Annotated in this window: 171 protein-coding genes, 2 tRNA genes, 1 pseudogene and 2 riboswitches (1 of these 176 only partly in view); of the genes and pseudogenes, 69 read left to right on the top strand and 105 right to left on the bottom strand. The window is 72.0% G+C overall.

Features of this window, described 5'->3' with window-relative positions:
- Nucleotides 1-92 precede the first annotated feature (92 nt).
- Nucleotides 93-719, bottom strand: coding sequence for a carbonic anhydrase (locus ACZ6N8_RS08695; protein ID WP_466008643.1), 627 nt, complete (start codon nucleotides 717-719; stop codon nucleotides 93-95).
- A gap of 170 nt (nucleotides 720-889) precedes the next feature.
- Between ACZ6N8_RS08695 and ACZ6N8_RS08690 the strand changes: the two genes are divergently transcribed.
- The 5 genes from ACZ6N8_RS08690 to ACZ6N8_RS08670 all read left to right on the top strand — a co-directional run bounded on the left by ACZ6N8_RS08690 (nucleotide 890) and on the right by ACZ6N8_RS08670 (nucleotide 7,302).
- Nucleotides 890-1,831: an alpha/beta fold hydrolase gene (locus tag ACZ6N8_RS08690; protein WP_466008641.1), complete on the top strand. Its 942-nt coding sequence runs from the start codon at nucleotides 890-892 to the stop codon at nucleotides 1,829-1,831.
- A 109-nt stretch (nucleotides 1,832-1,940) separates the two neighbouring features.
- Nucleotides 1,941-4,058, top strand: coding sequence for a HelD family protein (locus ACZ6N8_RS08685; RefSeq protein ID WP_466008640.1), 2,118 nt, complete (start codon nucleotides 1,941-1,943; stop codon nucleotides 4,056-4,058).
- Between the two features lie 109 nt (nucleotides 4,059-4,167).
- Nucleotides 4,168-5,085 (top strand): cation diffusion facilitator family transporter, encoded by a 918-nt coding sequence (locus ACZ6N8_RS08680; protein WP_364362423.1) that lies wholly within the window; start codon nucleotides 4,168-4,170, stop codon nucleotides 5,083-5,085.
- Between the two features lie 142 nt (nucleotides 5,086-5,227).
- Nucleotides 5,228-5,359: riboswitch (cyclic di-AMP (ydaO/yuaA leader) on the top strand.
- A gap of 5 nt (nucleotides 5,360-5,364) precedes the next feature.
- On the top strand, nucleotides 5,365-6,429 hold the full coding sequence (locus ACZ6N8_RS08675) for a coiled-coil domain-containing protein (RefSeq protein WP_466008639.1): 1,065 nt from the start codon (nucleotides 5,365-5,367) through the stop codon (nucleotides 6,427-6,429).
- Nucleotides 6,430-6,549: 120 nt separating this feature from the next.
- Entirely contained in the window at nucleotides 6,550-7,302 is a 753-nt protein-coding gene (locus ACZ6N8_RS08670) for a hypothetical protein (protein WP_466008637.1), read from the top strand.
- 477 nt (nucleotides 7,303-7,779) lie between these two features.
- On the opposite strand, the gene ACZ6N8_RS08665 is transcribed toward ACZ6N8_RS08670, so the two are convergent.
- Nucleotides 7,780-8,247, bottom strand: a complete 468-nt coding sequence (locus ACZ6N8_RS08665; protein ID WP_466008636.1) for an SRPBCC family protein — start codon at nucleotides 8,245-8,247, stop codon at nucleotides 7,780-7,782.
- A 184-nt stretch (nucleotides 8,248-8,431) separates the two neighbouring features.
- On the opposite strand from ACZ6N8_RS08665, the gene ACZ6N8_RS08660 reads away from it, so the two are divergent.
- Both ACZ6N8_RS08660 and surE read left to right on the top strand, forming a co-directional pair.
- Complete coding sequence (locus ACZ6N8_RS08660; RefSeq protein WP_466009154.1) at nucleotides 8,432-9,394, top strand: PfkB family carbohydrate kinase; 963 nt, start codon at nucleotides 8,432-8,434, stop codon at nucleotides 9,392-9,394.
- Entirely contained in the window at nucleotides 9,391-10,218 is an 828-nt protein-coding gene (gene surE, locus ACZ6N8_RS08655) for a 5'/3'-nucleotidase SurE (RefSeq protein ID WP_364362419.1), read from the top strand. The genes ACZ6N8_RS08660 and surE overlap by 4 nt, the downstream gene beginning before the upstream one ends.
- An 8-nt stretch (nucleotides 10,219-10,226) precedes the next feature.
- Here the strand turns inward: surE and ACZ6N8_RS08650 are convergent, their stop codons facing one another.
- Nucleotides 10,227-10,589 (bottom strand): STAS domain-containing protein, encoded by a 363-nt coding sequence (locus ACZ6N8_RS08650; RefSeq protein ID WP_130403378.1) that lies wholly within the window; start codon nucleotides 10,587-10,589, stop codon nucleotides 10,227-10,229.
- Between the two features lie 307 nt (nucleotides 10,590-10,896).
- On the opposite strand from ACZ6N8_RS08650, the gene ACZ6N8_RS08645 reads away from it, so the two are divergent.
- The 5 genes from ACZ6N8_RS08645 (at nucleotide 10,897) to ACZ6N8_RS08625 (ending at nucleotide 13,997) form a co-directional block, all read left to right on the top strand.
- Nucleotides 10,897-11,037 (top strand): hypothetical protein, encoded by a 141-nt coding sequence (locus tag ACZ6N8_RS08645; protein ID WP_466008634.1) that lies wholly within the window; start codon nucleotides 10,897-10,899, stop codon nucleotides 11,035-11,037.
- A gap of 138 nt (nucleotides 11,038-11,175) precedes the next feature.
- Entirely contained in the window at nucleotides 11,176-11,574 is a 399-nt protein-coding gene (locus ACZ6N8_RS08640) for a hypothetical protein (protein ID WP_387119603.1), read from the top strand.
- Between the two features lie 630 nt (nucleotides 11,575-12,204).
- Nucleotides 12,205-12,891 carry a BON domain-containing protein gene (locus ACZ6N8_RS08635; RefSeq protein ID WP_364362417.1) on the top strand — a complete coding sequence of 229 codons (687 nt, stop codon included), beginning with the start codon at nucleotides 12,205-12,207 and terminating at the stop codon, nucleotides 12,889-12,891.
- A 66-nt stretch (nucleotides 12,892-12,957) separates the two neighbouring features.
- Complete coding sequence (locus tag ACZ6N8_RS08630; RefSeq protein ID WP_466008631.1) at nucleotides 12,958-13,452, top strand: redoxin domain-containing protein; 495 nt, start codon at nucleotides 12,958-12,960, stop codon at nucleotides 13,450-13,452.
- Nucleotides 13,449-13,997, top strand: a complete 549-nt coding sequence (locus ACZ6N8_RS08625; RefSeq protein ID WP_466008630.1) for a DsbA family protein — start codon at nucleotides 13,449-13,451, stop codon at nucleotides 13,995-13,997. The genes ACZ6N8_RS08630 and ACZ6N8_RS08625 overlap by 4 nt, the downstream gene beginning before the upstream one ends.
- A 12-nt stretch (nucleotides 13,998-14,009) precedes the next feature.
- On the opposite strand, the gene ACZ6N8_RS08620 is transcribed toward ACZ6N8_RS08625, so the two are convergent.
- A complete protein-coding gene (locus ACZ6N8_RS08620; RefSeq protein WP_466009152.1) occupies nucleotides 14,010-16,877 on the bottom strand; it encodes a winged helix-turn-helix domain-containing protein in 2,868 nt (955 codons plus the stop codon).
- A 76-nt stretch (nucleotides 16,878-16,953) separates the two neighbouring features.
- Between ACZ6N8_RS08620 and ACZ6N8_RS08615 the strand changes: the two genes are divergently transcribed.
- The 5 genes from ACZ6N8_RS08615 to serS all read left to right on the top strand — a co-directional run bounded on the left by ACZ6N8_RS08615 (nucleotide 16,954) and on the right by serS (nucleotide 22,246).
- On the top strand, nucleotides 16,954-17,391 hold the full coding sequence (locus ACZ6N8_RS08615) for a hypothetical protein (protein ID WP_466008628.1): 438 nt from the start codon (nucleotides 16,954-16,956) through the stop codon (nucleotides 17,389-17,391).
- Nucleotides 17,388-18,524: a zinc-binding dehydrogenase gene (locus ACZ6N8_RS08610; protein WP_466008626.1), complete on the top strand. Its 1,137-nt coding sequence runs from the start codon at nucleotides 17,388-17,390 to the stop codon at nucleotides 18,522-18,524. Before ACZ6N8_RS08615 ends, ACZ6N8_RS08610 begins: the two co-directional genes overlap by 4 nt.
- 40 nt (nucleotides 18,525-18,564) lie before the next feature.
- Complete coding sequence (locus ACZ6N8_RS08605) at nucleotides 18,565-19,761, top strand: saccharopine dehydrogenase family protein (RefSeq protein ID WP_466008624.1); 1,197 nt, start codon at nucleotides 18,565-18,567, stop codon at nucleotides 19,759-19,761.
- Between the two features lie 42 nt (nucleotides 19,762-19,803).
- Complete coding sequence (locus ACZ6N8_RS08600; RefSeq protein WP_466009150.1) at nucleotides 19,804-20,868, top strand: DNA polymerase III subunit beta family protein; 1,065 nt, start codon at nucleotides 19,804-19,806, stop codon at nucleotides 20,866-20,868.
- Nucleotides 20,869-20,962: 94 nt separating this feature from the next.
- Nucleotides 20,963-22,246, top strand: coding sequence for a serine--tRNA ligase (serS, locus tag ACZ6N8_RS08595; RefSeq protein WP_466009148.1), 1,284 nt, complete (start codon nucleotides 20,963-20,965; stop codon nucleotides 22,244-22,246).
- On the opposite strand, the gene ACZ6N8_RS08590 is transcribed toward serS, so the two are convergent.
- Genes ACZ6N8_RS08590 through ACZ6N8_RS08575 form a run of 4 tightly spaced genes read right to left on the bottom strand, consistent with a single transcriptional unit; the run spans nucleotide 22,217 to nucleotide 26,952 of the window.
- Nucleotides 22,217-23,182, bottom strand: a complete 966-nt coding sequence (locus tag ACZ6N8_RS08590) for a cytochrome c biogenesis CcdA family protein (protein WP_466008623.1) — start codon at nucleotides 23,180-23,182, stop codon at nucleotides 22,217-22,219. The genes serS and ACZ6N8_RS08590 overlap by 30 nt on opposite strands.
- Nucleotides 23,179-23,805: a redoxin domain-containing protein gene (locus ACZ6N8_RS08585; protein WP_466008621.1), complete on the bottom strand. Its 627-nt coding sequence runs from the start codon at nucleotides 23,803-23,805 to the stop codon at nucleotides 23,179-23,181. The genes ACZ6N8_RS08590 and ACZ6N8_RS08585 overlap by 4 nt, the downstream gene beginning before the upstream one ends.
- Before the next feature lie 52 nt (nucleotides 23,806-23,857).
- Nucleotides 23,858-25,321, bottom strand: coding sequence for an NADH-ubiquinone oxidoreductase-F iron-sulfur binding region domain-containing protein (locus ACZ6N8_RS08580; RefSeq protein WP_466008619.1), 1,464 nt, complete (start codon nucleotides 25,319-25,321; stop codon nucleotides 23,858-23,860).
- Entirely contained in the window at nucleotides 25,321-26,952 is a 1,632-nt protein-coding gene (locus tag ACZ6N8_RS08575; RefSeq protein WP_466008617.1) for a ferric reductase-like transmembrane domain-containing protein, read from the bottom strand. Before ACZ6N8_RS08575 ends, ACZ6N8_RS08580 begins: the two co-directional genes overlap by 1 nt.
- A 280-nt stretch (nucleotides 26,953-27,232) precedes the next feature.
- Here ACZ6N8_RS08575 and ACZ6N8_RS08570 point away from each other — a divergent pair, with 280 nt between their 5' ends.
- Together ACZ6N8_RS08570 and ACZ6N8_RS08565 are read left to right on the top strand one after the other, a co-directional pair.
- On the top strand, nucleotides 27,233-28,678 hold the full coding sequence (locus tag ACZ6N8_RS08570; protein ID WP_466008616.1) for an alpha-amylase: 1,446 nt from the start codon (nucleotides 27,233-27,235) through the stop codon (nucleotides 28,676-28,678).
- A gap of 74 nt (nucleotides 28,679-28,752) precedes the next feature.
- A complete protein-coding gene (locus ACZ6N8_RS08565) occupies nucleotides 28,753-29,664 on the top strand; it encodes a L,D-transpeptidase (protein ID WP_466008614.1) in 912 nt (303 codons plus the stop codon).
- A 10-nt stretch (nucleotides 29,665-29,674) separates the two neighbouring features.
- Here the strand turns inward: ACZ6N8_RS08565 and ACZ6N8_RS08560 are convergent, their stop codons facing one another.
- From ACZ6N8_RS08560 to ACZ6N8_RS08545, 4 genes are read right to left on the bottom strand one after another with little or no spacing between them, the layout of a single operon-like run.
- The gene (locus ACZ6N8_RS08560) at nucleotides 29,675-30,298 is read right to left on the bottom strand and encodes a response regulator transcription factor (protein ID WP_466008613.1); all 624 of its coding nucleotides are present in this window, start codon (nucleotides 30,296-30,298) and stop codon (nucleotides 29,675-29,677) included.
- Nucleotides 30,295-31,422 (bottom strand): sensor histidine kinase, encoded by a 1,128-nt coding sequence (locus ACZ6N8_RS08555; RefSeq protein WP_466008611.1) that lies wholly within the window; start codon nucleotides 31,420-31,422, stop codon nucleotides 30,295-30,297. The genes ACZ6N8_RS08560 and ACZ6N8_RS08555 overlap by 4 nt, the downstream gene beginning before the upstream one ends.
- A gap of 27 nt (nucleotides 31,423-31,449) precedes the next feature.
- Nucleotides 31,450-32,250, bottom strand: a complete 801-nt coding sequence (locus tag ACZ6N8_RS08550; RefSeq protein WP_466008609.1) for an ABC transporter permease — start codon at nucleotides 32,248-32,250, stop codon at nucleotides 31,450-31,452.
- A gap of 1 nt (nucleotide 32,251) precedes the next feature.
- On the bottom strand, nucleotides 32,252-33,154 hold the full coding sequence (locus ACZ6N8_RS08545) for an ABC transporter ATP-binding protein (RefSeq protein WP_466008607.1): 903 nt from the start codon (nucleotides 33,152-33,154) through the stop codon (nucleotides 32,252-32,254).
- Between the two features lie 265 nt (nucleotides 33,155-33,419).
- On the opposite strand from ACZ6N8_RS08545, the gene ACZ6N8_RS08540 reads away from it, so the two are divergent.
- Together ACZ6N8_RS08540 and ACZ6N8_RS08535 are read left to right on the top strand one after the other, a co-directional pair.
- Nucleotides 33,420-34,283, top strand: coding sequence for an alpha/beta hydrolase (locus ACZ6N8_RS08540; RefSeq protein WP_466008606.1), 864 nt, complete (start codon nucleotides 33,420-33,422; stop codon nucleotides 34,281-34,283).
- A 40-nt stretch (nucleotides 34,284-34,323) separates the two neighbouring features.
- Nucleotides 34,324-35,469: a site-2 protease family protein gene (locus ACZ6N8_RS08535; protein WP_466008604.1), complete on the top strand. Its 1,146-nt coding sequence runs from the start codon at nucleotides 34,324-34,326 to the stop codon at nucleotides 35,467-35,469.
- On the opposite strand, the gene ACZ6N8_RS08530 is transcribed toward ACZ6N8_RS08535, so the two are convergent.
- Together ACZ6N8_RS08530 and ACZ6N8_RS08525 are read right to left on the bottom strand one after the other, a co-directional pair.
- Nucleotides 35,454-36,728 carry an FAD-binding protein gene (locus ACZ6N8_RS08530; protein ID WP_466008602.1) on the bottom strand — a complete coding sequence of 425 codons (1,275 nt, stop codon included), beginning with the start codon at nucleotides 36,726-36,728 and terminating at the stop codon, nucleotides 35,454-35,456. The genes ACZ6N8_RS08535 and ACZ6N8_RS08530 overlap by 16 nt on opposite strands.
- Entirely contained in the window at nucleotides 36,725-37,477 is a 753-nt protein-coding gene (locus ACZ6N8_RS08525) for a hypothetical protein (protein ID WP_466008600.1), read from the bottom strand. Before ACZ6N8_RS08525 ends, ACZ6N8_RS08530 begins: the two co-directional genes overlap by 4 nt.
- A 119-nt stretch (nucleotides 37,478-37,596) precedes the next feature.
- Between ACZ6N8_RS08525 and ACZ6N8_RS08520 the strand changes: the two genes are divergently transcribed.
- Complete coding sequence (locus tag ACZ6N8_RS08520; protein ID WP_466008598.1) at nucleotides 37,597-38,016, top strand: hypothetical protein; 420 nt, start codon at nucleotides 37,597-37,599, stop codon at nucleotides 38,014-38,016.
- A 13-nt stretch (nucleotides 38,017-38,029) separates the two neighbouring features.
- On the opposite strand, the gene ACZ6N8_RS08515 is transcribed toward ACZ6N8_RS08520, so the two are convergent.
- Nucleotides 38,030-38,959 carry an LLM class F420-dependent oxidoreductase gene (locus ACZ6N8_RS08515; protein WP_466008596.1) on the bottom strand — a complete coding sequence of 310 codons (930 nt, stop codon included), beginning with the start codon at nucleotides 38,957-38,959 and terminating at the stop codon, nucleotides 38,030-38,032.
- Between the two features lie 101 nt (nucleotides 38,960-39,060).
- Between ACZ6N8_RS08515 and ACZ6N8_RS08510 the strand changes: the two genes are divergently transcribed.
- Both ACZ6N8_RS08510 and ACZ6N8_RS08505 read left to right on the top strand, forming a co-directional pair.
- On the top strand, nucleotides 39,061-39,372 hold the full coding sequence (locus ACZ6N8_RS08510; protein WP_466008594.1) for an ArsR/SmtB family transcription factor: 312 nt from the start codon (nucleotides 39,061-39,063) through the stop codon (nucleotides 39,370-39,372).
- A gap of 1 nt (nucleotide 39,373) precedes the next feature.
- Nucleotides 39,374-39,892, top strand: a complete 519-nt coding sequence (locus ACZ6N8_RS08505) for an SRPBCC family protein (RefSeq protein ID WP_466008592.1) — start codon at nucleotides 39,374-39,376, stop codon at nucleotides 39,890-39,892.
- 38 nt (nucleotides 39,893-39,930) lie between these two features.
- Here the strand turns inward: ACZ6N8_RS08505 and ACZ6N8_RS08500 are convergent, their stop codons facing one another.
- A complete protein-coding gene (locus ACZ6N8_RS08500) occupies nucleotides 39,931-40,968 on the bottom strand; it encodes a hypothetical protein (RefSeq protein ID WP_466008590.1) in 1,038 nt (345 codons plus the stop codon).
- Nucleotides 40,968-41,237 carry a hypothetical protein gene (locus tag ACZ6N8_RS08495; RefSeq protein WP_364362372.1) on the bottom strand — a complete coding sequence of 90 codons (270 nt, stop codon included), beginning with the start codon at nucleotides 41,235-41,237 and terminating at the stop codon, nucleotides 40,968-40,970. Before ACZ6N8_RS08495 ends, ACZ6N8_RS08500 begins: the two co-directional genes overlap by 1 nt.
- Nucleotides 41,238-41,647: 410 nt before the next feature.
- On the opposite strand from ACZ6N8_RS08495, the gene ACZ6N8_RS08490 reads away from it, so the two are divergent.
- The 3 genes from ACZ6N8_RS08490 (at nucleotide 41,648) to ACZ6N8_RS08480 (ending at nucleotide 43,856) form a co-directional block, all read left to right on the top strand.
- Nucleotides 41,648-42,094 carry a GNAT family N-acetyltransferase gene (locus tag ACZ6N8_RS08490; protein ID WP_466008589.1) on the top strand — a complete coding sequence of 149 codons (447 nt, stop codon included), beginning with the start codon at nucleotides 41,648-41,650 and terminating at the stop codon, nucleotides 42,092-42,094.
- Nucleotides 42,095-42,106: 12 nt separating this feature from the next.
- A complete protein-coding gene (locus tag ACZ6N8_RS08485; protein WP_466008588.1) occupies nucleotides 42,107-42,583 on the top strand; it encodes a hypothetical protein in 477 nt (158 codons plus the stop codon).
- A 76-nt stretch (nucleotides 42,584-42,659) separates the two neighbouring features.
- Nucleotides 42,660-43,856 carry an MFS transporter gene (locus ACZ6N8_RS08480; RefSeq protein ID WP_466008587.1) on the top strand — a complete coding sequence of 399 codons (1,197 nt, stop codon included), beginning with the start codon at nucleotides 42,660-42,662 and terminating at the stop codon, nucleotides 43,854-43,856.
- A 46-nt stretch (nucleotides 43,857-43,902) separates the two neighbouring features.
- Here ACZ6N8_RS08480 and ACZ6N8_RS08475 read toward each other — a convergent pair whose 3' ends face one another.
- On the bottom strand, nucleotides 43,903-44,688 hold the full coding sequence (locus tag ACZ6N8_RS08475) for a helix-turn-helix transcriptional regulator (RefSeq protein WP_466008586.1): 786 nt from the start codon (nucleotides 44,686-44,688) through the stop codon (nucleotides 43,903-43,905).
- Between the two features lie 63 nt (nucleotides 44,689-44,751).
- Here ACZ6N8_RS08475 and ACZ6N8_RS08470 point away from each other — a divergent pair, with 63 nt between their 5' ends.
- Nucleotides 44,752-45,585 carry an SDR family NAD(P)-dependent oxidoreductase gene (locus ACZ6N8_RS08470; protein ID WP_466008585.1) on the top strand — a complete coding sequence of 278 codons (834 nt, stop codon included), beginning with the start codon at nucleotides 44,752-44,754 and terminating at the stop codon, nucleotides 45,583-45,585.
- Nucleotides 45,586-45,652: 67 nt separating this feature from the next.
- On the opposite strand, the gene ACZ6N8_RS08465 is transcribed toward ACZ6N8_RS08470, so the two are convergent.
- Genes ACZ6N8_RS08465 through ACZ6N8_RS08430 form a run of 8 tightly spaced genes read right to left on the bottom strand, consistent with a single transcriptional unit; the run spans nucleotide 45,653 to nucleotide 56,310 of the window.
- Complete coding sequence (locus ACZ6N8_RS08465; RefSeq protein ID WP_466008584.1) at nucleotides 45,653-47,074, bottom strand: S8 family serine peptidase; 1,422 nt, start codon at nucleotides 47,072-47,074, stop codon at nucleotides 45,653-45,655.
- Nucleotides 47,075-47,084: 10 nt separating this feature from the next.
- Nucleotides 47,085-48,698, bottom strand: coding sequence for an RICIN domain-containing protein (locus tag ACZ6N8_RS08460; RefSeq protein WP_466008583.1), 1,614 nt, complete (start codon nucleotides 48,696-48,698; stop codon nucleotides 47,085-47,087).
- A gap of 42 nt (nucleotides 48,699-48,740) precedes the next feature.
- The gene (locus ACZ6N8_RS08455) at nucleotides 48,741-49,385 is read right to left on the bottom strand and encodes a hypothetical protein (protein WP_466008582.1); all 645 of its coding nucleotides are present in this window, start codon (nucleotides 49,383-49,385) and stop codon (nucleotides 48,741-48,743) included.
- Nucleotides 49,382-50,074 carry a hypothetical protein gene (locus ACZ6N8_RS08450; protein ID WP_466008581.1) on the bottom strand — a complete coding sequence of 231 codons (693 nt, stop codon included), beginning with the start codon at nucleotides 50,072-50,074 and terminating at the stop codon, nucleotides 49,382-49,384. Before ACZ6N8_RS08450 ends, ACZ6N8_RS08455 begins: the two co-directional genes overlap by 4 nt.
- Nucleotides 50,074-51,306, bottom strand: coding sequence for a hypothetical protein (locus ACZ6N8_RS08445; protein WP_466008580.1), 1,233 nt, complete (start codon nucleotides 51,304-51,306; stop codon nucleotides 50,074-50,076). The genes ACZ6N8_RS08450 and ACZ6N8_RS08445 overlap by 1 nt, the downstream gene beginning before the upstream one ends.
- Complete coding sequence (locus ACZ6N8_RS08440) at nucleotides 51,303-51,587, bottom strand: hypothetical protein (RefSeq protein WP_387119494.1); 285 nt, start codon at nucleotides 51,585-51,587, stop codon at nucleotides 51,303-51,305. Before ACZ6N8_RS08440 ends, ACZ6N8_RS08445 begins: the two co-directional genes overlap by 4 nt.
- Before the next feature lie 28 nt (nucleotides 51,588-51,615).
- Nucleotides 51,616-55,995 carry an FtsK/SpoIIIE domain-containing protein gene (locus tag ACZ6N8_RS08435; RefSeq protein ID WP_466009146.1) on the bottom strand — a complete coding sequence of 1,460 codons (4,380 nt, stop codon included), beginning with the start codon at nucleotides 55,993-55,995 and terminating at the stop codon, nucleotides 51,616-51,618.
- Between the two features lie 18 nt (nucleotides 55,996-56,013).
- On the bottom strand, nucleotides 56,014-56,310 hold the full coding sequence (locus ACZ6N8_RS08430) for a WXG100 family type VII secretion target (protein ID WP_364362360.1): 297 nt from the start codon (nucleotides 56,308-56,310) through the stop codon (nucleotides 56,014-56,016).
- Between the two features lie 192 nt (nucleotides 56,311-56,502).
- On the opposite strand from ACZ6N8_RS08430, the gene ACZ6N8_RS08425 reads away from it, so the two are divergent.
- The gene (locus tag ACZ6N8_RS08425; protein WP_466008579.1) at nucleotides 56,503-57,264 is read left to right on the top strand and encodes a hypothetical protein; all 762 of its coding nucleotides are present in this window, start codon (nucleotides 56,503-56,505) and stop codon (nucleotides 57,262-57,264) included.
- A gap of 59 nt (nucleotides 57,265-57,323) precedes the next feature.
- The gene (locus ACZ6N8_RS08420; protein WP_466008577.1) at nucleotides 57,324-57,869 is read left to right on the top strand and encodes a response regulator transcription factor; all 546 of its coding nucleotides are present in this window, start codon (nucleotides 57,324-57,326) and stop codon (nucleotides 57,867-57,869) included.
- On the opposite strand, the gene ACZ6N8_RS08415 is transcribed toward ACZ6N8_RS08420, so the two are convergent.
- Nucleotides 57,866-60,667 carry an AfsR/SARP family transcriptional regulator gene (locus ACZ6N8_RS08415; RefSeq protein WP_466008575.1) on the bottom strand — a complete coding sequence of 934 codons (2,802 nt, stop codon included), beginning with the start codon at nucleotides 60,665-60,667 and terminating at the stop codon, nucleotides 57,866-57,868. The two genes, ACZ6N8_RS08420 and ACZ6N8_RS08415, sit on opposite strands and share 4 nt — an antisense overlap.
- A gap of 296 nt (nucleotides 60,668-60,963) precedes the next feature.
- Here ACZ6N8_RS08415 and ACZ6N8_RS08410 point away from each other — a divergent pair, with 296 nt between their 5' ends.
- Entirely contained in the window at nucleotides 60,964-61,908 is a 945-nt protein-coding gene (locus ACZ6N8_RS08410) for an RNA polymerase sigma-70 factor (RefSeq protein WP_466008573.1), read from the top strand.
- Nucleotides 61,909-61,991: 83 nt separating this feature from the next.
- Entirely contained in the window at nucleotides 61,992-63,179 is a 1,188-nt protein-coding gene (locus tag ACZ6N8_RS08405) for an NAD(P)/FAD-dependent oxidoreductase (RefSeq protein WP_466008571.1), read from the top strand.
- A gap of 4 nt (nucleotides 63,180-63,183) precedes the next feature.
- Here ACZ6N8_RS08405 and ACZ6N8_RS08400 read toward each other — a convergent pair whose 3' ends face one another.
- A complete protein-coding gene (locus ACZ6N8_RS08400; protein WP_466008569.1) occupies nucleotides 63,184-64,074 on the bottom strand; it encodes an NmrA/HSCARG family protein in 891 nt (296 codons plus the stop codon).
- Between the two features lie 86 nt (nucleotides 64,075-64,160).
- Here ACZ6N8_RS08400 and ACZ6N8_RS08395 point away from each other — a divergent pair, with 86 nt between their 5' ends.
- Nucleotides 64,161-64,700, top strand: coding sequence for a TetR/AcrR family transcriptional regulator (locus ACZ6N8_RS08395; RefSeq protein WP_466008568.1), 540 nt, complete (start codon nucleotides 64,161-64,163; stop codon nucleotides 64,698-64,700).
- Nucleotides 64,701-64,715: 15 nt separating this feature from the next.
- Here ACZ6N8_RS08395 and ACZ6N8_RS08390 read toward each other — a convergent pair whose 3' ends face one another.
- Nucleotides 64,716-65,672: an alpha/beta hydrolase family protein gene (locus tag ACZ6N8_RS08390; protein WP_466008566.1), complete on the bottom strand. Its 957-nt coding sequence runs from the start codon at nucleotides 65,670-65,672 to the stop codon at nucleotides 64,716-64,718.
- Between the two features lie 153 nt (nucleotides 65,673-65,825).
- Between ACZ6N8_RS08390 and ACZ6N8_RS08385 the strand changes: the two genes are divergently transcribed.
- Nucleotides 65,826-66,413, top strand: a complete 588-nt coding sequence (locus tag ACZ6N8_RS08385; protein ID WP_466008564.1) for a TetR/AcrR family transcriptional regulator — start codon at nucleotides 65,826-65,828, stop codon at nucleotides 66,411-66,413.
- Nucleotides 66,414-66,515: 102 nt separating this feature from the next.
- On the opposite strand, the gene ACZ6N8_RS08380 is transcribed toward ACZ6N8_RS08385, so the two are convergent.
- The gene (locus tag ACZ6N8_RS08380) at nucleotides 66,516-67,712 is read right to left on the bottom strand and encodes a serine hydrolase domain-containing protein (RefSeq protein WP_466008562.1); all 1,197 of its coding nucleotides are present in this window, start codon (nucleotides 67,710-67,712) and stop codon (nucleotides 66,516-66,518) included.
- Nucleotides 67,713-67,832: 120 nt separating this feature from the next.
- A complete protein-coding gene (locus ACZ6N8_RS08375; protein WP_466008560.1) occupies nucleotides 67,833-68,912 on the bottom strand; it encodes an aldo/keto reductase in 1,080 nt (359 codons plus the stop codon).
- Nucleotides 68,913-68,994: 82 nt separating this feature from the next.
- Between ACZ6N8_RS08375 and ACZ6N8_RS08370 the strand changes: the two genes are divergently transcribed.
- Entirely contained in the window at nucleotides 68,995-69,885 is an 891-nt protein-coding gene (locus ACZ6N8_RS08370; protein WP_466008559.1) for an AraC family transcriptional regulator, read from the top strand.
- 53 nt (nucleotides 69,886-69,938) lie between these two features.
- Here the strand turns inward: ACZ6N8_RS08370 and ACZ6N8_RS08365 are convergent, their stop codons facing one another.
- A complete protein-coding gene (locus tag ACZ6N8_RS08365; protein ID WP_466008557.1) occupies nucleotides 69,939-70,196 on the bottom strand; it encodes a hypothetical protein in 258 nt (85 codons plus the stop codon).
- A gap of 452 nt (nucleotides 70,197-70,648) precedes the next feature.
- Here ACZ6N8_RS08365 and ACZ6N8_RS08360 point away from each other — a divergent pair, with 452 nt between their 5' ends.
- Complete coding sequence (locus ACZ6N8_RS08360) at nucleotides 70,649-70,840, top strand: hypothetical protein (protein WP_466008555.1); 192 nt, start codon at nucleotides 70,649-70,651, stop codon at nucleotides 70,838-70,840.
- Between the two features lie 49 nt (nucleotides 70,841-70,889).
- Here ACZ6N8_RS08360 and ACZ6N8_RS08355 read toward each other — a convergent pair whose 3' ends face one another.
- Nucleotides 70,890-71,123, bottom strand: coding sequence for a hypothetical protein (locus ACZ6N8_RS08355; protein ID WP_466008554.1), 234 nt, complete (start codon nucleotides 71,121-71,123; stop codon nucleotides 70,890-70,892).
- Between the two features lie 181 nt (nucleotides 71,124-71,304).
- Between ACZ6N8_RS08355 and ACZ6N8_RS08350 the strand changes: the two genes are divergently transcribed.
- Nucleotides 71,305-71,544: a YrhB domain-containing protein gene (locus ACZ6N8_RS08350; protein WP_357985848.1), complete on the top strand. Its 240-nt coding sequence runs from the start codon at nucleotides 71,305-71,307 to the stop codon at nucleotides 71,542-71,544.
- Nucleotides 71,545-71,686: 142 nt separating this feature from the next.
- Nucleotides 71,687-72,010, top strand: a complete 324-nt coding sequence (locus ACZ6N8_RS08345; protein ID WP_357985851.1) for a hypothetical protein — start codon at nucleotides 71,687-71,689, stop codon at nucleotides 72,008-72,010.
- A gap of 229 nt (nucleotides 72,011-72,239) precedes the next feature.
- Here the strand turns inward: ACZ6N8_RS08345 and ACZ6N8_RS08340 are convergent.
- The 4 genes from ACZ6N8_RS08340 to ACZ6N8_RS08325 form a co-directional block, all read right to left on the bottom strand.
- Nucleotides 72,240-72,316, bottom strand: a tRNA-Ile gene (locus tag ACZ6N8_RS08340).
- A 121-nt stretch (nucleotides 72,317-72,437) separates the two neighbouring features.
- Nucleotides 72,438-73,676, bottom strand: coding sequence for an FAD-dependent oxidoreductase (locus ACZ6N8_RS08335; protein ID WP_466008552.1), 1,239 nt, complete (start codon nucleotides 73,674-73,676; stop codon nucleotides 72,438-72,440).
- Entirely contained in the window at nucleotides 73,666-75,783 is a 2,118-nt protein-coding gene (locus ACZ6N8_RS08330) for an MMPL family transporter (RefSeq protein WP_466008550.1), read from the bottom strand. Before ACZ6N8_RS08330 ends, ACZ6N8_RS08335 begins: the two co-directional genes overlap by 11 nt.
- A 158-nt stretch (nucleotides 75,784-75,941) precedes the next feature.
- Nucleotides 75,942-76,017: transfer RNA gene (locus ACZ6N8_RS08325), tRNA-Asn, on the bottom strand.
- Between the two features lie 261 nt (nucleotides 76,018-76,278).
- On the opposite strand from ACZ6N8_RS08325, the gene ACZ6N8_RS08320 reads away from it, so the two are divergent.
- The gene (locus tag ACZ6N8_RS08320; RefSeq protein WP_354824954.1) at nucleotides 76,279-76,683 is read left to right on the top strand and encodes a hypothetical protein; all 405 of its coding nucleotides are present in this window, start codon (nucleotides 76,279-76,281) and stop codon (nucleotides 76,681-76,683) included.
- Nucleotides 76,684-76,761: 78 nt separating this feature from the next.
- Here ACZ6N8_RS08320 and ACZ6N8_RS08315 read toward each other — a convergent pair whose 3' ends face one another.
- The 22 genes from ACZ6N8_RS08315 to ACZ6N8_RS08210 all read right to left on the bottom strand — a co-directional run bounded on the left by ACZ6N8_RS08315 (nucleotide 76,762) and on the right by ACZ6N8_RS08210 (nucleotide 103,142).
- Nucleotides 76,762-77,769, bottom strand: coding sequence for a sugar phosphate isomerase/epimerase family protein (locus tag ACZ6N8_RS08315; RefSeq protein WP_354824957.1), 1,008 nt, complete (start codon nucleotides 77,767-77,769; stop codon nucleotides 76,762-76,764).
- A gap of 211 nt (nucleotides 77,770-77,980) precedes the next feature.
- Complete coding sequence (locus tag ACZ6N8_RS08310; RefSeq protein ID WP_466008547.1) at nucleotides 77,981-78,469, bottom strand: sensor histidine kinase; 489 nt, start codon at nucleotides 78,467-78,469, stop codon at nucleotides 77,981-77,983.
- A 193-nt stretch (nucleotides 78,470-78,662) separates the two neighbouring features.
- Entirely contained in the window at nucleotides 78,663-80,768 is a 2,106-nt protein-coding gene (locus ACZ6N8_RS08305) for a ThuA domain-containing protein (protein ID WP_466008546.1), read from the bottom strand.
- Nucleotides 80,765-83,620 (bottom strand): PQQ-dependent sugar dehydrogenase, encoded by a 2,856-nt coding sequence (locus ACZ6N8_RS08300; RefSeq protein ID WP_466008544.1) that lies wholly within the window; start codon nucleotides 83,618-83,620, stop codon nucleotides 80,765-80,767. The genes ACZ6N8_RS08305 and ACZ6N8_RS08300 overlap by 4 nt, the downstream gene beginning before the upstream one ends.
- A 217-nt stretch (nucleotides 83,621-83,837) precedes the next feature.
- Nucleotides 83,838-84,905, bottom strand: coding sequence for a polyprenyl synthetase family protein (locus ACZ6N8_RS08295; RefSeq protein WP_466008542.1), 1,068 nt, complete (start codon nucleotides 84,903-84,905; stop codon nucleotides 83,838-83,840).
- Nucleotides 84,902-86,317, bottom strand: coding sequence for an alkaline phosphatase family protein (locus ACZ6N8_RS08290; protein WP_466008540.1), 1,416 nt, complete (start codon nucleotides 86,315-86,317; stop codon nucleotides 84,902-84,904). Before ACZ6N8_RS08290 ends, ACZ6N8_RS08295 begins: the two co-directional genes overlap by 4 nt.
- Nucleotides 86,314-87,513, bottom strand: coding sequence for a metabolite traffic protein EboE (gene eboE, locus ACZ6N8_RS08285; RefSeq protein WP_466008538.1), 1,200 nt, complete (start codon nucleotides 87,511-87,513; stop codon nucleotides 86,314-86,316). The genes ACZ6N8_RS08290 and eboE overlap by 4 nt, the downstream gene beginning before the upstream one ends.
- Nucleotides 87,513-88,370 (bottom strand): TatD family hydrolase, encoded by an 858-nt coding sequence (locus ACZ6N8_RS08280; RefSeq protein WP_364362330.1) that lies wholly within the window; start codon nucleotides 88,368-88,370, stop codon nucleotides 87,513-87,515. The genes eboE and ACZ6N8_RS08280 overlap by 1 nt, the downstream gene beginning before the upstream one ends.
- Before the next feature lies 1 nt (nucleotide 88,371).
- Nucleotides 88,372-88,980 carry an EboA domain-containing protein gene (locus ACZ6N8_RS08275; protein WP_466008536.1) on the bottom strand — a complete coding sequence of 203 codons (609 nt, stop codon included), beginning with the start codon at nucleotides 88,978-88,980 and terminating at the stop codon, nucleotides 88,372-88,374.
- A 58-nt stretch (nucleotides 88,981-89,038) separates the two neighbouring features.
- Complete coding sequence (locus ACZ6N8_RS08270; protein ID WP_466008534.1) at nucleotides 89,039-90,031, bottom strand: sugar phosphate isomerase/epimerase family protein; 993 nt, start codon at nucleotides 90,029-90,031, stop codon at nucleotides 89,039-89,041.
- The gene (locus ACZ6N8_RS08265; RefSeq protein ID WP_466008532.1) at nucleotides 90,028-90,909 is read right to left on the bottom strand and encodes an SCO3242 family prenyltransferase; all 882 of its coding nucleotides are present in this window, start codon (nucleotides 90,907-90,909) and stop codon (nucleotides 90,028-90,030) included. The genes ACZ6N8_RS08270 and ACZ6N8_RS08265 overlap by 4 nt, the downstream gene beginning before the upstream one ends.
- A complete protein-coding gene (locus ACZ6N8_RS08260) occupies nucleotides 90,893-92,059 on the bottom strand; it encodes an inositol-3-phosphate synthase (protein ID WP_466008530.1) in 1,167 nt (388 codons plus the stop codon). The genes ACZ6N8_RS08265 and ACZ6N8_RS08260 overlap by 17 nt, the downstream gene beginning before the upstream one ends.
- A gap of 542 nt (nucleotides 92,060-92,601) precedes the next feature.
- Complete coding sequence (locus tag ACZ6N8_RS08255; RefSeq protein ID WP_466009144.1) at nucleotides 92,602-93,777, bottom strand: Gfo/Idh/MocA family protein; 1,176 nt, start codon at nucleotides 93,775-93,777, stop codon at nucleotides 92,602-92,604.
- 54 nt (nucleotides 93,778-93,831) lie between these two features.
- Nucleotides 93,832-94,884 carry a substrate-binding domain-containing protein gene (locus ACZ6N8_RS08250; RefSeq protein WP_139587363.1) on the bottom strand — a complete coding sequence of 351 codons (1,053 nt, stop codon included), beginning with the start codon at nucleotides 94,882-94,884 and terminating at the stop codon, nucleotides 93,832-93,834.
- 98 nt (nucleotides 94,885-94,982) lie between these two features.
- Nucleotides 94,983-96,110, bottom strand: coding sequence for an ABC transporter permease (locus ACZ6N8_RS08245; protein ID WP_466008528.1), 1,128 nt, complete (start codon nucleotides 96,108-96,110; stop codon nucleotides 94,983-94,985).
- The gene (locus tag ACZ6N8_RS08240; RefSeq protein WP_466009142.1) at nucleotides 96,107-97,615 is read right to left on the bottom strand and encodes a sugar ABC transporter ATP-binding protein; all 1,509 of its coding nucleotides are present in this window, start codon (nucleotides 97,613-97,615) and stop codon (nucleotides 96,107-96,109) included. Before ACZ6N8_RS08240 ends, ACZ6N8_RS08245 begins: the two co-directional genes overlap by 4 nt.
- Nucleotides 97,616-97,813: 198 nt before the next feature.
- Complete coding sequence (locus tag ACZ6N8_RS08235; protein ID WP_466008526.1) at nucleotides 97,814-98,992, bottom strand: ROK family protein; 1,179 nt, start codon at nucleotides 98,990-98,992, stop codon at nucleotides 97,814-97,816.
- A gap of 258 nt (nucleotides 98,993-99,250) precedes the next feature.
- Nucleotides 99,251-100,276, bottom strand: a complete 1,026-nt coding sequence (locus ACZ6N8_RS08230) for a YihY/virulence factor BrkB family protein (RefSeq protein ID WP_466008524.1) — start codon at nucleotides 100,274-100,276, stop codon at nucleotides 99,251-99,253.
- Between the two features lie 68 nt (nucleotides 100,277-100,344).
- On the bottom strand, nucleotides 100,345-101,154 hold the full coding sequence (locus ACZ6N8_RS08225; protein ID WP_364362321.1) for an ABC transporter permease: 810 nt from the start codon (nucleotides 101,152-101,154) through the stop codon (nucleotides 100,345-100,347).
- 9 nt (nucleotides 101,155-101,163) lie between these two features.
- Nucleotides 101,164-101,955: an ABC transporter permease gene (locus tag ACZ6N8_RS08220; RefSeq protein ID WP_466008522.1), complete on the bottom strand. Its 792-nt coding sequence runs from the start codon at nucleotides 101,953-101,955 to the stop codon at nucleotides 101,164-101,166.
- Between the two features lie 216 nt (nucleotides 101,956-102,171).
- Complete coding sequence (locus tag ACZ6N8_RS08215; protein WP_466008520.1) at nucleotides 102,172-102,363, bottom strand: DUF397 domain-containing protein; 192 nt, start codon at nucleotides 102,361-102,363, stop codon at nucleotides 102,172-102,174.
- On the bottom strand, nucleotides 102,354-103,142 hold the full coding sequence (locus tag ACZ6N8_RS08210) for a helix-turn-helix domain-containing protein (RefSeq protein ID WP_466008518.1): 789 nt from the start codon (nucleotides 103,140-103,142) through the stop codon (nucleotides 102,354-102,356). The genes ACZ6N8_RS08215 and ACZ6N8_RS08210 overlap by 10 nt, the downstream gene beginning before the upstream one ends.
- Before the next feature lie 252 nt (nucleotides 103,143-103,394).
- Between ACZ6N8_RS08210 and ACZ6N8_RS08205 the strand changes: the two genes are divergently transcribed.
- The gene (locus ACZ6N8_RS08205) at nucleotides 103,395-103,622 is read left to right on the top strand and encodes a flavin reductase (protein WP_466008516.1); all 228 of its coding nucleotides are present in this window, start codon (nucleotides 103,395-103,397) and stop codon (nucleotides 103,620-103,622) included.
- Nucleotides 103,623-103,627: 5 nt separating this feature from the next.
- On the opposite strand, the gene ACZ6N8_RS08200 is transcribed toward ACZ6N8_RS08205, so the two are convergent.
- On the bottom strand, nucleotides 103,628-104,560 hold the full coding sequence (locus ACZ6N8_RS08200) for an ABC transporter ATP-binding protein (protein WP_466008514.1): 933 nt from the start codon (nucleotides 104,558-104,560) through the stop codon (nucleotides 103,628-103,630).
- 132 nt (nucleotides 104,561-104,692) lie between these two features.
- On the opposite strand from ACZ6N8_RS08200, the gene ACZ6N8_RS08195 reads away from it, so the two are divergent.
- Nucleotides 104,693-106,936 (top strand): TRAP transporter permease, encoded by a 2,244-nt coding sequence (locus ACZ6N8_RS08195; protein ID WP_466008513.1) that lies wholly within the window; start codon nucleotides 104,693-104,695, stop codon nucleotides 106,934-106,936.
- Nucleotides 106,933-107,952, top strand: a complete 1,020-nt coding sequence (locus ACZ6N8_RS08190) for a TAXI family TRAP transporter solute-binding subunit (protein WP_466008511.1) — start codon at nucleotides 106,933-106,935, stop codon at nucleotides 107,950-107,952. Before ACZ6N8_RS08195 ends, ACZ6N8_RS08190 begins: the two co-directional genes overlap by 4 nt.
- A gap of 7 nt (nucleotides 107,953-107,959) precedes the next feature.
- Here ACZ6N8_RS08190 and ACZ6N8_RS08185 read toward each other — a convergent pair whose 3' ends face one another.
- Entirely contained in the window at nucleotides 107,960-108,493 is a 534-nt protein-coding gene (locus ACZ6N8_RS08185) for a hypothetical protein (RefSeq protein ID WP_364362316.1), read from the bottom strand.
- A 1-nt stretch (nucleotide 108,494) separates the two neighbouring features.
- Nucleotides 108,495-110,397 (bottom strand): annotated as a pseudogene (gene dnaG, locus ACZ6N8_RS08180) (DNA primase).
- A gap of 112 nt (nucleotides 110,398-110,509) precedes the next feature.
- On the opposite strand from dnaG, the gene ACZ6N8_RS08175 reads away from it, so the two are divergent.
- Nucleotides 110,510-111,706 (top strand): low temperature requirement protein A, encoded by a 1,197-nt coding sequence (locus tag ACZ6N8_RS08175; RefSeq protein ID WP_466008509.1) that lies wholly within the window; start codon nucleotides 110,510-110,512, stop codon nucleotides 111,704-111,706.
- Between the two features lie 7 nt (nucleotides 111,707-111,713).
- On the opposite strand, the gene ACZ6N8_RS08170 is transcribed toward ACZ6N8_RS08175, so the two are convergent.
- Genes ACZ6N8_RS08170 through ACZ6N8_RS08160 form a run of 3 tightly spaced genes read right to left on the bottom strand, consistent with a single transcriptional unit; the run spans nucleotide 111,714 to nucleotide 114,129 of the window.
- A complete protein-coding gene (locus ACZ6N8_RS08170) occupies nucleotides 111,714-112,529 on the bottom strand; it encodes a siderophore-interacting protein (protein ID WP_466008507.1) in 816 nt (271 codons plus the stop codon).
- Between the two features lie 14 nt (nucleotides 112,530-112,543).
- Nucleotides 112,544-113,785: a deoxyguanosinetriphosphate triphosphohydrolase gene (locus ACZ6N8_RS08165; protein WP_466008505.1), complete on the bottom strand. Its 1,242-nt coding sequence runs from the start codon at nucleotides 113,783-113,785 to the stop codon at nucleotides 112,544-112,546.
- Nucleotides 113,782-114,129 carry a VOC family protein gene (locus ACZ6N8_RS08160; RefSeq protein ID WP_387119358.1) on the bottom strand — a complete coding sequence of 116 codons (348 nt, stop codon included), beginning with the start codon at nucleotides 114,127-114,129 and terminating at the stop codon, nucleotides 113,782-113,784. Before ACZ6N8_RS08160 ends, ACZ6N8_RS08165 begins: the two co-directional genes overlap by 4 nt.
- Before the next feature lie 253 nt (nucleotides 114,130-114,382).
- On the opposite strand from ACZ6N8_RS08160, the gene ACZ6N8_RS08155 reads away from it, so the two are divergent.
- Nucleotides 114,383-114,883: a roadblock/LC7 domain-containing protein gene (locus tag ACZ6N8_RS08155; RefSeq protein WP_466008503.1), complete on the top strand. Its 501-nt coding sequence runs from the start codon at nucleotides 114,383-114,385 to the stop codon at nucleotides 114,881-114,883.
- A gap of 51 nt (nucleotides 114,884-114,934) precedes the next feature.
- Here ACZ6N8_RS08155 and ppdK read toward each other — a convergent pair whose 3' ends face one another.
- Entirely contained in the window at nucleotides 114,935-117,643 is a 2,709-nt protein-coding gene (ppdK, locus tag ACZ6N8_RS08150) for a pyruvate, phosphate dikinase (RefSeq protein WP_466008501.1), read from the bottom strand.
- 294 nt (nucleotides 117,644-117,937) lie between these two features.
- Here ppdK and ACZ6N8_RS08145 point away from each other — a divergent pair, with 294 nt between their 5' ends.
- Both ACZ6N8_RS08145 and ACZ6N8_RS08140 read left to right on the top strand, forming a co-directional pair.
- Nucleotides 117,938-119,692, top strand: a complete 1,755-nt coding sequence (locus ACZ6N8_RS08145) for a beta-N-acetylhexosaminidase (RefSeq protein WP_466009140.1) — start codon at nucleotides 117,938-117,940, stop codon at nucleotides 119,690-119,692.
- 697 nt (nucleotides 119,693-120,389) lie between these two features.
- Entirely contained in the window at nucleotides 120,390-121,049 is a 660-nt protein-coding gene (locus ACZ6N8_RS08140) for a C39 family peptidase (RefSeq protein WP_466008499.1), read from the top strand.
- A 74-nt stretch (nucleotides 121,050-121,123) separates the two neighbouring features.
- Here ACZ6N8_RS08140 and dusB read toward each other — a convergent pair whose 3' ends face one another.
- The 4 genes from dusB to ACZ6N8_RS08120 form a co-directional block, all read right to left on the bottom strand.
- Complete coding sequence (gene dusB, locus ACZ6N8_RS08135; RefSeq protein WP_466008497.1) at nucleotides 121,124-122,296, bottom strand: tRNA dihydrouridine synthase DusB; 1,173 nt, start codon at nucleotides 122,294-122,296, stop codon at nucleotides 121,124-121,126.
- Between the two features lie 64 nt (nucleotides 122,297-122,360).
- Complete coding sequence (locus ACZ6N8_RS08130; protein WP_364362306.1) at nucleotides 122,361-123,740, bottom strand: glycine--tRNA ligase; 1,380 nt, start codon at nucleotides 123,738-123,740, stop codon at nucleotides 122,361-122,363.
- A gap of 115 nt (nucleotides 123,741-123,855) precedes the next feature.
- Complete coding sequence (locus ACZ6N8_RS08125) at nucleotides 123,856-124,335, bottom strand: hypothetical protein (protein WP_387123799.1); 480 nt, start codon at nucleotides 124,333-124,335, stop codon at nucleotides 123,856-123,858.
- Nucleotides 124,336-124,359: 24 nt separating this feature from the next.
- Nucleotides 124,360-124,701 carry an antibiotic biosynthesis monooxygenase family protein gene (locus ACZ6N8_RS08120; protein WP_466008494.1) on the bottom strand — a complete coding sequence of 114 codons (342 nt, stop codon included), beginning with the start codon at nucleotides 124,699-124,701 and terminating at the stop codon, nucleotides 124,360-124,362.
- A gap of 29 nt (nucleotides 124,702-124,730) precedes the next feature.
- Here ACZ6N8_RS08120 and ACZ6N8_RS08115 point away from each other — a divergent pair, with 29 nt between their 5' ends.
- Genes ACZ6N8_RS08115 through ACZ6N8_RS08080 form a run of 8 tightly spaced genes read left to right on the top strand, consistent with a single transcriptional unit; the run spans nucleotide 124,731 to nucleotide 129,184 of the window.
- Complete coding sequence (locus ACZ6N8_RS08115; RefSeq protein WP_364362304.1) at nucleotides 124,731-124,988, top strand: hypothetical protein; 258 nt, start codon at nucleotides 124,731-124,733, stop codon at nucleotides 124,986-124,988.
- 54 nt (nucleotides 124,989-125,042) lie between these two features.
- Nucleotides 125,043-125,993, top strand: a complete 951-nt coding sequence (locus ACZ6N8_RS08110) for a metal ABC transporter substrate-binding protein (RefSeq protein ID WP_466008492.1) — start codon at nucleotides 125,043-125,045, stop codon at nucleotides 125,991-125,993.
- Nucleotides 125,990-126,751: a metal ABC transporter ATP-binding protein gene (locus tag ACZ6N8_RS08105; protein ID WP_364362302.1), complete on the top strand. Its 762-nt coding sequence runs from the start codon at nucleotides 125,990-125,992 to the stop codon at nucleotides 126,749-126,751. The genes ACZ6N8_RS08110 and ACZ6N8_RS08105 overlap by 4 nt, the downstream gene beginning before the upstream one ends.
- A gap of 3 nt (nucleotides 126,752-126,754) precedes the next feature.
- Entirely contained in the window at nucleotides 126,755-127,621 is an 867-nt protein-coding gene (locus ACZ6N8_RS08100) for a metal ABC transporter permease (protein ID WP_364362301.1), read from the top strand.
- 43 nt (nucleotides 127,622-127,664) lie between these two features.
- On the top strand, nucleotides 127,665-127,964 hold the full coding sequence (locus ACZ6N8_RS08095; protein ID WP_139587399.1) for an ArsR/SmtB family transcription factor: 300 nt from the start codon (nucleotides 127,665-127,667) through the stop codon (nucleotides 127,962-127,964).
- Nucleotides 127,961-128,359 carry a Fur family transcriptional regulator gene (locus ACZ6N8_RS08090; protein WP_357985976.1) on the top strand — a complete coding sequence of 133 codons (399 nt, stop codon included), beginning with the start codon at nucleotides 127,961-127,963 and terminating at the stop codon, nucleotides 128,357-128,359. Before ACZ6N8_RS08095 ends, ACZ6N8_RS08090 begins: the two co-directional genes overlap by 4 nt.
- Before the next feature lie 39 nt (nucleotides 128,360-128,398).
- Nucleotides 128,399-129,007 carry a hypothetical protein gene (locus ACZ6N8_RS08085; RefSeq protein ID WP_364362300.1) on the top strand — a complete coding sequence of 203 codons (609 nt, stop codon included), beginning with the start codon at nucleotides 128,399-128,401 and terminating at the stop codon, nucleotides 129,005-129,007.
- Nucleotides 129,008-129,016: 9 nt separating this feature from the next.
- Nucleotides 129,017-129,184, top strand: coding sequence for a hypothetical protein (locus tag ACZ6N8_RS08080; RefSeq protein ID WP_167517539.1), 168 nt, complete (start codon nucleotides 129,017-129,019; stop codon nucleotides 129,182-129,184).
- A gap of 25 nt (nucleotides 129,185-129,209) precedes the next feature.
- Here the strand turns inward: ACZ6N8_RS08080 and ACZ6N8_RS08075 are convergent, their stop codons facing one another.
- From ACZ6N8_RS08075 to ACZ6N8_RS08055, 5 genes are all read right to left on the bottom strand, one after another.
- Complete coding sequence (locus tag ACZ6N8_RS08075) at nucleotides 129,210-131,216, bottom strand: acyl-CoA dehydrogenase family protein (protein WP_466008488.1); 2,007 nt, start codon at nucleotides 131,214-131,216, stop codon at nucleotides 129,210-129,212.
- A 119-nt stretch (nucleotides 131,217-131,335) separates the two neighbouring features.
- A complete protein-coding gene (locus tag ACZ6N8_RS08070) occupies nucleotides 131,336-131,839 on the bottom strand; it encodes a DUF6328 family protein (protein WP_466008487.1) in 504 nt (167 codons plus the stop codon).
- A 122-nt stretch (nucleotides 131,840-131,961) separates the two neighbouring features.
- A complete protein-coding gene (locus tag ACZ6N8_RS08065; RefSeq protein ID WP_466008485.1) occupies nucleotides 131,962-132,711 on the bottom strand; it encodes a sugar isomerase domain-containing protein in 750 nt (249 codons plus the stop codon).
- Nucleotides 132,708-133,514: an AAC(3) family N-acetyltransferase gene (locus ACZ6N8_RS08060; RefSeq protein ID WP_466008483.1), complete on the bottom strand. Its 807-nt coding sequence runs from the start codon at nucleotides 133,512-133,514 to the stop codon at nucleotides 132,708-132,710. The genes ACZ6N8_RS08065 and ACZ6N8_RS08060 overlap by 4 nt, the downstream gene beginning before the upstream one ends.
- Before the next feature lie 23 nt (nucleotides 133,515-133,537).
- Nucleotides 133,538-134,368 carry an alpha/beta fold hydrolase gene (locus tag ACZ6N8_RS08055; protein ID WP_466008481.1) on the bottom strand — a complete coding sequence of 277 codons (831 nt, stop codon included), beginning with the start codon at nucleotides 134,366-134,368 and terminating at the stop codon, nucleotides 133,538-133,540.
- A gap of 107 nt (nucleotides 134,369-134,475) precedes the next feature.
- Nucleotides 134,476-134,580: riboswitch (TPP riboswitch) on the top strand.
- A gap of 73 nt (nucleotides 134,581-134,653) precedes the next feature.
- Between ACZ6N8_RS08055 and ACZ6N8_RS08050 the strand changes: the two genes are divergently transcribed.
- The 3 genes from ACZ6N8_RS08050 (at nucleotide 134,654) to ACZ6N8_RS08040 (ending at nucleotide 137,606) form a co-directional block, all read left to right on the top strand.
- Nucleotides 134,654-135,241, top strand: a complete 588-nt coding sequence (locus ACZ6N8_RS08050; protein ID WP_139587406.1) for an ECF transporter S component — start codon at nucleotides 134,654-134,656, stop codon at nucleotides 135,239-135,241.
- Nucleotides 135,242-135,378: 137 nt separating this feature from the next.
- Nucleotides 135,379-136,809 (top strand): ABC transporter ATP-binding protein, encoded by a 1,431-nt coding sequence (locus tag ACZ6N8_RS08045; RefSeq protein ID WP_466008479.1) that lies wholly within the window; start codon nucleotides 135,379-135,381, stop codon nucleotides 136,807-136,809.
- Nucleotides 136,806-137,606 carry an energy-coupling factor transporter transmembrane component T family protein gene (locus tag ACZ6N8_RS08040; protein ID WP_139581956.1) on the top strand — a complete coding sequence of 267 codons (801 nt, stop codon included), beginning with the start codon at nucleotides 136,806-136,808 and terminating at the stop codon, nucleotides 137,604-137,606. The genes ACZ6N8_RS08045 and ACZ6N8_RS08040 overlap by 4 nt, the downstream gene beginning before the upstream one ends.
- A 185-nt stretch (nucleotides 137,607-137,791) precedes the next feature.
- On the opposite strand, the gene ACZ6N8_RS08035 is transcribed toward ACZ6N8_RS08040, so the two are convergent.
- On the bottom strand, nucleotides 137,792-138,214 hold the full coding sequence (locus ACZ6N8_RS08035; protein ID WP_466008477.1) for a hypothetical protein: 423 nt from the start codon (nucleotides 138,212-138,214) through the stop codon (nucleotides 137,792-137,794).
- Between the two features lie 289 nt (nucleotides 138,215-138,503).
- Between ACZ6N8_RS08035 and ACZ6N8_RS08030 the strand changes: the two genes are divergently transcribed.
- Together ACZ6N8_RS08030 and gndA are read left to right on the top strand one after the other, a co-directional pair.
- Nucleotides 138,504-138,800 carry an MTH1187 family thiamine-binding protein gene (locus tag ACZ6N8_RS08030; protein ID WP_364362291.1) on the top strand — a complete coding sequence of 99 codons (297 nt, stop codon included), beginning with the start codon at nucleotides 138,504-138,506 and terminating at the stop codon, nucleotides 138,798-138,800.
- Between the two features lie 121 nt (nucleotides 138,801-138,921).
- Entirely contained in the window at nucleotides 138,922-140,364 is a 1,443-nt protein-coding gene (gene gndA / locus ACZ6N8_RS08025; protein ID WP_466008475.1) for an NADP-dependent phosphogluconate dehydrogenase, read from the top strand.
- A gap of 110 nt (nucleotides 140,365-140,474) precedes the next feature.
- Here the strand turns inward: gndA and ACZ6N8_RS08020 are convergent, their stop codons facing one another.
- The 5 genes from ACZ6N8_RS08020 to recO form a co-directional block, all read right to left on the bottom strand.
- On the bottom strand, nucleotides 140,475-141,236 hold the full coding sequence (locus ACZ6N8_RS08020) for a pirin family protein (RefSeq protein ID WP_357994322.1): 762 nt from the start codon (nucleotides 141,234-141,236) through the stop codon (nucleotides 140,475-140,477).
- Nucleotides 141,233-141,460 (bottom strand): thioredoxin reductase, encoded by a 228-nt coding sequence (locus ACZ6N8_RS08015; RefSeq protein ID WP_466008474.1) that lies wholly within the window; start codon nucleotides 141,458-141,460, stop codon nucleotides 141,233-141,235. The genes ACZ6N8_RS08020 and ACZ6N8_RS08015 overlap by 4 nt, the downstream gene beginning before the upstream one ends.
- A 147-nt stretch (nucleotides 141,461-141,607) precedes the next feature.
- Nucleotides 141,608-141,793: a hypothetical protein gene (locus tag ACZ6N8_RS08010; RefSeq protein ID WP_007463934.1), complete on the bottom strand. Its 186-nt coding sequence runs from the start codon at nucleotides 141,791-141,793 to the stop codon at nucleotides 141,608-141,610.
- A gap of 64 nt (nucleotides 141,794-141,857) precedes the next feature.
- Entirely contained in the window at nucleotides 141,858-142,670 is an 813-nt protein-coding gene (locus ACZ6N8_RS08005) for an isoprenyl transferase (RefSeq protein ID WP_466009138.1), read from the bottom strand.
- On the bottom strand, nucleotides 142,670-143,545 hold the full coding sequence (gene recO / locus ACZ6N8_RS08000) for a DNA repair protein RecO (protein ID WP_466008472.1): 876 nt from the start codon (nucleotides 143,543-143,545) through the stop codon (nucleotides 142,670-142,672). The genes ACZ6N8_RS08005 and recO overlap by 1 nt, the downstream gene beginning before the upstream one ends.
- Nucleotides 143,546-143,647: 102 nt before the next feature.
- On the opposite strand from recO, the gene ACZ6N8_RS07995 reads away from it, so the two are divergent.
- Nucleotides 143,648-144,454, top strand: a complete 807-nt coding sequence (locus ACZ6N8_RS07995; protein WP_466008470.1) for a DUF4097 family beta strand repeat-containing protein — start codon at nucleotides 143,648-143,650, stop codon at nucleotides 144,452-144,454.
- On the opposite strand, the gene ACZ6N8_RS07990 is transcribed toward ACZ6N8_RS07995, so the two are convergent.
- The 8 genes from ACZ6N8_RS07990 to ACZ6N8_RS07955 all read right to left on the bottom strand — a co-directional run bounded on the left by ACZ6N8_RS07990 (nucleotide 144,441) and on the right by ACZ6N8_RS07955 (nucleotide 151,859).
- Entirely contained in the window at nucleotides 144,441-145,613 is a 1,173-nt protein-coding gene (locus ACZ6N8_RS07990; RefSeq protein WP_466008468.1) for an acyltransferase family protein, read from the bottom strand. The genes ACZ6N8_RS07995 and ACZ6N8_RS07990 overlap by 14 nt on opposite strands.
- 165 nt (nucleotides 145,614-145,778) lie before the next feature.
- Nucleotides 145,779-146,675, bottom strand: a complete 897-nt coding sequence (era, locus tag ACZ6N8_RS07985; RefSeq protein WP_466009136.1) for a GTPase Era — start codon at nucleotides 146,673-146,675, stop codon at nucleotides 145,779-145,781.
- 5 nt (nucleotides 146,676-146,680) lie between these two features.
- Nucleotides 146,681-147,064 carry a cytidine deaminase gene (locus ACZ6N8_RS07980; protein ID WP_364362284.1) on the bottom strand — a complete coding sequence of 128 codons (384 nt, stop codon included), beginning with the start codon at nucleotides 147,062-147,064 and terminating at the stop codon, nucleotides 146,681-146,683.
- Nucleotides 147,057-148,472, bottom strand: a complete 1,416-nt coding sequence (locus ACZ6N8_RS07975; RefSeq protein WP_244295567.1) for a hemolysin family protein — start codon at nucleotides 148,470-148,472, stop codon at nucleotides 147,057-147,059. The genes ACZ6N8_RS07980 and ACZ6N8_RS07975 overlap by 8 nt, the downstream gene beginning before the upstream one ends.
- Entirely contained in the window at nucleotides 148,448-148,921 is a 474-nt protein-coding gene (gene ybeY / locus ACZ6N8_RS07970; protein ID WP_354828521.1) for an rRNA maturation RNase YbeY, read from the bottom strand. The genes ACZ6N8_RS07975 and ybeY overlap by 25 nt, the downstream gene beginning before the upstream one ends.
- 15 nt (nucleotides 148,922-148,936) lie before the next feature.
- Nucleotides 148,937-149,995, bottom strand: a complete 1,059-nt coding sequence (locus ACZ6N8_RS07965; protein ID WP_357993070.1) for a PhoH family protein — start codon at nucleotides 149,993-149,995, stop codon at nucleotides 148,937-148,939.
- A 131-nt stretch (nucleotides 149,996-150,126) separates the two neighbouring features.
- Nucleotides 150,127-151,473, bottom strand: coding sequence for a serine hydrolase domain-containing protein (locus tag ACZ6N8_RS07960; RefSeq protein ID WP_466009134.1), 1,347 nt, complete (start codon nucleotides 151,471-151,473; stop codon nucleotides 150,127-150,129).
- Between the two features lie 26 nt (nucleotides 151,474-151,499).
- Entirely contained in the window at nucleotides 151,500-151,859 is a 360-nt protein-coding gene (locus ACZ6N8_RS07955; protein ID WP_466008465.1) for a histidine triad nucleotide-binding protein, read from the bottom strand.
- Between the two features lie 43 nt (nucleotides 151,860-151,902).
- Between ACZ6N8_RS07955 and ACZ6N8_RS07950 the strand changes: the two genes are divergently transcribed.
- Together ACZ6N8_RS07950 and ppk2 are read left to right on the top strand one after the other, a co-directional pair.
- Nucleotides 151,903-152,664, top strand: a complete 762-nt coding sequence (locus ACZ6N8_RS07950) for an SDR family NAD(P)-dependent oxidoreductase (protein WP_387123846.1) — start codon at nucleotides 151,903-151,905, stop codon at nucleotides 152,662-152,664.
- Nucleotides 152,665-152,722: 58 nt separating this feature from the next.
- Nucleotides 152,723-153,634: a polyphosphate kinase 2 gene (gene ppk2, locus ACZ6N8_RS07945; RefSeq protein ID WP_466008463.1), complete on the top strand. Its 912-nt coding sequence runs from the start codon at nucleotides 152,723-152,725 to the stop codon at nucleotides 153,632-153,634.
- Between the two features lie 4 nt (nucleotides 153,635-153,638).
- Here the strand turns inward: ppk2 and ACZ6N8_RS07940 are convergent, their stop codons facing one another.
- From ACZ6N8_RS07940 to hrcA, 3 genes are all read right to left on the bottom strand, one after another.
- Nucleotides 153,639-154,373 (bottom strand): 16S rRNA (uracil(1498)-N(3))-methyltransferase, encoded by a 735-nt coding sequence (locus ACZ6N8_RS07940; RefSeq protein ID WP_466008461.1) that lies wholly within the window; start codon nucleotides 154,371-154,373, stop codon nucleotides 153,639-153,641.
- A 1-nt stretch (nucleotide 154,374) separates the two neighbouring features.
- Nucleotides 154,375-155,520, bottom strand: a complete 1,146-nt coding sequence (gene dnaJ, locus ACZ6N8_RS07935; protein ID WP_192580165.1) for a molecular chaperone DnaJ — start codon at nucleotides 155,518-155,520, stop codon at nucleotides 154,375-154,377.
- Nucleotides 155,521-155,593: 73 nt separating this feature from the next.
- Nucleotides 155,594-156,616: a heat-inducible transcriptional repressor HrcA gene (gene hrcA, locus ACZ6N8_RS07930; RefSeq protein ID WP_387123852.1), complete on the bottom strand. Its 1,023-nt coding sequence runs from the start codon at nucleotides 156,614-156,616 to the stop codon at nucleotides 155,594-155,596.
- Between the two features lie 227 nt (nucleotides 156,617-156,843).
- On the opposite strand from hrcA, the gene ACZ6N8_RS07925 reads away from it, so the two are divergent.
- On the top strand, nucleotides 156,844-157,485 hold the full coding sequence (locus ACZ6N8_RS07925; RefSeq protein WP_364362275.1) for a DUF4870 domain-containing protein: 642 nt from the start codon (nucleotides 156,844-156,846) through the stop codon (nucleotides 157,483-157,485).
- Between the two features lie 66 nt (nucleotides 157,486-157,551).
- Here the strand turns inward: ACZ6N8_RS07925 and hemW are convergent, their stop codons facing one another.
- On the bottom strand, nucleotides 157,552-158,775 hold the full coding sequence (hemW, locus tag ACZ6N8_RS07920) for a radical SAM family heme chaperone HemW (protein WP_466009132.1): 1,224 nt from the start codon (nucleotides 158,773-158,775) through the stop codon (nucleotides 157,552-157,554).
- Nucleotides 158,776-158,794: 19 nt separating this feature from the next.
- Here hemW and ACZ6N8_RS07915 point away from each other — a divergent pair, with 19 nt between their 5' ends.
- On the top strand, nucleotides 158,795-159,604 hold the full coding sequence (locus ACZ6N8_RS07915; RefSeq protein ID WP_466008459.1) for an enoyl-CoA hydratase-related protein: 810 nt from the start codon (nucleotides 158,795-158,797) through the stop codon (nucleotides 159,602-159,604).
- Between the two features lie 55 nt (nucleotides 159,605-159,659).
- Here the strand turns inward: ACZ6N8_RS07915 and ACZ6N8_RS07910 are convergent, their stop codons facing one another.
- The gene (locus ACZ6N8_RS07910) at nucleotides 159,660-160,424 is read right to left on the bottom strand and encodes an SDR family NAD(P)-dependent oxidoreductase (RefSeq protein WP_466008458.1); all 765 of its coding nucleotides are present in this window, start codon (nucleotides 160,422-160,424) and stop codon (nucleotides 159,660-159,662) included.
- Between the two features lie 261 nt (nucleotides 160,425-160,685).
- Between ACZ6N8_RS07910 and ACZ6N8_RS07905 the strand changes: the two genes are divergently transcribed.
- Together ACZ6N8_RS07905 and ACZ6N8_RS07900 are read left to right on the top strand one after the other, a co-directional pair.
- A complete protein-coding gene (locus ACZ6N8_RS07905) occupies nucleotides 160,686-161,543 on the top strand; it encodes a hypothetical protein (protein WP_466009130.1) in 858 nt (285 codons plus the stop codon).
- Nucleotides 161,544-161,762: 219 nt separating this feature from the next.
- Nucleotides 161,763-162,665: a phytanoyl-CoA dioxygenase family protein gene (locus tag ACZ6N8_RS07900; protein ID WP_088988074.1), complete on the top strand. Its 903-nt coding sequence runs from the start codon at nucleotides 161,763-161,765 to the stop codon at nucleotides 162,663-162,665.
- 103 nt (nucleotides 162,666-162,768) lie between these two features.
- Here the strand turns inward: ACZ6N8_RS07900 and ACZ6N8_RS07895 are convergent, their stop codons facing one another.
- The 5 genes from ACZ6N8_RS07895 to ACZ6N8_RS07875 all read right to left on the bottom strand — a co-directional run bounded on the left by ACZ6N8_RS07895 (nucleotide 162,769) and on the right by ACZ6N8_RS07875 (nucleotide 166,228).
- A complete protein-coding gene (locus ACZ6N8_RS07895) occupies nucleotides 162,769-163,566 on the bottom strand; it encodes an ABC transporter permease (RefSeq protein ID WP_466008455.1) in 798 nt (265 codons plus the stop codon).
- A complete protein-coding gene (locus ACZ6N8_RS07890) occupies nucleotides 163,563-164,486 on the bottom strand; it encodes an ABC transporter ATP-binding protein (RefSeq protein ID WP_466008453.1) in 924 nt (307 codons plus the stop codon). Before ACZ6N8_RS07890 ends, ACZ6N8_RS07895 begins: the two co-directional genes overlap by 4 nt.
- Complete coding sequence (locus tag ACZ6N8_RS07885; protein WP_466008451.1) at nucleotides 164,483-164,854, bottom strand: hypothetical protein; 372 nt, start codon at nucleotides 164,852-164,854, stop codon at nucleotides 164,483-164,485. The genes ACZ6N8_RS07890 and ACZ6N8_RS07885 overlap by 4 nt, the downstream gene beginning before the upstream one ends.
- Nucleotides 164,854-165,444 carry a helix-turn-helix domain-containing protein gene (locus tag ACZ6N8_RS07880; RefSeq protein WP_466009128.1) on the bottom strand — a complete coding sequence of 197 codons (591 nt, stop codon included), beginning with the start codon at nucleotides 165,442-165,444 and terminating at the stop codon, nucleotides 164,854-164,856. Before ACZ6N8_RS07880 ends, ACZ6N8_RS07885 begins: the two co-directional genes overlap by 1 nt.
- Before the next feature lie 148 nt (nucleotides 165,445-165,592).
- On the bottom strand, nucleotides 165,593-166,228 hold the full coding sequence (locus ACZ6N8_RS07875; RefSeq protein ID WP_466008450.1) for an MOSC domain-containing protein: 636 nt from the start codon (nucleotides 166,226-166,228) through the stop codon (nucleotides 165,593-165,595).
- Nucleotides 166,229-166,300: 72 nt separating this feature from the next.
- Here ACZ6N8_RS07875 and ACZ6N8_RS07870 point away from each other — a divergent pair, with 72 nt between their 5' ends.
- The 3 genes from ACZ6N8_RS07870 to ACZ6N8_RS07860 are packed head-to-tail and all read left to right on the top strand — an operon-like array spanning nucleotide 166,301 to nucleotide 168,680.
- The gene (locus ACZ6N8_RS07870) at nucleotides 166,301-167,098 is read left to right on the top strand and encodes an ABC transporter ATP-binding protein (protein ID WP_466008448.1); all 798 of its coding nucleotides are present in this window, start codon (nucleotides 166,301-166,303) and stop codon (nucleotides 167,096-167,098) included.
- Nucleotides 167,095-167,856 (top strand): ABC transporter permease, encoded by a 762-nt coding sequence (locus ACZ6N8_RS07865; protein ID WP_466008446.1) that lies wholly within the window; start codon nucleotides 167,095-167,097, stop codon nucleotides 167,854-167,856. Before ACZ6N8_RS07870 ends, ACZ6N8_RS07865 begins: the two co-directional genes overlap by 4 nt.
- Nucleotides 167,857-167,900: 44 nt before the next feature.
- Nucleotides 167,901-168,680: a MerR family transcriptional regulator gene (locus ACZ6N8_RS07860; protein ID WP_466008444.1), complete on the top strand. Its 780-nt coding sequence runs from the start codon at nucleotides 167,901-167,903 to the stop codon at nucleotides 168,678-168,680.
- A 22-nt stretch (nucleotides 168,681-168,702) separates the two neighbouring features.
- On the opposite strand, the gene ACZ6N8_RS07855 is transcribed toward ACZ6N8_RS07860, so the two are convergent.
- The 6 genes from ACZ6N8_RS07855 to lepA form a co-directional block, all read right to left on the bottom strand.
- Nucleotides 168,703-169,533 carry a carbohydrate ABC transporter permease gene (locus ACZ6N8_RS07855; RefSeq protein ID WP_357993125.1) on the bottom strand — a complete coding sequence of 277 codons (831 nt, stop codon included), beginning with the start codon at nucleotides 169,531-169,533 and terminating at the stop codon, nucleotides 168,703-168,705.
- The gene (locus tag ACZ6N8_RS07850; protein ID WP_364362268.1) at nucleotides 169,530-170,516 is read right to left on the bottom strand and encodes a carbohydrate ABC transporter permease; all 987 of its coding nucleotides are present in this window, start codon (nucleotides 170,514-170,516) and stop codon (nucleotides 169,530-169,532) included. Before ACZ6N8_RS07850 ends, ACZ6N8_RS07855 begins: the two co-directional genes overlap by 4 nt.
- Nucleotides 170,513-171,799 carry a sugar ABC transporter substrate-binding protein gene (locus ACZ6N8_RS07845; protein ID WP_466008442.1) on the bottom strand — a complete coding sequence of 429 codons (1,287 nt, stop codon included), beginning with the start codon at nucleotides 171,797-171,799 and terminating at the stop codon, nucleotides 170,513-170,515. The genes ACZ6N8_RS07850 and ACZ6N8_RS07845 overlap by 4 nt, the downstream gene beginning before the upstream one ends.
- A 223-nt stretch (nucleotides 171,800-172,022) precedes the next feature.
- On the bottom strand, nucleotides 172,023-172,307 hold the full coding sequence (locus ACZ6N8_RS07840) for a GlsB/YeaQ/YmgE family stress response membrane protein (protein WP_466008440.1): 285 nt from the start codon (nucleotides 172,305-172,307) through the stop codon (nucleotides 172,023-172,025).
- A 409-nt stretch (nucleotides 172,308-172,716) separates the two neighbouring features.
- Nucleotides 172,717-173,001 carry a GlsB/YeaQ/YmgE family stress response membrane protein gene (locus ACZ6N8_RS07835; protein ID WP_466008438.1) on the bottom strand — a complete coding sequence of 95 codons (285 nt, stop codon included), beginning with the start codon at nucleotides 172,999-173,001 and terminating at the stop codon, nucleotides 172,717-172,719.
- 442 nt (nucleotides 173,002-173,443) lie between these two features.
- A protein-coding gene (gene lepA / locus ACZ6N8_RS07830) for a translation elongation factor 4 (RefSeq protein ID WP_364362265.1) crosses the window boundary here: on the bottom strand, nucleotides 173,444-174,282 show its final stretch. 1,039 nt of this gene lie beyond the right edge of the window; 839 of the gene's 1,878 nt are visible here — the last part of the coding sequence; its start codon lies beyond the right edge, outside the window — the gene reads right to left on this strand; the stop codon is at nucleotides 173,444-173,446.

Genomic DNA, 174,282 nt, shown 5'->3' with positions numbered 1-174,282 from the left:
GCCGGCAGCGGTTCAGGCCGGCAGCGGTTCAGGCCGGCAGCGGTTCAGGCCGGCAGCGGTTCAGGCCGGCAGCGGTTCAGGCCGGCAGCGGTTCAGACCGGGTCGACCAGGGCCACCTCGCCGGTGGCCAGGTCGTAGAGGCCGCCGACCACGGCCACCCGCCCCGCGCCTACCGGCCCGGCCAGCAGATCGTCGACCCGCAGCGCGTCCACCGTGCGGCGGACGTGCCGGCGGATCGCCAGCGCGAGCACCTCCGGGTCGTCCAACCCCACCTCCAGCACCGCCGGGGCGATCTCGTCGACGAGGTGGCCCAGCGAACCTCCGGGGCGCTCACCGCCGCGCAGCGCGTCCACAGTGGCGCCCACCGCTCCGCACCGCTCGTGGCCGAGCACCATCACCAGAGGTACGCCGAGCTGTCCGACCACGTACTCGATGGAGCCGCACACCGCGCGGTCGAGCACGTGCCCGCCGGTGCGGATCACGCAGATCGCGCCGAAGGTCTGGTCGAAGATCGCCTCCAGCGGAACCCGCGAGTCGATGCAGCCGAGCACCACGGCGTACGGCTGCTGATCGCCGGAGGCGGTCGCCGCGGCTGCCGTCACGTCGTGCCCGTGGATCGGTTGGCCGCTGACGAACCGCCTGTTTCCGCTGAGCAGGTCGGCCAGCGCGGCGCGGGGTGTGCCGCCGGCCAGCCGCCCCGGCTCCGGCGTCGCGCCCATCGGCGCTCCCGACGACCCCATGCCGTTCAGCTTGGCCCGCCGTGCGCGGTTCGCGGGCGGGGTCGGCAATGTTCGCCACGGCGCGATTGACGTGGTCTGATGGCGGGTAGCCGGTGTTACCGCCGGGTATCCCGGTGCTGATGGTGCCGGGCGGCCCTGGGGAGGTGGCGATGCCGGAGCGTTTCGAGGTCGGTGTACCCGACGGCGTGCGGCTGCACGTCGAGGTGACGGGGCCGGCAGACGCCGAGGTCACTGCCGTCCTGCTGCACGGCTGGACCCTGGACGGGCGGGCCTGGCACCGGCAGGTCGAGGCGCTCACCGCGGCGCCCGGCGGCGAGGCCGTGCGGGTGGTCACCTACGACGCGCGGGGGCACGGGCGGTCCAGCTGCATGGCGCTGCCGACCGCGACCCTGGAACAGCTCGGCGACGACCTGGCGGCGGTACTCGACACCGTGGCGCCGACCGGGCGGGTCGTCCTGGTCGGGCACTCGCTGGGCGGCATGACGATCATGGAGTACGCGCACCGCCATCCCGCGCACTTCGCCGCCCGTACGGCCGGGCTGGTCTTCGTCTCGACCACCGCCGAGGGGCACACGCACACGGTGTACGGCCTCTCGCCCCGCATCGCCCGGCTGATCCGGCTCGCCGAGACCGCGGGCGCCGGGGTGCTGGCCCGGTGCGGGTCCTGGCGGGCGCCCCGGGCACTGCTGCGGGCGCTGCAACCGAGCATCCGGTGGATGCTCTTCGGCGACAGGTGCGAACCTGCCGACATCCGGCTGGTCACCTCGGCGGTGGCCCGCGCCTCGCTGCGCTCGATAGGCGGTTTCCGGGCCTCCATCGGCGCCCAGCACCGGCTGGACACCCTCGCCGCGCTTGCCCACCTGCCGGCCGCCGCGCTCGTCGGCGACCGCGACCGGCTGACCCCTCCCCCGTGTGCCGAGTCGATCGCCGCGGCGCTGCCGGCCACCGAGCTGACCGTGTGCCCGGGCGCCGGGCACATGCTGATGATGGAACGCCCGGACGAGGTGAACTCCGCGTTGACAGGTGTCCTGCGTCGCGTACTCGCCGGGGCGCCGATGGGCGGGGCGACTCCCGCCGGCGCGGGCGCCTGAGCGCACGTTCGCGCACCTCGGGCGCGGCGGGCCCGGCCCGGGGCCGTACCCTTCTGCGGTTGGCCCGCGCGGTTCGCGCCGTCTGCCGGCGACATCGAAGGAGCGTGCGTTGACCGACCAGACCGCCCTGGAGCAGGAGATAGCCGTCGAGCAACGGCACCTCGACCGGGTGTACGCCCGACTGGCCGAGCTGCGCCGGTCGGCGGTACGCGCCGAGCGGGACGGCTACCGGATGGCGCGGGTGGGCACGTTCGGCGCGCTCGTCGAACGTGACGCGATGGTCTTCCACGCCGCACAGCGGCGGCACACCCTCGACGCCGAGCACGAGGGGCTGGTCTTCGGCCGTCTGGACCTGCGGGACCGGCAGACGCTTCACGTCGGGCGGCTCGGCATCCGCGACGAGGATGCCAGCACGCTCGTCGTCGACTGGCGGGCGCCGGCCGCCGCCGCCTTCTACCAGGCCACCCCGAACCAGCCGCTGGGCGTGGTGCGTCGCCGCACCATCCAGTCCCGTGGTGAACGGGTCACCCGTGTCGAGGACGACCTGCTGGACCCGTCCGCCGCCCCGGAGGGGATGACTGTGGTCGGGGACGGCGCGCTGCTGGCCACCCTGTCGCGGGCCACCGGCCGGGGCATGCGCGACATCGTGGCGACGATCCAGCGGGAGCAGGACGAGGCGATCCGCTCGCCCGGTTCCGGTGTGACGATCGTCGCCGGTGGTCCGGGGACCGGCAAGACGGCTGTCGCCCTGCACCGGGCCGCCTTCCTGCTGTACTCCGACCGCAGCCGGTACGCCGGCGGCGGCATCCTGGTGGTCGGCCCGTCGTCGGTCTTCGTCGAGTACATCGCCTCGGTGCTGCCGTCGCTCGGTGAGGACACCGCGACCCTGCACTCGTTGGGCACCCTCTTCCCGGGCATGACCGCGACCCGTACCGACCCGCCCGAGGTGGCGGCGGTGAAGGGCTCGCTGCGGATGCGCCGGGTGTTGGAGCGGGCGGTCCGCGACGCCGTGCCGGGCGGGCCTGGCGAGCTGCGGCTGCTCTACCGGGGTGCGTTGCTGCGGCTGGACCGGGCCGAGCTGGACGCGATCCGGGACCGCGCGCTGCACCGGGGCGCCCGACGCAACGAGGTGCGGCGGGCGGGCTTCGACGGGGTGTTCGCCGCGCTCTGGGCACAGGCCCGCCGGCTGAACGTGGGCCGGTTGCCGGAGCAGCGGGCCTTCGAGGACGAGATCGCCGAGCGCACGGAGTTCCGGGAGTTCCTCAAGGCCTGGTGGCCGCGACTGCACCCCCGGCACGTGCTCGGCTGGCTGGCCCGGCCGGACCGCCTGCGCCGCTACGCGGGCGGGATCCTCTCCGGCGCGGAGATCCGGTTGCTGGGCGCGGCGTACCGGGAACTGGACTCCGCCGGGTTGACCATCGCGGACGTGGCGCTGCTCGACGAGTTGGACACGCTGCTCGGCAAGCCGGCGCAGCCGGCGCGGGCGCGGCGCGACCCGTTCCAGCTCGCGGGCGGGGTCCGTGAGCTGAGCACCTTCGGCGACCGGCAGCGCGCCGCGCGGGCGGCGGCCCGGGAACGGCCGGCGGACTACCGGGAGTACGCGCACGTGGTGGTCGACGAGGCACAGGACGTCTCGCCTATGCAGTGGCGCATGATCGGTCGGCGCGGCCGGTTGGCGTCCTGGACGGTGGTGGGCGATCCGGCGCAGACGGCGTGGACCGGTGACCCGGAGGAGCTGTCCCGCGCGCGGGACCAGGCGCTGGGCCGGCGCAAGCGGCACGATTTCACGCTCACCACCAACTACCGCAACTCGTCGGAGATCTTCGCGGTGGCGGCGGCGGAGATCCGCCGGCTCTACCCGGACCTGCCGCTGCCGACGGCCGTGCGTTCCACGGGGGTCGACCCGGTCGAGCTGATCGTGCCCGCCGCCGGATTGGAGACGGCCGTCGTGGAGGCGGCCGCCGGTCTGCTGGCGGAGGTGGACGGCACGGTCGGCGTGATCACGCCGGTCCCCCGCCGCGACGAGGTCGCCGGCTGGCTGGGCACGCTCGGCGCACCGCGCCTGCAGGTCGTGACCAGCCTGGAGGCGAAGGGCATGGAGTACGACGGGGTGGTGCTGGTCGCCCCGAGCGAGATCCGGGCGGATCCGGGTGCCGGGGTACGGACGCTCTACGTGGCGCTCTCCCGGGCCACGCAGCGGCTCACCACCGTTGACCCGACCGGCTGATCGGGCCCCGACGAGCACCGTCGGGGCGGGTGCCGCCCGTATAGTTGCACACATAGCGATGTGCGCATACATTTGACCGGGTCCCGACTGGCGGCGGAGGGTGGGTTTCGTGGGCGCAGGTCATGACCACCACCACGCGTCGGTCGCCAATGCCGCACACCAGCACCGGGGACGGCTCTGGGCAGCGTTCGGGCTGCTCGCCGCCCTGATGGTGGTCGAGGCGGTGGCGGCCTTCCGCACCGGCTCGCTGGCTCTGCTCTCCGACGCCGGGCACATGTTCACCGACGTGCTCGGAATCGGCATGGCACTCGCGGCGATCACCGCCACCCGCCGGTCGACAGGCGACCCGCAGCGCACCTTCGGCCTCTACCGCCTAGAGGTGCTCGCCGCACTCGCCAACGCCGTCCTGCTCTCCGGCGTGGCGGTCTACGTGGTGATCGAGGCGATCCGCCGGTTCGGCGACCCGCACGAGGTACTGGCCGGCCCGATGCTCGCGGTCGCCGTACTCGGCCTGCTCGCGAACGTGGTCGCCTTCGCGCTGCTGCGTGCCGGCGCGCGGGAGAGCATCAACCTCCAGGGGGCGTACCTGGAGGTCCTCGGCGACCTCCTCGGCTCAGTCGGCGTGATCGGCGCGGCGCTGCTCATCACGGTCACCGACTGGTGGTGGGCCGACCCGCTGGTCGCGGTCGCCATCGGCGTGTTCATCCTGCCGCGCACGTGGCGACTCGGCCGGGCCGCCGTCCGCATCCTCGTGCAGGCCGCCCCGGAACACCTCCAGGTCACCGCCGTACACGACCGGCTCGCCGCAGTGCCCGGCGTGGTCGAGGTCCACGACCTGCACGTCTGGACGCTCACCTCGGGCATGGAGGTGGCCTCCGCGCACCTGACCATGGCGCCCGGCGCGGAGGTCGGCACGGTGCTCAGCGCGGCGCGTACCGCCCTGCACGACGACTTCCGGATCGAACACGCGACGCTCCAGATCGAGCCCGGTGCCGCGCCCGGCGCCTGCGGCTCGGTCGAATGGTGACCGCCTTTCGAGAAGTACGCTCGCATTTGCCCGAGTTTTTGGTCATGACGCACGCACCGTCCGTCACATCGGCTGCAAGCGCCCCACCTGCCCCGGTAGGCTCGGTCCCGGCCTCCACCAGGCGGCGCCCTCCCGGCGCCGGTGGCGGCCGCCGCCTAATCGCCCGAGCGGGCGAACCGGGGAACCATGTTCCTGGGGTGCATCCGCGTCAGCGGTAGGGATCTTCCGTCCCGAACCCGTCAGCTAACCCGGTCGGCGGCTGACGGAAGGACATGCGTAGTGGCACCAGCACGACCACCCGCCGCCCGCCTGGCGGCCCTGATCGTCGCGATGCTCGCCCTCGGCGTCGCACTCCCGGCCGGGGCGGCGGCCGCTCCCCCGACCACCCAGCGGGCCGCCGCGGCACCCGACAGCGACGAAGAGGGCGGCACCCCCGCGCTCCGCGCCCAACTGGAAGCCGCCAGCAAGGGCTACCTGGACGCCAAGCGCGCCCTGGACACCTCCGTGCAGCGGCAGCAGCAGCTCACCACCCAGCTCAAGACCACCGAGGCCGAACTGGAGGCCCGCAGCGGCAAGGTCGGCGAGATCGCCGGCGTCGCCTACCGCACCGGCCGCCTCGGCGCGATGTCGGCGCTGCTCAACAGCAACACCCCGGAAGGCTTCATGGACCGGGCCGCCGCGCTGGACGCGGTCGCCGCCAACGAGGACCGGGTGCTACGCGACCTGATCGCCACCAAGGACGAGGCCACCCGCACCCGGGTCGCCCTGGACGGCGAGATCCGCGAGCAGCGCAAGCAGGTCGCCGTGATGGCCAAGCGCAAGGAACAGGCCGAACGGGCCCTGACCGTGGCCACCACACCCAAGCCGCAGACCACCTCCGACAGCGGCTCCAACCGGGGGACGTCCAGCGCGAACGCCACGGCCGCGCCGCGTAACTCCGACGGCTCCTGGCCCTCGGAGTCGTGCAGCGTCAACGACCCCACCCCGGCCAGCGGCTGCATCACCCCGCGGACCCTGCACGCGCTCAACCAGGCAAAGGCCGCCGGCTTCACCAGGTACGTCTCCTGCCACCGCTCCGGCGGCTCAGGTGAACACCCGAAGGGTCGGGCCTGCGACTTCGCCGCGCAGAAGAACGGCTTCGGCGGTGACGCCACCGGCGGCGACAAGACGTACGGCAACAACCTGGCCGCCTACTTCATCCGCAACGCCGACCGGCTCGCCGTGCTGTACGTGATCTGGTACCGGCAGATCTGGCTGCCCAGCAGCGGGTGGAAGTCGTACAGCGGGGCGGGTGGCGACCCGTCCAGCGACCACACCAACCACGTGCACCTGTCGGTGTACTGACCCCCACCCGTGGCCGGCGCCCCGAACCGGGGGGCCGGCCACCGGTACGTCAGCGGGCGTACCCCTGATGTCGCCGACTGTCGGACGACCCGGCGGCGGCCCGGCGGCAGCATCGTTCCCATGCGACTTCCGCCCACGGCCCGCAAGGCACTGCTCACCCTGCACCTGGTCACCTCCCTCGGCTGGCTCGGCACCGACCTGGTGCTGCTCACTCTCGGCGTGGCGGTCCAGCGCGGCGCCGACCCGGCCACGGTCTACCCGGTCACCGCGCTGCTCGGCACCGTGCTGTTCGCGCCGCTGAGCGTGCTGGTCTGGCTGATCGGCGTGGCCAGCGCACTCCTCACCCCCTGGGGACTGCTGCGCTACCGCTGGGTGCTCGTCAAACTCGTGCTCACCACGGTGATGGTCGGGCTGGTCCTGTTCCTGCTCACCCCGAACCTGCGCCACGCCGGAGCCCTGGGGGCCGCACTGCCCGCCCGGGACCGCGCCGACCTGGTGATCGCCCCCGCCGTCTCGACCAGCCTGATGATCATCGCGACGGTGCTCTCCACCTACAAGCCCTGGGGGCGCCGCCCCACCCGCGCAGCCCGCCCCACCAGCTCAGCCCAAACCGCCCGCGCCGGTCGCACCGGTCGTGATCGCGCCGACCGCGCACGCCCTGCCACCCCCGCCACCCCTGCCAGACCGGCCAGACCGGCCGCACCGGCCGGCCCCAGCGCGCCTGCCAGACCCGCCGCACCGGCCAGACCCGCCGGACCGGCCGGCCCCAGCGGGCCTGCCGGACCCGCCGGCCCTGCCGGCCCCGCCGGACCCGCCGGCCCCGCCGGAGCCGCCGGAGCCGCCGACCATGATCGCGCTCGATCCAGGAAGTAGTGGCCTCGGCGTCGTGGGGACAGCACTACATCCTGGATCGAGCGCGATCTTGCGGGAGCGCAAGCAAGATCCGCGCAAGTTCAGGGATGTTGCTGCCTCCAGCGCGCCGGAGGCAGCAACATCGGGGAAGCTGCGCGGATCTTGGCGGCACGGTCGCAGGGCCGGCGCGGCGGGGCGGGGTGCGGCGGGGCGCGGTGCGGCGGGGCGGGGCGCGGTGCGGCGGGGTGCGGTGCGGCGGGGTGCGGCGCGGCGCGGCGCGGCGGGGCGGGGCGGGGCGCGGTGCGGTGCGGCGGGGCGTGGCGGGGCGCGTGCGGTGCGGTGCGGCGGGGTGTGGCGGGGCGCCTGCGGTGCGGTGCGGCGGGGTGTGGCGGGGCGCCTGCGGTGCGGTGCGGCGGGGCGCGGCGGGGCGCGGCGCGGCGGGGCGGGGCGGGGCGCGGTGCGGTGCGGCGGGGGCGCGGGCGGAGGCGTGGAGGTGGGTCAGGCGGGTGGTGGGGGGTTGCTGGCGCGTTCGAGGGCCGGGCCGAGGCGGCTGGCGAGGGCGAGGTGGGCGGCGCGGGCCTGGCGGAACGCGTACCGGAACAGCGGGGCGGGAGCGCTCAGGGTGATCTCGACGTCCACCCGGAGCAGGCCGTCCGATTCGGGGCGTAGGCGGGTGTGGTTGTGCACCGTGGTGGCGGGCCACTGGCGGGCCACCATCACGATCTCGTCGTCGTCGCTGGTGAGCACGTCCGCCTGGTAGGTGGTCCGGAAGCGTAGCGGGCCGGCCACCAGCCGGTCGCTGATGGCGTAGCTCGCCAGGGCGCCGGGGCGGGGCGGCAGTTGTCGGACGTCCACGATCAGTGGGTGCAGTTCGCCCTGCCGGGTCAGGTCGCTGAGCAGCGCGGCGGCGTCAGCGGCTGAGCACCGGGCCTGGACGGTGTAACTGAAGGTATCGCGCCTGAGCACACCGTCTCCCGCCGTCGCTTGTCGCCCGATCGTGCCGTACGCCGATCGGGCTGGCAACGCCCGTCGGACAGCGGCCGTTGCCACGTCGGCCGCCAACTGTCCCATTAAGATCGGTTAGTACGGAATTACTGACCGTGACGGAGGGCGGATTCATGAACGGTGGCGACAGGTGAGCGGGCACGTGATGGTCTTCGCGCCCACTCCGCAACTGACCGTGACCGTGGACCAGCCCAACGACCACACCGAACTGCACCTGCACCCCGGTGGGCAGGGCGTGTGGCAGGCCCGGATGGTGCTGTCGCTGGGGGTCGACGTGGTGCTCTGCGCCGCTCTCGGCGGCGAGATCGGCCAGGTGCTGGAACCGCTGCTGGTCAGCGAGGGGGTGGACCTCAAGGTGGTGGTCCGCGACTCCGGCAGCGGCGGGTACGTGCACGACCGGCGGGACGGGTCGCGGCAGGAGATCGTCGACGTGCCAGGGCAGCCGTTGAGCCGCCACGAGCTCGACGAGCTCTACAACCTGGCCCTGGGTGAGGGCCTGCGAGCCCCCGTGAGCATCCTCAGTGGACCCAACGAGCCGTGGCTCGTCCCGCCCGACCTGTACCGGCGCTTCGCCGCCGACCTCGGGGCCAACGGTGGTCAGGTCGTCGTCGACCTCTCCGGCGACCACCTCGGGGCGGTGCTGGACAGCGGGGTCTTCTTCCTCAAGGTGAGCCACGAGGAGCTGATCCGTGACGGCCGTGCCCGCAGCGACGAGATGCCGGAGCTGACCCGGGCCATGTACGACCTGCACGCCGCGGGCGCCGAGACGGTGGTGGTGAGCCGGGCCGACCAGCCGGCGTTGGCGCTCATCGACGGGGAGCTGTTCGACGTGGAGATGCCCCGGCTGGAGGCCGCCGACCCGCGCGGAGCGGGCGACTCGATGACAGCCGGGGTGGCCGCGGTGGTGGCGCGCGGCGGGGACATCCGGACCGCCATCCGTACCGGCGCCGCCGCCGGAGCGCTCAACGTGACACGGCACGGCCTGGGCACCGGTCGCCTGGACTCGATCACGGGCCTGGTGGAGCGGGTGCGGCTGGTACCTGCCGACAGCCGTCCGCAGGAGCGCACCACCCCGGACGAGCTGGCCGATCGGGTGGTCGAACGATGACGCTGCGGGTCCTCGTCACCAACGACGACGGGATCGCCGCTCCGGGTATCCAGGCGCTGGCCTGGGCGGCGACGCGGCGAGGGCTGGACGTGGTGGTCGCCGCACCGCTTGAGGAGGCCAGCGGCACCAGCGCCGCGATGAGCGCGACGGAGCGCGACGGGCGGGTGGTCGTGCACGACCATCCCCTGCCCGATCTGGACGGTGTGCCGGCGTACGGAGTTGGCGGCACTCCCGGTTTCATCACGCTCATCGCGCTGCACGGGGCGTTCGGCCCGCCGCCGTCGGTGGTGCTGTCCGGCATCAACCGGGGCGCCAACGCCGGTCGCGCGGTGCTGCACTCCGGCACTGTGGGCGCCGCGTTCACCGCCGCCACGAACGGCTGCCGGGCGATGGCCGTCTCCCTGGACGTCCTGTCCGCCGGTGAGGCCACCGCCGCCAGCGGTGGCGCCGCGGTCGACGCCGCCGCCCGGGTACGCGACGCCGAACGGCACTGGAGCACCGCCGCCCGGGTCGCCCTCGACCTGCTTCCCCGGTTGACCTCCGCGCCGATGGAGAGTGTGCTCAACGTGAACGCCCCGGACCTGCCGTACGAGCGTCTGCGCGGAGTGCGTCGCGGGACGCTTGCGAGTTTCGGTCAGGTGCAGATGACTGTCGCCGAGTCCGGGCACGGCTTCGTGCGTACCGCACTGGAGGAGCCGGGTCAGGCCGCGCAGCCCGGCACGGACGTGGCGTTGCTGGCAGCGGGGTACGCGTCGGTGACGGCGATCCGGTCGGTGACCGAGCTGACCGACGTGGACCTGACCGACCTGGACGAGCAGCGCTGACGCGCCACTCAGGCGCCGGGAAGCACCTCGGGGGTGGCGGCGCCTGCGAAGTAGGGCTCCGGAGCGCCGAAGAGGCCGAGCAGGCCGGTCACCCAGAGCTGCCGGTGCACGAACCGGCTCGGCTCGGTGACCACCAGCTTGACGCCACTGACCTCGGCGGTCTGGAAGCCGGCGACCATGGCGCTGATGCCGACGGAGTCGATGAAGGTGACAAGCCTCATGTTCAGTTCGATGCGCAGGGGACGGCCCTTGGCCAACACCTCCGCGATCGCCTCGCGGACCTCGTACGCGGTGTCGACGTCGATCTCACCTCGCGGGGCGATCTCCACCACACCACCGGACAAAACCGACTTCACGATCGACAGGCTCACGCGAGCACCTCCACCCGCCCGTCCCCCGGGCGCCTCATCAGTACGCGGGCCGCGACCGAGAGTATTCCTCCGACGGCCTCGGTCGCCACCCCTCGGGATGAGCAATTCGCGGATCTGGGCACAACAGGGCTCCCAGTTCCGAAATTTTTGTTATTCGATCACTCGGCGGCCGGTCGGAGCCGGCGCGCCGCCGAACCAGGGTAACGGTCCCGGTCCGAACCGCCCGGCAACCCGCCGCCGCCGGTGTGGGTTGCTGACGCCACCTAGCATCGGCCCGGGACACCCACGGTGACGGAGAGGACCTTCAATGATCAAGAAACTGGCCGGCCTGGCCGGCGTCGGCATCCTGCTCGCCCTCGTACTGGCCTGCGGTTTCGGTGGTGGCGGCGACGACGATGACGACGATGACGACTTCGCAGCTGGCCCGGCGGTGGTGACGGTTCGCTGAACCGGCGCCGGGCGGGCAGCGGTCCGGGTTTGCGCCGGGCCGCAGCGGGGCACTGCCAGTGAGGCGAACCGTGACGCGCTGAACAGACGCCGAGGTCCGATGTGGCCGGCGGATTCGGCACCCGAGGAGGTAACCACGATGTTCGGAACCAACCTGCTGGACCGCCGCAGCAAGCCGGAGCGGATCGCGGACCAGGCGTGGGAGCACCTGGTCTCCGCCGTCAGCTCCGCGGGGGACAGCGTCCGTGACACCGCCCGTTCGGCCCGCCGCAGCGGCGGCGACCTCGCCGACGGGGCCGGTGACCTGGTCGGCTCCGCCGCCGAGGAGGCGCGGCGACGGGCGTCGCTGGCCTTCGACGCGCTCGCCGGGCGTCAGCCGGCCCTGCCCTGGACGCTGCTGATCGGCGCCGCGCTCGTCGGCGCGGCTGTCGGCTGGGCCGTCGGATCGGCCGCCAGGGCCGCCGGCAGCCGGGACGACCGCGCGGTCGAGGACGTGGAGTTCGTCGACGTGGACCGCCCCAACTCCCCCGCCGTCTGAACCGGACCGTCCGAGCCGAGGCGCCTGGACCGAGCCGCCTGAGACGACACGCGTGAGCCCCGCCCGACCACGGTCGGAGCGGGGCTCATTCGTGCCCCGCTCCGCCGCGCCCTTCCGAGTCGCGGGCGGAGGGGAACGCGACGCGGGGGCGGTCCTGGTGGGCCGGTCCGCCGGGTGCCGGACCCCTCAGGCAGCCCGGCGGACCGGTGATCTGGGTCGGTCCCGGTGCTGGGGCGCACGGCGGGGACCGCTTGCGCAGCTGCGGTTTCTTCGGAGTGGACGCCGGGGGACGGGGCCGAACTCCGGTGGTGGCGCCGGGCCCGGGGGACGAGCACGGCGGCGGCGACGACGGTGAAGGCGCGGGGCTGCCCTGGCTCCCACCACCCGACGCGACGGCTCCCGCTGTCGAGGAACTTCTTCACCGTAACCGATAGTCAACAACTTTGGAAGCGCTCCCATCATCGATGTTCATGACCGTCGCGAGCGTCCCACCACAAGCCCCCGGGCACCTCCGTCACCCGCACCGGGCGAGGACGGCTCACCCCTCTACCCGGCAGCATCGGACCCCGGCGGGCCAGCGGCCACTGTCGTCGGCCGGTCCGCCGTACCGACGTACCGGAGGAGGGACAGATGGCCATCGCGACGATCAGCCGCACCGACCAGGACATCCAGTCCGCCGTACTCGACGAGCTGACCTGGGAACCGCGCGTGCAGCCGCACGAGATCGGGGTGACCGTCGACGAGGGCGTCGTCACGCTCACCGGGCGCGTGGACAGCTACGCGAAGAAGTGGGCCGCCGAACGGGCCACGCACCGGGTCGTCGGGGTCCGGGCGGTCGCCAACGACGTGACAGTCCAACTGCCCGGCAGCTCCGAACGCGCCGACCCCGACCTGGCCGCCGCAGCCGGCCACGCCCTGGAATGGGACGCGTTCGTACCCGTCGAGAAGCTCCAGGTGACCGTCTCGGCCGGCTGGGTGACACTGCACGGCGAGGTCGAGTGGGAGTACCAGCGGCGCGCCGCCGAGCGTTCGGTAGGTCGGCTCACCGGGGTACGCGGGGTGAGCAACGGGATCACCGTGCGCCCGGCCGCACCACCGGACGGCCAGAACCTCGCCGACCGGATCGTCGACGCCCTCGCCCGCGCCGGAGCCACCGAGGCGGAACGGATCACCGTGCGGGTGCACGGCGACACGGCAGTGCTCGCCGGGCTGGTGCACTCGATGCCCGAGCGGGCCGAGGTGGAGCAGGTGGTCTGGTCGGCGCCGGGCATCCGGGAGGTGCAGAACCACATCGCCGTCGCCCCGGTGCTGCACTGACCGCGTACGCGGAACCACCCGGGGCGGGTGAGCCGGCCTCACCCGCCCCGGACGCAGGCTGGGGGCATGAGTGATCCGAACGGGCTGATCCAACCTGGAAACCCCGCGCCCGGCTTCACCCTCGCGGCCACACCCGACGGGCAGCAGATGGGGCCGGAGCAGTTCCGCGGCCGGCCGGTCGTGCTCGCCTTCTATCCCGCCGACTGGAGCCCCGTCTGCGGTGACCAGATGGCGCTCTACCAGGCGGCGGCGCCGGTGTTCGACCAGTACCGCGCCGTGGTGCTGGGCATCTCGGTGGACAACATCTGGTCGCACCGGGCGTTCGCGCAGGCCCGGGGCATCGAGTTCCCGCTCCTGGCCGACTTCGAGCCCAAGGGTGAGGTGGCCCGCCGCTACGGCGCGTACGCCCCGTGGGGCGAGGCGCAGCGGGCTCTTGTGGTGCTCGACCAGAACGGGACTGTGGCGTGGAGCTACCTGTCCCCGCCGGACGTCAATCCGGGCGCGGACGGCATCTTCGACGCACTGGACCGGCTCGCCCAGCAGGGGGTGATGGCGCGATGAGCACGCCACTTCAGGTCACCGCCCGACTCCGGGATCCGGTGACCGCCGAGGATCACGCCCGGGGGCCTGTCGACGCTCCCGTGACAGTCGTCGAGTACGGCGACTTCCAGTGCCAGTTCTGCGGCGCGGCGTACCCGAACCTGCACGAGATGCTGCGGCAGCGGGCCGACACGGTACGCCTGGTCTACCGCTACTTCCCGATCGCGAACGTGCACCCGTACGCCGAGCGTGCCGCCGAGACCGCCGAGGCCGCCGCGTCCAGGGGAAGGTTCTGGGAGATGCACGACTGGCTCTACGAGCACCAGGACCAGTTGGATCCGGTGCACCTGTCGCTCGGCGTCGAGCAGGTGGGTCTGCCACCTGACGAGCTGGACGCGGAGGTGCAGAGCCGGGCGCACGCCGACCGGGTACGCCGCGACTTCGTGGGCGGCATCCGCAGCGGTGTGAACGGCACCCCGACGCTGTTCGTCAACGAGGTTCGGCACGAGGGCGGGTACGACCTGCCCGACCTGTTGGCAGCGGTGGACGCCGCCGCGAACGCCTGACCGCCCGACGGCTCAGAGGAGCCGCAGCTCGCGCGCCCGCCGGACCGCTTCACGCCGGCGGGTCGCGTCGAGCTTGCGGTAGATGTTGCGTACGTGCGTCTTCACCGTGTTGACCGACAGGGACAGTTCGCTGGCGATCTCCACGTTGGACAGGATGCTCTGCAGGTACCGCAGGATCGTCAGTTCCCGCTCGGTGAGCGGCTCGTCGAGCGTTCCCGCCGGTTCGGTCGGCTGTCGGGTCGGCGCCTGGCCGGCGTCCCGCAGCAGGTCACTGACCAGCGCGAAGTGGGCGGTGCCCGCGTCCAGGTGGGCGGCCAGCAGATCCCGGACCGGCCCTTCGGCACGGGTGAAGACCCGTCGGCAGCCGTGCGGGCCGGCCAGGTCGAGCACCTGTTCCAGGATCCGACCGGCACGTCGTCCGTCTCCGCCCCGCTCGGCGAGGACCGCGTCCAGCAGGCCGGCGTCGAGGCGTACCGGCAGGGGCCACGCCCGCGCCCCGGGCGCCTGCCAGTCCGGCAGCGCCCGGCCTGCGGCACCGACGTCGCCGGACCGCAGCTCCAGGCGCGCCAGCCCCACCGCGAGCGCCGGCTCGGCGTGGCCGCCGGCCACCAGCTCGCGGGCGCCGTCCAGGTCACCCCGCTCGGCTCGCAGCTCCGCCTCGGCGGCCCGCAGCAGGCCCGCCAGTTCGGCGGCGTCCGGAAGGTCGACCAGCGCCTCCCGGGCCCGCACGAGCAGCCGCTGGCCGGCGGCCGGATCGCCCGCGTCGCCGTGCAGCCGTGCCCGGCACAGGGCGGCCACGGCCGCCGCCACCGGCTCGCCGCTCTCCGGCTGCGAGCCGTCCGCGCCGGTCGCCGGGGTGGCCACCGCGAGGTTCGCGGCGGCCTCGTCGGGCTGGTCGCGGTGCAGCGCCACCACCGCCAACGCCAGGTACGCGTAGCCGCAGTCGAGGCGGCAGGACCAGCCCCGGCAGGGCGGCATGCCCAGCGCGTCGCGGGCCGCCCGCTCGGCCGCGCGCAGGTCGCCACGCACCGCGAGCAGCAGGGCCGAGCGGCTGGCGGCGACCAGCTCGGTGCGGGCCCGACCGGCCTCCCGGGCCGCCGCCCGGGCCCGGACGAACCGCGCCTGGGGCAAGACGCCCGCGGCCAGCTCCACCAGCCCCAACGCGGCGCCGGTGAAGGCCCGCACGTCCGCGTCCCCGGCCGCGTCACCTCCACCGCCGGTCGGCGCGGCGTCCGGCACACCGCTCGGGCCGGCCCCGGGTGGACGGGTACGCAGCAATCGAGCGGCGGCGGCCCGCACCTCCACCGGATCGTCGGCGAGCCGGGCCACGGTCAGCTCCAGCGCGGTGGCCAACCGCAGGAACCGGTCCCGGCGGGGCACCGGCAGACCACCGGCGTACGCGGCGGCGGCGCGCAGGTGGTCGGTGGCGGCCGGGAGGTCACAGGCGTACGCCCGCTCGGCGGCGCAGGCCAGGGCAACTTCCGGCTGGGCGCGCAGCACGTCCGGCGGTGGGGACGAGGGCCGTGGACCGGCCGCCGTGTCCCGGTCGTAGCGGGTCAGCTCCGGCCAGTGCGCGACGAACAGGTCGCCGGCCAGGTCCCACCGACCGGCGACCAACGCGTGCCGCAGACCGTCGGCCGGGCGACCGCCGTGGGCGTACCACTCGGCGGCCCGTACGTGCAGCTCGCGCAGCTCGTCGGCGGGCAGCCGGGCCAGCTCGGCCCGGAGCAGGTCGGCCAGCAGCGGTTCGCAGCGGTACCAGGGTGGGCGGCCGTCCTCCCGGTGCAGCACGCCTCCCGCCCCGGCCAGGTCGGCAAGGGCCCGGGCGGCGTCGGTACGGCCGGTCAACGCCTCGGCCAGGTCGGCGCAGACCGTGTCGGCCACGGCGGTGCGGCGCAGCAGGTCCCGGTCGGCCGGGTCGATCGTGCCGAGCACCTCCTCCTGGAGGTAACCGGCGATCTCCGGCTGGTCGCCGCCGAACTGCCCCACCCAGCGTTCCGGGTCGGCCTGCCCGCGTACGGCAAGGGCGGCGATCCGCAGCGCGGCCGGCCACCCGCCGGTGCGTTCGCGCAGCCGGTGCACCGCACTCGCCGGCAGTGCCGCGCCGTGCGCGGTGAGCAGGTCGGCCACCTCGTCGTCGGTGAAGGCCAGCTCGTCGGGGCCGATCTCGGTCAGCTCACCGGCGAGGCGGAGCCGGTGCAGGGCCAACGGAAGCCCGGCCCGCGCCCCGACCACCAGCCGCAGCCGCTGCTCGGCGTGCCGCAACAGGAACTCCAGGCCGGTCAGGGCCGCCGGGTCGGTGATCCGGTGCAGGTCGTCCAGGACCAGCAGGACCGGCCGGTCCGCGCCGGCGAGGGCGGCGGCGAGGGCTTCGAGCTGGTCGGGGCGGGGCGGCCGGTCGGGCACCGGGCCGTCGTCGGCCGGCCCGGTCGCCGCCCGCAGCGCCGCCGCGAGGTACGCCCACAGCCGTTCGCCGTCGTCGCCGGTCTCCACCGACACCCACGCCGGCTCAAGCCCGGCCACCGTCGGCGCCGCCCCGGCGTCGGGCACCACCGCCCCCGGCACGGTCTCCTGGATGCCGCCGGTCAGCCGCACCCACGAGGCGAGCAGTGTCGTCTTGCCCCAGCCCGCCGGTGCGGCGACCAGGGTGACAGGTCCCGCGCTGCCCTCGTCGAGCCGGCGCAGCAGGCGGGGTCGGGCCACCACCGCCTCCGGTGGCGCGGCGGGCGTCAACCGGGACGCCAGCAACGGCAGGTCCCCCGAACGCCCCGGTGCCGTACCCACTGACGCGTGATCCTGCTGTTCCGGCACCCGGCTCCACCCCCACGACGCGTCCCACCCCCCGGTCGGCGAGCGGTTACCCGACCGGGACGGGTTCACCCCTTCCGGGCGAGCCCGCTTCACCCGCCCGCGACCGACGATCGGAGAACGTGGACCGGGAGGACGGGTGGGACCGATGCGACGGCTGACGCGTGTGGGAACCGCCCTCGGCGGCTCGGCGCTGGCCGGGGCGGCGCGCGTGCTGCGGGTACCCCTGCGGGGTGGCCGGTCCGGCGCGGACGGCGACCCCGCCGCGGCGGCCCGGTGGGAGGTCGTGACGGTGGACCGGCCGCCGGACGAGGTGCTGCCCGGTGGTCGGTGGCCTGAGCCGCTGCGCCTCCTGGACGGCGCCGTCGAGGTGCGGGTGCGCCAGGCACCGGGCCACCGGGGCACCGAGCTGGCGGCCCGCCCGCTGACCGGGGCCGCCCCGGTCGGGCTCGCCGCGCACCTGGTCGGCGACGACCCACGACACCTGGTCCGCCGGACGTTGCGCCAGGTCAAGCAGCGCGTGGAGACCGGCGAGGTGCTGCGCGCGGACCGCTCCGCGCTGGACCGACCGGAGGCCGGCGGGTGAGGGCGCTGTGCTGGGTGGGCGCGGACCAGCTGGCGGTACGTGAGGTGCCGGACCCGGAGCTGCGCAACGAACGGGACATCATCGTCCGGGTCCGTCGAAGCGCCACCTGCGGCGCCGACCTGCCGTTGCTGGCCGGGCGGGATCCGCTGCTGCGCAGCGGTGACGTGCTCGGGGCGGAGTTCCTCGGCGACGTGGTCGAGGCCGGTCCGGAGGTACGCCGGCACCGCGGCGGCGACCGGGTGGTGGTGGCCGCGGGCGTCGCCTGTGGCGGCTGCTGGTACTGCCGTGCGGGCCTGCACGCCTGCTGCGACAACGGCAGCACGGAACCGGCGAGCGTGGACGAGGGTTGGGGACGGTCGGACGCGGGCTGCTTCGGGCGGCCCCGCGCGGCGGGCGGCTTCGCCGGCGGCCACGCCGAGTACGTGCGGGTGCCGTACGCCGACGTGACTGCCGTCCGGGTGCCGGACGCGGTCGGCGACGACCGGGCGCTGTTCGCCGCCGACGCGGCGCCGGCCGGCTGGCTGGCGGCCGAGCTGGGCGCGGTGCGGCCGGGTGACGTGGTGGCGGTCTGGGGTGCCGGCGCGGTGGGCCACCTGGCCGCCCGGGCGGCCACGCTGCGCGGCTGCGCCCGGGTGGTGGTCGTGGACCGGCACGAGGAGCGGTTGCGGATGGCCGAACGGCACGCGGGCGCGGAGCCGCTGAACTACCGCCACACAGACGTGTCGGCCGAGTTGCGGGACCGCAGCGGTGGGCGTGGCCCGGACGTGTGCGTGGTGGCGGTCGGCGAGCCGCCGGCCCGGTCGGTGGTCGACCGCTTCGGCGACCGCCCGGACGCCCTGCGCGAGGCGGTGTACGCCTGCCGCAAGGGCGGCACGGTGGTGGTGCTCGGCGGGACGGACGGGTTCGTCGACGCGTTCCCGCTGGGCGCGGTGACCGACAAGCGGCTCGCGGTGCGCGGGGCCCGGCGGCCCGACCTGCGGGACGTGCCGATGCTGCTGGACCGGATGGCCCGCGACGAGTTGCGGACCGAACACCTGGCCACCCACCGGCTGCCGCTCGAGGAGGCCCCGCGCGGCTACGAGCTGTTCCGCGACCGGGCCGACGGCTGCGTCCGCGCCGTCTTCAGCCCGTGACCGATGAGCCATCGGCTCCGGCGGATGGCAGACTCGCAGGATGGCTGGGGAGCGAACGTACGACGTGGTCCTGTTCGGGGCGACCGGGTTCACCGGGGGGCTCACTGCCGAATACCTGGCCCGACACGCCCCACCGGGGCTGCGGTGGGCGCTTGCGGGGCGTAACCCGGACCGGCTCGCGGCCGTACGGGACCGGCTCACCGCGATCGACCCGAAGCTGGCCGACCTGCCGCTGCTGGCAGCCGACGTCACCGACGCCGACTCGCTGCGGGCGGTGGCCCGCGACGCCCGGGTGGTCGCCAGCACCGTCGGCCCGTACGTGAGGCACGGCGAGCCGCTGGTCGCCGCCTGCGCCGCCGCCGGCACCGACTACCTGGACATCACGGGCGAGCCGGAGTTCGTCGACCTGATGTACGTCCGCCACCACGCCGAGGCCGCCCGCACCGGCGCGCGGCTGGTGCACGCCTGCGGGTTCGACTCCATCCCGCACGACCTGGGCGTCTGGTTCACCGTCAAGCAGCTGCCCGCCGACGTGCCGATCACCGTGGACGGCTACGTCCGGGCCTCGGGTCGGTTCTCCGCGGGCACGTACCATTCCGCGCTCACCGCGTTCTCCCGTACCGGCCCGGCCAGCCGCGCGGCCCGCGACCGCCGGGCGGTCGAGCCGCGCCCCGCCGACCGTCGGGTCCGGGCGGTGCCGGGCCGGCTGGCCCGCTCGGCGGAGCTGGGCATCTGGACCGTGCCGCTGCCCACCATCGACCCGCAGGTGGTGCGCCGCTCGGCGGCGGCCCGCCCGGAGTACGGCCCGGACTTCCGCTACCGGCACTTCGCCGCCGTGAAGCGGTTGCCGACCGTACTGGCCGGCGGGGTCGGCCTCGGCGCGCTGGTCGGCCTGGTCAAACTGCCGCCGACGCGGCGCTGGCTGCTCGGTCGGCTCGCCTCCGGGCAGGGGCCGACCCCGCAGCAGCGCGCGGCGGCCTGGTTCCGGGTCCGGTTCGTGGGCACCGGCGGCGGTCGGCGGGTGCTCACCGAGGTCGCCGGCGGCGACCCGGGCTACGACGAGACGGCGAAGATGCTCGCCGAGTCGGCGCTCTGCCTGGCCCTCGACGAGCTGCCACCGACCGCCGGGCAGGTCACCCCGGTCGCCGCGATGGGCGACGCGTTGCTGGACCGGCTGGTCCGGGCCGGGCTCACCTTCCGGGTGCTGGAGGACACCCCGGTGGAGCGCCCGGCTTGACCCTCGACCGGGTCGAGGGGGCAGGATGCCCGCGTGAACGACCTGCACAGCATCGGTGAGCTGGCCCGGGCCAGCGGCCTGACCGTCAGCGCGCTGCGCTTCTACGACGCGGCGGGGGTGCTGGAGCCGGCCCTGGTGGACCCGGTGACCGGCTACCGCTGGTACACCGACCAGCAGATCGCGCCGGCCCGGCTGGTGGCCGGGTTGCGCCGGATCGGCATGCCGGTGCCGGAGATCGCCGCGGCGGTACGCGCCGAGCCGGCGGCCGTGCACCGGCTGCTCGACACGCACCTGCGCCGGCTGGTCGACGGGTTGGCCGACGCCCGTCGCGAGGTGACCCGGCTGCGGGCCCTCGTCGACCCGGCCCGGCCGGTCACCACCACGCTGCTGCTCTCCCCCGCCGCGCTGGCCGCCGCGGTCGACGCGGTGCGCTTCGCCGTCGGCGTCGACCCGGAGCTGCCGATGCTCTCCGGTGTGCTGCTCGACGTGGAGTCCGACGGCGTCCGGCTCGTCGCCACCGACCGGTACCGGCTCGCGCAGGCCCGGGCCGGTGCGCACGTCGACGGCCCGCCGGTGCGGGTGTTCGTACCTGTGGATCTCGTGGACCAGGTGCGCGCGCTCCTCGACGCCGCCGACACCCCAGCGGTGCTGCTGAGCGTGACAGGCACCGACCTGCGGGCGGTGGTGGCCGGCCGGACGCTAACCGGGAGCACCCTGCCCGACGACTTCCCCGACTACCGTCGACTGCTGCGCAAGGCCGTCGGCGAGCGGCCGGCCGCGTACCGGATCCCGGTGGACGTGGCGGCGCTGCGCGCCGCGCTGGCGGACCCGGCGGCCCCCACGGTGGCCCGCGAGCACGACGGCGAGCGGCTGGCCGTCACCGTGCTCGGCGTCGACGACCGCGGCGGTCTGCGCCTGCTCCCCGCCGACGAGGCCGGCACCGAGGCGGTATACGTGGGCGTCAACGGCGGCTACCTGCTTGACGCGTTGGACGCGGCGGGCGCCGCCCAGCTGGTGCTGGAGTTGGACGGGCCGGTCGCCCCGCTTGCCGTGCGGCGGCCGGACGACGCGGACACCTTCTCCGTGCTGATGCCGATCCGGCTGTAGAACCGGGTCCGTCACTCCCCGTCGCCTGTCGAAACGGGCGCGACGGTAGCATCTGGTGGTCCACCTGACCCCGGACGGAGGCGTACGGAGCAGCATGCTCGACATGGAGTTGATCCGGAAGGATCGCGAGGCGGTGGCGACCGCGCTGGCGAAGCGACTGGATCCCGCCGAGGTCACCCGGGCCCTGGACGAGATCCAGCGGCTCGACCAGGAGCGACGCGCCCTCATCACGGAGATCGACGCCGATCGGCAGCGCCGCAAGGCGGAGGCGCGGGCGTACGCGGAGGCGAAGCGCGCCGGCCGCGAGCCGGACGTCGCTGCGCCCGAGGCCGGTCGCAAGCAGCTCTCCGAGCTGGAGTCCGAGCTGGACGAGGTGCAGGGGCGGCTGCGCACCGCGATGAGCGAGCTGCCCAACCTGCCCGCCGACGATGTCCTTCCCGGCGGCAAGGAGGCCAACCGGGTCGTCAAGACCTTCGGTGAGCCACCGGTGATCGACAAGGTCCGCGATCACGTGGAGCTGTCCCGGATGCTCGGTCTGGTCGACCACGAGCGCGGCGTGAAGCTCGGTGGCTCCGGCTTCTGGATGTACACGGGGATGGGTGCCCGGCTGGAGTGGGCGCTGCTCAACTTCCTCATCGACGAGAACGTCAAGGCCGGCTACGAGTTTCTGCTGCCGCCACACCTGCTTCTCGACACGGCAGGCTTCGCCGCCGGGCAGTTCCCGAAGTTCTACGACGACGTCTACCACCTGGACCGGGAGTCCGCCCCGCGTGGACAGTTCCTGCTGCCCACCTCGGAGACGGCGATCCTCGGCGCCTACCAGGACGAGATCCTGGAGACGTCGAAGCTGCCGCTGAAGCGTTTCGCGTACACACCGTGCTACCGCCGGGAGGCGGCCGGCTCGCACTCGGACGAGCGCGGCACCGTGCGGGGCCACCAGTTCAACAAGGTGGAGATCTTCCAGTTCACGCTGCCCGAGCAGGCGGACGCGGCGCTGGAGGAGATGGTCACCCACGCCGAGAGCCTGGTGGAGAAGCTGGGGCTGCACTACCAGCGCAGCCTGCTGTCGGCCGGCGACGCCAGCGCGTCGATGCGCAAGACCCTCGACATCGAGGTGTGGATGCCGAGCACGGGCAAGTACAAGGAGGTGTCGTCCGTCTCCTGGGGCGGCGACTACCAGGCCCGCCGGGCGGCCATCCGCTACCGCGAGCCGGGCGGCAAGCAGACCCGCTTCGTGCACACGCTCAACGGCTCCGCCCTGGCGACGAGCCGGCTCTTCCCGGCCATCCTGGAGCAGTACCAGCAGGCCGACGGCAGTGTCCTGATCCCCAAGGTCCTCCAGGACCGCCTAGGAACAGACCGCCTGACCCCCCGCTGACGCGCCCGCGTCGCCGCGCCCCACACCGCCCGTCGATCTTGCAGTTTCGGCGCCCGAAACCGGGCGCTCTGCGACTTCCGTCGCTGCAGAAACTGCAGGATCGCGGGATGGCGGGCGACGGCGGGAGCGGGCTGCTTGCAGCAGCAGGGCTGTCAGGGCCACCAGAAGCAGCGCTGGGCCGAGGCTGTCCAGGGATTGCGCCAGGGCGTGTTGGAGCTGGGACGCCGCTCGGATGATCGGGTCGTGCAGGGCGTCGCGGCGGCCGGCGGCCAGCCTCACCTCGTACCAGCCGTACCAGGCGACGTAACCGCTGGCGAGCAGCAGCACCAGGCCACTGAGGCGGGGCACCAGGGCGCCGGCGCCGCGTAACCGGGCCACCAGCCCGTCGCGCAGCAGGGCCACGCCGAGCGCGGCGACCGCGACCACCAGACCCATCCCGAGGGCGTACGCCCCGAACAGAGCCAGCCCCCGCCCGGTCGAGCCGGCCCGGAGGCTGGTCACCACGATGGCCAGGAACGGCGCGATGGCGCAGCCCAGCGACGCCAGCGCGTACGCCGCCCCGAACAGCGCCATCGACGGCCAGGACCGGGTGAGCCGGGGCGCTCGGGCGGACCAGCCGGGGGCGGGCAGTCGCCTGCCGGCGAGCAGCCAGCAGCCGGCCACCAGCAGCAGCACGCCGAGGGTCACGGTCAGCCACGGCAGCCGGGGCCGCAGCCAGCTGGCCAGCGGCGCGAGGGCCAGGCCGAAGGCGCCGAAGACCAGCACGTACCCCAGGGTGAGCCCGGCCGCCGCGGTGAGCGCGCGGCCGACCGCGCCGCGGGTGTCCGACGCCCCGGCGACCAACAGCGAGAGGTACGCGGGCAGCAACGCGAAGCCGCACGGGTTGACCGCGCCGAGCATGCCTGCGGTCAGCGCGAGCAGCAGTGCGGCGGTCACGCGCCGGCCAGTGCGGCGACCCGGGCGGTGAGCGCCTCACCGTCCAGGAAGCCCCGGTGCACGACCGTGCCGTCCCGGTCGATGATCACGAAGATGCTCTGCTCGGTCACCCTGAACCGGCGCCAGATCGCACCTGCCCCGTCGTTGATCTGCGGCGTCCCGGCGAGGTCGAACTCGGTGACGAACTCCTTCATCGCCTTCTGCTCGCCCAGCCCGGCGACGCCGACGATCGGGACGGTGTCCCGGTACTTCGGCGCGATCTCGGCAACCGTCCACGCCTGGCTGGCGCAGGTGGCGCACCACGGCGCCCAGAACCACAGCACCACCGGCCTGCCGGCGAGCCGCGCGGCGTCGAACGCGGCCCCGCCGAGGGTCGTCCCGGTGAAGCGCAGCACGTCCGGGACCTGCGCCGGAGCGGCCGGCGGTCCGCCGGTGGGAGAGTCGGTCGGCGAGGGAGGTGTCGCGGTCGGCGCGGCAACGGTCGAGGCCGATCCGGCGGCGGCGGGTCCGCCCGGCGCGGTGCCGGTGCAGGCGGCGACGCCGAGCAGGGCCACCACGAGCGCCCCAGCGGCGGCGCCACGGCGCAGCTGCCCGGCCGCTGTCCACGTCCTGCTGATCCGCATCCGCTTCTCCGTCTCCGGTCCGGAAGGGACCCTTGCTGGACCTGGGGCTTACCTACTCGGCCTTGGCGAGTCGGAGGGCCAACTCGGGGCAGACCTTGACCGCCTTCAGCGCCCCCTCCCGCAGCCAGGTCGGCACGGGGGTGGCCGGAAAGGCCGGATATCCGTTCGCGTCGAGCCGGATGAAGTCAGGCACCACGTGGGCGCAGAGCCCGTGCCCGTCGCAGCGGGACCAGTCCAGGGTGAGCTTCTGCGGGTTCGCGTCGGGTGCGCCGGGCAGCCCCATCACGCCCTTGACCCGTCGGCCGCAGCCGTCGCCGGTGCTGTGCAGCCGCAGGTCCTCGGCGAAGACCTCGATCGCGGAGAGCGCGAACCGGGCGGTGCCGTCCGGGTGGCTGCACGCGCCCCGGCCCTTCACCTCGCCGGCGGCGGCCCGCACCACGTCGGCCGGTTGGCTGCCGGCGACGGCCAGGTCCACGGCGCGGGCCAGGTCCGGCAGGCCCATCTTGCACGGCCCGCACTGGCCGGCGGACTCGCCGGCCAGGTAGCGCACCACCTGGGCTGCCTCACCGAGCGGGCAGGTGTCGAGCCCGAGCGGGACGATGATGCCCGCGCCGAGGGTGCCGCCCACCGCGGCGAGGCCCTTGCGGGACACCTCGGCCTTCTCCGCCGCCTCCGGGGTGATCCACTTGCCGTGGTAGCCGCCCATCAGGATGCCCTGCACGTCAGGGACCTCGCACAGGTCGAGGACGTCGCGCAGCGGCATCCCGGCGGTGCACTCCACCACGGCCGGTCGACCGGCCGCCCCGGTCACGGTGAGCAGCACGGTGCCCGGCTCGTCGTCGGTGCCGAGCGCCGCGTACTCGTACGGGCCCAGTCGGGCGCCGACAGCGAGCTGGGCGTACGTCTCAGCGTTGGACAGCAGGGTGGGCAGGCCGCTGACCCCGGAGTCGCTGGAGCGCTTCTTCGTGCCCGGCGGGATGTGCGGCAGCCCGTTGATCCCGTTGACAAGCGCGCCGCCCTCGCCGGAGATGAACCGGTGCGGCACGGTGACGATCGTTGTCTGCACCGGCATCCGGCGCTCGTCGAGGGCGTCCATCAGCGAGTCCCGGCCGACCCCGTCGTCCGCCACGCCGATCACGATCTCGTCGGCGTCCAGGGCGTACGCGGCAAGCGCCGCGCCGTCCAGGATCAGGTGCGGGGCGCGGGTCAGCAGCACCTTGTCCTTCCAGCTGGCCGGCTCCCCCTCGGTGGCGTTGACCACCACCACGGCGGCGAGGTCCTGCCGCTCGCAGGACTCCAGCACCGCGCGGAGTTTGCGGGCGAACGGGAACCCTGCCCCGCCCTTGCCCTTGAGTTGCATGCCCTCGGCGAGCCGGAGCAGCTGCGCCGGCTCGATCGGGCCGATCGGCCCGTGCACCTCCTCGTGCGCGAGCAGGTCGAGTCGACCGTACTCGGCGAAGCCGGCGGTGAGCCGGGGCTCACCCACGCAGGCGACCGGTGGCACGGCGGTGCGCATCACTTCGCCTCACCCCGCAGCCCGGCCCAGTACGCCCCGTCCACCGCGTCGGCGCTGGCCTTGCGACGCTTGGACCGGCCCTCGCCAGCGGCCCGCTTGGCGCGGCGGGACGCCAGGTCGACAAGGGTCGGGGTGTCGTCGACGGGTGGCACCTCGTCCGGCACGTACCGGGCCGGTGGACGCCAGTAGTCCGGCTCCTCGGGCAGGTCGTCCTCGACGCTGTGCCGGCCGCTGCCGCTGCGCGGCGCCGACGAGATCGGGCTACCGGAGACAGGACCGGCGGAGATCGGCTCGGCGGAGATCGGCTCGGTGCCCTGCCAGCGGCGCGGGCTGTCCCACGGCTCCTCGGGCTCGATGAGCGCCGGCTGCGGCGGGGCGGAGTAGCGGCTGCCGTCGTCCTCGCTGCGGGACCGGCGACGGGGCCGCTCGGCGGCCGGCTCCTCGGCGCGGCGCCGTCCGGTCGGCACGGCCTCGTCGCGGGTACGCGAGGCGCGCCGCCGGGTCACCGGTTCGACCTCCTCCTCGTCGCGTCGACGGGTGTCGGTCTCGTCCACGCCACGGCGGGTCGACCGGCGGGTCGTCGGCTCCTCCTCGTCGCGCCGGGCGCGCGAGGACCGTTCGGTGTCGCGGTAGGCCGCCGGCTCCTCCTCCCGTCGGCGTCGGCTGGGCCGGGTCGGCTCGACGAGCGAGCCGGGCTCGGGCACCACCGGGACGGTGAACCGTTCCGGGTCGCGGCGGGCGGGCGGGGCGGTCCAGGTGGCGGTGGTGGTGTCCGCCCAGGCGGGACGCTTGTCGGTGGCCTTCGGGCGCCGACCCAACCCGGCCAGCAGCGATCGGGCGGTCTTCGCCTCCTCGGCCCGGCCGACCATCACCGCGTTGCGCACCGCTGCCTGGTGCTGCTCGCGGCTGCGCCGACCGATGGTGACCGAGAACCGCACCAGCAGGGCCAGCACCACCAGCAAGACGCAGCCCAGGTAGCTGAACATCACCCAGGGCGCTGCGGCCCGACCGGCGTTGAGGCCGTGCGCGATGGCGAAGGGCCAGGCCAGGTACGCGGTCGAGTGCAGCGCGCGCCACAGCCACTTCGGACCGACGCCCGCGAAACGGGCCCGGATGATGCCGGTCCAGATCACGCTGACCATCAGCAGCGCGGCGACGGTGCCGAGCCCGACGTAGAGGCCCCCGCCACCGACGAACGGCACCAGCGCGTCGGTCGCCGCTGCCCGCCCCGTTCCGATCTTGGTGAGGACATGGAAGCCGAGCCCGGCAACGCCGAGCACACCGGTGGCGCGGTGCGCCGACTGCATCAGCACCCGGTGCGAAATGCCCAGCACCAGCCGGTCGGTGGCGAGCAGGCCGAGCATCACGGTGAGGCTCAACGACACCAGGGCGACCACCCCGGCGAAGAACTCGGTGAAGAAGAAGCCGTACGCGTACGCCGTCTGACCGGCGCCGGTCAGCATTGTCGCCGCCCAGAGCGCGGCGAGCGCCGACGCGATGAGCGCGGTGGTCGCGCCCCGCGACCGGGTGCGTACCCCCCGGCTGCTCTCGCTGGTCCGGACGGTGGCCGCCTTCTGGTTCTGCTGTGCCCGGGCCATCTGCTCCTCGATCGTCTCGCGGCGGCGTACCACCGGCCGACCCCTGCTCCCCCATCCAGTACGGACGAGCGGGGTCGGCGGATCACCCGGTTGTGGAAATTTCTGGGCCGCGATCGAACCAAGTGACGCCGGCGTGCGTTGCGCCCCGGCGCACGGTCCGGATCGGACAACGACAGGCGTCCATGCGTTGACAGTGGTTGCAACACGCTTGTAATCTTTCGGCAAATTTCAGTCTGGGTTGCAAGATTGCGGCAACGTCAGGCTCTCCCCCGCAGCGCCACCACCCCCACCCCCGCTCCCGTCAGGAGTCCCGATGCACCGACGTCGACGTGGCTCAGCGATCCTCGCCCTCGGCCTGATCGCCAGCCTGCTCGTCCCCACTGCCGTGACGGCACCCCCGGCCGTCGCCGCCCCGTCCGGCGCCAAGAAGGTCATCGTCCAGCTCTTCGAGTGGAACTGGCCCTCGGTGGCCAGCGAGTGCCAGAGCACGCTCGGCCCGAAGGGCTACGGCTACGTCCAGGTGTCACCCCCGCAGGAGCACGTGCGGGGCAACCAGTGGTGGCTGGCGTACCAGCCGGTCAGCTACCGGATCGAGTCCCGCAAGGGCACCCGCGCCCAGTTCCAGTCGATGGTGAACACCTGCCACGCGGCCGGGGTCAAGGTGATCGTCGACGCGGTCGTCAACCACATGTCCGGTCAGGACAACGGCGGCACCGGCTGGGCCGGGTCGTCCTACTCGCACTACGACTACCCGGGCATCTACCAGACCCAGGACTTCCACCACTGCGGGCGCAACGGCGGCGACGACATCGCCAACTACAACGACAGGTACGAGGTGCAGAACTGCGAGCTGGTCAACCTCTCGGACCTGAAGACCGAGTCGGACTACGTCCGTACGAAGATCGCCTCGTACCTCAACGACCTGCTCTCCCTCGGCGTGGACGGCTTCCGGATGGACGCCAGCAAGCACATGCCGGCCGCCGACATCGCCGCGATCAAGGGCAAGCTGTCCCGCTCGGCGTACATCGTGCAGGAGGTCATCTACGGCGCGGGCGAGCCGGTCCAGCCGACCGAGTACACAGGCATCGGTGACGTGCACGAGTTCCGCTACGGCAAGGACCTGGCCCGGGTGTTCCGCTCCGAGCGGCTGGCGTACCTGAAGAACTTCGGCGAGGGCTGGGGGCACCTGCCCACCGGAAAGGCCTCGGTGTTCGTCGACAACCACGACACCCAGCGCGACTCCGGCGGGGTCCTCACCTACCGGGACCGGGGCATCTACGCCCTGGCGAACGCCTTCATGCTGGCCTGGCCGTACGGGTCGCCGACGGTCATGTCCAGCTACACCTTCAGCAACCGGGACGCCGGCCCGCCGTCGGACGGCGCCAACAAGACCCTCAACACCACCTGCTACTCCGGCTGGGAGTGCGAGCACCGCTGGCCGGCGATCGCCAACATGGTCGGGTTCCGCAACGCCACCGAGGGCGCCGGCGTCGCCAACTGGTACGACAACGGCAACAACCACATCGCGTTCAGCCGTACCGGAAAGGGCTTCATCACCGTCAACGACGAGGACTCCGCGGTGAACGGCCGCTCCTACTACACAGGCCTGCCCGCCGGCAGGTACTGCGACGTCATCCACGGCACGTACGCGGGCGGCACGTGCAGCGGCCCGGTGATCACCGTGGACGGTAACGGCTGGTTCGCCGCCAACGTGCCGGCGCACGACGCCGTGGCCGTCCACATCGGCGCACGGGTCTGATCGTCAGGGGCCTCCGGCCGGCGGGTATCGCCGAACCGGGGGCCCCGAGCCGTTCGCCACCATAGAGTGGTTTGGTGCCGTTTGACCAGATGTCCCCGTACCGCCGCCGCGCCGGCTGGATCGCCGCCGCCATCGCCGTACCCGCGCTGCTGGTCGCCGCGCTGCTGGTCGGCCAGGCCCTCACGCCACGCTCGACAGCCCCCGACGACAGCCGCGTGGTGGCCGCCGACCCGACGCCGAGCAGCGTCGAGCAGAGCCCTGAGGAGTCGGTCCCGCCGGCCGCGCCCGCCCCGGACGGGCTGCCGGTCGTCGACTACGACCCCGCGCCCAAGGGCTTCCCCGCCGACCCGGCCACCATGGACACCACGCCGCTGACCGAGGGCGTGCACCCGACCCGGCGCGTCGCCGCGTACGACGCGCCCGGCGGACGTCCGCTGGCCTTCCTCGAACCGACGCTCGCCGGTGTCGAGCTGACCGTGCCGGTCGCCCAGAAGCGGGCCGGCTGGACGGCAGTCCTGCTGCCCTCGGCCAACCGGCGCCTGGCCTGGCTGCCGCCGGGCGGGTTCGCCACTGTGGCGCTGCGCGACCAGATCGTGGTGGAACGCAAGGTGCACCGGCTCACCTGGTACCGGGCCGGCAAGGCGGTGCGCTCCTGGAAGACGAGCCTCGGCCAGGAGGGGCAGGAAACCCCGCTCGGCCGCACGTTCATCCTGGGCCGCACCCCGCCGCCGGAGCAGGTCTACGGCGGGGTGGACATCTACGCCCTCGGCTCGGTGCCGGACGACCCCGAGGCGGTGCCGACCGGGCTGCGCGGCGCGCACATCGGCCTGCACACCTGGTACAACGACGACGAGTTGGGCGAGAACACCACGAACGGCTGCATCCGGGTGACCCGCAGCGGCCAGCGGGAACTGCTCGCCGAGGTGCGTCCCGGCAGCAGCCTCGTGGTGGTCGACCAACTGCCCACGCCGCCGCCGACCGCCTGAGCGGCGTCGCTCACTCGCCGAGCAGCCAGCCGTTGCGCTCGGCGACACGGACGGCGTCCGCCCGGTTGCGGCCACCTGTCTTGCCGATCGCCGCCGAGAGGTGGTTGCGCACCGTCCCCTCGGACAGGTGCAGCGCCGCCGCCAGGTCGGCGACCGTACCCCCGCCCCGCGCCGCGCGCAGCACCTCGGTCTCCCGTTCGGTGAGCGGACTCGCGCCGGTGGCCAGGGTCTCCGCGGCAAGCGTCGGATCGACCACCCGCAGGCCGGCGTGCACCCGGCGGACCGCGTCGGCGAGCTGCCGGGCCGGGGTGTCCTTGACCACGAAGCCGTTCGCGCCGGCCTCCATGGCCCGGCGCAGGTAGCCGGGCCGCCCGAAGGTGGTCACCACAAGCACCCGGCAGGTCGGCAGCGCCGCCCGCAGCGCGGCAGTCGCGGCGATCCCGTCCAGGCCGGGCATCTCGACGTCCAGCAGCGCCACGTCGGGCGCGTGCCGTAGGGCCTCGGTCACCACCTCGTCGCCCCGACCGACCTCGGCCACCACCGTCAGGTCCGGCTCCAGCGACAACAGCGCGGCCAGCGCGCCACGGACCAGCGCCTGGTCGTCGGCGAGCAGCAGCCGGATCGCCCCGCTCACCGGGCCTCCCCCGGCGCGTGCACCCGCAGCAGGAAGCCACCGGCCGGCCGGCGACCGACGGTCACCACGGCGTCCAGCCGCCGCGCCCGCTCGCGCAGGCCCACCAGCCCGTGGCCGGTGACGTCGGGAGTGGACGGACCGCGTCCGTCGTCGCTCACCTCGACCCCGTTGCGATCCACCCGGACCGTGCAGCACCGCGCCCCGCTGTGCCGGACCACGTTCGTCACCCCTTCCCGCACCGCCCAGCCGAACAACCGGTCCCACTCCGCCGGCAGCGACGGCACCTCGGCCGGCAGGTCCGCCGCGATGCCCGCCGCGGCAAGCGCGGACCGGGCGCCGGTCAGCTCCGCGGCGAGGGTCACCTCGCGGTACGCCCCGACGGTCTGCCGCACGTCGGCAAGCGCCGCCCGGGCCAGCCGCTCCACATCGGCGATCTCGGCGGCCGCCCGCGCGGTGTCCACCTCGATCAGACGCCCGGCCAGCTCGGCCTTGATCGCCACCACGGTCAGCGAATGCCCGAGGATGTCGTGCAGGTCGCGGGCGGCGCGGGCCCGCTCCTCGGCGACCGCGAGCCGGCCGATCTCCTGCTGGGCGGCCCGGAGCTCGCTGTTGCGCTGGGCCAGCCGGGACACGCCGAACATGGCGAACGAGGCGAGCAGCACCGCGACGGTGACGGTGCTCTCCCCCGTCCAGGACGGCACCAGCCACGCCCCCACCAGGGGGATCAGCGCGCAGAGCGCCACGATGATCAACGCCTGCACCGCCGACAGCAGGAACACCGCCGCAGCGGCCACGAACACGAGCGTGGCCGTCCAGTCCCCGGCGGTGCCCGGGATGCTGGCCAGACCCAGCACGACCAACCCCACGAGCGCTATCCCGGCCCGGCGTGAAGGGATCGGTCGGAGGTGCTCGCGCAGGTTGCGGGCCCACTGGAAGAGCAGCACGTAGCCGAGGCCGAAGGCGACAAGGGTGGCGACGCCGACGATCCGCCGCCACGGCTGCGGCTGGTCCAGCGCGGTGGAGAGCGGCACGTTGAGGAAGAACAGCCACACGGCGGCCAGCAGCCAGCCGGTGAACCGCCAGTGGCGGCTCACCGGCGGGGACTGCCCGATCGAGAGGTCCATCGGTTCCACGCTAACGGTCGCCGGCCGTCAGACCCGCGCGGTGTCGCGGCGGAACAGTCGGGCCGCGCCGATGCCGAAGGCCAGCGCCCAGAACACCATGTTCGCCACCCCTGCCATGCTCACCCCGTCACCGGTCAGCGGGGCGCGGGCCAGTTCGCCCACGCCGTACACAGGGGTGAACGTCGCGACCTGCTGGAGCACGTGCGGCAGCACCTCGACCGGCACGAACAGACCACCGAACATGGCCAGCACGGCGAGGATCGGGCCGATGAACTGCATGACGTTCTCGGCCGGCACCAGGTAGCCGATGAACAGCCCGAACGCGGCGAAGACAAGCGAGCCGACCCAGGCCGCCAGCCCGGACAGCAACCAGACGTACGCCGGGATGCGGACCCCGGTCGCCGCGCCCACCGCGAACTCGACGACTACCGCGAGCAGGCCGAGGGTCATCGCGGTGACCAGCTTCGTGGCCACGTACGCGCTCGGGCGCAGCGGGGTGAGCCGCAACTGCCGGCTCCAGCCCAGGGCGCGTTCGGTGGCCACCGCGCCGCCCGCGCTCGTCGTCGCCACCATGGCCGCGTACACGGCCAGGCTGATCATGACGTACGCGGTCACCGGCCGGCCGTTGTCCAGGCTCTGCCCGCCCTGCGGCAGACCGAAGATGAGGAAGAAGACGCCCGGCATGATCAACGTGAAGGCGAGGGTGCGGCGGTTGCGCAGCACGCGGCGCAGCTCGATGCCGAGCACGGCCGGGGCGAAGCCGCCAAGGGCGGGCAGCCTCCGGTCCGGTTCGACGGTACGGGTGGGGGTGGCCGGCACTGTCGTCATCTCAGGCTCCGGTCTGCTGCGCGGTGGTCAGGGCGAGGAAGGCGTCCTCGAGGTTGCGGGAGGTGATCTCCACGTCCCGGGCGTCGGTGCGGGTGAGCAGGTGCCTGGCGATCGCGTCCGAGTCGCCGGTGCGCACCAGCACGCTGTCGCCGCGTACCTCCACGGCGTCCACGCCCGGCAGCGCCGCGAGCGCGGCCTGGTCGGCGCCGGGCAGCGTGGCCCGCACCGTACGGCCGGCGGCCAGGTTCTTGATCTCCGCAGTGGTGCCGTCGGCCACCACGCGTCCCTGCCGGACCAGCACGATCCGGTCGGCGTACGCGTCCGCCTCGTCGAGGTAGTGGGTGGCGAAGATGACGGTCCGTCCGGCCCGCGCGTCCCGGCGCAGGGCCTGCCAGAAGTCCCGCCGGCCCTCTACGTCCATGCCGGTGGTCGGCTCGTCGAGCACCATGAGGTCCGGGTCCGGCAGCAGGGCCAGCGCGAACCGTAGCCGCTGCTGCTGACCGCCCGAGCAGCGTCCGACCACCCGCCCGGCGATGTCGGCGATGCCGGCCCGCTCCAGCACCTCCGCCGCCGGGCGGGTGTGCCTGTAGAAGTGCCCTGTCATCTCGACCGTCTCGCCCACGGTGAGGTCCTTGAGCAGACCGCCGGTCTGGAGTACCGCGGCGACCCGGCCCCGGGCCACCGCCTCGTCAGGCGTGCCGCCGAGGACGCGGACGGTGCCCGCGTCAGGGCGGGCCAGCCCGAGCAGCATGTCGATGGTGGTGGTCTTGCCCGCGCCGTTCGGGCCGAGGAACGCCACCACCTCGCCGGGCTGCACCCGCAGGCTCAGCCCGTCGACAGCGGTGACCGTGCCGAAGGTCCTGGTGAGGCCGTCCAGCTCGACGGCCGGATGCGTACTGGTCATGCCACTGATGCTCCGGCGGCGCGTACCCCGGCGCCCGGAGCGGCCGTCACGTCCCGGCCGTGACATTTGTCAGGGGCGCCCATCCGACACGGAGTGTGATGGCCACGGGAGGAGACACAACCTGGAGCGATATGACTCGGAGTCATAAATATGCCGCAGAGTCATATCACCTGCCGACGCATCCGCCGCCGCGCGCGGCGGGAGGCATTGCCGGCGCGGCAGTGGGTAACCGCCGGGCCGGACACCGCGACACCGGGGGGACGCGATGGGTGCCACGCCGCAGGGCCGGGTCGACACGGTCGTGCTGATCCACGGACTCTGGATGACACCGCGCAGTTGGGAGGGGTGGATCGAGCGGTTCACCGCGCGCGGCATGCACGTGATCGCCCCCGCCTGGCCGGGCATGGACCGGTCCGTGGAGCAGTTGCGCGACGATCCCACCCCGATCGCCGAGCAGAGCATCGCCACGATCGTGGCGCACTACGACCGGATCATCAGGAAGCTGCCCCGCCCGCCGATCATCATGGGGCACTCGTTCGGCGGCCTGATCACCCAGGTCCTCGTCGACCGGGGCCTCGGCGCGGCGGCGGTCGGCGTGCACCCCGCGCAGGTGAAGGGCGTGCTCAAGGTGCCGCTGAGCCAGCTGCGCTCCGGCTTCCCGATCCTGCGCAGCCCCGCCAACCGCAACAAGGCGGTGCCGTTCACCCCTGACGACTTCGCCTACACCTTCGGCAACACGATGAGCCGGGAGGATTCCGACCGGGCCTGGGAGCGCTACGCCGTCCCGGGCGCCGGACGGGTCTACTTCGAGGGCGCGTTCGCCAACCTCGACCCGCGCTCACCGGCCCGGGTCGACGTCGGGCGCAACGACCGGCCCCCGCTGCTGCTGATGGCCGGCGGACTCGACCACGTGGTGCCGGCGTCGGTGGTCCGCTCCAACGCGGGGCTCTACCAGAAGTCGCGGGCCCTCACCGCGTACGAGGAGTTCCCGGGGCGGTCGCACTTCACAGTCGGGCAGGACGGCTGGGAGGAGATCGCCGACTACGCGCTGGACTGGGCGCTGCGCGCGGCGGCGCTGCCCCGGGAGGCGACTATCGCCAGCGAGAGCCCCCGCAGGTACGGGGCCTGATTCGCGGCATGCCCGCGACCTTCGGGGGTATCTCGGTGGGATGAGGGCGAGTTTCCGGATCGGTCGGGTCGCGGGGGTGCCGGTCGGCGTCAACTGGAGCGTGCTTGTCATCTTCGCGCTGATCGCGTGGGGCCTTGCCGCCAACCAGTTCCCCCGCTCGTACCCCGATCGCTCGCCTGTGGCGTACGCCCTCGCGGGCCTTGCCGCGGCGGTGGTCTTCTTCGTCGGCCTGCTGGCCCACGAGGTGTCGCACGCGGTGGTGGCGAAGCGCAACGGGCTGGAGGTCGACGGCATCACGCTCTGGTTGTTCGGTGGGGTGGCCGAGCTGCGGGGCGAACCGCGCGACCCGGGCGCGGAGCTGCGGATCTCCGGGGTGGGCCCACTGGTCAGCCTGCTGCTCGGGGCGTTCTTCGGTGCCATCGCGTTGCTGCTGGCGCTGTCCGGGCAGGACGGGCTGCTGTTCGGCGCGGTGGCGTGGCTGGCCGGCATCAACGTGCTGCTTGCCGTCTTCAACGTGCTGCCGGCCGCGCCGCTGGACGGCGGCCGGCTGCTGCGCGCCGCCGTGTGGAAGGCCACCGGCGACCGGACCCGGGCGTCCGTCGTGGCGGCCCGGGCCGGCTGGGTGCTGGGTGTGCTGCTGATCGGTCTGGGGCTGTGGCAGTTCCTGTCCGGGGTCGGGTTCGGTGGCCTCTGGCTGGCGCTGATCGGCTGGTTCCTGATCGGGGCGGCCGGCATGGAGGAGCGGCAGGCCCGCACCGGCAGCGCGCTGCGCGGGATCCGGGTCGGCGAGGTGATGACCCCGCAGCCGCAGACCGCCTCGGCGGACATGACTGTCGCCGACTTCGTCGACCACTACCTGTTCGCGTACCGGCATTCGGCGTTGCCGCTGACCGACCAGGGCCGGCCGACCGGGCTGGTCACCCTGGACCGGGTGCGGGGCGTACCTGCCGACCGCCGGGCGTCGACAACGCTTGCCGAGGTGGCCTGCCGGGCCGACCAGCTGGTCCTCGCCCAGCCCGGCGAACAGCTCAACGACCTGCTGCCCCGGCTCAGCGAGTGCGCCGACGGCCGCGCCCTCGTGGTGGACGACGACGGCCGCCTGGCCGGCATCGTCTCCCCCAGCGACATCAGCCGCGCCGTCCAGCGGGGCACCCTGCGCACCCCGGCCGGTCAGCGGGGTACGTAGCGGTCCAGCAGGTCGGTCCGGAACTTTCCGGTCGGGTCCATCCGCGTCAGCAGGGCTGTGAAGTCGTCGTACCTCGGGTAGCGGGCGGCCAGCTCCGCCGGGTCGGTGACGAAGACCTTGCCCCAGTGCGGGCGGGGCGCGAACGGCGCCAACCGCTCCTCCACGGCGGCCAGGACCGGGAGCACCCGGGTGGCGTCGTCGATCCAGGTGAAGTGCACGACGAAGCTGTCCCGCCTGTGGTTCGGGCTGAGCCACAGCTCGTCCGCCGCGACCGTCCGCAACTCGCACACGTGGAGCACCGGGGCGATCAGGTACGCCACCTCGTCCAGCGCGGCCATCGCCTCGGTGGCCGCCGAGCGGGGCAGGTGGTACTCGGACTGGAGTTCGTCGCCGCTGCTGGGTGTGAAGCCGAGCTTGAAGTGCGGCAGCCGCTCGTGCCAGGGGCCGGGCTCACCGAGCTGCGGGGTGCAGTTCTCCGCGGGCATCCCGAGCACCGGGTGCCGGGGCTCGGCGGCGGCGGTGGTGCCGAGCCAGTCCGCCTCCGGTGGCGTCTGGTCCACCGCCTGCTTGCGCCACACCTCCCGCAGCCGGGGCGTACGCCAGTCGGTGAAGACGCTCACGCTGTACGCCGAGCTGAGCGCCTCGTCCAGCGCCTCCCGGGCCAGGTCGAGGCGTACGTACTGGCGCAGTTCGAAGGCCGGCACCAGGTCCAGGGTGACCCGGGTGACCAGGCCGAGCGCGCCGAGCCCGACCACCATGCCGTTGAACGTGTCCCCGTCGGTGTCGCGGTCCACGTGCAGCAGGTCGCCGTCGGCGGTGACCAGTTCCAGGGCGGCGACGGAGGTGGCCAGGTTGCCGTTCGCCCGCCCGGAGCCGTGGGTGGCGGTGGCCACCGCGCCGGCCACCGAGATGTGCGGCAGCGAGGCGAGGTTCGCCAGCGCGTACCCCTGGGTGTGCAGGTGTCGGGCGACGTCGCCGTAGCGCAGCGCGGCGGCGACGGTGACCCGTCGGCGCTCCGGGTCCACGTCGATCTCCGGCGGCAGACCGGCGAGGGTGACCAGGTCCCCGTCGGTGTCGCCGAGGCGGTTGAAGGAGTGCCCGGTGCCGACCGCCCGGATCCGGTCGCTGGCGGCGACGAGCCGGCGCAGGTCGTCGGTGGACGTGGGCCCGTGGAACGCCCGGGCGCTGTAGCGCACGTTTCCGGCCCAGTTGCGGCGTGGCACGTCGGCCGCCGTGGCGTCCTGTCCCTGCACGGTCATGTGGCGGTCTCCCGGTCGGTGGACTGGTGGTCGGCCAGCGCGGCGGCGAGGGCGTCCAGGGCGGCGTCGGTCGGATAGGTGCCGTACCCCCGCTGGGCGATCGGCAGGCCGGCGGCGCGGACGCGTTCGATCTCGGTGCGGGCCGCCCGGCAGGCCGACGCGTCGGCGGACACCAGGGCGTCCTGGCCGCGCCGGATCAACCGGTCCACCTGGTCCATCCGGTATCCCCGAAGGCCGGTGGGGAGGTCCGGGTCGGCGAACGCGGCGCGGCGCAACGCCTGCAGGTCCACGAAACGGTCGCCGGCGTGGCGGGTGAGCGCGGCGGAGACCTGTTCGGGCTGTTCGCGGACCTGGTCGAGGACGAGCAGTTCCATGGCGGGCCGGCCGTCGAGCGGGTGCCGGGCGCTCGCCGGCCCGACCGTCACGCCCGGCGCGGGCACCAGCAGCAGGCGCGGCGGCTCCGGCCGGCCGTCACGCCGGGGCGGCTCGTCGAGGACAAGCGCGTCGACCTCGGCCCACGGCAGCGACAGTCGCAGGCCCGGCCGTCGGATGGTGAGCCCGTCCGCGCCGATTCCGAACCGGAACGGCCGCAGCGCGCTGACCAGCGCGACGCCGCCGAGTGCGATGGCACCGATCGCGACGATCGTCCGGAGCAGTGCCCCGTCGCGGGGCAGGGCCAGCAGGACCACCCCACCGAGTACGCAGACCAGGGCGAGCACGCGGGCGCCCCGACTCCGGCGCAGTTCCACGCTCGGACCCCCGTTCATGACCGTGGCGTCGGTCCCAGCATCCTCCGACAGACCGGGCGCCACGGACACCGGACGATCGGGCACGGTTGTTCTCGCCATCGTCGGGGAACCCTACGCCCATGAGCAGCTACCGTGATCCAGCCCCACGGGGCGACGTCTTCCCCTCCGAGGAGGAGCTGGACCCGACAGGCAGCGAGGTCGAGCAGGCCAGCGCCCCGCCGGTCGACGGCATGCCGGGTCATCCGGCGCCCACGCCCGGGCCGCGACCCACACCTGCGCCCGCGCCGGCCCCGACGCCGGTGCCGTCGCCCGGGCCGCCGCCGCGCGCTCCCGGGTCGCAGTCCATCGTGACCCGTCACCTGGACGGCTCGGTGGAGGTGGTCACCGACCTCGACGGCGACGGTGTCGCCGACATCGTCCAGATCGACGTGGACGGCGACGGTGTTCCGGACATCACCTACGTGGACAGTGACCGCGACGGCCGGCTGGACACCGTGCTGCGCGACCCGGGCGCGGTCGGCGCCCACCGGGGCTACTGACCGGCCGCTCGGCTCAGAGCTTCGCCATCACCTCGCCGGCCACCAGTTCGAGGTGCGCCAGGTCGGAGAGGTCCAGCACCTGGAAGTAGATGCGCTGGCTGCCGGCCTCCGCGTACCGACCGATGGTGTCGATGACCTCGGCGGGCGTACCGGCGACGCCGTTGGCGCGCAGCTCGTCAGGCTCGCGGCCGATGGCGGCGGCCCGGCGGGCCACCTCGGCGTCGTCCCGCCCGCAGCACAGCACAAGCGCGTTGGACCAGATCATCTGGGCCGGGTCACGCCCGATCTCGGCGCACGCCGCCCGGACCCTGTCGAACTGGGCAACCGTGTCCGGCACGGACGCGAACGGCAGGTTGAACTCGTCGGCGTAGCGGGCGGCCAGCCGGGGGGTGCGCTTCGGCCCCATCCCGCCCAGCAGGATCGGCGGGCGGGGCTGCTGGACGGGCTTGGGCAGGGCTGGTGAGTCGACGATCGGGTAGTACCGGCCGTCGTACCGGAACCGCTCCCCCGCCGGCGTGTCCCAGAGCCCGGTGATGACGGCGAGCTGCTCCTCCAGGCGGTCGAACCGCTCCCCCAGCGCCGGGAACGGGATGCCGTACGCGGTGTGCTCCTCGGCGTACCAGCCGGTGCCGATGCCCAGCTCCACCCGCCCGCCGCTCATCTGGTCGACCTGCGCCACGGTGATCGCCAGCGGGCCGGGCAGCCGGAAGGTGGCAGCCGTCATCAGCGTGCCGAGCCGGATCCGGCTGGTGTCCCGGGCCAGCCCGGCCAGGGTGGTCCAGGCGTCGGTCGGGCCGGGGTCGCCGCTGACGTCGCCCATCTTCAGGTAGTGGTCGGATCGGAAGAACGCCCCGTAGCCGGCGTCCTCCGCGCAGCGGGCGACGGCGAGCAACTGGTCGTAGCTCGCGCCCTGCTGGGGTTCGGTGAAGATCCGCAGTTCCATGATCCCGAGCATAGGTAGCCGACCGGCAGTGCCGCTCCCGGACTGGAGGCAGCGCTTCATATACCTTGACGTTCATATGAATCGCGAGGCATATTGGGTACGTGTCCACCGACGCCTTCGCAGTCCTCGCCGAACCCACCCGACGCCGGATCCTCGACCAGCTCCGCGACGCCGAGCGCAGCGTCGGCGAGCTGGTCGACGGGCTCGGAGTCAGCCAGCCGGCCGTCTCCAAGCACCTACGGGTGCTCCGCGAGGCAGGCTTCGTCACCTGCCGCACGGCAGCCAGGCAACGGATCTACCGCCTCGATGTGGGCCCGCTGCGGGCCGTCGACGGCTGGCTCGACCCGTACCGCCGGCTCTGGACCCGGCACCTGGACGCCCTCGAACGGCACCTCGACAGTCAGGAGCAGTGACATGGACCGCGACGCGTTCCGCCCGAGCCCACCCGCCGACGCGCGCGCCGACGGCGCCACACTTGTCTTCGTCCGCGACCTCCGGCACCCGCCGACCACCGTGTGGCAGGCGCTCACCGATCCGGCGCAGCTCGCGCAGTGGGCGCCGTTCCTCGCCGACCGTGACCTCGGCAGCCCCGGCGCCGCCGTGCTCACACTCGTCGACGGCGAAACGACCCAGCAGAACCCGGCGACGGTACGCCGGGCCGAGCCGCCACATCTGCTGGAGTACACCTGGGGCGACGACCTGCTGCGCTGGGAGCTGAGCCCGCTGGGCACCGGCACCCGGCTCACCCTGCGGCACACGGTCGCCGACCGGGACATGCTGCCGATGGTCGCCGCGGGTTGGCACCTCTGCCTCGACGTGGCCGACCGGCTGCTCGACGGCGACCCGGTCGGCCCGATCCGTGGCGCCGAGGCCAAGGACTTCGGCTGGCCCGAGCTGCGCGACACGTACGCCGAACGGCTCGGCGAGGCCTGACCGGGCGGCCCCGGGCGAACCGGAGCCGCCGGTACCACTCAGACGTACGGCCGGGTGGCGTACGCGGTGCGCAGCGCGGCCAACCCGGCCGCCTTCGGGGAGAGGGTGCCCCACCCGGAGTTGAAGTAGTTGGTCCGGACGATCCGCGGCCCACGCTCGGCGTTGAGCTGGGCGATGGCCGCCGGGACGGTGGCGATCCAGGCCGGCTGGTCAGGGATCTCGGCGGACCGCACCCCCCACTCGGCGATGATCGCTGGTCGGGACAGCGCCACCGGCCCGAGATCCGCCACCGCCCAGTCCCTGGTGCGGCGGAACCGGGACAACGCGGTCTGCCCGGCGGCCGTGGCGTAGGCGTTCCACTGCAGGAAGTCCAACCGGGACATCAGCGACTCCGGGTGGGTGCGCTGGAAGCAGGCCCTGTCGAAGCCGGCGACCCCGACCGAGAAGGTGGATCTGGGCGGCAGCGTCCGCGCCTTGAACCAGGTGAGGATGTAGTTCATCGCCTGCACTGCCCGTGCGTCCGACTCGGCCCAGGTGTAAGCCTTGCCGTCCTCGGTGGTGCCGAACTCGTGATCGGTGTCCAACTCCGAGGCGAGCTGGATGTTCACCCCGAAGCCGAGGAACCGGTACTGCGCCAGGGCCCGGTGCAGCAACCCGTCACACTGGCCCTTGAGCACCTGGCCGTACCCGTACGCCTTGGGCCAGGTGGTGCCGGGGCGCTGCTGGATGGTCATCGACGGCGCCGGCACTGTGTAGTCGGTGACGTCCACCCGGAAGCTCTGCGGCCCGGCGTTCGGGGCACCGTAGTGCTTCAGCTCCAGCACCATGTTCATCTGCACCCCGGCCTTTCCGAGGTCGATCAGCCAGGGCCTGTTGTAGCCGGGGAAGACGTACCCGTCGGCGAAACTGCGGTACTGGGTGAGCGAACGGAAGTTACCTCCTGCCATGTCGGCGGTCGGGTCGGCGCCCCCGGAGAGGTAGTAGCCGCCGAGCACCGGCTGGCTCAGGGCGTAGTCGGCGGCGGCGTTCGCTGTGTGTCCGGCGGAGTCACGGACCTGGACGGTGACGCGCGGCATCACGCCACCGCCCGGTACTCGGCCACCGAGCCGCTGTCGGAGACCCGGGTCCAGGTACGCCCCGAGTCGTCGGTGACCGTCACGGTCAGCGGGTCGATGACGGCGGCGACCTTGATCGGCGCGCTGCTGTTGCCCTGCGCGTCGGTCACCACGATGGTGACGGTCAACGGTTTGGTGTCGGCGTCGGAGTAGGTGACGGTCAGCAGCATCTGGTCCCCCGGTGCGTACACGGATGCGTTCAGGGCTGCGGTCACTGTGGGATTGGCCATGTCGGACCCTCTCTGCTTGGGTCGGCCGTGGGTCGGGCGTACGGGTGAGCGACGCCGACCCCACGCGGAGTCCACGGTGGCGAAAGGCCGGCAGGCGCGGATGCGAGGGCATGACCGCGCAGGGCGGCGGAGCCTGACTGCCGGGGTGATGACGTCCTTGTCCGGGTGGGCGGATGGCATCGCTACGGGCGCCCGCAGCGGTGGGGTGGGCTGGGCCGGGGCGGACGATGCTGTCCGCGCCGTGCCCGAGGAATGGGATGTGGCCCGACATCCGTCCGCCTCTCCCCCTGCCTCAACAGTGCTCTACCAGGGGCTTTACCGTCTTGTCCTGTTTGCGACAGTGGTGCCGACTTGCGGATAAAGGACGGGCCTGCGGCCGCAGCGGTACGGCGGCGGATAGTTTGGGGATCATGACGGACTGGAAGCTGCGGCCCGCCTCGATGACTGACGTCGAGGCGGTGGCCGAGCTGCGCGCCGTGGTGCTGCGGGCCGATCTGGAGCGACTGGGGCGGTACGACGAGACGCGGGTGCGGCAGCGCCTGCGTGCCGGGTTCGTTCCGGCGTACACCTGGGTTGTCGAGGTGGGTGGCGCGTTCACCGGCTGCGTGGCGCTGCGGCCGGCCCCGGACGCGCACTGGCTGGAGCACTTCTACCTGGCCCCGCGTCTTCAGGGCGGTGGCATCGGTACGGCCGTGCTGCGTGAGCTGCTCAAGTGGTGTGACCGCGCGGGTACGCCGGTCCGGCTGAACGTGTTGCGGGGCAGCGCGGCCCGGCGGCTGTACGAGCGGCACGGCTTCACGCTCGACCATGAGGACCCGGTCGATGTGTTCATGTTCCGCGAGCCGGTGTCAATGTAACGTTGACATGTGATGGCGGAGCTGGCCCAGCTGGCCGACGTGCCTGCCACCCGCGCGGGCCTGGACGAGCGGGAGTTGGACCTCATCGACCGGGCCCGGTACGGCGGTGCGACGTGGACGCAGATCGCGGCGGCGTTGGGCCTGGGCAGCCGGCAGGCCGCCGAACAGCGCCGTCAGCGCCTGGTGGCAGCGCGCAGGTCGCGGCGGCAGCAGCTGGACCTCGGCCTCCCCTCGCAGATCGTGGCGCTGCGCACGGCCGTGGCCGACCTCGACCGGTGGATCGCGGCGGACCGACGGTGGGACAGCCGCTTCCTGCGGGCGACGCTCATCCGCAGCACTGTGGACGCCGCCCTGGATGCCGCTCCGGGCTCGCTGTACGCGTTGGCCCTGCACCTCGTCGCCGATCTGGCCGGGGCGCGGGAGCGGCTGCCGCAACCGGTGCAGGCCGTCGAGGCGAGGCTCACCGCGGCACTGTCAACGATCCGTTGACAGTGCCGTAGCAGTATTGCCCGCACCCGACTCAAGAACCAGGGTGTGAGTCATCCCGGCTCAACCTGGAGGGCTCGTGCGCCGTAACGCCTGGCTGTTCGTGGCGATCTCGCTCCTGTCCGGCTTCGGGAGCAGCGCCATGTCGCTTGTCGCCGGCATCTGGATCCTGGACCTGACCGGTTCGACGAGCCTGGCCGCGCTCGCCGGCCTCTGCGTGTACGCCCCGGTGCTCGCCGGTCCGTGGCTGGGGGCCGTGGTGGACCGGGTGCCCCGGCGACCACTTGTCATAGGCGTCAACCTCGCGCTGGCGGCGGTCCTGCCGGCACTCTTCGCGGTTCGCGGACCGGGGCAGACCTGGCTGATCTTCGCCGTGTCGTGCGCCTACGGCGTCAGCTACGTCCTCATCGACGCCGGCGAGACCGCACTGCTGCCGTCCGCGCTGTCGGCACCGGCACTCGCCGACGTCAACGGGTGGCGTTCCAGCGCGCAGGAGGGCATGAAGCTGGTCGCTCCGCTTGCCGGCGCTGGTCTCTACGCGTGGCGCGGCGGTCACGCAGTCGTCGTGCTCAGCGCCGCGACGCCGGTCCTGGTCGCCCTCCTGTACGCGGCGGTCCGCCTGCGCCGTACGCCGCCCGACCGGCCGAACCGCTCGGACCGGGGCCTCCGGGCCGGGATCTCCGTCCTTGCCCGGCAGCGGGCGACCCGGGTACCTGTGGCGCTCGCCGCCGTGTCGATAGCCATGTCCGGCTTCTCGACCGCAGCGATCTACGCGATAGTCGTCTCGGATCTGCGCCTGCCGACGACGTTCCTCGGGGTGCTGGCCAGTGCGCAGGGCGCGGGTTCCATCGCCGGTGGCCTGGTCGTCGGGCGGCTCATCAGGCGCTGGGGGCCGGTCGGCGTCGGCGTGGCCGGTACGGCGCTGTTCGCCCTCGGTTGCCTGGCGCGCTGCCTGCCATGGTGGCAGGTCACTGTCGGCGGGGCGGTCCTCGCCGGCGTCGGCCTGCCCTGGGCCCTTGTCGCCGCGGTGACCGCCGTGCAGACGCACACGCCGACACCACTGCTGGGGCGGGTCGCCGCGACGGCCAACACCGCGATGTTCGGGCCGCTTGTCGTAGCGATTCCACTCGGCTCGGCGGCCGTCCACCTCGGCGCCCGCCCGACGCTCATCGTCGCCGTCGTGATCTGCCTGACGGCCGTGGCCGCAACGCTCTGCCGTCCACCGACCCCGCACGACGCCCGCCCGGTGGCCGCACGAGATCCCGCAATCCGCTGACTGGGCCCCCGACCTGCGGGTGAGCGACACACGCTCGGGCCAGACCTCAGAGGAGTCTGGCCAGGGCCTGCGCGGCGGGGGTTTCCGGTGCCGCCTGGTAGGCGATGATCACCTGTCCCTCGGCGCCGGCGATGGCGAGCGTTTCCCGTCGCAGCGTGAGCGGCCCGACGATTTCGTGGTTGAAGCGCTTGACCTCGTCCCGCGTCGGCCGTACGTCGTACCCCGCCCAGACCTCGCGGAAGAGGCTGTCGGTCGACAGCGAGGTGATGAGTTCGGCAGTCGGGGGATCACGCGGGTCGGCTTCGGCGCGGAGTGCGGCAGCGCTCTGCGCGGCGATCTCCCTCCAGTCGGGAAACAGCGTCCGTGCCTCGGGATCGAGGAAGATCCCGCGGATCAGGTTCCGACCGGGCGTGTACAGCGGGGACAGCGCCATGGCGAGCTTGTTGGCCGCCAGCACGTCGAAGCGGCGGTCGCGGACGTACGCGGGTGTCTGACGCCACGAGTCGATGAGCTGCCGCACCGCGTCGGAGACCCCCGGGTGCTCGACCCCGGGCGGCGGGGCTGCGGCGAGCGCGGCGAGATGGGCCCTCTCGTGACGATCCAGCCGTAACGCGTTCGCCAGGGCGTTCAGCACCTGCGGTGAGGGGTTGCGGTCCCTGCCCTGCTCCAGGCGGGTCAGATAGTGCTGGCTCACACCCGCCAGGCGGGCCAGTTCGTCACGGCGCAGTCCCGGTACGCGTCGACGCCCGAACGAGGGCACCACCGACTCGTCCGGCCGGACCCGCCCGCGGCGTGCCTTGAGGAAGTCGCCGAGCGCGTTCTCGCCCTTCATTCCCGCCAGCCTAACCCCGTCAGGGTGCTGGTAGCCCTGCGTCCGCCGACGCATGGTCGAGTCATGAAGACATGGTTCATCACCGGCGCATCCCGCGGCTTCGGCCGCATCTGGGCCGAGGCCGCGCTCGCCCGCGGAGACAAGGTCGCCGCGACCGCACGCGACGGGAAAGCGCTACAGGATCTGACCGAGGCGTACGGAGACCGCGTTCTGCCGCTGACTCTCGATGTGACCGACCGCCCGGCCGTGTTCGACGCGGTGTCCCGGGCAGCGGAGACGTTCGGACGCCTGGACGTCGTCGTCAACAACGCAGGCTTCGGACTGTTCGGCATGGTCGAGGAGACGACCGAGGAGCAGGCCCGCGCGCAGTTGGAGACGAACTTCTTCGGCGCCCTCTGGGTGACCCAGGCCGTCCTGCCGGTGCTGCGCGCGCAGGGCGCCGGTCACATCCTCCAGGTCTCAAGCATCGGAGGGGTAGGCGCCTTCCCCACCCTCGGGCTGTACAACGCGTCGAAGTGGGCACTGGAGGGGCTCAGCGAGGCGCTGTCCGCCGAGCTCGCCCCACTCGGCCCGAAGGTGACGATCGTGGAGCCGGGACCGTACGGCACCGACTGGTCCGGCGACTCGGCGGTGCACACCGAGCCGATCGCGGCCTACGAGCCCGTACGGCAGGCACGCCGGGCCGGGGCGACCGCCCGCACACCCGACGATCCCGCGCTGACCGCCGGAGTCATCCTGCAACTTGTCGACACCGAGGAGCCGCCGCTGCGCCTGTTCCTCGGGCCGTACCCGTACCTTCTCGCCGAGACGTTGTACCGGGACCGGATCGCCACCTGGAACGACTGGCGCTGGCTGGCGGAGCAGGCAGCGCCGGGCCACGGGAACGACAAGGGCTGAGTACCTGTCGGTCCCGTGTTTCTCCGGCCGGGTGCCGAGACCGGCAGGCCCCGGCACCCGGTCGGAGCTACCGCCCGTTCACCCCGTCATGGCTGGCCTGACCGGCGGACGGAGGCTCCCAGAACGGGTCGTCGCCGTCGACGGTCATCCGGGCGCGGGCCGCCAGGGTCTGCCGGCGTGCCCTGCCCCGCGCCACGGCTCCGGCCAGCGCGCGGACCGGACGCGGCAGCAGGTACGCCAGGAGCAACAGGACGGCGAGGGCGGCCCCGACCAGGGACAACACCCGGCTCAGAGTCTCCATACCGCTGGTGGGTGTCGTGGCCGCGGCCTGCACCCCCACGCCGTCGGGGAGCGGCGTCGTGACCGCGGCGACCGGGCTGACCAGGCCCTCGGCGGCCGTGTCCCGCACCTGCCTGGTCACGTCGGAGGCGTGCAGCTTGGGGTGGGCCGAGCGAACGAGGGCGACGGTACCGGCCACGAACGCCGCGGCGTACTCGGCGCCGCTGCCGGAGCGACCGATGGTCGCCACGTCGATGCCGGGGGCCAGCAGGTCCACCGAGTCGCCGGGATAGGCCTCGACCGGTTGCCCGTCGGCTCCGACGCCGCCGACCCGGAGCAGGCCGTCCATCGCTGCGGTCCCGGCCGGCGGGCTCGCCGCCGGCACCACCACCACCACGTCCCGCCCGATCGCCTCGCTGACCGCGGCGCGGATCGCCGGGTCGGCGGCGTCGACGCCGGCGCCGATCAGGACGACCTGGGCGCCGGACGCGGCGGCGACGTCGATGGCGGTGGCCACGGTACGTGCCGAGACCCCCGCTTTGACAGGCACGATCCGCGCCTTCGGCGCCACCCCGAAGGTCTTGCCCTCGGCGCCGTCGTCGCCGGCGACGATTCCCGCCAGGGCGGTGCCGATGCCCGCGCAGCCGGTGTCACCGCGACCGGTGCCGGTGGCGATGTCGGCGCCTGTTGATACCCGGTTGGCCAGCTCGGGGGCGGTACCGTCCACACCGGAGGCGATCACCGCGACCGTGACTCCCGAGCCGTCCGCCTCGGGCCACGCCCGGCTCGGCGTCAGCAGCGCCTGCCCCCACCCGGCCGCGGCCGGGACGGTTGTCTCACGGCGGCAGGCCGGGGCGGCACTGCCGCCCGCCGAGGGTACGCCGTACTGCAACTCGGCACCCACCGCGTCCCACGGCAGGATCAGGTGCCAGCCGGCGCTCAGGCGGCTCGGGTCCACGACCCGGCGGCCGTCCGGCTGGACACGGCCCGCGTTGAGGGCGAGGATCTCGCCGGCCCGACCCGGGTCGCCCAGAAAGCGGGCAGAGATCTCCCAGAGGTTCTCCGGCGCACCCTGGTGGGAGGCGGCAACCGTGTAGTAGGACTGGTTCGCGGCGGTGCCCGGCGGCGGGGCCGCAGCGGCTCCGACAGCGGTCAGGCCGGTCAGCGCGGTCGACAGCAGGGCCGTCAACACGGCTCGGCGGAGCATCATCGTGGGCACCTCACCACTCCGACTTCTCGACGAGCGCCCACTCGTGGTCGTTGTTCGAGCTGCAGGCGAAGAGCGTCAGCGGGGCCGTGGGGTCGGCGTTGCCCTCGCTGGGGATGTCGAGGCACAGCTTGGAGGCCGTGTTGCGCAGCCAGTAGTACTGCCAACCGCCGGAGGTGACCTTCGGCTCCAGCCGGAAGTACTGGTTGTCGTTGTCGTAGCAGGCGGTCTCATGGACCGGGGTGTTCGACTCGACCTTCCCAATGCCCGGCGGGTCGAGGCAGAAGCCGTCGTCCTTGTTGCGGACCCAGTAGAGCTGGTAACCGTCCCGGTCGGTGCCCCGCAGCTCGAACGTCCACTCCTGGTTGTCGTCGCCGGTCTTCGCGCACGTGAACTGGCCCACCGGGCCGTCGCGCGTGCCCGCCCCGAAGTTGGGCAGGTCAACGCAGGTCTTGCGGCGGAGATTGACGATGAAGTACGGCCCGAAGCTGCCTCCCGCCCCGACGCCGTCGGCCGCCTTGACCGGCGGCTGGTTGTCCCGGGCGGGGGCCTTCGTACCCGTCGGACTCTTCGGCTTCGTGGTGGCCGACGGCGACGGCGTGGAACGGGCGGGAGTCCTTGGCGACTGCAGGCGCGTGTCCTTGGCGTACTCCGCCTGCGCCTTGGTCACGACCTCGGCGAACGCGGTGGCTCGCTCGCGGCCGCCGGTGAAGGCGGCCAGGGCCGCGGGGTACTGGCCGCCGGACTGCTCGACGAGCCTGCACATCGTCTGGCCGAGCGCGGGGATCGCCACCGACGGATCCCACGGGGTCCGTTTCGCGGCCGATTTCACGGTGGTCGTCCAGACCCCCGGGAGGAACTGCGCGATGCCCTGTTCACCGGCGGGGCCCAGCTTGTTCGGGTCGAAGCCGGACGTCGCCGAGATCTGCGCCGCGATCAGCGCGGGCGGCATCTCGGGGCAGACCCTTCCGGCGGCGGCGACAGCCTTCACGTACGCCTCGGGCACCGGGACCACCGAGCCACCGGCGGCCGTCGTTCCGGCCGTCGGGCCCGGTGACGCCGGGCCGCCGCCGAAGGCGGGCTGCAGGGCATACCAGCTGGCGTACCTGTCGACGGTGTCCACATGGTCACGAGCGCCGGCGGGGATGTCACCTGCCGCGACCACCTGGTCCATGCCGAGCCGGTGCGCCGCCAGCGCGACCCGCCACGGGTCCTGGTCGATCTTCAGGGCCCGGGCCTGGCCGACCAACTGGCACATGGCGTGCGCGAGGGCGGTGATGGCGGCCTCGCGGTCGGACGGTTCGGCACCGGGCCACGGCGCGTACTTCCGCCACTGCTCGGGGGTCAGGGCGGCGACTCCTGTCGCACCCCCCGCCCGCATGTCGTCCACCGGCTCGTCGCGGAAGTTCGAGGCGACCATGATCTGCCCGGCCAGCCGGGCCGGGGTGAGCGCCGGGCAGGAGGACGCCGCGCGTACGAGGATCCGCACGTCCGACGCGGTGACCCGGTTGCCCTCAAGCGGCTCGGCGGCGTTGGCCGCCCGTCGTGCCACGAAGGCGCCGACCCCGAGCAGGACGATCAGCGCCAGGGCCGAACCCAGGAACACCGGACGGCTCAGCTTCGGCATCCGGAACATCAGTAACGCTCTCTCTCCGTGGGGATCGGGGTGTCAGTCGGCCGGCAGGGCGGCGAGCAGCTCGTCCTCGGTGGGGACGGCGACCTCGTCGTTCCAGCGCAGGGTGCCGACGACCATGTCGAACAGCAGGACGATTGCCTGCACCGCTTCGGCCTCGACGTCACCGTCGGTCAGCACGGTGAAGGTCAGCACGCCCCAGACGCCGGGCGCGTCGGGGGCCGCCACGAAGTAGCTGACCCGGACCGATGGGGCCTTGCGGTTGAGTGCCTCACTGTCGATGATCTGGCGGATCCTGACGGCCGGGCAACCGTCGATCTCCAGGGCCGTCCCGTCGGGGCCGGCGTCGGCGAGAATCGAGTTCAGCACAGGCACCGGATCCTGCTGGTCCTCGCCGTCGTCGATGACCGACAGCAGAAGCGTGCCGGGCAGCCGCATGCCGCGCATCTCCTGCACGGGCAGCACCACCGCCCGGGCACCCTGCCGCTGGGCCTCGTCGGTGGCCTCGGTGAGATCCTTGCGCAGCATCCGCCGCCACGGCCCGGCCTTGTCCCGGGGCAGCGTGTCGGGCAGCGCCCGCTTGACGATCTCGTTGATGACGCGGTCCCGGACGCGGCTGAACTCGGGCGTGGTGGGGATGTGCGCCCAGCCGTCCGGGACGATGAGCTCGAAGTCGATCACGCCAGGCCGCCGGCGGGCACGAACCGCAACGGTGCCACGGCGTCCTGGGGCTGTGCACCGAACTGGGTGGCGATCAGGTGCATCACCGCTTCCACGCCGGCGCCGATCACCGCCACCTGCTCAAGATCGCTGACCCGGGTCGTGAGCAGTACGTCGATCTCCCGTTCCGGCCCTTCGAGACGCAGGGCGGCGTTGACCCGACCGTGCAGCCCCTCGGCCTCGTTGCGGGCAAGCGCCAGCACCCGGATGCCATCGCCGTGATCCGTGGACACGTACTCGACGTTCGGTGGCCGTACGTCGTCGGGCAGACCCTCGGCGCCGACCATGGACATCAGATATGCGGGATCGCCGGGTCCCGCCTCCCGGAACTCGGCCAGGACGAGCAGCGGAAGCCAGCGCACCCGGTCGTCGACGAAGCCGGCGCCCCAGATGAGGCGGCAGTTGGCGGGCAGGCCGTCGGCCCGCTCCAGCAGGTCTCGGGCCACCGCCGAGCCCACCGCGCCGGGGCTGAACGGGAACTCCTCGGCGGCATCGGCGGGCCAGGCCGCACGGGCTGCCTCCACCTGCTCGCTGACCCAGCCGTCGAGCAGTTCCGCCATGAATTCGGTCCAGGGGCCCCGGTCGGCCTCGTCGGACGGCACGAAGTCCCAGGCCCAGGAAACCTCGTTGGGCGTGGCGACAGGTGTCATCAGGCGCCCTCGACGGAGTGGTGCTCAGTTGCCTGCAGTCCCGCGATGAACAGACCCGCGGCTAGGGCGAACGCCTGGTTGACGCCGCCCCAGGTCGCGAATATCGACTGCAGGCCGGTGCCGTACCTGCCGAAGACGCCGCCGAAGAAGGGCAGGCCCTTCAGGAAACTCAGGTCCTTGATGGGGTTGATGCCGATGAAGGCGTTCCACCACGTCTTCATCAGGCCGGCGAACCCGTTACCGAACAGCTTGTTCACGGTGTTGCCCACGAAGTTGAAGAATCCGGGCTTGCCGGTGGCGATGGCGAGTGGCTTGGCGAAGTCGAACAGTTCGATGATCTGACCGCCGGGCCTCCAGTTCGCATTGAACCTGATGTTCGACATCGTCTTGATGAACTTGCTCACCGACTCGATCTGCTTGCCGAAGGCGCCGACGGCGGCTCCGAGCCCGGCGAACCCGAGCCCGAGCGCGCCGAGCACGACGGACAGCACACTGCCGTCGCCGCCGCCCAGCAACACGCTGTCGGCTATCAGTGTGACCGCCCCGGCGACCACGCCGGCGAGCGCGAGGGCGCCCACCCCCGGGATCAGGATGGCCAGCGCCGTCAGGATCATGGCGATGATCCCGAAGATCTTGCTGATCATCTTGAAGATGTTCATGACTCGCCAGTTGATCTTGTCGGTGAGACCGTCGTCGTAGTTCTTGCAGTTCACCGCGTCACCCAGTCGCTTGCCGGCCACCCCCAGCGCGTCGAGGGCGCCGGTCAGCCGGTTCTTCGCGGCGCTGATCTGCGCGTTCGCGTCGTCCTGCGCGCGCCGCTTGTCCTCGCCCTTCTGCTGCTCCTCCGGCGGGACACTGCCGTCGGCCCCCTTCTGCGGGTCGGGCATCGCGTTCGCCCGGCTCAACGAGGCGGTCGCGTCACCCTCGTCCCGCTCGGCCGCGTTCACCTCGGTGATCGCGCGATCGAGGTCCGGCTCGTACTTCTTGATCTCGGTGGCGACGTCGCGGTAGCGCACCCCGGCCTTGGTGAGACTCTCCGTGAGGGACTTGGCGTCGTCCTTGACCTCGTCGACCCACTTGCCCCGCAGGGCCTCCTCCCCGGCGTCGACGATCTTCTGCAGCTTGCTGACCGTGTCGTCGATCGTGTCGGAGATGAGCTGGTAACGCTTCTGCGCGGCCTCGATGTCGACCGGATCTGCCCTGCGGAGGGTCTCGAGGCGGCGGTCGCTCACTTGCCGCCATCCTCGAGGCTCTTCAGCATCTGCAGATCCGCGTCGGTCCAGGCCTGGTCGGCGCCCTCGATCCGCTCACGGAACTTCTTCATCGCCTCGACCATCTTGTCGCGGCTGCCGGTCCAGTTGTCGGCGAAGTCACCCATCGACAGGTTCGCGTTGTGCTGCCCCCACTGGCCCTTCCGCTCGTTCTGGAAGTCCAGCGCACCCTCGAACTGGCTGATCAGCTCGCTGAGGTCCCGAGCCAGATCGGCCAGTCCCTTCACCACGATGTCGGCCATCACACCACCGCTTCCACAGTCGTCGTGTTCACACGCCGGCCCCGGCCGCCGGCTCCAGGAGAGGAATCTGGACGGTCTGGAGTGTCCCGTCGCCCAGGTGCACCCGGGCGACCCCGGGCACCACCTTGTCGGCCAGTGCGGCACGGGTCAGCCGGACACCCACCAGGTCACCTGCACCCAGGGTGGGCGGGGAGAGCAGCGCGCCCCGCCGGTTCTTCTTGACCTCCACCTGCCAGCCGGAGAAGCCCATCGCCACCGAGGAGATCTCGCCGGCGATCACGACGGCCCGACGCCTGCCGGAAGCGGTGCGGACCAGTTGGCGCAGGTAGTCCCGGCACGGGACGTCACGCCACGCCTCGGCGTCGTCCACGAGCAGCGCGACCGCGTCGTCACCGCTGTCGAGCAGCGCGGAGAACTCCTCCTCGGCAGGGCTCTCCCCGGTCACGACGCCGCGAACTCCGGGACGGCCGACGAGATCGAGCAGCGGCGTCCGCATGGGGGCGCCGATGACGAGTTGAACGCCCGAGCGCAGCAGCGACTCGGCCATCACCCGGAGCGCGGTGCTGCGACCGGACCGGGACGGCCCGGCGATCAGGAACGTCGGTGCGTCGTCGAGCAGGTTCGTGCCGACCGGCGCCAACTCGTCGCCGCCGACACCTACCAACGCCCAGCCCTGCCTCGCGGTGCCGACGGACTCCCAGGCCTGCTCGAAGGTGAGCTGGGTGGGCATGACGGCGATCGTCGTCGGACGCCGCTCGCGGGGCACGTACGCCTCGCGCTCGGTCAGCCGCGTCGCCAGGCGGTGCATCGCGGCAACCTGCGCCGGACCACTCGGGTCGTTCGCCACCAGGCAGACCTGCACCTCGATCGCGGTGTGCGCCCGATAGCCGCGCCCCGCAGGCAGGTTCTCCGGCATCTTGCGCGGATTCAGCCCGGCAAGTGTGGCGTCACTGCGGTCGGAGAGCCGCAGCACCACCTTCTCCTCGCACAGCCCGGCCATCCGGCCGCTCAGCAGACTGTGGTCACCTGTCACGATCAGGTGCACGCCGGCGCTCGCGCCCTCGCGCATCAGGATGTGCACGAGGTCGGTCAGCGCACCGCTGTCGTGCTCGCTGAGGGTTCCCATGAACCCCTCCCAGCGGTCGAGCAACAGTAGGATGTGCGGCAGGCGCTCGGCGACCGGGGCGGCCGCCCGTTGCTCGGTCAGGTCGGCGAAGCCGCCCTGACCGAGGATCCTCTGCCGGCGCTGCACCTCCTCGTGCAGGCGGCGCAGCAGGCGGTCGGCCCGTTCCACATCCGTACGCTGCGCGACCGCTCCGCAGTGCGGGAACCGGGTGATCGGCAGAAGGGCGCCGTTGCCGCAGTCCAACCCGTACAGGTGCAGGTCGCCGACGCTCGCGGCGCTGGCCGCGGCACTGGCGATGGTCCGCAGTGCCTGCGACCGCCCCGACCGGGGAGCCCCCACGATGTGCAGATGGCCGAAGGTCGACAGGTCGATCGTCATCGGCGCCTGCTGCTGACTGCGCGGCAGGTCCTGCAGGGCCCAGGCGAACGACGGCTCACCGCGCTCGTCGCGCGGCGGCTCGTCGGGCAGGTCCACCACGGAGACCGTCGGCAGTGCCGGCAGCCAGGGACGGCGCTGCGCCGGCACGCCCAGCATGTCGTTGGTCTGCCGGATCGTCGACACAAGCACCGACAGGTCGGTGGCCTCGTCCACCTCGGCCGCGGCACGTGGCCGCTGCGGCGCGGGTCGTCCCAGGTCGAACCAGCCCACCTGGTGCAGGAACGGCGCGGCCACGGCCTCCGTCGCGTTCTGCCGTGGGCGCCGGCCACCGATCCGGCCCGTCTGGAACGGGATGAGCGAGCTGTGGCCGAGCCGGGCGTACGCGCGGCCGGGGTGCGCCGCGGAGATGCTCGCCGCCTCCCGGGCGTCGATCACGTCGGCGCTCTCCCCGGCATCGGTGACCCGCAACGCGACCCGCAGATTGGTGTTGGCCCGGATCTCGGCGGAGACCACGCCGTTGGGGCGCTGGGTGGCGAGGATCAGGTGGATGCCGAGCGACCGGCCACGCTGGGCGATGTTGACCAGGCCGGTGACGAAGTCCGGCAGCTCACGCGCCATCGAGGCGAACTCGTCGATGACGATCAGCAGTCGCGGGATCGGCTCCGGCACGGGCCGCCTGGTCGCGTAGTCGACGTAGTCCTCGAGGTCCTTGGCGCCGACCGCGGCGAGCAGGTGCTCCCGGTGGGTCAACTCCGCCCCGAGCGAGGTGAGGGCGCGCTCGACCAGGTGGGTGTCGAGGTCGGTGACCATGCCCACGGTGTGTGGGAGGTCGACACAGTCCTTGAACGCGGCCCCGCCCTTGTAGTCGACGAGTACGAAGTTCATCGCGTCCGGCCGGTTCGCCACGGCGAGCGAGGCCACCACCGTCTGCAGAAACTCCGACTTGCCGGAACCGGTGGTGCCCGCGACCAGCGCGTGCGGACCGTGCTGGACCAGGTCGAGCGCGAACGGCCCGTCGAGGCTGTAGCCGACGGTCGCCCGGGTGCTGCGCGGCGAGGCGTTCCACCGGGCGGCGATCGCGGCGACCGACGGGTCCTCCATCCCCATGATCTCGAGCAGACGTGCGGAGGACGGTAGCGCCGCGTCGCCGTGGCTGTCGCTGACGTCGCGGATCGGCGCCAGCCGCCGCGCGGTGGCCGGGAACCAGTCGTCGATCACCTCGTCGACCCGGATGCCATCGACCTGCGCGGCTCGTTGCCGGCGCAGCGTCGTGGGCAGGCCGTCACCGCCGGCCACCACTGTGGTGCACTCCTCCGGCAGGGTGCGCTCGTCGTTGTCGACGCAGATGAAGTAGACGCCAACGGCCGGGCCGCCGAGCAGGATGGAGACGACGCCGGGCAGGGCGCGCAGCCGCCGGGCGCCGTCCAGCACGACTACCACATCAGGGTCGGCGAACATCGCGCCCGACCCGACGTCGAGGCGGGCCTGCCGGCGGGCCTCGATCAGCTCGATCAGCTCGGCGATCCGGCGGGCGATGGTCTCGGTGTCCGTGCCGAGCAGGGTCAGGGTCTGCTGCCCCAGCAGGGGACGGGTGTGCGGCAGCCAGGCCGCCCACTCCCACAACGTGCCGCCGCCCGGGTCGGTGAGCACGTAGAGCTGAAGGTCGCGGGGGCTCTGCGCGACGGCCAACTGGCCGACCATCCACCGCGCCAGCCGGCGCGGCCACTCGCCCCGGCCGGCGACGCCCACCACGCCCGCCTGCACGACGGAGAACGAGACCGGTACGTCGTACAACTGCCTGTCGGTCTGACGGTCCTGGCCGGACTCCTCCACGGTGATCTTGCTGGGCAGGTCGGCGATGCCGACCCGGACCACCAGATGGTCCGGATCGGTGCGGCGCCGCTCCCACAGCCGGGCCCTCGGGCCGGTCGCGACGATCAGCAGTTCGGCCGGGTCGGGTGCGGCAACGCGGCGATCGTGGCGCTCCAGGATGAGCGCCTCGGCGATGTCCGCCTCGATGGCGGCGACACGCGCCGCGTGCTCGGCCACCTGCCTCCGGTGGCTGGTCCGGCCCTGGCGGCGTCCGGTCCACCAGTTGGCCATCACCATGATCGGCGACATCGCCGCGAACATCAGGTAGATCGGGTTCCGCAGCACCGTGGCCATGACGGCGCCGAACGCGGCGGGCAGCGCGGCGGCCAGCCACGGCAGAGCGTTGGGGATCGGTGCCTTGACCTCGGCCGGGATCTTGAACTTGTCCGGCCGGACCGGCGGGAGCAGCCGCGGCGGGCGGTTGTAGTCGAGGTACTCGCTCTCCGGGGACGGCTCGACGACCGCGTCCGGGCAGAGGACCGGATATGCCTCCAGCGTGGTGCCACCCACGGTCAGCTGTGCGGTCTCCCGCCACCGCACCTCGGCGCCTGGCAGTTCCTCCCGATCCAGCAGCAGGTCACCTTCGGCGCCGCGGACGTACACCTCGGCGTCGAAGGTGACCCGGACGACGGCGGCCACCGGGGGGACCCCGTCCAGGCGCACCGGGCAGCCCTCGACCGAGCCGATCCGGTGCTCACCCGGCCCGAGGGCCCAGACCCGGCCGGCGCCGGCACCTGTCACCGCCCGGATGGTGACCAGACCACCGGTCGGGACGTACGGGGCCGGCCCGGGCCCGCCGACCCACAGCACCGAACCGTCGTGCACGCCGCTGGCGGACAACGGAAGGTCGAGGTCGAGTGGCCCGTGGTCGAGATAAATCCGGCCGGATCCCGGGAGTTGACCGTGCGCGATGGAGGACGGGTCGAGACTGTCCAGCAGGTTCTTGACGATGTCCCGCACCGGGGTGGCGGGGTCGGCGTCCACGACCACGTCGGCCGACCACGCCTGCGGGGACGCCAGGGTGATCAGCATGCGCACGGCGTATCCCTGTTACTTGTTCAGCGAACCGGCGAGCTGGGTGTCCATGTCGCGCAGCGCCTCCACGGCCTTGTCCAGCCACTCGGAGAGCAGGTCGAGGTTCTGCATCAGCTCGTTCGCCGCGCTCACGAACTCGGTGTGCACCTCGTCGAACTTGGTGGACGCCTGGTCGGTCACGAAGCCGGAGGCGGTCAGGTTGTCCACGATCGACTTGCACTCGGTCAGCCGGGAGTCGATCTCGTTCTTGTTGTTGCGCATGCGGGTCGCGCTGTCTGACATCTCCGTGTAGGTGATGTTGAGATTCGCCATCGGGTCGTCCCTTCGAATGGTGCGAGCCCACGCAGCACGCCCGGCCCGCTTGGCATCGCGCATCAACGTAGGAAGGCCGCCCGTTCGCGGTCCAGACCGGAGTTCGCCCGCTGGGTCCGTGGGCCCAGGGTTTTCGTTGACAGCCGTCACCGCGCCACCGACGATGCCAGGGCCCGAGTGAAGGAGTGGACGATGAGCTGGCTGGGACGTTCCCCCGGTGACCTCCGCTCGCCCGAGTCGGGGGCCCACGAGCGGTCCGGCGCCTGGACCATCGACCGGGCGGTACGCGCCCTCGCCACCGGATGCGCCGACGGGCAGCGCCCTGTTCCGGCCGTCGGCGCCGTGGTCCTGGGCCCGGAGGCCGTGGTGTTGCGCCTGACCACCCCCGACGAGGCGCCGCCACCCGGCTGGACCACCGAGGACCACGGCCGCACCTGGCGGGCGTCCCTCGGGTGGCTGGCGACCGCGGCGCCGGTGAACGACCGACTCGCGGACCCGTTCCCGCTGCTCGTCTCACTCGGCGTGACCGACGGCGGGCGACTGCTGCTCAACCTCGCAGAGGCGGACGGGATCATCAGCGTGGGCGGCGACCTCGGGCTGGCCCGAGGCCTGGTCCGGTCGTGGTCCCGGCGGCTCACCACCAGCCCGTGGTCGACCGGTTCGCGGGTGATCAGGGTCGGATTCGAGCCCGACCACGACTTCACCGGGCTGGACGTGTCGCGGCTGGTCGAGGCCGGACAGGCGTTGAACGACCCGCAGGGCGGCGTCCTGGTGTTCGCCGACCCGCCAGCGGGCCGCGACGTCTACCAGGTCGACCGGCTGCTGGCCGAACCGGTGCGACGCTGGTCCGTGGTGGCCGTCGGTATGGATGGTGCGACCTGGCGATTCACGGTCGGGATGGACGGCACCATCGACACCGGCCTCCTGGCGGAGCAGGTGCGCCTGCGCCCGTAGCGGGCCGTGTGAAGCGAACGTGAAGGCGTCGTGAAGCCGGCGACAGCAGACTGGTTGCCATGATCACGGTTCCCGCGCAGCCGGGGGCGGCCGGTGCCCGGGTGCGCGTCGCGATCTCCAGCCCGGAGATCCTTGCCCACATCCGCCACGAATTCGCCAGCAAGGGCCTGGACGCGCACATCGACGGCCTGCCCTCGGTAGACGTCGTCGTCACCCCCAGGGGCGACGCCACACCGGCGACGGGTGCGCTCGCCGGTGCCCTGAACGAGCTGGCCGGGCCGCACACCAGGCAACGGGAGCCGGCCACGGCCCGCTACCGGTTGGGGCTGGTCCCGCGCGTCCGCCGTCCGTCCCCCACGCGCGGTGGCAACCGCGCGCCGGCCGGTGGGGCGTCGTGCACGCACGGGCACCCGTCACTGTCACGGCGCGAGGCCGAGGTGATGGACTCGATCAGCAGGGGGATGCGCAACGCCGACATCGCCGCGCTGCTGCGGATCCGGGAAAAGACTGTGAAGAACCACGTGAACCGCATCTTCACCAAACTTGGCGCCCGCACCCGCATCGAGGCCGTGCTGATCTGGCAGCGCGAGCGGGTGGCCAGCTAGACCTCCAGAGCCGCCAGGAAGGCCCGCACCTCGACCGCCTCCTCGGCGTGCAACTGCTCCAGCGGGGCGAGGGCCCGGCGAGCGAGGTCAGCGACGACCTCTGCCCGTACGCCGTGCTCCGCGACGCCGCCGCGTGCGCTCGCCCGGGCGAGCCCGAACAGCGCGAGGCCCTCGTGGTAGAGGTCCCCGACGTCCCTGCTGATCCGCAGTGCCTCGCCGAACGACTCCTCGGCCGCCCCCTGCCGTCCGAGACCGTGCTGCGCCAGTCCGATGTTGATGAGCAGGTTGGCCTCGAGGATCCGGCTCCGCGACCGGCGGGCGTACTCCAGACCGGGCAGCCCGTCGCGCATCGCCTCCTCCCACCGGCCCGTCTCCGCGTTCAGTTCACAGAGGACGTCGTGCGTGGCCGCGAGGTAGTAGTCGATCCCCTCCCGACGCGCGAGCGCCAACGCCTCGCGGGCCGGGCCACGGGCCGCCTCGTACTCCTTCGCCTCGCGCATCGTCGACGCCAGGTTGCCGAGCAGGCTGATCCGGTACCGCCAGTCGTCCGGGTGGTCGAGCAGTTCCAGGCCGCGGTTGAGCTGCCGTACCGCGATCTCGTTCTGCCCGAGCCGGGAGTACGCGACGCCGCGATGGTTGAACAGGATCGCGCGGGCGACGTGGTTGCCGGCCGCCTCGGCGGAACGCATCGCCACGCGCAGCAGTTCCAGCCACTCCAACGGCTGGCCGGCCACGTAGAAGTAGTCGAACACCAGGCAGGCCAGGTGCCAGGCCGCCCCGTGCTGCCCCTCACGCTGGGCCGCGCGCACGAGCGCCACGATGTTCGGCCGCTCCGCCTCGCACCACCGCAGGCAGTCCTGCTGCCCGTGGAACACGACAGGCGGGACGTCGCTGTGCGGCGGCTCGACCGGCGTGCCGCGTAGGAACATCCCGTTGCCACTCCACCCCGACAGCGTCACGCGGTACCAGGACAGGACCCGCGACAGGGCTTCGCGCCGCTCGCCCGGCTCGAGGTCACCGGACAGCTCGGCGGCGTACACCCGGGTGAGGTCGTGCAGTGTGAACCTGTCGTTCTCCTGCTCCAGGAGGCAGAGCGCGCTGAGCTTGCCGAGCAGGATCTCGGCCCGCTCGACCGGGACGCCGAACAGCGCCGAGGCGATGTACCGGGTCACGCTCGCACCGGGGAAGACACCGAGGAGCCGGAAGGCCCAGGCCGCGTCGTCGCTGAGCGCGGCGAACGACCAGGACAGCACACCGCGTACGGAGCAGAGTGGGTCGTCGTCCAGTTGCAGCCCGTCCAGCCGTTGCCGGACGTCCTCCAGTTGGCCGACGAGGTCGCCGATGCGGGTGCCCCTGGTCGACACCACCCGCTCGGCCGCGATCTGCAGGGCGAACGGCGACCTGTCGCACAGCGCCATGAGCCGGTGGGCGGATTCCGGCTCGGCCCGTACCCGGTCCTCCCCGATCGCGGTGGTGAGCAGGCTCAGTGACTCCTGGTCGTTGAGCGCTCCGAGTTGGATGCGGCGCGCGGCATGGCGGACGACCAGTCTGGAGAGGCGGTTGCGGCTCGTCACGATGACGAAGCAGGTGGTGCCGCCGGGCAGCAGGTCCTCGATCTGGTCGTCCGACTTGGCGTTGTCGAGGACCAGCAGCATGCGTTTGTCGGCGACGAGGCTGCGCCACAGCACGATGCGGTCCTCCCGTCCGCTCGGGATGTGGCGGGCGCCGACCGAGGTGAGCAACTGGTGCAGGGCGGCGTCGGGCGTGAGGGCGGCGTGCGACGGGTCGAACCCGCGCAGGTTGAGGTAGATCTGCCCGTCCGGGTACTGGTCGCGCAGCAGATGCCCGGCGCGTACCGCGAGCGCGGTCTTGCCGATGCCGCCGACGCCCACGATCCCGACGATCCGCCTCCGTGGTTCGGTCACCCCGCCGGCGCACTGCATCACGGTGAGCAGCTCGGCGGTCCGTCCCACGAAGGCATCGTTGTCGGACGGCAGCTGGGCGGGCCGGACGGGTTCCCCGGGCGGCGGTGTCCCGGGCGGCGGGTCCCCGGCTCTGCGACGTTCGTCGGCCAGGATCTCGGCGTAGACCTCCTGGATGGCAAGTGACGGGCTGATGCCCAGCTCGGCGGCGAGCCCGCTACGCAGATTCTCGTACTGGGCCAGGGCGTCGGCGGTCCGTCCGCTGCCGTGGAGCGCTCTCATGAGGACAGTGCGGAGCCGCTCGTCGAATGGATGGGCCGGAACCTCCAGCAGCAGCCGGCTGATCACATCCGGGAGCCCACGAGGACCGGTAATCTCGGCGTACTCGATGAGAAGTTGCAGCCGCAGCTCGGCGAACCGGTCGCGGGCGAGCGCGACGAAGGGGCCGGGCACCCCTGTGCAGAGTGTGCCGACGGTCCACGTCTCCAGGGCGCGCTCGTACGCGGCAGGAGCGTTCGGGGTGCCGCGGGCCGCCCGCGCCCGATCCGCCAGATCCTTGGCCCGGATGGCGTCGAACATCGTTCGGTCGAGTCGCAGGCAGTAACCGGCACGGTCACTGACCAGGGCGTCCTTCGCCGGCCCGAGCGCACGGCGGAGCCCTGAGACATAGGTGTGCAGACTCCCGGCCGCGGTAGCGGGAGCCGTCTCACCCCAGACCCGCTCGATGAGTTCCCCACGGGAGACGGTGGTGCCCGCGCAGAGGGCGAGCACGGCGAACGCGGCACGCTGCTTGGGCGGACCGATCTCGATCTCTTCGCCGTCGACGTAGGCGCGGAGCGGCCCGATTCCCTGGACCCGCAACCTGCCGTCACTCAATGCGACCCCGTCCCGCCAGGGTCCGCCATCGTCGTCGTCGCTGCCAAGAGGCACTCCTCGCGGTCAACACCCCCGACCGATCCCCGACCCGACACCCCCGTCGGTACGGGACGAACCGGGCGGCAGTAACGATAGCCCACTCATGTTTCCGCGATTGCACATCTTTCACCGCGCCGAACGCCCGCCGCCGGGCGATCCGGATCGCCACGGCTGGAGGCGGCGACCGGTCATCCGGGTCAGCTGTGACATCGCGATGGCGTTCGGCAGGGCGTGCGCGGGTGGTTAACTATCAGGCCATGCCGCTGCGTACGGACGAGGTCGAGCTGTTCGAGCGCTCCAGGGCCCGTCTGGAGGCGATCGCCTACCGCCTGCTGGGCTCGGCGAGCGACGCCGAGGACGCGGTCCAGGACACGTTCCTGCGCTGGCAGGCCGCCGACCGGGAGTACGTGGAGACGCCCGAGGCGTGGCTGACGAAGGTGCTCACCAACGTGTGCCTCAACCAGCTCACCTCGGCGCGCGCCAGGCGCGAGACCTATGTGGGCACCTGGCTGCCCGAGCCGGTCCTCGCCGGGGACCGGATGCTCGGCCCGGTCGACACCGTCGAGCAGCGCGAGTCGGTGTCGATGGCCGTGCTCACCCTGATGGAGCGGCTGACGCCCAACGAGCGCGCGGTGTACGTGCTGCGCGAGGCCTTCGGCTACCCGCACACCGAGATCGCCGACATCCTCGGCGTCACCGAGTCGAACTGCCAGCAGATCTACCGCCGCGCCAAGCAGCACGTCGCCGCGGGTCGTTCCCGCGTCGAGGTCGACGAGGCGGCCACCCGCAGGATCGTCGCTGAGTTCCTCGCCGCCGCCACCAGCGGCGAGACCCGGCGCCTGGTCGAGTTGCTTACCGACGACGTGACGAGCGTCGGCGACGGCGGGGGCAAGATCCCGGCCCGGACCGCTCCGATCGTGGGTACGCTGGCGGTGGCGAAGTTCCTGCGTGGCCTGTTCAAGCCCAGCGACGTCAAGCGCGACCTGGTGGGTGGCCGGCCGGCCCTCTACGTCCAGGACGTCAACGGCGGCCCCGCGGTGGTGGTCGTGATCGACGACCGGGTCGTCGGCGTCATGTCCCTGGAGGTGACACCTGAGGGCGTCGCCGACATCCGCAGCCAGGTCAACCCCGACAAACTCGAACGGATCACCCGCCGCTGGTCCACGTCCGAACACGGGGAACCCCTCCTCACGGTCTGGTGACCCAGGTCTCAGCCGACTCCTGTCAGCAATCGCGTCGCTGCCCGGTTCAAGACGCGACAGCCAAGCGAGACAGGAGTGCCACCATGAAGCACCGCATCGTCGTCCTCGGGGCCGGATACGCCGGAGCCACATCCGCCGGTCGCCTCGCCCGGCGGCTGCACCCGGACGACACCGAGATCACCGTCGTCAACGCCGACCCCGACTTCGTCGAGCGGGTCCGCATGCACCAGCTCGCCACCGGGCAGGGCCTCAAGACCCACGAGCTGAGCACTGTGTACGCGGGCACCGGCGTACGGGTCCGCCTGGCCCGGGTCACCGCCGTCGACGTCGACCGCCGGTCCGTCGCGCTCATCGGCGACAAGGGCGCCGACGAGTTGGCGTACGACACCCTGGTCTACGCCCTCGGCAGCGCCGCCGCCGACCACGGCGTGGCGGGCGTCGCCGAGCACGCGTACGACATCTCGGGCCGGGCGTCGGCGCTGCGGCTGCGCGACCGCCTCGCCCACCTCGGCGCCGGCGGGACCGTGCTCGTCGTCGGCGGCGGCCTCACCGGCCTGGAGGCGGTCACCGAGATCGCCGAGGCCCGGCCCGACCTCGACGTCGCGCTCGCCGCCCGTGGCGGCCTCGGCGACTGGCTCACCGGCAGGGCGCAGCAGCACCTGCGTGGCGTCTGTGACCGGCTCGGCATCACCGTGCACGAGCACACCGACATCGCCCGGGTCGACGGGACGGGCGCGGTCACCGCCGACGGCCTGGTGATCCCGGCCGACGTGACGGTGTGGACGACAGGCTTCGCCGTCCACCCCATCGCCGCCGCCACGACCCTGACCGTCGCGGACACCGGACAGATCGTCGTGGACGACACCATGCGCTCGGTCTCCCACCCCGACGTGTACGCCGTCGGCGACGCCGGACTCGCCCAGGGGCCGGGCGGCAGGCCGCTGCGGATGTCCTGCGCCTCGGGCGTCCCGATGGCCTGGCAGGCCGCCGACGCCATCGCCGCGCGCCTGACCGGGCAGCGCAGGTACGCCAAGGCGCCGCTGCGCTACTTCAACCAGTGCATCAGCCTCGGCCGCCGCGACGGCATCATCCAGTACGTCACAGCCGACGACAGGGCCAAGCCGTCCTTCCTCGCCGGCCGGCTGGCGGCCCGCTACAAGGAGGTCGTCTGCAAGGGTGCGGCCTGGGGCATCGCCCACCCGGTGCTGTACCCGGTGCGCCGCCGCCGCATCGTCGCGGCCCGCTCGGAGACCGTCCCGACGATGTCGTGAGGTGTCAGGAGAACGTCCGGCGCGCCCACGTACGGAAGTCGGTGGTGGGCAGGCCGAGGGCGCGGGTCATCGCCGGTCGGGCGGGACTGCCGTTCTCGTTGATCTGCTCGACCGCGTTGACCATGGCGGGCAGCAGGCCGTGCTCGACGGCCTGCTGCGGGGTGAGCACGGGCGCGGTGACCGCCCGGCCGGTGACCTCACCGAGGATGGCGGCGACCTCGGTCATGGTGAGCAGGTCGCCGGCGAGTTCGACGTCCAGGCCGTCGAGCTTGCCCGGGCTGGTGAACGCGGTCGCCGCGGCCTCGCCGATGTCGTCGACGGCGATCCATGGAAGCCGCGTGTCCGCCGCGAAGCCGGTGATGATCGTGCCGCTGGACCAGTCGCCGAAGAGGTAGGACCAGCCGACGAGGTTCTCCATGAAGGTCGAGGGCTTGAGGATGGTCCAGTGCGCGAAGCCACCGGTGCGCACCATGTCGTCGATCGCCGCCTTGCTCTCCCAGTAGTGCCTGTCCCACCGACCCTCGGCCCATCCGGGTTGGTTGCGGTGGAAGTCGCCGGCGCCGGAGACGCTGCTGTGCACCACGTGCGACACGCCGGCCCGGCGCGCCGCCTCGACGACGTTGCGGCCGCGGGTCACCTCGGCGTCGCCCTGCATGTTCGTCACGTCGGGGTACGGGATGGAGAAGAGGCCGTCCATCCCTTCCGCTGCGGCGAGCAGCGACTCCGCGTCGTCCAGGTCGCCCGTGACCAGTTCGGCGCCCCGTTCCCGCAGAGCCTTGGCGCCGTCGCTGCCCGGGTCCCGGACCAGGGCACGGACCGCGACGCCTCGGTCCAGCAGCGCGCGGGCCGTGGCCCCGCCCTGCTTGCCTGTCGCGCCGATGACGAGAACAGCCATGATGCCTCCCCAGGACAAAGTGGGGTGGTCCCCCACTTCTCGTCGGCTACGATATGGGGGACCACCCCACTTTGGCAAGGCGGGCCATGAGAGCGGACGCACGGCGCAACTACGACCTCATCGTCGAAGCGGCCTCCGAGGCGATCGCCCGCGACGGCGCGTACGCCTCGCTGGAGGAGATCGCCCGGTCCGCCGGAGTGGGCTCGGCGACCCTGCACCGGCACTTCCCGTCCCGCTGGTCCCTGCTCCAGGCCGTCTTCGGCACCTGCGTCGGCAACCTTGCGGCCCGCGCCGGAGACCTGCTCGCCGCGCCGGACGCCCTCGAGGCGCTGACGACCTGGCTGCACGAGGTCACCGCGTACGCCACGACAACCCGCGGCCTCGCGGATTCCCTCCTGAACGAGCCCGCCGAGGAGACCGACGCCTGCGGTTCGACGCTCGTCGCGGCAGGTGAACCGCTGCTGCGCCGAGCCGTCGACGAGGGCTCGGTACGCCCCGACATAACGATGGCCGACCTGATGATGCTCGCCAACGGCATCTCACTCGCGGCGCAACCGGCGGGCGCGGCCAAGGCGGAACAACTCCTCACCCTCGCCCTGAAGGGGGTCCGGCCACCCCGGCGGTGACAGGCCTCCCCGGCACTACTTGGACTCGATCGACCCGATCGGGGCGGGTTCCTGCGCCAATGCCTTCTGCGCGGCCACCCAGCTGTCGTCCTCGATCCCCAGGGCATGGCGCAGGTACGCCCAGGTGACGCGCTGGATCAGTGCGACGCGTTCGGGGTTCGCGTCGGTCGTCTCCCACACCTCGTAACCGGTGATACCGCCGAGCGAATGCTCGGCCCCGAACAGGGTGAGCAGGCTCTTGGGGCCGGGGCTCAGGTGGTACGGCTCGGCCATCCAGTCCGGACCCCGGACGGTCAGCTGGTACTTGCGCGGAATCTCGTCCCGATCACCGACGACCACGAGAGTCGGCGTGGTCAGGTACGCGAAGGTCGGGTTCAGGTGTGGCAGGTGCTCGGCGGCGAACGGGGTCAGGTTGGCGCCGCCCTCACCCGCGGTGGCCAGCAGTACGCCGGCCGTGACGCGGGGGTCGGACAGGTCCGCCCCCTCCCTGGTGACCGGGTCGAGGACCCGCAGGCCCAGCAGGTTGCCCGCGCTCTGCCCGCCGAAGGAGTGGCCGGCTGCGGCGATGCGGCTTCGGTCGAGGCGACCGCGCAGGCCGGGTACGGCAGCCTCAAGCAGGTCGAGGTGGTCGAGGACGCGGGTGAGGTCCTCGACGCGGTGCCGCCAGATGTGCGGTGTCCGGGGGTCGTCCGGGGCCAGACCGACGGTACGCGAGTCGAGGTGGGTGGGCTGGATGACCACGAAGCCGTGCGCGGCCCAGTAGTCGGCCAGCGGGCCGTAGCCGTCCAGCGACGAGCCCGAACCGTGCGAGAGGACGATGATCGGCAGGTCGCGGCCGGTGACGGGTGCGGACACCTTCACCGGCAGATCGATACCGCGGCCCGGGGATTCCAGCACCACCGGCTTCACCGAGACGATGGGCGAGGGCGGGCCGACGGTCAGGTTCGTCGCCGCCGTACGTGCTGCGGTCATGGAAGATCTCCAGTTGTTGGGTACGAGCGCGTATCACCGGGCCAGCCTGGCGGTCAGGGCCATGACCTGCCAGAATGAACAAGCGGGACGCTGTCCCGTTTGACGATATGGGACAACGTCCCGTTTAGCAACCGACTCCGGCGAGGGGGTTCCGTGCACACGAACGGGCAGGACGCGGGGGCGGTGTCCCGCCACCGACGCGCCGACGCGCGCCGCAACCAGACGGCACTGCTCGACGCCGCCGCCGCCGTCTTCGTGACCTCGGGGGTGGAGGCGCCCTTGCGGGACATCGCCGCCAGGGCGGGGGTCGGCACAGCCACCATCTATCGCCACTTCCCGACCCGCGCGGACCTCATCGTCGCCGTCTACCGGCACCAGGTCGAAACCCTGTCCGAGGCCGGGCCGACCCTGCTGGCCGCCAGTACCAGCCCCTACGCGGCGCTCAGGGAATGGATCCGCCTCTTCGTCGACTTCGTGATCACCAAGCAGGGGCTGGCCGCTGTCCTGCAGTCCGCCGATCCCTGCTTCGACCCCTTGCACCAGTATTTCCTCGACAACCTCGAACCGGTCTGTGCTCACCTGATCGACGCCGCCGTCCAGTCGGGCGAGATCAGTCCCGGCCAGGACGCCTACGAGCTGATGCGGGGCGTCGGGAGCATCTGCGCCGGATCCGGACATCCCCGCTACGACGCTCGCCGACTGGTCGAGGTGCTCGTCGCGGGGCTGAGTCGAGCGCACTGACCACGCGCTCCACCACGGACGCCGCAGCGATCCGTGGTGGCCGCCGGAGCGGACGATCCAGACTGGATCGGTCCGCCCCGGCTCGGCGGGGGCGCGGCCGGATCAGCGATCCGTGGCGCACAGCGCCGTCTCGACGCTCCGGTTCACCGCGCCCAGCATCTCCTCGCCGGTCGGCAGGCCGGTCACCGCGACGACGGCGCTCCGGCCGTCACTGGTGGCCAGGTTCCGGGTCTCGAAGCCCTGGATGTCACCGCCGTGGCCCCAGGCGTAGCCGCCGCAGGGCAGCTCGTAGCGCGCGACACCAAGCCCGTACGCGTACTCCCCGGTCGGTTCGAACCCGGGCGCCGGCACTGTCGTCGTCAGGGCCGCCTGCTGCGCGGGCTTGAGCAGCCGGCCGCCCACCAGCGCGTCGAAGAAGGTCCGCAGCTCGTCCGGGGTCGACACCAGTTGGCCGGCCGACCAGCCCAGGGACGGGTCCATCTCGGTGACGTCCACCCACGGCGCGCCGGGCGCCACCGCGACGTAACCGTGCGGGTGGGTGCCGCGGAGCCGCTGTTCACCGACGCCCGGCCAGTAGGTGTCGCGCAGACCGAGCGGCCCGATGATGCGGTTGGTGATCTCCTCGCCGATCGGGCGTTCGGTGACCTGCTCGACGATGAGCCCGGCGAGGACGTAGTTGGTGTTGCTGTACTCCCACTTCTCCCCCGGCGCGAAGTGCGGTGCGCCGGTGAGCGCCGCGTCCACCAGCCGGCGCGGCTCGTAGTACGAGTGGCTCTTGTCGACCAGGTCCTGCGACCTGGTGAACAGCACGTCGTCGTAGTCCGGCAGGCCGCTTGTCTGTTGCAGCAGCTGCCGTACGGTGATCCTGCCGCCGTCGTTGCCGTTGCCGCGCACGACCCCGGGCAGGTAGTGCTCGACTGTGGCGTCCAGGTCGATGCGGCCCTCGCCCACCAACTGGAGGACGACCACCGCGGTGAAGCTCTTGGTGTTACTGCCGATGCGGACCTGACCGTCGCGGGGAACCGGGCGGCGGGTCTGAAGGTCACCGACCCCTGCGGTGTAGTCCCGGACCCGCCCGTCGGTCCCCCGCACCGAGGCGAGTACGCCGGGGAAGCCGCTCTCGCTGACCAGACCGTCCAGTTGTCGCTGCACGACGTCGCGCGGACCGTCTCGCCGGCCGGTGTCGGCGAACGCCGAGGGGCCGGTCAGGGCGGCGCCGACGGTGACGGCAGCCACCGCGGCGGCGGCCATCCGCACGGATCGGCGGCGGCGGGAGGGATCGTTCGGTGTCACGGGCATGATGACTCCTCGGTATCGGAAACGCTTGACACCATCAATGGTTCAAGAAGTCCGATACCTGGACGATCCCCCCTGCTGCCCTCCTTCGGTACAGCCTGCGCTACCCCGGCCGCTCGGTGATCAGTACCTGACCGCGTCGGGGGTGAGCCACGGCGACGGGCTGCTCGGCTGGCCGTCGACTGTCGCGCCCGCGAAGGCGAGCCTCGGCGCGAGGAGCCGATTGTTGTCGGCGGGGAAGTTCAACGCGGGCGTCGACACCTCGTCGAGTCGTTCCGTCTGCCGCGGCGACAACCGCACGTTCACCGCGTCCAGGTTCGCCGTGAGCTGGTCGAGGCGCCGCGCGCCGATCAGCACCGAGGTCACGCCGGGTCGAGCGCCGACCCAGGCCAGCGCCGCCGCCGCCGGGGTCACTCCCGCCTCGTTCGCCACCTCGTGCAGCACGTCGATGACCTGCCAGTCACGCTCGGCGGGGCCGCCCACCAGCGCGCCACGTTTCGTGTCGACTGTGTCGTTCCCACGGACGAACTTGCCGGAGAGCCAGCCGCTCTTGAGCGGGCTCCAGGGCAGCACTCCGAGGCCGTGCTCGGCCGCCATCGGGATCAACTCCCCCTCGACGGTCCTTTCGAGCAGCGAATATTCGAGCTGCATCCCGATCGCCGGCGTCCACCCACGGAAGTGGGCGACGATCTGCGCCTCGGCCGCCTTCCACGCGGGCAGGTCCGACAGGCCCACGTACCGGATCTTGCCGGCCGTGACGAGGTTGTCCAGGGCGCGCAGCGTCTCCTCGACAGGTACGCCCCGGTCCCAGTTGTGCAGCCAGTAGATGTCCAGGTAGTCGGTGCGCAGCCGGCGCAGCGACTCCTCCACCTGGGCCACCACCGCCTTGCGCCCGGCGCCGCCGCCGTTGGGGTCGCCGAGGAACAGGTTGCCGAAGAACTTGGAACCGAGGACGATCCGGTCCCGCAGGCCTGGCCGCGCGGCCAGGTAATCCCCGATGATCTTCTCGGAGTGGCCGTTGGTGTAGATGTTGGCGGTGTCGATGGAGTTGCCGCCACGTTCCAGATACTCAGTGATCATCGCCTCCGAGTCGGCGACCGAGGCTCCCCAGCCATGATCCTCCCCGAAGGTCATGGCACCGAGGGTGTACGGACTGATGCGCAGGCCAGAGCGGCCCAGTGTGACGAAACTGTCGAGTGGCATGCGTCAAGTGCACACCTGCGGGTACCGATGCGGGTAGACCGATACTGCCACCGCGTTGCCTGATCCTGCCAAACTCGGCAGGATGGGCACCATGAGCGCCCTGCCCGAGATCTGCGACCTGGTGCGACGCCACGCCGGGCGGCCGACGCCCGGCGGGCTCGCCCTGCACCGCAGCGACTCCCCCACCGAGCCGGTGCCGGCCCAGACCGCGCCGACCTTCGCCATGGTCGCGCAGGGAGCGAAGCGCGCGGTCCTGGGCAACAGAGTCTTCGCGTACGCGGCCGGGCAGTTCGTCGTCGCGTCACTGGAACTGCCGGTGATCGCCCACGTCACCCGGGCCACCCCCGACGAGCCGTACCTGGTGCTGGGCCTCACGCTGCGGCCACCGCTGATCGCGGAGCTGCTGCTGGACACCCCACCCGCGCGGGGCGAGCCGGCGACCGGCATCGCGGTCAGCACCGCCGGCGACGACCTGCTCGACGCTGTGGTACGGCTGCTACGCCTGCTCGATCGCCCCGACGATCAGCGCGTGCTGTGGGCGGGCCTGGAGCGCGAGGTGGTCTGGCGGCTGCTGACCAGCGAGCAGGGTGGCACGGTCCGGCAGATCGGGTTGGGCGACGGCAACGTCGTACAGATCGAACGGGCGATCCGCTGGATCCGCGACCATCACGCCGACCTGTTCCGGGTCGAGGACGTGGCGCGCGTCGCCGGGATGAGCGTGACGTCCCTGCACCGCCACTTCCGCGCGATCACCACGATGACACCTATCCAGTTCCAGAAGGTGATCCGGCTCCAGGAGGCGCGGGCCCGGCTGCTCGCCGAGCCCGGTGACGTGGCGGCCGTCGGGTTCGCGGTCGGCTACGAGAGCGCGTCGCAGTTCAGCCGCGAGTACCGCCGGCTGTTCGGGCTACCGCCGGGCCAGGACGCGGCCCGCCTCGCCCGGCTCGACCCGGCGCGGCTCGCCGACGTGTGACGCCATGCCGCCGTGGTGGCTCGCGGCGTCCAGCGACGGAGACCCGTCGACGGCTACTCGTCAGTGGACGGTCCCGCGGACCGTGCCCGCTGCTCGGCCTGCCAGCTCGCGTGCCCCTTCAGGAGATATCCGAGCCAGTAGATCGTGAACAGGATCAGGAAGCACGTGAAGAAGACCACGGCAACGATGATCGCGAGGACGAGCGCCTTTCCACCGTCTGCCACCCCGTACACCGCGAAGCCGACCAGGCCGAGCAGGAAGAAGAAGACCATGTAGAGCGGTAGCGTCGAACTGTCGGCGGGATGAGACACGCGAGGCAGCCCGGGCACACCGGGATCGTTGTCGATCACGCCGCGGGTATCCGGGACGCAGCCGAGCAAAGCCAGGGAACCGTTCGCCGGCGACGGCAGCAGGACCAGCCACCGACGTGCGGCGCACGCGGAGGAGGGGCGGGAATGCGGTGGCGTGGTGTCGCGATGCTCTGGCAGGGTGCTCGTTATGAGTCAGCCCCGAAAGGTCCATGGCGCGTAGATCACCTGGTGCGCTGCGCGCACTGTCGAAGGCGGCCCGGTGGAACGCCTGCAGAGTCCGCCCCATCAACGGCCTGTCGAACGGCGCGAACGCGGCGATCGTCAGGCTCGAACGCGAGAACCCAGGCCTCGGCTCGGTAGCGACAGCTCTGGCCGACTACCGCCGTACGATTCGACAGTCGGGACGATGGCTGGATCTACCTTTCGACTACTGCCCCTGCGGGCACTGCGACGTGGTGGACCAACGGGACGTCCTGGGCGAGGCGCTGCGCCGGCTGCCGGCCGCCGCCCGCCGCGAGTTGCAGCGCCTCGTCGACCCGTTGGACGAGGAGTTTCTCCGCAAGACACTGCCCGACCCCCGAGCCGCCGAGCGACGCACGTGGAACGCGCAGGCGTGGTGGCGGCAGCGGCTCAGGGAACGGTGACACGGCAGGGGTCGGACGCGAAATCTGCAGCAGCCCTCTCGGGCGAGTCTCAACGATTGTTGTCGAGGGTGGGCGTGATCCGGCTGGCGGCTCTAGGCCATGGGACGGTGGGGCAGCCAGATGCGTCAGCGGCGCTGCATCCGTTCTGCTCACGGAGGCGGCGCCACTGTTCATGTGCGGCGAAGATGCGTTTCAGGCCATCGTGCTCATCGCGTAGTTCCAGGGACTCGTCGAGCAGGTCGAACAGGGTCTCGACGGCGCGGGCGTCAACGTCGGGGGCCATGTCGCGGACGTTCTTGGGGCCGGCGATTGTTGAGGCAGCTGGCTCGAGTCACCAGCCACGGTCAGCAAGGCTCGAGCGTTTGCCTCGTTGCAGCCGTCGACGAACGACACGACGCTGGCAAAGTCATCTCGGATGAGCCACATCCCGGGGCGCTTGCGGGCAACTGAGGGACGATGAGCTGATGATCTCCCTGGACTCAGCACGACAGATCGCCGAACAGTTCCTCGACGTCGAGGTCAGAGAACGCTTCCCTCATCCAGTGGTCATCGTCGACTGTGCCGTCAAGGATCTCGAAGACGTGTACGTCTTTCCCTACAACGGGAAGGCGTACGTCGAAGCTGATGACTGGCATCAGGCAATGGCCGGCAATCACCCCGTCGTGGTGGATAAGCGAACGGGCGAGGCACGCTTCTCTGCCTGAACTCTGGCGCTCAAGGACAAGGGGATGCAGTGGGCGCGTAGCTACTCGGCTACAAGAGGGATCTCCTCGTCGGGCAGTCGTGCGGGCGCTTTTGGTGAGGACCAGGCTCACCCGGCGATCACCCGTCCGGCACGATGAGGCCGTGGGAATGAGTGTGCAGGTCCGGGAGTACAGCGGTGTCGTCGTGGAGCAACTTACTGACGCCGCGGGCATCGCGTCTCTCTGCTCCTTGGCTACATCGGAGCCGTCCCGTTACCCGTTGCTCTCCGGAGTCGATCCCTACGACGACACCTGGTTCAACAGCCGCCAGACGACCAGGCTGGCAACCGAACTTCAGTCGATCATCGAGCGATCCAAGGATGACAGCCTGCGAGCTGCCGCCCAGGCGATACTTCAGCTCGCAGCGCTCCTAGAGGTCGCGCCCCGACGCCCCCACCACCGACAGCTCTTGTTCAACGGAGACTGACCGCGAGGATTGCCGGCCGGCACTAGGCATCTGGCAAGCCTGACCCGCACGAGCTGCGGCATACGACGGCTAGTCTCGCGGGTGGCGGAGGGCGCCAACGTCAAGGCGGCGGACCGCCTCGACCGGGCGGGTCGTGCTGCTGCGGACTCAGCGCGGACCGAGGGCGTCGACCCGGGCCTCGATGCGGTTCGCCCGAGTCGTCAACAATCGGCTGACCAGGTAAAACGGTTGGTGGGGCGGGCGGGACTCGAACCCGCGACCGAGGGATTATGAGTCCCCTGCTCTAACCGGCTGAGCTACCGCCCCGAACACCGCGCCGGATCTTATCCCGCTCGGCGGTCAGCAGCCAGCACCGCGCCGGCCGGCGCCCACGGCTGCACGAGCACGAAGGGCTACAGGAATATAACAGCGTGCTCGGGTACGGCGGTCAGCTGGCGCGCAGCTCCTCCAGGACAGCGCCGGCGGCGCGCCAGCCGCTGGCGAGGGCGCCCTGGATGGATGGGCTGTCCCGGTGGTCACCGGCCACGAACAGGCCCTCTCCCAGCGCGACGGGTTTGCGCAGCCGTCCCTGTGGTGGCGGGGCGGCGGGCAGCGCCTGCGGTACGGAGACGGTGGTGAGGTGTGTCCAGTCGGCGGTGGAGTGCCCGTACAGCCGGGTCAACTCGGCCCGGATGGTCGGCTCGGGTGGGGCGGTCGGGCCGACCACTGAGGTGGCGACGAGGTGCCGCCCGGCCGGCGCGTACGTGGTGGCGGCGTTGCTGAGCACCACTGTGTTCGCCACGATCTCCCGCCGGTCGCCGTCGACGAGCAGGATCGGTTCGGCAAGGGGCGGCTCGGGCGCGCTGTGGTAGTAGGTGGTGTAGCTGTGCATCCGTACCGTCGCCAGGGCCGGCAGCAGCGCGGACGCGGCGGGCGGGTCGACGGCGACCACGACGGCGCGGCAGCGGATGTCGCCGGCCTGGGTGCGGACCCGGCCGGGCGCGACCTCGGCGACCGGCATGTTCAGGTCGAGCAGGTCGGCCGGCAGCGGGTCGGCGACGGCCCGGGGCAGCGCGGCCATTCCCTCGGCGGGCAGGCCGATGCGGCCACGGGCGAAGGACCGCAGCACCATCGCGAGGACGTGGCTGGAGGTGGCCAGTTCCCGGTCGATGAACACACCGGACAGGAACGGGCGCAGCAGCTCCTCGATGATCGCGTCGGAGAGGCCGGCGCGGCGCAGCGCCGTCTCGGCGGTGGTCTCCGGTGCGGTGAGCAGTCGGGAGGTGGGCAGTGTGGCGCAGCCGGCGGCGAGCGCCGCGAAGCGCAGCCGGTCGCGCAGGGACCCGACGCCGGCCAGCGCGGTGCCGGGGCCGCCGGTGGGCTCGCGCAGCGGGTTGACCAGCCGCAGCAGGTCGTCGCCCTTGCGGACGAGCACCCCGGAGGTGAAGTAGCCGAGGTTGAGCCGGCCGGTGTCGAGCAGCGTGCCGAGCCGGGGGTAGGCGGTGTTGAGCACCTGGAAACCCCTGTCGATCAGGTAGCCGTCGACGACGTCGGTGGCGACCCGGCCGCCGAGTCGACCGCCGGCCTCCAGCAGCCGCCAGGGCACGCCGGCGCGGTGCAGCCGCCGGGCGGCGGCGAGGCCGGCCAGGCCGCCGCCGACGATGACCACGTCGGTCTCAGCCAGCATCGCGCGCCTCCCGCTCACCGTTCGCCCGGGACAGCCGGCCCGGCCACCAGATCTTCGGCCCGATGTCGTACGCGAGTGCCGGCACCAGCAGCGACCGGACGATGATCGTGTCGATGAGTACCCCGACGGCGACGGCGGTACCAAGTTCGACGAGTACCACCAGGGGCAGCACGGCGAGGGCGGAGAACGTCGCGGCGAGCACGATGCCGGCGGAGGTGATCACGCCGCCGGTGACGGCGAGGCCGGCGAGCACACCGGCGCGGGTGCCGCGCTTGACGGACTCCTCGCGCACCCGACTCATCAGGAAGATGTTGTAGTCGATGCCGAGCGCCACCAGGAAGACGAACGCGAACAGCGGGAACGACGAGTCGACGCCGGGGAAGTCGAAGACGTGCCGGAACAGCAGCGCGCACAGGCCGAGGGTGGCGGCGAAGCTGAGCAGCACCGTGGCGATCAGCAGCAGCGGGGCGAGCAGGGCGCGCAGCAGCAGGGCCAGGATGACGGCGATGACCACCAGCACGATCGGGATGATGACGTTCTGGTCGCGTGTCGCGGCGTCGGAGGTGTCCACGTTGATCGCGGTGAAGCCGCCGACCACGGCGTCCGCGTCGGGCACCCGGTGGACGGCGACCCGCAGCTCGCGGATGGCCCGTTCGGCGCCGTCGCTGTCCGGCGGGTCGGCCAGGGTCGCCTCCAGCTGCACCCGCCCGTCGACGACCTTCGGTGCGGCGTTCGGGTCCGGCGGGCCGGTCTGCGGGCCGGTGGTGAGCGGGCGGACGTCGGCGACGCCGGGTACGCCCTGCGCCACCTGGGCGACCTGCCGAGCTGTCTGTTCGGTGGTGAAGATGGTGGCCGGGCTGCCGGTGCCGGCCGGGTAGTGCCGGGCGATCACCTCCTGCCCGTCGACCGAGTCGGTGCGCTGGGTGAACAGGTCGGACTGGCCGAGGGTGGTGGCGCCGAGCTGGGTGAGGCCGAGCGTGAGCAGGGCCAGCACTACTGCTGTGCTCAGCCAGATCGGCCGGGCGTGCCGGGCCACGAACCCGGCGATGCGGCTCCAGATGCCGTGTTCGGCGCGCGGGTCGGCCTGGTCCTCGCGGGGACGGCGGGGCCAGAACGCCCACCGCCCGCCGAGCACCAGCAGCGCGGGCAGGAAGGTGAGCATCACCAGCAGGGTGGCGGCGATGCCGATGGCGGCGACCGGGCCGAGCGCCCGGTTGGAGTTGAGGCTGGACAGCAGCAGGCAGAGCAGGCTGACGATGACGGTGCCGCCGGACGCGATGATGGCGGGTGCGGCGCCCTTCCATGCGGTGCGCATGGCGTCCCACGATCGGTCGTGTCGGTGCAGCTCCTCCCGGTAGCGGGCGATGAGCAGCAGCGCGTAGTCGGTGCCGGCGCCGAAGACCAGCACGGTGAGGATGCCCTGGGCCTGCCCGTTGAGCTTGATCACGTCGGCGTCGGCGAGCAGGTAGACGAAGACCGAGGCCAGCGCGTACGACATGCCGGCGGCGAGCAGCGGAAAGATCCAGAGCACCGGGCTGCGGTAGACGATCAGCAGGATGATCAGCACTACGACGAGAGTGACGAGCAGCAGTGGCCCGTCGATGGCGGCGAACACCTCGATCAGGTCGGCGAGCAGGCCGGCCGGTCCGGCGACGTCGACGGTGAGCCCGTCCTGGCCGGCGCCGGTGATGTCACGCAGTTGCTCGACGACAGTACCGATCTCCTCACCCTCGGCGTCGTCCACCGGGACGACCACCTGGAGGGCCTGGCCGTCCGCGCTGGGGATGGGTGGGGGCAGCGGGGTGACCACGCCGGGCACCTGGGCGAACCGGGCGAGGTCGGCGCTCACCCGCTGCCGGTCCCCGTCGGTGATGCCTGAGGTCCGTTCGTAGACGACAAGCGCCGGGACGGTCTCGCGGTCGACGAACCCGCCGGCGAGGTCCTGGGCGCGGGTCGCCTCGGCGTCGGTGGGCAGGAACGCGGCGTTGTCGTTGGTGGCGACCTCGCTGAGGCGCCCCGAGTACGGGCCGGCCACCCCGCCGATCACCAGCCAGGCCAGCACGACCGCCACCGCGATCAGCGTGGCCCTGCCGCCTCGTCCGGCCATCCGCACCCACCCCAAGAATCGACGCATCAATCGACGCAGCGGGAGTCTAAGTCGACATCGACCATCCTGCCGGGCGAGCGCGGCGCGGGAGGGCGAAACCGGGGCCATACGCACGAAAACGCCCGTCGGCCGGGGGCCGACGGGCGTGGGTGAAACTCTGGCTCCCCCGATTGGACTCGAACCAATAACCTGCCGGTTAACAGCCGGCTGCTCTGCCAATTGAGCTACAGGGGATCGTGCACCGCCCGGAACCGGATCTCACCGGCGCCCTGCGACGGGACAAGAGTACAGGACATACCCGGGTGGTGGTCCAGTGGGTTCCCTCCCGACCCGGACCTCGACAATCGGGGTAAATCGTCATCCCGGCACAAGCATGCTTGAGCGGAGAGCAGGATGGGTAGTTAGCTGCGGACAGAGGACGCAGGCGCGAATTGGTCGCCTTCCGACGGGGCAACCCGCCGGGGTGACGGCGCGTCAGGTACGGAAGGAGCCGCCATGCGCGGAAAGATCATGTTTCTTGGCGGGCTGGCTGCGGGATTCGTCCTGGGCGCCCGTGCCGGCCGGGAGAAGTACGAGGAGCTCGTGGTCCGGGGCCGCAAGGTGCTCGACCACCCGACCGTCCAGGAGGCGGCGGGGGTTGCGCAGGCCCAGGCCAACAAGCTCTACAGCGAGGGCAAGGACAAGCTCGGCCAGAGCAAGCTGGGCGAGAAGCTGGGCACCGGCAACGGCAGCACCGGCAAGCAGGAGCTGACCGCCGCCGACGACGCGTTCGCCGGCACGCCCGCCACCGTGGGCGCCAAGGCGGGCAGCAGCCCGGTCGGCACGACCTCCGGGTCGCCGTCGGCCACCAACCCCCGCACCAAGCCGTCCGGCTCGGGCACCAACGCCAGCACGCTCTGATTCATCGCACGTAGACCCATCGCACGTCGACGGGCCGGTCGCCGAGAGGCGACCGGCCCGTGGTCTGTCCGCGTACGGTCAGTCCTTGCTGCTGAACGCCGCGTCGAAGGCGGCACTCGGGGCGTCGAAGGCGAGCCTCCTGACGAACTGCAACGCCTCCGGCGCGCCGAGCAGGCGGTCCATTCCGGCGTCCTCCCACTCGATCGAGATGGGGCCGGTGTAGCCGATCGCGTTCAACGCGCGGAAGCAGTCCTCCCAGGGCACGTCGCCGTGCCCGGTGGAGACGAAGTCCCACCCCCGGCGCAGGTCCGCCCAGGGCAGGTGCGAGGCGAGCCGGCCACGGCGGCCGTCCCCGGTACGCACCTTCGCGTCCTTGCAGTCCACGTGGTAGATCCGGTCGGCGAAGTCGAAGATGAAGTTCACCGGGTCCAGTTCCTGCCAGACGAAGTGCGACGGGTCCCAGTTCAACCCGAACGCGGGCCGGTTGCCGATGGCCTCCAGTGCGCGCTTCGTCGTCCAGTAGTCGTACGCGATCTCGCTGGGGTGCACCTCGTGCGCGAACCGCACCCCCACCTCGTCGAACACGTCGAGGATCGGGTTCCACCGGTCGGCGAAGTCCTGGTAGCCACGCTCGATCATCGACGGCGGCACCGGCGGGAACATCGCCAGGGTGTGCCAGATCGACGAGCCGGTGAAACCGACGACGGTCTTCACGCCGAGCTTCGCCGCCGCCCGCGCGGTGTCCTTGATCTCCTCGGCGGCCCGCTGGCGGACACCCTCGGGCTCCCCGTCGCCCCAGATCCGGGCGGGCAGGATGTCCTGGTGCCGCTCGTCGATCGGGTGGTCACAGACCGCCTGGCCGACGAGGTGGTTGGAGATCGTGAAGACCTGAAGGTTGTGCTTCGCGAGCGTCTCCCGCTTGCGATCGACGTACGAGTCGTCGGCGAGCGCCTTGTCGACCTCGAAGTGGTCGCCCCAGCAGGCGATCTCCAGACCGTCGTAGCCCCACTCGGAGGCGAGCCGGCAGACCTCCTCGAACGGAAGGTCGGCCCACTGGCCGGTGAAGAGCGTGATGGGTCGCGCCATTGTCCTTCTCCCCTGTTGTGATGGGGATTCCATGTGCGGACCAGGGCGAGGGTGACCGGTCGGACCGGTGCGCGGCGTCGGGGCGGTCACCGGTGGGTGCGGAACACACCTGGGCCCGGCGGGTTGCGCCTCCCACCGGGTCACCGGCCACCGTCACGGTCGCCGGTCCCACCCTATTTGCGCCGCACCCCATCGGGGAAGCCCCGGAACGTCACTCGGCCGCTTCTTCGGGTGCCGGCAGGACGGCCCGGACGGTGAAGCCGCCGTCCGGTCGGGGGCCCGCGGAGAAGGTGCCGCCGATGCGTTCGGCACGTCTGCGTACGGCGATCAGTCCTTGATCGGCACCCCGGGGCTCCCCCACCGGCGCGGCGGCGCCGTCGTCGCGTACCTCGATGGTGATGCCCTGGGGGTCGTAGCGCAGGCGGACCGCGACCGGCGCGCCCGGGGCGTGCCGGCGCGCGTTGGTGAGCGACTCCTCGATGATCCGGTACGCCGCCACGTCGACCGCCTCCGGCAGCGGCCGGGGTGCTCCGGCAAGCGCCCAGCGCACCGACTGGCCGGCGGCGAAGCCCTCCACCAGCGCGTCGAGACGGTTCAGGCTCGGCGCCGGCCCGGTCAACGGATCGGGATCGCCGGCCCGGTCCAGCAGCCGGTGCCCGTGCGCCAGCACCATCCGGCGCCACTGCGCGAAACGCCCCATGCTGGTCAAGGTACGGCAGCCAACTGTGAGCCGGTCCGTGGCCTCGCGGGCGCACCTCGCCGCCGGGCGGCGGTCACAAGTGGTGTGAGCGTTATACCTGTGCGTCATACATATGACCCACAGGTATAACGCTCACTGCCGCACTGCCGTCCGGGCCGCCGGCCTGACCGACGACCCCCTCCCGGCCGGCAGGTCAGGGCAGCGTCCACTTCTGGTTCGCCGCGTTGAGGCAGGTCCAGAGGTGCACGATGGTGCTGTCCGCCGAGTTGTTGCCGGAGACGTCGAGGCACTTGCCCGACGACGGGTTGCGCAGGGTGCCGTCGGACTGGGCCGCCCAGTTCTGCGCGCCGCTGCCGTTGCAGGTCCAGAGCTGGATCTTGGTGCCGTCGGCGGTGCCGCTGCCGGACACGTCGAGGCACTTGCCGAGCGCCTTGATCGTCGAGTTCGGCGTCACGGTCCAGGTCTGCGCCGCGCTGCCGTTGCAGGTGTAGATCTGGACCTGGGTGCCGTCGGCGGTGCCGGCGTTGCGCACGTCCAGGCACCTGCCGGCCAGGCCCTTGATCGGGCCGACCCGGGTGCCGCCGCCAGTCCCCTTGACCAGGGTGAAGTCGTCAACGTCGAAGAGCCCCGTGCCGCTACCGGTGAACGTGAGGTACAGGTTCTGGGCCCCGGACGGGACGCCCGACAGGGCGGTCGTGACGTTGGCGAAGGTGGTCCAACTGCCGGTGTTCGGCACCGCGACCGAGCCGAGCACCGGGCCGGTGGCCGAGCCGGTACGCACCTGGATGGTGCCGCCCGCGCCGCCCGAGACGACTCGGGAGGTGAACGACGTGACACCGGTCAGGTCCACCCCGTTGTACGCGGCCCAGTCGCCCGGGTCGATGTAGCCGATGGTCTGCCCGCCGTTGGCGCCCGCCTTGGTGAACGCGGAGACCCCGTTGGCCGAGCTGAACGCCTCGGCCTGGATCGTGCCGGTCGGCGGCGGGGTGGTGCCCAGCTCCTTGATGCGGATGTTGCGGAACGAGGCGTCGTCACCGGTGCCGTGGTTCTGGATGCCGATGTGGCCGGCCAGCGACCGTACCGGGTTGGTGTTGGTGAAGTCGTTGATCTTCACCCCGTTGAGGAAGATCTGCAGCCGCTCACCCTCGACCAGCAGCTCGTACGTGTTCCACTCCCCCGGCGCGTTGAGCGCCGCGTCGCGGGCCGCGATGTCGGCGGACTTGAACGTGTAGACCGCTCCGGTGGTGCGGTCCACCGCGTCGGTGGCGTCGATCTGGATCTCGTAACCGTTGTCCACAGCCGACCACGGGTCACTCGACGGCGGGAACCCGATGAAGATGCCCGAGTTGTCGTCCCCGGCGAGCTTCCAGTCCAGCTTCAACGAGTAGTTCGTGAACTGCTTGGTGTTGTACCAGAACAGCCCCATGCCGCCCACCGAGGTGAGGGTGGCGTCGGAGTTGGTGAAGCTGCCCGGACCGGCCTGCGACCAACCGGCCGTCGACCCGTTGAACAGCGGCGTGTAGCCGGTCTCCGGCCGGCAGTCGGCCTTGCTCCGACCGGCCGCGTACCTGATGCCGCCGAGCAGGTGCGCCCGGAACGCCGGCTCCGCGTACGACGCCTGGGTGTGCCCGGCGCCGGTGTAGAAGGACCGGCCGCCGCTGTAACCCTTGCACCAGCTCAGCGGGTGGTCCGCGCCCATGCCGCCACCGGAGTACGACGACTCGTCCAGGGTGGCCAGCACGTGCGCGGTGGACCGGGCGTTGGTCCGGTAGTTGTACCACTCGTCGGTGCGGGTCCAGGTCTGCGGCAGGTGCGCGGTCGCCGCGTGACCCCTGTCCTCCACCTTCATGTTGGCCTGCTGGATCGCCGGATGCGAGGCGAACCACGCGCCGACCAGGTTGCCGTAGAACGGCCAGTCGTACTCGGTGTCGGCGGCGGCGTGCACACCCACGTACCCGCGACCCGAGCCGATGTACGACTCGAAGGCGGTCTGCTGGCTGGCGTTGAGCACGTCGCCAGTGGTGTTGAGGAAGACCACAGCCTCGTACTGGGCGAGGTTGCCTGTGGTGAAGGCGGCGGCGTCCTCGGTGGCGGTCACCGTGAAGTTGTTCGCGGCGCCCAGGTCACGGATGGTCTGGATACCGACCGGGATCGCGTCGTGCCGGAAGCCGGCGGTCTTGGAGAAGACAAGCACGTCGTACGGGGCGTCGGCGGCACTGGCCGGGGTGGCCGGGGTGGTGCAGGCGAGAACGGCGAGGGCGGCCATCGCCGCGCCGAGGACGGGTCGCAGGATTCTCATGGCAGGGTCCACTTCTGGTTGGCGGCGGCGGTGCAGGTCCACAGGTGGACCACCGTGCTGTCGGCCGAGTTGTTGCCTGAGACGTCGAGACACTTGCCGGACGACACGTTGCGCAGCGTGCCGTCGGCCTGGGCGGACCAGTTCTGCGCCCCGGTGCCGTTGCAGGTCCAGAGCTGGATCTTGGTGCCGTCGGCGGTGGCGCCACCCGAGACGTCCAGACACTTGCCCAACGACCTGACCGTCGAGTTCGGCGTGACCGCCCAGGTCTGCGCGGCGCTGCCGTTGCAGGTGTAGATCTGGATCTGGGTGCCGTCCGCGGTGGCGGCGTTGCGCACGTCCAGGCACTTGCCGCCCAGACCCTTGATCGCGCCCGTCCCGCCGGCCGGTGGCGTACCGGTGACGAAGGTGAACGCGTCAAGGTCGAAGAGTGCCCCGGTGCCCGAGCCGGCGAACGTCAGGTAGAGCGTCGTCGTACCGGTCGGCGGGTTGCTGATCGCGCCGGTGACAGTGGTGAACGTCTCCCAACCGCCGGTCACCGGGACCGTGGCCGAGCCGAGCACCGTGCCGGTGGCCGAGCCGGCCCGGACCTGGAGGGTGCCACCGGCACCCGCCGAGGAGACCCGGGCGGTGAACGACGTGACGTTGCCCAACCGGTACGGCTGGAACGCGATCCAGTCGCCGTTGTTGATGTCGCCGACGGTCTTGCCGCCCTCGGCCGGGGTCTTGCTGAACACGTTGATGCCGGACGAGGTGCCGAAGAACTCGGCCTGCCGGTGCCGCGGCGGCAGCGTGTGCTGGGTGTGCGTGGTCAGCCCACCGGCGTCGGTGTACTCGGCGTCGAAGATCGCGAAGATGTTCGCCGCGTCGTCGTGCTCACCGTCGACCGGGATGGTGATCGAACCGGAGCAGCCGGTCTTCGAGGTGATCTGGTGCCCGTGCTGGTCGTGCCCGAGCACGTAGGTCATCTTGACCTTCGTGCAGTCGATCGTGCCGTCCTCCGGGTCGGTCACCGTGATGCTGAACGGCACCGTGTCACCGAAGCTGAACAACTGCCCGTTGCCGGGGTTGTTGATGGTCACCGTCGGCGCGGTGTTGCCGACGCTGATCCGTACGCTGCTGCTGCCGGTGGCGCCCTGCGGGTCCCGCACCGTCAGCGTGGCCGTGTAGGTGCCGTTCGTGGTGTACGTCTTCGTCGGGTTGGCGGCCGTCGAGGTGGTGCCGTCGCCGAAGGCCCACGAGTAGGTGAGCGCGCCGCCCTCGGGGTCGGACGAGCCGGCCGAGGAAAAGGTCACCGCGAGCGGAGCCGCGCCCGAGGTGCGGTTGGCGCTGGCCACCGCGGACGGCGCCCGGTTGCCGCCGCCGACGTAGTCGAAGCGGTACAGCGCCGAGTTGGCGTCGCCGTTGAAGTAGCCGGTGCCGTAGTCGAGCACGTAGTACGCGCCGTCCGGGCCGAACGCCGAGTCCATGACCTGCTTGCCGACCCACGGGAAGGTGTCGATGGTGCCCCGGGAGCCGTCGGCGTTGACGTGGATGGGCTTGATCCAGCCCCTGCCGAACTCGGTGGCGAAGAACTGCCCGTCGAACGACTGCGGGAACTTCGTGGTGGAGGTCGACGAGGCGTTGTACCGGTAGACCGGGCCGCCCATCGGCGATTCGGAGCCGCCGCCGAACTCGGTGGGGGTGCCGGCGTCGCCGGCGTACCGGATCCAGGCCGGCTGGGCCGGCGGCAGGGTGGTCAGGCCGGTGTTGCGGAACGAGTTGTTCGTCGGCCCGCCCGTGCAGTTGTACTTCGCCCCGCCGGTGTTGGTGGCGAAGTCCCACTCGTTGTACGTCTCGGTGGTGGTGTTGGTGCCCGTGCAGTACGGCCATCCGTAGTTGCCAGGCGCGGCGACCCGGTTGAACTCGACCTGACCGGACGGTCCTCGGGTGGAGCTGGTGGAGCCGGCGTCCGGCCCGTAGTCACCGACGTAGACGACGCCTGTGGCCTTGTCCACGCTGATCCGGAACGGGTTGCGGAAGCCCATCGCGTAGATCTCCGGGCGGGTCCTGGCCGTGCCTGGCGCGAACAGGTTGCCCGACGGGATGGAGTACGTCCCGTTGGCGTTCACCTTGATCCGCAGGATCTTGCCCCGCAGGTCGTTGGTGTTGCCGGCGCTGCGCTGGGCGTCGTACGCCGGGTTGCGGTTGGTCCGCTCGTCGAGCGGCGAGTAGCCGGCGGACTCGAACGGGTTGGTGTCGTCGCCGGTGGAGAGGTAGAGGTTGCCGGCGGCGTCGAAGTCGATGTCCCCGCCGACGTGGCAGCACAGGCCCCGGTCGGCGGGTACGTCGAGCACGTCGACCTTGCTGGCCTGGTTGACTGTGAAGTCGGCGTTGAGGGTGAACCGGGAGAGGCGGTTCACGCCCTGCCAGGCCGAGAAGTCGGTGCCGGTGGCGGGCGCGTCGCCGGCGGGGGTGGACAGCGGCGGGGCGTAGTAGAGGAAGATCTGCCTGTTGCTGGCGAAGTTCGGGTCGACCCCGACGCCCTGCAACCCCTCCTCGTCGTGGTTGTAGACGGCCAGCGTGCCGATCACCGAGGTGGTGCCGGCCGCGTCGGTGCGGCGCAGGGTGCCGTTGCGGGCGGTGTGCAGGACGGAGCGGTCCGGCAGCACGGCGAGCGACATCGGCTCGCCCATGTCGGAGACGCCGCGGGCCAGCTCGACCTGCTGGAAGTCGCTCGCGGTGATGGTGTGCGCCTGGGCGGGTGTCGAGCCGAGCGCGAGTGCGGCGGTGCCACCCGCGATCGTGAGCAGCAGGGCCGATCCGGCGGAGAACCATCGTCGGGACCGGTGGGTGGGTGCGTCCTTCATGGACATCTGTGCTGTCCCTTCCTGACGGATGCCAGGCCGGGCGCGCGCCGTCGCGCCGGATGCCGTAGCGGTGGTGGGGGTCGATGGGTTACCGCGCCGCCGGTTCACCTCGACGAAACATTGTCGTGTTGGTCACGACACTAAATTGCGGCGTGTCGATGTGTCTATACCTTCCGGTGATCCGGCAACAACTTTCGTCGATCTCGCCGAAAGTCGGCAGGATTCAGGCGCGGCGGTCGATCGCCTGCGCGGCCAACGCGATCAGCGCGGCACGGGCCTCGTCGGCCACCTGGGCGCTCTCCAGGGCGGTCAGCGCCGCCTCGGTACGGACCCGGATCATCTGCTCGATGCGCTCGCGCGCGCCGGTCCCCTCGATGATCGTCCGTAGCTCCGCCGCGCCGTCGGAGTCCAGCGTGGGGTTGCCGAACAGCTCCCGCAGCCGCGCGGTCTGCGTCCGGTCGGCGGCGCTGCGGGCCAGCGCCATCATCACCGTCGGCTTGCCCTCGCGCAGGTCGTCGAGCACCGACTTGCCGGTGACCGCCGGGTCACCGAAGACGCCAAGCACGTCGTCGCGCAGCTGGAACGCGTCGCCCAACGGGTCACCGAACTCGCCCAGCGCCTCGATCAGCTCCGGTCCCGCACCGGCCAGCGCGGCGCCGATCTGCAACGGCCGGGTCACCGTGTAGCGGGCGGCCTTCATCCTTATCACCGTGAGCGCGCTGGCCACCGAGCCGTCGCCCACCCCGGAGACCAGGTCCAGGTACTCCCCGGCGATCACCTCGGTACGCATCAACGCGAACACGCCGTAGCCGCGGTGCACCTGCTCGGTGTCCAGACCGCACTCGTGGAACATCTGGTCCGACCAGGCGGCGCAGAGATCGCCGCAGAGCAGCGCGGTGTTGCGCCCGTACGCCTCCGGATCGCCGCGCCACGACGAGCGGGCGTGCAGGTCGGCGAAGAGCCGGTGCACCGACGGCTCACCCCGACGGCGGTCGCTGCCGTCGAGGATGTCGTCGTGGATCAGCGCGAACGCGTGGAACAGCTCCAGGGCCGCCGCCGCCACCACGATCGGGGTGCCGTCGGCGGCGCCCGTCCCGCGCCAACCCCAGTAGCAGAAGAGCGGACGCAGCCGTTTCCCGCCGGCAAGCACGAACCGTTGCAGCGCGGTGAACACCCCGCGCGGCGCGCCGTCCGGCCAGTCCGGCCCCTGCCGGTCGAGGAACGCGGCCAGCTCCGCGTCGAAGCGCGCGCGCAGCCCGCTGGTGTCGGTGGGCGCGACGGTGACCGTCATGTCCGCTCCCCCGACCCCTCCGCGCCGCCGGCGCCTAACCCGGCCAACTCCAGTAACAACCCCTTGACCTCGGTGGCGGCGATCCGGTCCCGGGCCGCGCCCGGGTCGGAGCAGAGCAGCACCGGTGCGTCCGCCGGGTCGTCCGGCAGCCGTCCGTGCGAGCCGCGTACCGCGCGGGCGCCGGCGTCCAGGCCGACGGCGCTCATCAGGTACCGCATGCCGACCTTCTTGCGGGCCAGCGCGGCGGCCGCCCGCAGCTTCGCCGCCCCGGGGTTGGCCGGGTCGAAGAACAGCTCGGCGGGGTCGTACCCGGGCTTGCGGTGGATCTCGACCAGCCGGGCGAAGTCCGGCGCGCGGGCGTCGTCGAGCCAGTAGTAGTAGGTGAACCAGGCGTCCGGCTCGGCCACAAGCACCAGCTCACCGGCGCGCGGATGGTCCAGCCCGTGCGCGGCCTTGCCCTCGGCGTCGAGGACCTCGGCCACCCCGGGCAGGCCGGCGCAGAGCTTCGCCACCGCCGGCACGTCGGCCGGATCCTTGACGTAGACGTGCGCGATCTGGTGGTCGGCGACCGCGAACGCCTTCGACGTCCACGGGTCGAGGTACTCCATGCCGGCCTGCGTGTGCACCCGCAGCAGCCCTTCGGAGCGCAGCAGCCGGTTGACGTCCACCGGTCGGGACACATCGGTGATGCCGTACTCGGACAGCACCACCACTGTGGCGTCGCGGGCGCGGGCGGCGTCCAGCAGTGGCCCGAGCACGGTGTCCAGCTCGGCCGCCGCGGCGGCGGCCTGCGCCGACGAGGGACCGAAGCGTTGCAGGTCGTAGTCCAGGTGCGGGACGTAGACGAGGGTGAGGTCGGGCGACACATCTGCCAGGATCTGCTCGGCGGCCTGGCAGATCCACTTCGACGATGCCAGGCTGGCCGTCGGCCCCCAGTACGTGAACAGCGGGAAGGTGCCCAGCCGGCCGGTGAGCGCGCCGTGCAGCTCCGGCGGGTCGGTGTAGCAGTCCGGCTCCTTGCGCCCGTCGGCGTAGTACACCGGGCGCGGGGTGACCGTCCAGTCGACGTCGGCGCCCATGGCGTACCACCAGCAGACGTTGGCGACGGTGTAGCCGGGCTCGGCCCTGCGGGCCGCCTGCCAGAGCTTCTCCCCGCCGACGAGCGCGTTGTGCTGCCGCCACAGCAGCACCTCGCCCAGTTCCCGGAAGTACCAGCCGTTGCCGACGATGCCGTGCCCGCTTGGCGGTTCGCCGGTGAGGAAGGTGGACTGCACCGAGCAGGTCACGGCGGGCAGCACGGTGCCCAGCTCGGCCCGGAAGCCGCCGTCGGCGACACCGCGCAGCCGGGGCATGTGCGCCAGCAGTCGGGGGGTCAGCCCCACCACGTCCAGGACCACCAGTCGTCGGCTCATCGTGTCACTCCCGTGTTCACTGTGCTCTCCGGGGTCAGCCCGAGGCCGACCAGTTCGTCACGGGCGAAGGCCAGCTCGGCGGCGATGCCGCCGGCCAGCTCCGCGTCGGTGCCCGGCCTCCGCGCGGCCGGCAACACCCCCCAGGTGTACGTCTCGACGTCGAGGTGGTCGCACCCCGCGGTCGGACCGGTGTAGAGCGCTCTCAGGGCGGCGCGCAGAACAGGCAGGGTCGAGCCGAGCGGTTCCTCCGGCGGGGCGTGCAGGGGCACGTGGTAGTGCACCCGCCACGGGCCGGGCAGCGCCCGGTCCAACGCCTCGTCCAGGTCGTCGGCGGCGTACGCCTCGTCGGCGGGGTCGCTGCCGCCGGCGCACCCGGCGCCCCGGGTCTGGTGCATGAAGCGAGGCTCCACCCAGCGGTGCAGCGCCTCGGCCCCACCGACCGGGTCGGCGGCCTCGACGGCGGCGGAGACCTGCACCTTCACCACCGGCAGCCCGGCCGCCCGGAGCCGGTCCAGTGCCGCCACGGGGTCTTCCCAGGCGCACGCCAGGTGGGCCAGGTCGAGACAGATGCCCAACCGCTCGGTGTCCATGCCGGACAGCAGGGCGGCGGCCTGACCGGTGCTCTCCACCACGCAGCCGGGCTCCGGTTCGAAGCCGACCCTCACCTCGCGGCCGGTGTCCCGCTGCACCGTTGCCAGGCCGGCGGCGAGCTGGTCCAGCCGGCGTTGGGAGGCGTCGGCCCGGTCGGTGTCCCAGGGCTGCCGCCAGGCCAGCGGCAGGGTGGAGATCGAGCCCCGGGCCGCGTCGTCGGGCAGCAGGTCGGCGAGCACCCGGGCCAGGTCCAGTGTGTACGTCAACCGCTGCTCGGTGCTCCAGTCGGGGTGGTAGACGTCCTTCTTGACCACCGGGGCCTGGAAGGCCGCGTACGGGAAGCCGTTGAGGGTGACCACCTCCAGGCCTCGCGCGTCGAGTTCGGTGCGCAGCCGGCGGCGCAGCGCCGGGTCGGCGGCCAGCTCGGCGGCGACCGGGGCGGCCAGCCACAGGCCGAGCCCGAGCCTGTCGCTGCCGAGCGCCTCGCGGACGGGAAGGGCGTACGTGTCCAGTTGACCGATGATGCCGGCGAGGTCCTCGGCGGGGTGAACGTTGGTGCAGTAGCCCAGGTGCACGGTGTCACCGCCGGCATGTCGTAGCCGCATCAGCTGCCGCCGCGCAGGATCGAGTTGCCGGTCTGCGGGTCCACGGCCGCCGGGTCCTCCAGGTCGCTGAGGTCGAGTCGGCCGGACTGCCCGTAGAACTCCACCGGGTTGCGCCACAGCACCCTGTCGATGTCGTCGTCGCTGAACCCGGCCTGTGACATCGCCTCGCCGGTGGCCCGGGTCAGCAGCGGGTCGGAGCGCCCCCAGTCGGCGGCCGAGTTGACGAGCATCCGCTCGGTGCCGTACTCGCGCAGCAGCTCGACCATCCGCGACGGGGTCATCTTGGTGTCCGGGTAGATGGAGAAGCCCAGCCAGCAGCCGGTGTCCCGGACCAGCTTGACCGTCACCTCGTTGAGGTGGTCGACGACCACCCGTCCCGGTTCGATGCCGGACTCGGCCACCACGGCGAGGGTGCGCTCGACGCCCCGGGCCTTGTCCCGGTGCGGGGTGTGCACGAGCGCCGGCAGGTCGTGCGCCACGGCCAGCGCGAGCTGGGCGGCGAACGCCTCGTCCTCCTCCGGGGTCATCGAGTCGTAGCCGATCTCGCCGACCGCCACCACCGCGTCCTTGTCCAGGTAGCGGGGCAGCAGGTCCAGGACCGGGCGGCAGCGGCTGTCGTTGGCCTCCTTGGGGTTCAGCGCCACAGTGGCGAAGTGCCGCACCCCGAACTGCCCGGCCCGGAACGGCTCCCAGCCGATCAGCGAGTCGAAGTAGTCGGTGAACGAGGCGGCGCTGGTACGCGGTTGACCCAGCCAGAACGACGGTTCCACCACGGCGCGGACGCCGGCGGCGGCCATCCGTTCGTAGTCGTCAGTGGTGCGTGAGGTCATGTGGATGTGTGGGTCGAAGATGCGCATGTCACGCCTCCCGGGGCAGTGCGGCGGTGAGCCGGTCGAGCAGGTCGGTGGCGTCGGCGGGCAGTTCCCGGCCGGCGGCGTGCCGTTCGGCGGCCAGCGCGGCCAGCATGGTGGCCAGCTCGCCGTCGGCGCGGGCGTCCAGGTCGGCCACCGCGGCGAGGGGGACGCCACTGAACACGCACTTGAGCACCGCCTGCCGCCACGCCGCCGCGTCGAGGTGCCTGGCGTACGGGCCGAGGGCGGCGGCGACCAGCCGGGTGTCGTTGGTCCGGATCGCGTCGTGCAGCAGCGGCACCCCTGCGGCGCCGATCGGCAGCAGCGGCAGGGCGCGCAGCACGGCCCGCCGCTCGGCCGCGTCGCCGTGCCGGTAGAGGGTGTCGGCGTACGCGGCGTGGTCGCCGGGGAGCGCGGTGAGCAGCAGCACCCGGGCCGCGTCGTCGGCGGTCCAGCCGGGGGCGTCGGGCAGCGGGCCGCGTCCGCAGCGCCGGCCGGCGGCGGGGAAGAGCCGGGTGATCGCGGTGGGTTCGGTCGCGACCCGGCGCAGCGCCGTGTCCAGCCAGTCGGGATCGGGTACGCCCCGCAGTGCGGCCCGTAGTGAATCCGGTGTCATCCCGTCTCCTCCCCTTGTGCTGCTCCGCAGGCACCCCAGGCTCGCCCTTTGCTCTGCTTCACTCCACGCGACGGCCGCTGTCCACATACCGGACGGTCGCTGGTGCGTCCGTTGAAGCAGAGCAAAGGGCGCCTGGGGGCACCTCGTCCTCGGTGGGCCGCGCGCCAGCGGCCGCGGTCGCGGCGGCGGCGCGCAGGAACTCGATCGACCGGGCGGCCACGGCAGGTGCGGCGTGTGAGTCGCGGGGCAGTTCCACCGCGACCAGACCCCGGTAGCCGGCCTGCGCAAGGGCCGCCAGCACCGGCGGGAAGTCGATCTCGCCGACGCCGAACTCCAGATGCTCGTGCACACCCCGGCGCATGTCGTCGATCTGCACGTTGACCAGGTGGTCGGCCACCTCGGCGACGCACTGCGGCACCGGCCACGGCTCCAGACAACGGCAGTGTCCGATGTCGAGGGTGATGCCGAGGCGGGCCGGCGCCCCGAGGGCGGTGTGCAGTCGACGCCAGTCGGCGATGTCCTCGACGAGCATTCCGGGCTCCGGTTCGAAGCCGAGGGTGACGCCTGCGGAGTCGGCGGCGTCGACGACTGTGGCGCAGCCGGCGACCAGACGGTCCCAGGCGCACTGCGGCGACACCGCCTCGGGGCGTACGCCGGCCCAGAACGAGACCGCCTCCGCGCCGAGGTCGGCGCCGACCCGGACGGCCCGCCGCAGGAACTCGATCCGCCGCGTCGGGTCGTCGTGCAGCAGCGTCGGGGCGTGCTTGTGCCACGGGTCGAGCAGGTACCGGGCCCCGGTCTCGATCACCACGGAGAGGCCCAGCTCGTTCAGTCGTCGGCCGACCGCGGTGACCCGGCGGGTGAGGCCGGGCGCGAACGGGTCGAGGTGGTCGTGGTCCAGGGTGAGCGCCACCCCGTCGTACCCGAGGTCGGCGATGACGGCGAGCGCGTCGTCGAGCCGGTGGTTGGCGAAGCCGTTGGTGCCGTACCCCAGGCGCAGGGTCGTCGCGTCGGCGGCCGGCGGCGCGGGTCGGGGCGCGGGGGCGCTCATGTCGGGGACATCTTCCGGGCCAGCCGCCGGCCCAACGGCGCCGCCGCCGCGACGGCGACGCCGAGCAGGCCGGCTCCGCCGCGTGCGGTGAGCGCCCCCTGGAGGGCGGGTAGACCGGTGATCCCCGCGCCGACGGCGGCACGGACCCGTCCGGCCGACGGGTCACGGACCACCTCGGCCTGCGCCGCGCCGTACCGGGCGGCGTACCAACCGGCCAGCACGGCGGGCAGCACGGTCCGATCGGTCTGCCCGGTCGGGGCGCGGCGGGTGCCCGGCGCGGCGACGGCGGCGCTTGCCGCTACCAGGGCGGTGCCGGCGAGCGTGCGCATCGGCAGAGCCCTGTCGGCCCCGGTGACCTCGTGCCGGGACAGCGCGGTGACCGTCCAGGTGTGCGCGGCGACGGTGGCCGCCGCCGGCAACGCCCGGATCAGCCGGCCGCCGGACGCGCCGAGCAGCACGTCCAGCCCCCGGCAGGCGGCCATCACCGCCGGCCCGACGGCGGTGTTCTTGGCCAGCAGGTCGTACCCCCAGATGGTGGCGGCCAGGGGCACGGCGAGGGCGGCGGCGCGGCGACCGCCCACGGCGGCGGCCAGGCCCACGCCGGCGGCGGTGAGACCGGCGGCGAGACCGACAGCGACGGTAGGGGTGACCCGGCCGCTGGGGATCGGCCGCTCGGGCCGCTCCACGGCGTCCAGGCGGCGGTCCGCCCAGTCGTTGGCGGCCATGCCGGCCCAGTAGAGCAGGACCGACGCGCCGGCCAGGGCGGGAGTACGCGGGCCCAGCGCGCCGGCCGCCGCCGCACCGGCGACCACGTCACCGGGCACCGAGAGCGCCGCCGGCGCCCGGACCAGCTCGGCGACGTCAGACAGCGTGGTCATGGCCACCCTCCCGGCCGGCGTGCAACTGGCGGGTGAAGTCGGCCAGCCGCGTCCACTGCTCGGCCAGCGAATGGGTGAGGGCGCCGAGCGGGTCCTTGAAGAAGAAGCCCAGCTCGGGCAGTGGCCCGACGCGCCCGGCGGCGTGCGCGGCGGCGGTGAGCCGGGCCAGGTCCAGCACCAGCGGCGCGGCCAGCGCGGAGTCGCAACCGTGCCAGGTGAACTCCATCCGCATGCCGGTGCCGAGGAAGCCGGCGAACGTGATCAGATCCCAGGCGGTCTTGAAGTCGCCCAACTCCTCGACGTACTCGATCCGGGTGCCGCCCTGCGGGACGTAGCCCAGCGTCTCGCCGAGCACCCGCTGTTTGCTCTGCACCTTCGCCGCGTTGGCGGCCGGGTCGGCGAGGGTGGCGCCGTCGCCGCCGCCCAGCAGGTTCATCCCGGACCAGGAGCGCACAGTCAGGTTGCGCATCGCGAACATCGGCGCGAGCACCGACTTGACGAGGGTCTCCCCGGTCTTGCCGTCGTGCCCGGCGTACGGCAGTCGCAGCTCGTCGGCCAGCGCGGCAAGCGCCGGCAGCCGCAGCCCGGTGGACGGGGTGAAGTCGACGTACGGGCAGCCGGCCAGCAGCGCCGCGTACGCGTACAGGGAGCTGGGTGGCAGCACCTCGTCCGGGCCGGCGAGCGCGGCGCGCAGCGCGTCGGGGTCGGCGTGCCCGGGGTGCGGTCGGGGGGTCGGTTCGGTGGCGGAGACGTTGACCACCACCACCCGGTCCAGTGCGTGCCGTTCCCGGAAGCTGGTGAGGTCGTCGACGGCGGCGGCGGCCCGGTCGGCCTGGGTGGCGCCGCCCGGTGCGGGGCGCAGCTCCCGCTCGACGGCGGCCAGCTCGTCGGGGAGCGCGGCGACCAGCCTGCCGGGGACGACACCGGCGTCGGCAAGCGCCTCGGCGCGCTTGCACAGCGGGGTGGTGGCCAGGTCGTGCCCGCCGAAGACCAGGTCGGCGAAGGACGGCAGGGCGGGACCGCGCAGCTCGGGCAGTTCCGTGACGCAGCCGGTCGGCCCGGCCAGGCCGGCTCGCAGCGCGAGCCCTCCGACGATGCTGGTGGTCGCGACCGAACCGCGCGCTCCCACCAACCAGACACCCGTTCGCATGGTGCACCCTCCTCATCCAGAGGAACCGTCGGTGTAACTAAATATAGGAATATCAGAATATTGTTCGGAAAGATACGCCCTGGGTGGATGGGCCCCGCCCGCCCGGCCCGCACCAGGACGGCACCCGGTTCCGACGTCGGCGTCGGCGGCGACGACGCCGGACCGGTTCCCGGTGCGGGTACGGACAGACGGGGCTGGCAGGCAGGGTCGGTCGGCGTCTCGACCCTGCCTCCCCCGCATCCGGCCGGCCAGGGCGTTGGCATGCCCGGGCCGGACGTCTCAGGCCGGCGGAACCGTCAGATTCTCCGGCTCGCCGGGAATGGTGGCGGTCCTCCGGTGCGGCCGGGGAATCCCGGTCCGGCCGCACCGGACGACCGTCCTGCTCGTGCGCCACCGGGCCGTACGGCCCGGCTGCACGCCCTCCGTCGCCGACCTCGTCCCGGCCGCGGGGCGCAAACCGCGGCCGGTCCCTCGCCGGTCGGCTCCGGAAAGCCGGTCGGGCGATGACGGCGGAAAACACCGCCAACGCGGATGATCGATGGTCAGACGGCCACCGCGGCCAGTGTCGGCTCCACCTCGGTCCACGAGGAGCCGATCTCCGCCGAACGGGTCACCGCGTCCAGCACGAGCTGGACCTGCAACGCGTCGGCGAAGGACGGGGCGGGGTCGACACCGGTGGCGACCGCCTCGATGAAGTCACGCATCTCGTGCGTGAAGGAGTGCTCGTAGCCGATGATGTGACCCGGCGGCCACCAGGCCGACATGTACGGGTGTTCACCCTCGGTCACCAGGATCCGGCTGAAGCCCTGCTCGGCACCCGGCCGGGTGGCGTCGTAGAACTCCAGCTCGTTGAGGCGTTCCAGGTCGAAGACGACACTGCCGAGCGAGCCGTTGATCTCGACACGCAGGGCGTTCTTGCGGCCCGTCGCGAAACGGCTCGCCTCGTACGTGGCAAGCGCGCCGCCGTCCAGCCGGGCCACGAAGACCGCAGCGTCGTCGACGGTCACCGGCCCGGTGGGCGCCGAGCCGCCGTCCACAGTGGCCGCCAGACCGCTCGACTCGGCCGGCAGCGGCCGCTCCTTGACGAACGTCTCGGTGACGGCGCTGACCCCGGTGATCCGCTGGCCGGTGACGAACTGGGTCAGGTCGATGATGTGCGCACCGATGTCGCCGAGCGCGCCGGAGCCCGCCCTGTCCTTCTGCAACCGCCAGACCAGCGGGAACTGCGGATCCACGATCCAGTCCTGCAGGTACGTCGCACGGACGTGTCGAATCACCCCGAGTCGTCCGTCGGCGACCAGCTTGCGCATCATCGTGACCGCGGGGACCCGGCGGTAGTTGAACCCGCACATCGACCGCACCCCGGCGGCCCGGGCTGTCTCCGCCGCGGCGGTCATCGCCCGTGCCTCGGCCACCGAGTTGGCCAACGGCTTCTCGCACAGGACGTGCTTACCGGCGGCCAACGCGGCGAGCGCGATCTCGGCGTGACTGTCGCCCGGGGTGCAGACGTCGACCACGTCGATGTCGTCCCGGTTGATCAGGTCACGCCAGTCCGTCGTGTACGCGTCCCAGCCGAGCCGGTCGGCGGCGTCAGCCACCTTTCCGGTGTCCCGGCCGCAGATCAGCGCCATCCGGGCCCGCGCCGGCAGGTCGAACACGCGGTTCACGGTGCGCCACGCCTGTGAGTGCGCGGCGCCCATGAACGCGTAACCGACCATGCCGATCCGCAGTTCTCTGTCTGTCGTGGACAAGGTGGGTCTCCCCCCGGTATGTCAGAACCCGAGCTTGTCGTAGCTGCTCGCGTTCTCCTTGGTGATCGTCTCGGAGGCAAGGGTCACTTCCTTGGGCACCTGCAGCTCGGTCAGGTCGCCCAGGCCCCGACCCTGCGCGATGAGCCGCGCGAGCGAGACAGCCGAGGAGGCCATCGACGGGTTGTAGGTGACGGTCGCCTTGAGCACTGTGTTGTCGGCCTTGATCGCGTCGATCGCGAGCTTGGAGCCCGCGCCGCCGACCATGAAGAACTCCGACCGGTTGGCCTGCTTGATGGCGGCGAGCACGCCGATGCCCTGGTCGTCGTCGTGGTTCCAGATCGCGTCGATCTTCGGCAGCGCCTGGAGCAGCTGGGCCGCCTCGCGCTGGCCGCTGTCGGAGGTGAACTCGGCCGAGCGCCTGTTGCCCACCTTGAACCCGTAGGTCGCCAGGGCCGCCGCGAAGCCGGCGCTGCGCTCGACGGTCAGCGGGATCTCCAGGCCGGCGATCTCACCGATCACCGGGTTGGCGATGCCCTTGTCCTTGAGCTGCTTGCCGATGAAGTGCCCGGCCGAGACGCCCATGCCGTAGTTGTCGCCCTTGATGACCAGCCGCGAGGCAAGCGCGTCGGGGAAGGCCCGGTCGAGGTTCACGATCGGGATGCCCGCCTGCATGGCCTGGAGGGCAACGGCGTTGACCTCCTTGCCGTCGTGCGGGAGCACGACGATGATGTCCGGCTTCTGGGCGATGAGCGTGCCGAGCGTGGAGCGCTGGGCCTCGGAGTTCGACCCGCCGTCGACCTCCTTGAACTCCACGTCGGAGTACGCGGCGGCCTGGGCCTTGGCGTTGGCGTGGATCGCACCCATCCAGCCGTGGTCGGCGGCCGGGGCGGAGAAGCCGATGACGACCTTCTTGCCCGGGGCGTTGTTGCCTTCGCTGTTTCCGGCGGCCTTGGTCTGGGTGCTGGCGGCCGGGGTCTCGTTGCTGGTGCAGGCGGTCAGCAGGGTGGCGGCGCCGACTGCGGCTCCACCGAAGAGCAACCGGCGGCGCGACACGTCGCGACTGTGCTGGGTCATGAAAGACCTCCTGGGAGCGGGTTTTCTGAGGGTGAGGGTGTGCGGAGCCCGGCCACTGTCGAAGATCTCGACGTCGCCAGGGAGAACGGTGCGGTGCGTCAGGTTGCGGTGGTGACCCTGTTCCGCGCGAGGAGCCGAGTGACTGACTTGAACTGGAACTGCTGGACCAGGACGGCGGCGACGATGATGCCGCCCTTGACCATGTTCTGCGCCTCGATGGAGAGGCCGTTGATGGCGAAGAGGTTCGTGATCGTGGCGAAGATGATGACGCCGAGCAGCGAGCCGATGATGGTGCCCCGGCCACCGCTGAGCAGCGTCCCGCCGATGATCGCGGCGGCGATCGCGTCCAACTCGTAGAGGTTGGCCATCGCCGCCTGCGCCGAGGTGGCCTGCGAGGTGAGCATGATGGCGGCGATGCCGCAGCAGAGACCCGAGAGCGCGTACAGCAGCATGGTGTGCCGGCGGACGTTGATGCCGGCCAGCCGCGCGGCCTCCGGGTTGCCGCCGACGGCGATGGTCCGCCGGCCGAACGTCGTGCGGTTGAGCAGGACCCAGCCGGCCAGCACCACCGCGCCGAGGATGTAGACGAGGATCGGAATCCCGAGCACCTTGCGGGCGGCGATGTCGTTGATGACGGTGCTGCTGGACACCTGGGTCTGCTTGTTGGAGATCGACGCCGCGAGGCCGCGGGCGGCCACCAGCATCGCGAGCGTCGCGATGAACGGCACCAACCGGCCGTACGAGATGAGCACGCCGTTGACCAGGCCGACGCAGATGCCGACGACGAGCGCCGTGAAGATCATGCCGCCGGCGCCGTAGCTCTGCGTGGCCACCGTGGTGCACCAGACGCCGGCCAGCGCGACGATCGCCCCGACCGACAGGTCGATGCCACCGCCGATGATCACGAAGGTCATGCCGACCGTGACCACGCCGACGACGGAGGCGAGTTGCAGGATGGCCAGGACGTTGTTCCACACCCAGGTCGGGTCGCCGTAGAGGTCCGGTTTGGTGACCGCGCCGACCACGATGAGCGCGGCCAGCACACCGATCAGACCGAGGTTGCGCTTGGCGCCGTCGCCGCCGTCCCCCCGCCACCAGGAGAGCCGGCCCGTGCCCGCCGCCTTGTCACTGGCCACCGCCGTCTCCGCCGGGTCCACAGGCGGCGACTGCGCCGGAAGCTGCGGGCGCTCCGGTGTCGCGGTGGGAGTGGGAGTCGCGTCGCTCATGCCGGTGCGCCTTCCATCAGGGACCCCGCCATCACGAGGTCGAGCACGGTGTTCTCGTCGAGTTCGCCGGCCGCGGCCTCGCGGACGACCCGTCCTTCCCGCATCACCAGCACCCGGTCGGCCAGGCCCAGCACCTCGGGGACCTCGCTGGAGACCAGCAGCACCCCGACGCCCTGGGCGGCAAGCGAGCGGATGACCTGGTACAGCTCAGCCCGGGCACCCACGTCCACACCCCGGGTGGGTTCGTCGAGCAGCAGCAACTTGGTGCCGCCGAGCAGCCACCGCCCGACCACCACCTTCTGCTGGTTGCCGCCGGAGAGGGTGCGCACCGGCCGGTCGACGTCCCGGGGCCGCAGCTCCAGGCTCTCGGCGATCCGGTCCGCCTCGGCGCGTTCCTTGGCGGCGTCGGTGAAGCCGAGCCGCGCGTACCTGCCGAAGGTGGCAAGCGTGACGTTGCGGTAGATCGGCTCGCCGAGCAGCAGCGCCTGACTCTTGCGTTCCTCAGGAGCCATTCCCATGCCGGCCCGCACCGCGGCACCGACGCCGGGACGCAGCACCCGCCCCTCCATCCGCACCGAGCCGGCCTCCGGGAGGCGGGCACCGTAGATGGTCTCCAGCAGCTCGGACCGGCCGGAGCCGACCAGGCCGGCGATGCCGACGATCTCCCCGGCGCGGACGTTGAGCGACACGTCGGCGAACTCGCCGGCGCGGGTCAGCCCCTGCACCTCGAGCAGATCGGCACCGGCGCCGTCGTCGGTGGGGCGGTCCGGGAAGACGTACTCGATGGTCCGGCCGGTCATCCGGCTGACCAGGTCGCGGGTCGGGGTGTCGCGCGCCGGCAGGTTCGCCGCGGTGGTCCGGCCGTCCTTGAGTACGGTGACCCGGTCGCCGATCTCGCGGATCTCCTCCAGCCGGTGGGAGATGTAGATGACGGCGATGCCCTGCGCGGTCAGCTCCCGGATGATCCGGAACAGGTTGCCCACCTCGTCGTGCGCCAGCACCGCGCTCGGCTCGTCCATGATGATCAGTCGGGCCTCGTGCGACAGCGCCCGGGCCATGCTGACGATCTGCTTGCCGGCCGCCGGCAGCGACCGGACCATCCGTCCGGGCGGGATCTCGCCGTGGCCGAGCCGGGCCAGGATCTGCCGCGTCTGCCGGGCCATCCGACCCCGCCTGACGAACCCGAACCTGCGGTGCTCGTGACCGAGGAAGGCGTTCTCCGCCACCGAGAGGTCCTCGACCAGGTCGAGCTCCTGGTAGATGGTGGCGATACCGGCCTTCATGGCGGCCTGCGGGTTGGTGAAGGTGACCGGCTCACCGCGCCACTCCACCTGCCCGGAATCCGGCTGGTGCACGCCGGACAGCACCTTGATCAGGGTGGACTTGCCGGCGCCGTTCTGACCCAGCAGGCAGTGCACCTCGCCGGCGCGCACCTCGAGCTGCACACCGTCCAGGGCGCGTACGCCGGGGAAGGTCTTGACCAGGTCGGTGAGGCGCAGGACCACCTCGCCCGCGACGGTGTCGGGGGGAGCTTCGACAAGCGGCGCCTCGACGCCGGCCTCGGCCGACTCGGTGGCGGCGGTCTCCTCGGGCAGGGCCACTGTCTCCTCCTCGCTCACGGTGCTTGTCCGGCTCGCGACTGCGGGGCTCGCAAACCCGGCTCACTCCTCGCGCTCACGGTTGTCTGTGTGTCGGTGGCAGCATCAGGAGGCCTCCCCGAAGGCGACGTCACTGGCGAGCACGGCCGCGCCGGCGACCCCTGCCCGACCGCCCAACTCGGACAGCACGACTGGCAGGTTGCCTGTGGCAAGTGGCAGCGACCGGCGGTAGACCACGCTGCGGATCTCGGCGAGCAGGATGTGCCCGAGCTGGGCCAGCCCGCCGCCGATCACGATCATCGACGGGTTGGTGAAGCTGACCAGGCCGGCGAGGACACCGCCGACCCGTCGTCCGCCGTCGCGGATGAGCTGGATGCATGTCACGTCGCCCTCGACGGCGCCCTCGGCGACGTCCAGGGCGGTGACGACGCCACGCTGGGTCAGCCGCTCGGCCAGCGCCGGCGACGCGCCACTGCGCGCGGCGGCGGTGGCGTCCTTGGCCAGCGCCGCGCCGCTGAACAGCGCCTCCAGGCAGCCGATGTTGCCGCAGGAGCACATCGGGCCGTGCGAGTCGACCTGGATGTGGCCGATGTCCCCGGCACAGCCGTCGGTGCCCCGGTAGACCTCGCCGGTGAGGTAGATGCCGCAGCCGATGCCGGTGCCGATCTTCACGAAGAGGAAGTCGTCCACCGAGTGGGCGACGCCGCCGTGGCGCTCACCGATCGCCATGATGTTGACGTCGTTGTCGACCACCGCCGGGCAGCCGTGCTCCCGGCTGAGCAGCTCGCGCACCGGGAACCGGTCCCAGCCCGGCATGATCGGCGGCGAGACCGGGACGCCGTCGCGGAAGCTGACCGGCCCGGGTACGCCGATGCCCACCGCGTCCAACCGCTCGTACGTCCCGTCGACCCGGGCCTTGTGCAGCAACTCGTTCACCCGTTGCAGGGTGACCTTCGGGCCGTTGCGGATGTCGGCGGGCTCGGCGTAGTGCGCGACCGGTTCGAGGCGGCCGTTCACCACCTCGACGTCCATCGAGCTGGCGCCCAGGTCGACGGCGGCGAAGCGCAGGTTCGGGTTCAGTTCGACGAGGGTGGAGCGACGTCCACCCCGGGAGGCGGCGAGGCCGGCCTCGGCGACGTACCCCAGCGCGACGAGGCGGTCCAGCTCGGCCAGCAGCCGGGGCCGCGGCATCTGGAGTCGGTCGCCCAGTTCGGCCCGGGACACGGCCCCTTCGTCGCGAAGCAGCCGCAACAGGCGGACGTGCAGGGGGTCGACGGTCCGCACCGGGACTCACCTCATCATCGAACTCGTTCACATCGACGTCATGCAGATGTGTTGTGTCCGACACAGTAGGAGCGTTCCGCACCGCCTGTCCAGAGCTTCAACCGTTCTGTTCCCAACTTTTGTCCGAAAGAACAAAAGCTACTAGTCGATCTAGGAAAGGATCACGGGGCGCCCGCGCCCGCTCGCATGCAGTTCCATCGACGGACACGAAAACGCCCCCGCCAGCGGTTCTCCGGTGGCGGGGGCGGTCCGTTCCTGTCAGTGACTGCCTGCGGCGTTGCGCTTCTTGCGGAGCTTGCGGTCGTCGCGCAGCTCGACGTACGGCTCGTCGTCGACCGAGTGGCCGGCCGAGATGGCCCGGCTGCGCTCCAGCTCCGCGTCGAACTCGGCGCCCAGCAGGATCGCGATGTTGCTCAACCAGAGCCAGATCAAGAAGATGATCACGCCGGCCAGCGCCCCGTACGTCTTGTTGTACGAGCCGAAGTTGCTCACGTAGAAGGCGAACAGAGCGGAGATCACCAGCCAGATCACCACGGCCAGCACACCGCCCGGGCTGACCCAGCGGAACCCGCCGTGCCGGGCGTTCGGCGAGGCCCAGTAGAGGATCGCGAACATCAGGCTGACCAGGATCAGCAGCACCGGCCACTTCGCGATGTCCCACACCGTGACTGCCGTCGAGCCGAGGCCGACCACATCCCCCACGGCCTCGGCGAGACGGCCGGTGAAGACCACGATCACCGCGCTGACCAGCAGCAGCACCCCGATCACCGCGGTCACGCCCAGCCGGATCGGCAGCGTCTTCCAGATCGGCCGGCCCTCCGGCACGTCGTAGATGGTGTTCGAGGCACGCATGAACGCGCCGATGTAGCCGGAGGCGGACCAGAACGCTGCAACCACACCGATGATCGCCGCGATGCTGGCCAGGCCGCCGTTGTCCTGTGCCGTGCCGATCGCGTCGTTGATGATCTTCTGGATGCTGTCGTTGGGCACCGCCTGGTTGACGGTGTCCCGGACGCCGTTCGTGGCGCTCTCGCCCAGCAGCCCGAGGATGGAGATCAGCACCAGCAGGCCAGGGAAGATCGACAGCACGCCGTAGTAGGTGAGCGCCGCCGCCCAGTCGGTCAGGCTGTCGTCCTGGAACTCGGTGACGGTACGGCGAAGCGCCGCCTTCCACCCGCTGCCGGGCAGGTCGGTCGGGCTGTCCGGTCCCGCGTCGGGCCCGACCGGCGCGCTCGCGTCGGCGCGTTCACGCTCCCGGTGGGCGGAAGTCTCGTCCGAGGCCATCGCCCCTCCTCGTCATCGGTGGTGGTGTGTCACCTCCGACATGCCCCACCAGCGGCGGCGCGTAACCCCTACGGGTAGAGCAACCTGCCCATCCTCCGCGACGCGACAAGCAGGCCGACCGCCATCATCGCCACCAGGTAGAGCACGTCGAGCAGCCACGCCCACCCCCCGACACCGAGGGTGACGCCACGGATCAGGTGCACCGCCCGGTACAGCGGGGTGACCTCGACCAGCCAGTGCAGAAGCGTCGGGTACGCCTGCGCCGGCACGAACGTGCCGGAGAAGAGGAACAGGGTGAACTGGGCCGAACCCAACAGGTCGAAATCCTGCCAGCTGCGCATCAGGGTGGCCACCGCCATGCCGAGCGCGCCGAACGCGAACCCGACGAGCACCGCCGCCGGCAGAGCCGTCAACGCCCGGGTCACGGTGGTCAGGTCGAACGCCACCATCACCGCCAGGAACGCCGCCGAGTAGGCGCTGCCCCGCAGCATCGCCCACCCCAGCTCGCCGAGGGCGATCTCGAACGGGCGTACCGGGGTGGCGATCACCCCGTCGTACAGCTTCATGTACTTCATCTTGCCGAAGAAATTGAATGTGGTCTCCGCGAGCGCCCCGGTCATCGCCGACGAGGCGAGCATCGCCGGAGCCACGAACTCCGGGTACGACACGAGACGGCCGTCGGGCAGCGGCAGGTCACCGACCAGCGCCCCGACACCCACCCCGATGGAGAGCAGGTAGAGCAGCGGCTCCACGAAGCCGGAGAGCAGCAGCAGCCAGTAGACCGACTTCAGCGCCGCGACGTTGCGTTCGACAACCGACACCGACCGTCGGGACGCGGCGGAGACGTCGACCAGCCGGGGCAGGACCAACGTGAGCACGAACCCTCCCTAGACGACGAGCCGGCGACGGAACGCACGCAGCGCCAGCAGCCACCCGGCGACCGCCCAGGCGGACAGGTAGAGCAGGTGCCCGACGATCGACCACTGCGGTGCGACGCCGAGAGTGGCGGCCCGGCACAGGTCGACGGCGTGCCACAGCGGCGTCGCGTACGCCAGCCAGCGCAACGCCTCGGGCAGCGACTCGACCGGGAAGAACACCCCGGCGAACAGCGTCATCGGGATGACCGCGAACCGGAACAGCATCGCCAGCCAACTGTCGCTGGACACCGCAGCCGCGTACGCGAAGGTGGGCGCGGCCACGGCCAGCCCGAGCAGCGCCACCACCGGCAGGGTGGCCACCGCCCACGGCGACGGCAACGCCCCGAACAGGGCGGTGACAAGCAGGAACGCCGCGATCGTGGTGAGCACCCGGAAGAGCACGAACGCCAGGTGACCGGCCAGGATGTCACCGACCCGCAGCGGCGACGCGCCCTGCGCGAAGTAGGTCTTGACCCACCGGAAGTTGCTGAACACCGGCCAGGTCGAGTCGCCCACGGTCACCTGGAGCGCGGTCGAGGCGATCAGCCCAGGGACCAGCCAGTCCAGATATCGCACCCCGCCGACGCCCTGGTCGATGTACGAGCCGACGCCGAGCCCGAAGCCGAGCACCGTCAACACCGGCAGCAGGAACGAGGAGAACACCCCCGCCCGCCAGGTGCGCCGCAGACCGACCAGGTAGTGCTCGAACACCGCGTACGCCGGCACCCAGGGACCACGTGCCCGGATCGCCGCACCCACCATGACCACCCCCGTCCCCGACCTTCCTACCCCCGGGGTACGACAGGCCGCCGGCCACCCTACGACGACCCTGTCGACGCGTCGCCCGGGTTTCGGCGGGGGCGCGCGCCGTGCAGACGCCACATCGGCGATCTGCCGGCATCCCACCGCCTGGACACGCCCACATCGGCGATCTGGAGTGGATCAACGGGAAGGGCGGGGCGCAGGCGTCCCGCCGACCTACCGGCGGACGGAATCCGACCCGACGAACGCGCGCCACGCCTCAGCCGCGAAGACCAGCACCGGGCCGGCCGGATCCTTCGAGTCACGGACGGCAACGACGCCCGGAAGATTGTCGGCAACCTCCACACAGTTGCCGCCGTCCGGACCGCTACGGATGCTCTTGCGCCACCGGGCGCCAATCAGATCCATGTCTCCGCCACTTCCGCCATCAGATCGAGGGACTGCCTCTGCGATAGTGCCTCACCGCGAATGGACTCCCACACCTCGATCATCTGGCCAACGTACTCGGCGCGGTCGATGACCTGCCCGTGGCGCTGGCCAGCGAGGTAGACGAGATCCTCGCCCTGCGGCGCACTGGCGATCACAAAAGGCCCCCCGAGCCCAGCGTAGGCACCGGCAGGGGTCGGCACTACCTGGATTCGGACCCTGGGGAACGCAGAACCGAGCTTCACGAGATGCTGAACCTGCTCACGCATGATGTCCGGTCCGCCCACGGCACGACGCAACACATGTTCGTCGATCACGACGGTGAGCAGCGGGGGCCGGTCACGGGTGAGCAGCCCCCGACGGTCCAGACGGGTCGCCACCTGCTGCTCGACCTCGTCCGCCGCGAACAGACCGCCACCCGTCAGCAGCGCGCGGGCGTACCCCTCCGTCTGCAACAGACCTGGCACACACAGCGGCTCGAACCAGCGCAGGGCTGTGGCCTCCTGTTCGATGCCGGCCCAGTCGCGGAACCACGGCACCACGGCCTCCCGGCTGATCCGCCGCTGGACGCGTTCGAACCGCCCGTCGGCCGCGAACACGGCGTCACACCGGCGCGCGAAGTCGAGGCTCGGCCGCCGTTCGGAGGTCTCCACCTTTGCGACAAGTGCCCCCGAGTAGCTCAACGCCTCGGCCAGCGCCGCCTGTGACATGCCGCTGGCGGCGCGGGCCAGTCGCAGCTCCTCCGCGAAGTGCTCAAGCATGGACGAACTCTCCACGGACAGCCTCCGTACATCTTCGTACCGTCCCGGGCCGATCGCCGTACGCGCCTGTCGTCGGCGCGCGGGATCTCCCACCGTAGTCAGGTCCTCAGCAGACTGTCACGCAGCGGGACCGCTCACGGGATCGGACGGCGGGCGGAACCAGGCCGGGAGCGCCCCGTGACCCCCGACACGGGGCGCTCCCACCCACCCCGGAGGACTCGCCCTGCCGGCTCACCACCACGGGAGGCATTGATGCCCCGCTACCGCCCACACGTCGCGGCCCGCCCGTCCTGGCGCTGCCGGGTGTGCGGCGCCGCGTGGCCCTGCTCGCCGGCTCGGTTGGCGCTGCTCGGCGAGTACCGCGAGAACCGGACCGGCCTGCTGATCTACCTCGCCACGCTGCTCGACGAGGCGGCCGGGGACCTCACCGACCACGACCGGCTGGCCGAGCGCTTTCTCACCTGGGCCAGAGCCCGGTGAACCGGTCAGTCGACGAGGGTGCGGCCGGTCAGGTGCAGGAAGACGTCCTCCAGGCCGCTGCGCCGCACCAGCACGTTCGCCGGGTTGAGCCCCGACGCGGAGACCTCGGCGACCGCCGCGTCGCCGTCGGGCACGTAGAGCAGCACCCGGTCGGGCAGCACCTCCACCCGCTCCCCCAGCCCGTCCAGCTTGTCGGCGAACGGCTCCTGCGACTCGGCGGCGAAGCGCAGCTCGACCACCTCGCGGGTGGAGTGCCGCTCGATGAGCGCCCGGGGTGAGCCCTCGGCCGCGATCCGCCCGCCGTCCATCACCACCAGCCGGTCGCAGAGCTGCTCGGCCTCGTCCATGTAGTGCGTGGTGAGCACAAGCGTGACGCCCTGCTGCTTGAGCCGGAACAGCCGCTCCCACACCAGGTGCCTCGCCTGCGGATCCAGGCCTGTGGTCGGCTCGTCGAGCAGCACGATCTCCGGATCGTTGACAAGCGCCCGGGCGATTGTCAGGCGGCGCTTCATCCCGCCGGAGAGCGGCTCGACCCTGCTGTCGGCGCGTTCGCTGAGCTGGACGAAGTCGAGCAGCTCGTCGGCCCGCTCCCGGGCCGCGCGGCGCGAGATGCCGAAGTAGCGGGCGTACACCGTCAGGTTCTCCCGGACGGTCAGCTCCGGATCGAGATTGTCCAACTGCGGGCACACGCCGAGCCGGGCGCGGATCGCCGGCCCGTCAACCACCGGATCCATGCCCAGGATGCGCAGCTCACCGCCGGTCGGCGGGGAGATGCAGCCGACCATCCGCATGGTGGAGGACTTGCCGGCGCCGTTGGGCCCGAGGAAACCGAAGGCCTCACCGGCGTGCACCTCGACGTCGATGCCGTCCACGGCCGTGAAGTCGCCGAACCGCTTCACCAGCCCTCGCGCCTGAATCAGTGGTCGCCCCGAAGTCACCGCCCGACCCTAACCGCCGGGTCCGACACCCCTCCACGCGAATACGCGGGTACGACGCCGGGCCGCGAGGCGCGGCGCCGAAACACCGATCACTGCCCCACCGGCCGACCGATCGACGTGTATCGTCCCTCTGTGCCGCCCATCAGCTCGCCCGATGGCCCGTCTTCACCTGCCCGACCAGCCAACTCTCCCAGCGGCGACCCCGACGCGGGCGCCGACGGCGCACCACCCCGACCCCGCGCGACACCCGAGCCGCTCGGGGCCGACCCGAGCGAACGCCGCGACGACGACCACCGCTCGGCCGCCGAGCGGGCGACGCAGGACCTGGCCGCCCAGTTCGAGGACGAGAAGCCCGGCCGCGTGCTGTCCGGCCCGGCGGGGCTGCTCCTCACGGCGGCGGCGCTGGCGGTCGGCGCCCTAGCCCTCTGGCAGGTGTTCCGCCCCCTGTCGCAGGGCAGCAAGTATTACCTGATCATCTTCCTGGCCGGCGTACTCCCGCTTGTCTTCCTCGCCTACCCGGCGGACCTGCGGCTGCCCGCCCGCCTGCGCGCCCGACGGTCCGATGGGGACCGCTCCGACGCGCTGCCGGCGTCGACGCGACCCACAGTGCCGGACTGGGTCCTGGTCGCCCTCGCGGTGGCCGCCTGCCTCTACCCCGTCCTGCCGATCCCCCTGGGCGACGGCGGCGGGGGCTACAACGCCTTCCTCGACCGGCAGGGCCTGCTGGCGCCGACGGATCTGGTGTTCGGCACCGTCCTGCTGCTCCTGCTGCTCGAAGCGTGCCGGCGCACCACCGGCTGGATCCTGCCGGCGGTCTGCCTGCTGTTCCTCGGGTACGGCTACTACGGTGGCCTGCTGCCGCAGTCCTGGCCGGTCGCCCACGCCGGGCTCGACTTCAGTCAACTTGTCGACGCGTTCTACAACTCCGACAGCGGCTTCTACGGCACCCCGCTGGACGTGGCCGCCTCGTACATCGTGCTGTTCACCATCTACGGCGCGGTGCTGGAGCTGTCCGGGGCCGGTCGGTTCTTCGTCGAGCTGTCGGCCGCCGCGTTCCGCCGCTCGCGTACCGCCGCCGGTCGCACGGCTGTCGCCTCCGGCTTCCTGCTCGGCACCGTCTCCGGCTCCGGCGCGGCGACGACCGTGAGCATCGGCGCGGTCACCTGGCCGCTGCTGCGCCGCGCCGGCTACCCCCCGGAGCGCGCCGGTGGCATGCTGGCCGCCGCCGGGGTCGGCGCGATCCTCTCGCCACCCACCCTGGGCGCGGCGGCGTTCATCATCGCCGAGTACCTGAACGTCTCCTACCTCCAGGTGCTGGGCTGGGCCACCGTGCCGACGGTTCTCTACTACCTCGGGATCCTGCTCTCCGTGGAGATCGACGCCCGCCGCTCGGGCGTACGGCCAGTGGTGATCGACGTCGGGTCGCCGTGGCGCATGGTGGCCCGGTTCGGCTACCACTTCGCCTCGCTGATCGCCATCGTCGTGTTCCTCGCCGTGGGCATGTCCGCGACGAGGGCTGTCGTCTTCGCCACGGTCCTGGCCGCCGCACTGTCCTTCCTGGACCGTACCCACCGGCTCACCCCGGCCCGGCTGGTGACCGCGCTCGTCACAGGCGTACGCGGGGTGCTCGCGGTCACCGCCGTCTGCGCCGCCGCCGGCATCATCACGGCCACCACCACGAAGACCGGCCTCGGGCCGCAGGCGGCGGCGCTGCTGGTCGGCGGGGCGAAGGCCGCCACCTCGGACCCGACCCTGGTGCTGGTGCTCACCGCGCTGCTCGCGGCCGTCGCCCTCAGCCTGCTGGGCCTGGCCGTGCCGGTCACCGCCTCGTTCGTGATCGGCTGGGTGATCGTCGGACCGGCCCTTCTCGACCTCGGGGTGACCGCGCCCGCCGTGGCGATGTTCGTCTTCTACTTCGCGGTGCTGTCCGAGGTGTCCCCACCGACCGCGCTCGCCTCGGTGGCCGCCGCCGCCGTCACCGGCGGCCGGCTGGTGCCGACCATGTGGCAGACCCTGCGGTACGCGCTGCCGGCGTACCTCACCCCGATCGCCTTCGTCATCACCCCTGCCGGGCTGGGGCTGCTCGGCATCGGCGGCGTCCAACGGATCGCCGTCGCCGCCGTGGTGACCGCCCTCAGCGTCGCCGTGCTCGCCGTCGCCGCCGGCGGTTGGCTGCCCGGTGTCGGTCCCGCCGGCCCACCGGAGCGCGTGCTCGGCGTCCTCGCCGGCGTCACCCTGCTCTGGCTCGAACCCGTCCCGGTCACGGTAGGCGTCGCGCTGGCCGCCGTCGCGGCGGCGGGTGTCGTCGCCCGACGCGCTTCCGCACGCCGGCCGCCAGTCGGATCACCAGCAAGTCCCGTGGAGGAGAAACTGTGAGACGAATCGACGTACGGCTCGCTGCCGGCCTGAGCGTGCTCGCCCTCGCCACGACCGGCGTCGCCGGCTGTGGAGGCCAGCAGGGCGGCGCGGCCACTGACGACGCGTCAAGCGAGGTCACCTGCGAGGTGGGCCAGCCGACCCGGGTCGGCATCGCCACCGGCAACGCGACAGGCGTCTACTACCCGATCGGCAACGCCCTGGCCGGGCAGTTGTCCGGGGCGACCGGTGGCAAGCTCACCGGCACGGCCGCCGAGACCGGGGCCTCCGTGCAGAACGTCGAACAGCTCGTCGGTGGCCAGTACGATGTGGCGTTCTCGCTGTTCGACACGGCTGTCAACGCGGTCGAGGGCAAGGACAACTTCACCGCGCCACAGCCGGTCGAGGCGCTGGCGCGCATCTACGACAACTACACGCAGGTGGTGGTCCGCAAGGATTCCGGGATCACCTCGGTCGCCGGGATGCGCGGCAAGCGGATCTCCACAGGCTCCCCGAAGTCCGGCACCGAGGTGATCGCCAACCGGCTGCTGGAGGCCGCCGGTCTCAACCCCGCCAAGGACGTACGGGCGCAGCGGCTCGACCTGACCAAGACGGTCGAGGGCATCAAGGACGGCAGTGTCGACGGGTTCTTCTGGTCCGGGGGCCTGCCCACCGGCGGCCTGACCGACCTGTTCACCACAGCCGGTGACACCGTGACGTTCGTCGACCTCGCGTCCCTGCTGCCGAAGATGGCCGCGCTGAGCCCCGGCTACCAGGCCGGCACGATCGGGCGGGACGTGTACCGGACGGCGACCGACACCCCCACCATCGTCGTGCCGAACGTGCTGCTGGTCCGCAGGGACCTGGACGCCAACGTCGCCTGCGCGATCACCCGGACGCTGTTCGAGAAGCGCGACGTCCTGGCCCAGGCCAACCCGGCCGCCAAGGGGATCTCGCTGGAAAGGGCCCGCAGGACCCTCCCGGTGCCGCTGCACCGGGGCGCCGACAAGGCGTTGAGGGATCTGGGCGCGAACTGACGGCCGGTCAGTCGACAGGCGCGGTCGCCGCGCGGGCCACGCCGACAAGGCGATCGGTCTCGGCGAGCAGGGTGTCGTCGTCCACAGGGGTGCCGGGGTCGAGCCGGACGGTCCACGTCAGGCCGTCGACCCCGGCCACCCGCCGGGCCGCGACCCGCGCCGCGCCGCCGGGCAGCCGCTGGTGTTCGGTGTACGCGACCGAGCGGGTCACCCGGGCCCGCACCTGGTGCGGCAGCTCACCCGGGTCGAGCAGCAGGTACGTCTCGGCGGGACCGTCGGTCACCAGCGCGTAGCCGTCGCGCTCGGCGACCGGCTCGGCGGGCGTGACAGTCAACTCCCTACCGGACCACACCGCCTTGAGGATGTCGTGCCAGCCGAGACGGTGACCCCGGCCGGGCAGCCACAGCCCGAGGTTGCTGGCCACGACCACCCCGTCGCCCTCGCCGTTGCCCACCGCGGCCCACGCGAGCACCCGCTCGTCGGCGGCCAGCGGCGGCCGGTCGGCCGGGGGCAGTTTCGGCTTGCGGCTGAACAGTCCCATGTCACAACCCTCCCGCGGCCTGCTCGCGCAGCGCCCGGGCGTGCTGCTCCAGTGACAGCAGCTCGCCGAACGCGGCGAAGTACTCGTCCTTGTTGTTGACCGGGTTGATCCGTTGGATCCGGGACTTGAGCTCCTGGATCCGGGCGGTCACCGACCCGAACTGCACACGCGCCATCGTGATCGACACGTAGCGCGGATCCGCCTCGCCGTCGATCCGCAGCGGCTCCACCGCCAGCTCACCGACGAGGGCCGCCGCGGCCAGGTCGTCGCAGGAGTCGCGGACCTTCTCGATCCAGACCGCGCCGCCGGTCGCCGACACGGCCCCACCGGCCGCCGCGATTGCCGTACGCACCGCCACGTGCATCGGATGGCGGTACTCCGTCGCCTCGACCGTGTCGAACATCGGCCCGGCCAGCACCGGCTGTTGCAGGGCCAACTTCAGCGCCTCCCGCTCGACCATCGACTGCGGGCTGTCCACCGCCGGTTCGGGACGCGCCGGGGCGGGGCGGGCGGCGGGTGCGGCGTCCCGACCGCCGGCGGGCGGGGTGTTCGCTGCGGCGAGCACCGCGCGCTGCACCGGCTCGATCTCCATGCCGAGGTCCATGGCGAGCTTGCGGACGTACTCCGGGCGCTTCTCCCGGTCCTTCAGTTGCGCGACGAGCGGCGCGGCCCGGCGCATCGCCTCCACCCGGCCGTCGACCGTGTCCAGGTCGAAGCGGCTCAGCTCGTGCCGCAGCGCGAAGTCGACGAGCGGCTCGCGCCTGGCCACCAGGTCACGCACCGCCAGGTCGCCCTTGGCGAGCCGCAGCTCGCACGGGTCCATGTTGTCGGGGCTGACCGCGATGAACGTCCGGCCCACGAAGCGCTGGTCGTCGGAGAAGGCGCGCAGCGCGGCCTTCTGCCCGGCGGCGTCCCCGTCGAAGGTGAAGATGATCTCGCCGGCCACCGAGTCGGTGTCCAGCAGGAGCCGGCGCAGCACGCCTATGTGGTCCGCGCCGAACGCGGTGCCGCACGTCGCCACCGCCGTGGTCACCCCGGCCAGGTGGCAGGCCATCACGTCGGTGTACCCCTCGACGATCACCGCCCGCCCCTGCTTGGCGATCTCCCGCTTGGCCTGGTCGATGCCGTAGAGCACGTGCGACTTCTTGTAGATCGGCGTCTCGGGGGTGTTCAGGTACTTCGGACCGTCGTCGTCGTCGAAGAGCTTGCGCGCCCCGAAGCCGATCACGTCCCCGGTGAGGTCCCGGATCGGCCAGAGCAGCCGACGACGGAACCGGTCGATGAGCGTGCCGGAACGCGACTCCCGGGACAGCCCGGCCGTCACCAGCTCCTGGTGGGTGAAGCCCTGCTGGCGCAGGTGCTTGGTGAGCGGATCCCAGCCCTCCGGTGCGAAACCGCAGCCGTAGCGCTGGGCGGCGGCCCTGTCGAAACCCCGCTGGGCCAGGAACTCGCGGGCCGGCCGGGCACCCGCGGTGCTGAGCTGCGCCTGGTAGAACTCCACGGCGGCGGCGTGCGCGGCGACGAGGCGCTGACGCTGGCCCTGCTGCGGGCGCGGGCGCGGGGTGCTCCGGTCGTCCTCCACGTACCGCAACTGGATGCCGGCGCGGCCGGCCAGCCGCTCGACGGACTCGACGAAGCTCAGGTGCTCCGCGTCCATCAGGAACTTGATGGCGTCGCCCCCGGCCCCGCAGCCGAAGCAGTACCAGACGTTGCGGGCCGGAGAGACGTTGAACGACGGGCTCTTCTCGTCGTGGAACGGGCACAGGCCCTTGAGGTTGCCGCCACCGGCCGACTTCAGGGTGACCGTCTCGGAGATCACATCCCCGATCGAGGTGCGTTCCCGGACCAGTGCGATGTCCTCGTCCCGGATCCGCCCAGCCATGCGCCACCCCCTCGCCGTACATCCTGCCCTGCCGGACCGACGACGTGCCCGCCGGGGGACGCCGGTGTGGCGGCCACCGCCGCAGCTCGCCGGTTTCCGCCCGTGGGCCGGGGCCGCGCGGGGAGCATGACCAGATGCGCAGGGTACGCACCGGCGGTGTCCACTGGCCGGGCCGGCTGGCCGGCCGGCTCGGACTGCGCGACGCCGAACCCCGGTCGGACGAGGACGGGCACCGGCACGCCACCTGGCTGGAACTCTTCCTCGACCTCATCTTCGTGTACGCCCTGGCGGCGGTGGTCGCCCGGCTGGGCAACGACCCGACCCCGGCGCCGACGGAGGTGCTGGCCGTGCTCGGCCTGTTCGTGGTGATCCAGTGGGCGTGGGTGGGGCAGGTCTACTACGACACCCGGTTCGACCCGGACGACGCGCCGCACCGCATGTTGGTGCTCGTCGCGTTGATCGGCGCGGGCGCCATGACGCTGGGCGTCGACGAGGTGCCCGAGAGCGTGCTCCTGCCCGTCGGATACCTGATCGTGCGGGGCGTGCTGCTCCTGCTGTACCTGCGGGCCCGGCCCACCAGCCCGATGGCTCGTACGGTGACCTCGGTGTACCTGACCGGCTTCGGCACGGGTTGGCTGCTCTGGCTGGCCTCGCTGGCCGCCCCCGCCACGGCACGCCCGGTGCTGTGGATCGTCGCGATGGTCATCGAGCTGGCCACCCCCTGGGTCGGGTGGCGCTGGCTCGACAGGTGGCCGGTGGACAACAGGCACCTGCCGGAGCGGATCGGGCAGTTCACCATCATCGTCCTGGGCAGCGCGCTGGCCAGCCTGCTCTTCGCGGTGCCGGACCACCCCCGGCCGTACATGATCGCGACCGCCGGGGTGGCGTTCCTGGTGCCGGCGGCCGTCTGGTGGGTCTACACCACGTTCGTCACCACCCGCCTGTTGCAGACCCGGCTGCGCGGCGGGCAGGCGTACAGCTATCTGCACCTCCCGCTGGACGGTGCGCTGCTGCTGCTCGGCTGGGCACTCGGGCAGGTGGTCCGGCTGGTCGACGACGACGCGACACGGCTGCCGCTGGAACTGCGGCTCGTGCTGGCCGCCTCGGTACTGGTCTGGATGCTCTGCGGTCTGGTGCTGTACTGGCTGTGGAGCCGGCCGACCGCCGGCCGGCTGGCGATCACCGGCTACGGCATCGTCGCGTCCGGTCTGGTCGCCGCGACGGTAGGTGAACCGAGACTCCTGCTGTTCCTGCTCGCGCTGGTGATCGTCGTGTACGCCGTACTGCTCACCCGCCGACTCACCGCGGCCAGTCAGGAGACCGACGGCTGACCGGCGCTCAGGCGGCAGTCGCCTCCTCGGCCGCCACCTGCCGGTTCCAGTCGGCCTTGGTGGAGCGCCAGCCCTCGTCGTCCATCCCGCGCCGCCAGTAGCCCGAGATGGAGAGCCGGTCGGCGGGCACACCCCGCTCGGCGCGCAGCAGCCGGCGCAGCTCACGGACGAACGTCGCCTCACCGTGCACGAAGGCGTGCACCTGACCGGGCGGGAACTCCAACTCCCGGACCGCCGCCACCAGCGCGGCGCCCACCGGAGCCGCCCCGCGGTGCAGCCAGGTCAGCTGGACCGCGCCGGGGCTGAGCAGCTTCTGCTCCTCGGCCGGCTCGGCGACCTCCACGAACACGTGCGCCGGGGCGCCCAGCGGCAGCCGCTCCAGGGCGGCGGCGATCGCCGGCAACGCGCTCTCGTCACCCACCAGCAGATGCCAGTCCGCGTCCGGGCTCGGCGCGTACGCCCCGCCGGGGCCCACGAAGTACACCGGGTCGCCGGGGCGCAGCGCGGCGGCCCACGGGCCGGCGAGCCCCTCGTCGCCGTGGTGCACCACGTCCACCGTCAACTCCTCGGCCAGCGGATCCCACCGCCGCACGGTGTACGCGCGCAGCCGGGGCCACTGCTCCCGGGGCAGCTCCCGACGGATCACCGCCATGTCCATCGGCTGCGGATACACCACACCCGGCTGCGGGAAGACCAGCTTGATGTAGTGGTCGGTGAACTCCCCCACCGGCAGGTCGGCAAGTTCGTCCCCACCGAGGACGAGCCGGATCACATGCGGGGTGGGTCGCTCGGTGCGCAGCACCTGGACCGAGGTGACCGTCATGTTGTTAGGTTAACCTAAGTCGATTGTGTGCCGTCGCCGACCAGACGGGTGTGCCACGTCACCGCCGCCGGATCGGTGAGCGACGCGACCTGGTCGATCACCACCCGCAGCCGCGCCGCGTCGTCCGGCGCGGCCCGCCACAGCGGCGCGAAGATCGGATCCAGTCCGTCCGGCGCCCGCCGGACCAGCGCGGACACCACCTCCGCCAACATCGTGCGCTGCCGCTCGTAACGACCCCGAAAGCCCGAACGGCGCATCACATAGCGCAGGGCGATGCCCTTGAGCAGGGCGCAGTGCGCCCGGACCAGGCGCGGCACCACCAGATCGGCGGCGTACCGACGATGCGGTCCCGGACCGAAGCGCTCCTCGGTGGCGGCGACCGCCGCGGACACGAACCGGCCTGTCAGCCCGCTTGTCGTGGCCTTCAGGGCGACCTGGGCGCGATGGCTGCCGTCGTACCCGGCGAGCGGGGCGAGCAGCGGATCGGCAAGCAACTCCACAAGCACGCCGGCCAGGTCGTCGGCCGACTCCCCCGAGTACGTGGCGGCCACGTCCGCGCAGAGCGCGGCCCGCTCGTCGGCGTCGTCGAGCAGCGGCCGCAGCGTGACGTACCCGCCGTGCACGCCGTCCTCCACGTCGTGCACCGAGTACGCGACGTCGTCCGCCCAGTCCATCACCTGGGCCTCCAGGCAGCGGCGGTCCCCGGGGGCACCCTCCCGGATCCAGTCGAAGACCACCGTGTCGTCGGCGTACACCCCGAACTTGCGCTGCCCGGCACGGCGCGGCCACGGGTACTTGCCGATCGCGTCCAGCGACGCCCGGGTCAGGTTCAGCCCGGCGGACGAGCCGTCCGGGGCGAGCACCTTCGCCTCCAGTCGGGTCAGCACCCGCAGCGTCTGCGCGTTGCCCTCGAAGCCGCCGCACGGCGTGGCCAGCAGATCCAGAGCCGCCTCGCCGTTGTGCCCGAACGGCGGATGACCCAGATCGTGGGCGAGCCCTGCGACGTCTACCACGTCCGGGTCACAGCCCAGCCGGGCACCCATCTCCCGGGCGATCTGCGCCACCTCCAGCGAGTGCGTCAGTCGCGTACGCAGGAAGTCGTCGGTGCCGGCCGTGTGCACCTGCGTCTTGGTGGCCAGCCGGCGGAACGCCGCCGAGTGCAGCACCCGGGCCCGGTCACGCTCGTACGGCGACCGGCGATGCCCGGTGTCCTTGGGCGGCTCCTCGACCAGGCGAGCCTCCGGAGCGCCGCTCACGCAGAACGCAGGACGCAGAACTCGTTGCCCTCCGGGTCGGCCAGCACCGTCCACTCGACGTCACCCTGGCCGATGTCGACGTGCCGGGCGCCCATGTCGACAAGCCGCTCGACCTCGGCCTCCTGGTCGGCCGGACGGAGGTCGAGGTGCAGCCGGTTCTTGCGCTCCTTGCCGTCGGCCACCGGCACGAAGACCAGGCCGGGCAGGCGGTCGGCGGACTGGCGGATCTCCACCTCGTCGGGCTTCTCGGTGACGACCTGATAGCCGAGCGCCTCGGCCCACCAGCGGGCCAGTCGGGCCGGATCACGGGCATCGACGGTCAGGCTCTCCCAGACGCTTGTCATGCAGTCACCCTTCCCCCTCGACGGCGTACGCAATCGGCCGTGTGCGAGGAGCCAAGATTACGCCCGCCACGGCCGCTCGACCTGCCCACGACGCATCGACGTCGGGTCCACAACCGCCGACTGGCCGGCAGTTGTCGACCGATTGCCGAGGGTTACGGGCTCGCGAGGCGGCAGTGGCCGCCGGTAGCGTTCCCAGCGCGGAACGTGACCAGTCGACCGACGCGCGGAGCCCGACCGGTAAGGGGAGAGTCTCGTGGACGCAGACACGGTGATGGAAACGGAACTACGCGGGCTGCGCCGGCGCCGACGCGAGGTCACCGGCACCGTGCTGGCCGGCACCGACGGGCTGCTCATCTCCAGCGACCTGCCCAGCACCGACGCCACCCATCTCGCCGCGCTCGCCGCGGCCAGTTTCGGGCTCGGTCACCGGGTGGCCGACACCGTCCGGCGGGGCGAGTTCCGCGAGTCGGTGGTCCGCACCACAGCGGGTTGCGTGGTGACCTACCCGGCCGGGCGCACCGCGCTGCTGACCCTGGTCACCGCGTCGTCCACCCAGGACCTGGAGGCGCTTCACGAGGAGGCGCGGGCGGTGGCCCGCCGGGCCGGCTCGGTGTGGGACACCCGCCGCGCCCGGATCGGCGCCACCCCGGCTCCGGACGCCCACGCGCCGCTTGCCGTGCGTACCCCGATGGCGACCCTGCCGACGCAGCTGCGCCGCTCGTCCCGACCCACCTGGCGTCGCCCGCCGATCTGAACGTCGGTGCCCGGCGGCGGCCGGGAGGCTCCGGTCCGCCGCCGGCCCACGTCAGCGGCTGTCCGACCCGCCGGTCTCCACGACCGCCCGGCCCGCCTCCAGCCGCGCCACCGGCACCCGGAACGGCGAGCAGGACACGTAGTCCAGGCCGACCTCGTGGAAGAAGTGCACCGAGTCGGGGTCGCCACCATGCTCGCCGCACACACCGAGCTTCAGCCCGGGCCGGGCGGCCCGGCCCTCCTCGGCGGCGATCCGCACCAGCCGGCCGACGCCGTCCCGGTCGATCGACTCGAACGGCGAGATGCCGAAGATGCCCAACTCCAGGTAGCGCCAGAAGAACGCGCCCTCGACGTCGTCGCGGGAGAAACCCCAGCCCATCTGGGTCAGGTCGTTGGTGCCGAAGGAGAAGAACTCGGCGGCCTCGGCGATCTGGCCGGCGGTCAGCGCCGCGCGCGGCACCTCGATCATGGTGCCGATCAGCACCTCGACCCCGCTGTCCCCGACCACCTCCGCGATGATCTTCTCGGCCTCGGTGCGGACCGTCTCCAGCTCCTGCACGGCCCCGACCAGCGGCACCATGATCTCCGGCTTGGCCACCCCACCGCCCCGGGCGCAGCTGACGGCCGCCTCGGCGATGGCCCGCACCTGCATCGCGAACAGGCCGGGGATGACCAGGCCGAGGCGTACGCCCCGCAACCCGAGCATCGGGTTCTCCTCGTGCATCCGCCGGACGGCGGCGAGCAGGGCCTCCTCCTTCGCGACGTCCTCGCCCCGCTCCTGGGCGACAGCCACGTTCACCGCGAGCTGCTCCAACGGCGGCAGGAACTCGTGCAGCGGCGGGTCGATCAGCCGGACGGTGACCGGCAGCCCGTCCATCTCGCGGAAGATCTCCTCGAAGTCGGCCCGCTGCAACGGCAGCAGCGCCGCCAGCGCCGCCTCCCGCTCACCCTCGGCGCGGGCCAGGATCAGCCGCTCGACCAGCTCCCGCCGGTCACCGAGGAACATGTGCTCGGTGCGGCACAACCCGATGCCCTCGGCGCCGAAGCGCCGCGCCCGGGCCGCGTCCGCGCCGGTGTCGGCGTTCGTGCGGACCGCGAGCCGCCGCTTGCCGTCGGCGTGCGTCATGATCCGGTGTACGGCCCGGACCAGCGCGTTGTCGATGTGCTCCGGGTCGAGGCTGCCCTCGAAGTACTGCACGACCTCCGACGGCATGACAGGCACCTCGCCGAGGTAGACCTTGCCTGTGGTGCCGTCGATGGACACGACGTCGCCCTCGTTCACGGTCTGCCCGGCCACGGTGAAGCGCTTCGCTGGCACGTTCACGTCGATCTCGTCGGCACCGGAGACGCAGGTCTTGCCCATCCCCCGGGCCACCACTGCCGCGTGGCTGGTCTTACCGCCCCGCGACGTCAGGATGCCCTTCGCGGCGATCATGCCGTTCAGGTCGTCCGGGTTGGTCTCGCGGCGGACCAGGATCACCGACTCACCCTCGGCGGCCAGCTCGACGGCCCGCGCGGAGGTGAACACGACCTTGCCCGACGCCGCGCCGGGCGACGCGCCGATGCCCTTCGCGACAGCCTCGAACTCGTGGTCGAGCTGGAAACGGGGGAACATCAGCTGCGCCAGCTGCGCGCCGTTGACCCGGTGCAGCGCCTCGTCGAGGTCGATGAGGCCCTCGTCGACGAGCTGCCCCGCGATGACGAACGCGGCGGCGGCCGTCCGTTTGCCGACCCGGGTCTGCAACATCCACAGCTTGCCGCGCTCGATGGTGAACTCGATGTCGCAGAGGTCCTTGTAGTGCTCCTCCAGCCGGGCCATGATGCCGAGCAGCTCGTCGTAGGAGGACTTGTCGAGCTGCTCCAGCTCCTGCAACGGCACCGTGTTGCGGATGCCGGCGACGACGTCCTCGCCCTGCGCGTTGGCCAGGTAGTCGCCGTAGATGCCCTGCGCCCCGCTGCCCGGGTCGCGGGTGAACGCGACGCCGGTGCCGGAATCCGGGCCGAGGTTGCCGAAGACCATGCTCACCACGTTGACCGCGGTGCCCAGGTCGGCCGGGATTCGCTCCTGGCGGCGGTAGAGCACCGCGCGCTCGGCGTTCCACGACTCGAAGACGGCGCGGATGGCCAGGTCGAGCTGCTCGCGTGGCTGCTGCGGGAACTCCCGACCGGTGTGCTTCACGAAGATCTTCTTGTACGCGTCGACAAGCCCGCGCAGGTCGCCGGCGTCCAGATCCAGGTCGTTGGAGGTGCCCTTGGCGTTCTTGGCCTCGTCGAGGGCGTGCTCGAACTCCTCGCCGGGCACCTCGCAGACGGTCTTGCCGAACATCTGGATGAGCCGGCGGTAGGAGTCCCAGGCGAACCTGTCGTTCCCTCCGGCCTGCGCGGAGAGGCCGACCACGCTCTGGTCGTTGAGGCCGACGTTGAGGACGGTCTCCATCATGCCGGGCATGGAGAACTTCGCGCCGGAGCGGACGGACACCAGCAGGGGGTCCTGCGGGTCGCCGAGGCGCTTGCCCATGGCACGCTCCAGCGACTCCAGGTGCTTCTCGATCTGACCGGCCAGCCCGTCGGGCTCCCGCCCGGTCGCGAGGTACGCCTGGCAGGCCTCGGTGGTGATGGTGAAGCCGGGGGGAACGGGCAGGCCGAGGTTTGTCATCTCGGCGAGGTTGGCCCCCTTGCCGCCGAGCAGGTCCTTGAGATCCTTGTTTCCTTCAGAGAAGTCGTAGACGTACTTGTGATCGACGGTCTCTTGCGCTGCCACCAGAGCCTCCACAACACACGCGCCGGAATGACACTTAACGAAGGTTCAGTTTTCCTCTACCCCGCAGCGGACCACAGGTAATCCCCGGGTCGACGCCGATTGGTGGGCGAAGGTTAAGCGAACATCGAGCGACCTGGGACCGTTCGGTGACAATTGGCACAGCCATCACGACTATCCGTGTTCGTACCAGTTTTTGGGAACGCTTCCATGCGCACCATCACGCATCCCGGCCGAGCGCCGTACGCTTGATGGCACGCCAGCCGGTGAACGTCGCTTTTGCCATAACCGACGCGAATACACCCCGGAGTCGCCGCCGTGTCGACCATCCCCTCCCCCGGCCCCACCGCTGCGCCCGCGCCACTGTCGGTCGGGGAGCCGGACGCGGCCACGCTGGCCCGCACGGCCGAGCAGAGCGCGGTCACGGCGCTCACCGCGGCGAGCCCGCACCGGCTCTCCGACGTCGTGCCCGCCCCGCAGCAGGTCCGGCCGGACCCGACCGCGGGCTGGGTGCTGCCGGCCGACGCCGCGATCGTGGCCGGCGCCGACCCGGCCGCGCTGGCCGTCGCCGAGCACCTCGCCGAGCTGCTGCGCCCGGCCACCGGCTACCCGCTCCCGGTCACCGAGGCTGCCGCCCACCCACTGCCGGTCGCCGACACCGCCGGGCCGGAGCCGGTCGGCGGCATCGCGCTGCTGCTGGACGAGGCCGCCGATCTCGGTGCGGAGGGCTACCGGCTCGACGTCACACTCGATGGGGTACGCCTCACCGCCGTCACCGCCACCGGCCTCTTCCACGGCGTGCAGACCCTGCGCCAACTGTTGCCGGCGGCGATCGAGAGCCCGACCCCGGTCGCCGCGCACTGGGCGCTGCCCGGCGGGACGATCACCGACGCGCCCCGGTTCCCGTACCGGGGCGCGATGCTCGACGTCGCGCGGCACTTCTTCGCCGTCGAGGACGTGCTGCGGGTGATCGACCACCTGGCCCGCTACAAGCTCAACCACCTGCACCTGCACCTCACCGACGACCAGGGCTGGCGGATCGCCGCCGACTCCTGGCCGAGGCTGACCACCGTCGGCGGGGCGACCGAGGTCGGCGGCGGCCCCGGCGGGCACTACACGACTGCCGACTACGCGCGGATCGTCTCCTACGCGGCCGCCAGGCACATCACAGTCGTCCCGGAGATCGACCTCCCCGGCCACACGAACGCGGCGCTGGTGGCGTACCCGGAGCTGGCACCGGACAAGCTCGCGCCACCGCCGTACACCGGCACTGAGGTCGGTTTCAGCTACGTCGACCCGACCGACGAGCGGACGTACGACTTCGTCGCCGACGTGCTGGGTGAGGTGGCCGCGCTCACCCCGGGGCCCTGGCTGCACATCGGCGGCGACGAGGCGTTCAAGGTCAAGGACGAGGTGTACACGGGTTTCGTCGAGCGGGTGCAGCGGATCGTAGCCGGCACCGGCAAGACGGTCGTCGGCTGGCACCAGCTCGCCCCGGCCGCGCACGTCAACGGGCGGGTGCTCCAGTGGTGGGGCACGACCAGCGAGGACCCGGCCGCCACGGCCGAGGCGGTACGCCAGGGCGCCCGGCTGATCGTCTCCCCGGGGAACCACGCCTACCTGGACATGAAGTACGCCCCGGACACGCCGATCGGGCAGGACTGGGCAGGCCTGATCGACGTGGAGCGGGCCTACGACTGGGATCCCGGGTCACACGTGACGGGTGTGCCAGAGACGGCGGTCCTCGGCGTGGAAGCCCCGCTCTGGACCGAGTCGGTCACCTCGCTGGCCGAGATCGAGTACATGCTGTTCCCTCGGCTGCCCGCCATCGCCGAGCTGGGCTGGTCGCCCCGGGCGACGCACGACTGGGCCGGGTTCCGCGATCGGCTGGCCGGGCACGGCCCGCGCTGGACCACCGCCGGAGTAACCTTCCACCACTCCCCCGAGATCCCCTGGCCGGCTGAGGGGGTGGGGTCCACCCGCTCGCACCTTCCGACCCAGAGCGACCCCGACAGCGTCGCCGATACGCTTCCCGTCGCCCTCAAGCGTTGAAAGGCCCCGCACCAACGGGCGGCTCGGTGACCACGCGCCCGAAACCCGCGCGAGGCGGGTCGGGCTTCCCCTACCTGCGCCCTGTCGAGCTGCCCCAGATTTGGGGCAGGTTTTCTCCATGCGGGCAGGGCGCCCCACGCGGGACAGTGCGGGCCTACGCGGGGCACGGCGGCCCACGCGGGGCGACGGGGCTACCCACGCGCGGAGAGCGCGTGACGGAGCCACTGCCCCAGATTTGGGGCAGCTCGACAGCGGCCAGCACCAACCACAACGCCGGCGGCGGCACGCATCTCGCTTCACCGCGGGCCCGCCTGCTCGCGCTGGCGGCGGCAGCACCGGATCCGGCGCGCAGGAAAGGCTTCGTCGCGTCGGCAGGCGGCACTTTCCCGGGAAGTGCGCTGTCGACGGCTGTCGGCCCCGGGCGGCGGCATTGGGCGTCGGTGGCCGGTTCGCGGTGCGAGGCTCCTGGGTGGCTGTCCGGTTGTGGGGTGGATGTCGCGTGGCCGGGGCCACCGTGGGCGTGGAATCGGGGGCCGGTCGGGGTCGTTATACCTGGCATGCGACCGAGGCCTCCGAGCCCAGCGCCCGGGCCGCCCGCCGGAACACCGGCCAGGTCGCCTCTACTTCTTTCCGCGCGACACACCGTCCCCCTTTTGCGTGTGTCGCGCGCACCCCCGATGCAGAGGAGCACGCCATCATGCGTACCGATCTGATCCGTAAGACCGCACTGACCGCCGCCGGTCTCGCGTTCACCGGCGGCGCCATCGCCGGCCCCGTCACCGCCGCGTACGCCGCGTCGGACGCCAAGCCCACCACGCAGACCCAGTCCGAGCGCAAGCCTGGCGGTGAGCGTCAGCTGGGCGTGCGCTACGAGGCCCAGCCGAACTTCTACTACTGCGGCCCCGCCGCCGCCCGCAACGCCCTGAGTGTGCAGGGCAAGGACATCAGCGTCGACGCCATGGCCAAGGAGATGGGCACCACCGAAGCCGGCACCAACTCCATCAACGACATCACCCCCGTGCTGAACAAGGAGACCGGTAAGAACGACGCCTACCGCTCCGTCGAGATCAGCACACCGGCGGCCGACGACAAACAGACCGACACGCTACGCGCCGACATCGTCAAGACCGTCGACCAGGGTCGCGCCGTGGTCGCCAACATCGCCGGCACCACCACCGACACCGACGGCGGCGTGCACTCCTTCGAAGGCGGGCACTACATCAGCGTCGTCGGCTACCGCGACAACGGCAACATCGTGAAGATCGCCGACTCCGCCGACCCGAACACCGCCTCCTACGAGGTCACCGTCGAGCACCTCGCCGACTGGATCGCCACCCGCGGCTACGCCACCAGCTGACCGCACTGACCGCACCACCGACAACCCGAAGGGCCGGACCCCACCAGGGGTCCGGCCCTTCGTCGTCGTTCGGGTCAGCCGCCGGAGTCGTCCATCTCGGCGCCCTCGGGGACCGTGTCGTCGTCCCGGCTGGCCAGCCAACCGTCGGGCAGGAAGACCTTGCCGGGGGAGTTCGTCCGCCCGCGCGGCTGGCCCAGGGCGGTCACCGGGAACGGCTCCGCCGGGTCGAGCTTGCCGAGCAGATCGTCGAGCTGGGCCAGGCTCTCGATCATCGCCAGCGATCGGCGCAGCTCCCCGCCGACCGGGAAGCCCTTGAGGTACCAGGCGACGTGCTTGCGGAAGTCGGTGCAGCCGTCCCGCTCGCCCCGGGCCGGGTTGCGTGCGCCCGCCACGAACTGGTCGACAAGCAGCTCGGCGTGCCGGCGCATGGTCACCGCCACCTCGCCCAGGGTCGGCATCCGCCGCTCCGGCCTCCCGTTGAAGGCGGCCTCCAGGTCGGCGAAGAGCCACGGCCGGCCCAGGCAGCCACGGCCGATCACCACACCGTCGACACCTGTGTGCGCGACCATCCGCAGCGCGTCGTCCGCCTCCCAGATGTCGCCGTTGCCGAGCACCGGCACGTCGAGTGCCTGCTTCAACGTGGCGATGGCGTCCCAGTCGGCGGTGCCCGAGTACCGCTGTGCGGCCGTGCGCCCGTGCAGGGCCACCGCGGCGACGCCCGCCTCCTGCGCGGCGAGCCCGGCTTCGACGTACGTCAGATGGTCGTCGTCGATGCCCTTGCGCATCTTCACGGTGACCGGCACCCCGGCCGGCGACGCGGCGGCGACCGCGGCCGTCACCAGCCGGGCGAAGAGCCGGCGCCGCCAGGGCAGCGCCGCGCCGCCGCCACGCCGGGTGACCTTGGGTACGGGGCAGCCGAAGTTGAGATCGATGTGGTCGGCCAGATTGCGCTCCACGACGATGCGCACGGCCGCGGCGGTGACCTGCGGGTCGGTGCCGTAGAGCTGGAGGCTGCGGGGTTTCTCGTCGTCGCCGAACGCGATCATGCGCAGCGTCTTCGGGTTCCGCTCGACGAGCGCCCGGGTGGTGATCATCTCGCAGACGTAGATGCCGCCGCCCTGCTCCCGGCAGAGCCGACGGAACCCGACGTTGGTGATCCCCGCCATCGGCGCGAGGACCACGGGCGGCCACACCTGGTGCGGCCCGAGGGTCAACGGCCGCAGCGCGGGCACGGTCGAGGCAGTCACCGCACAAGTGTACGGGGCCCCGACCGGCGCTTTCCGCGTCGGCCGAGGCCCCGTGCCCACCGTCTCAGCAGCCCGGGAGGCGCTCGATCAGGTACCGCTCGACCTGGTCCAGGGAGACCCGCTCCTGGGCCATGGTGTCCCGGTTGCGCACCGTCACGGCGTTGTCGTCCAGGGTGTCGAAGTCGACTGTCACGCAGAACGGGGTGCCGATCTCGTCCTGCCGGCGGTAGCGGCGGCCGATCGCCTGCGAGTCGTCGAACTCCACCACCCAACGCTTGCGCAGCAGCGCCGCGAGGTCCTTCGCCTTCGGCGACAACGCCTCGTTGCGCGACAGCGGCAGCACCGCCACCTTGACCGGGGCCAGCCGCGGGTCGAACCGCATCACCGTGCGCTTGTCCACGCCGCCCTTGGTGTTCGGCGCCTCGTCCTCGTCGTACGCCTCCAGCAGGAAGGCCAGCACCGCACGGGTCAGACCGGCGGCCGGCTCGATGACGTACGGCATCCAGCGCTCACTCTTGGTCTGGTCGAAGTACGACAGGTCGACACCCGAGTGCTTGCTGTGCGTGGACAGGTCGAAGTCGGTGCGGTTGGCGACGCCCTCCAACTCGGCGAACTCAGTGCCGCCGAACTGGAAGCGGTACTCGATGTCGACAGTGCGCTTCGAGTAGTGGGAGAGCTTCTCCTTGGGGTGCTCGAACAGGCGCAGATTGTCAGCCGACAGGCCCAGGTCGAGGTACCAGTTCCAGCGCTCCTGGAGCCAGTACTCGTGCCACTGCTCGTCGGTGCCCGGCTCGACGAAGAACTCCATCTCCATCTGCTCGAACTCGCGGGTCCGGAAGATGAAGTTGCCCGGGGTGATCTCGTTGCGGAACGACTTGCCGGTCTGGGCGATGCCGAACGGCGGCTTCTTGCGGGCGACCGTCTCGACGTTCTTGTAGTTCACGAAGATGCCCTGCGCGGTCTCCGGACGCAGGTAGTGCAGACCCTCGTCGCTCTCCACCGGGCCCAGGTACGTCTTCATCAGGCCGTTGAACATCTTCGGCTCGGTGAAGGTGCCCTTGTTGCCGCAGTTGGGGCAGTTCAGCTCGGCGAGCGAGGTCAGCGGCTTGCCGTGCTTCTCGGCGTACGCCTCCTCCAGGTGGTCCGCCCGGAAACGCTTGTGGCAGAACTGGCACTCGGTGAGCGGGTCGACGAACTCGGCGATGTGGCCGGACGCCTCCCACACCCTGCGGGCCAGGATCACGGCGGAGTCGAGGCCGACCACGTCGTCGCGCTGCTGGACCATCGTCTTCCACCACTGCCGGCGGACGTTCTCCTTGAGTTCAACGCCGAGCGGCCCGTAGTCCCACGCCGATCGGGTGCCTCCGTAGATCTCGCTGGAGGGGAAGACGAAGCCTCGGCGCTTGGCGAGGCTGACGACGGCGTCGATACGGTCGACTGGCATGTTTCCTCCTACGCCGGCTGGCGGTCGGCGGGGGGCGAGATATGGATGGAACGGTCAGTTCGGGCCAACGGTACGGTCACCGTCGCCCCGAACCCAGCAGAATACCGGGAGCCGGTCAGCTCACCCCGCAGACCTCCATGCCACCGGTCTGGCTGTCCGAGCCGAGGGTGACCTGCTGCTGTTCCCGGTCGCCGCCCTCGAGTGTCACGTCGACAGGCACGGTCAGGTTGGTGGTGTCCACCTCACCCACCCGGAACGCGCTCACCTGCGGCTCGGCAGCCGCCCGCCGTTCGAACTCGGGGCGGGACTCGCGCCGCTGCGCGTCGTCGCAGAGCTGCTCGTACGCCCGGCCGTAGTTTCGCTCGACGAGGGCCTGGTAGTAGTCGCTGGTCACCGTGCGGCCCTGCTCCCGGACGGCCTGCACGCCCGTGACGAACAGGCCCACGACGGCTGTGCCTCCCCCGCCGCAGCAGAGCAGCAGGGCCAGAGCGCCGACGCCGAGGCCGATCCAGAGCCGGGTCCGGCGGCCCTCGGTGGGCGGCGCGGCGAACGGCGGAGCCACACCGGGACCGGGCGGCGGGGCGGGTGCGGTCATAGGAGCAGCGTAGTGTCCGCCGGCTCAGCGGTAAGGACCCGCAGCCCGATCACTCTCGGCGACCACCACTGCCCCGCCGGGCACGGCGCTGGCCAGGGCCTCGTACGCGGACGGCTCGTCGATCGACTCGGCGAGCAGCGGCACGGCGCTGACCTTGACCTCGAAGGCGCCAAGTGCCCGCCGGTAGGTGCCCACCGACTCCCACTCGGTGAGCAGCGTCCAGTGCCGGGGGTCGTCCAGCGCCCGGACCAGTTGTCCTCGCAGGTAGCCGGGTCGGGCGGCCAGCGCGGTGAGGGCGGCGTGCGCCCGTTCGGTGAAGTCGTCGGCGACATCGACGTCGACCACGAACCGGTTGGTCACCAGCACCGGGGGTTCCTCCTCGTAGAGTCTGTGGGATGCAGCGTACGCAGCGCCCTCTGCTGGCGCGTCTGGCCGGGGCGAACCCGACGTCGGTGTTCCTGCTCACCCTTGTGGTGGTGCTTGTGGCGTTCTTCACGCCAGGCGTCGTCGGCGGGTTGCTGACGCTCGCGCTCGCGGCGGTGCTGATCGCCCTGTTGGCGACGACCTGGCCGGTGCAGTCGCCGCAGACCCGGCTGATCCGGCTGCTCATGCTGACCCTGCTGGTCACTGTGGGTCTGGCGAAGCTGCTCTGACATGCAATCATGCGTTTTTGACAATCATTATCGTTGCCACGGACAGTTGAGGACATGACCAACCGCACCACGTCCCGCGTCCTGGCCGCCGCGACCGCAGTCCTCGCCCTGGGCGGCGCTGCCGGCTGCTCCACCGGTGGTGCCGCCGGCGCCGACCCGCAACGGGTCGACGTGGTGGCCGCGTTCTACCCCCTCCAGTTCGTCGCCGAGCGGATCGGCGGCGACGCGGTCCGGGTGACCAACCTCGCCAAGCCCGGCGCCGAGCCGCACGACCTGGAACTCAGCCCGAGCCAGGTCGGCCAGGTCAGCGAGGCCGAGCTGATCGTCTACCTGAAGGGCTTCCAGCCGGCGGTGGACGACGCCGTCGCGCAGAACGGCGGCGACCGGGCGTTCGACGTGACGAGCGTGCAACCGCTGCTGGACGCGACAGCCGCCGGGCACGACCACGAGGGTGCGGGCGAGCACGCCGAGGAGGAGAACACCGGCGGCAAGGACCCGCACGTCTGGCTCGACCCGACCCGGCTGGCCACCATCGGCGACCAGCTCGCCCAGCGGCTCGGCAAGGCCGACCCGGACCACGCCGCCGACTACACCACCCGCGCCTCCGCGCTGCGCGCCGACCTGACGGCGCTTGACGGCGAGTTCACCACAGGCCTGGCGACCTGCCAGCGGCGGGAGATCGTGACCAGCCACGCCGCGTTCGGCTACCTCGCCGACCGGTACCGGCTCGACCAGGTCGGCATCACCGGGCTGAGCCCGGACGTCGAACCCTCCCCGCAGCGGCTGGCTCAGGTGATCGAGGAGGCCAAGGAGCACCGGACCACCACGATCTTCTTCGAGACGCTTGTCAGCCCGAAGGTCGCCGAGACCATCGCCGGTCAGGTGGGTGCGAAGACCGCAGTGCTCGACCCGATCGAAGGGCTCGCCGCCGGCGACGGCGCCGACTACCTTTCGGTGATGCGTACCAACCTCCAGGCCCTGCGGACGGCGTTGAGCTGCTCGTGAGCACACCCGTCATCACCGTCGAGCACGGGGCGGTCGGCTACGACGGCCGCCCCGTGCTCCGGGACGTCTCGCTCACCGTGACCGCCGGGGAGGTCGTCGCGGTGCTCGGCGCCAACGGCTCCGGCAAGTCCACGCTGATCCGCGCGGTGCTCGGCCTGGTGCCGCTGAGCACCGGCGCGATCACCCTCTTCGGCCAGCCGCTGCGCCGGTTCCGGCAGTGGCAGCGCATCGGGTACGTCCCGCAGCGCCTCGGCGCCGGCGGCGGCGTACCTGCCACCGTGCGCGAGGTGGTGGCCTCCGGCCGGTTGGCCCGCCGGGGTCTGCTCCGCCCCCCGGGCGCGGCCGACCGCACCGCCGTCGACGACGCGCTGCGCGCGGTGGGCCTCGCCGACCGGGCGGCCGACCCGGTGGCCACCCTCTCCGGTGGTCAGCAGCAGCGCACCCTGATCGCCCGCGCACTGGCCGGCCGACCTGAGCTGCTGATCCTCGACGAGCCCACCGCCGGGGTGGACGCGGCCAGCCAGGAGGCGTTCGCCGACGCGCTGCGCGACTTCGTCGGCGACGGCGGAACGGTGCTGCTGGTGGCCCACGAGCTGGGCCCGCTGCGGCCGGTCATCAGCCGTGCTGTCGTCGTACACGAGGGTGGCATCTGCCACGACGGCCCGGTGCCGGACCCGGCCGGCCATCACGCGGAGCCCGACCACGACCACGTGCACCCGCACGGTCCCGACGAGCCCGCCGGGCTGTGGAGCAGCTGAGCAATGGAACTCTTCCAGTACCCGTACATGCAGCGGGCCCTGATCGCCGCGCTGGTGATCGGCCTGGCCGCGCCGGCGCTCGGCATCTACCTGGTGCAGCGCCGGCTGACGCTGATCGGCGACGGCATCGGGCACGTGGCGTTGACAGGCGTCGGCGCCGGCCTGCTGCTCAACCGTTCGCCGGTGCTGGTGGCGGTGATCGTGGCGACCATCGGCGCGGTCACCATCGAGGTGGTCCGCTCCCGCGGGCGTACCTCCGGCGACCTGGCCCTGGCCCTGCTCTTCTACGGCGGCATCGCCGGTGGTGTGCTGCTGGTCGGTCTCTCCGACGCGACGAGCGCCAACCTCAACGCCTACCTGTTCGGGTCGCTGACCACCATCTCGCCCGCGGACCTGACGACCATCGCGGTGCTCGGCACGGCGATCCTCGTCGCCATGATCGCGCTGCGGCCGGCGCTCTTCGCGGTCAGTCACGACGAGGAGTACGCGCGGGTCTCCGGCCTGCCGGTGCGCACCCTCAACCTGCTGATCGCGGTCACCACCGCTGTCACGGTGACCATCGCGATGCGCGCGGTGGGGGTGCTGCTGATCAGCGCGCTCATGGTGGTCCCGGTGGCCGCCGCCCAGCAGGTCACCCGCGGCTTTCGCAGCACCATGACCGCCGCGATGGCGCTCGGGGTCTTCGCGGCCGGCACCGGCGTCTGGGTGGCGGCGACGGCGGACACCGCCCCGGGCGCCTCGGTGGTGCTTGTGGCGATCGCGTCCTTCCTGGTGGTGGCCGTGGCCGGGGGCATCTGGCGGGCGCTGCGCCGCCGGGTCACACCGTCCTCCGTTCCGGCGCCGGAACCGCACGAGGTCGTGCTGCGCTGAGACGGATCAGCGGGACGCCCGCGGCATTCGTTACCGTTGCAGGATGACCGGCGCAGCGGGCTATGAGGCGTTCGACGGGGCCAGCGAACTGCTCCGCGCCCTGTCGGCCCCCATCCGGCTGGCCATCGTCAGCGAGCTGGCCGACGGTGAACGGTGCGTCCACGAGCTTGTGGAGAAGCTGGGCGCCGCACAACCGCTGGTCTCCCAGCACCTGCGGGTGCTGCGGGGCGCGGGCGTCGTGCGGGGCTCGCGCCGAGGTCGGGAAATCGCGTACAACCTGGTCGACGAGCACGTCGCGCACATCGTGGCGGACGCGGTAAGCCACGCCGGGGAGGGATCATGAGCGAGAGCGGCGCCGCCGTGCGCAACACCCGGCAGCGCTCGGCGGTGAGCGCACTGCTGGGCGAGATGGACGGCTTCCACAGCGCCCAGGACCTGCACGCGATGCTGCGCCAGCGCGGTGAACGGGTCGGTCTCACCACCGTCTACCGCACCCTGCAAGGCCTCGCCGACGCCGGCGAGATCGACGTGATGCGACCACCGGGCGGCGAGCACCTCTACCGCCGGTGCAGCGAGGGACACCACCACCACCTGGTCTGCCGGGCCTGCGGCCGTACCGTCGAGGTGGCCGGTCCGGCCGTGGAGAGCTGGGCCGACCGGGTGGCCGAGCAGCACGGGTACGCCGACGTCAGCCACACCCTGGAGATCTTCGGCACCTGCCCGGCCTGCGTCCGCTGAGGGTGTCGGGCTGAGGGCGTTCGTGGCACGCTGTCCGGCGTGAAAATCTACGCCGATCGGTTTCCGACCGCCGCCCGCCAGTTGCTCACCGACCTTCTCGTCGTCGCCTGGGTGTACGTCGCGATCCGTGGCGCGCTGTGGCTGCACGACCTGGTGCAGAAGCTCGCCGTACCGGGGCAGAAGCTGGAGGGCGCCGGCAGTGGACTCGCCGACAACCTGGGCGACGCCGGCGGCAAGGTCGGCCGGGTGCCGCTGGTCGGTGACGAGTTGACCGCCCCCTTCCGGCGGGCCGCAGACGCCGCCCGTGGGCTCGCCGACGCCGGCCGCGACCAGCAGCACCTCGTCGACCAGCTCGCCCTGGCGCTCGCCATCGCGGTGCTGATCTTCCCGCTCGGCATCGTGCTGTTCGGCTGGCTGCCGCTGCGGGTGCGCTGGATGCGCCGGGCCGGATCGGCGGCGAAGCTGGCCGCCGGACCGGCCGGGCGGGATCTGCTCGCCCTGCGCGCGCTGGCCACCCAGCCGCTGGGCCGCCTCACCCGGATCGCCCCGGACGTCGCCGAGGCGTGGCGGCGCGGCGACGACGAGACTGTCGACGCCCTCGCCGCGCTGGAGCTGCGTCAACTCGGCCTGCGCGGCCGTGGCCGCTAAGGTCTTCGGGTGTTCTACTTCCTGGTCGTCATCGCCGTCCTGCTGCTCGGCTACGCCGCCGTCCTGGTCTCCTTCGTCCGCCGGGGCAGGAAGATCCCGCCCGCGGCGTACCTCGGTCTGGCGGTGCTCAACGGCCTGATCCTCGCGGCGGTGCTGGCCTGGGCGGTAGCCCGCTGACCCGTGCCGCGTCCGGGCGGCGCGGTCACGGCTTCCGGGGGATGCGGCGGCGGACGTCCTCGGCGGTGGACGGGCCGGGCGACCAGCGGGCCACCCACGGCAGCTCGTCGGACGGGGTGATGACCCAGTCCTCCAGACCCGCGTAACGGCCGGCGAGGATCCGCTTCGCGGCGGCGGTGTCGACCGAGTCGGTGTTGTCCCACAGGGCGGCGAACAGGGCGTCCACCCGCACCCGCGCCTGCCGGCAGAACAGGTCGGCCAGCTCGACGTTCTCCGGACGGGTGTCCCGTTCGGCGACCGCCCGGACGCAGACCGCCGACATCGCGAACAGCTCCGCGCCGATGTCCACCACCCGGCCGAGGAACGCCTGCTTGCGTTCCATCTTTCCCTGCCAGCGCGACATCGCGTAGAACGTCGACCGGGCCAGCTTGCGCGACGACCGTTCCACCTGACGCAGGTGAGCGGCCAGTGGCCCGAACTCGGCGTACGCCGACGGGCTCTGACCTCGGCCGACGGCAAGGGTCGGCAGCCACTTCGCGTAGAAGGCCCCGGCTCGGGCGCCGGCGCGGGCCTTGCGGCCGAGCCCCGCGTCCGGGTCGATGATGTCACCGGCCACCGACAGGTGGGCGTCGACGGCCTCCCGGGCGATCAGCAGGTGCATGATCTCGGTGGAGCCCTCGAAGATCCGATTGATCCGCAGGTCGCGCATCATCTGTTCGACGGCGGCGGCACGTTCGCCACGGGCGGCCAGCGAGTCGGCCGTCTCGTACCCGCGGCCGCCCCGGATCTGGATCAGCTCGTCGACGATCTTCCAGGCCATCTCGCTGGCGTACAGCTTGACCAGCGCCGCCTCGATCCGGATGTCGTTGCGGTCGTCGTCGGCGAGCAGGCAGCACAGGTCCAGCATGGTCTCCATGCCGTACGTGGTGGCGGCGATGAACGAGAGTTTCTGCGCGACCGCCTCGTGCTCGCCCACCGGCCGACCCCACTGGACCCGGTCGGCGGCCCACCCCCGGGCCACGTTCAACGCCCACTTGCCGGCACCCACGCACATCGCCGGCAGCGAGAGCCGACCGGTGTTCAACGTGGTGAGCGCGATCTTGAGGCCCTTGCCCTCGCCGCCTATGACGTTCTCGGTGGGCACGAACACGTCGTGGAACCGGGTGAGGCTGTTTTCCAGGCCGCGCAGGCCGACGAACTCGTTGCGTCGTTCGACAGTGATGCCGGCGCTGTCGCCGTCCACCACGAACGCGGTGATCCCGCCGCGCCGGCCCTCGCCCGCCGGCACCCGGGCCATCACCACGAGCAGGGTGGCGACTATGCCGTTGGTGGCCCAGAGCTTCACCCCGTTGAGCCGGTAGCCGGTGCCGTCCTCGGTCGGATCGGCGGTGGTGGCCAGCCGGGCCGGGTCGGAGCCGACGTCCGGTTCGGTGAGCAGGAACGCGGAGACCTCGCCGGCGGCGAGTCGGGGCAGGAACCGCTGCTTCTGCTCGGCGGTGCCGAACATCTTCAGCGGCTGCGGCACCCCGATCGACTGGTGCGCCGAGAGCAGCGCGCCGATCGCCGGGCTGACCGAGCCGGCAAGCATCAGCGCCCGGCAGTAGTGCAGGTTGCTGAGCCCCAGCCCGCCGTACCGCCTGTCGATCTTCATGCCGAACGCGCCGAGGTCCGCCAGGCCGTGGAACACGGCGTCCGGAATGGACGCGTCGCGTTCGATAGCCGCGCCGTCCACCTCGGAGTCGAGGAAGGCGCGAAACCGGCCGAGGAACTCCTCGGCGCGGGCCACGTCGTCCGGGTCGGAGCGGGGCCACGGGTCGATGAGGTCGAGCCGGAATCGACCGAGGAACAGCTCCTTGCCGAAGCTCGGCCGGTCCCAGGTGGACTCGCGGGCAGCCTCGGCGACCTGCCGGGCCTCCTTCTCGGAGACCTGCCCGGCCTCTGCCGGCAACGGGGCGGCGGCGCCGGCGGCGCCGGGTGCGGCTTCGGAGTCGGGGCCGTCCGGTGCCGGTCGGCCGTCCTGCGTCGTGGTCACGGCTGCCCCCTCGAACCTCGATGCGGCTGCGTCGGTGTACGCCTCAACGCCACGCTACCCCCGGGTGTTACCCAGGGGTAGCGCTGCGTGAAGATCGGCTTCTGGCCGTACGCGTCCGTTCAGCGACCGGCGATCTCGTCCGGGTCGTCGTCATCGTCGTCGATGTCGTCCTCACCCCAGTTGCGCCGCGCGAACGGCAGGATCATCCAGAACACGAGGAACCACAGCCCGGTCAGGGCGCTGAGCAGGAAGGCGATCGGCCGGTCCAGCACGAAGTCGGTGATCAGCAGCACCGCGCTGACCATCGCGATGAGCATGAAGGCCAGACCGCCGGTGGCCATCCGGTGGGCGAACCGCACCAGTTCCGGTTTACGCCCCTGCCGGAACAGAGCCCGGTGGAACGCCACCGGCGAGATGATCATGGCGGTGGCGGCGGCCGCCGCGAGCAACGCCACGATGTACACGTCACGCTGGAATTCGCTGGTCCTGGTGAACCCGTTGCTGAACGGCAACGTGAGCAGGAATGCGAAGAGGATCTGCACGCCGGTCTGGGCGACCCGCAACTCCTGCAACAGGTCGGCGAAGTTGCGCTGCCAACGCTGCTTCTCGGTCTCCTTCGACACGCGCTACCTCCGGTGAGACGCTACTGCCGACGGCTCCAGCCGTCGGCAGCAACGCCAATGCCCCACCCGCCGGAGCGCGAAACAAGTTCACGGCAGCCCGGACGCGCTCGACGGGACCGACCTCAGGAGCCGCGCCGGATCCGCCCCGCGTACCGGGCCTCCAACTCGTTGTTGTGCGCGTCGCCGTCCGGGATGTTCGCCGACAGGTAGACCGGGGGCCGCTCCCCCGCCGTCAGCAGCCGGGCCACCACCTCCACGGTGACCTGCTGGGCCAGCAGCGCCGCCGTGATCGAGGAGACCGCGCCCACCGCACCGCCGCCGGGCAGCGGCAGCGTCGCGTCGCCGTACGGGGCGCCGTTGTCGAGCACCACGTCGGCGAAGTCGGCCAGCTTGCGACCGGACGGGTGTCGGGAGGTCATCCGGCCCGAGTGCTGCGCGGAGGTGATCGCCACCAGGCCGTGGCCGCGATCCTTCACCAGGGCGGCGAACTCCACCATCGCGCCGTTGACCCCCGAGTTCGAGGCCAGCACGAACACGTCGGTCGGCCGCACCGGGGCCAACTCGTACAGCCGGTGCGCCACCGCCGGGTCCCGCTCCAGCAGCGGACCGAGCCGGTCAACCGGCTCGCCGCCGAGCAGCACGAGATCGCGAAGCGCGATCCGGTTCGTCGGCACCAGGCCGCCCGCCCGCCCGGCGATCTCCATGGCCAGGGCCTCCGAGTGGCCGGTACCGAACGCGTGCACCACCCCGTCGGCGCGGACCGCGTCGGCGATCAGGTCGGCGGCCCGCCCCACCGCCTCCCGCTGACTGGCGGCCACCCGGCCGATCGTCTCGGTCACCACGGCCAGGTAGTCCTCGGCACTCACCGTCATGCGTCCTCCGTCGTCCGGTTGCGGGCCAGCCAGTGCACCGCGAAGTCGACAGCCGCCCGCTGGCGCATCAACCTGCCGGTCCCGGCGCCGACCGGTCCGGCGCGAACCGCACCGGTGGCCTCCAGGTCCGTGCCCAGCGCGGCGAAATCGCCCGCGTCGAGCCGTACGTCCTGCCACCACACCCATTCGCGGCCGCCGTCGGCGGTACACACCGCAGCACCGACCCGCTCACGGGGCGAGCCCGGGCAGCGGTACTCGGCCAGGTGCAGCGAGGTACTCGCGGAGTGGTCCACACCGAGCAGCAACACGTCCGCGTCCAGCTCGTAGAGCCGGGCCAGCGGCGAGCCCTCGCCGAGCATGTCGGCCCAGGTGTGCCCAGCTACCACCTGCTCGGCGGCCGGCCCGAGTGCCGCGAACGACACCTGCGGATGCGCACTGCGCAGGGCACCGGGCCAGCCACGGACCATCTCGGCGAGCGCACCCATGAACCGGCTCGGCGTGACCGCCGGGTCGAAGCCCGGCATCTCCGAACGGATCAGCGGCCACCAGTCCGCCGGCACGGGTGGGTTGCGCCACTGCGCGGGGTCGCTGTTCTCGGGCGTGTGGGTGGGCACCACGATCGTGCCGTCCGGGCCGAGCGCGTCGCGCAGGGCGAGCACCACCGCGTGCGGCCCACCGCAGACGAAACCCAGCTGGCGCAGCCCGGCGTGGACCAGCACCGTCGACCCGGGGCGTACGCCCAGCAGGCGCAGCTGCGCGGCGATCGAGCGCCGGGTGCCGGGCCCGCCGGTGTCCGTCGTCATTATGCGTCTCCGACCGGCACGGCTCAGGCCGTTCCGCCGGCCCGGGCCAGGATCGCCTCGGCGAGCGGGCCGGGCGCGGCGTCCGGGATCCAGTGGGTCACCCCGGTCAGGGGTACGAAGCGGAAGTCGCCTGTGACGTTGGCGGCGCACGCGTCGGCGGCGGCGCGGCCGATCGCCACGTCCCTGTCGCTCCACACGTACGTGGTGGGCACCCCGACCGGACCGACGCCGGCCAGGTCGGAGCCGGACATCGCCCGGTACCAGTTCAGCGCGGCGGTGAGCGCGCCCGGCTCCCGCATCGGGTCGGCGTAGCGGTCCACCCGGGACGCGTCCCCCACGCCGCCGAGCATCTTGCGCAGGGCCGTCGCGTTGAGGGCCAGCAGCACCTTCTCCGCCTTGCCCGGCATCCGGAACAGCGCCATGTACGACGAGCGCGCCTTCTGCTGCCTGTCGGTACGCAGGGCGTGCGCCATCGCCGCGGGATGGGGCACGGACACCGCCGTGAGCGTGCGGACCCGCTCGGGATGCCCGGCGGCCACCGCCCAGGCAACGACCGCACCCCAGTCGTGACCGACCAGGTGGACGGCGTCCAGACCGAGCACGTCGAGCACCGCCACCACGTCGGCCACCAGTTCGGGGATCCGGTACGCGGGCACCGCCTCCGGCCGGGCACCAGGCGAGTAGCCACGCTGGTCCAGCGCGTACGTACGCAGCCCGGCCGCGTGCAGCGCCGGCACGACGTCGTCCCACTCGCCGCTGTGCTGGGGGAAGCCGTGCAGCAGCAGGACGGGTTCACCGTCCGGCGGTCCACCGGCGCGTACCTCGAACGTGAGACCTCGTGCGTCGACCCGCATGATCGTGAGCCTACCCAGCCGGCGTCCGGCCGGCAGGACGCCGACGTCCGGTGAACGCCCTGCTGGGCTGGCACCCCTTGTCGGTGCTAGCGTCAGCGAGACAACTTCATATCCGACAGGGGAGCGCACAGCGCTGAGAGTGCGGGTACGCCCGCAGACCCTCGAACCTGATCTGGGTAATGCCAGCGCAGGGAGTTCGGTCGACCTCCAGCCGCGCCGCCGTCCGGTGCCACCGGACGCGGCGTGCGTCTTGCCTGGTTCTCTTTCGTGAACTGGGAGCACAGCATGGACAACACCACCAACCGTTGGCGGACCATCGACATCGTGGTCGCCTCGGTGATCGCGGTGGCCTTCGGCGTCATCTTCTGGGCCTGGGGCCTGGTCTGGAGCGCCACCGAGGGGGCGTTCGCCTTCTTCCCGCCGGCGCAGACCCTGCTCTACGGAGTCTGGCTGATGCCGGCAGTCATCGGCGGCCTGGTCATTCGCAAGCCCGGCGCCGCGCTCTACTGCGAGACCGTGGCGGCGGTCCTCTCCGCGCTGCTGGGCAGCCAGTGGGCGGGCACGGTGATCCCGCAGGGCATCGTGCAGGGCATCGGCGCCGAGCTGGCGTTCGCCGCCTTCCGGTACCGGTCGTTCCGCCTGCCGACAGCGGTGCTGGCCGGCGCGCTCACCGGCCTGAGCGCCGCGCTTTTCGACTTCTTCGTCTGGAACGTCGACTACGCGCTCGGCGACTACCGCATCCCGTACGCGCTGCTGACCATCGTCAGCGCCACCGTGATCGCGGGCGCCGGCGGCTGGCTGCTCACCCGCGCCCTGGCCAACACCGGCGCCCTGGACCGCTTCCCGGTGGCCCAGGAACGAGCCCTCATCTGAAACGCCCGCACAGGGCGGCGCCCGCACAGGGCCACGCGCCCGCGCGGGTTGATCAAGAGGTTCGCGTCACCGTGGCGCCGATTGCTGACGCGAACCTCTTGATCACCGGGTGAAGGACGGGATGGGGGGTGGGGTTGGTGGGCGGGGTACTGCTGCGCGGGTTCGGGTGGCGGCACGCGGGGCGGCGTGCCTGGGCCCTGCGCGGCGTCGACCTGCGGGTCGAGGACGGCGAACGGGTCCTGCTGCTCGGTCCCTCCGGAGCCGGCAAGAGCACGCTGCTCAGCGCGCTGGCCGGGCTGCTGCCCGACGACTCCGGCGAGCAGGAGGGCACCGTCGAGATCGACGGACTCGACCCCCGCAAGGCTCGGGAACGCGTAGGCATCGTCTTCCAGGACCCGGAGACGCAACTGGTGATGGCCCGCAGCGGCGACGACGTGGCGTTCGGGCTGGAGAACCGGGGCGTACCCACCGACGAGATCTGGCCCCGCGTCGACGAGGCGCTGCGCCGGGTCGGGTTCCCGTACCGCAGGGACCGCAACACGGCAGCGCTCTCCGGCGGTGAGCAGCAACGCCTGGCCCTGGCCGGAGCGCTGGCCCTGCGGCCCGGCCTGCTGCTGCTCGACGAGCCGACAGCCAACCTCGACCCGGCCGGCGCCACACTGGTCAGGCAGGCGGTGGCCGGCGCGCTGGACGCCGACACCACGCTGATCCTCGTCGAGCACCGGGTCGCCGAGGCGTTGCCGCTTGTCGACCGGGTGGTGGTCCTGGAACCCGGCGGCGGGGTCCGCGCCGACGGGCCCCCGGAGGCGGTCTTCGCCGCGCACGGCGCCGCCCTCGCCGCCGAGGGCGTCTGGGTGCCCGGTCACCCCGTCGCACCCCGGCCGGCCATCACCGGCCCCGGCGAGGTGCTGCTCACCGCCGAACGGCTCGGCCTGCCACCCCGGCTGGGCCCCACCGACCTGGCGGTACGCGCCGGCGAGGCGCTCGCCGTGCGGGGGCCGAACGGCGCCGGCAAGTCGACGTTGGCCCTGCTGCTCGGCGGGCTGCTGAAGCCGGGCACCGGCCGGGTCACCGCGTCCGGCGAGCTGGCCGGATCGGATCACCGCACTCCCCCGCACCGCTGGCGCGCGCCCGCGCTGGCCCGGCGGATCGGGTCGGTCTTCCAGGACCCGGAGCACCAGTTCGTGACCGGCAGCGTCTTCGACGAGCTGGCCCTCGGCCCGCGCCGCACCGGCCAAACCGAGACAGCCGTCAACGACATCGTCACCGAACTGCTGGACCGGCTGCGGCTGGCGCGGCTCGCGGCAGCCAACCCGTACACCCTCTCCGGCGGGGAGGCGCGGCGGCTCAGCGTCGCGACGGCCCTGGCCACCGCGCCCCGCCTGCTGATCTGCGACGAACCCACCTTCGGTCAGGACCGGCGGACCTGGCAGGAACTGGTGGATCTCTTCGCCGACCTGCGCGACGCCGGGCACGGCGTGGTCACCGTCACCCACGACGCGGATTTCGTCACGGCGCTCGCCGACCGCACGGTCACACTTCACCCCACCCCGGACGACCACAAATGATCAGCATCGAGCCGGTGGCCGCACCCGACGCTCCCCTGGCCCGCCGCAACCCGGTGGCGAAGGTGGCCGCCGCGCTGATCTTCTCGTTCATCCTGCTGGCCACCCTGGACCCGGTGGCCCCCGCCATCGCCATCGCGTGCGAACTCGCCCTGCTGCCGCTGTTCGGCATCCGCTACCGGGTGCTGGCCCGGCGGGCCCTGCCGCTGCTGCTCAGCGCCGCAGGCATCCTGGTCACCCTGGTGCTGTTCGCCGCCGACAGGTCCGGCCGGGTCCTGCTGGACGCGGGGCCGGTGCTGGTGAGCACCGGCGTCCTGCTCACCGCGCTCGGGCTGGTGCTGCGGGTGTTCGCGGTGGCCCTGCCCGGCGTGATCGTCTTCGCCACCACGGACCCCACCGACCTGGCCGACGCGCTGATCCAGAACGCGAAGGCGCCGGCACGGTTCGCCATCGGCGCCCTTGCCGCGTTCCGGCTGGTGCCGCTGCTCGGTCAGGAATGGCAGATGATCAGCATGGCCCGTCGGGCGCGGGGTGTCGACGCCGGACGCAACCCCGTGGCGAAGCTGCGGCTGTTCACCTCCACCGCGTTCGCGCTGCTGGTCGGGGCGATCCGTCGCGGCACGCGGCTCGCGGTGGCGATGGACGCGCGGGGCTTCGACGCCGGCACACCACGAACGGTCGCCCGCCGCCAGCCGTTCACCCGCGCCGACGCCCTCCTGATCGCCGGGTCGGTCGCCCTGGCCGGCGCGGCCCTCACCACGAGCATCCTCACCGGCGCCTTCCGGCCCCTGATCGGCTGAGTCGCCGCTTTCCTGCGGCGCGCCGATCGCGTCTTCCCGCGCCTCACCTCCCCGCCACGCCGGGATGGTCCGCACCGCGTCGAGGATGGTGCTGCTTCGCTGGGCGGTGGAGCTGCACCATGAGCATGGTGCAGCCCCACCGCCCGTACCGCCGGAACAGCGCGGCCGGGTGGGTGCGCGGTCGGTCAGCTGCGCCGGAAGGCGTACCGGCGGCTCTGACCAGCCTGTCGGCCACGCCCGCCGCTCGATCGCGTCCCGCCACCCTGCGGCGGGCCGGCCGTCGGTGCCTTCGGTCGCCCGGCCGCCTTCGGCAGGTCTGCCACCACCGGCGCGTCGACCACTGCCGGCACGTCGACCGGCGGCGCCAGCTCACCCGGCACCGCCGCCGGCAGAGCCGACCGGTTCAGCACCGCCGGCAGCGGCGGCTCGACCAGCACCGGTTCACCCAACGCTGCCGGAAGTGCCGGCTCGACCAGGAGCGCCGGCTCGACCGCGAGATCCACGTCGGGGCGGGTTGGTAGGAGCGCGTCATGGCCGGCCGCCGGGTCCGTGCCGGCGGGCGCCGGTGTGGCGGTACGGGACCTCTTCGGTGTGCGCTTCGCGGGCATCCGGGCCTCCTTCGGTGCCGACCGTCACTGCCGGTCCCGCGCTCCGGGGCCGGTCGGCTCGACCTGTGACCGTCGCGGCGCGACAGTCGAATCGGGAAGGGACTGCTCACCGGGATCGACAGCGCCAGCACCGCCGCACGGCGGGTGGAGAACGCGGGACGCCCGGGAGCGCACGGACCGCGACGCGGGGCGGCGGACCGGCTCGGAGAGTGGGGCGTCAGTTGCGCATGCCCGTACGGTAACCACCGCCCGGCGGGACGCGCACCCGATTTACTGGCACGATCGGCGCATGCTTATCGCGTTCTCGATCACCCCGCTGGGCGGCGACGACTCCGTGGGCGACCTGGTCGCCGAGGCGGTGCGAGTGGTCCGGGAGTCCGGCCTGCCCAACCGGACCGACGCCATGTTCACCACTGTCGAGGGCGAGTGGGACGAGGTGATGGCGGTGGTGAAGCGGGCGGTCGACGTGGTCGCCGCGCAGGCGCCCCGGGTGAGTGTGGTGCTCAAGGCCGACGTCCGGCCCGGGGTCACCGATGCGCTCACCGGGAAGGTCGCACGGATCGAAGCCCGCCTCGCCGAGGGCTGACCGGCGCCACTGTCGGCAGCACGGCGGCCACCCGGCGTATCGCAATGTGGATCACCGGTACGTACTGGCGCGTACCGCGATAGGTTCAGGTCAATAGCGGCGGTGAAAGGTGGCGGCACGGATGGCTGAGCAGGCGACGGCGCAGATCGGTGTGACCGGGTTGGCGGTGATGGGCCGCAATCTGGCCCGCAACCTGGCCCGCAACGGCTTCACGGTGGCGGTGCACAACAGGTCACCGGAGCGCACCCGCAGCCTCATCGCCGAGCACGGCGACGAGGGCACGTTCGTGCCCGGCGAGACGATGGCGGACTTCGTGGCGTCGCTGGAACGGCCACGCGCGGTGATCGTCATGGTCAAGGCCGGCGCGCCCACCGACGCGGTGATCGACGAGCTGGTGCCGCTGCTGGATGAGGGCGACATCATCGTCGACTGCGGCAACGCCCACTTCGCCGACACGCGTCGCCGTGAGGAGTCGCTGCGCGCGCAGGGCCTGCACTTCAGCGGCACCGGCGTCTCCGGCGGCGAGGAGGGCGCGCTGCGCGGGCCGAGCATCATGCCCGGCGGCTCCGACGAGTCGTACGCCAAGCTCGGGCCGATGTTCGAGAAGATCGCCGCGCAGGTGGACGGCGTGCCGTGCTGCACCCACGTCGGGCCGGACGGCGCCGGGCACTTCGTCAAGATGGTGCACAACGGCATCGAGTACGCCGACATGCAGCTCATCGCCGAGGCGTACGACCTGCTGCGGGCCGGCCTGGACGCGACACCGGCCGAGATCGCGGAGATCTTCCGGGACTGGAACAACGGCGAGCTGGAGTCGTTCCTCATCGAGATCACCGCCGACGTGCTCGCGCACACCGACGCGGCGACCGGCCGGGCGTTCGTGGACATCGTGCAGGACCGGGCCGAGCAGAAGGGCACCGGCAGGTGGACCGTGCAGAGCGCTCTGGACCTGGGCATCCCCATCACCGGGATCGCCGAGGCGACCTTCGCCCGCTCGCTGTCCGGGCACGTCGACCAGCGCGAGGCGGCACGCCGGGCGTTCCCGGACGCCGGTGAGAAGTGGCAGGTCGCCGACCGGGACGCGTTCGTCGAGGATGTCCGCCGGGCGCTGCTCGCCTCCAAGATCGTCGCGTACGCGCAGGGCTTCGACCACATCCGCGCCGGCAGCCAGGAGTACGACTGGGACATCGACCTCGGCGGCACGGCGACGATCTGGCGGGGCGGCTGCATCATCCGCGCCCGCTTCCTGAACCGCATCCGCGAGGCGTACGACGAGCAGCCGGACCTGCCGACGCTGCTTGTGGCACCGTACTTCGCCGAGGCGGTCGGCGCGGGCGTGCCGAGCTGGCGGCGGGTCGTGGCCGACGCGGCCCGGGCCGGGGTGCCGACGCCCGCGTTCTCGTCGTCGCTCGCGTACTTCGACGCGCTGCGCGCGGAGCGGCTGCCCGCCGCGCTGATCCAGGGTCTGCGGGACAACTTCGGCGCGCACACCTACCAGCGGGTCGACCGCGAGGGCTCGTTCCACACCACCTGGGCCGGCGACCGCACCGAATCCCCCGCCTGACCAAGGGGCGCACGGCAGGGTCGTGCTCGATCACGCTTGTGGGTGGCCTTCCCGACGACGGGAGGCCACCCACATCCACGTTCGAGCGTGATCACCGGAGACGACGGGCGTCAGGCGACCGTGGCGTGCATCTCCCAGACGAGGATCTCGGCCGGCTCGTCGGCGGTGACCCGCCGGCCGCCGGTCATGGTGAGTCGGGCCGCGTCGCCGGTGCCGAGCGGACCGACGCCCTCCAGGTTCACCGTGCCGTCGGGCACGTAGAGGTGCACGAAAGGCGCGTCGGGAATGGTGACCTCGTCGCCGGGGGCGAGCCGGGCGGCGTGCAGGGTCGCGTACCGGTTGCGGATGCGGATCGCGGACGCGCCGTCGTAACGTTCCATGCCGGAGGCGATCGGCACCAGGCCGCCGCGGAGCAGCTCGTCCTCGATCTCCAACTGCTCGTACCCGGGGTCGACGCCCTCCTCGTCGGGGAGCACCCACATCTGCACGAAGTGCACCGGGTCGCTGTGCGGCTCCTGGTTGTTGAGCCGCCAGGCGTCGTTCTTCTCCGAGTGCAGGATGCCGGTGCCGGCGCTCATCCGCTGCGCCAGCCCCGGGTAGATCACCCCCGAGTGGCCTGTGGAGTCCTGGTGCACGAGCGAGCCCCGCAGCACCCAGGTCACGATCTCCATGTCCTGGTGCGGGTGGGTCTCGAAGCCGGCGCCCGGCCGGACCACGTCGTCGTTGTTGACCAGCAGGAGCCCGTGGTGGGTGTTCGCCGGGTCGTAGTGCCTGGAGAACGAGAAGGAGTGCTTGGAGTCCAGCCACGAGATCCGGGTCGCGAACCGATCCTCGGCACGGCGTACGTCGACAGCCGGAGCGGGGGCGGTCACCAGGCACGCTGCCCGGCGTCGGGGGTGGACGGCGCCCAGGTCAGCGCCGGCTCGCCGGTGGCCAGCTCGGCGATCTCACCGGTCCGCAGCGCAGGCGTGTGGCCGAACTCGGCGCAGTGCTGCTCGGCGATCTCGGCGCAGATGTCGGCCACCTGCTCGCAGATGGGGTCACCCAGATCGGCGGCGTTCAACGCCATGATCATCTTGTACCGGAGATCTCGCACACCCACCCCCACCACCGAGTCCCACCACCTCCGGACCCTACCCGCCGCCCCTTACCCGTCACCGGGGAACAACGGAGACGCCGGCGCGGACCCGGACAGCGAAGGACGCCGCCCGCACGGAGGCGGGCGGCGTCGGGAAATCAGGGATCACCAGAATCGGCGGCGCTTGGCCTTCTGCGGACGGATCAGGTCCGCGCCCCTGGTGAGCAGCCGGGTCGCCCCGGAGGGACCACGCCGGGCCTCCAGGGTGTGGCTGAGCCTGCGGGCGCCAGCGGCAGCCAGCGGCACCGCGACCGCCATCACCGCCCACTGGGCAATGCGCTTCTGGATCATGTGGGTTCACCTCCGTCAGTGGTTTCTGACCTCTCTGGTACCCAGCGTGACCGGTTGGTAAGCCTCAGACCGTCGGCGCGACCGGGTTCGGCAGCGCGCCACCGAACCGCCTGTCGCGCTGGGCGTACAGCTCGCACGCGTACCAGAGGTGGCGGCGGTCGAAGTCGGGCCAGAGCGTGTCGAGGAAGACCAGCTCGGCGTACGCGGTCTGCCAGAGCAGGAAGTTGGAGATCCGCTCCTCGCCCGACGGGCGCAGGAACAGGTCCACCTCCGGGATCTCCGGGTGGTAGAGGTACTTCGCCACTGTCTTCTCGGTGACCTTCGCCGGGTCGAGCCGACCGGCGGCGACATCGCGGGCGATCGCGGCGGCGGCGTCGCCGATCTCCGCCTGACCGCCGTAGTTGACGCAGAACTGGAGCGTGAGCGTCGAGTTGCCCTGGGACATCTCCTCGGCGGTCTGCAACTCGGAGATGACGCTCTTCCACAGACGGCCGGGCCGGCCCGACCAGACCACCCGGACGCCGAGATCGACCAGCTGGTCGCGGCGGCGGCGGATGACGTCCCGGTTGAAGCCCATCAGGAACCGGACCTCGTCCGGTGAGCGCCGCCAGTTCTCGGTGGAGAACGCGTACGCCGACAGGTAGGGGATGCCCATCTCGATGGCGCCTTCGATGGTGTCGAAGAGGCTGTGCTCCCCCGCCTCGTGACCCTTGGTGCGGGGCAACCCGCGGTCCTTGGCCCACCGCCCGTTGCCGTCCATCACCACTGCCACGTGCTGCGGCACCGCCTCGCTGGGCAGCGCCGGCGGCCGGGCGCCGGACGGGTGGGGCGTCGGTGGTGTCGGCTCACGCCGGCTGGCCCTGGTGGGTCGTCGGATCACTCGGCTCTCTCCCTGCTCGCACCGTCCGCTCCGGCCTCGACGTCACCGCGCGGCCGGAGCATCGCCGCGCCACCGCCGCCCGGCGGCGGGGCCGTGCCGGCGACCGGGGAACCCCTGTCGACCAGCGGCAGCGAGCGTAGCGCGCGCTCCAGGTGCCACTGCAGGTGAGCCGCGACCAGCCCACTGCACTCCCGGCGTACGCCGGTGTCGGTGGCGTCGGCGACCACCCAGTCGCCGGTGGTCAGCGCGGACATCAGGTCGATGGTGGCCGGGGCGGGGTGGGCCGCGCCGGGCGGGCGGCAGTCCGGGCAGACGGCGCCGCCGGCCGGTACGGAGAACGCCCGGTGCCGCCCGGGGGTGCCGCAGACCGCGCACGCGATCAGCGCCGGCGCCCAGCCGGCGAGGGCCATCCCGCGCAGCAGGTACGCGTCGAGCACGAGTGTGGTGTCGTGCTCGCCCCGGGACAGCGCCTTCAGCGCGCCGACGGTGAGCTGGAACAACCGCAGCGACGGCTCCCGCTCGACAGGGGTGAGCCGCTCGGCGGTCTCGGCTATCGCGCTGGCCGCCGTGTAGCGGGGGTAGTCGCCGAGGAACCGCTTGCCGTACAGGTCGATGCCCTCGACCTGGCTGACCGTGTGCAGCGAGCTGCCGTGGTTGCCCTTCGGGTCGCCGGCGAGCTGGAGGTCGACGTGGCCGAACGGCTCCAGCCGCGCCCCGAACTTGCTCGTGGTGCGGCGGATCCCGCGGGCCACCGCGCGCAGCCGGCCGTGCCGGCGGGTGAGCAGTGTGATGATCCGGTCGGACTCGCCGAGTTTCTGCACACGCAGCACCACCGCGTCGTCGCGGTAGAGCTGTCGGCGATACCCGGCCATCGGGCCATTCTCCCTCGGGGTGTGAAATCAGGGTCGCTTCGGGGTGGACGCGCGGAAGAACCCCGATGCGCCCGGCTGGTGCCCGGCCGTAGCGTGCTGGCCATGGCACTGCTCGACACCACCGCAGCCGTCCGCCGTCGCGTCACGGCCCCCGTCGCGCTGGGGATGACCGCCACCCTCATCCTGCTCGCCGGGTGCGACAACCTCTCGTTCCGTCGGCTCGACTACGACGACACCGAGGCGGTGAAGATCACCACGATCCGGATGCTGGGGGGCTCCGGCGACATGGTGGTCCGGGGCACCGGCCCGGCGGGTGAGGCGCGGATCAAAAGGGTGGTGCGCTACCAGGGGGGCGAGCCCAAGGCCCGGTACGAGATCAAGGGCGACGAACTGATCCTGGACAGTGACTGCGGCAACAGGTGCACCGTCTCCTACGAGGTGACGGTGCCGGAGGGCGTGACCGTGCAGGGCGAGTCCGGTTCCGGTGACGTCGACCTGAGCAAGATCGGCACGGTCGATCTCCGGCTGGGTTCGGGGGACGTGCGGATCGTCGGCGCCACCGGAGCGGTGGGGGTGGAGACCGGCTCCGGCAACATCGAGGTCAGCGAGGCAAGCGCGGCGGTGCGCCTGCGCGCCGGGTCCGGTGACATCACGGCCCGGCGGCTCGGTGGCGCGACTGACGCCGAGGCCGGCTCCGGCAACGTCACGGTCGAACTGGACACGCCGGCGGCGGCACGCGCGCACGCGTCCAGCGGCGACGTGACGCTGCTGGTGCCGCAGGGCAGCTACCGGGTGCGTTCCAGCACCGGCTCCGGCGACGCCCGGGTGACAGTCGCCGACGATCCGGCCGCGTCCCTGGTGCTCGACGGGTCGGCCGACAGCGGCAACGTCACCATCAGCCAGCGTTGAGGTCGACGGTGGCCGCCTCCCCGGCCACCCGCTGCGCCGGCACCACGGCCGGCCCGACCGGCGGCACGACCGCCGCTTTGGCGGCCGGCGCGGGCCGCGCCACACCGGGCCGGGCAGCCGGGTCGGCACTGGGCCGGAGGGCCGACTCGACAGGCGTCGGCGGGCCACCCGGGATCAGCTCCGGTGGCCGCCGGGCGGCGACGTCCTCGACCCAGCCGACGGCCAGAGTGACGACCCCGACCAGCGCGAAGACCAGCAGCACCCGGATGGCCAACCCCAGCAGGTTCTGGTGGGACCAGCCGACCACGTCGACGAGCGGGGTGAGCGCCACCACGAACGGCATGTGCCAGAGATAGACGGTCAACGCGCGGCGGTTGAGCACGGTGACCGCCCGGTCGGCCAGCCGGCTGCGCTCCAGCCACGGGATCCCGGCCGGCGCCCGGCCGAGCACGATCAGGATGAACGCCGCGGACCAGAGGGCGTTGCCGAGGTGGTTGTCGTTGAGGTCGTACCCGCGTGGGCCGGGATGCGCGACGATCCACGCGCCGCCGGTCACCGCGAGCGCCAGCGCCAGCGGGTACAGCACCCGGCCGGCGAGCCGGCGCAGCATCCCGGCGTGGTGGGCGAACCCGAGCAGCCACGCGCCGAAGTACAGGCCGAACTCCCGCAGCACCGGCGGGGGCGCCTGATAGATCCCCACCTCGATGGCCGCCAGCAGGAGGTACGGGGCGAGCACCGTGGGCAGCGGCGCCCTGCGGAACAGCCAGAACGCCACAGGCGAGGCGAGCACGAACCACAGGTAGTCGCGCAGGTACCAGATGATGCTCAGCGCCAGGGCGCCCCAGTTGTTGGCCGGAGGGTCCGCGATCGGGAACAGCCACAGCAGCAGGCGAGGGCTGGCGGTCAACCCGCTGAACAGCATGGCCGGGACGAAGACCGCCGCCAGCACCCACAGTGACGGCAGCAGCCGGCGCAACCGGCGACCGACCGCCGCCGGCCCGGACCGGGTGAGCGACGCGGCCATCAACGAGCCGGCAAGCGCGAACATCACCGACATGGCGGGGAACACGAGGGTGAGGGTCGCCCACCCGGTGACGTGGTAGACGACTACTCGGACGATGGCCAGAAAGCGGAGCAGATCGAGATACCTGTTGCGCATCAGCCTGCATCTGGGTCGGGGAAGCGGGGGTGTACTTCCCCTACCCTGCGCGGCACCGACACCAAACGGCGGGCACCCCGACCAGACGTGAATCCGGCCATCCGTACGACCGAAAAGGATCATGGAAGGCCGGACCGGGACGCCCGGCCGGGCCCACGAGATGGGTCAGAAGCCCAGCTTGCGCAGTTGCTTCGGGTCGCGCTGCCAGTCCTTCGCCACCCGCACGTGCAGGTCCAGGTAGACCCGGGTGCCCAGCAGCTCCTCGATCTGGCGGCGGGCGGTGGTGCCGACCTCCTTGAGCCGGCTCGCCTTGTGGCCGAGCACGATCGCCTTCTGGCTGGGCCGTTCCACGTACAGGTCGGCGTAGATCTTCATGACCTGACCCTCGGGCATCATCTCCTCGACCACCACCGCGATCGAGTGCGGCAGCTCGTCGCGGACACCCTCCAGCGCGGCCTCCCGGATCAGCTCCGCGACCAGCACCTGCTCCGGGTCGTCGGTGAGCATGTCGTCCGGGTAGAGCTGCGGCGACGGCGGCAGGTACCTGGTCATCACGTCGACGAGCGTGTCCACCTGGTGCCCGGAGACAGCGCTCACCGGCACGATCTCGGCGAACTCCCCCATCTCGCTGACCGCGAGCAACTGCTCGGCCAGCCGGCGCTTGTCCACCAGGTCGGTCTTGGTGACCACGGCCAGCACCGTCGCCTTCAACTCGGCCAGCTCGCCGGAGATGAACCGGTCACCGCGCCCGACCGGCTCGTCTGCCGGGATGCAGAGGCCGATCACGTCGACCTCGGTCCAGGTCGAGCGGACCAGGTCGTTGAGGCGCTCGCCGAGCAGCGTACGGGGACGGTGCAGGCCAGGCGTGTCGACCAGCACCAGCTGCGAGTCCGGACGGTGCAGCACGGCACGGATGACGTGCCTGGTGGTCTGCGGCTTGTTCGACGTGATCGCGATCTTGGTGCCGACGATGGCGTTGGTGAGCGTGGACTTGCCGGCGTTGGGACGCCCGACGAAGCAACCGAACCCGGCCCGGTACGCAGGCGCCTGCGGATCCCGCACCGCGCTCACTCGGTCACCGTGCCGAGGACCGTGCCGTCCGGCGCGGCCACGTGGATCGGCGCGTCCGCGGCGAGGTCACGGACCGCCGCGTGCCCGGCGCCGTCGAGCGTCGACGCCTCGGTCACCACGACCGCCGCCTCCAGCCGGCTCGCCCCCGCCGCCACCGCCGAGGCCACCGCCAACTGCAACGCGGTGAGGGTCAGCGAGGGCAGGGCGACACTGGCCGCCGCGTACGTCCGGCCGTCCTGGTCCCGGACGGCGGCCCCCTCCACAGCGGCGACCCGTCCGCGGGCTCCCCGGGCCAGGACCACCAGTTTGGCGTCCTCGGCGCTCAGCGGGGCCGGCGCGGTGGCTGTGGGCTGCGCGGGCGCGGCGGGTGTGTCAGGCATCGGCGGGTTGCCTCTCCTCGTCTCGGTTGTGACCCTGGTCGTCTCCGGGGCCGGTGTGCCCCGCGGTGTCCTGCTCGTCGCCCGGCTCGGCCCGGCTGACCAGGACGGTGTCGATCCGGTTGCGCCGGCCGGTGGTGCCCTCGGCGACCAGTCGGAGACCGGCGACCTCGGCCTCGGCGCCGGGGATCGGCACCCGCCCGAGCGACTGGGCGAGCAGACCGCCGACCGTCTCCACCTCGTCGGTGGGCAGGTCGGTGTCGAACAGCTCGCCCAGGTTCTCCACCGGCAGGCGGGCGGTGACCCGCACCGACGAGTCGGGCAGGCGTTCGACAGGCGGGCGTTCGACATCGTACTCGTCGGTGATCTCGCCGACGATCTCCTCCAGGATGTCCTCGATGGTGACGAGGCCGCCCGTGCCGCCGTACTCGTCGACGACGATGACCAGGTGGTTGCGGGCGGCCTGCATCTCCGACAGGAGGTCGTCCACCGGCTTGGACTCCGGTACGAATGTCGCCGGGCGCATCAGCTCGGCCACCGGCAACTGCTCGGCCTGCGGGTCACCGCCGCGCGAGCGCCGGATCAGGTCCTTGAGGTAGAGCACGCCCAGCACGTCGTCGACGCTCTCGCCGATCACCGGGATGCGGGAGAAGCCGGACCGCAGGAAGAGCGCCAGCGCCTGCGCGAGCGTCTTGCCCTCCTCGATCCACACCATCTCCGTGCGCGGCACCATCACCTCACGGGCGATGGTGTCGCCGAGCGCGAAGACCGAGTGGATCATCTGGCGTTCGCCGTGCTCGACCACGCCGCGCTGCTCGGCCAGGTCGACCAGCTCCCGCAGCTCGACCTGGGTGGCGAACGGGCCCTCCCGGAAGCCACGGCCCGGGGTGACCGCGTTGCCGATGAGGATCAGCAACGACGCGAGGGGGTTGAGCGCCCGGCCCAGCCAGCGGACCAGCGGCGCCACCGCCCGACCCACCGCGTACGCGTGCTGCCGGCCGATGGTGCGCGGGGCGACCCCGACCACCACGAAGCTGACCACTGTCATGGCGCCGGCGGTGACCAGCGCGGCACGCCAGCCGGCGCCGAAGCTGTCCACCGCGACGAGCGCCACGAGCGTGGTGGCGGTCAACTCGGCGAGCAGCCGCAACAGCAGGAGCAGGTTGAGGTGCCGGACCACGTCACCGGCCACGGCCTGGAGGGTACGGGCGCCGCGTACGCCGTCCCGGGCCAGTTCGGCGGCCCGGGCCGGGGAGACCGCGGCGAGTGCCGCCTCGGTCATGGCGATCACGCCGGCCAGGACGACCAGACCGGCCGCGAAGACGATCAGCTGCACATCGGGAAGGCCGGCGGTGGGGCCGGCCGCGAGTAACGGAGGAGTGGACATCACTGGGTGCGGGTCGACCGCCAGCTCGACAGCAGCCGGGCCTGGAGCGCGAACATCTCCCGCTCCTCCTCCGGCTCCGCGTGGTCGTAGCCGAGCAGGTGCAGCACCCCGTGCACGGTGAGCAGGTGCAGCTCGTCCGCAGGGGTGTGCCCGGCGGCGGCCGCCTGCTTGGCCGCCACCTCGGGGCACAGCACGATGTCGCCGAGCAGGGCCGGCTCCCCACCGGCCGGGGCGCTCTCGCCCGGGCCGTGGTCGACGCTGCCCTCGTCCATGGGGAACGCGAGCACGTCGGTCGGGCCGTCGCCGCCCATCCAGCGGTGGTTCAGCTCGGTCATGTAGTCGATGTCGACAAGCAGCACGGACAGCTCGGCGAGGGGGTTGACCCCCATCTCGTCGAGTGCGTGCCGGGCGACGGCGAGCACGGCGTCGGTGTCGACGTCGACACCGGACTCGTTGGCGATCTCGATGGACAACTGCTTTCCTCTGCTTTAGCGGCGACGGCCGGCCCGGCCGCCCTGGGCGGGTCGCCCGGGCACGGCGTGGACGCCAGGCGCCTGCTGGTTCTCCCGCTCGGCATCCCAGCGGGCGTACGCGTCGACGATCTCCCCGACCAGCCGGTGGCGGACCACGTCGGAGCTGGACAGCTGGGCGAAGTGCACGTCCTCGACGTTCTCCAGGATCTCGCGGACGACCCGCAGGCCGCTTGTCGTCCCGCCGGGAAGGTCCACCTGGGTGACGTCACCGGTGACGACGATCTTGGAGTTGAAGCCGAGCCGGGTGAGGAACATCTTCATCTGCTCGGGCGTCGTGTTCTGCGCCTCGTCCAGGATGATGAACGCGTCAGACAGAGTACGGCCCCGCATGTAGGCCAGCGGGGCGACCTCGATCGTCCCCTGGGCCATCAGCTTCGGGATCGTCTCCGGGTCGAGCATCTCGTGCAGCGCGTCGTAGAGCGGACGCAGGTACGGGTCGATCTTCTCGTTCAGGGTGCCGGGCAGGAAGCCCAGTCGCTCGCCCGCCTCGACGGCCGGCCGGGTCAGGATGATCCGGTTGACCTGCTTGGCCTGCAACGCCTGGACGGCCTTCGCCATGGCCAGGTACGTCTTGCCGGTACCGGCCGGGCCGATGCCGAAGACGATGGTGTTCGAGTCGATCGCGTCGACGTACCGCTTCTGCCCGAGGGTCTTGGGGCGGATGGTGCGCCCGCGCCGGGAGAGGATGTTGAGCGTCAGGACCTCGGCGGGCCGCTCGGCGCTGCCCTGCTCGAGCATGCCGACGGTACGCCGGACGGCGTCAGTGGTCAGGGTCTCGCCTTTCTCGATGAGTTCGAGCAGCTCACTGAAGACCCGCTCGGCGAGGGCGTTGTCCGCCGGGGCGCCGGTGATGGTGATCTCGTTGCCACGAACGTGCACGTCACTGGTGACCGAGCGTTCGACGAGTCGCAGGATCTCGTCACCCGCGCCGAGGAGGTTGACCATGATCTTCGAGTCGGGCACGGTGATCCTGGTCTGCACCCGGGGCGGGCCGGGAGGTGGGGTGCCGGTCATAGGTCGGGCCGAAGGGCCCTGCGCACCTGCTCTCGATCTCGGCGCCGGCCCTGCTGGCACGGCGTGCGGACGTTCCACCCATCGTATCGGTTCAACGCCTGCCGCATCGCGCCCATTTCCGCTGGCCGCGATCAACTCCCGGCCCGGAAGTCGTACCTGTCGAACGTCTCCTGGTGGCGGGTGAAACGGTACGTCGCCCAGTGCATCCGGATCACCGTGCCGGCGTCGTCGCGGGTGAGCCGCAGCAGCTCGCCGACCTCCCGGCCGGAGACCGTGCGGTACACGTCGGGGCGGTCCGGCAGCGGGGCGAAGATCGCCGGGGGACGCCCGGCCGGGTCCCGTTCCGCTCGCGCCCGGAGCGTGCCGTCGTGCCAGGAGAAGACGTACTCGGAGCCCTCTCCCCACCAGCGCCCGAGCAGGCCCCGCAGGTCGGCCGGAGCCGGGGCGCCGGGGCGCCACGGTTCGATCTCGGCCGGGTCGTTCTCGACCGCCTCGGTCAGCAGCCGGTGCGGCAGCTCGAACAGCTCCGCCGCCGTACCAGAGGAGCCGAGCACGGCGGCGCCCATCGCGCCCGCGGTGCCGTCGCCGCCCCGCCTGCCGTACACGCCGGCGAGGAATCCGGGCATCGCCCCGTCGTGCCCCACGTGCAACACCCGCTCGCCCTGCGGGATGAGGATCAGCCCGAGCCCGAAGCCCGCTCCCCAGAGCGTCTCGTCGGTGGTGGTCAACGGCCAGCGCATCTCGTCGAGGGTGCCCGGGGCGAGCACCACGCCGGCCGGGTCCAGCGCCGCCGGGTCGGCCAGGAAGGCGGCCCAGCGGGCCATGTCCGTCGCCGTGCTCCACAGCTGGGCGGCCGGGCCGACCGCGCCGAAGTCGGTAGGCGGCTCCGGGTGCGCCTCGTCGGAGTACGCGTCGACCAGATAGCCGGTGGCCGCGCCCGGCCCGGGGGCGACCATGGTGTCGGCGAGCCCCAGCGGCGTCAGGACCCGCTCGTCGAGCACCTGCGCCCAGGTGCCGCCGCGCAGCCGGGCCACCAGTTGCCCGAGCACGGCCAGGCCGAGGTTCGAGTAGTGGAACCGGCGGCCGGTCGGCAGCACCCGCTCGGCCCGGTCCAGCTCCGCCACCAGCCGGGCGTCGTCCGGCGCGGTCAGGGAGTCCCACACGTCGCCGAACGGCTCGCGTTGCAGGCCCGCGGTGTGCGACAGCAGGCGGCGCACGGTCAGCTCGCCGTGCGCCGGCAGGTCCAGGTGCCGGCCCACCGGGTCGTCCAGGTCCAGCAGGCCGTCGTCGCGGCACTGGAGGGTGAGCACCGCGGTGAAGGTCTTGGTGACCGAGCCGATCCGGAACTGGGTGCCGGGCCCCAGCGGGCTGTCCGTGCCGGTGTCGCCGACGGTGCAGGTCCACAGCGGCCGGTCGGCCCGGTGCAGCGCCGCCGACACGGCGGGCACCCGGGCGTCGGCCTGCACCCGGCGGACCATCCGGTCCAACGGGTTGGGGCCGGCCGTCACGACAGGTCCCGGGCGAGCATGGGTCCGAGCGGCGCCCCACCGAGCAGGTGTGCGTGCACGTGGAAAACCTCCTGCCCGCCGTACGTCCCGGTGTTGAACATCAACCGGAAACCGTCCCCGAGCAGCCCCTCGTCGTCCGCGACGACGGCGGCCGTGGCAAGCACCTCACCTGCCAGTCCCGGGTCGCCCTGGGCGAGGGTGGCGACGTCGGCGTAGTGCTCCTTCGGAATGACCAGGATGTGCACCGGGGCCTTCGGGGAGACGTCGCGGAAGGCGAGGGTGGTGGCGGTCTCCCGGACCACGGTGGCCGGGATCTCCCCGGCGACGATGCGGCAGAACAGGCAGTCGGATCCCATCCGGGCAGTGTAAGGAGGAAACGGCTACGGCAGGATGGCCGGCATGACGGATCGAGCGGTACTCGTGACCGGAGCTTCGCGCGGCATCGGCCGGGCGGTGGCGGAGGCGTTCGCGGCCAGCGGGGACCGGGTGGCGATCCACCACCGCGACTCCGCCGACGCGGCCGAGCAGGTCCGCGCCCACCTGCCCGGCACGGGGCACGTCGTGGTCCGCGCGGACCTCACCGACCCGGACGCGGTCCGGGTGATGGTCGACCGGGCGGCCGAACTGCTCGGCGGGCTCGACGTGCTTGTCAACAACGCCGGGATGTACGGCGACCGGGACGACCCGCACCCGATCTTCGGCGCCACCTACGAGGAGTGGCAGCGGCGCTGGCGGCAGGTGCTGGAGACCAACCTGACCGGCGCCGGCAACGTCACCTGGTGCGCCGCGCAGCACATGCGCGGGCGCGGCGGTCGGATCGTCAACGTCTCGTCCCGGGGCGCGTTCCGGGGCGAGCCCGAGCAGCCGGCGTACGGGGCCAGCAAGGCGGGACTGAACGCCTTGGGCCAGTCCCTCGCGGTGGCACTCGCGCCGTACGGCATCGCGGTGGCCACCGTCGCGCCGGGCTTCGTGGCGACCGACATGGTCACCGAGCATCTGCGCGGCGAGCAGGGCGCGGCGATCCGGGCGCAGAGCCCGTTCGACCGGGTGGCCCGGCCGGAGGAGATCGCCGCCGCCGTGCACTGGCTGGCCTCGCCGCAGGCCGAGTGGGCCTCGGGCACCATCGTCGACCTCAACGGCGCCTCCTACCTGCGCAGCTGACCGGAATCGTCGGCCCGGCGAGGGTGGTTGCCGCCGTCGGCGGGTAAGTGTCTGCGGCATGGCCGACTCCACGCTGCTGGACCTCGCCGCCGACTACCGGGTGGTCGACGGGCACGACGACGATCCGGTCCTGCTCCGCCCCGACGGCACCCCCGTCGAGACGTGGCGTGAGGACTACCCGTACGACGAGCGGATGGACCGCGACGAGTACGACCACCACAAGCGGCTGCTCCAGATCGAGCTGCTCAAGCTCCAGGACTGGATCAAGGAGTCCGGTGAGCGGCTGGTGATCCTGTTCGAGGGCCGGGACGCGGCCGGCAAGGGCGGCACCATCAAACGGTTCATGGAGCACCTCAACCCGCGCGGCGCGTCGGTGGTGGCGCTGGCCAAGCCGGACGAGCGCGAGGCGGGCCAGTGGTACTTCCAGCGGTGGATGGCGCACCTGCCGGCGGCCGGCGAGATGGTGCTGTTCGATCGGTCCTGGTACAACAGGGCCGGCGTCGAGCGGGTGATGGGTTTCTGCACCCGCAAGGAGTACCTGGAGTTCCTACGCCAGGCCCCGGAGCTGGAGCGGATGCTGGTGCGCTCGGGCATCAGGCTTGTCAAGTTCTGGTTCTCGGTGTCGCAGAACGAGCAGCGCACCAGGTTCGCGATCCGCCAGGTGGACCCGGTGCGGCAGTGGAAGCTGTCCCCCATGGACATCGCCTCGCTCGACCGGTGGGACGAGTACACCGAGGCCAAGGAGGCGATGTTCTTCTGGACCGACACGGCCGACGCGCCGTGGACGGTGGTGAAGGGCAACGACAAGAAGCGGGCCCGCATCGAGGCGATGCGGCACGTGCTGCACCGCTTCGACTACACAGGCAAGGACCCCGAGGTGGTCGGCACACCGGACCCGCAGATCATCGGGCCGGCCGGGCTGGACCTGGGGCCGGAGGAAGAGGTGGTGCCGGTCTTCCCGAGGCCCTGAACGGTCACCAGCGGCCGAGGCGGGTGGCGAGCACGCTGAGCGCCGCCACCCCGGCCGTCGAGGTACGCAGCACCGCCGGTCCGAGGCGTACCGGCCGACCACCGGCCTCGCGGAAGGCGGTCAGCTCGGCCGGGGCGATGCCGCCCTCCGGGCCGACCACCAGGACGATCTCCCCGGCGGTGGGCAGCTCGGCTGTGGTCAGCCGCTCCTCGGCCTCCTCGTGCAGCACGAACGCGGCGGCGGCGCCGGCGATCCGGCGGGCCACGGTCGCGGTGGACTCGTCAGGCGCACCGGCCACCACCGGCAGCCACGGCCGGCGGGCCTGCTTCGCGGCCTCTCGGGCGGTGGCCACCCACTTCTCCCGGGCCCGTACGCCCCGGTCACCTCGCCACTGGGCGACCGAGCGGGACGCCGCCCAGGGCACGATCTCGTCCACCCCGACCTCGGTCATCGCCTGCACGGCCAACTCGCCCCGATCGCCCTTGGCGATGCCCTGCACTGTGACGATCCGGGGTACGGGCGCGTCCGCGTACCCCCGGGAGGTGACGGTGACCTCCAGGCTGCCCCGGCCGACGGCGGTGACCACGGCGACGGCCGTGCCTCCCCGCCCGTCGGCGAGCAGCAGCTCCTCGCCGACGCGCAGCCGTTGCACTGTGGCGGCGTGGTGCCCCTCCGGGCCGTCCAGGGTCAGTGCGTCACCGGTGGGCAGCGCCTCGACCAGGAACAGCGGCGCGGACACCTCAGGCGTGCCCGTTGAACGCGTCGCGCATCCGGGAGAAGAAGCCGCCCTGCTTGGACAGCTCGGCGACCTCCTCACCACGGGTCTTGGCGAAGTCGCGAAGCATCTTCTCCTGGTCCGGGTCGAGCTTGGTGGGCGTGCGGACGTCCAGGTGCACGTAGAGGTCGCCCCGGCCGGTGCCGCGCAGGTGCGGCACGCCCCGGGCGCGCAGCCGCAGCGTGCTGGCCGGCTGGGTGCCGGCCTTGACGTCGACGGTCTCCTCGCTGTCAAGCGTCTTGATGGTGAGTCGGGTGCCCAGCGCCGCCGCGGTCATCGGCACGGTGACCCGGCAGTGCAGGTCGTCGCCCTTGCGGGAGTACACGTCGTGCGGGCGCTCGTGGATCTCCACGTACAGGTCGCCGGCGGTGCCGCCACCGGGGCCGACCTCGCCCTGCTGGGCCAGCCGGATCCGCATGCCGTCCTCGACGCCGGCCGGGATCTTGACGGTCAGCGAGCGGCGGGTCCGCACCCGGCCGTCGCCGGCGCAGGTGGGGCAGGGGTGCGGGATGGTGGTGCCGTAGCCCTGGCACACGGTGCACGGGCGGGCCGAGACGACCTGGCCGAGGAAGGTGCGCTGCACCGACTGCACCTCGCCCCGGCCGCCGCACGCCTCGCAGGTGGCCAGGTGGGTGCCGGCGGCCGTGCCGGCGCCGGAGCAGGTGGTGCAGAGCACCGCGGTGTCGACGGTGATCGGCGCCTCGACGCCGAACGCCGTCTCGTGCAGGTCCAGTTCGAGTCGCAGGATCGCGTCGGCGCCCGGCCGGGTACGCGGACGCGGGCCACGGGCGCCACCCGCCGCACCGCCGAAGAACGCGTCCATGATGTCCTGGAAACCGACGAACGGGCCGGCCCCACCGGGACCACCCGGACCGCCTGCGCCACCGCCACCCGGGGCGAGCGGGTCGCCACCCAGGTCGACGATCTGCCGCTTGCGGTCGTCCGAGAGGACCTCGTACGCGGCGTTGATGTCCTTGAACTTCTCCTGAGCCTCCGGGTCCGGATTGACGTCCGGGTGGAACTGGCGCGCCAGCTTGCGGTAGGCGCGCTTGATCTCGTCATCGGAGGCTTCCCGGCTCACACCGAGGATGCCGTAGTAGTCCCTGGCCACTGCGTTCCGTGTCCTCATGTTCGTCTCGCGTTACGCCGACCGGCGGCCGCAGCCGGCCGTCGGCCCTGACTGGTCAGTTCTGGGCCAGCAGCTCGCCCACGTAGCGTGCCACGGCGCGCACCATGGCGATATTGCCGGGGTAGTCCATCCGGGTGGGCCCCAGCACCCCCAGGCCGCCGACGATCGTGGCGCCCGGGCCGTACCCGGTGCTGACCACCGAGGCGGCCCGGAGGTTGTCGAACTCGTTCTCGTCGCCGATCAGCACCCGGGTCGTGCTCGGCTCGGTCTCGCCGATCAGCTTGAGGAGCACCACCTCCTCCTCCAGGGCCTCCAGGATGGGCCGCAGCGAACCCTGGAAGTCGAGCAGGCCGCCCCGGGTGAGGTTGGCGGTGCCGGCCAGCGCGATGCGTTCCTCGTGCCGCTCGACGAGCGTCTCCAGCAGGACTGTGGAGAGCGTGGTCATCGCGGGGCGCAGCTCGGACGACGCCTCCTCGACAAGCGCCTGCACCAGCGGCGGGGTGTCCGACAGGCGGGCGCCGGCGAGCTTCTCGTTCACCAGTCGACGCAGGTCGGTGACGTCGTCGGCGGGCACCGGCCCGGGCAGCTCCACGAGCCGCTGCTCCACCCGACCGGTGTCGGCGATCATGACGAGCATCAGCCGGGTCGTGGAGATCGGCACCAGCTCCAGGTGCCGTACCGAGGAGCGGGCCAGGCTCGGGTACTGCACGACCGCCACCTGCCGGGTCAGCTGGGCGAGCAGCCGTACGGTGCGGTGCACCACGTCGTCGAGGTCGACCGCGCCGACGAGGAAACGCTCGATGGCCCGACGCTCGGCCGGGCTGAGCGGCTTGACCCGGGACAGCCTGTCGACGAAGAGCCGGTAGCCGCGGTCGGTGGGCACCCGCCCCGCACTGGTGTGCGGCTGCCGGATGTAGCCCTCCTCCTCCAGCACGGCCATGTCGTTGCGGACCGTGGCCGGGGAGACCCCGAGCTGGTGCCGCTCGACGAGCGCCTTGCTGCCGACCGGCTCCTGGGTGGAGACGTAGTCCTCGACGATGGCGCGGAGCACGGCGAGCTTTCGGTCGTCGAGACCCATCCTCCGCACCTCCTGTCGCACGTCGGCCGCCGGCGCGACCTCAAGCCGGCGGACCGTCCTGGCACTCGACTGTAACGAGTGCCAGTCTACGTCGGCGCCCCCGCCAGCGCGATGATCAACGACAGCTCGTCGGTGCGGTGCGTACCACCCGGCTCGGTCCGATCGGCCCGGCCGGCGGGCGGTGTCGCTCTGGTGCGGCGTTGCCAACGGCACCTACCGTGACACCCATGACTGAACCTCCTCGCCCTCCCGGAGCGGGAGACCCCGGCAACTATCCGCCGGAGCCGACCTCACCGAGCTCGCCCTCATCGGCCGAGCCACCCACCGCACCACTGTCCGGGGCACCCGGCCCGGGCGGCTATCCCCCGGCCGGTGGCTATCCGCCGCCCACCGGTGACCAACCGCCATCGGGCGGCTACCCTCCGCCGGGTGGCTACCCGCCCGGGGGCTATCCCCCGGCCGGAGGCAACCCCGCTGGCGGCTATCCGACCGGCGGAGCCTACGGCGGCCCCGGTGGCGGCTACGCCAACAACGAGGACAAGACCTGGGCGCTCGTCGCGCACTTCGGCGGGGCCGCCGGGATGATCGTCAGCGGTGGCGTGCTCGGCTGGATCGGCCCGCTGGTGGCGCTGCTGGCCCGGGGCAACCAGTCCCCCACGGTCCGTACGCACGCCGTGGCGGCGCTCAACTTCCAGCTCCTCTGGTCGATCATCGGCCTGGTCGGCTGGGTGCTGTCCTGCATCGTGATCGGGTTCATCCCGGTCGCGGCGGCCGTGATCCTCGGCGCCGTGTTCGGCATCATCGCCGGCATCAAGGCCAACGAGGGGCAGTTCTACCGCTACCCGCTCTCCGCCAGCTTCATCAAGTGACGCCGGGCCGGCCGCTCCCCCGGCCGGCCCGTCGCACGGCTCCGCCGGCCGGGGCTGCACTCCGGCTCAGGGCAGCAGGTCGCGGACCACGGCGTCGGCGAGCAGCCGGCCACGCAGGGTGAGCACCGCCCGACCTGCCGCGTACCTCCGGGCGTCGAGCAGACCGTCGGCCAACGCCCGTTCCGCGCCGGCCCGCCCGGTGGCGTCGAGCACCGCCAGCGGCAGGCCGCTGGCGAGCCGCAGCCGGAGCATGACGTCCTCCATGTGCGCCTCGCCGGGGGTGAGCACCTCCCGGGCCAGGCCGGGCGACGCGCCGGCGGCCAGCCGCTGGGCGTACGCCGAGGGGTGCTTGACGTTCCACCAGCGCACCCCGCCGACGTGGCTGTGCGCCCCCGGTCCCAGCCCCCACCAGTCCGCGCCGGTCCAGTAGAGCAGGTTGTGCCGGCACCGGGCGTCCTCGCCGCTTGCCCAGTTGGAGACCTCGTACCAGGACAGGCCTGCCGCGTCGAGGGCGGCCTCGGCGGCCAGGTAGCGGTCCGCGGCGACGTCGTCACTGGGGTACGCCAGCTCGCCGCGCTTCATCCGGGCGGCGAGCCGGGTGCCGTCCTCGACGATCAGGGCGTACGCGCTGACGTGGTCCACCCCGGCGGCGACGACCTGCTCCAGCGAGGCGGCGAAGTCCTCGGCCCGCTCCCCCGGGGTGCCGTAGATCAGGTCCAGGTTCACGTGCTCGAACCCGGCGTCGCGTGCCTCAAGGGCGGCGGCGGTGGCCCGGCCGGCGCTGTGTCTGCGGTCCAGGATCGCCAGGACCCCCGGGGAGGCGGACTGCATGCCCAGCGAGATCCGGGTGTAGCCGGCGTCGCGCAGCAGCTTCAACGATTCCGGGGTGACCGACTCGGGGTTGGCCTCGGTGGTCACCTCGGCGTCGGCGGCAAGCCCCCAGGTGCTGTCGATGCCGTCGAGGATGCGGGCCAGGTCGTCGGCGGGGAGCAGGGTGGGCGTGCCGCCGCCGACGAAGACCGTGTCGACCCGGGGCGGCGGGGTGTCGCCGAGCACCCGGGCGGCGAGCGCCAGCTCGGCCAGGACGGTGTCGGCGTACCCCTCGCGGCTGGCGCCGCCGCCCAGCTCGGCAGCCGTGTACGTGTTGAAGTCGCAGTAGCCGCAGCGACTGGCACAGAACGGTACGTGGACGTACACCCCGAAACCGCGCTGACCGACCGCGGTGGTGGCGGTGGCGGGCAGCGATCCGTCGACGGGGACGGTCTCACCATCTGGAAGGACGCCGGGCATGGCCACTAGTGTGCCCGGCATGACCTCTCCCGACGTCCTCGTGCGGGTCGCCACGGCCCGCGGGGTGACCACCCTCACCCTGGACAGCCCGCACAACCGCAACGCGCTCTCCACGGCCCTGATGACCCAACTGCTGGCAGGGCTGGCCGACGCCGTCGCCGACGACGCGGTCCGGGCGATCGTGCTCGACCACGCCGGCCCGGTGTTCTGCTCGGGGGCCGACCTGAAGGAGACCGCCGCCGCGTACGCCAGCGGAACCGTCCCCGCCGCGATGCTGGGTGACGTGCTCGCCGCGCTGTGGGACTGCCCGAAGCCGGTGCTGGCGCGGGTGGGCGGTCCGGCGCGGGCCGGTGGGCTGGGTCTGATCGCCGCCGCCGATCTGGCGGTCTGCGCCGACGAGGCGACGTTCGCGTTCACCGAGGTGCGGATCGGGGTGATCCCGGCGGTGATCTCGGCGACCGTGCTGCCCCGGCTGCACCCGCGTGCCGCCGCCGAGTTGTACCTGACCGGGGACACCTTCGACGGGCGGCGGGCCGCCGAGGTCGGCCTGGTCACGGCCTCGGTGCCGGCGGACGGGCTGGACGACGCGGTACGGCGCTACTGCGACTCGCTGGTCCGTGGCGCCCCGGCCGCGCTGGCCGGCGCGAAGGAGCTGCTGCGCCGGCCGGGCACCGCCGAACTGCGCGCCGACCTGGCCCGGCTCTCCGCCCTCTCGACCGGCTTCTTCCTCTCCGACGAGGGGCTCGAGGGGATCATGGCCTTCCGGGAGAAGCGATCGACTCGTTGGGTGGCCGCTCTGGACGCTGGTTCCCCTGATCATTCCGGGTAGGACCACGGCCACCGGGACGCCGCCGCGAGTGGTGGCGTCCCGGTCACCTGTCCGGTCACCAGGCGGTCGCGCCGCCGTCGACCGGGTAGTTCGCCCCGGTGATGTACGACGCCCGGTCGGACGCCAGGAAGACCACCAGCTCGGCGACCTCCTCGGGGCGGGCGAACCGCTTGAGGAGCGTCTTGCTGGTGATCGCGTCCCGGGCCGCCTGGTTGTCGCCGAGGTCGCGTTCGCTGGCCGGGGTGAGGATGGGCCCGGGGCTGACCGCCACCGAACGGATCCCGTGCGGCGCGCCCTCGAGCGCGAGTTGCCGGGTCAGGCCGATGACGCCTGCGTTCGCGGCCGTGTGGCCGACCATCGGGGGGACCTGACCCGCGATCATCCCGGCCATCGAGGCGGCGTTGATGATGACGCCGCCGCCGCGCCGGACCAGGTGCGGCCAGGCGAACTTCGACACGAAGTACGGGATGTCGAGTTCGCCGGTGATGGTGTACCGCCAGTCCTCGACGGAGAAGTCGGGCATCGGACCGAAGCGCAGCGCGGCCGCGTTGTTGTAGACCACGTCGAGCCCGCCGTACGTCGCGGCGGCGTCCTCGACGAGCCTGCGTACCTGCTCCGGGTCGGTGAGGTCGACGGGCGCGATGCCTGTCATCTCGCCACCGGCGGCCCGTACGAGCTCGACCGTCTCGTTGTTGCCGTCGACCTGGAGGTCGGCCCCGACGACCTTGGCGCCCTCGCGGGCGAAGGCCAGCGCCGAGACGCGGCCGAGACCGCCGCCGGTGCCGGTGACCAGCACTACCTTGCCGTCAAGCGTTCCCATCTGAACCCTCCTTGCCGGTCCGGGACCCGTCGCCGACTCCCGGCTGTTGACGTGTCAATCGCTTAAGTCGTCGGCCGGTCGTGGGCTTCCCGGGACCAGGGGCCCGGTGACGCGGCAGACAGGCCGGCGGGGCAGGTGAGATCCGCGCGGAACAGGGAAGTTCCCGATCGGGTACGCGCCGGCAGAGCCGACCCCGAACCGGTCGGACGACCCGGACGGCGCCACCGGGACGTAGGCTTGTCGAACTGTGTCGACGAGGGGGTGTGGGTGCGAACTCGGGCAGCCGTGGCGGGTGGAGTGGTGCTCATCCTTGTCGCCGTGATCGGAATCTGGCTCGTCGTACGACAGGCCGGGGACCGTCTGCAACTGCCCCTGGCCCGCAAGTGCACGGTCCAGGCCGACGGCCGGGTGGCGCTGGACGCCGACCAGATGGCCAACGCGGCGACAATCGCGGCGATCGGGGCGCAGCGGGGCATGCCCGAGCGGGCCGTGGTGGTCGCGCTGGCCACCGCGTACCAGGAGTCGGGGCTGCGGAACCTCGCCGACGGCGACCGGGACTCGGTGGGCCTGTTCCAGCAGCGGCCGAGCCAGGGCTGGGGCACCCAGGCGCAGATCCGCGACCCCCGGTACGCGGCGAACCGCTTCTACGCGGCGCTGAAGAAGGTGCGCGGCTGGGAGAAGATGCGGGTCACCGACGCCGCCCAGCGGGTGCAGCGTTCGGCGTTCCCCGAGGCGTACCAGAAGTGGGCCGACGAGTCAGAGGTGCTCAGCCGGGCACTGCTGGGCGAGGCCACCAGCGCTGTCGCCTGCACGGTGGGGCGTACCCCGGTGATGCGGGGCGCGGCCGCTGCCGCGCAGTTGACCCACAACCTGAAGCTGGACTGGGGGTTGTCCGGCACCGACGGGGCCGACCTGACCGGGCTGACGGTGCCGGCCGCCGACCAGCGCGACGGCTGGCGGTACGCGCACTGGCTGGTTTCGCACGCCCAGGACCACGGTGTGAAGCGGGTCCGCTTCGGCGGCCGGGAGTGGACGGCCCGCAACGGCACGTGGGGGCCGGTGGACGGCGAGCAGGGGCCGGCCGGGCAGGTGCTGGCGGAGGTCTTCGCCGAGGGGTGAGCGCCCGGATCTCCTAACCGGCAGTCACCGCACAATCGGGCATCGCGCTACGTAACGCCCAATTGATCATAGGGATGTCACTCTTCGCAGTAGAGCCGCTGCACAAGGTCCGACCCGGGTCCGCCCGCGTCGTACGCCCTCCCCGATGTCTGGACAGCCGCGTTACGATCGGCGGCCTGTGCCAGAAATGGTTTCACCTCATGGGGAGGGTACGACGCGGTGTTCGATTACGGCGACCGGACCGGCTACGAACCGATCAGCGACACTGACCGCAAGGAGTTCCACGAGCAGGGCTTCCTCCTGCTGCGCAACGTCCTGACGGAGGACCACCGGGCGGCGCTGGAGGCGGCTGTCGACCGCGTCTACGCGGAGGAGCAGGCCAAGGGCACCACCAAGAAGGACGGCACCCTGCACCTGCTGGGCTTCCTGGAGCGCGACGAGCTCTTCGGTGAGCTGCTGACCCACCCGATCGCCTTCCCGTACATGTGGGGGCTGGCCGGCTGGAACATCTACACCCACCACAACCACCTGGACGTCACCCCGCCGGCCGCCGAGCCGGAGAAGCCCTACTGGGGCTGGCACCAGGACGGGTACCGGCAGAACTCCGACCCGGAGACGATGGACCCGAACCTGCCCCGGCCGATGTTCTCGCTGAAGGTCGCGTACGTGCTGTCCGACCTCTCCGAGACCGGCCGCGGCGCCACCAAGGTCATCCCGGGCAGCCACCTGTGGAACTCGCTGGACCGGCCCAAGGACCTCAGCGTGCACAACCCCGACCCGGAGGGCACGGTGGAGATCACCGCGAACCCGGGCGACGCCTTCATCTTCGACCGCCGGCAGTGGCACTCCCGGTCGACGAACCTGTCGACCATCACCCGCAAGATGCTGTTCGTCGGCTACACCTACCGGTGGATCCGCCCGCTGGACGAGCTGCACCCCGACGTGAACGGTGAGTGGTACCGCAACCGCACGCCCGTGCAGCGCCAGCTGATCGGTGAGGGCACCCACACCGCCAACTACTGGGGCATCAACTGGGACGGGTACGTCGACGACGAGATCCCGCTGCGCAAGGAGCTCAAGGAGCGCGGTCTGCTCGACCGCAACATCCCCTGGCTGCGCTGACCTCAGAACAGGAACGGCTGACGACGGCCGGGCATGCAGGGGAAGTGTCCTCCTGCCGCCCGGCCGTCGCCGTGTCGGGCCGGCGTTGCCCGGGCCCGGGTGGTCAGGTGATGTCGCGACGCATCGGGACGAGCACGGCGATCACCGAGGCGGTCAGCGCGTACGCCGTGAGCAGGAGGGCACCGGCCGCCGGTGGGAGCAGGTGGACGGCCTCGCTGCCGAGCTCTGCGGACATCGCGTCGGCGAGGTAGGTGAAGTCGGTGAGCGCGGCGGTGGCTCCGCCCGGCAGGACCGGGTAGAGCGTGTTGACACCGGGGATCATCATGAGCACCGGCTCCCCCACGTACAGATAGCCGGTCACGACACACAGCGCCGCGATCTGGTGGTGGACGAGGGCACCGACCCCCGCCCCGAGGAGCAGGTAGACCGCCATCGCGGCGGCGATGCGGCCCAGCAGCGCCAGCACGGTGGTGACCGGCAGACCGAGTGGGACGCCGCGGGCGGCGGCGACAGCGAACAGCGCCACCGCGGCAGTGCCCGCGAGGACGATCCCGTAGGCGAGGCCGAAGACCGCGTAGGTGGCGAGTTTCGCGGCGAGCACCCGCCCACGGCGCGGCGCGAACAGGAACGTGACGGCGGCGGTGCGGTGTCGATACTCGGATGTGACGGCGAAGGCCCCGGCGGCTGCCGGCACGAACGCGGTGTAGCCGAGGATGCCGAGGATCGCGCGGAGGCCGGCCTCGGTGTCCAGGCCCGGCATCGGGGGGTCGAAATTCTCCGGGCCCGCCAGCGCCATGGCGCCGAACAGGCCGCCACCCAGCACCGCGGCGGTCAGGAGCAGTCCACCCCACATACGGGTGGCCAGCAACCGACGGAACTCCGCTCTGATCACCAGGTTCATCGGGTGGCCGCCTCGTCCCTGGTGAGATGGAGAAACAGGTGTTCCAGGCTGGTGCTCTCGACCACCAACTCGTGCACCCGCAGGTGGCGGGCTGCGGCACGGTCGGCGATGCCCGGCGCGTCCAGCCCACGCACCCGCAGCCGGTCGGGCCCGATGGCTTCGACGTCCGGGACGGCGCCACCATCGGTGGGGCCCGCCGTCAGTACGGCCGCGAGGGCGTCGGCGTCGGGTGAGGTGACCAGCACTGCGGCCGGGCCGGCGAGCCGGGAGCACGGCCCGGCGGCGACGAGTTCGCCGCGACGGATCACCACGACGTCGTCCACGAGCTGCTGGATCTCGCCGAGCGCGTGACTGGAGATCAGGACGGTGCGACCCCGGTCGGCCAACTCGCGCAGGAAACCGCGCAGCCAGGACATGCCCTCCGGGTCCAGGCCGTTGCCGGGTTCGTCCAGCAGCAGTACGCGGGGGTCGCCGAGCAGCGCGGTGGCGAGGTTGAGCCGCTGGAGCATGCCTGTGGAGAAGCCGCGAGTCCGGCGATCGGCGGCCCCGGTGAGGCCGAGCAGGTCGAGCAGGTCGGTGACCCGGCTGTCCGGATGTCCGCCCATCGCGGCGTACACACGCAGGTGGTCGCGAGCGGTGTGGCCGGGGTGGAACGCGGTGGCGTCGAACACCGCACCGACGGTGCGCGACGGCCGAGCCAGTTGGCGGTACGGCTGCCCGCCGATCGTTGCGGTGCCGCTGGTGGGCGTCACCAGCCCGGTCATCATGCGCATGGTGGTGGTCTTGCCGGCGCCGTTCGGGCCGAGGAAGCCGGTGACCACACCGGGTTCCACGGTGAAGCTCAGATCCCGCACTGCGGTGACGTCGCCGAAGCGCTTCGTCAGGCGCGACACCTCGATGGCGAGCCCGTCGCCGGTCATCGGCGGGCCGCCAGCGCACTCTTGATCGTGGCAACGAGGCCGGGTGCCGCCGGGCTGGAGAGCACGACCTCGTCGAACTCACCGCCGCCCGTCGACCGGTCCAGGACGAGGTGCACCCCGGGCTCCCCCCGGCGGGCCGCCACGAGCTGTCGGGGGCCGCCGAACACGCCCCAGACACCGATCTTGGCGAAGCCGGACACCGCGTACCCCCGGCGGGCGCCACGGGCCAGCCGGAGCGGACGCTCCTCCAGGTCGACCCGCCGCACCGCTGTGAGAGGCACCGCGAGCTGATCCCGCCCCGTCCACACCCGCTCCCATCCGGTGAACCGAATGTCGATCACGTCGTTGGTCACCATGACCGATGCCATCAGCCGTTCCCCTTCGTTGGTTCGGAATCGTCAGCCGGCGCCGGACGATCTGTCGTCGGCGGGTCGGTCGGCAGCAGAACGGTCGCCAGCAGGCGGCTTGTCCGTCCGTTGCCGGGCTTGTTGGCCAGCAGCGGACCGACCAGCGCGTTGAGACCTGCGGCGAACTCGCCCAACTCGGCGTCGGTCAGGTGCAGCACGAGTTGCTGGTAGCCCACCCCGTCGGCGACGAAGTCGATCCGTTCCCGGGCGAGGTAGCGGGAGAACTCCGACAGCAGACTCGACACGAACGCCGTGAAGTAGCGAGCGTGGTCCTCCGGCGTGGCAGTGGCCAGGCTCGTGGGGTCGAGCGTCGCGCCCTGCGCGGGAAGCGCGTACACCCGCTCGACGGCACCGCGTATCTTGCGCTCCTCGACCACCTCGAGCAGCCCCGCCTTGACCAGGATCGCCAACTGCCGGTACATGGTGGCCTGCGGGACGTCGGGCAGCAGCTCGATCAGCGCCTGGGTGGTCAGGCGTGTGCCAGCGACCGCGCGCAGGATCCGGATCCGCACGGGGTGCAGCGCCAGATCGGCCCAGCGTTCTCTCGACATCTCCACGGTGCAAACATTATCACTATTGATAGTGAGAACGTTAGACCCTCATCCGTAGCCGCCCCTGCTCACGACATCGCGCGCCGCCCCTCAGGAGGGCGCCGTGGCGCTCACGTCCGAACGGCGGAAACCGGAGCCGCCCCGCGGATCAGCGTCCCAGCCGGCGGCGGGCCTTCTCCCGGATCTTCTCCGGCAGGTCCTCGGCGTCGAGCAGCCGGGGCAGCAGCTCGGGCTCCAGACTCGTCGCCCGGAACACCTCGCCGATGGTGACCCCGTGCGCGGGGCGTTCCACCACCTCGACCGGGTCGCCGGCGCCCACCTCCCCCGCACGCAGCACCCGCAGGTAGGCCCCCGGTGAGGCGCGGACTGTGAAGCGCCGGATCAGATCCGGAACGCCCCAGAACCCGGCGAACGTCGTGCACGGCGTACGCGGCATCGTCACCTGGAGCACCGCCGTGCCGACCGCCCACTGCTCGCCGATGACCGCCCCTGTCACGTCCACCGCGTAGGTGGTCAGGTTCTCGCCGAAGCCCCCCGGACGGATCGACCGGCCGATCTCGGCCGACCACCACGCGGCGTCCTCCTCGGCGTACGCGTAGACGGCCTTGTCCGGGCCGCCGTGCACGGCCCGCTCGCCGATGAAGTCGCCGGCGAGGCCCTCGGCGAGCACCGCCACCGGTCCGTCGACAGGCCGCTTGTCGATGCCGCTGCGACCGCTCGCGTCGCCGGCCCAGTCCGCCTCGGTCACGATCCCGAGGTTCACCGCCGCCACCCTGCCCGTCATGACCGTCAGCCTAGGTGAATCCGCGCTGCGGGCTTGACCTTGACGCTGCGTCAACCCTCCATGCTGTCTGCCATGAGCATTCCGCCAACAACCGATCAGGTCGAGCAGCCCGTGATCCACGTGCGAGGCCTGGAGAAGTCGTTCAAGCATGTGAAGGTGCTGCGCGGCGTGGACATCGACGTGGCACGGGGCAGCATCTTCGCCCTGCTCGGCTCCAACGGGGCGGGCAAGACCACTGTGGTGAGGATCCTGTCCACGCTGCTCAGGGCCGACGCGGGGACCGCGCGGGTCAACGGCTTCGACGTCGTGGCACAGGCCGTCCGCGTACGCGAGTCCATCAGTCTCACCGGGCAGTTCGCGGCGGTCGACGAGGTCCTCAGCGGGCGGGAGAACCTCGTCCTGGTCGCCCGTCTCCGGCACCTCAGATCCCCGGGTGCGATCGCGGACGACCTCCTGAAGCGCTTCTCGCTGACCGAGGCGGGCACCCGGAGGGTGGCGACGTACTCCGGTGGCATGCGACGCCGTCTGGACATCGCGATGAGTCTCATCGGGAATCCGCCGGTGATCTTCCTCGACGAGCCGACGACAGGCCTGGACCCGGAGGCACGCATCGAGGTGTGGCAGGCCGTCAAGGAGCTGGCCAAGGGCGGCACGACGGTGCTGCTCACCACCCAGTACCTCGACGAGGCCGAGCAGCTCGCCGACCGGATCGCGATCCTCCACGAGGGCCGGATCATCGTGGACGGCACCCTCGGCGAGCTCAGGCAGCTCCTCCCACCCGCAGAGATCGAGTACGTCGAGAAGCAGCCGAGCCTCGAGGACGTCTTCCTCACCCTCGTCGGCGCCCGAACGAACAAGGAACAAGGATGAACAAGCACTTCCTCGGCGACACCGCCATCCTGCTGGGACGGTCCCTGCGACACATCGTCCGCAGCCCGGACACCATCATCACGACCGCCATCATGCCCATCGCCTTCATGCTGCTGTTCGTCTACGTCTTCGGCGGCGCGATCGAGACCGGGTCCGACTCCTACGTGAACTACCTGCTGCCCGGCATTCTGATCATCACGATCGCCTCGGGCATCTCCTACACCGCATTCCGGCTCTTCCTGGACATGCAGGGCGGCATTTTCGAGCGGTTCCAGTCCATGCCGATCGCCCGGTCCTCGGTGCTGTGGGCACACGTCCTGACCTCGCTCGTCGCCAACCTGACCTCGCTCGTCGTCGTCGTCCTCGTCGCGCTCCTCATGGGCTTCCGTTCCGGAGCGGGCGTGACGGGGTGGCTGGCGGTGGCCGGCATCCTGCTCCTGTTCACCCTGGCGCTTACCTGGATCGCCGTGATCCCCGGCCTCACCGCGAAGTCCGTGGACGGCGCGAGCGCGTTCTCCTACCCGCTCATCTTCCTGCCGTTCGTCAGCTCGGCATTCGTGCCCACCCAGTCCATGCCCGGCCCGGTGCGGGCCTTCGCCGAGCACCAGCCGGTGACCTCCATCGTCAACGCGATACGGGACCTGTTCGCCAGGCAGCCGATCGGCACCGACATCTGGATCGCCCTCGCCTGGTGCGTCGGCATCCTCGTGCTCGCCTATCTGTTCGCCATCGCCACCTACCGTCGCAGGATCTCCTGAGCGGTGTCGACCGGAGCTGGGCGGATCACGGGCAGGATCAGAGCATGCTGACGATCGGTCAACTGGCGGCGTACGCCGGCGTCACCGTGCGGGCGGTGCGGCACTATCACCAGATCGGGCTCCTGCCCGAGCCGGAACGGGATGCCTCGGGTTACCGACGGTACGGCGCGACAGCAGCCGTGTCCCTCATCAAGATCCGCACCCTCGCCGACGCCGGCGTACCGCTGTCGCAGATCAGCCGGCTGCTCGAAGCCGACGCGTCAGCCTTCGCCGAAGCCATTCGGACCATCGACAACCACCTGCGCGCCGAGATCGAACGGCTGGAGACCAGCCGCCGACACATCGCTCAGCTCACCGCCGGGGACAGTCTGGCGCTCCCACCGGAGGTGGCCGCCTATCTCGATCGGCTCCGGAGCATCGGGGCGTCGGAGCGGATCGTGGAGGCTGAACGGGACGGGTGGATCCTGGTTACGGCGCGCTGGCCCGAGCGCATCGTCGAATGGATGCCCGGGAAAACCGCCCACCTCGACGATCCTCAGGTCGTCCGGCTCTATCGGGTGCTGTCGGAGATCTTCGACGATGACGTGCAGGACGACCCGCGTCTGGCGGAGGCCGCCGACATCATGGCGTGCCTGGCAGAGCAGGCGTACGCCGCAGGTGAGGTCATTGTCGGTGAGGAGGCCGACGATGATCTCCCCCACGACCTGCTCGACGCGCTCGCCGTCGAGTCCGACCCGCGGGTGGAGCGGCTGCGGGAGCTGATGCGCGAGCGCGGCTGGTCCGGTTGGAACCGGACGGAGCGGCTGGCGGAGCCGCCCGCCTGACCGACGGGCTTCCCGCGCACCGTCAGCCCTTGACGGCGCCCGCGACCAGACCGGAGACCATCCGTCGCTGCACCAGCAGGAAGAAGATGATGACCGGCAGGGTGAACAGGGTAGAGGCGGCCATCACCGGCCCCCAGTTGGTGTCGTCGCGGCCGAAGAAGAAGGTCATCGCCACCGGCAGCGTGTAGCGGCCCTGGTCGTTGATGAACGTCAACGCGAAGATCAGTTCGTTCCAGGCCGTGATGAAGGAGAAGATGCTCGTCGCCACCAGGCCCGGCGCGACGAGGGGGAACAGCACCCGCCGGAACGTCTGGGCCCGGCTCGCTCCGTCGATCGCCGCCGCCTCCTCCAGTTCCTTGGGCACCGCGGCGACGAAGCCACGAAGCATCCACACGGCGAACGGCAGCGAGAATCCGAGGTACGTGAGGATCAGGCTGGGCAGCGTGTTGTAGAGCCCGAGTCGCTGGATCATCAGGAAGAGCGGGATGACGAGCGCCTCCAACGGGATCATCTGCACCACCAGCAGCATGATCAGGAAGCTGGTCCGCAGCTTGAAGCGGAACCGGGCCACAGCGGTCGCGGCGAGCAGCGCCACCAGGCCGCTGAGCACCACAGTCGAGACCGCGACTATCGCGCTGTTGACGAAGAAGTCGAGGAAACTCACGCCCGGGATCAGGTTGCCGGTCAGGATCTCCCGGTAGTGCTCAAGCGTCGGGTGCGCCGGGACCGGCTGCGGAGTGGACGAGAAGATCTCCCTGCTCGGCTTCAGCGAGGTGGAGATCATCCAGTAGACCGGGAACGCCGCGAAGAGCGCGACAAGCAGCCCGGCGCCGTTGAGGGCGATCTTCTTCACGACTCGTCCTCCTGCCTGAGCACCATCCGTACGTAGAAGCCGGTGACCACCAGCAGGATCAGCGTGAGGATCACCGCGATGGCCGCGCCGAGCCCGTACTTCGGCGGCGGCGAGAACGCTTCGGCGTACGAGTAGATGGAGAGCATGAACGTCGGCCGGTCCTGCGTGCCGCCGGCCAGCACGAACTGCTGGGTGAAGACCTTGAAGTCCCAGATGGTGGAGAGCACGATCAGGATCCCGAAGACCGGGCGCAGCAGCGGGAAGGTGATCTTCCAGAAGACGCGCCACGGGCTCGCGCCGTCCACCCGGGCCGCCTCGTGCAACTCGCTCGGCACGCTCTTGAGGCCGGCGAGCACGCTCACCGCGATGAACGGGAACGAGTGCCAGACCACCACCAGGGTGAGGATCGCGAAGAACAGCAGCGGCGAGTTGAACCAGCCGTAGCCGGTCCAGTCGCTACGGCCGAAGAGAGAGGTGGACAGGCCGTCCGGCAGCGCGTTGAACAGCCAGGTGACCAGGCCGCTCGTGTCGTCGAAAATCCACTTCCAGACGATCGTGCCGGTCAGCGCCGGGGTGGCCCAGGCGAGCATCACGCAACTGGCCACGAAGGTGGCCATCTTGCGGCCCAGCCGGTTGAGCAGCAGCCCGACAAGGGTGCCGAGGACCATGGTGAGCAGCACGTTCGCAGCGGCGAACAGGACCGTGTTGCGCAGCACCGTCAGGAAGAACGGATCGGACAGGATGTCCGTGTAGTTGCCGAGCCCCACCCACGGCCACTCCCGGTCGCCGCGCAGTTGCCGGACGCTGTTGAGGCGGTAGAAGGACATCGCCACGACCTGACCGAGCGGCCAGAGCAGCAACACCCCGATGATCACCAGGGCGGGCAGGAGCAGCAGGTAGGGCAGGCGGTCCACCCGGCGACGCCGCCGCGCGGGGTTCTCCCGCGCGGCGGCCGTCTCCGGCACCTCGGTCAGCGTGGTCACTTGGCGTTGAGGATGCTTTCCATCTCACCGGCCGCATCGGCGGTAGCCTTCTCGACCGTCTTCTGACCCTTCATGACCGAGCTGTTCATCGCCTGGGTCACCGTCTTGGTCCGGCTGACCTCCACCCACTTCGGGCTGAGCGGCGTGAGCTTGGTGTTCTGCATGGTCGTGGCGAACGCCGACATCACCTTGTCGTTGGCGTACGTGTCACCGGCGACCAGATCCTGGTAGACCGGGAAGAAGCCGAGGCTGCTGGCGAAGGCCTGCGAGTTCTTCTTGTTCAGCAGCACGGTCAGGTAGTCCCAGGCGAGGTCCTGACGCTCGCTGTCCTTCCAGATCGCCACGTCCGAACCGCCCGCGAACCCGGGCGCGGCCTTGCCGTCCGGGCCGGGGATCGGGAACGTACCCCAGACCTTCTCGATCTCGGGGTTGTCCTTCTTCATGGCGCCCTGCTGCCAGCTGCCGGCGAACGCCATCGCGGCCTTGCCTGTGGCGAACTGGGTACGCGCGTCGATCTCGTTCCAGCCGGCGGCGGCCGGCGGGGCCACCTTGTGCACCGTCACCAGGTCGGTCCAGTACTTGACGGCCCGCTGCGCCTCAGGAGTCGTGTAGCCCGACTTCCAGGTGCCGCCCTGGTTGCTGGCGATCTCACCGCCGGCGCCCCAGAGGAAGGAGTAGAACGGCAGCTCGGAGTTGCCCGGCAGCGCGATGCCGTACGTGCCAGGCTTCTTCGCCTGCACCGTCTTGGCGACGGTGACCAGGTCGTCCCAGGTCTTCGGCGGCTGCACGCCGGCCTCGGCGAACCAGTCGGTGCGGTAGTAGATCGCCCGCACGCCCGCGTACCAGGGCACGCCGTACTGCTTGCCGTCGAGCTGCGCGTTCTTCACCAGGTCGGGCAGCAGGTCCTTGCTCTCGGCCCAGCCGCCCATCCGGCCGCTCACGTCGGCGAGCGCCTCCTGGGCCGCCCAGCCCTGGGTCTCGGTGTTGCCCAGCTCGGTGATGTCCGGCCCCTCGCCACCGGCGAGCGCGGCCTGGAACTTCTTGGGTGCCTCGAGCCAGGGAATGTACTGCACGACCACGTCGGTGTCGGGGTGCTTCTGGCGGAACTCCGTCTCGACGGAGTCGAGGAACTTGTTCTGGGCGTCGCCGCCCTCGCCCATCATCCAGACCGTGAGTTTGCTGTCGTCGGACGACTCGTCACCGGAGCCTCCGCAGCCGGTCAGCACCATCGCGGCCGAGGCCACCATGGCGGTGACCGGGGCCAGCCGCTTCCACCTGTTCACGCCAGTTCTCCCCTCGCGCCGCCTGGAACTAACCTTCTCCGCCGCACCTTAGTACGAAGAATTCCTTTACGACAGTGGGAGGTGTCGCGACCGTACCGCAGCCGCCGGATCCGGGACGGCGTGGCACCGGGCCGAAGTCGGGCACTCCAGCACGAAAGAGCGCCCGGCCGATGGCCGGGCGCTCTTTCCAAGCGGTGCTGTGCAACCAGGTGATACCTGGTTGTTATCGGGTGACGCTGCGGCGGCGACCCACGCCAGCCACCAGCGCGACCGCGATGGCCGCCACGACGACCTGCACCAGCAGCTCGCTCCAGTCGATGCCGCTGGTCTCGGTGGCGATGCCGATCGCCCGCGCCAGGACGGTGCCCAGCAGGGCCGCGCCCACACCGATCAGCAGGTGCAGCCACATCGGCATGTTCTGCCGGCCCGGGACGACCAGGCGGCCGAGCGCGCCGACGATGAGACCAACAACGAGCGCAGTGATGATGCCCCACACGGTGAGCTCCACGGTCGCCCTCCTTCGAAGAATGTCTGCCACACGAAGTTGTGTGTTTCCTGTCGTGACCGCTAAGTGCCCGACCGGCCGAAAAACCAAACCGACTTTCTCCACCAGACGATCACGACTTGGTCTACCTGGGCAGGTTCCGCGCTCGCCGTGCGGACGCCTGGGCGCGCCCGTCTGGTCAACGCCCAAGATCGCGCTCGAACACGGAAGTGGTGGCCTCGTCCATCCACCGGGGCCACTACGTCAGGGATCCAGCACGATCGTCAGCCGGGTCGCGCCCTCGTCGGCCGCCCTCCCGTACGGTTCTCTGGCGTGGCTCCGGGAGGTTGGCGCCGGCAGGAACGCCGATGGGCGCCCGACCTGTCGGTCGGGCGCCCATCGAGGTGTCGCGGTGTTACCTGTGATGCAGGTGTCAGTGGGTGACGCTGCGGCGGCGACCCACGCCAGCCACCAGCGCGACCGCGATGGCCGCCACGACGACCTGCACCAGCAGCTCGCCCCAGTCGATGCCGCTGGTCTCGGTGGCGATGCCGATCGCCCGCGCCAGGACGGTGCCCAGCAGGGCCGCGCCCACACCGATCAGCAGGTGCAGCCACATCGGCATGTTCTGCCGGCCCGGGACGACCAGGCGGCCGAGCGCGCCGACGATGAGACCAACAACGAGCGCAGTGATGATGCCCCACACGGTGAGCTCCACGGTCGCCCTCCTTCGAAGAATGTCTGCCACACGAAGTTGTGTGTTCCTGTCGTGACCGCTAAGTGCCCGACGGGTCAAAAATCCAAACCGACTCATGACAAAAGGCAGCGCCCGCCGTCAATGCCCGAGGACTGCGTCGATTGGCGACACACGCATCCGCACAGGTGGAGGCCTTCTCGCCGGGACCGCCACCCCCTCGGCGGAGGCCGAAAAATTTCTCCACACCACCGGACGCCGGCACCCCACCGGACGTCCACACCACGCCGGCGACCACGACGAGGGGGCGCGGGCACCCGCCCGGGGACGGTCCGCCACGCCGGCAGGCGACACGACAGGAACCGCGCGACGACAGGGAAACCGGTGCCTCGACGCGGCCACGGGCACCAGCACCCCTGAAGGTGCGCGGATCCTGATGGCCTGGTGAGGCCCACCAGCGCCGGGACTACTTCTTTCCGGCGGCCTTGCCGTCACCGGAGTCGGAGGAGAGGGCGGCGATGAAGGCCTCCTGCGGCACCTCGACCCGGCCGACCATCTTCATCCGCTTCTTGCCCTCCTTCTGCTTCTCCAGCAGCTTGCGCTTACGGCTGATGTCACCGCCGTAGCACTTGGCGAGCACGTCCTTGCGGATCGCCCGGATCGTCTCGCGGGCGATGACCCGGCTGCCGATGGCCGCCTGGATCGGCACCTCGAACTGCTGGCGCGGGATCAGGGTGCGCAGCTTCGCGGCGATGGTGACGCCGTAGTTGTACGCCTTGTCCTTGTGCACGATGGCGCTGAACGCGTCCACCGGCTCGCCGTGCAGCAGGATGTCGACCTTCACCAGGTCGGACGCCTGCTCGCCGGAGGGCTCGTAGTCGAGCGAGGCGTAGCCCTTGGTACGGCTCTTCAACTGGTCGAAGAAGTCGTAGATGATCTCCGCGAGCGGCAGCGTGTAGCGCAGCTCCACCCGGTCGGCGGAGAGGTAGTCCATGCCGAGCAGGGTGCCGCGCCGGCCCTGGCACAGCTCCATGACGGCGCCCACGTAGTCGTTGGGCGTCAGGACGGTCGCACGGACCACCGGCTCGTACACCTCAGCGATCTTGCCGGTGGGGTACTCGCTGGGGTTGGTGACGACGATCTCGGCGCCGTCGTCCTGGATGGCCCGGTAGACCACGTTGGGCGCGGTGGAGATGAGGTCGAGGTTGTACTCGCGCTCCAGGCGCTCCCGGATGATCTCCAGGTGGAGCAGGCCGAGGAAGCCGCAGCGGAAGCCGAACCCGAGCGCGCCTGAGGTCTCCGGCT

The sequence above is a fragment of the Micromonospora sp. NPDC047521 genome, assembly GCF_055587305.1.
The sequence above is the reverse complement of the archived record's forward strand: the minus strand, read 5'-3'. Positions and strand labels throughout refer to the sequence as shown.

Coding starts and splice junctions, on each gene's coding strand:
- ACZ6N8_RS08695 (WP_466008643.1), bottom strand. CDS start 719: ATGGGCGCGACGCCGGAGCCGGGGCGGCTGGCCGGCGGCACACCCCGC.
- ACZ6N8_RS08690 (WP_466008641.1), top strand. CDS start 890: ATGCCGGAGCGTTTCGAGGTCGGTGTACCCGACGGCGTGCGGCTGCAC.
- ACZ6N8_RS08670 (WP_466008637.1), top strand. CDS start 6,550: ATGCGACTTCCGCCCACGGCCCGCAAGGCACTGCTCACCCTGCACCTG.
- ACZ6N8_RS08660 (WP_466009154.1), top strand. CDS start 8,432: ATGGTCTTCGCGCCCACTCCGCAACTGACCGTGACCGTGGACCAGCCC.
- surE (WP_364362419.1), top strand. CDS start 9,391: ATGACGCTGCGGGTCCTCGTCACCAACGACGACGGGATCGCCGCTCCG.
- ACZ6N8_RS08645 (WP_466008634.1), top strand. CDS start 10,897: ATGATCAAGAAACTGGCCGGCCTGGCCGGCGTCGGCATCCTGCTCGCC.
- ACZ6N8_RS08640 (WP_387119603.1), top strand. CDS start 11,176: ATGTTCGGAACCAACCTGCTGGACCGCCGCAGCAAGCCGGAGCGGATC.
- ACZ6N8_RS08635 (WP_364362417.1), top strand. CDS start 12,205: ATGGCCATCGCGACGATCAGCCGCACCGACCAGGACATCCAGTCCGCC.
- ACZ6N8_RS08630 (WP_466008631.1), top strand. CDS start 12,958: ATGAGTGATCCGAACGGGCTGATCCAACCTGGAAACCCCGCGCCCGGC.
- ACZ6N8_RS08625 (WP_466008630.1), top strand. CDS start 13,449: ATGAGCACGCCACTTCAGGTCACCGCCCGACTCCGGGATCCGGTGACC.
- ACZ6N8_RS08615 (WP_466008628.1), top strand. CDS start 16,954: ATGCGACGGCTGACGCGTGTGGGAACCGCCCTCGGCGGCTCGGCGCTG.
- ACZ6N8_RS08605 (WP_466008624.1), top strand. CDS start 18,565: ATGGCTGGGGAGCGAACGTACGACGTGGTCCTGTTCGGGGCGACCGGG.
- serS (WP_466009148.1), top strand. CDS start 20,963: ATGCTCGACATGGAGTTGATCCGGAAGGATCGCGAGGCGGTGGCGACC.
- ACZ6N8_RS08585 (WP_466008621.1), bottom strand. CDS start 23,805: ATGCGGATCAGCAGGACGTGGACAGCGGCCGGGCAGCTGCGCCGTGGC.
- ACZ6N8_RS08580 (WP_466008619.1), bottom strand. CDS start 25,321: ATGCGCACCGCCGTGCCACCGGTCGCCTGCGTGGGTGAGCCCCGGCTC.
- ACZ6N8_RS08570 (WP_466008616.1), top strand. CDS start 27,233: ATGCACCGACGTCGACGTGGCTCAGCGATCCTCGCCCTCGGCCTGATC.
- ACZ6N8_RS08555 (WP_466008611.1), bottom strand. CDS start 31,422: ATGGACCTCTCGATCGGGCAGTCCCCGCCGGTGAGCCGCCACTGGCGG.
- ACZ6N8_RS08550 (WP_466008609.1), bottom strand. CDS start 32,250: ATGACGACAGTGCCGGCCACCCCCACCCGTACCGTCGAACCGGACCGG.
- ACZ6N8_RS08545 (WP_466008607.1), bottom strand. CDS start 33,154: ATGACCAGTACGCATCCGGCCGTCGAGCTGGACGGCCTCACCAGGACC.
- ACZ6N8_RS08540 (WP_466008606.1), top strand. CDS start 33,420: ATGGGTGCCACGCCGCAGGGCCGGGTCGACACGGTCGTGCTGATCCAC.
- ACZ6N8_RS08535 (WP_466008604.1), top strand. CDS start 34,324: ATGAGGGCGAGTTTCCGGATCGGTCGGGTCGCGGGGGTGCCGGTCGGC.
- ACZ6N8_RS08530 (WP_466008602.1), bottom strand. CDS start 36,728: ATGACCGTGCAGGGACAGGACGCCACGGCGGCCGACGTGCCACGCCGC.
- ACZ6N8_RS08520 (WP_466008598.1), top strand. CDS start 37,597: ATGAGCAGCTACCGTGATCCAGCCCCACGGGGCGACGTCTTCCCCTCC.
- ACZ6N8_RS08515 (WP_466008596.1), bottom strand. CDS start 38,959: ATGGAACTGCGGATCTTCACCGAACCCCAGCAGGGCGCGAGCTACGAC.
- ACZ6N8_RS08505 (WP_466008592.1), top strand. CDS start 39,374: ATGGACCGCGACGCGTTCCGCCCGAGCCCACCCGCCGACGCGCGCGCC.
- ACZ6N8_RS08500 (WP_466008590.1), bottom strand. CDS start 40,968: ATGCCGCGCGTCACCGTCCAGGTCCGTGACTCCGCCGGACACACAGCG.
- ACZ6N8_RS08495 (WP_364362372.1), bottom strand. CDS start 41,237: ATGGCCAATCCCACAGTGACCGCAGCCCTGAACGCATCCGTGTACGCA.
- ACZ6N8_RS08490 (WP_466008589.1), top strand. CDS start 41,648: ATGACGGACTGGAAGCTGCGGCCCGCCTCGATGACTGACGTCGAGGCG.
- ACZ6N8_RS08485 (WP_466008588.1), top strand. CDS start 42,107: ATGGCGGAGCTGGCCCAGCTGGCCGACGTGCCTGCCACCCGCGCGGGC.
- ACZ6N8_RS08475 (WP_466008586.1), bottom strand. CDS start 44,688: ATGAAGGGCGAGAACGCGCTCGGCGACTTCCTCAAGGCACGCCGCGGG.
- ACZ6N8_RS08470 (WP_466008585.1), top strand. CDS start 44,752: ATGAAGACATGGTTCATCACCGGCGCATCCCGCGGCTTCGGCCGCATC.
- ACZ6N8_RS08465 (WP_466008584.1), bottom strand. CDS start 47,074: ATGATGCTCCGCCGAGCCGTGTTGACGGCCCTGCTGTCGACCGCGCTG.
- ACZ6N8_RS08460 (WP_466008583.1), bottom strand. CDS start 48,698: ATGCCGAAGCTGAGCCGTCCGGTGTTCCTGGGTTCGGCCCTGGCGCTG.
- ACZ6N8_RS08450 (WP_466008581.1), bottom strand. CDS start 50,074: ATGACACCTGTCGCCACGCCCAACGAGGTTTCCTGGGCCTGGGACTTC.
- ACZ6N8_RS08440 (WP_387119494.1), bottom strand. CDS start 51,587: ATGGCCGACATCGTGGTGAAGGGACTGGCCGATCTGGCTCGGGACCTC.
- ACZ6N8_RS08435 (WP_466009146.1), bottom strand. CDS start 55,995: ATGCTGATCACCCTGGCGTCCCCGCAGGCGTGGTCGGCCGACGTGGTC.
- ACZ6N8_RS08430 (WP_364362360.1), bottom strand. CDS start 56,310: ATGGCGAATCTCAACATCACCTACACGGAGATGTCAGACAGCGCGACC.
- ACZ6N8_RS08425 (WP_466008579.1), top strand. CDS start 56,503: ATGAGCTGGCTGGGACGTTCCCCCGGTGACCTCCGCTCGCCCGAGTCG.
- ACZ6N8_RS08420 (WP_466008577.1), top strand. CDS start 57,324: ATGATCACGGTTCCCGCGCAGCCGGGGGCGGCCGGTGCCCGGGTGCGC.
- ACZ6N8_RS08410 (WP_466008573.1), top strand. CDS start 60,964: ATGCCGCTGCGTACGGACGAGGTCGAGCTGTTCGAGCGCTCCAGGGCC.
- ACZ6N8_RS08405 (WP_466008571.1), top strand. CDS start 61,992: ATGAAGCACCGCATCGTCGTCCTCGGGGCCGGATACGCCGGAGCCACA.
- ACZ6N8_RS08400 (WP_466008569.1), bottom strand. CDS start 64,074: ATGGCTGTTCTCGTCATCGGCGCGACAGGCAAGCAGGGCGGGGCCACG.
- ACZ6N8_RS08395 (WP_466008568.1), top strand. CDS start 64,161: ATGAGAGCGGACGCACGGCGCAACTACGACCTCATCGTCGAAGCGGCC.
- ACZ6N8_RS08390 (WP_466008566.1), bottom strand. CDS start 65,672: ATGACCGCAGCACGTACGGCGGCGACGAACCTGACCGTCGGCCCGCCC.
- ACZ6N8_RS08380 (WP_466008562.1), bottom strand. CDS start 67,712: ATGCCCGTGACACCGAACGATCCCTCCCGCCGCCGCCGATCCGTGCGG.
- ACZ6N8_RS08375 (WP_466008560.1), bottom strand. CDS start 68,912: ATGCCACTCGACAGTTTCGTCACACTGGGCCGCTCTGGCCTGCGCATC.
- ACZ6N8_RS08370 (WP_466008559.1), top strand. CDS start 68,995: ATGGGCACCATGAGCGCCCTGCCCGAGATCTGCGACCTGGTGCGACGC.
- ACZ6N8_RS08355 (WP_466008554.1), bottom strand. CDS start 71,123: ATGGCCCCCGACGTTGACGCCCGCGCCGTCGAGACCCTGTTCGACCTG.
- ACZ6N8_RS08350 (WP_357985848.1), top strand. CDS start 71,305: ATGATCTCCCTGGACTCAGCACGACAGATCGCCGAACAGTTCCTCGAC.
- ACZ6N8_RS08335 (WP_466008552.1), bottom strand. CDS start 73,676: ATGCTGGCTGAGACCGACGTGGTCATCGTCGGCGGCGGCCTGGCCGGC.
- ACZ6N8_RS08330 (WP_466008550.1), bottom strand. CDS start 75,783: ATGGCCGGACGAGGCGGCAGGGCCACGCTGATCGCGGTGGCGGTCGTG.
- ACZ6N8_RS08320 (WP_354824954.1), top strand. CDS start 76,279: ATGCGCGGAAAGATCATGTTTCTTGGCGGGCTGGCTGCGGGATTCGTC.
- ACZ6N8_RS08315 (WP_354824957.1), bottom strand. CDS start 77,769: ATGGCGCGACCCATCACGCTCTTCACCGGCCAGTGGGCCGACCTTCCG.
- ACZ6N8_RS08310 (WP_466008547.1), bottom strand. CDS start 78,469: ATGGGGCGTTTCGCGCAGTGGCGCCGGATGGTGCTGGCGCACGGGCAC.
- ACZ6N8_RS08305 (WP_466008546.1), bottom strand. CDS start 80,768: ATGAGAATCCTGCGACCCGTCCTCGGCGCGGCGATGGCCGCCCTCGCC.
- ACZ6N8_RS08300 (WP_466008544.1), bottom strand. CDS start 83,620: ATGTCCATGAAGGACGCACCCACCCACCGGTCCCGACGATGGTTCTCC.
- ACZ6N8_RS08295 (WP_466008542.1), bottom strand. CDS start 84,905: ATGACGGTCACCGTCGCGCCCACCGACACCAGCGGGCTGCGCGCGCGC.
- ACZ6N8_RS08290 (WP_466008540.1), bottom strand. CDS start 86,317: ATGAGCCGACGACTGGTGGTCCTGGACGTGGTGGGGCTGACCCCCCGA.
- eboE (WP_466008538.1), bottom strand. CDS start 87,513: ATGCGGCTACGACATGCCGGCGGTGACACCGTGCACCTGGGCTACTGC.
- ACZ6N8_RS08280 (WP_364362330.1), bottom strand. CDS start 88,370: ATGCGCATCTTCGACCCACACATCCACATGACCTCACGCACCACTGAC.
- ACZ6N8_RS08275 (WP_466008536.1), bottom strand. CDS start 88,980: ATGACACCGGATTCACTACGGGCCGCACTGCGGGGCGTACCCGATCCC.
- ACZ6N8_RS08270 (WP_466008534.1), bottom strand. CDS start 90,031: ATGAGCGCCCCCGCGCCCCGACCCGCGCCGCCGGCCGCCGACGCGACG.
- ACZ6N8_RS08265 (WP_466008532.1), bottom strand. CDS start 90,909: ATGACCACGCTGTCTGACGTCGCCGAGCTGGTCCGGGCGCCGGCGGCG.
- ACZ6N8_RS08260 (WP_466008530.1), bottom strand. CDS start 92,059: ATGCGAACGGGTGTCTGGTTGGTGGGAGCGCGCGGTTCGGTCGCGACC.
- ACZ6N8_RS08255 (WP_466009144.1), bottom strand. CDS start 93,777: ATGGTCGGTTACGCGTTCATGGGCGCCGCGCACTCACAGGCGTGGCGC.
- ACZ6N8_RS08250 (WP_139587363.1), bottom strand. CDS start 94,884: ATGACCCAGCACAGTCGCGACGTGTCGCGCCGCCGGTTGCTCTTCGGT.
- ACZ6N8_RS08245 (WP_466008528.1), bottom strand. CDS start 96,110: ATGAGCGACGCGACTCCCACTCCCACCGCGACACCGGAGCGCCCGCAG.
- ACZ6N8_RS08230 (WP_466008524.1), bottom strand. CDS start 100,276: ATGGCCTCGGACGAGACTTCCGCCCACCGGGAGCGTGAACGCGCCGAC.
- ACZ6N8_RS08220 (WP_466008522.1), bottom strand. CDS start 101,955: ATGGTGGGTGCGGCGATCCGGGCACGTGGTCCCTGGGTGCCGGCGTAC.
- ACZ6N8_RS08215 (WP_466008520.1), bottom strand. CDS start 102,363: ATGGATCTGATTGGCGCCCGGTGGCGCAAGAGCATCCGTAGCGGTCCG.
- ACZ6N8_RS08210 (WP_466008518.1), bottom strand. CDS start 103,142: ATGCTTGAGCACTTCGCGGAGGAGCTGCGACTGGCCCGCGCCGCCAGC.
- ACZ6N8_RS08205 (WP_466008516.1), top strand. CDS start 103,395: ATGCCCCGCTACCGCCCACACGTCGCGGCCCGCCCGTCCTGGCGCTGC.
- ACZ6N8_RS08185 (WP_364362316.1), bottom strand. CDS start 108,493: ATGGGACTGTTCAGCCGCAAGCCGAAACTGCCCCCGGCCGACCGGCCG.
- ACZ6N8_RS08175 (WP_466008509.1), top strand. CDS start 110,510: ATGCGCAGGGTACGCACCGGCGGTGTCCACTGGCCGGGCCGGCTGGCC.
- ACZ6N8_RS08170 (WP_466008507.1), bottom strand. CDS start 112,529: ATGACGGTCACCTCGGTCCAGGTGCTGCGCACCGAGCGACCCACCCCG.
- ACZ6N8_RS08160 (WP_387119358.1), bottom strand. CDS start 114,129: ATGACAAGCGTCTGGGAGAGCCTGACCGTCGATGCCCGTGATCCGGCC.
- ACZ6N8_RS08140 (WP_466008499.1), top strand. CDS start 120,390: ATGCGTACCGATCTGATCCGTAAGACCGCACTGACCGCCGCCGGTCTC.
- ACZ6N8_RS08130 (WP_364362306.1), bottom strand. CDS start 123,740: ATGCCAGTCGACCGTATCGACGCCGTCGTCAGCCTCGCCAAGCGCCGA.
- ACZ6N8_RS08125 (WP_387123799.1), bottom strand. CDS start 124,335: ATGACCGCACCCGCCCCGCCGCCCGGTCCCGGTGTGGCTCCGCCGTTC.
- ACZ6N8_RS08115 (WP_364362304.1), top strand. CDS start 124,731: ATGCAGCGTACGCAGCGCCCTCTGCTGGCGCGTCTGGCCGGGGCGAAC.
- ACZ6N8_RS08110 (WP_466008492.1), top strand. CDS start 125,043: ATGACCAACCGCACCACGTCCCGCGTCCTGGCCGCCGCGACCGCAGTC.
- ACZ6N8_RS08100 (WP_364362301.1), top strand. CDS start 126,755: ATGGAACTCTTCCAGTACCCGTACATGCAGCGGGCCCTGATCGCCGCG.
- ACZ6N8_RS08095 (WP_139587399.1), top strand. CDS start 127,665: ATGACCGGCGCAGCGGGCTATGAGGCGTTCGACGGGGCCAGCGAACTG.
- ACZ6N8_RS08090 (WP_357985976.1), top strand. CDS start 127,961: ATGAGCGAGAGCGGCGCCGCCGTGCGCAACACCCGGCAGCGCTCGGCG.
- ACZ6N8_RS08065 (WP_466008485.1), bottom strand. CDS start 132,711: ATGACGGTGAGTGCCGAGGACTACCTGGCCGTGGTGACCGAGACGATC.
- ACZ6N8_RS08060 (WP_466008483.1), bottom strand. CDS start 133,514: ATGACGACGGACACCGGCGGGCCCGGCACCCGGCGCTCGATCGCCGCG.
- ACZ6N8_RS08055 (WP_466008481.1), bottom strand. CDS start 134,368: ATGCGGGTCGACGCACGAGGTCTCACGTTCGAGGTACGCGCCGGTGGA.
- ACZ6N8_RS08050 (WP_139587406.1), top strand. CDS start 134,654: ATGGACAACACCACCAACCGTTGGCGGACCATCGACATCGTGGTCGCC.
- ACZ6N8_RS08040 (WP_139581956.1), top strand. CDS start 136,806: ATGATCAGCATCGAGCCGGTGGCCGCACCCGACGCTCCCCTGGCCCGC.
- ACZ6N8_RS08035 (WP_466008477.1), bottom strand. CDS start 138,214: ATGCCCGCGAAGCGCACACCGAAGAGGTCCCGTACCGCCACACCGGCG.
- ACZ6N8_RS08030 (WP_364362291.1), top strand. CDS start 138,504: ATGCTTATCGCGTTCTCGATCACCCCGCTGGGCGGCGACGACTCCGTG.
- gndA (WP_466008475.1), top strand. CDS start 138,922: ATGGCTGAGCAGGCGACGGCGCAGATCGGTGTGACCGGGTTGGCGGTG.
- ACZ6N8_RS08010 (WP_007463934.1), bottom strand. CDS start 141,793: ATGATCCAGAAGCGCATTGCCCAGTGGGCGGTGATGGCGGTCGCGGTG.
- recO (WP_466008472.1), bottom strand. CDS start 143,545: ATGGCCGGGTATCGCCGACAGCTCTACCGCGACGACGCGGTGGTGCTG.
- ACZ6N8_RS07995 (WP_466008470.1), top strand. CDS start 143,648: ATGGCACTGCTCGACACCACCGCAGCCGTCCGCCGTCGCGTCACGGCC.
- ACZ6N8_RS07990 (WP_466008468.1), bottom strand. CDS start 145,613: ATGCGCAACAGGTATCTCGATCTGCTCCGCTTTCTGGCCATCGTCCGA.
- ACZ6N8_RS07980 (WP_364362284.1), bottom strand. CDS start 147,064: ATGCCTGACACACCCGCCGCGCCCGCGCAGCCCACAGCCACCGCGCCG.
- ACZ6N8_RS07965 (WP_357993070.1), bottom strand. CDS start 149,995: ATGACCGGCACCCCACCTCCCGGCCCGCCCCGGGTGCAGACCAGGATC.
- ACZ6N8_RS07960 (WP_466009134.1), bottom strand. CDS start 151,473: ATGGTCCGCCGGGTGCAGGCCGACGCCCGGGTGCCCGCCGTGTCGGCG.
- ACZ6N8_RS07955 (WP_466008465.1), bottom strand. CDS start 151,859: ATGGGATCCGACTGCCTGTTCTGCCGCATCGTCGCCGGGGAGATCCCG.
- ACZ6N8_RS07950 (WP_387123846.1), top strand. CDS start 151,903: ATGACGGATCGAGCGGTACTCGTGACCGGAGCTTCGCGCGGCATCGGC.
- ppk2 (WP_466008463.1), top strand. CDS start 152,723: ATGGCCGACTCCACGCTGCTGGACCTCGCCGCCGACTACCGGGTGGTC.
- hrcA (WP_387123852.1), bottom strand. CDS start 156,616: ATGGGTCTCGACGACCGAAAGCTCGCCGTGCTCCGCGCCATCGTCGAG.
- ACZ6N8_RS07925 (WP_364362275.1), top strand. CDS start 156,844: ATGACTGAACCTCCTCGCCCTCCCGGAGCGGGAGACCCCGGCAACTAT.
- hemW (WP_466009132.1), bottom strand. CDS start 158,775: ATGCCCGGCGTCCTTCCAGATGGTGAGACCGTCCCCGTCGACGGATCG.
- ACZ6N8_RS07915 (WP_466008459.1), top strand. CDS start 158,795: ATGACCTCTCCCGACGTCCTCGTGCGGGTCGCCACGGCCCGCGGGGTG.
- ACZ6N8_RS07910 (WP_466008458.1), bottom strand. CDS start 160,424: ATGGGAACGCTTGACGGCAAGGTAGTGCTGGTCACCGGCACCGGCGGC.
- ACZ6N8_RS07895 (WP_466008455.1), bottom strand. CDS start 163,566: ATGAACCTGGTGATCAGAGCGGAGTTCCGTCGGTTGCTGGCCACCCGT.
- ACZ6N8_RS07890 (WP_466008453.1), bottom strand. CDS start 164,486: ATGACCGGCGACGGGCTCGCCATCGAGGTGTCGCGCCTGACGAAGCGC.
- ACZ6N8_RS07885 (WP_466008451.1), bottom strand. CDS start 164,854: ATGGCATCGGTCATGGTGACCAACGACGTGATCGACATTCGGTTCACC.
- ACZ6N8_RS07880 (WP_466009128.1), bottom strand. CDS start 165,444: ATGTCGAGAGAACGCTGGGCCGATCTGGCGCTGCACCCCGTGCGGATC.
- ACZ6N8_RS07875 (WP_466008450.1), bottom strand. CDS start 166,228: ATGACGGGCAGGGTGGCGGCGGTGAACCTCGGGATCGTGACCGAGGCG.
- ACZ6N8_RS07870 (WP_466008448.1), top strand. CDS start 166,301: ATGAGCATTCCGCCAACAACCGATCAGGTCGAGCAGCCCGTGATCCAC.
- ACZ6N8_RS07865 (WP_466008446.1), top strand. CDS start 167,095: ATGAACAAGCACTTCCTCGGCGACACCGCCATCCTGCTGGGACGGTCC.
- ACZ6N8_RS07860 (WP_466008444.1), top strand. CDS start 167,901: ATGCTGACGATCGGTCAACTGGCGGCGTACGCCGGCGTCACCGTGCGG.